Origin of the sequence: Bhargavaea ginsengi (assembly GCF_900109165.1) — a bacterium.
Classification (GTDB): Bacteria; Bacillota; Bacilli; order Bacillales_A; family Planococcaceae; genus Bhargavaea; species Bhargavaea ginsengi.
Genome location: NZ_FNZF01000001.1, coordinates 173,047 through 403,732, shown reverse-complemented (window position 1 = coordinate 403,732; position 230,686 = coordinate 173,047). Strand labels below are relative to the sequence as shown.

At 54.3% G+C, this 230,686-nt stretch carries 221 protein-coding genes, 1 tRNA gene, 1 pseudogene and 1 other annotated feature (2 of these 224 running past the window's edge); of the genes and pseudogenes, 187 read left to right on the top strand and 36 right to left on the bottom strand.

Translation table 11 applies throughout. The features are described from left to right. The 5 genes from BMX91_RS01935 to BMX91_RS01915 all read left to right on the top strand — a co-directional run. On the top strand, positions 1–501 hold the 3' portion of the coding sequence (locus tag BMX91_RS01935) for a hypothetical protein (protein WP_092049312.1). It extends 567 nt beyond the left edge of the window; the window shows 501 of its 1,068 coding nt (coding positions 568–1,068); its start codon lies off the left edge, out of view; the stop codon is at positions 499–501. 99 nt (positions 502–600) lie between these two features. After that, a complete protein-coding gene (locus BMX91_RS01930; protein ID WP_092049310.1) occupies positions 601–936 on the top strand; it encodes a DMT family transporter in 336 nt (111 codons plus the stop codon). Beyond that, entirely contained in the window at positions 936–1,250 is a 315-nt protein-coding gene (locus BMX91_RS01925) for a DMT family transporter (RefSeq protein WP_092049308.1), read from the top strand. The genes BMX91_RS01930 and BMX91_RS01925 overlap by 1 nt, the downstream gene beginning before the upstream one ends. A 50-nt stretch (positions 1,251–1,300) precedes the next feature. After that, positions 1,301–2,491: a glycine C-acetyltransferase gene (locus BMX91_RS01920; RefSeq protein ID WP_092049306.1), complete on the top strand. Its 1,191-nt coding sequence runs from the start codon at positions 1,301–1,303 to the stop codon at positions 2,489–2,491. A gap of 11 nt (positions 2,492–2,502) precedes the next feature. Beyond that, positions 2,503–2,790: a DUF6958 family protein gene (locus tag BMX91_RS01915; protein WP_092049304.1), complete on the top strand. Its 288-nt coding sequence runs from the start codon at positions 2,503–2,505 to the stop codon at positions 2,788–2,790. A gap of 55 nt (positions 2,791–2,845) precedes the next feature. On the opposite strand, the gene BMX91_RS15675 is transcribed toward BMX91_RS01915, so the two are convergent. Both BMX91_RS15675 and BMX91_RS01910 read right to left on the bottom strand, forming a co-directional pair. Then, complete coding sequence (locus tag BMX91_RS15675; protein WP_177168225.1) at positions 2,846–3,004, bottom strand: S41 family peptidase; 159 nt, start codon at positions 3,002–3,004, stop codon at positions 2,846–2,848. Positions 3,005–3,028: 24 nt separating this feature from the next. Continuing rightward, complete coding sequence (locus BMX91_RS01910) at positions 3,029–3,676, bottom strand: hypothetical protein (protein ID WP_092049302.1); 648 nt, start codon at positions 3,674–3,676, stop codon at positions 3,029–3,031. A gap of 184 nt (positions 3,677–3,860) precedes the next feature. Between BMX91_RS01910 and BMX91_RS01905 the strand changes: the two genes are divergently transcribed. After that, positions 3,861–4,805 (top strand): L-threonine 3-dehydrogenase, encoded by a 945-nt coding sequence (locus tag BMX91_RS01905; protein ID WP_092049300.1) that lies wholly within the window; start codon positions 3,861–3,863, stop codon positions 4,803–4,805. Here the strand turns inward: BMX91_RS01905 and BMX91_RS01900 are convergent. Next, positions 4,802–6,604, bottom strand: coding sequence for an IS1182 family transposase (locus BMX91_RS01900; protein ID WP_177168224.1), 1,803 nt, complete (start codon positions 6,602–6,604; stop codon positions 4,802–4,804). The genes BMX91_RS01905 and BMX91_RS01900 overlap by 4 nt on opposite strands. A 146-nt stretch (positions 6,605–6,750) precedes the next feature. Continuing rightward, the gene (locus BMX91_RS01895; RefSeq protein WP_092049296.1) at positions 6,751–7,251 is read right to left on the bottom strand and encodes an STAS domain-containing protein; all 501 of its coding nucleotides are present in this window, start codon (positions 7,249–7,251) and stop codon (positions 6,751–6,753) included. A 223-nt stretch (positions 7,252–7,474) separates the two neighbouring features. On the opposite strand from BMX91_RS01895, the gene BMX91_RS01890 reads away from it, so the two are divergent. After that, on the top strand, positions 7,475–7,729 hold the full coding sequence (locus tag BMX91_RS01890; protein ID WP_245744200.1) for a hypothetical protein: 255 nt from the start codon (positions 7,475–7,477) through the stop codon (positions 7,727–7,729). Between the two features lie 41 nt (positions 7,730–7,770). Here the strand turns inward: BMX91_RS01890 and BMX91_RS01885 are convergent. Further along, positions 7,771–7,843 (bottom strand) — tRNA-Val (locus BMX91_RS01885). Positions 7,844–8,065: 222 nt separating this feature from the next. Further along, positions 8,066–8,209 carry a hypothetical protein gene (locus BMX91_RS15670; protein WP_177168223.1) on the bottom strand — a complete coding sequence of 48 codons (144 nt, stop codon included), beginning with the start codon at positions 8,207–8,209 and terminating at the stop codon, positions 8,066–8,068. 361 nt (positions 8,210–8,570) lie between these two features. On the opposite strand from BMX91_RS15670, the gene BMX91_RS01880 reads away from it, so the two are divergent. The 11 genes from BMX91_RS01880 to BMX91_RS01830 all read left to right on the top strand — a co-directional run bounded on the left by BMX91_RS01880 (position 8,571) and on the right by BMX91_RS01830 (position 24,366). Further along, entirely contained in the window at positions 8,571–9,959 is a 1,389-nt protein-coding gene (locus tag BMX91_RS01880; protein WP_092049294.1) for an aldehyde dehydrogenase, read from the top strand. A gap of 81 nt (positions 9,960–10,040) precedes the next feature. Then, a complete protein-coding gene (locus BMX91_RS01875; protein ID WP_177168281.1) occupies positions 10,041–11,087 on the top strand; it encodes a M42 family metallopeptidase in 1,047 nt (348 codons plus the stop codon). Positions 11,088–11,099: 12 nt separating this feature from the next. Beyond that, positions 11,100–12,587 (top strand): UDP-N-acetylmuramoyl-L-alanyl-D-glutamate--2,6-diaminopimelate ligase, encoded by a 1,488-nt coding sequence (locus tag BMX91_RS01870; protein ID WP_092049291.1) that lies wholly within the window; start codon positions 11,100–11,102, stop codon positions 12,585–12,587. Positions 12,588–12,726: 139 nt separating this feature from the next. Further along, positions 12,727–14,301: a peptide chain release factor 3 gene (locus BMX91_RS01865; RefSeq protein WP_092049290.1), complete on the top strand. Its 1,575-nt coding sequence runs from the start codon at positions 12,727–12,729 to the stop codon at positions 14,299–14,301. A 164-nt stretch (positions 14,302–14,465) separates the two neighbouring features. Beyond that, positions 14,466–17,546, top strand: a complete 3,081-nt coding sequence (locus tag BMX91_RS01860) for an efflux RND transporter permease subunit (protein WP_092049289.1) — start codon at positions 14,466–14,468, stop codon at positions 17,544–17,546. A gap of 212 nt (positions 17,547–17,758) precedes the next feature. Beyond that, positions 17,759–18,523, top strand: a complete 765-nt coding sequence (locus BMX91_RS01855; protein WP_092049287.1) for a TerC family protein — start codon at positions 17,759–17,761, stop codon at positions 18,521–18,523. 178 nt (positions 18,524–18,701) lie between these two features. Further along, complete coding sequence (sigI, locus tag BMX91_RS01850) at positions 18,702–19,448, top strand: RNA polymerase sigma-I factor (protein WP_177168222.1); 747 nt, start codon at positions 18,702–18,704, stop codon at positions 19,446–19,448. Further along, a complete protein-coding gene (locus tag BMX91_RS01845) occupies positions 19,445–20,722 on the top strand; it encodes an anti-sigma-I factor RsgI family protein (RefSeq protein WP_092049283.1) in 1,278 nt (425 codons plus the stop codon). Before sigI ends, BMX91_RS01845 begins: the two co-directional genes overlap by 4 nt. Before the next feature lie 86 nt (positions 20,723–20,808). Further along, positions 20,809–22,188: a TrkH family potassium uptake protein gene (locus BMX91_RS01840; RefSeq protein WP_092050722.1), complete on the top strand. Its 1,380-nt coding sequence runs from the start codon at positions 20,809–20,811 to the stop codon at positions 22,186–22,188. Positions 22,189–22,406: 218 nt separating this feature from the next. Beyond that, complete coding sequence (locus tag BMX91_RS01835; RefSeq protein WP_092049281.1) at positions 22,407–23,837, top strand: sensor histidine kinase; 1,431 nt, start codon at positions 22,407–22,409, stop codon at positions 23,835–23,837. A gap of 82 nt (positions 23,838–23,919) precedes the next feature. Further along, on the top strand, positions 23,920–24,366 hold the full coding sequence (locus BMX91_RS01830; protein ID WP_092050719.1) for a MarR family winged helix-turn-helix transcriptional regulator: 447 nt from the start codon (positions 23,920–23,922) through the stop codon (positions 24,364–24,366). A 57-nt stretch (positions 24,367–24,423) separates the two neighbouring features. On the opposite strand, the gene BMX91_RS01825 is transcribed toward BMX91_RS01830, so the two are convergent. Then, a complete protein-coding gene (locus tag BMX91_RS01825; RefSeq protein ID WP_092049278.1) occupies positions 24,424–25,176 on the bottom strand; it encodes a hypothetical protein in 753 nt (250 codons plus the stop codon). Positions 25,177–25,250: 74 nt separating this feature from the next. Further along, positions 25,251–25,433: pseudogene (locus BMX91_RS01820) on the bottom strand (YkvS family protein); the annotation flags it as partial. 115 nt (positions 25,434–25,548) lie between these two features. Between BMX91_RS01820 and BMX91_RS01815 the strand changes: the two are divergent. Continuing rightward, entirely contained in the window at positions 25,549–25,752 is a 204-nt protein-coding gene (locus tag BMX91_RS01815; RefSeq protein ID WP_092049273.1) for an aspartyl-phosphate phosphatase Spo0E family protein, read from the top strand. Positions 25,753–25,891: 139 nt separating this feature from the next. Next, on the top strand, positions 25,892–26,761 hold the full coding sequence (locus tag BMX91_RS01810; RefSeq protein WP_092049271.1) for an NAD(P)-dependent oxidoreductase: 870 nt from the start codon (positions 25,892–25,894) through the stop codon (positions 26,759–26,761). A gap of 8 nt (positions 26,762–26,769) precedes the next feature. Here the strand turns inward: BMX91_RS01810 and BMX91_RS01805 are convergent, their stop codons facing one another. Continuing rightward, positions 26,770–27,291, bottom strand: coding sequence for a YkyB family protein (locus BMX91_RS01805; protein WP_092049269.1), 522 nt, complete (start codon positions 27,289–27,291; stop codon positions 26,770–26,772). A gap of 127 nt (positions 27,292–27,418) precedes the next feature. On the opposite strand from BMX91_RS01805, the gene BMX91_RS01800 reads away from it, so the two are divergent. From BMX91_RS01800 to BMX91_RS01750, 11 genes are all read left to right on the top strand, one after another. Next, positions 27,419–27,649 (top strand): hypothetical protein, encoded by a 231-nt coding sequence (locus BMX91_RS01800; RefSeq protein WP_092049267.1) that lies wholly within the window; start codon positions 27,419–27,421, stop codon positions 27,647–27,649. A 137-nt stretch (positions 27,650–27,786) separates the two neighbouring features. After that, entirely contained in the window at positions 27,787–28,230 is a 444-nt protein-coding gene (gene cbpB, locus BMX91_RS01795; protein ID WP_092049264.1) for a cyclic-di-AMP-binding protein CbpB, read from the top strand. Between the two features lie 166 nt (positions 28,231–28,396). Then, positions 28,397–29,275 carry a LysR family transcriptional regulator gene (locus BMX91_RS01790; protein WP_092049262.1) on the top strand — a complete coding sequence of 293 codons (879 nt, stop codon included), beginning with the start codon at positions 28,397–28,399 and terminating at the stop codon, positions 29,273–29,275. 63 nt (positions 29,276–29,338) lie between these two features. Then, positions 29,339–31,669 carry a hypothetical protein gene (locus tag BMX91_RS01785; protein ID WP_092049259.1) on the top strand — a complete coding sequence of 777 codons (2,331 nt, stop codon included), beginning with the start codon at positions 29,339–29,341 and terminating at the stop codon, positions 31,667–31,669. Beyond that, on the top strand, positions 31,666–32,601 hold the full coding sequence (locus tag BMX91_RS01780) for an ABC transporter ATP-binding protein (RefSeq protein ID WP_092049257.1): 936 nt from the start codon (positions 31,666–31,668) through the stop codon (positions 32,599–32,601). Before BMX91_RS01785 ends, BMX91_RS01780 begins: the two co-directional genes overlap by 4 nt. Then, positions 32,598–33,428 carry an ABC transporter permease gene (locus BMX91_RS01775; RefSeq protein ID WP_092049255.1) on the top strand — a complete coding sequence of 277 codons (831 nt, stop codon included), beginning with the start codon at positions 32,598–32,600 and terminating at the stop codon, positions 33,426–33,428. Before BMX91_RS01780 ends, BMX91_RS01775 begins: the two co-directional genes overlap by 4 nt. Positions 33,429–33,440: 12 nt before the next feature. Then, positions 33,441–34,829, top strand: a complete 1,389-nt coding sequence (locus BMX91_RS01770) for a hypothetical protein (RefSeq protein WP_092049253.1) — start codon at positions 33,441–33,443, stop codon at positions 34,827–34,829. 5 nt (positions 34,830–34,834) lie between these two features. Beyond that, on the top strand, positions 34,835–35,827 hold the full coding sequence (locus BMX91_RS01765; RefSeq protein ID WP_092049251.1) for an AAA family ATPase: 993 nt from the start codon (positions 34,835–34,837) through the stop codon (positions 35,825–35,827). Next, positions 35,824–36,690 carry a DUF58 domain-containing protein gene (locus BMX91_RS01760; protein WP_092049249.1) on the top strand — a complete coding sequence of 289 codons (867 nt, stop codon included), beginning with the start codon at positions 35,824–35,826 and terminating at the stop codon, positions 36,688–36,690. The genes BMX91_RS01765 and BMX91_RS01760 overlap by 4 nt, the downstream gene beginning before the upstream one ends. Before the next feature lie 16 nt (positions 36,691–36,706). Beyond that, positions 36,707–38,470 (top strand): vWA domain-containing protein, encoded by a 1,764-nt coding sequence (locus tag BMX91_RS01755; RefSeq protein ID WP_092049247.1) that lies wholly within the window; start codon positions 36,707–36,709, stop codon positions 38,468–38,470. After that, positions 38,454–41,024, top strand: coding sequence for a VWA domain-containing protein (locus tag BMX91_RS01750; RefSeq protein ID WP_092049245.1), 2,571 nt, complete (start codon positions 38,454–38,456; stop codon positions 41,022–41,024). Before BMX91_RS01755 ends, BMX91_RS01750 begins: the two co-directional genes overlap by 17 nt. A gap of 91 nt (positions 41,025–41,115) precedes the next feature. Here the strand turns inward: BMX91_RS01750 and BMX91_RS01745 are convergent, their stop codons facing one another. From BMX91_RS01745 to BMX91_RS01710, 8 genes are all read right to left on the bottom strand, one after another. After that, positions 41,116–41,310, bottom strand: a complete 195-nt coding sequence (locus tag BMX91_RS01745) for a hypothetical protein (protein ID WP_092049243.1) — start codon at positions 41,308–41,310, stop codon at positions 41,116–41,118. A 128-nt stretch (positions 41,311–41,438) separates the two neighbouring features. Next, positions 41,439–42,659, bottom strand: coding sequence for an MFS transporter (locus tag BMX91_RS01740; protein WP_092049240.1), 1,221 nt, complete (start codon positions 42,657–42,659; stop codon positions 41,439–41,441). Positions 42,660–42,798: 139 nt separating this feature from the next. Next, complete coding sequence (locus BMX91_RS01735) at positions 42,799–43,875, bottom strand: ABC transporter substrate-binding protein (RefSeq protein WP_092049238.1); 1,077 nt, start codon at positions 43,873–43,875, stop codon at positions 42,799–42,801. After that, entirely contained in the window at positions 43,872–44,672 is an 801-nt protein-coding gene (locus BMX91_RS01730) for an ABC transporter permease (RefSeq protein WP_092049235.1), read from the bottom strand. The genes BMX91_RS01735 and BMX91_RS01730 overlap by 4 nt, the downstream gene beginning before the upstream one ends. Then, positions 44,656–45,480 (bottom strand): ABC transporter permease, encoded by an 825-nt coding sequence (locus BMX91_RS01725; protein WP_092049232.1) that lies wholly within the window; start codon positions 45,478–45,480, stop codon positions 44,656–44,658. Before BMX91_RS01725 ends, BMX91_RS01730 begins: the two co-directional genes overlap by 17 nt. Beyond that, a complete protein-coding gene (locus BMX91_RS01720; RefSeq protein ID WP_092049229.1) occupies positions 45,470–46,576 on the bottom strand; it encodes an ABC transporter ATP-binding protein in 1,107 nt (368 codons plus the stop codon). The genes BMX91_RS01725 and BMX91_RS01720 overlap by 11 nt, the downstream gene beginning before the upstream one ends. A gap of 23 nt (positions 46,577–46,599) precedes the next feature. Further along, a complete protein-coding gene (locus BMX91_RS01715) occupies positions 46,600–47,142 on the bottom strand; it encodes a helix-turn-helix domain-containing protein (RefSeq protein ID WP_092049227.1) in 543 nt (180 codons plus the stop codon). A gap of 175 nt (positions 47,143–47,317) precedes the next feature. Continuing rightward, positions 47,318–48,775, bottom strand: a complete 1,458-nt coding sequence (locus BMX91_RS01710) for a magnesium transporter CorA family protein (RefSeq protein ID WP_092049225.1) — start codon at positions 48,773–48,775, stop codon at positions 47,318–47,320. Positions 48,776–48,842: 67 nt separating this feature from the next. Here BMX91_RS01710 and BMX91_RS01705 point away from each other — a divergent pair, with 67 nt between their 5' ends. Continuing rightward, on the top strand, positions 48,843–49,127 hold the full coding sequence (locus BMX91_RS01705) for a hypothetical protein (RefSeq protein WP_092049222.1): 285 nt from the start codon (positions 48,843–48,845) through the stop codon (positions 49,125–49,127). A gap of 107 nt (positions 49,128–49,234) precedes the next feature. Beyond that, entirely contained in the window at positions 49,235–49,894 is a 660-nt protein-coding gene (locus BMX91_RS01700; protein ID WP_092049220.1) for a potassium channel family protein, read from the top strand. 115 nt (positions 49,895–50,009) lie between these two features. Here the strand turns inward: BMX91_RS01700 and rnjA are convergent, their stop codons facing one another. Beyond that, entirely contained in the window at positions 50,010–51,680 is a 1,671-nt protein-coding gene (gene rnjA, locus BMX91_RS01695) for a ribonuclease J1 (RefSeq protein WP_092049218.1), read from the bottom strand. 5 nt (positions 51,681–51,685) lie between these two features. Continuing rightward, positions 51,686–51,895 carry a DNA-dependent RNA polymerase subunit epsilon gene (locus BMX91_RS01690; protein ID WP_092049216.1) on the bottom strand — a complete coding sequence of 70 codons (210 nt, stop codon included), beginning with the start codon at positions 51,893–51,895 and terminating at the stop codon, positions 51,686–51,688. A 270-nt stretch (positions 51,896–52,165) separates the two neighbouring features. Here BMX91_RS01690 and BMX91_RS01685 point away from each other — a divergent pair, with 270 nt between their 5' ends. Next, a complete protein-coding gene (locus tag BMX91_RS01685; protein WP_092050717.1) occupies positions 52,166–52,939 on the top strand; it encodes a Cof-type HAD-IIB family hydrolase in 774 nt (257 codons plus the stop codon). Positions 52,940–53,000: 61 nt separating this feature from the next. Here BMX91_RS01685 and def (BMX91_RS01680) read toward each other — a convergent pair whose 3' ends face one another. Next, positions 53,001–53,567, bottom strand: a complete 567-nt coding sequence (def, locus tag BMX91_RS01680) for a peptide deformylase (protein ID WP_092049214.1) — start codon at positions 53,565–53,567, stop codon at positions 53,001–53,003. A 144-nt stretch (positions 53,568–53,711) separates the two neighbouring features. On the opposite strand from def (BMX91_RS01680), the gene BMX91_RS01675 reads away from it, so the two are divergent. The 6 genes from BMX91_RS01675 to BMX91_RS01650 all read left to right on the top strand — a co-directional run bounded on the left by BMX91_RS01675 (position 53,712) and on the right by BMX91_RS01650 (position 60,537). After that, entirely contained in the window at positions 53,712–54,353 is a 642-nt protein-coding gene (locus BMX91_RS01675) for a YkyA family protein (protein WP_092049211.1), read from the top strand. Positions 54,354–54,617: 264 nt separating this feature from the next. Further along, a complete protein-coding gene (gene pdhA, locus BMX91_RS01670) occupies positions 54,618–55,733 on the top strand; it encodes a pyruvate dehydrogenase (acetyl-transferring) E1 component subunit alpha (RefSeq protein WP_092049209.1) in 1,116 nt (371 codons plus the stop codon). Between the two features lie 3 nt (positions 55,734–55,736). Next, complete coding sequence (locus tag BMX91_RS01665; protein WP_092049207.1) at positions 55,737–56,714, top strand: alpha-ketoacid dehydrogenase subunit beta; 978 nt, start codon at positions 55,737–55,739, stop codon at positions 56,712–56,714. A gap of 33 nt (positions 56,715–56,747) precedes the next feature. Then, positions 56,748–58,100, top strand: a complete 1,353-nt coding sequence (locus BMX91_RS01660) for a dihydrolipoamide acetyltransferase family protein (protein WP_092050714.1) — start codon at positions 56,748–56,750, stop codon at positions 58,098–58,100. 3 nt (positions 58,101–58,103) lie between these two features. After that, a complete protein-coding gene (gene lpdA / locus BMX91_RS01655; protein WP_092049206.1) occupies positions 58,104–59,513 on the top strand; it encodes a dihydrolipoyl dehydrogenase in 1,410 nt (469 codons plus the stop codon). Positions 59,514–59,634: 121 nt separating this feature from the next. Then, a complete protein-coding gene (locus BMX91_RS01650; protein WP_092049204.1) occupies positions 59,635–60,537 on the top strand; it encodes a polysaccharide deacetylase family protein in 903 nt (300 codons plus the stop codon). Between the two features lie 51 nt (positions 60,538–60,588). Here the strand turns inward: BMX91_RS01650 and BMX91_RS01645 are convergent, their stop codons facing one another. Continuing rightward, positions 60,589–62,061, bottom strand: a complete 1,473-nt coding sequence (locus BMX91_RS01645; protein WP_092049202.1) for an aminotransferase class I/II-fold pyridoxal phosphate-dependent enzyme — start codon at positions 62,059–62,061, stop codon at positions 60,589–60,591. Positions 62,062–62,209: 148 nt separating this feature from the next. On the opposite strand from BMX91_RS01645, the gene BMX91_RS01640 reads away from it, so the two are divergent. Both BMX91_RS01640 and BMX91_RS01635 read left to right on the top strand, forming a co-directional pair. Continuing rightward, positions 62,210–63,169 carry an NAD(P)H-dependent flavin oxidoreductase gene (locus BMX91_RS01640; RefSeq protein ID WP_092049200.1) on the top strand — a complete coding sequence of 320 codons (960 nt, stop codon included), beginning with the start codon at positions 62,210–62,212 and terminating at the stop codon, positions 63,167–63,169. A gap of 22 nt (positions 63,170–63,191) precedes the next feature. Further along, on the top strand, positions 63,192–63,479 hold the full coding sequence (locus tag BMX91_RS01635; protein WP_092049198.1) for a UPF0223 family protein: 288 nt from the start codon (positions 63,192–63,194) through the stop codon (positions 63,477–63,479). A gap of 37 nt (positions 63,480–63,516) precedes the next feature. On the opposite strand, the gene BMX91_RS01630 is transcribed toward BMX91_RS01635, so the two are convergent. Further along, positions 63,517–64,134 carry a DUF1054 domain-containing protein gene (locus BMX91_RS01630; protein WP_092049195.1) on the bottom strand — a complete coding sequence of 206 codons (618 nt, stop codon included), beginning with the start codon at positions 64,132–64,134 and terminating at the stop codon, positions 63,517–63,519. A gap of 172 nt (positions 64,135–64,306) precedes the next feature. On the opposite strand from BMX91_RS01630, the gene BMX91_RS01625 reads away from it, so the two are divergent. Next, a complete protein-coding gene (locus tag BMX91_RS01625; protein WP_092049193.1) occupies positions 64,307–64,510 on the top strand; it encodes a hypothetical protein in 204 nt (67 codons plus the stop codon). 130 nt (positions 64,511–64,640) lie between these two features. Then, the gene (locus tag BMX91_RS01620) at positions 64,641–65,438 is read left to right on the top strand and encodes an inositol monophosphatase family protein (protein ID WP_092049190.1); all 798 of its coding nucleotides are present in this window, start codon (positions 64,641–64,643) and stop codon (positions 65,436–65,438) included. Positions 65,439–65,504: 66 nt separating this feature from the next. Here the strand turns inward: BMX91_RS01620 and BMX91_RS01615 are convergent, their stop codons facing one another. Continuing rightward, positions 65,505–65,690 (bottom strand): YlaF family protein, encoded by a 186-nt coding sequence (locus tag BMX91_RS01615; RefSeq protein ID WP_092049187.1) that lies wholly within the window; start codon positions 65,688–65,690, stop codon positions 65,505–65,507. 117 nt (positions 65,691–65,807) lie between these two features. Between BMX91_RS01615 and typA the strand changes: the two genes are divergently transcribed. Next, positions 65,808–67,658: a translational GTPase TypA gene (gene typA / locus BMX91_RS01610; protein WP_092049184.1), complete on the top strand. Its 1,851-nt coding sequence runs from the start codon at positions 65,808–65,810 to the stop codon at positions 67,656–67,658. Positions 67,659–67,673: 15 nt separating this feature from the next. Beyond that, positions 67,674–68,018, top strand: coding sequence for a YlaH-like family protein (locus BMX91_RS01605; RefSeq protein WP_407640868.1), 345 nt, complete (start codon positions 67,674–67,676; stop codon positions 68,016–68,018). Positions 68,019–68,053: 35 nt separating this feature from the next. Here BMX91_RS01605 and BMX91_RS01600 read toward each other — a convergent pair whose 3' ends face one another. Both BMX91_RS01600 and BMX91_RS01595 read right to left on the bottom strand, forming a co-directional pair. Continuing rightward, a complete protein-coding gene (locus BMX91_RS01600; protein WP_092049180.1) occupies positions 68,054–68,257 on the bottom strand; it encodes a YlaI family protein in 204 nt (67 codons plus the stop codon). A gap of 12 nt (positions 68,258–68,269) precedes the next feature. Next, complete coding sequence (locus BMX91_RS01595) at positions 68,270–68,773, bottom strand: hypothetical protein (RefSeq protein WP_092049177.1); 504 nt, start codon at positions 68,771–68,773, stop codon at positions 68,270–68,272. Between the two features lie 173 nt (positions 68,774–68,946). Here BMX91_RS01595 and BMX91_RS01590 point away from each other — a divergent pair, with 173 nt between their 5' ends. The 3 genes from BMX91_RS01590 (at position 68,947) to pyc (ending at position 73,917) form a co-directional block, all read left to right on the top strand. After that, a complete protein-coding gene (locus BMX91_RS01590) occupies positions 68,947–69,228 on the top strand; it encodes a YlaN family protein (protein ID WP_092049175.1) in 282 nt (93 codons plus the stop codon). 65 nt (positions 69,229–69,293) lie between these two features. After that, positions 69,294–70,457 carry an FtsW/RodA/SpoVE family cell cycle protein gene (locus BMX91_RS01585; protein ID WP_092049172.1) on the top strand — a complete coding sequence of 388 codons (1,164 nt, stop codon included), beginning with the start codon at positions 69,294–69,296 and terminating at the stop codon, positions 70,455–70,457. 19 nt (positions 70,458–70,476) lie between these two features. Continuing rightward, positions 70,477–73,917 carry a pyruvate carboxylase gene (pyc, locus tag BMX91_RS01580; RefSeq protein ID WP_092049170.1) on the top strand — a complete coding sequence of 1,147 codons (3,441 nt, stop codon included), beginning with the start codon at positions 70,477–70,479 and terminating at the stop codon, positions 73,915–73,917. Between the two features lie 105 nt (positions 73,918–74,022). Here the strand turns inward: pyc and BMX91_RS01575 are convergent, their stop codons facing one another. Next, positions 74,023–74,949: a COX15/CtaA family protein gene (locus tag BMX91_RS01575; protein WP_092049167.1), complete on the bottom strand. Its 927-nt coding sequence runs from the start codon at positions 74,947–74,949 to the stop codon at positions 74,023–74,025. Between the two features lie 319 nt (positions 74,950–75,268). Between BMX91_RS01575 and cyoE the strand changes: the two genes are divergently transcribed. The 7 genes from cyoE to BMX91_RS01540 all read left to right on the top strand — a co-directional run bounded on the left by cyoE (position 75,269) and on the right by BMX91_RS01540 (position 81,809). Next, positions 75,269–76,183, top strand: a complete 915-nt coding sequence (gene cyoE / locus BMX91_RS01570) for a heme o synthase (RefSeq protein WP_092049165.1) — start codon at positions 75,269–75,271, stop codon at positions 76,181–76,183. 95 nt (positions 76,184–76,278) lie between these two features. Continuing rightward, positions 76,279–77,346 (top strand): cytochrome c oxidase subunit II, encoded by a 1,068-nt coding sequence (gene coxB / locus BMX91_RS01565; RefSeq protein ID WP_092049163.1) that lies wholly within the window; start codon positions 76,279–76,281, stop codon positions 77,344–77,346. Positions 77,347–77,420: 74 nt separating this feature from the next. Further along, on the top strand, positions 77,421–79,247 hold the full coding sequence (gene ctaD / locus BMX91_RS01560) for a cytochrome c oxidase subunit I (RefSeq protein ID WP_092050712.1): 1,827 nt from the start codon (positions 77,421–77,423) through the stop codon (positions 79,245–79,247). Then, positions 79,247–79,873, top strand: coding sequence for a cytochrome (ubi)quinol oxidase subunit III (locus BMX91_RS01555; protein WP_092049161.1), 627 nt, complete (start codon positions 79,247–79,249; stop codon positions 79,871–79,873). The genes ctaD and BMX91_RS01555 overlap by 1 nt, the downstream gene beginning before the upstream one ends. A gap of 1 nt (position 79,874) precedes the next feature. Further along, entirely contained in the window at positions 79,875–80,207 is a 333-nt protein-coding gene (gene ctaF / locus BMX91_RS01550) for a cytochrome c oxidase subunit IVB (protein ID WP_092049159.1), read from the top strand. A gap of 185 nt (positions 80,208–80,392) precedes the next feature. Beyond that, positions 80,393–81,319 (top strand): cytochrome c oxidase assembly factor CtaG, encoded by a 927-nt coding sequence (gene ctaG / locus BMX91_RS01545; RefSeq protein ID WP_092050709.1) that lies wholly within the window; start codon positions 80,393–80,395, stop codon positions 81,317–81,319. Between the two features lie 28 nt (positions 81,320–81,347). Next, positions 81,348–81,809, top strand: a complete 462-nt coding sequence (locus BMX91_RS01540) for a DUF420 domain-containing protein (protein WP_092049157.1) — start codon at positions 81,348–81,350, stop codon at positions 81,807–81,809. Positions 81,810–81,905: 96 nt separating this feature from the next. On the opposite strand, the gene ytvI is transcribed toward BMX91_RS01540, so the two are convergent. Both ytvI and BMX91_RS01530 read right to left on the bottom strand, forming a co-directional pair. Then, on the bottom strand, positions 81,906–82,964 hold the full coding sequence (ytvI, locus tag BMX91_RS01535; RefSeq protein ID WP_092049156.1) for a sporulation integral membrane protein YtvI: 1,059 nt from the start codon (positions 82,962–82,964) through the stop codon (positions 81,906–81,908). A 130-nt stretch (positions 82,965–83,094) separates the two neighbouring features. After that, positions 83,095–83,460 carry a YugN family protein gene (locus BMX91_RS01530; RefSeq protein WP_092049154.1) on the bottom strand — a complete coding sequence of 122 codons (366 nt, stop codon included), beginning with the start codon at positions 83,458–83,460 and terminating at the stop codon, positions 83,095–83,097. A 150-nt stretch (positions 83,461–83,610) separates the two neighbouring features. Here BMX91_RS01530 and BMX91_RS01525 point away from each other — a divergent pair, with 150 nt between their 5' ends. Beyond that, complete coding sequence (locus tag BMX91_RS01525; protein WP_092049152.1) at positions 83,611–84,672, top strand: CAP domain-containing protein; 1,062 nt, start codon at positions 83,611–83,613, stop codon at positions 84,670–84,672. A 6-nt stretch (positions 84,673–84,678) separates the two neighbouring features. On the opposite strand, the gene BMX91_RS01520 is transcribed toward BMX91_RS01525, so the two are convergent. Beyond that, positions 84,679–85,407, bottom strand: coding sequence for an amino acid kinase family protein (locus BMX91_RS01520; protein WP_092050706.1), 729 nt, complete (start codon positions 85,405–85,407; stop codon positions 84,679–84,681). A 114-nt stretch (positions 85,408–85,521) separates the two neighbouring features. On the opposite strand from BMX91_RS01520, the gene BMX91_RS01515 reads away from it, so the two are divergent. Then, a complete protein-coding gene (locus BMX91_RS01515) occupies positions 85,522–87,054 on the top strand; it encodes a UDP-N-acetylmuramoyl-L-alanyl-D-glutamate--2,6-diaminopimelate ligase (protein WP_177168221.1) in 1,533 nt (510 codons plus the stop codon). 5 nt (positions 87,055–87,059) lie between these two features. After that, positions 87,060–87,506 carry a YlbF family regulator gene (locus tag BMX91_RS01510; protein ID WP_092050703.1) on the top strand — a complete coding sequence of 149 codons (447 nt, stop codon included), beginning with the start codon at positions 87,060–87,062 and terminating at the stop codon, positions 87,504–87,506. 509 nt (positions 87,507–88,015) lie between these two features. Here BMX91_RS01510 and BMX91_RS01505 read toward each other — a convergent pair. Then, a complete protein-coding gene (locus tag BMX91_RS01505; protein ID WP_092049148.1) occupies positions 88,016–88,954 on the bottom strand; it encodes a glycerophosphodiester phosphodiesterase in 939 nt (312 codons plus the stop codon). 128 nt (positions 88,955–89,082) lie between these two features. Here BMX91_RS01505 and BMX91_RS01500 point away from each other — a divergent pair, with 128 nt between their 5' ends. Further along, positions 89,083–89,355: a YlbG family protein gene (locus BMX91_RS01500; protein ID WP_092050700.1), complete on the top strand. Its 273-nt coding sequence runs from the start codon at positions 89,083–89,085 to the stop codon at positions 89,353–89,355. Position 89,356: 1 nt separating this feature from the next. On the opposite strand, the gene BMX91_RS01495 is transcribed toward BMX91_RS01500, so the two are convergent. Next, a complete protein-coding gene (locus BMX91_RS01495) occupies positions 89,357–89,740 on the bottom strand; it encodes a DUF7147 family protein (protein WP_092049146.1) in 384 nt (127 codons plus the stop codon). On the opposite strand from BMX91_RS01495, the gene rsmD reads away from it, so the two are divergent. Both rsmD and coaD read left to right on the top strand, forming a co-directional pair. Then, positions 89,637–90,389, top strand: coding sequence for a 16S rRNA (guanine(966)-N(2))-methyltransferase RsmD (rsmD, locus tag BMX91_RS01490; RefSeq protein WP_322787435.1), 753 nt, complete (start codon positions 89,637–89,639; stop codon positions 90,387–90,389). The two genes, BMX91_RS01495 and rsmD, sit on opposite strands and share 104 nt — an antisense overlap. After that, complete coding sequence (gene coaD / locus BMX91_RS01485; RefSeq protein ID WP_092049142.1) at positions 90,382–90,879, top strand: pantetheine-phosphate adenylyltransferase; 498 nt, start codon at positions 90,382–90,384, stop codon at positions 90,877–90,879. Before rsmD ends, coaD begins: the two co-directional genes overlap by 8 nt. A 73-nt stretch (positions 90,880–90,952) precedes the next feature. Here coaD and BMX91_RS01480 read toward each other — a convergent pair whose 3' ends face one another. After that, positions 90,953–91,840 (bottom strand): hypothetical protein, encoded by an 888-nt coding sequence (locus BMX91_RS01480; RefSeq protein ID WP_092049140.1) that lies wholly within the window; start codon positions 91,838–91,840, stop codon positions 90,953–90,955. A gap of 94 nt (positions 91,841–91,934) precedes the next feature. Here BMX91_RS01480 and BMX91_RS01475 point away from each other — a divergent pair, with 94 nt between their 5' ends. Continuing rightward, the gene (locus tag BMX91_RS01475) at positions 91,935–92,987 is read left to right on the top strand and encodes a SepM family pheromone-processing serine protease (protein ID WP_092049137.1); all 1,053 of its coding nucleotides are present in this window, start codon (positions 91,935–91,937) and stop codon (positions 92,985–92,987) included. A gap of 3 nt (positions 92,988–92,990) precedes the next feature. Here BMX91_RS01475 and BMX91_RS01470 read toward each other — a convergent pair whose 3' ends face one another. Continuing rightward, positions 92,991–94,199, bottom strand: coding sequence for a nucleotidyltransferase (locus BMX91_RS01470; RefSeq protein ID WP_092049134.1), 1,209 nt, complete (start codon positions 94,197–94,199; stop codon positions 92,991–92,993). Positions 94,200–94,356: 157 nt separating this feature from the next. On the opposite strand from BMX91_RS01470, the gene BMX91_RS01465 reads away from it, so the two are divergent. From BMX91_RS01465 to pyrE, 43 genes are all read left to right on the top strand, one after another. After that, positions 94,357–94,896 (top strand): YceD family protein, encoded by a 540-nt coding sequence (locus BMX91_RS01465; RefSeq protein WP_092049132.1) that lies wholly within the window; start codon positions 94,357–94,359, stop codon positions 94,894–94,896. Positions 94,897–94,917: 21 nt separating this feature from the next. Further along, positions 94,918–95,091 (top strand): 50S ribosomal protein L32, encoded by a 174-nt coding sequence (rpmF, locus tag BMX91_RS01460; RefSeq protein ID WP_092049129.1) that lies wholly within the window; start codon positions 94,918–94,920, stop codon positions 95,089–95,091. Positions 95,092–95,263: 172 nt separating this feature from the next. Further along, positions 95,264–96,025, top strand: a complete 762-nt coding sequence (locus tag BMX91_RS01455; protein WP_092049126.1) for an enoyl-CoA hydratase/isomerase family protein — start codon at positions 95,264–95,266, stop codon at positions 96,023–96,025. Between the two features lie 52 nt (positions 96,026–96,077). Then, positions 96,078–96,464: a transcriptional regulator gene (locus BMX91_RS01450; protein WP_092049124.1), complete on the top strand. Its 387-nt coding sequence runs from the start codon at positions 96,078–96,080 to the stop codon at positions 96,462–96,464. A 129-nt stretch (positions 96,465–96,593) separates the two neighbouring features. Further along, positions 96,594–97,949 carry an acetyl-CoA carboxylase biotin carboxylase subunit gene (locus BMX91_RS01445; protein ID WP_092049122.1) on the top strand — a complete coding sequence of 452 codons (1,356 nt, stop codon included), beginning with the start codon at positions 96,594–96,596 and terminating at the stop codon, positions 97,947–97,949. A gap of 1 nt (position 97,950) precedes the next feature. Continuing rightward, positions 97,951–98,163 carry a biotin/lipoyl-binding carrier protein gene (locus tag BMX91_RS01440; RefSeq protein WP_092049120.1) on the top strand — a complete coding sequence of 71 codons (213 nt, stop codon included), beginning with the start codon at positions 97,951–97,953 and terminating at the stop codon, positions 98,161–98,163. Positions 98,164–98,199: 36 nt separating this feature from the next. Next, entirely contained in the window at positions 98,200–99,741 is a 1,542-nt protein-coding gene (locus BMX91_RS01435; protein WP_092049118.1) for an acyl-CoA carboxylase subunit beta, read from the top strand. A 61-nt stretch (positions 99,742–99,802) separates the two neighbouring features. After that, positions 99,803–100,708 carry a ketopantoate reductase family protein gene (locus BMX91_RS01430; RefSeq protein ID WP_177168220.1) on the top strand — a complete coding sequence of 302 codons (906 nt, stop codon included), beginning with the start codon at positions 99,803–99,805 and terminating at the stop codon, positions 100,706–100,708. Next, complete coding sequence (locus tag BMX91_RS01425; protein ID WP_092049114.1) at positions 100,701–101,093, top strand: DUF3397 domain-containing protein; 393 nt, start codon at positions 100,701–100,703, stop codon at positions 101,091–101,093. Before BMX91_RS01430 ends, BMX91_RS01425 begins: the two co-directional genes overlap by 8 nt. 74 nt (positions 101,094–101,167) lie before the next feature. Continuing rightward, positions 101,168–102,784 (top strand): bacillithiol biosynthesis cysteine-adding enzyme BshC, encoded by a 1,617-nt coding sequence (gene bshC / locus BMX91_RS01420; protein ID WP_177168219.1) that lies wholly within the window; start codon positions 101,168–101,170, stop codon positions 102,782–102,784. 335 nt (positions 102,785–103,119) lie between these two features. Beyond that, complete coding sequence (mraZ, locus tag BMX91_RS01415; RefSeq protein ID WP_092049109.1) at positions 103,120–103,551, top strand: division/cell wall cluster transcriptional repressor MraZ; 432 nt, start codon at positions 103,120–103,122, stop codon at positions 103,549–103,551. 27 nt (positions 103,552–103,578) lie between these two features. Further along, positions 103,579–104,514 (top strand): 16S rRNA (cytosine(1402)-N(4))-methyltransferase RsmH, encoded by a 936-nt coding sequence (rsmH, locus tag BMX91_RS01410; RefSeq protein WP_092049106.1) that lies wholly within the window; start codon positions 103,579–103,581, stop codon positions 104,512–104,514. Between the two features lie 59 nt (positions 104,515–104,573). Continuing rightward, on the top strand, positions 104,574–104,957 hold the full coding sequence (gene ftsL, locus BMX91_RS01405; protein ID WP_092049103.1) for a cell division protein FtsL: 384 nt from the start codon (positions 104,574–104,576) through the stop codon (positions 104,955–104,957). 35 nt (positions 104,958–104,992) lie between these two features. Further along, the gene (locus tag BMX91_RS01400) at positions 104,993–107,170 is read left to right on the top strand and encodes a penicillin-binding protein (RefSeq protein WP_245744194.1); all 2,178 of its coding nucleotides are present in this window, start codon (positions 104,993–104,995) and stop codon (positions 107,168–107,170) included. An 86-nt stretch (positions 107,171–107,256) separates the two neighbouring features. Further along, positions 107,257–109,167, top strand: a complete 1,911-nt coding sequence (locus BMX91_RS01395) for a penicillin-binding transpeptidase domain-containing protein (RefSeq protein WP_092050697.1) — start codon at positions 107,257–107,259, stop codon at positions 109,165–109,167. Between the two features lie 53 nt (positions 109,168–109,220). Then, the gene (mraY, locus tag BMX91_RS01390; protein WP_092049097.1) at positions 109,221–110,192 is read left to right on the top strand and encodes a phospho-N-acetylmuramoyl-pentapeptide-transferase; all 972 of its coding nucleotides are present in this window, start codon (positions 109,221–109,223) and stop codon (positions 110,190–110,192) included. Position 110,193: 1 nt separating this feature from the next. Beyond that, positions 110,194–111,537 (top strand): UDP-N-acetylmuramoyl-L-alanine--D-glutamate ligase, encoded by a 1,344-nt coding sequence (murD, locus tag BMX91_RS01385; protein WP_092049094.1) that lies wholly within the window; start codon positions 110,194–110,196, stop codon positions 111,535–111,537. Positions 111,538–111,583: 46 nt separating this feature from the next. Then, positions 111,584–112,675, top strand: a complete 1,092-nt coding sequence (locus BMX91_RS01380; protein WP_092049092.1) for an FtsW/RodA/SpoVE family cell cycle protein — start codon at positions 111,584–111,586, stop codon at positions 112,673–112,675. Between the two features lie 24 nt (positions 112,676–112,699). Beyond that, entirely contained in the window at positions 112,700–113,488 is a 789-nt protein-coding gene (locus tag BMX91_RS01375) for a cell division protein FtsQ/DivIB (protein WP_245744268.1), read from the top strand. Positions 113,489–113,664: 176 nt separating this feature from the next. Further along, on the top strand, positions 113,665–114,942 hold the full coding sequence (ftsA, locus tag BMX91_RS01370; RefSeq protein WP_092049090.1) for a cell division protein FtsA: 1,278 nt from the start codon (positions 113,665–113,667) through the stop codon (positions 114,940–114,942). A gap of 36 nt (positions 114,943–114,978) precedes the next feature. Beyond that, the gene (gene ftsZ, locus BMX91_RS01365) at positions 114,979–116,166 is read left to right on the top strand and encodes a cell division protein FtsZ (RefSeq protein WP_092049088.1); all 1,188 of its coding nucleotides are present in this window, start codon (positions 114,979–114,981) and stop codon (positions 116,164–116,166) included. A gap of 201 nt (positions 116,167–116,367) precedes the next feature. Then, positions 116,368–117,228 carry a sigma-E processing peptidase SpoIIGA gene (locus tag BMX91_RS01360; RefSeq protein ID WP_177168218.1) on the top strand — a complete coding sequence of 287 codons (861 nt, stop codon included), beginning with the start codon at positions 116,368–116,370 and terminating at the stop codon, positions 117,226–117,228. Continuing rightward, positions 117,212–117,919 carry an RNA polymerase sporulation sigma factor SigE gene (gene sigE, locus BMX91_RS01355; protein ID WP_092049085.1) on the top strand — a complete coding sequence of 236 codons (708 nt, stop codon included), beginning with the start codon at positions 117,212–117,214 and terminating at the stop codon, positions 117,917–117,919. Before BMX91_RS01360 ends, sigE begins: the two co-directional genes overlap by 17 nt. 98 nt (positions 117,920–118,017) lie before the next feature. Further along, positions 118,018–118,815, top strand: a complete 798-nt coding sequence (gene sigG / locus BMX91_RS01350) for an RNA polymerase sporulation sigma factor SigG (RefSeq protein ID WP_092049083.1) — start codon at positions 118,018–118,020, stop codon at positions 118,813–118,815. 177 nt (positions 118,816–118,992) lie between these two features. Beyond that, positions 118,993–119,232, top strand: coding sequence for a PRC-barrel domain-containing protein (locus tag BMX91_RS01345; protein ID WP_092049081.1), 240 nt, complete (start codon positions 118,993–118,995; stop codon positions 119,230–119,232). A 76-nt stretch (positions 119,233–119,308) separates the two neighbouring features. Continuing rightward, the gene (locus BMX91_RS01340) at positions 119,309–120,001 is read left to right on the top strand and encodes a YggS family pyridoxal phosphate-dependent enzyme (RefSeq protein ID WP_092049079.1); all 693 of its coding nucleotides are present in this window, start codon (positions 119,309–119,311) and stop codon (positions 119,999–120,001) included. Beyond that, a complete protein-coding gene (locus BMX91_RS01335; RefSeq protein WP_092049076.1) occupies positions 119,998–120,477 on the top strand; it encodes a cell division protein SepF in 480 nt (159 codons plus the stop codon). The genes BMX91_RS01340 and BMX91_RS01335 overlap by 4 nt, the downstream gene beginning before the upstream one ends. 19 nt (positions 120,478–120,496) lie before the next feature. Next, positions 120,497–120,760, top strand: a complete 264-nt coding sequence (locus BMX91_RS01330) for a YggT family protein (protein ID WP_092049073.1) — start codon at positions 120,497–120,499, stop codon at positions 120,758–120,760. A gap of 168 nt (positions 120,761–120,928) precedes the next feature. Beyond that, entirely contained in the window at positions 120,929–121,705 is a 777-nt protein-coding gene (locus BMX91_RS01325) for a YlmH family RNA-binding protein (protein WP_092049071.1), read from the top strand. 130 nt (positions 121,706–121,835) lie between these two features. Next, positions 121,836–122,351 carry a DivIVA domain-containing protein gene (locus tag BMX91_RS01320; RefSeq protein ID WP_092049068.1) on the top strand — a complete coding sequence of 172 codons (516 nt, stop codon included), beginning with the start codon at positions 121,836–121,838 and terminating at the stop codon, positions 122,349–122,351. 64 nt (positions 122,352–122,415) lie between these two features. Continuing rightward, positions 122,416–122,631, top strand: a binding site (T-box leader). A 70-nt stretch (positions 122,632–122,701) separates the two neighbouring features. Next, positions 122,702–125,467 carry an isoleucine--tRNA ligase gene (gene ileS, locus BMX91_RS01315; RefSeq protein ID WP_092049066.1) on the top strand — a complete coding sequence of 922 codons (2,766 nt, stop codon included), beginning with the start codon at positions 122,702–122,704 and terminating at the stop codon, positions 125,465–125,467. A gap of 437 nt (positions 125,468–125,904) precedes the next feature. Beyond that, positions 125,905–126,393, top strand: a complete 489-nt coding sequence (gene lspA, locus BMX91_RS01310; protein ID WP_092049064.1) for a signal peptidase II — start codon at positions 125,905–125,907, stop codon at positions 126,391–126,393. Continuing rightward, a complete protein-coding gene (locus tag BMX91_RS01305; protein WP_092049062.1) occupies positions 126,390–127,301 on the top strand; it encodes an RluA family pseudouridine synthase in 912 nt (303 codons plus the stop codon). The genes lspA and BMX91_RS01305 overlap by 4 nt, the downstream gene beginning before the upstream one ends. Positions 127,302–127,501: 200 nt before the next feature. After that, positions 127,502–128,044, top strand: a complete 543-nt coding sequence (pyrR, locus tag BMX91_RS01300) for a bifunctional pyr operon transcriptional regulator/uracil phosphoribosyltransferase PyrR (protein ID WP_092049060.1) — start codon at positions 127,502–127,504, stop codon at positions 128,042–128,044. Positions 128,045–128,077: 33 nt separating this feature from the next. Continuing rightward, positions 128,078–129,364, top strand: coding sequence for a uracil-xanthine permease family protein (locus BMX91_RS01295; protein WP_092049058.1), 1,287 nt, complete (start codon positions 128,078–128,080; stop codon positions 129,362–129,364). A 131-nt stretch (positions 129,365–129,495) separates the two neighbouring features. Beyond that, positions 129,496–130,371 (top strand): aspartate carbamoyltransferase catalytic subunit, encoded by an 876-nt coding sequence (locus BMX91_RS01290; RefSeq protein ID WP_092049055.1) that lies wholly within the window; start codon positions 129,496–129,498, stop codon positions 130,369–130,371. A 1-nt stretch (position 130,372) separates the two neighbouring features. After that, positions 130,373–131,653 carry a dihydroorotase gene (locus tag BMX91_RS01285; RefSeq protein WP_092049052.1) on the top strand — a complete coding sequence of 427 codons (1,281 nt, stop codon included), beginning with the start codon at positions 130,373–130,375 and terminating at the stop codon, positions 131,651–131,653. Then, complete coding sequence (locus BMX91_RS01280; protein ID WP_092049050.1) at positions 131,650–132,756, top strand: carbamoyl phosphate synthase small subunit; 1,107 nt, start codon at positions 131,650–131,652, stop codon at positions 132,754–132,756. The genes BMX91_RS01285 and BMX91_RS01280 overlap by 4 nt, the downstream gene beginning before the upstream one ends. Next, a complete protein-coding gene (gene carB, locus BMX91_RS01275; protein ID WP_092049048.1) occupies positions 132,749–135,964 on the top strand; it encodes a carbamoyl-phosphate synthase large subunit in 3,216 nt (1,071 codons plus the stop codon). The genes BMX91_RS01280 and carB overlap by 8 nt, the downstream gene beginning before the upstream one ends. Further along, a complete protein-coding gene (locus BMX91_RS01270; protein WP_092049046.1) occupies positions 135,961–136,728 on the top strand; it encodes a dihydroorotate dehydrogenase electron transfer subunit in 768 nt (255 codons plus the stop codon). The genes carB and BMX91_RS01270 overlap by 4 nt, the downstream gene beginning before the upstream one ends. Then, on the top strand, positions 136,725–137,639 hold the full coding sequence (locus BMX91_RS01265; RefSeq protein WP_092049044.1) for a dihydroorotate dehydrogenase: 915 nt from the start codon (positions 136,725–136,727) through the stop codon (positions 137,637–137,639). Before BMX91_RS01270 ends, BMX91_RS01265 begins: the two co-directional genes overlap by 4 nt. Then, a complete protein-coding gene (gene pyrF / locus BMX91_RS01260; protein ID WP_092049041.1) occupies positions 137,636–138,343 on the top strand; it encodes an orotidine-5'-phosphate decarboxylase in 708 nt (235 codons plus the stop codon). The genes BMX91_RS01265 and pyrF overlap by 4 nt, the downstream gene beginning before the upstream one ends. Position 138,344: 1 nt before the next feature. Next, a complete protein-coding gene (gene pyrE / locus BMX91_RS01255; protein WP_177168217.1) occupies positions 138,345–138,974 on the top strand; it encodes an orotate phosphoribosyltransferase in 630 nt (209 codons plus the stop codon). A 69-nt stretch (positions 138,975–139,043) separates the two neighbouring features. Here pyrE and BMX91_RS01250 read toward each other — a convergent pair whose 3' ends face one another. Then, entirely contained in the window at positions 139,044–140,972 is a 1,929-nt protein-coding gene (locus BMX91_RS01250; protein WP_092049038.1) for a multicopper oxidase, read from the bottom strand. 180 nt (positions 140,973–141,152) lie between these two features. Next, a complete protein-coding gene (locus BMX91_RS01245; protein WP_092049036.1) occupies positions 141,153–142,847 on the bottom strand; it encodes an Rqc2 family fibronectin-binding protein in 1,695 nt (564 codons plus the stop codon). 145 nt (positions 142,848–142,992) lie between these two features. Here BMX91_RS01245 and gmk point away from each other — a divergent pair, with 145 nt between their 5' ends. The 13 genes from gmk to spoVM all read left to right on the top strand — a co-directional run bounded on the left by gmk (position 142,993) and on the right by spoVM (position 155,490). After that, a complete protein-coding gene (gmk, locus tag BMX91_RS01240; protein ID WP_092049033.1) occupies positions 142,993–143,619 on the top strand; it encodes a guanylate kinase in 627 nt (208 codons plus the stop codon). Continuing rightward, complete coding sequence (gene rpoZ, locus BMX91_RS01235) at positions 143,619–143,843, top strand: DNA-directed RNA polymerase subunit omega (protein WP_092050692.1); 225 nt, start codon at positions 143,619–143,621, stop codon at positions 143,841–143,843. The genes gmk and rpoZ overlap by 1 nt, the downstream gene beginning before the upstream one ends. 69 nt (positions 143,844–143,912) lie before the next feature. Further along, the gene (gene coaBC / locus BMX91_RS01230; RefSeq protein WP_092049031.1) at positions 143,913–145,130 is read left to right on the top strand and encodes a bifunctional phosphopantothenoylcysteine decarboxylase/phosphopantothenate--cysteine ligase CoaBC; all 1,218 of its coding nucleotides are present in this window, start codon (positions 143,913–143,915) and stop codon (positions 145,128–145,130) included. After that, positions 145,120–147,531 (top strand): primosomal protein N', encoded by a 2,412-nt coding sequence (gene priA, locus BMX91_RS01225; RefSeq protein WP_092049029.1) that lies wholly within the window; start codon positions 145,120–145,122, stop codon positions 147,529–147,531. The genes coaBC and priA overlap by 11 nt, the downstream gene beginning before the upstream one ends. A gap of 28 nt (positions 147,532–147,559) precedes the next feature. Next, complete coding sequence (def, locus tag BMX91_RS01220; RefSeq protein WP_092049027.1) at positions 147,560–148,057, top strand: peptide deformylase; 498 nt, start codon at positions 147,560–147,562, stop codon at positions 148,055–148,057. Continuing rightward, positions 148,054–148,995, top strand: coding sequence for a methionyl-tRNA formyltransferase (gene fmt, locus BMX91_RS01215; RefSeq protein ID WP_092049025.1), 942 nt, complete (start codon positions 148,054–148,056; stop codon positions 148,993–148,995). Before def (BMX91_RS01220) ends, fmt begins: the two co-directional genes overlap by 4 nt. Then, positions 148,992–150,341: a 16S rRNA (cytosine(967)-C(5))-methyltransferase RsmB gene (rsmB, locus tag BMX91_RS01210; RefSeq protein WP_092049023.1), complete on the top strand. Its 1,350-nt coding sequence runs from the start codon at positions 148,992–148,994 to the stop codon at positions 150,339–150,341. Before fmt ends, rsmB begins: the two co-directional genes overlap by 4 nt. A 62-nt stretch (positions 150,342–150,403) precedes the next feature. After that, a complete protein-coding gene (locus BMX91_RS01205; RefSeq protein ID WP_092049021.1) occupies positions 150,404–151,165 on the top strand; it encodes a Stp1/IreP family PP2C-type Ser/Thr phosphatase in 762 nt (253 codons plus the stop codon). Next, the gene (gene pknB, locus BMX91_RS01200; protein WP_092049019.1) at positions 151,162–153,102 is read left to right on the top strand and encodes a Stk1 family PASTA domain-containing Ser/Thr kinase; all 1,941 of its coding nucleotides are present in this window, start codon (positions 151,162–151,164) and stop codon (positions 153,100–153,102) included. The genes BMX91_RS01205 and pknB overlap by 4 nt, the downstream gene beginning before the upstream one ends. 42 nt (positions 153,103–153,144) lie before the next feature. Next, a complete protein-coding gene (rsgA, locus tag BMX91_RS01195; protein ID WP_092049017.1) occupies positions 153,145–154,032 on the top strand; it encodes a ribosome small subunit-dependent GTPase A in 888 nt (295 codons plus the stop codon). Next, entirely contained in the window at positions 154,029–154,694 is a 666-nt protein-coding gene (gene rpe, locus BMX91_RS01190; protein ID WP_092049014.1) for a ribulose-phosphate 3-epimerase, read from the top strand. Before rsgA ends, rpe begins: the two co-directional genes overlap by 4 nt. After that, a complete protein-coding gene (locus BMX91_RS01185) occupies positions 154,691–155,341 on the top strand; it encodes a thiamine diphosphokinase (protein ID WP_245744192.1) in 651 nt (216 codons plus the stop codon). Before rpe ends, BMX91_RS01185 begins: the two co-directional genes overlap by 4 nt. Before the next feature lie 14 nt (positions 155,342–155,355). Beyond that, a complete protein-coding gene (spoVM, locus tag BMX91_RS01180) occupies positions 155,356–155,490 on the top strand; it encodes a stage V sporulation protein SpoVM (RefSeq protein ID WP_092049012.1) in 135 nt (44 codons plus the stop codon). A 41-nt stretch (positions 155,491–155,531) separates the two neighbouring features. Here the strand turns inward: spoVM and rpmB are convergent, their stop codons facing one another. Further along, a complete protein-coding gene (rpmB, locus tag BMX91_RS01175) occupies positions 155,532–155,720 on the bottom strand; it encodes a 50S ribosomal protein L28 (protein WP_008297256.1) in 189 nt (62 codons plus the stop codon). A gap of 236 nt (positions 155,721–155,956) precedes the next feature. Between rpmB and BMX91_RS01170 the strand changes: the two genes are divergently transcribed. From BMX91_RS01170 to yfmH, 68 genes are all read left to right on the top strand, one after another. Further along, positions 155,957–156,319: an Asp23/Gls24 family envelope stress response protein gene (locus BMX91_RS01170; protein ID WP_092049011.1), complete on the top strand. Its 363-nt coding sequence runs from the start codon at positions 155,957–155,959 to the stop codon at positions 156,317–156,319. 19 nt (positions 156,320–156,338) lie between these two features. Further along, a complete protein-coding gene (locus tag BMX91_RS01165) occupies positions 156,339–158,000 on the top strand; it encodes a DAK2 domain-containing protein (protein ID WP_092049010.1) in 1,662 nt (553 codons plus the stop codon). A gap of 136 nt (positions 158,001–158,136) precedes the next feature. Beyond that, positions 158,137–158,799, top strand: coding sequence for an L-serine ammonia-lyase, iron-sulfur-dependent subunit beta (sdaAB, locus tag BMX91_RS01160; RefSeq protein ID WP_092049008.1), 663 nt, complete (start codon positions 158,137–158,139; stop codon positions 158,797–158,799). Between the two features lie 16 nt (positions 158,800–158,815). Beyond that, positions 158,816–159,718 (top strand): L-serine ammonia-lyase, iron-sulfur-dependent, subunit alpha, encoded by a 903-nt coding sequence (sdaAA, locus tag BMX91_RS01155; RefSeq protein WP_092049006.1) that lies wholly within the window; start codon positions 158,816–158,818, stop codon positions 159,716–159,718. Further along, positions 159,711–161,747 (top strand): ATP-dependent DNA helicase RecG, encoded by a 2,037-nt coding sequence (recG, locus tag BMX91_RS01150; protein ID WP_285858878.1) that lies wholly within the window; start codon positions 159,711–159,713, stop codon positions 161,745–161,747. The genes sdaAA and recG overlap by 8 nt, the downstream gene beginning before the upstream one ends. 126 nt (positions 161,748–161,873) lie before the next feature. Beyond that, complete coding sequence (gene fapR / locus BMX91_RS01145; protein ID WP_092049000.1) at positions 161,874–162,452, top strand: transcription factor FapR; 579 nt, start codon at positions 161,874–161,876, stop codon at positions 162,450–162,452. Beyond that, the gene (gene plsX / locus BMX91_RS01140) at positions 162,449–163,444 is read left to right on the top strand and encodes a phosphate acyltransferase PlsX (protein WP_092048998.1); all 996 of its coding nucleotides are present in this window, start codon (positions 162,449–162,451) and stop codon (positions 163,442–163,444) included. The genes fapR and plsX overlap by 4 nt, the downstream gene beginning before the upstream one ends. Then, on the top strand, positions 163,437–164,381 hold the full coding sequence (fabD, locus tag BMX91_RS01135; protein ID WP_092048996.1) for an ACP S-malonyltransferase: 945 nt from the start codon (positions 163,437–163,439) through the stop codon (positions 164,379–164,381). Before plsX ends, fabD begins: the two co-directional genes overlap by 8 nt. Further along, complete coding sequence (gene fabG, locus BMX91_RS01130) at positions 164,382–165,128, top strand: 3-oxoacyl-[acyl-carrier-protein] reductase (protein WP_092048994.1); 747 nt, start codon at positions 164,382–164,384, stop codon at positions 165,126–165,128. Between the two features lie 101 nt (positions 165,129–165,229). Next, on the top strand, positions 165,230–165,466 hold the full coding sequence (gene acpP, locus BMX91_RS01125) for an acyl carrier protein (RefSeq protein ID WP_008297236.1): 237 nt from the start codon (positions 165,230–165,232) through the stop codon (positions 165,464–165,466). Positions 165,467–165,594: 128 nt separating this feature from the next. Then, positions 165,595–166,356, top strand: a complete 762-nt coding sequence (gene rnc, locus BMX91_RS01120) for a ribonuclease III (RefSeq protein ID WP_092050687.1) — start codon at positions 165,595–165,597, stop codon at positions 166,354–166,356. Position 166,357: 1 nt separating this feature from the next. Further along, positions 166,358–169,963: a chromosome segregation protein SMC gene (gene smc, locus BMX91_RS01115; protein WP_092048992.1), complete on the top strand. Its 3,606-nt coding sequence runs from the start codon at positions 166,358–166,360 to the stop codon at positions 169,961–169,963. Next, complete coding sequence (gene ftsY, locus BMX91_RS01110) at positions 169,960–170,976, top strand: signal recognition particle-docking protein FtsY (RefSeq protein WP_092048990.1); 1,017 nt, start codon at positions 169,960–169,962, stop codon at positions 170,974–170,976. The genes smc and ftsY overlap by 4 nt, the downstream gene beginning before the upstream one ends. A gap of 78 nt (positions 170,977–171,054) precedes the next feature. Then, positions 171,055–171,390: a putative DNA-binding protein gene (locus BMX91_RS01105; protein ID WP_177168216.1), complete on the top strand. Its 336-nt coding sequence runs from the start codon at positions 171,055–171,057 to the stop codon at positions 171,388–171,390. Between the two features lie 17 nt (positions 171,391–171,407). Next, positions 171,408–172,766: a signal recognition particle protein gene (ffh, locus tag BMX91_RS01100; RefSeq protein ID WP_092048988.1), complete on the top strand. Its 1,359-nt coding sequence runs from the start codon at positions 171,408–171,410 to the stop codon at positions 172,764–172,766. 266 nt (positions 172,767–173,032) lie between these two features. Next, positions 173,033–173,305 (top strand): 30S ribosomal protein S16, encoded by a 273-nt coding sequence (gene rpsP, locus BMX91_RS01095; RefSeq protein ID WP_092048986.1) that lies wholly within the window; start codon positions 173,033–173,035, stop codon positions 173,303–173,305. 18 nt (positions 173,306–173,323) lie between these two features. Beyond that, positions 173,324–173,554, top strand: coding sequence for a KH domain-containing protein (locus tag BMX91_RS01090; RefSeq protein WP_092048984.1), 231 nt, complete (start codon positions 173,324–173,326; stop codon positions 173,552–173,554). Positions 173,555–173,616: 62 nt separating this feature from the next. Then, the gene (rimM, locus tag BMX91_RS01085; protein ID WP_092048982.1) at positions 173,617–174,132 is read left to right on the top strand and encodes a ribosome maturation factor RimM; all 516 of its coding nucleotides are present in this window, start codon (positions 173,617–173,619) and stop codon (positions 174,130–174,132) included. After that, entirely contained in the window at positions 174,132–174,866 is a 735-nt protein-coding gene (gene trmD / locus BMX91_RS01080; RefSeq protein WP_092048980.1) for a tRNA (guanosine(37)-N1)-methyltransferase TrmD, read from the top strand. The genes rimM and trmD overlap by 1 nt, the downstream gene beginning before the upstream one ends. 130 nt (positions 174,867–174,996) lie before the next feature. Next, complete coding sequence (gene rplS / locus BMX91_RS01075) at positions 174,997–175,341, top strand: 50S ribosomal protein L19 (RefSeq protein ID WP_092048978.1); 345 nt, start codon at positions 174,997–174,999, stop codon at positions 175,339–175,341. A 99-nt stretch (positions 175,342–175,440) separates the two neighbouring features. Beyond that, positions 175,441–175,998 carry a signal peptidase I gene (lepB, locus tag BMX91_RS01070; protein WP_092048976.1) on the top strand — a complete coding sequence of 186 codons (558 nt, stop codon included), beginning with the start codon at positions 175,441–175,443 and terminating at the stop codon, positions 175,996–175,998. Positions 175,999–176,011: 13 nt separating this feature from the next. After that, positions 176,012–176,863: a ribosome biogenesis GTPase YlqF gene (gene ylqF / locus BMX91_RS01065; protein ID WP_092048974.1), complete on the top strand. Its 852-nt coding sequence runs from the start codon at positions 176,012–176,014 to the stop codon at positions 176,861–176,863. 438 nt (positions 176,864–177,301) lie between these two features. Next, entirely contained in the window at positions 177,302–178,120 is an 819-nt protein-coding gene (locus BMX91_RS01060; protein ID WP_092048972.1) for a ribonuclease HII, read from the top strand. Positions 178,121–178,181: 61 nt separating this feature from the next. Then, positions 178,182–179,342: an ADP-forming succinate--CoA ligase subunit beta gene (gene sucC / locus BMX91_RS01055; RefSeq protein WP_092048970.1), complete on the top strand. Its 1,161-nt coding sequence runs from the start codon at positions 178,182–178,184 to the stop codon at positions 179,340–179,342. Between the two features lie 16 nt (positions 179,343–179,358). Continuing rightward, positions 179,359–180,261, top strand: coding sequence for a succinate--CoA ligase subunit alpha (gene sucD / locus BMX91_RS01050; protein ID WP_092048968.1), 903 nt, complete (start codon positions 179,359–179,361; stop codon positions 180,259–180,261). Positions 180,262–180,327: 66 nt separating this feature from the next. Further along, a complete protein-coding gene (gene dprA / locus BMX91_RS01045) occupies positions 180,328–181,218 on the top strand; it encodes a DNA-processing protein DprA (RefSeq protein WP_322787434.1) in 891 nt (296 codons plus the stop codon). Between the two features lie 130 nt (positions 181,219–181,348). Continuing rightward, positions 181,349–183,424 carry a type I DNA topoisomerase gene (gene topA / locus BMX91_RS01040; protein ID WP_092048966.1) on the top strand — a complete coding sequence of 692 codons (2,076 nt, stop codon included), beginning with the start codon at positions 181,349–181,351 and terminating at the stop codon, positions 183,422–183,424. A gap of 18 nt (positions 183,425–183,442) precedes the next feature. After that, on the top strand, positions 183,443–184,753 hold the full coding sequence (gene trmFO / locus BMX91_RS01035) for an FADH(2)-oxidizing methylenetetrahydrofolate--tRNA-(uracil(54)-C(5))-methyltransferase TrmFO (RefSeq protein WP_092048964.1): 1,311 nt from the start codon (positions 183,443–183,445) through the stop codon (positions 184,751–184,753). Between the two features lie 63 nt (positions 184,754–184,816). Further along, entirely contained in the window at positions 184,817–185,716 is a 900-nt protein-coding gene (xerC, locus tag BMX91_RS01030; protein ID WP_092048962.1) for a tyrosine recombinase XerC, read from the top strand. 12 nt (positions 185,717–185,728) lie between these two features. Continuing rightward, positions 185,729–186,274 carry an ATP-dependent protease subunit HslV gene (hslV, locus tag BMX91_RS01025; protein ID WP_092048960.1) on the top strand — a complete coding sequence of 182 codons (546 nt, stop codon included), beginning with the start codon at positions 185,729–185,731 and terminating at the stop codon, positions 186,272–186,274. Further along, positions 186,271–187,665, top strand: a complete 1,395-nt coding sequence (gene hslU, locus BMX91_RS01020) for an ATP-dependent protease ATPase subunit HslU (RefSeq protein WP_092048957.1) — start codon at positions 186,271–186,273, stop codon at positions 187,663–187,665. Before hslV ends, hslU begins: the two co-directional genes overlap by 4 nt. An 82-nt stretch (positions 187,666–187,747) precedes the next feature. Then, a complete protein-coding gene (codY, locus tag BMX91_RS01015) occupies positions 187,748–188,527 on the top strand; it encodes a GTP-sensing pleiotropic transcriptional regulator CodY (protein ID WP_092048955.1) in 780 nt (259 codons plus the stop codon). 629 nt (positions 188,528–189,156) lie between these two features. Further along, positions 189,157–189,888: a 30S ribosomal protein S2 gene (gene rpsB, locus BMX91_RS01005; RefSeq protein WP_008297193.1), complete on the top strand. Its 732-nt coding sequence runs from the start codon at positions 189,157–189,159 to the stop codon at positions 189,886–189,888. A gap of 81 nt (positions 189,889–189,969) precedes the next feature. Beyond that, complete coding sequence (gene tsf / locus BMX91_RS01000) at positions 189,970–190,857, top strand: translation elongation factor Ts (RefSeq protein WP_092048949.1); 888 nt, start codon at positions 189,970–189,972, stop codon at positions 190,855–190,857. 82 nt (positions 190,858–190,939) lie between these two features. Next, positions 190,940–191,665, top strand: a complete 726-nt coding sequence (pyrH, locus tag BMX91_RS00995; protein ID WP_092048947.1) for a UMP kinase — start codon at positions 190,940–190,942, stop codon at positions 191,663–191,665. Beyond that, positions 191,665–192,222, top strand: coding sequence for a ribosome recycling factor (gene frr, locus BMX91_RS00990; protein WP_092048945.1), 558 nt, complete (start codon positions 191,665–191,667; stop codon positions 192,220–192,222). Before pyrH ends, frr begins: the two co-directional genes overlap by 1 nt. 124 nt (positions 192,223–192,346) lie before the next feature. Further along, complete coding sequence (locus BMX91_RS00985) at positions 192,347–193,138, top strand: isoprenyl transferase (protein ID WP_092048943.1); 792 nt, start codon at positions 192,347–192,349, stop codon at positions 193,136–193,138. Beyond that, positions 193,135–193,929: a phosphatidate cytidylyltransferase gene (locus tag BMX91_RS00980; RefSeq protein ID WP_092048941.1), complete on the top strand. Its 795-nt coding sequence runs from the start codon at positions 193,135–193,137 to the stop codon at positions 193,927–193,929. The genes BMX91_RS00985 and BMX91_RS00980 overlap by 4 nt, the downstream gene beginning before the upstream one ends. Positions 193,930–193,950: 21 nt before the next feature. Beyond that, positions 193,951–195,099, top strand: a complete 1,149-nt coding sequence (locus BMX91_RS00975; protein ID WP_092048938.1) for a 1-deoxy-D-xylulose-5-phosphate reductoisomerase — start codon at positions 193,951–193,953, stop codon at positions 195,097–195,099. Between the two features lie 44 nt (positions 195,100–195,143). Further along, positions 195,144–196,403: an RIP metalloprotease RseP gene (gene rseP / locus BMX91_RS00970; RefSeq protein WP_092048935.1), complete on the top strand. Its 1,260-nt coding sequence runs from the start codon at positions 195,144–195,146 to the stop codon at positions 196,401–196,403. 33 nt (positions 196,404–196,436) lie between these two features. Further along, positions 196,437–198,137: a proline--tRNA ligase gene (locus tag BMX91_RS00965; protein WP_092048932.1), complete on the top strand. Its 1,701-nt coding sequence runs from the start codon at positions 196,437–196,439 to the stop codon at positions 198,135–198,137. A 106-nt stretch (positions 198,138–198,243) separates the two neighbouring features. After that, positions 198,244–202,545, top strand: a complete 4,302-nt coding sequence (locus BMX91_RS00960; protein ID WP_092050680.1) for a PolC-type DNA polymerase III — start codon at positions 198,244–198,246, stop codon at positions 202,543–202,545. A 130-nt stretch (positions 202,546–202,675) separates the two neighbouring features. Beyond that, positions 202,676–203,152, top strand: a complete 477-nt coding sequence (rimP, locus tag BMX91_RS00955) for a ribosome maturation factor RimP (RefSeq protein ID WP_092048931.1) — start codon at positions 202,676–202,678, stop codon at positions 203,150–203,152. A gap of 24 nt (positions 203,153–203,176) precedes the next feature. Further along, positions 203,177–204,385, top strand: a complete 1,209-nt coding sequence (nusA, locus tag BMX91_RS00950; RefSeq protein ID WP_092048930.1) for a transcription termination factor NusA — start codon at positions 203,177–203,179, stop codon at positions 204,383–204,385. Positions 204,386–204,405: 20 nt separating this feature from the next. Next, a complete protein-coding gene (gene rnpM, locus BMX91_RS00945) occupies positions 204,406–204,684 on the top strand; it encodes an RNase P modulator RnpM (RefSeq protein ID WP_092048928.1) in 279 nt (92 codons plus the stop codon). Then, positions 204,681–204,998 (top strand): YlxQ family RNA-binding protein, encoded by a 318-nt coding sequence (locus BMX91_RS00940; protein WP_092048925.1) that lies wholly within the window; start codon positions 204,681–204,683, stop codon positions 204,996–204,998. Before rnpM ends, BMX91_RS00940 begins: the two co-directional genes overlap by 4 nt. 4 nt (positions 204,999–205,002) lie before the next feature. After that, the gene (gene infB / locus BMX91_RS00935) at positions 205,003–207,390 is read left to right on the top strand and encodes a translation initiation factor IF-2 (RefSeq protein WP_092048922.1); all 2,388 of its coding nucleotides are present in this window, start codon (positions 205,003–205,005) and stop codon (positions 207,388–207,390) included. Next, on the top strand, positions 207,387–207,665 hold the full coding sequence (locus BMX91_RS00930) for a DUF503 domain-containing protein (protein ID WP_092048920.1): 279 nt from the start codon (positions 207,387–207,389) through the stop codon (positions 207,663–207,665). The genes infB and BMX91_RS00930 overlap by 4 nt, the downstream gene beginning before the upstream one ends. A 20-nt stretch (positions 207,666–207,685) precedes the next feature. After that, on the top strand, positions 207,686–208,039 hold the full coding sequence (rbfA, locus tag BMX91_RS00925) for a 30S ribosome-binding factor RbfA (protein WP_092050678.1): 354 nt from the start codon (positions 207,686–207,688) through the stop codon (positions 208,037–208,039). A gap of 66 nt (positions 208,040–208,105) precedes the next feature. Then, complete coding sequence (truB, locus tag BMX91_RS00920; RefSeq protein ID WP_092048918.1) at positions 208,106–209,029, top strand: tRNA pseudouridine(55) synthase TruB; 924 nt, start codon at positions 208,106–208,108, stop codon at positions 209,027–209,029. Positions 209,030–209,034: 5 nt separating this feature from the next. After that, positions 209,035–209,982 carry a bifunctional riboflavin kinase/FAD synthetase gene (locus BMX91_RS00915; RefSeq protein WP_092048916.1) on the top strand — a complete coding sequence of 316 codons (948 nt, stop codon included), beginning with the start codon at positions 209,035–209,037 and terminating at the stop codon, positions 209,980–209,982. Positions 209,983–210,106: 124 nt separating this feature from the next. Further along, entirely contained in the window at positions 210,107–210,376 is a 270-nt protein-coding gene (gene rpsO, locus BMX91_RS00910) for a 30S ribosomal protein S15 (protein ID WP_092048914.1), read from the top strand. A 235-nt stretch (positions 210,377–210,611) separates the two neighbouring features. Then, positions 210,612–212,735 carry a polyribonucleotide nucleotidyltransferase gene (gene pnp, locus BMX91_RS00905; RefSeq protein WP_092048911.1) on the top strand — a complete coding sequence of 708 codons (2,124 nt, stop codon included), beginning with the start codon at positions 210,612–210,614 and terminating at the stop codon, positions 212,733–212,735. Positions 212,736–212,832: 97 nt separating this feature from the next. Beyond that, positions 212,833–214,050 carry a M16 family metallopeptidase gene (locus BMX91_RS00900; protein WP_092048908.1) on the top strand — a complete coding sequence of 406 codons (1,218 nt, stop codon included), beginning with the start codon at positions 212,833–212,835 and terminating at the stop codon, positions 214,048–214,050. Between the two features lie 115 nt (positions 214,051–214,165). Continuing rightward, a complete protein-coding gene (locus BMX91_RS00895; RefSeq protein WP_092048905.1) occupies positions 214,166–214,435 on the top strand; it encodes a PRC-barrel domain-containing protein in 270 nt (89 codons plus the stop codon). Then, on the top strand, positions 214,432–215,208 hold the full coding sequence (locus BMX91_RS00890; RefSeq protein ID WP_092048902.1) for an NAD(P)-dependent oxidoreductase: 777 nt from the start codon (positions 214,432–214,434) through the stop codon (positions 215,206–215,208). Before BMX91_RS00895 ends, BMX91_RS00890 begins: the two co-directional genes overlap by 4 nt. Before the next feature lie 16 nt (positions 215,209–215,224). After that, positions 215,225–215,815: a dipicolinate synthase subunit B gene (locus BMX91_RS00885; RefSeq protein ID WP_092048899.1), complete on the top strand. Its 591-nt coding sequence runs from the start codon at positions 215,225–215,227 to the stop codon at positions 215,813–215,815. Positions 215,816–215,894: 79 nt separating this feature from the next. Beyond that, on the top strand, positions 215,895–216,989 hold the full coding sequence (asd, locus tag BMX91_RS00880; RefSeq protein ID WP_092048896.1) for an aspartate-semialdehyde dehydrogenase: 1,095 nt from the start codon (positions 215,895–215,897) through the stop codon (positions 216,987–216,989). Then, positions 216,943–217,830, top strand: a complete 888-nt coding sequence (gene dapA / locus BMX91_RS00875; RefSeq protein ID WP_092048894.1) for a 4-hydroxy-tetrahydrodipicolinate synthase — start codon at positions 216,943–216,945, stop codon at positions 217,828–217,830. The genes asd and dapA overlap by 47 nt, the downstream gene beginning before the upstream one ends. Before the next feature lie 346 nt (positions 217,831–218,176). Beyond that, positions 218,177–219,844 carry a ribonuclease J gene (locus BMX91_RS00870; RefSeq protein ID WP_092048891.1) on the top strand — a complete coding sequence of 556 codons (1,668 nt, stop codon included), beginning with the start codon at positions 218,177–218,179 and terminating at the stop codon, positions 219,842–219,844. 86 nt (positions 219,845–219,930) lie between these two features. Then, positions 219,931–222,303: a DNA translocase FtsK gene (locus BMX91_RS00865; protein WP_092048889.1), complete on the top strand. Its 2,373-nt coding sequence runs from the start codon at positions 219,931–219,933 to the stop codon at positions 222,301–222,303. Positions 222,304–222,582: 279 nt separating this feature from the next. Beyond that, complete coding sequence (locus BMX91_RS00860) at positions 222,583–223,311, top strand: GntR family transcriptional regulator (protein WP_092048887.1); 729 nt, start codon at positions 222,583–222,585, stop codon at positions 223,309–223,311. 63 nt (positions 223,312–223,374) lie between these two features. Next, positions 223,375–224,466, top strand: a complete 1,092-nt coding sequence (locus BMX91_RS00855; RefSeq protein ID WP_092048885.1) for a BMP family lipoprotein — start codon at positions 223,375–223,377, stop codon at positions 224,464–224,466. Positions 224,467–224,624: 158 nt separating this feature from the next. Beyond that, the gene (locus BMX91_RS00850; RefSeq protein WP_092048883.1) at positions 224,625–226,181 is read left to right on the top strand and encodes an ABC transporter ATP-binding protein; all 1,557 of its coding nucleotides are present in this window, start codon (positions 224,625–224,627) and stop codon (positions 226,179–226,181) included. Next, positions 226,171–227,217 (top strand): ABC transporter permease, encoded by a 1,047-nt coding sequence (locus BMX91_RS00845; RefSeq protein WP_092048881.1) that lies wholly within the window; start codon positions 226,171–226,173, stop codon positions 227,215–227,217. The genes BMX91_RS00850 and BMX91_RS00845 overlap by 11 nt, the downstream gene beginning before the upstream one ends. A 1-nt stretch (position 227,218) precedes the next feature. Next, a complete protein-coding gene (locus BMX91_RS00840; RefSeq protein WP_092048879.1) occupies positions 227,219–228,178 on the top strand; it encodes an ABC transporter permease in 960 nt (319 codons plus the stop codon). A 722-nt stretch (positions 228,179–228,900) separates the two neighbouring features. After that, positions 228,901–230,181 carry an EF-P 5-aminopentanol modification-associated protein YfmF gene (gene yfmF / locus BMX91_RS00835; RefSeq protein ID WP_092048877.1) on the top strand — a complete coding sequence of 427 codons (1,281 nt, stop codon included), beginning with the start codon at positions 228,901–228,903 and terminating at the stop codon, positions 230,179–230,181. Continuing rightward, positions 230,168–230,686: the 5' portion of an EF-P 5-aminopentanol modification-associated protein YfmH gene (yfmH, locus tag BMX91_RS00830; RefSeq protein ID WP_092048873.1), read on the top strand. The gene runs 780 nt beyond the window's last position; only the first 519 of its 1,299 coding nucleotides appear in the window; its start codon is at positions 230,168–230,170; its stop codon lies off the right edge, out of view. The genes yfmF and yfmH overlap by 14 nt, the downstream gene beginning before the upstream one ends.

The window sequence follows — 230,686 nt, the reverse complement described above, 5'->3', positions numbered from 1 at the left end:
AACCGGTACATCGGCACACTCACCGCGGAGGGAGCGCAAGACTTTTTCGATTCGGTCACAAAAGGCCTGAAGCGCCGGCTCCTTATCAAGGCACATCCCGGCACCGGCAAGTCTACAATGATGAAAAAGCTGGGGAAAGAGGCGGAGGCCCGGGGACTGGATGTCATCTACGGATGGTGTGCGCTCGACCCGGGAAGCGTTGACCTGATCGTCCTCCCTGAGCTATCGGTTTGTGTATTCGATGCGACCAAGCCGCATGAATACGGGCCGGAGCGTGAAGGGGACGAAATCGTCGACATGCTCGGTATGTGCCGGGATGACGAGACATTCGAAAAGCAGGCCGATGAGATTGAAGCGGTCTACCGGGAAGCGATGCTGGACGCGAGTGCTTATATGAATGCCCATGTCAGGGAAATCCACTCGATCCGTGCCAGGATGGACAGCGCCATCAACCAGGAGCGGTGGGAGGAAAAGTTCAGGACGATCAGGGAGCAGCTGTGACAGGCCGCCCGGGGACATCCCCGGGCGGTTTTGCTATGTGCGAAAGGTTCCATTCTGTTAGAGTGGAAACGATATCAGAATGGAAAGAGGTGACGGCCGGTGGCATGGCTGTATGTATTCTTCGCCGCCGTCGTCGAGGTGTTCTGGGTGGTCGGGCTGACCCACTCGGACAGTATCCTTGAATGGTCCGGGACGGCGGTCGCCATCATCTTCAGCTTCTACTTTATCATCCGGGCTTGTGAACAGATTCCTTCCGGCACCGTTTACGCGGTATTCACCGGTTCGGGGGCTGCGGCAATCGTGGTCGTGGACATGCTTGTGTTCGGAGAACCTTTCTCGCCGGTCAAGCTGTTCTTCATCGCCCTTATCCTGGTCGGCGTCGTCGGCATCAAACTGACGGACAGTGCCCCCGCACCGGAAAGAGGTGAGCACTGATGGCATGGGTGTTTCTTGCGCTCGCCAGTCTGGGCGAGATCTTCGGCGTCATGTTCATCAACATGTATCTGGCCGACAAAAAATGGTGGCGGCTTATTCCGCTCGTCCTGTCATTCGGCCTCGGTTTCGTGCTCCTGTCACTTGCGATGAGGGAGATTCCGATGGGCACGGCGTACGCGATCTGGACAGGGCTAGGCGCAGCGGGCGCCGTCCTGATCGGCATCCTGTTCTTCCGTGAACCGGCCGGCTGGAAGCGGCTGCTCTTCATCTCATTCATCATCGCCGGCGCGGCGTGCCTGAAGCTGTTCAGCTGAACGGGCTGTGATAGAATGGACATACATCAAAGTCGGAAAGGAAGATTCCTTTGGCGAAAATTTTAGATCAATTTCTCGAAGAAAACCTCCAGGAACTGAGAGGCGCAGGACTCTATAATGAAATCGACCCGGTCGAGGGCCCGAACGGCCCGACGATCAAGGTCGGCGGCCGCGACCTCATCAACCTGAGCTCGAACAACTACCTGGGACTTGCGACTGACGAAGGGCTGAAACAGCTGGCCAAGGGCGCAATCGACAAGTACGGTGTCGGAGCAGGGGCCGTGCGCACAATCAACGGTACGCTCGACCTTCATGTAAAGCTTGAAGAGAAACTGGCCGAGTTCAAAGGGACCGAAGCGGCAATCGGTTACCAGTCCGGATTCAACTGCAACATGGCGGCGATTTCCGCTGTCATGGACAAAAATGACGCAATCCTCTCCGATGAGCTGAACCACGCATCCATCATCGACGGCTGCCGGCTGTCCCGCGCGAAAATCATCCGCGTCAACCACCAGGACATGGATGACCTCCGCAAAAAGGCGAAGGAAGCAACGGAATCGGGCCAGTATAACAAAGTCATGTACATCACGGACGGTGTTTTCTCGATGGACGGCGACGTCGCAAATCTGCCCGATGCAGTCCAGATTGCGAAGGAATTCGACCTGATCACGTACGTGGACGACGCTCACGGATCCGGCGTCATGGGCGGCGGCAAAGGCACTGTCAAGCACTTCGGACTCGAGCGCGACATCGACTTCCAGATCGGTACACTTTCCAAGGCGATCGGTGTCGTCGGCGGGTATGTGGCCGGTAAACAGCAACTGATCGACTGGCTGAAAGTCCGTTCCCGTCCGTTCCTGTTCTCGACTGCGATGACGCCGGGCGATGTCGCAGCGGTCATCGGAGCGGTTGACAAGCTTCTCGCATCGAGTGAACTTGTGGACAAGCTATGGGAGAACGGAGACTATCTGAAAGCTGGCCTGAAAAAGCTCGGCTTTGATATCGGCAAATCAGAAACCCCGATCACACCGTGCATCATCGGTGAAGAAAAGCTGGCACAGCAATTCTCCAAGCGCCTGATGGAAGAGGGCGTCTACGCGAAATCGATCGTCTTCCCGACTGTACCGAAGGGCACCGGCCGTGTCCGCAATATGCCTACCGCCGCACACACGAAAGAAATGCTCGATGAAGCACTTGCCGTTTACGAGAAAGTCGGCAAGGAACTGGGTGTCATCAGCTGAGGAGGGATTCCTTGAAAAAGCGAGATGAAGAACAGATCCAGCTGCTCCATCCGGAAGGAAAGCAGGGCGCAAAAATCCTGAGACGCCGCTATGAGGCCATCCGCAAGGCCATTCTGGAAGAAGTGGATGCCTCCGGTGAAATCTCATTCATGGATCTGACTGAGCGCGCTCCGAAACGGCTCTCCCACTTTGACGGCAAGACGACATGGTATATCACCGCCGTCAAGCTTGATCTCGAAGCAAGAGGAGAACTAAAGCGTATCGGGCAAGGCGGAAAACAATATATCAGGCGAACATGAAAACCGCCAGGAAACCGGTGTTAACCGGTGACCTGGCGGTTTTTTTGTGCCCGGCTCAGACCGGGCGGTTCACTTCTTCGGCAAAGACAGTGACGATCTCCCCGTCTCCCATCTCCACATCATACTGGATGGATTCCCCATTGTCCCGAACATCAACAATCAGCCCGCGGCGGCCGTCCTTCAGTTCAACGGCAGTGTTCTCGACAAGAATCATGGCAATCATCCTCCTGTATGTTTTTTAATGAGCAGCCGATTCCTCCATCTTTCTGAAGTTATGATGCAGAAGGTAATACTGGATACCCCCGGCATCGTTTTTTGCGGCATCAGCTTGTTTACGGAACGCATCACGATCTCCTTTGCGGTTCGCAATGACCGCCCGTATGGCATGCTTCATCCAAGCATAGCCTTCAGGGATGCGGGATAGAGCTTCTTCCGCCTGGCCATAATCCCCGTTCAGGGCGTGCCCATATGCGTCGTAATAGGACTGCATCGGCTCGCTGCCGATTTTTTCTGCATGGGACAAAACCCCATCGCCGTCCTTTTCCGAAACGGCGTGCAATGCGCCGTATACATGGTGGATGTCCGGCTGCTTGTACCGGCTCATGATTTCCCTGAGTGAAGCCCGGATCTCCTCATCGGTCCCGTGGGCCACCGAATAGGCGTATTTGTAGATTGGCTTGCGGGAATTCCGCAGCAGGAAGCGGTCAATCGCACGCAGATTCTTCGACTTATACGACAGCACAAGTGTCGGAACCGTGGTCAGTGTCATGTACAGGGCGGCGAGCACGAGCACTGTCAGCCAGAACGGCGCTCCGAGCCAGATCAGCAACAGTGCTGCCAGAACCAGGATAGCGAGCAGCATAAGAAATTGTACAACAGCAATCAAAACGGCACTTCCTCTATTTTTTCACTATTATACCAACTCGGAGCTTTCGGGAAAAGTAATCCGCGGTTGTACTTGCTGTGAATACAAATTATAATAGGGTACATCAAATTACAGTGAAATCAATGTTTCACCGCTATATAATGTCCACGCTGTAAATACAAATGGATGAATGGGAGTGACGGGAATGAAGAAGATCATGGTAACCGGGGCACTGGGGCAGATCGGCTCTGAACTGACGGGTAAGTTGAGGGGACTGTACGGGGCGGATCATGTCCTCGCAACGGATATCCGGGTACCCGACTCCGCGGACGGACCGTTTGAACAGCTGGATGTAACGGACGGGGAGCGCATGCATGATCTTGCCAAATCATTTGGGGCAGACACGATCATCCACATGGCCGCCCTTTTGTCCGCCACGGCAGAGAAAAATCCCCTTTTCGCATGGAACCTGAATATGGGCGGTTTGGTCAATGCTCTGGAGACGGCGCGCGAACTGGACCTACAGTTTTTCACACCGAGTTCAATCGGGGCGTTCGGGCCGTCCACGCCGAAAAAACATACGCCTCAGGATACGATCCAGCGTCCGACGACGATGTACGGCGTCAATAAAGTGTCAGGGGAACTGCTCTGCGACTACTATTTTGAGAAATTCGGCGTCGACACACGCGGCGTACGGTTCCCGGGTCTCATTTCATATGTAACGCCTCCCGGCGGCGGAACGACCGACTACGCCGTCGACATCTTTTACAAGGCGATCGAAGACGGTAAGTATTCTTCATTTATCGCCGAAAGCACCTATATGGACATGATGTACATGCCGGATGCCCTGCAGGCGATTGTTGACCTGATGGAGGCAGATCCGTCGAAACTCATCCACCGAAATGCATTCAACGTAACCGCGATGAGCGTGGAACCGTCAGATTTTGAAAAGGCGATCCAAAAGCATTTACCGGACTTTAAACTAACCTACGATGTCGATCCGGTGCGCCAGTCCATCGCGGAAAGCTGGCCGGATTCAATCGATCCGTCCGCCGCAATTGCGGAATGGGGATTCGAGGCCGACTACGACCTTGAATCGATGACTGCCGACATGCTTGAAAAGCTCAAAGGCAAACTGCAGGCCGACTAAATCATACAGAACAAAGGGGCTGTCCAATAAGTCCCCAAAATAAAGCAGGCGGAGAAAAACGAGTTGTTTTTTCTCCGCCTGTTTTTGTTTTTTATGTTTTTTGCAGAAAGCATCCGCAAGATGCGCGCCACCTTTAGGAAGTTATGGGCCATTGCAAGGATGCCGAATTCCACGTGAACCTTATCGAGCCCTCGAAGTAGGAATCGACGAAACGCCAAATTGCCCTTGAGATTCCCAAAAACTGTCTCGACCTCGATTTTCCGGAGGGCATAGACTTTTTTCAGGGTTTCATCTTCAAGGGCTTTCCTGGCCTTGGCCTTCATTTCCTCATAGATCGGATTCCAGTGAACCTGACGGTTCCCTTTGGCTTTGGTGCAAAGCTTCTTCAGCGGGCAGTCGCTACAGTCTTCGCACTCGTAGATCTTGAGATCTTGGAAATAGCCTGATTTATTCTTTTTCTGCAGGTATTTCTTGAACCGGACCTTCCGGCCGTTTGGACAGATAAATAGATCGTCCTCTTCGATATATTCCCAGTTCTTCGCATTGAAACGATTGTTTTTAAAACTACGTAGCTGTTCCCTTATGTAGGTTCCATAAGGAACAACAAATTCAGCAACCGGTTTGTCGTCCTCACCTTCCACAAGATAACGATAGTTCTCTTCACTTCCGTAACCCGCATCAGCGACAATGCGTTTTGGCATCGGAAGATTGGTCTCTCGATAGGCTTTCAAATGTGGAATCAGGCACCGGGTATCCGTCGGACGCTGGTGGATGGAATAGAAGAGGATAAACTGGTTTTCGGTGGCCATCTGAACGTTGTAGCCCGGTTTGAGCTGACCGTTTTTCATATGGTCGTCCTTCATTCGCATGAACGTGGCATCAGGATCAGTCTTCGAGTAACTGTTCCGGTCATCCCCGCAGACACCAAGCTGAACAGCATATTTTTCTTTGCGCGGAATAAAATCCTCTCGGACCAGTTTTAGTTTCTTCCGGATCAGCGATCGTCTTTTACGAATGACTTTGCGGACCGATCCATCCTTCTCTGCCTCAATTTCGCCCGTCAGGGCTTCATCCCGTTCTTCCAGTTTCGAAGCAACTTCCGCGAGTTCCGACACTGTCGGATTCCCTTCAGGCCTCTCGCCCAGCTCTACGCCTTCCATCTCCGCAATCCCATGGATCTCAGCAAGGGTCTCCCGGATCTTGGACTCCAGTTTCTCCTGGCGGGTTTCGAGCGACTTTTTAAAGACGAACGTATATTTATTGGCGTTGGCTTCAAACTTGGTCCCATCGAGGAAGTAGTTCTCGAACTCGATAAACTCACGCCGGTGGAGCTCCATGACCATCGACTCGAAAAGGGTATCAATCATCTCGGGCATCCGGACACGCCGAAATTCATTGATGGTCCGGTAGTCCGGCGTCTGGCCTGCGGCCAGCCACATTGCCGGCAGATTTTCCCGGATCAGCTTCTCGATTCGCCGGCAGGAATACTCCTTTTGTGAGTAAGCGTAGAGAATGACCTTCAGCATCATTTTCGGGTGGAATGAGCTTCGCCCTCCGCCAGGGTAGTGTGCAAAGAGTTGGGTGTCTGGAAGAAGCTCAATCATTTCATCGATAACCCTTGCCACATGGTGTTCCGGGATCTGTGCCTCGACATCGAAGATGGCGAACGACTGGCGGTTATTATAGGGTTTGAAAACTGGGGCGAGTTGCCGTTTAGGCCGGGCGGCCTTTTCTTGTATCTCTTTTTCCATACCAGAAAAAGTGGTATAATCAGCAGTAGCAGTCTTCGGATTGCACATAAAAAGATCGCTCCTTTTTGGTTTGTTGTGTGGTAACTCCATTCTACAAAAGGCAGCGATCTTTTTCTATTTTATTTAAACATAAGGAAAGGGGCGTCCTAGAAAGTCAGTTTTCACTGACTTTCTGGACAGCCCCTTCTGTCTTTTCAATTCCCGTTATTTCCGGTTAATTCCATACCCCGTAGCTTCATCAGATGCTGGAGAGCAGCGCGGAAAGTGGAAAATGACTTGAGATTGTTTACAAAGGGAAGTCCGGACAATGCGACTTCGCGGGCGAATTGGGGAGTGAATCCGACTGTGATCACTTCAATGCCCATCAGGCTGAGTGATGCCGAAAGCTCCTCGACAGAATTACCGAACACCGAGAGGCTCTCCGTTTGTTTGATGGACAGTGCGGTGAAGTCTAGTATCGCAGTTTGGGTGCCTGTCATGGCAACATGATCGAGTACCTTCGTGACGACTTTTTTTGAAAGCTCCGGTGTCAGTTCTCCGGCGAACGGCACCAGAATCGTATTCGGCATTATCGATGGGATGATGGGTACCATGATCTGGCCGATGAGTTTCTCCAAATCATCAACTTGTGTTCTCAGCTGATCGATTGTGTGCTGCATTTCTTCCGGGGTTGGCCGGGTCTGTTGGTCATTCATCTTGGATTCCTCGCTGATTGTATTTTGATCGTATGGTTATATCACTATTATACGGTTATTTCTGAAATGGGCTATCTTGAACCTCAGACGGAAGGACCGATCCAAGCAAGTATTGAACAGGTTTAGATAGAATAAAGTCGGAATTTATCATTATTCGAGAAGGAACTGTTTGCCTGTATGTCGAATGTAGCCGCAGAACAATAATGGTTAGGGGATATTAAGCGTGATTAATAATGTAGGGGAAACTGAAGCAACGACATACTTGGGAGACAGCCGTGAAAGCATCAGGAAAAAGGTGGAGCTGCTAATTGAAGAATTGCCGGCAGGAATTGAAAAGGCCAGATCCGGAGATGCAGAAGCAGCCGCAGTTTATTTATCCGCGACCTATAAGGTATTATCTGCCGTCCTGGAAGAAGAAGCGATCGCCTTTGAGAAATATCTTGATGTCCAAGTTAAAGAGCCCATGAAGCGTCCGTAAAAGACAAAAAATGCGCATCCCTAGGGATGCGCATTTTGTGATGATTCCGACTGGGCTCGAACCAGCGACCTCTACCCTGTCAAGGTAGCGCTCTCCCAGCTGAGCTACGGAATCAAATCTGGGATGTTGGCTTGGTTGTTCTCTCAAGCACATTTACAATAATACAAGGGGAAGCAGGGAAAGTCAACGCCATCCATAAAATAAAACTTTTCAGACATCGGGGTCGGATATCCTTAAAATTGCTAAGGACCGTCCTCCGAATATAATCGGCTGGACGGCCCTTATGTATGCACTGCATCTTTACCGGCTGACGGCAAATATCGCATCGTCACTTAGTTATTGCTCCTGGGGAACGGTTTCCTCGGCTTCCGAAAAGTAAAGGAAGTTTTCCTCTTCCAGCTCGGTTAGCCGCTCGCGGTTAAGTCCCAATTCAAGATTTCCCGTAAACATATGATCCCACCATTGTTCTTGTTTCATCATGTCATTTCCTCCTTGATCTTTTCGTTGTTTGACCTTCTATACCCCGCATGATCGGAATCCAAAACAGAGTGAGGAACAAAACAAGCCGGAAGACCTATATTTCTATCTGACCGGGAAAGAGGAGCGTATGAAACTGAAAGGTGCGATATCCGCCGCCTGGAGGCCGGGATGCATGGCGGGCAGGCAACAACTTTTCCTGCCCATATCCAAAGGTTGCCCGAGTCGCGAGTCGTTTATGAGCTTCAAAAAAATTTAACAATCGGTCAGGTCATCCGGGTGGGAATAGAATATCCCGGTTTATGTTTTGATATCCGGGGCCACCGGCGATAAGATGAAGAAAGAATGAAAGGAGTGGTTGAACATGGCTTTTACGGAGACGCAGGCAGGCGGCATCGTCGCCCGGCAGCGGGAATTTTACTGGACCGGCAAAACGAAATCAGCCCAATTCAGGAAAGACAGGCTGATGGACCTTCATGGAGCGATCCGGAAAAGGGAAAAAGACATTTCGGATGCCCTTGCGAAGGATCTCGGCAAAAGTGAATTCGAATCATACATGACGGAGATCGGTTTTGTCCTTTCCAGTATTCGTGAGATGGCTTCCAACATCGGAGAATGGATGAAACCGGAACCGAAAAAGACGCCGATTCATTTCCAGCCGGGAAAAAGCTTCGTCATCCGTGAGCCATGGGGAACGGTGCTCATCATCGGTCCGTTCAACTATCCGTTTCAGCTTGTGATCGAGCCGCTTGCGGCGGCGATTGCCGGTGGGAACACGGCCGTCCTGAAGCCTTCCGAGACGACGCCGCATGTTTCTGCCATCATCCGCGAACTGGTTGCGGAAACATTTCCGTCCGAATATGTGACAGTCGTGGAAGGGGGCAGGGAGGAAACGTCCGCACTGATCCATGCACCGTTTGATTTCATGTTCTTCACGGGCAGTGCAAAAGTCGGATCGATCGTTATGAAAGCTGCTGCCGAGCGGCTAGTGCCCGTCGTCCTCGAGCTCGGCGGAAAAAGTCCCGCCATTGTTGACCAGACCGCCGACCTCCGCATGGCAGCGGAGAGGATTGCATGGGCGAAATTCACGAATGCCGGTCAGACATGCGTGGCGCCGGACTATTGCCTGGTCCATCATTCTGTGAAGGATGAATTTCTGGAGGAGTTGAAACAGGCGGTCAAGGTCTTTTACGGCACTGATCCTGCTGAATCTCCCGATTATGCCCGGATTGTGGATGAGCGCCAGTTCGACAGGCTGCGGGAGATGATCGACGAAGAGCGTGGCCGGATTCTTTCGGGAGGACAGATGAATCGGGACACCCGCTATATCGAGCCGACGGTGGTTGACAGTCCGCCTGCCGGAAGCCGGGTGATGGAAGAAGAGATTTTCGGTCCGATCCTGCCGGTTTATGGTTATTCAAGCCTGACGGCAGTCATCCGCTCGATCCGCGAACGGCCGAAGCCGCTGGCCGCTTACCTGTTTTCCGAGAATCAGGGCGCGATGGATACTTTTCTGTCCGAGCTCCCGTTTGGCGGCGGCTGCATCAACGATGCCCTGTCCCATGTCGGAAATACGGCTCTGCCGTTTGGCGGCGCCGGCCCGTCCGGGATCGGAAGCTATCATGGCAAATATGGCTTCGATGCTTTTACGCACGAAAAGGGCATCCTGAAGCGCGGGACGGCCTTTCAGGTCAGGATGGCATTTCCTCCTTACGGCAACCGCCTCAAGCTGATCAGGCGTTTTCTGAAATGATGCGGTGCATCGTGACGGACACCCACTCTAGGCGTATAATGAAAACTGGACTTTTTCAGTCGGGGGGAACGCATCGTGAAGATACCATTTGAACTCGAACAATCGCTTACAATCCTTGAAAAACTCGTGAATACACCGAGTCCGTCCGGCTACACAGCGGACGTCATGAAATTGGCTGCGGCTTATCTGGCTGAGAGCGGGGCTGAGCTGACTAAAACGAACAAAGGTGCCGTCATCGCCACATTCCGTGGAGAAGACGACAGCAAAAGCCGTCTGATCACGGCACATGTCGATACACTCGGCGCCATCGTCAAGGAGGTCAAACCTTCGGGCCGCCTTAAGCTGGATAAAATCGGCGGATTCAACTGGAATGCGGCCGAGGGTGAATATTGTACCGTCCATACGGCGGACGGCCGGAAAATCCGTGGGACGATCCTAATGCACCAGACGACCGTCCATGTTTACCGTGACTCCGGAAAGGCAGAGCGGAGCAGCGAGAACATTGAAGTCCGGCTTGATGAGCGGACGGAAAGTGGAGACGCCACCCGGGAACTGGGCATCGAAGTGGGAGACTTTGTCTCATTTGACCCGCGTTTCGAGCGGAGCGGCGGCTATATCAAGTCCCGTCACCTCGACGACAAAGCGAGCACGGCTCTCCTGCTCGAGCTGGCGGCAAGGCTGAAGGAAAGCAGTGTGAAGCTCCCATATACCCTGCATCTCTATATCTCCAATAATGAAGAGATCGGATTTGGCGGCAACGCATCGGTTCCCGATGGGACCGTCGAATATATTGCATTCGACATGGGAGCGATCGGCGACGGACAGTCTTCCGATGAATATACCGTGTCAATCTGTGTGAAGGATTCAAGCGGGCCCTATCATTACGGCCTGACACGGCACTTGGCGGACCTATGCAAAAATGAGGGCATTCCACACAAATTGGATATCTATCCTTATTACGGATCAGACGCGTCTGCGGCGATCCGCGCAGGATTTGATGTCCGGCACGCGCTTTTCGGTCCGGGAATCGAATCGTCCCATGCACTTGAAAGGACTCATACGGATTCCCTGGAAGCAGCGGCACGCCTGCTGAGGGCTTACATTCTCTCGCCGCTCGCGGAAGACTGAGGAGGAAATAAGATGGAAACAAAAGAATTATTGGCACATCTCCCGTTCAGGGAAGTAATCGGGATGCTTCCGGAAGAAGTAACGGACATCGCTGTGGATTCCCGGGCGGTCCAGCCTGGCGGCGCATTTATCTGCATCAGCGGATACACCGTTGATGGCCACGACTATGTGCCCCAGGCGCTTGCAGCCGGTGCGAGACTCATCATTGCGGAACGGCCGGTTGAGGCGGATCCGGAAAAAGCTGCCGTCGTCATCACAGATGACACGGCACGCGCGGAAGGACTTCTTGCGGCTGCTTTTTTCAATCATCCGTCAAAGTCCGTCCGGATGATCGGCGTCACCGGAACAAATGGCAAGACCAGTGTAGCGAATATTATCGATGGCATTTTCCGCAGCAGCGGGCGGAAATCAGCTTCTTCCGGCACGATCGGTTTCAATCTGAACGGTGTCCTCTACGAGTCGGCAAATACCACTACTGATGCACTTACCACCCAGCGCATGATCCGCCAGGCATTTTTGGAAGGATGCGAGGCGATGACGATGGAAGTGTCCTCCCACGGCCTTGTCGAAGGGCGTCTTTCCGGTACGGAATTCGATGTGGCGGTGTTCACGAACCTAAGCCATGATCATCTGGACTATCACGGAACGATGGAACACTATGGCTATGCGAAGGGGCTGCTTTTCTCGCAGCTTGGCCAAGACACTTCCAAGCCGAAATTTGCCGTGCTGAATGCGGATGATCCTTGGTCGGACCGTTACCGTCAGATGACGCCGCATCCGGTGATCACTTACGCAGTGGAATCAGAGGCAATGTTCCGGGCACGTGATATCCGGCTTGCGGCCGGCCGCACTGTATTTCTGATGGATACGCCTGAAGGGGAGCGCCAGGTCACGATGAACCTGATCGGCGGATTCAATGTTTATAACGCGCTGGCTTCGGTGGCTGCCCTGTATGCATACGGACTGGGGCTGGATGAGATCTTGGAAGGGCTCAGCGGGCTTCCCGCCGTTAAAGGACGGATGGAACGTGTCGAGACGGACCTTCCGCTCACAATCTACATCGACTACGCGCATACACCGGACGCCATTGAGAAAGCAATCGCATCTGTACTGCCTTATAAAAAGAACAAACTCATTTTCCTGGTCGGTACAGGAGGAAATCGGGACCGTTCAAAGCGGCCGATCATGGCGGAAAAAGCTTCTGTCGCCGATTATGTTATTCTCACGACCGACGATCCTCGCCATGAGGATTATGACTCGATCACATCAGAACTTGAGGCAGGCATGGCACATCAGAATTATGCCTGCATCGGTGACCGCGAGCAGGCTGTACGGCACGCGGTGAAGGTTGCTGATGAAGGGGATATTATCCTGTTCGCAGGAAAAGGCCATGAAGATTTTCAGATTATCGGAAACACGAAATATCCGCATAGCGATGCCGAGATAGCGCTTCATGAAGCGGAAAAGAAATTCGGACGTAAAGCCGGCACCAGGGACTGACTCGGAAAAGCTGGTTATTTGCAGGGAAGACAGGTGCCGGAAAGGTTCGCCTTTCCGGCCCTTTCCGTGAATATCGCTTGAAATCGGACTCTCCGGTCCCTATGATGGGGAAAGCTGAAACAGATGAGGAGAAATGAAAATGGAAGACCAATTAAAACACGAAATCGCATCGAGAAGAACATTCGCGATCATCTCCCACCCGGATGCCGGGAAAACGACGATGACCGAGAAGCTGCTGTTTTTTGGCGGCGCGATCCGGGACACTGGGACCGTCAAGGGGAAGAAGTCCGGGAAGTTCGCCACATCCGACTGGATGGACATCGAGAAACAACGCGGCATTTCGGTCACTTCCTCGGTGCTCCAGTTCGACTATGACGAGAAGCGGGTCAACATCCTGGACACCCCGGGACACGAAGACTTCAGTGAAGACACCTACCGGACGCTTATGGCTGTCGATTCGGCTGTGATGATGGTCGACTCCGCAAAAGGGATTGAGCCGCAGACCATCAAGCTGTTCAAGGTCTGCCGCATGCGGGGGATTCCGATTTTCACGTTCATCAATAAGCTCGACCGCCAGGGCAGGGAGCCCCTTGAGCTCATGGAAGAACTCGAGGAAGTGCTCGGCATCCAATCTTATGCGATGAACTGGCCGATCGGCATGGGCAAAGAATTCATGGGCATCTACGACCGCCACAACCGCCGGGTGGAGCTCGCAAGGACAGAAGGGGAAGAAAAATACTTGCAGCTCGGCGCTGACGGAGATCTTGCGGCACCCAATCCGATCCAGGACTCTTCCTATTACAGCCAGGCGCTGGAAGACATTATGCTGCTTGACGAAGCCGGAAACGACTTTGACGAGGAGCGTGTGCAAAAAGGTGAACTGACGCCGGTCTTTTTCGGATCCGCGCTGACCAACTTCGGCGTGCAGACGTTTCTGGAAACCTTCCTGCAGTTTGCGCCCCAGCCACAGCCGCGCAATATGGAGGATGGCGGCAGCGTCAACCCTTACGATGACGAGTTCACAGGCTTCATCTTCAAAATCCAGGCGAACATGAACCCGGCACACCGTGACCGTATCGCGTTTGTCCGCATCGTCTCGGGAGAGTTTGACCGCGGGATGCAGGTAACCGTCCCAAGAATCCCGAAAACCTTCAAGGTCAGCCAGTCCACGCAGTTTCTTGCGGATGACCGGGAGACCGTCAACATGGCGGTCGCAGGGGATATCATCGGGCTTTATGACACAGGGAACTATCAGATCGGCGATACGATCACCGGCGGCAAAAAGAACTTCGCCTTCGAGCCGCTGCCTCAATTCACTCCGGAGCTGTTCGTCAAGGTGTCTCCGAAAAACGTCATGAAGTCAAAGCATTTCCATAAAGGCATTCTGCAGCTTGTACAGGAAGGTGCCATCCAGTACTATAAAACGCTTCACACAGAAGAAGTCATTCTTGGAGCGGTCGGACAATTGCAGTTCGAGGTGTTCGAACACCGCATGAAGAGTGAGTACAATTCCGAGGTGATCATCCAGCACATCGGCCAGAAAGTGGCCCGCTGGATCGAGAACGAGGGAGATGTGAAGGAATCCATGACAGGTCCTCGTGCCATGCTCGTCAAGGACCGTTACGATAATCTCGTCTTCCTCTTTGAGAACGACTTTGCCCTTCGCTGGTTCCAGGACAAACATCCGGACATCAGGCTTTATAGCTTGCTCTGACCAGCAGGTTTTGTGCATACCCAGACAGGCGGCAGCAGGCCGGACCTTCCAGAAAGGGACCGGCTTGCTGCCGCCTGTTTTGGAGATTGAAGGTGCGCTGAACATTGAGGGTGGCAAGCGCTTCCGGTATGATGGACATAGCTTTTTGAAAAGGGGAAAAAAGGATGAAGATAAGCGGTTTTTCGATCAGGCGCCCGGTTTTTACGATTGTGACGATGCTCCTCGTACTTATCTTGGGAGCTGTTTCGTTCATCAAAATCCCGCTGACGCTCATACCCGAATTGAACCCGCCGATCGCGGTCGTGGTGACGAGCTATCCGGGGGCGGGTCCGGAAGAAGTAAGTGAAAAAGTCACCAGGCCGCTTGAAAACAGTTTGTCTACGCTTCCCGGACTGGATTCTATCCAGTCGACTTCACAAGAAGGCGCAAACCTGATCTTCCTTGAATTTGACTGGTCGACGGAGATCGATGACGTGCAGATGGATGTTCTGCAGCGGATCGACCAGACCCCTATTCCGGATGATTCAGCCAAACCCCAGTTCATGAAATTTGATCCGTCGCAGTTCCCGGTAATCCAGCTGTCATTGCGATCTGATAAAGAATCCGGAGATATCCGGGAAATCGCGGGATCACTTGAAACCGAACTGAGAAGGACCGAAGGCGTCGCAAGTGTCACCGTGTCCTCTTCGCTTGTCGAGGATGTGCAGATTGTCCTGGATCCCGGGAAGCTGGAAGAATACGGGCTCGCCCAGCAGGATGTTACCCAGGCCATCCAGGCCAACAATGTTTCCATGCCCGGGGAGCCGGTGGAAACGGATGACGGCAAGCGGCTGACCACACGCATCGTCAGCACATTGACCTCAGTTGAGGAAATCGGGAATCTTGTCCTGACCGTAAACCCGATGGACGGCGCGGAAATCAAGCTTTCAGACATCAGTGAAATCAGTCTTGCCCCTGAGAGCGGGGAAATGGAGACAAGAACCAATGATGAGCCGTCTGTGATCATGTCGGTTCTGCAGGAGTCCGGTGCAAATACCGCGGAAGTGTCCGAGTCTTTCAAGGAATCGCTGGACCGGCTGCTCGGACAGCCTGAATATGAGGGGATCACGTCAGATATTCTCTTTGACCAGGGGGACTATATCCAACTGGCCATCGGAAACATCGGTCAATCACTCATTCTGGGCGGAATCTTCGCCATGCTCGTCCTGTTCCTGTTTCTGAAATCCGTGCGGAGCCCGATCATCATCGGCGTGGCGATTCCGTACTCGGTCATTGTCACATTTGTCCTGATGTATTTTTCGGACTTCGCACTTAATATCCTGACGCTCGGAGCCCTGGCTCTCGGGATCGGAATGTTGGTCGACAACTCCATTGTTGTCATTGAGAACATTGAGCGGCATCTTGCTATGGGCAAAAACCGCAAACAAGCCGCACTTGACGGAACGAAAGAAGTGGGCGGGGCCATTACAGCTTCTACACTCACCACGGTTGCTGTATTTCTGCCCGTCATCTTCATCTCGGGACTGATAGGCAGGATTTTCACGGAGTTCGCCATGACGATTTCATTTAGTCTCCTGGCCTCCCTGTTCGTTGCGCTGACGGTTATTCCGATGATGGCATCCCGTATGCTCAAAAAGCCGAAGCGTGATCTGGAGACACGGCGCAGGCGCTCGAAAGCATATGGGAATTTCGAGCGCTCAATCAAATGGTCGCTTTATAACCGGAAACTGGTCCTTGGTTTGACAGTTGTTCTGCTTGTTGCAAGCGGGTTCGGCATCTATAGGGTCGGAACAGAATTCCTTCCGGCGACGGATGAAGGATTTGTAAGCATCACGGTCAACATGCCGGACAGTGCATCAGTAAAGGCAACCGGTGATGTCATCAGAAAGATCGAGGAACGCCTGAAATCTGAAGACGATGTTGATGTATATGTCAGCCTTACCGGCGGCACCCAGCAGGGACTTGCCCAGGGAACTGGCGAGGCTGACCGTGGAGAGCTTTATGTCAAGCTCAAGCCGCTTTCGGAGCGGGACCGGTCCGTGTTCGAATTCGTCGATGATATTCAGCCGGATATCCAGGGGATGGGCGGTGAAGGCACTGAAATCAACTTCAATCTCCAGACGGCTGCCGGTTCATCTCCGAATACGCTGTCCTTCACGATGACGGACACGGATAAATCACGCCTGGACAAAGCTGCGGCAATGGCAGTTGACCGTCTGTCGAAAATTGGGGGCGTAACGGATGTCACCAACGATCTGACCGATGGAGTTGAAGAGATCCTGATTGAAGTCGACCGTGCTGCGGCTTCCGCGAATGGACTTGCTCCTGCCCAAATCGCTTCCGCTGTCAATGACATGACCCGAGGTGTAACAGCGTCACAGATTGTTGATGAGGCCGGAGATGTCCATGCTGTGCGGATTAGAACCGGCGGGAACAACCTCGACAGTATTGATGCGCTCGGACAGCTCAAGCTCCGCGCACCGTCCGGCACGTTCGTAACCCTGGAAAGCCTGGCGGATATCGAAGTTGCCGAGGGGCCTGCAGCCATCCGACGGGTTGACCAGGCAAATGCAGTACGCTTCACTGTCCACTATGCATCCTCGAGAACGCTCGGTGAAGTGACGGGGGATGTGGAGCGTGAGCTGGAAAAGGCAGGACTGCCGGAAGGAACTGACATTTCCTATAGCGGTGACAGGGAACTGTTCGAAGACTCGATCGACGACATGATCATGGCGGTTATATTGGCTATGGTACTCGTTTACTTCGTCATGGCCGCGCAGTTCGAGTCATTCAAATATCCATTTGTCATCATGTTCACTGTGCCGCTAATGATCATCGGGGTATCGATCGCCCTGTTGATCACCAATACGCCGATCAGCGTTTCTTCAGTTATCGGAATCCTGATATTGGTCGGGATCGTCGTTAACAATGGGATTGTGCTCGTCGATTATATTAATCAACGGAAGGCGGAAGGCATCCGGTCTCTGGACGCTATTATTGTCTCTGTCAAGGACCGTGCAAGACCGATTCTGATGACCGCATTAACGACCATTCTCGGGCTTCTTCCATTGGCCCTGGGAATCGGGGAAGGGACGGAGATCAACCAGCCGATGGGAATCGCAGTGATCGGCGGGCTCATCAGCTCCACCGCACTGACTCTCTACATTGTGCCGATCGTATATAGCCTGTTTGATCGTGAGACTAGAAATATGAAAAAATCAGGGACATCCGATCGCCCGGTGTGATACAATAAACCAAGGAAAACTGAATGATCTTTGACTTAGTGTCAAAGGGGAGTAGCTATAGGGAAACCTATTTCATAATCGTCATTACATGGTCATGCCATCGGTTATGATAGCCTGATTCCGGGAATTACCGGATGAGTGCTTAGCAAGACCTTTGCCCTTTTTTCGGGGTAAAGGTCTTTTTGTTTTCCATAAAAGGGAGGGAATTGAATTTGGAAGCTATTTTACTCGAATATGCATGGGTGCTTGTCGTCCTGGTGGTCTTGGAGGGCCTGCTGGCTGCTGATAACGCGGTAGTCATGGCGGTCATGGTCAAGCACTTGCCGCTGAAACAGCGGAAAAAAGCCTTGTTCTACGGACTCCTTGGTGCTTTTGTTTTCCGTTTTGCGGCGCTCTTCATGATCACCATCCTCGTTGATGTTTGGCAGATCCAGGCGCTTGGTGCCGCGTACCTGCTCTTTATCGCCACCAAGAATCTCTATGATATGCGGAAGAAGCACGGCGAGGACGAGGATAATCTCAAAGAGCCGAAAAAACAGTCCGGCTTCTGGATGACCGTCCTGAAAGTTGAACTGGCGGATATTGCGTTTGCGATCGACTCGATGCTGGCTGCCGTAGCAATCGCAATCACATTGCCTGAACTCGGCGACTTTGACATCGGCGGTATCAACGGCGGCCAGTTTGCGGTCATGTTCTTCGGGGGTCTGATCGGTTTGATCATCATGCGATTTGCCGCGACGTGGTTCGTCCGTCTGCTGGATCGCTATCCGGCGCTCGAGGGAGCCGCTTTCGCAATTGTCGGCTGGGTCGGGGTCAAACTTCTCGTTCTGACACTCGGCCACCCGGAACTGCAGATTATCGATCCGGATTTCCCGCACTCGACAATTTGGAAAACCATCTTCTGGTCGGTGTTGCTGCTGATCGCAGTAGTCGGTGTTCTCATCGGGCTGAAAAACGATCGGAACAAACAGGATTGAATTTAAACGAGACTGCCATCCCGGCAGTCTCTTTTATATGCATTCATTATCGAAAATCCACCCCCAAAAAGCGCCGGGAGTTGTCGAATAATATGAAAGACAAGGAATGACCTCTTTCCAAAAACCGGGATTGCCGATACAATCAGATTATCGAAACCAGGGTCAGGAGAGGTCAATCGTGTTAATCACGGCTTTCAACGGATTCATGAATCGGAGAAGTGGTGAAACCGCGGATGTGGAAAATCGAGTGCTTCTTGCCCAGAACGGCTCGGGCGAAGAATTGGATGGACTTCTCCGTGCTTATTCCCCGTTTCTGAAAAAAGCGGCCTACTTGGCGTGCAACCGTTATATTGATGAACATGATGATGAATACAGCATCGCACTTGGCGGCTTCCATGAAGCTGTCATGAAATATGACCGCAGCCGGGATGCCTCTTTTATGACATTCGCTCATCTTGTCATCCGGCGGAAGCTGATTGACCATCTCCGGAAAGAGTCCCGGAACAGTCTTACCGGACATCTTGCCATAGGGGAAGAAACCGCGGCGGCAGCGGAAGTGTCCGCTTCCCTCTCAAGATATGCCGAGGATCGGGAGGTCGAGGAACGACGGGAAGAGATCAGAGGGTTTTCGGAGCTTCTCGATAAATTCGGCCTTTCGTTCAGCGAATTGGCAGATGTCTCCCCGAAGCATGCGGATGCAAGGAGGACTGCCATGGATCTTGCAGTGATCATCTGCAGCTCCGAAGAATTGATGCGTGAGACCCTCCGCAAGAAGCGCCTTCCAATCCGGAAACTCGAAAAGTTGGTCGGTGTCTCCAGAAAAACGATTGAACGACATCGTAAGTATATTCTTGCCATGGTGATACTCAAGGACAGTGACCTGCCGATGCTCAATGAGTATTTAAAAGGATGGATGCCCGAATGATAAATAAGACCAGGGGGATCATTGTCGAACAAAATAATGAAAATGTGACCATCCTGACTCCTGACGGACAGTTTATCCGGGGGATGGCGGATGGGCAGGAAGTCGGATCCGAAGTTCTGGTCACGCCTTTGCTTTCCCAAAAGCGTTCGTATCAGCCAGCAGGCCGAAAATCCATTCCTGCCATCGCAGTACTGGCCGCAGCCTTGCTTCTCGTGCTTGCATCACTTTTCCTGCCTCTCAGGGAACCGGCACTTGCCTTTATCCAGCTGGAAGTGAATCCGTCAGTTGAGTTCGGCATCGATCAAGAGGGGAAGGTCCGGGAAATGGCTGCTCTCAATGACGATGGGGCTGCACTGATCAGGGAGCTCGAAAGTTGGAGCGGCAAAGAAGTGACGAAACTCATTAGCCTGATTTTTGATGAATACGCAGAACCTGACAGGGAACTGGCGGTAACAGCGGTGCGGACAGGCGATGAAAAGTTAGCCGCTGCACTTGACCGGACTGTCCGTTTTATAGAAGGGGCTGCAGGAGAAGAGGGAATGCTCCTGCGTTTGTCTGAAGCCGAACCGGAAATGCATGAACGGTCCCGGGAGGAAGGCATTCCGATCAGCCGCCTGATTCAGCAGGAAAGAAAACCCGGCGAGCCTGCCTCTCTCTCGCCGCAGCAGGAGAAGAAACCAGATACAGAAACGGACAAGCCCGGAACAATGTCTGCTGATAAATCGAAGCATAAGCCGGCAACCGACAATTCCGTACGGCCGGCGGAAGGTGGAAAGAAGGAAGCTCGTCCTGTTAAGAACAGGGAACAGGAACAAACGCCGAAAACAAAAATTCCTCCAATTCAACAAAAACCGGAAGTACAGAAAAAGCCTCCCGGTAAGTCCTTGGAAAATGATACGCAGAATGGGAAGTCTCAAACACCTGCGAAACCGGAAAATACAAGGCCGCATCCTCAACAAGGGAATCCTGACAAGAACAATAACGGAAACCCGAAAGGAGAGGAGCGGGGGGATAACGGCAATCCGCCGGCTCATGCAGGGCCAAACAAAGCAAGCGATTCCCCTGGCCATGCCGGACAGGACAAGCAGTCCTCGCCGCCACCCCATTCAGGGCCGAAACCGGGGAATGTAGAAAATCAGTCCGACAAGGAAAAACCTGTGCCGGGACGATCGGAATCACCCGGAAAGGAACAACCTGATAAGGGTGGTCACCAGAATAACAACAGCGGAAACGGGAAAGGTGGAAATGGAAAGGTCCCGGCGAATAAGCCGTGATGTTTCCATCCGCCTTTCTTTTTTTTGTGTATTTCTATAAAATGAGACATCATGCAAGGTTCATTCAGAAAGGACATGGGGTCATTATGGGATACAAAGAACTGACACGGCGGCAGAAGATGCTTTCCAGGATCAGAAATCAAAAATTGACACCTGCCCGTGTCCTTGTCATTTACTACTTTTTTGCAATCACCATTTCGGCCATTTTGCTGAACCTTCCTGGTGTTCATCGTCCAGAAGTGGAAATCAGCTTTATAGACAGTTTGTTCACGGCTGTCAGTGCAGTGAGCGTGACCGGGCTTTCCGTAATCGATCTGAGTGCCACCTATACGACATTTGGTATTGTCATGTTCATGGTCGTTCTCCACTTCGGAGGTATCGGGGTCATGTCGATCGGTACGTTTTTCTGGCTGCTGATCAGGAGAAGGATCGGGCTGCGGGAAAGGCAATTGATCATGGTCGACCACAATCAGTACAGCATGGCAGGCGCGGTCAAGCTGATACGGGAGATTATGAAGATCATGATTCTCATCGAATTGGTCGGCGGAAGTATCCTGACGCTCTATTTCACTAAATACTATGAATCGTTTCGGGATGCCCTTCTGAACGGGATGTTCCATTCGGTCACGGCTACGACTAACGCCGGCTTCATGATCGGCAGCGATTCGATGCTTCCCTACTTCAATGACTACTTCGTCCAGCTTGTGACAATGGCGCTGATCATTCTCGGCGCGATCGGTTTTCCTGTCCTGATCGAAGTGAAGCGGTTCCTGACGAATAAGGAGCCGTCGTTCCGGTTCACGCTATTCGCAAAAATCACCACAGCTACATTCGGCATCCTTCTTCTGGCTGGGACGGTTGTTATCCTTTTGATCGAGTCTTTCCATTCGTTCCGGGGAATGCAGTGGCATGAAGCGCTGTTTGCCGCGATGTTCCACTCGGTCTCGGCCCGTTCCGGCGGATTGACTACAATGGATATCACCCAGTTCAGTGAGGCGACGGAAGTGTTCATCAGTTTTCTCATGTTTATCGGGGCTTCTCCCAGTTCGGTGGGAGGCGGGATCCGGACCACTACTTTCGCAATCGCGGTCCTGTTTCTCATCAACTTCGCAAGGGGCAAGGACATCATTCAGATTTTCGGCAGAGAGATCAAACTCATTGATGTATACCGGTCCTACGCGGTGATTCTGATTGCCGGCCTGCTGGTACTCCTGTCAGTGATGATCATGTCCATTACGGAAGATGGCATTCCGCTAACCGCACTGATATTTGAAATTACTTCTGCCTTCGGGACCTGTGGCATGTCTTTGGGCATCACTGAAGATCTGAGTGTTGTAGGCAAGTCGATCATCATGTTCCTCATGTTTGTCGGAAGGGTCGGCCTGATTTCATTCCTGTTTACATTGGGCGGCAAACCGCAGAAATTAAATTACAGATATCCTGAAGAGCGGGTCATTATCGGATGATTATGCAAGAAGGAACGAATAAGTGCGGGGAAGTCTCCGAATAAATGTAAACGGCACAACTTGACCCCACCGGCTGAATATGAGTAAATAGTCTTATATTGTGAGCGGTAAAAATATGGAATAATCAGAATTAACTTCTTGATTGATCAGACCCGCCAAGTCATATTTCTAATCTGGTTTCCATAAGCTAGTCCAAAACGGAAAGGCTGGTGTGGGACATGCCGCAAAATTCTATCATGGAAACAATCGATTTCCTGCTCGACGAAACCGAAGATGCCGTTGTGATGGTCAATCGGAAAAATGAATGCCTGCGGTCCAATCCCAAGGCTGTCAGTCTGCTTGGTCTTGCTCCCGGGAGCATGATGGATCAAGTGCTGCAGAACGGTCAGTTGGACGGATGGTCCACATTTATTGAGCAGGTTCATCCAGGGAAAAGAGTGACTTCCCGATTTGCTCTGGAAAATGAAGGTCATATTTTTCCTGATATTGAAGTCATCGGGACAGTTTTCCGACATTCAAATGAAGTGATTCTCCGTTTCAAGATGGAAAAACCCAAATCCTCTAATAACAAAAAGGATAATCGTGCCTATCACAGTATTTTCCATCATGAAGTGAACTGTTATTTTGTGGTAGGAACGGATGGATTGATCCAAGATGTCAATGAACGCGTTGAGTACTTTTTCGGTCTGAAACCGGACGAGCTGATCGGATGCTCTTACAAAGAATTGCTCAAGGTGGGAATCACAGAAAATGAGGTTGGAATCGTCCAGAATGGCATTGAAAATAATGGAAAAGCGGAGTTCAAATACCGGTTCGTAACAGCAGACGAAGAAGAGCGTTTTTATCATGTTTTTGTTTACTTCGATTCTAAGGAAGAGCTATATGTCGCTTTGATCAGGGACGATACCGAAAAAGTGATTTTGAAGCAGCAAATGGAGCATAGCGGATCTCTCTCCGCCGTAGGTCAGCTGGCTGCCAGCATCGCCCACGAACTTAAAAATGCCATGACATCTGTCAGAGGTTTCACCGAACTGCTGAAGCTGACAACTGATCAGGATTCAGCCCGTTATGTAGACGTCATAGACAGTGAAATGGGCAGGATGGAATCACTGATGGCAGAGTTCCTATCGCTGTCCAAACCATCCAACCAGGAGGATGAGGTGTTCGAGCTATCCGATTGCCTGGCGGATGTGGTCATGGTTATGGAACCACAGGCCTTAACGAGAAAAATCAGCATCTTCATGGATGTCCAGCTGGATGCTGAGGTCACGGTCAAGGGGAAAAAGCACCGCATGAAGCAGGCATTTATCAATCTGTTCAAAAATGCCTTGGAAGCTTCAGAACCCCATACAACACTCATCACTTCCATCGAGCCGTACGATCAGGAGCATGTCGTTGTGGCATTTAGTGACGAAGGCAGCGGGATGACGGATCAACAGATCAAACAGGTGTTTCTGCCATTCTTCACTACAAAGAAGGAGGGGACCGGCCTCGGTCTGCCGTTTGTCCTAGAAACTGCCGAGTCGATGGGCGGGCATCTGTTCGTCAAATCCGAGCCCGGCAAAGGGACGCGGTTCGAGCTGCTCCTTCCTATCCATGGAAAACTGGCCGTCGAGCAACCAGACCAGGATGCTTTGCTCATCCCCTGAGCTTTTTATCATGCGGCTTTGACACTTTCCGGAAATACGTCCTATAATGAATACAGCAGAAACAGCGGCAGGGGATGAAATGATGAAGGAAAGCGATAGCCAGCAATCATTAAAGTTATTTGTCGTCCTTTCAAGGGCACATAAGGTCATCACAGAAAGGGCATACAGGCTTTTTGGAGAGTATGGACTTAATCCGACTGAATTCGCGGTGCTCGAACTTCTCTATCACAGGGGCAGGCAGCCGATCCAGAAAATCGGTGGCAAGATCCTGCTGGCAAGCGGATCGATGACTTATGTCATCGACAAACTGCAGAAACGGGGCTATCTCGATCGGACAACCTGTGAAACGGACCGGCGCGTGACTTTTGTTGATATCACAAAGGAAGGCAGGGAACTGCTCGACAGGATTTTCCCTGTTCATGAGCAGAATCTCCATGAACTGTTGGGAGCGCTCAGTGCTGAAGAGAAGGACACGGCAATCGAACTGCTCAAGAAACTCGGCCTATCCATTAAGGATCTGTCCAAATAATCACAAACGCACAGAAAAAAAGACCGGATTTCCGGTCTTTTTTCTTACTGCCTGTTTTTATTTTTGTCCAATGGTGGCGCCCATGGAAAGAAGGGCATCTGTTTGGTCGGCTTCCGGCTTGTCGAAGACTGTAAGGCGGACTGTCATGCCGTCTTTCTTGAACACAGCCCCTGTAGTAAGGCCTTCTCCGTTTTCCAATTGTCTGAGCACCAATTCTTCTATGCCGTCAGCTTCGGCGAGACTGTACTCGGCGGATACATCTTTTGCTTCTCCACCGTCAAATTCAAGGGAGCCGATCATCTGCTCGGTGAGCATCGCATAGTCGGCATCGGTACCGAATACTTCGATCCTCATGAAGACCTGCTCGTCTTCATTCCAATAAAGAACGTCCTTGTTCGGCTCTTCTGAGGTCAGCTGATAGCCATCCAGAACGTAGAGGGAGAAGTCCATGACATCACTTTCGGTCAGCTTCGCCTGTGCGGCCTGCTGCTCGCCTCCGGCCTGGTAGGTCAGTTCCCGCTCAGGGCCGCGTTGTTCCGCCTGTTCACCTGGTGAAGATTCTTCTGCTGATTCCTCGTCTTCTGCAGGCTCTTCGGCCGAATCCGATTCTTCTGGAGATTCTTCATCTTCGGCTGGTTGTCCGTCTTCCGTTTCAGTCTCCTCGACGGCATCACCGTTTTGATTTGCTTCTTCTTCCTGCACCATCTGAGTGTCTTCCTCCGGCTGGTCCGCTTCTCCCGCAGTGCCGCAGGCTGCCAGCAGCAGGATGGCCGTTGCTGATAAAGTCGCATGTTTCCACTTACGTTGCATGATTGCAGATCCTCCTTTTACTTGGTCAGAAAACCCGGCTGTCCGGAAAATCTGTACGTAGCCTATGTATCGGATCAGTCGTTGCTGCCGTACAATATCTTATAGCGTTTATGGTTGACCACGGTTTTTTCTTCGATTTCCAGTTGTTTGAAATTCTCCATGAACGTCAGGTCGACGATGACCGAGTTTTCATTGACCTTCTCCACTATACCCTGAAGTCCATCTTTGAACTCAATGATGTTTCCCACTTCGGCAATTTGCATCCGTAACGCCCCTTCCGGTAGATTTAACAACAGTTTGCCTTAAATTCTCTTTTGAGTAAAGAATTTTTAGTTGTTTTTCTGACGATACTGACCCGATAAGGGAGGTTCTATGAAACTGTCCATAGACGAGCAGATTGAAAAGATGCGGGAACGGATGTCCGGAAGCGCGGCGGAAAAAGGGCGTGTCCACCCGGATACAGTACAGCTGAGCCGGCAGCTGGATGATCTGCTGAATCTTTATTCAGCCGGAAATACAGGCCGTAAGGAAAGAAATCTTTCGGGAAAAACAAAAAAACCATTTTTTGATGTTTAGGGCGCCCAAAATCAGGATATATTACATTTGAACACAGCAACATTCTCATTTCCCCCTTTACTTGGACGGTTCGCCTGGCGAACCGTCCCTTTTTTTGCTCCAATTTGCTACAATGGAGCAAAGAATGGGGGGGATTCGAATGAAAAACGGGAAGAAGATTGCATTCATCGGTGCAGGGGTCATGGGAGGGCCGATGGCAGGCCATCTGATGGACGCCGGTCACAGCCTCACCGTTTATACGAGAACCAGGGAAAAGGCGGAAGCGCTTAACCAAAAAGGAGCGCGTTGGGCCGCCAGTCCCGCGGAAGCGGCAGACGGGGCAGAAGTCATCATGACGATGGTCGGCTATCCGAAAGATGTGGAAGAAGTGTATTTCGGGGAACGGGGGATTTTCAGCACGGCCGGCAGCGGAGCGGTCCTGATCGATTTTACAACTTCCTCACCACAGCTTGCCGTACGTATAGCGGAACAGGCTGAGTCGGCAGGCTGCTCGGCCGTCGATGCCCCGGTTTCAGGCGGCGATGTCGGCGCGCGGAATGCGACGCTCTCCATTATGTGCGGAGGACCCGAAAAAGCGTTCAGCGAAATTCTTCCGCTGCTTGAAAAGGTTGGACAAAATATTGTGTACCACGGGCCTGCCGGTTCCGGGCAACATGTGAAAATGTCTAATCAGGTCGTCATCGCCACGAGCATGATCGGTGTGTGCGAAGCGCTGGCTTATGCCGTGAAGTCCGGACTCGACCCGGAGCTTGTGCTCAAGTCGATCTCGGCTGGCGCAGCGGGCTCCTGGACGCTCAGCAATCTGGCACCACGGATGCTCAAGGGTGATTTTGCCCCCGGATTTTACATCAAGCATTTCCTGAAAGATCTTAGGATCGCCCTTGATGAGTCAAAGGCATTGGGCCTGGAGCTTCCGGGAGTGGCGCTGGCGGAGCGGATGTACACGACACTTGCCGAGACGGGCTCGGAAGATGAAGGGACTCAAGCATTGTACAAGCTATATCTGTAGAAGACGGTTCACTGGTCAAACCAGGAACGGTGGCTTGACGGGGAGGGTTTTTGCTTTCTGCGACCGGCAGGTGATTGTTTTCCGGGATCCTGTTTTCCATACCGGGATAGGGATCCAGGCCCGAGGTCAGGTCTGACGGACGGTGTCTTGGCGGTATCGTCGGGTTTGAGGCCGGTATAGTCCTGGAGAATCTGCTTGGCAGCCTTTAGTCCGAGCCTGACTTTCGGATTCCGATACTCTGGATCCGGTTCGCCAAGATGGGGGAGTGTCTTCAACTCTTCCCGGGATGCCGGCAGATGGAAATGGAACTCACCGCAAGTGATCAGAACTGCCGACTGCCTCTGGCTGAACTTCGGGTTCCGGACGAACTGAAGCCCGACCTTTTTTGCCAGCCCGCCCTGTATCATCTTTTCGAGTGTCTCCTTTTTCAGTTTGTATAAAAAGTCATTGTCGGGCGCCGTCTTGGCATGCTTATTCGTGATATAGACGGCACTAGCCAGCTGTTCGCGGTCAAATAGCTTTTCAGCCATCCTGTTCCCCTCCGTTCAATTTCCTGGATTTGCATTCATCCTACCATGTCCGGGCAGGAATTCACAGATGCGAATGATTCGGCCTTAAAGCGCACAGGTTAACGGAAAACGGGAAGGAGGCTGCAGAATGGATATTTGGTTATGGCCGACGATTGCAGTGATTTTGCTTATTATCGCCATCGGACTCGCATCGATCAGGAGAATGGACAGGACTGTGGCACAAACCGAAAACGGCGAAGATATGATCCGGGATGAGATCAGGGATCATCCGTATTCCCTCAATCCGATTCTGATTGTGATCGGAGTCGCGACGGTGTTTATCACCATAGTCATTTTTTATTATGCATTCACTTACTGAACACATACAGGATGTCCGGGATCGGCAGATGCTTCCCCGGACATCCTGTTTTTGTAACCTCGTCAGCCGGTAACGCGTTATGATATGATGGAAATGGGGAATCCAAATTTTAAAGGTTGACAAAGGGGTCGGATTCAATGATTTCCGTTAACAACACAGAATTTCTTCACGAGCCCATCCGTGACTATGTCATCTCATCCGAAAAAGTTGCTCATGTCCAGGTCGGCAATAATGCCGAACATGCGCTGCTTGTACTGACGAAGACCGGATACTCGGCCATACCGGTTCTGGACCATGGATATCACCTGAAAGGTCTTCTCAGCATGGGTATGATTACCGAGTCGATCCTCGGCATGGAGCGGATCGAATACGAGCGGCTGTCCGAAATGAAAGTCGACGAACTGATGCAGACGGATATACCGATCGTCGGCATAGATACAGAGTTCAGGCGGGTGTTTGATCTGCTGATCAATCATCCATTCCTATGCGTGGAAGACGAGGAAGGCATGTTTGCCGGAATCATGACGCGCCGGGTACTGATGAAGAAACTTAAAAAAGCGGTTTATACGATGCCGCGCTGATCGGTCGGTTCCGGACGCATCCGGAACCGTTTTTTTATGGTCCGTATTTTCTCGCAGGCATGTATTTATTCCAGAGAATGATATGAAAACCGGAGGTGCTCCGGTTGTTAATAGGGAATAAAGAGACTAAGAAGGTTTGGCCGGTTCATAGGAGGAATGACAGAAGATGAACGTGAATGAATTTACTGTAATCAAAACTCTGGCGGAGGAAGGGAATATGAGGAAAGCATCCGACCGCCTGTTTATCTCGCAGCCTGCATTGTCTCAACGGCTGCGATCGATCGAGAAAGAATGGGGAGCTCCCCTGTTCATCCGGTCATCCAAAGGGTTGATCCCGACGCCCGCCGGAGAGCACGTCATCCAGTTTGCGCGGGAGACGCTTACCCGTTACGAGGAAGTAACAGAAACCCTCCAGACCATGGTGCACAAAGTGCATGGTACGCTCAAAATAGCCTGTGCCTCCATCGTCGGGCAGACATGGCTGCCTGCCGTACTAAAGGAGTTTGTCACGGAGTATCCGGATGCGAAAATCTCCCTGATGACGGGCTGGAGCTCGGAGATCGTGAAGGCCCTTCATGACGGCGAAGCCCATATCGGAATTGTCCGGGGACATTCTGACTGGAAAGGGGCCAAGGTACATCTTTTTCGGGATCATTTATATTTGGTGGATACCGTGATCAGCTCCGTTGATGAGATACCGGATACGGAAAGGCCGTTTGTCCAGTTTAAGAGCGATTCGGATTATTACGAGGAAATCCGTGAATGGTGGCGGCGACATTTCCAGTCCAGCCCGGGCCGTCAGATCATCGTCGATCAGATCGAGACGTGCCGACAGCTTGCTGTGAACGGTATCGGCTATGCTGTACTGCCGTCCATTACGCTCCGCGATGATGACCCGGTCAATAAGATATCACTCACTGATGGGGATGACCGGTTCGAGCTGACCAGGGACACTTGGCTGATCGGCTATGAGCAGGCCCTAGCCCTGCCACAGGTCGAAGCTTTCAAGGAAATTGCGCTCAGACACGCTGAGCGCGTCAAGTAAGCAGGAACCGGGACGAGCGCAGGAACGTCACAGTGAACAGCTGAATTAAAGGGGATGGGACATTTGAATGCAGTGAAATGGGGGATGGCATTATTCATGGTTGCGATGGCCGTGCTGATGGGGGCAGGTTCCGCTGCTGCGGCCCCTGAACTGACCGTCAAGGCCACGGGTGGCATAGACGGGAAGGCGATGGAAGGAAGAGCCATGCCGGTCATCATCGAAATCAGCAATGACGGTGACCCGTTCGAGGGCGATCTGATCGTTGATTTTAGCAATGTTTATGAAAACGGCACAGCAAGGGCTATCGGGCTGAGTGTCGGCACGGGTGAGACGGAGACAGTGAGGATGACAGTCGATTCGGCTAATTCCTATACTTTTTCGGAACAGCAATTCCGCTTTTTTGATGGAAGCTGGAGAAACGGCCGGGAGGTCAAGTATAAAGGTGACCGGCGCCCGAATGTGAATTTTTACTATATGGAAACTTCATTTGCGGTTGCTCTTACCGAAAGTGCCGACCGTCTTGCGGGACTCCGGGATCTGGACTTCGGGAATACACCGGAATCAGAAGTGATCGGGGTTGACCTGGATGCCCCCCTTCCGGCGGATGCGGCCGGATGGGAGGCGGCTGATCTGATCATCGCGGATGACGGAGTGCTGGCCGGGCTCTCAACTGCTGATCAGGAGGCCATAGCAGGCCGCATAAGGGAAGGGGCGACACTCCTCATCGGGATGACAGATGACCCTGCGGATGCCGGAGTGTTCAGCAGTGCATTGCCCCTTGAACAGCTGCGCCGGGCTGAACTTCCTCCTGAGGCATTCCAGGGATCGGGCGTCGGAACTGCCGTGCCGGCGTTCGAGGTCTCACTGTCAGGCGGCGCGCAATCCCTGGGGGACTGGGAAGGCCGTGTCCTTGCTGCATTCTCTAAATTCGGGACAGGCAGTATCGTTCAGACGGCATTTTCTTTCGGAGATGAGCCGCTGGCTTCCGCACCGGATCTCGACCGGTTCATTGGAGTGATTCTTGCGGGACTGCCGGGCAGCAATGTTGCCTATTCCGGCATGCATGGGGATCCCGGAAGTGACTTTGTTCATCTGGGCCAAAGCGCAACGGAACGTTTCGAGACCTTCAGGATTCCTGCAGCGGCCATCATTCTCATTGTCATGCTCTACATTATCCTGGTGGGTCCCGTTCTTTATTACGTCCTCAAAAAAAGAGACCGGCGGGAACAGGCTTGGTGGATTATCCCGGCTGCTGCAGTCCTGATCTCTGCGGGGATATTCGCTTACGGTGCAAAAGACCGCTTGTTCCATCCGCAGTTCAGGCAGGCCGCCCTGTTCTTTTCCGACGGAAGCGGAACATTGTCCGGGATGTACACGGGGTCCATCCTGACCAATCGGGGAGGGGATCTGGAGGTGGCCGCATCGTTACCGATGACCCTCTCAGCGGCAGGGGAAAGTGCTGCCTTTTCCGGCGGTTCGGGCAGCTTCGGACACGCGGTTGCGGAACAGACACCACAAGGGACATTGCTCACACTCAGGGACATGCCGTTCTGGACGGTCCGCACGGTCCATGGCGAAACCCGCATTCAAGATGCCGGAAGTCTGGAGGCTGATCTTTCTGTCTCCGGAGGCAGCCTTACCGGCACCCTCACTAATGGCTTTCCGTTCCGCCTGAGGGATGTTTCTGTCTGGAGCGGCGCAGGATTAATCCCGCTCGCCGATCTTGAGGCCGGAGAAACTGTGGAAATTGATGTGGAAGTTCCGGGCAGTGTGCTGTTCCCGGCAGTGTCATTACCAGGATCCGGTCATACCGGAATCAGCTTCGGGAACCGGGAAGATCACAGGGCCGGTAATATGGTCCAGGCTGCAGGTTACTATCTGGATGGAAAGCGTCCGGCGCTGGTCGGACATACCGCCACTCCGCTTGCCAATGTCAGTCTGGAAGGAAATCCGGAGTACAGTTCGGTTTCAGTCATCGTGCAGCAGTTCGATCCGGAGATCCGGCTGTCCGGGCCATTCAGTATCCCGCCTTCTGCTATCAATGGCCACGTTTCCCCGGAAGAGCAGGACGGTTTTGTGGAACAGTATCCGGATGGTGAACTTTATCTCTCGCCGGGGACGTTTCTATATGAGCCGTCCGTTCCGGAAACCTATGTGCAGCCGGAAGTCGGCTGGACTTCATTGAGTGTCCGGGTTATGGAGGGCGCCGCCATCTCCATCCTGAATCGGTCATCCGGGGAATTTGAAGAGCTTACAACCGGCAAAAATGGATTGGATCCTGCAAAAGACTATATCGGCCGGGAAGGTGATTTCCGATTCCGTATCGATAGTCCTTCTAACGGAGGGCACACCATGCTGCCGGAAATTGAATTGGAAGGAGTGGCGTCGCCATGATAAAAACCAGGAATCTGACCAAATCATATGGGGCATTTCAAGCGCTTCATGATCTCAACCTGGAAATCGGAGAGGGAAGTGTATTCGGATTTGTCGGCGCAAACGGCGCAGGCAAGTCGACGACGTTCTCGATCCTGGCGACCCTGCTACCTCCGACTTCCGGCGATGCCTTTGTCGGAGGGCACAGCGTGCGAACCTCTCCTGCGGAAGTGCGCAGGCTGATCGGTTACATGCCTGACTTTTTCGGTGTGTACGACCAGCTGAAAACTGAGGAGTACCTGGACTTTTACGCGGCCAGCTACGGCATACCGGCCGGGGAGCGCAAGGTTCTGATCGGACAGCTTCTCGACTTGGTGAACCTGTCTGAAAAGCAGGATGCCTATGTCGATTCCCTGTCACGCGGGATGAAGCAGCGGCTTTGCCTGGCCCGCAGCCTCATCCATGACCCGAAGGTGCTGATCCTCGATGAGCCGGCCTCCGGACTAGATCCGAGGGCGAGGGTAGAAATGCGGGAAATCATGAAGCGGCTGAAGCACATGGACAAAACGATTCTCATCTCTTCCCACATCCTCCCCGAGCTGGCGGAAATGTGCGACGAAATCGGGGTGATCGACCGGGGAAGACTGCTGGCCAGGCAATCCGTGCGGGAGATTCATTCCATGATGAAAGGGGACCGGGTCATCACCGTAAAGCTGAATGGTCCTGCCGCTGCTGCGGTCAAATTCTTCGAGGAAAGGCCGTTTGTATCCTCACTGCGCAGGGATGATGAGGCAGGTGAGGTGACATTCTCCTTCGGCGGTTCACAGGCGGACCAGGAGGAACTGCTTGCTGCGGCCGCTGCAGGCTCCCTCGGAATCCGCTCATTCTCCGAAGAGGAGACCGACCTCGAAGATGTGTTCCTGTCACTGACGAAAGGGGGCGGGGTATCATGAAAGCGCACCTGTCCAACCCGGTTCTGATGAAAGAAATCAAGCTCCGGTTCCGCTCGCCGAAAAGCTTTGTGGGCATCCTGTTCTACCTTGCGGCAATGAGCCTGTTCGTCATCGGCTTCATGTACATCATGACACAGGACGGATCATCCGGGGGATATCTGAATCCCGGTCAAAGCTTTATGCTGTTCACGATGCTCACATATATCCAGCTTGTGCTCGTCCTTTTCATTACGCCGGGGCTGACGGCAGGCTCCATCAGTTCGGAGCGGGAAAAGCAGACACTCAATATGCTGCTGACGACTTCGCAGTCCTCGTTCCAGATCATCATCGGCAAGCTGTTGTCATCAATCGCCTTTCTTGTTCTGATGCTGGTATCAAGCCTGCCGCTATATAGTGTGGTCTTCCTGTACGGCGGTGTGTCACCCAAACAGCTGCTTCTGCTCATGTTCTATTTCTTCCTGTCGACGGTTGCGGTCGGCAGCCTCGGAGTCATGTTTTCCACATTGATCAGGAAAACGATCATCTCGATGATCGCAACATACGGTTCGGTACTTGCTTTGCTGGCGGTAACCGGTTTTCTCAGCGTTTTCTTCGCCTCGCTCAGCCAGGGAGGTGCATCACCTTTCGCTTATCTGTTTGCGGCGATTAATCCGGCGGTTCTGACAGCCTCTCTCCTCGCACCGGATTCCGGAGAATTTCTTCATGGGATGACAGGATTGAGATGGCCGGTATGGGTGACTTATCTATTGTTTTATCTGCTTATGACCGTGACGTCTGTTTTTGTGTCGGTGAAGTCATTGCGTGTCAATATGGCTCGGGGAAAATAAAGGAGGGCTGGTATGGACAGCAGGCGTAAGCTCGATGAGGCCGTCGCACACGTAAGGCGGAGACTCTTGTTGGAATGGTTTGCAAGAACTACTGTACGGGCGATGGCGTCCGGCACGGTTACTGTCGCAGCGACGCTTGCTGTCTCCCGCCTGTTTGTCTGGCCGGGTTATGCAGATTATGCGGTGATGGCGGCATGCTTCATTGCGGTTACGGTATTCGTATACGAGTGGCGGAAGGCTCCCTCGCGGCCGGTTTCGGTAAGGCTGCTCGATTCGTTCAGCCAAGACAATGTCATCCTGGCTGCGGAGACGGACGGGAAGCGTGAAGGCCCACTATCGGAAGCGCTTGCGGATGCAGCTGCGGAAGCGGCAAACGGCGCACTGGAACGGTTCCGTAATAGGAAAGGGCGTTGGATGGATCGCAGGCCGCTCCTGATTACTGCTGCCGCAGCCTCGGCTGTGGCGGTGCTTGCCCTGTTCCCATCCTTCGCGCAACTGGAAGCGCAGAAGGCGGAAGAAGAGCGGGGGATCATCGAAGATCTCGCAGAAAATGTAAATGGTCTGGCGGATGTGGCGGAGGATCCGAAATTGGAGAAGCGGCTTGCAGATGTGGCTGAAGAAATCAGATCTGCCGATTCTCCGGAAGAAGCGGTCCGCGAAGCGTTGAAGCTTCAGCGGGAACTATCCCTTGAAGATCGCCTGTCAGATCGTCCCGGACACAATCCCGGACAAACAGCGGGGGAACGCATTCTTGCTCCAGGCGAAGCGGCAGCAGCTCTGGCCGCATTGTCCGGAGACGCCGAAGAGCAGCTGGCCGGCATGGGACGCACATCTGGGGCAGCGGAGTACGCCTTTGATGGAGAACAGGGGGACGTTGCCGGCGGTGATGCGTCTGAACAGGAACAGACGCCCTCTGGCGGAAGCGGAGAATCGGGTAGTAAAGGCAAAGGAAATTCTGCTTCCGAAAGCGATGGTGCTCCGGGCGGAAATGGCGATGAAGCGCATAACGGCGGAGGGAACGGTACGGAAAGCGGAAGTGACACCGGCAGCGGGGGCACAAGCGGAACGGAATCCGGGTCAGAAGGCAGTGGAGGAGAAAGTGCCGGTTCCGGCAGCGAGGGCTCCGGCTACGGATCTGGCAGCGGGGACCGGAACCTCGTCAGCACGCCGCAGTCCGCGGCTGAACCGGGAGATCCGGTGCTGGATTCCGGAATGCAGAAAGAAGGGACATCTGCTGCCGAAAGTCTTGTGCCAGCTGAAAAAGGGGAAGTCCGGCCTTACGGGGAGGTGCAAAGCGAATACCGGGATGCCTATGTGGAACATGCCGGCCGTCTCGGCCTGCCGGAAGACCTCCAACGGGTCCTGTCCGATTACTTTTCATCGATCGACAAGAGGGAGTGAGAAAAATGGCGTTTGTGAAAGAGGATTACACGGAGATGAGCCTGAAAATCGGGAAGGTGAAGGAAGAAGTGGGGAAGTTCATCGTCGGCCAGGAAGAGGCGGTGGACTTTATCCTTTATTCCATCCTTGCCGGTGGCCACACCCTTCTTGAGGGGTTGCCGGGACTTGGGAAAACGATGCTGATCCGGACGTTTTCCGAAGTGCTGGACCTGGGCTTTTCGCGCATCCAGTTTACACCGGACCTGATGCCTTCCGACATCACAGGGACGACGGTGATCGAAGAGATGCCGGACGGGCGCAAGACTTTTGTCTTCCGCGAAGGCCCTCTGTTCAGCGAGATGGTCCTTGCCGACGAAATAAACCGCGCCACTCCAAAAACACAAAGCGCGCTGCTCGAGGCAATGGGAGAGAGGACGGTGACCATACTCGGAAACACGCGTCCGATGAAGGATCCGTTTTTTGTGCTGGCCACTCAAAATCCGATTGAACTCGAAGGGACATATCCTCTCCCCGAAGCGCAACTGGACCGTTTTCTATGCAAAGTGATTGTGCCGCATCCGGGCACGGAAGAGCTTAAAGAAATTATCCGCCGTACGACCGGGGGCGGGACCGGAAGCCTCGAGAAGTTATTGGACCCGGGAGAAATCCGACATGCGCGTGAAATGGTGAGGGAAGTGATTTTACCTGAGGAAATGTTGGACGTGGCCGCGCAGATCGTCACCGGAACGCATCCTTCCGATTCACCGTTGGACGAGGTGAAACGCTGGGTCCGCTTCGGAAGCGGTCCCCGCGGCCTGCAGAGCCTTGTGCTGGCGGCAAAAGCACGTGCACTGACCGAGGGCCGCTTTCATGTGTCGATCGGTGACCTGAAAAAATGTGCGGTCCCGGTGCTGCGTCATCGTCTGCTGTTCAACTATGAAGGGGAAGCGGCAGGAATGCCCGCGGATGATCTGATCATCCGGCTGGCCGATTTATCGGCAGAAGGCCACACGTTATGACAGAAATCTTTTTCCCTGCGTCTGCCGCAGTTGCCGCTTCCCGGCTCCGGCATCTGAGCCGCAATGGTCCGAGAGGGATCCATCATGGCAGGAACACTTCAGGCAGGAGCGGGACATCACCGGATTTTTCGGATTTTCAGCCCTATGCTCCGGGTGACGATATCAGAAATGTCGACTGGAACATTTATGCAAGGACGGACCAGCTGTTCATCAAGCGGTTCATGGATGAGCGTGAGCTTCGAGTGTCGCTGATTCTTGATGCCAGCCGGTCGATGGGGGGTGCCAAGTGGCTATATGGCTGTAAGTTGTGCGCAGTGCTGGGCATGATGGCGCTGTCGGCGGACGATCATCTTTCCTTCATGGCTGTCGGCGGCCCAAAACCGTCCGTGCTTACGGCAAAGGGCATCCGGAACAGGAACCGTTTCCTGGGGCACCTGGAACAGCTGCCGTCCCCCGAAGGGACCGGCTTTACAGATGCTGCTGCTTCAGAGAACTTTTTGGGCGCATCAATCCGATATGTCGTGACCGACGGGCTGGAGCCGCCGGCATCCTTCCGTCCGCTGTTACGCAAGCTCAGGAAAAGCGCGGGAGAGGTCCGGATGATCCTTTTGAGAGATGACACTCCGGACATTCCCGTACGGGCTGAAGATGTACGCTTTGTCGATTCGGAAACCGGCAAGGCGGTGGATGTATCGCTTACTCCAAACCTGATACACAGGCAGCAGGAGATCAGTGAACAACATTTTTCTGAGCTTGCCTCCCTCTGCCGGGAGTACGGTGTTGCAGTCCTCGAAGCGCGGCAACAAGAAGCCACGCTGGAGTTTGTCTCAAAAAAGATGAGAAAAGCGGGCTGGGTCCGCTGAAAAAGGAGGTGATCGGATGGGGTTCGGTTCAATCGGCATGATCTGGACACTGGTCATTCCCGCCATCGTCTTCCTTTATTACTTTTTCAGGAAGAAGTATGAGGAGCGTACCGTGCCGTCTGTCCTTTTCTGGGAAGAATCCCGGAAGCATATGGAAAGCTCCCCACTTATCAGCCATCTGAATCGGAATGCCCTGTTTTATCTCCAGATGGGGGCTCTTCTGCTGTTTGTTCTTCTGCTTATGAAGCCCGGTATAACCGGTTCCGGTGAACATTCCGATCACCTGGTCATTGTCGCGGACACTTCTGCCACGATGCTTGCCGAAGAAGATGGTGAGCCGTTGTTCGATCGTCACAAGACAAGGATGGAATCATTGATCCGGGACCATGAAGGCGCCCGCTTCACCATCATCCGAGCCGGTGGCTTTCCTGAAGTTTTGCTGCAGGTTTCAGAAGAGGCGGATGAAGCGCTCCGGATAGTCAGGGAATTGGGACTGACCTATGCCCATCAGGATCTGACTGCTGCGTTGGCCCTTGCCGGGACAGTCGCCGGCGGGAAACAGGCGGATGTCCATGTTTTCACGGATGCTGCGGGACCGGAAGAACTTCCGGCAGTTGTGCCTGGGGTGGTTTATAGGATACATGCCGCACCGGCACTCCCGGAAAATGTATCGGTCAGGCAGTTTGGCATCGCCCGGCAGGAAGATGGCCAGTCGGCAATTGCAGTTGTGGCCAATGATTCCCCGGCGGACAAAAAAGCATCGCTGTATCTTGAAGACGGGCAGGGTAAACCGGTAGGGCAAGCCCGTGAATTGACCTTAGGTGCCGGAAAGTCGGAGCGGGTTTTGTTTAACGGGCTGCCGGACGTCCGGGGACTTCAGCTCAAGGTTGATGCAGATGATGGATACCCTGCGGACAATACGGTTCATGCCGTTTCCGTCAGAGGGGAACTGCCGGTGTACGTAGAGACCGGACTGCACGAGCTGGTATATAAAGCCCTGCAAGCGACCGGTGCCGATGTGACCGCATACGGGAGCGGGGAGGCTGGGCAACTGCCGGAGGAGGCGATTGTCGTGACCGGTTCGGAAGTGACATTCCAGCAACGGCGGGGACGCACAATACTGTTCGGACGGGAGGGGGAGCCCGAAGAAAATCCGGTGTTCATCACACCGTCCGAAGATCCGCTGTTCGGTTTTGCTCCGGGTGAGGAAATTTATGCATCGGGTCTATACCCGCCTTTTGAGGACATGAAGGCGGTTGCCGGTCCTGAGAGCAGTCCGCTCATCCAGAGAGCGGACGATGGCAGGATTGCCGTGCTGGCCGATCCATCCATGACGGACTGGCCGCTCCGGCCCTCATTCCCAATGTTTCTCTGGAGTGTCATTGACAGCTTTTCACGGGAGCAGGCGGTGGCCGGGACCTTCCTCCCCGGTGAAAGGCGTCCGGTCACACCTTCACAGGAAGGCGGCTGGCAGCTGTACACCGCGGCCGGTGAATACTTGTCCGAATTCGCTGCCGCCGAGGCGGTGACTGCGCCGGATAAGCCCGGTCTGTACGTTTTAAGGTCCGGTAATGAAGAACGCATCCTGTCCGTCGTACTGCCAAAAGAAGAGCGCATGGTGACTGCCGGACCTTCGTTCAACGCCGGTGAAAGGGCCGATGGCGGGACAACTGGATTATCTGCCGGGAAACAGCCCATCATCCTGCCGCTCGTCCTCCTGATCTTGCTGTTGATCCTTGCAGAATGGGAGGTGCAGCGCCGTCATGGACTTTCGTATTGAACACCCGGCCTATCTATTGCTCCTTCTCCCGGTCCTTGGCTATCTCCTCTGGTCCTGGAAACGGGAGCGTGAAAAACGGGGACACAAGTCCCTTGTGCTCCCCGCATTGAGAATTTCGGCTTCCGCACTGCTGATCTTTGCAGCAGCTTCCCCTTATCTTCTGATGACGGCGGAGAAGGAGCAGCTGATTTTCCTTGTGGACCGCTCCGCCTCTATGGAAGGGACAGAGGAAAAGACCTCGGCCTTTCTTTCAGAGGCCATCAGCAAGGGACAGGACCGAGATATCAAGGTGCTTTCGTTTGCAGGTGAAGTGACGAATGAATCGCCGGCATCCGGAGGTGCGGATATAAACGGGAATTCCGGAGAATCGGATCTCGAAGGCGCACTCCGGTATGCGGCAGCCGCCGCCGCGGAAAGTCCGGCCAGGATCGTGCTAATGTCGGACGGCAGGGAGACGAGGGGAAACGCAATCGAATATATCCGCAACCAGCTGCCGGACGGAGTCACGGTCGATGCGGCCATGTTTGCTCCCGCTGATACAGAAGACGTCTCCGTCTCTTCATTCAGCGTCCCGACCACAGGCAGAAAAGGCGAATCCCAGCAGCTGGAGGTGACCGTCAGGGCGACCGGACCGGCAGAGGCACGGCTGGTCCTGTTCCGCAATGATCAGCCCGTTGCCGAGCGGGATGTAAAGCTTTCCGAAGGGGAAAACCGATTTACATTCAGTGAGGTGCAGGTTGAAGAGGGGCTAGTGAAATACGGGGCACAGGTCATCATGGAAGGTGACGGCATCCAGGAAAACAACCGGATGATCGCCGCCACTGAAATCGAAGGGCCGCCCCGTGTGCTGATCGCAGATACTGCCGAGAACCCGAGCCCGATTGGAAACATGATCGGAAACAGCGGGATCAGCGTCCAAACAGTCCATGCTGAAGCCCTTCCACAGGATCTGTCATCCTATCTTCAGTTTGATGCCGTCATATTCGATAATGTCCCCGGTCACCGGGTCGGGGAGGAACGGATGACTGTCATCGAACAGGCCGTTAAAACATTCGGGCTCGGCTTCATGATGGTCGGAGGAGAGGAAAGCTTCGGCCTGGGCGGTTATTTCCGTACGCCGATTGAGGAGATGCTTCCTGTTGATATGGACGTGACCGGCAAACAGATCATCCCTTCACTGGGGCTCGTGATTGTACTGGACCGTTCAAGCAGCATGAGAGGCCGAAAGCTGGACCTGGCCAAGGAGGCGGCTGCGCGCTCTGTGGCTCTGCTGAGGGAAGAAGATACACTCGGATTCATCGCATTTGATGATAGTCCATGGGAAGTGATCGAAACATCACCGATCGGGGATCCGGATGAAGCCTCCGTGAAAATCATGTCGGTCACGCCGGGAGGCGGCACCGATATCTACCCTTCAGTCGCGCTGGCCTATGAACGGCTCCGTGGCCTTGACCTGGAACGGAAGCATATCATTCTTCTCACAGACGGAATGTCCGCGCCGGGAGGGGACTACGCGTCTCTTTCGGAAGCAGGCGAAGCTGACGGCGTGACCATGTCGACTGTTGCGATTGGCTCGGATGCGGACCGGCAGCTTCTGAGGCAGCTCGCTGACCAGGCTTCAGGCCGCTATTATGAAGTGACCGATGCCGATTCGGTGCCGTCCATCCTGTCGAGGGAGACGGCCATGCTGTCTAGGACCTATATTGTCGATCAGCCTTTCACTCCGGCTGTGCGCGGTGGGACAGGCTGGGATGCACTATTCGGGACCGGGCTGCCGCAGATGAACGCTTATATCGCGACCACGGCAAAGCCCGCCTCTGAAGTCATCCTAGAGAGCCCGGAAGAAGACCCAATCATCGCAGAAGGCCGATATGGCCTGGGCAAGACGCTCGCCTATACTTCCGGCTCGGGAGGATGGAGCGGAGGCTTAGCATCCTGGGACCGCTGGGGGGAGTTGTGGACAACCGCCGCTTCGAGAATCCTTCCGCAATATCGCAGCGAGCCGTTTGACATCCGCAGGAACACAGACGGTTCGTATACGGTGACCGGACCGGATACCATGCCGTTCCTGGACATCGCCGTCGCCGACGAGAAAGGCCGCGAACTCGGGGCCACAGTTGAACCGGTCCGCCCGGGTACAGCGCGCGTCCGGGTAGAATCCGGTCCGGGGCTCGTCTTCTTCAGGATATCCGGGGACGGGGAGACTGTCACGACGGCCGGCATCACGATCCCGTATGGGGATGAATACCGGCCGGGGCCTCCTGATGAGGAACGCCTTTCCGCCATCGCAGAATTGTCCGGCGGGCGCATGCTTGAAGCGGCCGAAGAAGCGGTGCGGCCACCGGAATCGTCCAAAAAGGACATCCTCCCTGCCTGGGACTGGTTCGTCCTCGCGGCGATGCTGATCTTCTTTTCGGATATCACGTTGCGGAGATTCGGAATGCCGCGAAGCCTGAAACCGGGACGGTCTGCAGGAGGGAAATGGGAATCAGCAGCGCACAGGGAAGAAACCAGCGTGGAAAAGCTGCTGAAAGCAAAAAGGCATGATCAATAATGCGGAACGCAGGAGGTGGCCATACAAAGCGTGGCCTCTGATGAACCCATCGGTTGAGAAAATGACGAAACCGAGGCGGTGGTGACCGCGATCAGCCGCGTGTGGTGATTTCGTCATTCATCAGGGCAATTTCGTCATTCGGCCGGATAATCTCGTCATTCGATCGGATAATCTCGTCATTCGGCCCCGGGAAGCTGGCGAATGACGAAATCGGGGGGCCGAATGACGAAACCGGGCATGCGAATGACGAAACCAAGCGCACGAATGACGAAACCGCCGTATGCATTGATAATTTCCCTCTTTAGGGGAAACCCATCCCTTCGAGCAGAAATCAGCGGGACACACGAAAAAGGGCGGTCACTCAAAAATCTGAGTGACGGCCCTTTTGGCTTTCAGTGGTCCTGCATTGATTTTTTACCGGGTCACCGCAACTTTTCTGGAGCGGAGCGCCTGGAGCTGTTCTTTGTGCAGCCTTGCCCAGGTAACGGTGATGCCGAAGCAGATAAGCAGCACAGCGGTTCCGAACATATACGGGATGGCCATATTAATGTCGAATAGCGTCCCGGCCAGTGCAGGACCGAACATATTGCCGAGACTCATATAGGCATTGATCAGGCCGGCGGCAAATCCCTGTTCGTTTCCGGCCATCTTCGAAATCAGTGTATTCAATGCCGGACGGAGCAGGGAAGTCGCCGTGAAGAAGAATGTCGAAATGAGCATAAGCGACCAGAAGCGGTCTACAAATAAAATGCAGGACATCGACACTGCCGCGATCAGCAGGTTCACAAGGATTACCCGCATCTCACCGAATTTGCGGAACAGCGGATCGACGACAAATGTCTGGACAACGACCCCGATAAAGCCCCCGATTGTCATGAGTATCGCAATCTCGGCCGGGGTGTAGGCATATTTTTTGTCCATATACATGGAGATCGTCGCCTGGAAGTTTGCGAGTCCGAACGAGAAGACAAGCGTGATGATCAGCAGGATAAAGTAATTCATAGCAATAGAACGCTTTAGCTGGCCCACAATGTTCTCCTGCTTTTTCGGCTCCTGCTTTTCCGGTCCGGCTTCCGGACGGGGATCCGGAAGAATAAGCGCTGAGGACAAAGCGGCAATCAGGGCGACGCTGCAGGCGATATAAAACGGGAACTGAAGACTGACGCCCGAGAGGAATCCACCTATAGACGGGCCGATCATGAAGCCGAGGGACATCGAGGCACCGAGCCATCCCATCCCTTTTCCGCGGTCATCAAAAGTCGTGATGTCCGCAACGAAGGCCATCATCGGAGGAATAAGGAAAGCCGCACCGAAGCCGGTGATGAACCTGGCGACGAACAGCATCCAAAGTTCCGTCGCGAGACCGAAGGCGAGCTGTGACAGGCCGAAGACGACAAGCCCGAAAATGATCAGCTTCTTCCGTCCATATCTGTCAGACAGATTGCCGGATATCGGAGAAAACAGGAATTGCGCCAGCGCAAAGGAGGAAATCAGAAAGCCGAGCACCTGGCCGGCTGCTCCAAATGTCTCCAGGTAAGCCGGCATGATCGGAATGATCAGCCCGATGCCGGACATCGCGATGAACATGTTGAACATGAGGATATACAATGCAGAACGATTGGTTCCCTCCGCCATGCCCGGGCCCCCTTTTTGAAATTTCGTGTGTCAAACTATCTTACCATATCCACATTACCCATTTCACTAGCAGCTATGCCTTCCAAGAAAAAAACAAAAATTAAAATCAGCCCGAAATCTGCGGATTCCGGGCTGATTATTAATTCATCCCCATCTTAAAACGGAGGAAGCGTTCATTGTATTCACCGGTCATTTCCGGTCCGAGGTTCCGGTACACTTCAAGGCGCTCGCGGATTTCCTCATCCGGATAAAAACGCTCATCCCCGGTCACTTCCGGGTCCATCAGCTCAAGTCCGGCAGCATTCGGCGTAGAATAACCGACCCAATCGGCATTTTGTGCCGCGACCTCAGCATCCAGCATGAAGTTGATGAACTGATGTGCACCGTCGACATTGGCCGCAGTCTTCGGAATGATCATGTTGTCGAACCAAAGGTTGGAACCTTCCTCAGGCACCGCGAAATCGATTGATTCGTTAATATACATCATATCGAGGGCCTGGCCCGACCAAGTAAGGGCAATGGCTGCCTCGTTCCGCCGCATCATCTCGACAATCTCATCGCCGATGATGGCTTTGACATTCGGCGTAAGTTCGTCCAGCTTGGCAGATGCGGCATCCAGTTCGGCTTCATCGGTCGAGTTGAGGGAATACCCGAGGCTGTTCAGGCCCATCCCGATCACCTCGCGGGCACTATCGACGAGGATGACCTGCTGGCGGAGCTCGGGGCTCCACAGATCCTCCCAGCTTGTGAAGTCAAAGTCCTTCCCGAGCAGATCGGGGTTAAAAGCAATCCCGACTGTGCCCCAGAAATAGGGGACGGAGTATTCATTGCCCGGATCAAACGGAAGATCCAAAAAATAAGGATCGATATTCTTCAGATTCGGGATTTTAGAATGATCAAGAGGAATGAGAAGGTCATCCTCCTTCATTTTCTCGATCATGTATTCAGATGGCATGGCGACGTCATAGGACGTCCCGCCCTGTTCGACTTTCGTCATCATCGCTTCATTCGAATCGAATGTTTCATAAATGACTCGGATGCCGGTTTCCTCCGTGAACTGATTCAGGAGTTCCGGATCCAGGTATTCACCCCAGTTGTAGACGGTGATGGTGTCGCTACCCGTGCTTCCCGATGTCTTGCCGAGCTGACTGTTGATGTAGAGGAGCAGGGCGGATACGACAATCACCGCGACTGAGGCCCGGATGATGTCTTTCATTTCTTCACCCCCGTGACAGGTGTGCGGTTGCGCCGGTTCAATGCATAGTAGACGAGGACCAGACCAATAGTGACGATGAAGATCAGGCCGGAGAGCGCGTTGATCGTCAGAGAGATGCCTGCGCGTGCCATCGAGTAGATCTCGACGGACAGGGTGCTGAATCCATTGCCCGTTACAAAGAAGGTCACGGCAAAGTCATCGAGCGAGTATGTGAGCGCCAGGAAGAATCCGGCGAAGATCCCCGGCTTGATGTACGGGATGATGACGCGTGTCAGCACGTCCCGGCCGGATGCGCCGAGGTCGCGGGCAGCATCGATCAGCGAGTCGCTCATCTCCAGCAGTTTCGGCAGCACCATGAGGACAACGATCGGCACGCTGAATGCGATATGCGAGATAAGTACCGATGCAAATCCGAGGCGCACACCAACCGCAGTAAAAAGAATCAGGAACGATGCCCCAATAATGACGTCCGGGCTGACGATCAGCACGTTGTTCAATGAAAGCAGCGTGTTGCGGAGTTTCCGGTTTTTCAGATAAACAATCGCAAGTGCGCCGAGAACGCCGATCGCGGTTGAAATCAGTGCCGACAAGAGTGCGACGATAACGGTATTGAGCACAATCATGATGAGCCGGGTATCATCAAATACTGCGGCATAGTGCTCCCACGTAAACGATTCAAAAGACGACATCGTCCCGTTTGAGTTGAACGAGTAGAAGATCAAAAAGAAGATCGGCGCATACAAGATGATGAATACGAGCGCGAGAAAGAGTTTCTGTGCGTTACTTTGTTTTCCCAACCGATGCGCCTCCTTTCTCTTTCTGGCCGGTGAACAGCATGATGATGAACATGAACAGAATCAGGAAGACCGCGATCGTCGAGCCCATTCCCCAGTTCTGGGTGACGAGGAATTGCTGCTCGATCGCTGTGCCGAGCGTGATAACTTTGTTCCCTGCAATCAGCCGTGTGATCATGAATAGCGAAAGCGCGGGAATAAAAGTCACCTGGATGCCGGATTTCACCCCGTTCATCGTGAGCGGGAGAATGACCCTCCGGAATGTTGTCCAGGGGCTTGCCCCGAGATCACGCGACGCATCGATCAGTGCCGGATTGAGCCGGTCGATCGCGTTAAAGATCGGCAAGATCATGAACGGAATGAAAATATAGACTGATACGAAAATAAAGCTGAAATCGGTGAACAGCAGCTGCGTGGATCCGATGCCGATTGCTGCAAAAAAGGCGTTGATCGGACCGTACTGCCCGAAGATCCCGATAAAAGCGTAAGTCTTCAAAAGCAAGTTGATCCACGAAGGGATGATGATCAAAAGCAGCCATAGCTGCTTATGTTTTGTCTTTGTCAGGAAATAAGCGGTCGGATACGATATCAGCAGCGAGAACAGCGTGATCAGGAAGGCGTACCAGAACGAGCTGAGCGTCAGTTCCAGATAGACCGAGGAAAAGAACGCCTTGTAGTTGGAAAACGTAAAATCGCCGTGGATATCGAACAGCGAGTAGTAGACGACAAGTGCAATTGGTGCGACGACAAACAGGAGGATCCAGGCACCATACGGGATCAGATATAGGGCTTTCGTCGATTTATTCTGCATGGTCCGGCACCTCGTATGATTCGAGCCTCCGGTCGAAATCTTCTTCAGATTCGTTGAGCCTCATGACGTGGATCGCCTCAGGATCGAAGTCGAGGCCGATTTCATCGCCCACCTGCGCTTTTCTTGTGGAATGTACAAGCCACTCGTTGCCGTCCCTGTCGTAAGTCGACAGTTCATAGTGGACACCCCGGAAAAGCTGTGTGTCAACTGTGACAATCAGCTTCCCGCGTTCCGGGGAAGTGATCTCCAGGTCTTCCGGCCGGATGACGACCTCGATTTTTTCGTTTGTATCCAGACCGGCATCCACACATTCGAATTCCTTGCCGGCGAAACGGACCAGGTGGTCCCGGATCATGACGCCATCCACAATGTTGGATTCCCCGATAAAGTCGGCGACAAATCGGTTGATCGGCTCGTCGTAAATATCGATTGGTGTTCCTGACTGGACGATTTCACCTGCATTCATGACGAAGATCTCGTCGGACATCGCAAGTGCTTCCTCCTGGTCATGGGTGACGAAGATGAAGGTCTTGCCGAGCCGTTGCTGCAATTCCCGAAGCTCATACTGCATCTCAGTCCGCAGTTTCAGGTCAAGCGCGGACAGCGGCTCGTCGAGAAGGATGATCTCCGGATCATTGACGATGGCGCGGGCGATGGCCACACGCTGGCGCTGGCCGCCGGACATCTCGGAAATCTCACGGTTCTCATACCCCTGAAGGTTGACGAAGCGCAAGGCTTCCTCGACTCGGCGCTTGACCTCCGCCTGCTTGATCTTCTTTATACGAAGTCCGAAAGCGACGTTCTCAAAGACATTCAGGTGAGGGAAGAGGGCATAGTCCTGGAAAACGGTATTAACCTGCCGCTCATTGGGCGGGACCTCATTTATTTTCTTTCCGTTAAACTGGATTTCTCCGCTGCTCGGTTCGATAAAGCCGGCAATCAGGCGGAGAATCGTAGTCTTTCCGCAGCCGGATGGTCCGAGAAGCGTATAAAACTTGCCGCGTTCCATTTCAAAGCTGATGTTGCTCAGGACAGTCGTGTCGTCGTTGTACCGCTTTGAAACATTGTCAAAACGGATGATGGGCTGTTGCGTCATGTCTTACCTCCAGTTTCCAATAATCACAAATACGAATCGGTGGCGACGAGCAGGCACCTGGCCTCCCCGGGACCGGAATTCAACAGCTGATGGTCATGCGAAGCCTCGTAATAAAGGGCATCTCCTGATCCGGCCTCATAACTCTCTGTACCCAATTGAAGGCGGATCTGCCCATCCAGTACAAAAACGAATGTCTGGGAGAGGGAAGGCTCGAACTCTTTGAACTCACCACCAGGCGCAAGGGTCAGCAGGACAGGCTCCATCTCTTTTTCGTTTGATTCGGATACGAGCCAACGGACGGAGTACCCCCGTTCCTCATCGGTATTCAAAATGTGCTCTTCCTTGCCGAAAACCACCTTGGCGGCAGGATTGCCGTCGTCAAAAAACTCCTTGGGGGATGAGCCGAGCACCTCGAGAAGCGAAAACAGGGTTTCGATGGATGGCGAGGTGTGATCGCGTTCGAGCTGTGAAATATAGCCCTTGGTCAGATCTGTACGCTCGCCCAGTTCTTCCTGGGTGAGCCCTTTTTTCAGCCGCAGCCGCTTGATCTTTTTTCCGATCTGCATGGCATAGCCTCCTGTTGGAGTTTACTTATAATAAACTTTAAGTTTAGCAATAGCGGGTTTTATTATACAAAATCCAAACAGGAATGCAAGAGGAAAATGCTTATGTGATTGCAAAAATAACCGGCTGCATGCGAAAAGGCCCGGCACGCCTGTGATTGCGTGCCGGGCCAAATTTTCAGAAGTCCATATCGTCGAACTTTCTCCGCAGCTTCCTCCAGACGATGCGGCCAAGATAAGTGAAGAAGAGGTAGATCGACATGCCAATCCCGAGCAAGGCTGTCACGAACGCAATCCATCCAAATACTCCGTACGAAGAGATCTCCTTCCAGCTGGTGTCGTTCTTCCAGTCGTCAATAACCAGGTTCATCCCATAGATACCCGAGATGACGGTGAAGACGGTCAGGAAGAAGAGGAGGAGGTTCATCCGATTGGTCGCCGAGTTTTCCTGTGTGCGATACAGCTCTTCGAGCGTTGTGCGGACTTCCTCGAACAGGTCATCCAGACTGAAAGCCCGCCTGAAAAGCTGGCCTAGCTCGCGGCCTTCCTGGCGGACACTCACCAGCTTGAAGTGGTACCAGGACGAGAAGATCGTAATCAGTTCGATCAGCCGTTTCAGGTATTCTTCGTCTTTGTCCCACTTCAGCCGGCTGTATTCGAATGAGACCCGCAGCAGCATGATCCGGTAAAAGTAATGAAGCATGAAATTGTAGTAATGCGTGCCCATGAAATGCGCAAGCGGCCGCTGCATGTCCTCCAGATTTTTCGTCGTCACATTGGAGTAGGCAAAATCAGTGGCTATCGTGTAAAGATCCGGTGCCCAGCGGTCATGCAGGTATTGGTCCAGATAATTCCGTATGTAATCCATGTTGGATGCTGAGATGAACGATTCTCTCTCGGGACTGAGCCCGTCCACCCTGCCGATCCGGAAAAGCTGTTCTTCGCTGATCTCGGTGTCTGACTCCGCAAACAGAAAAGAAGTGACAAACATCCGCTCGTCTTCAAAATATGGCAGGCTGCCGAAGTAGCCCGTGAGCCGGTCGTCGTGGATGACGAACGGCTTGACCGCGGAGGCCAGGCGGCCAAACAGAAATTCATGGATACTTGAGAACTCCACGCCATCATCACAGAATATGACAGAACCTTTTTCTTCTTTCAGCTTGTTTTCTGTTGCTCTGAAGTGCTGCATAAAGTTCAGGACGGAGGACAGGGGAAGGTCTTTATCCTGAAGGCGCACCCTTGACGTGAGAAAGGCGATGCCGAACGGTCCGAGAATTACATCGAGACTCATGAAACGGAAGGGGTACGTCTCTCCGTCAGCCTTCAGTGAAAACTCTTCCCCGACCACTTTGTAGAAGCGGTGGAAACCGTAATCTTCCACAGAAGGCGGGAAGATTTTCTGTTCCACGTAGGGAAGGAAATACTGGTCAAGCTCTTCCTGGGAAATCTCGATCGCTCCTTCATAAAGCTCATCAATCCGCCCTCCCGGATCGTCGAGGGTAAAGAAGTGGAAGCCATCATCTTTAAGGGCGTCAGCCGCTTTGCGGATCTGTTTTTTCCTGTAGGCAAACGGCAGAATAAAGGAGAGATAGCCGTCTTTAACGATGAAGTCTTTGGTTATCGGAACCTCAGCCATGATTTCACCACGATTCATTGTAGTTTTGGGATGATGTGGTACACTATTGGAAAAAGGAGGGGTGGCAATGGGCAAGAACAATTTCTTCCCGGGTCCTGACAATGGACGGGGACGGAGCCGCAATGGCGTGACGCCTATCATTGAAGGGGTCTTCCTGATGACTAAAGACCGTATCATCCCCTACGAAGAACTTGATGACTACTGCGAATTCTGTCTGGAACCGCTGTCCTATGATGCCACCTATGATTCTGCGTACTGCGCCGGATGCAACGAGTGGCGCGAAGAACCTTGCACCGATCCGAAATGCCAGTTTTGCACGGACCGGCCGAAGCATCCGTTTGACCGGAGGTGAGAAGGTCTTACATTCATCCTTCCCTTTCTTCGGGGTAGCATAAACGGGGTAAAGCTGTATTTTACGCGCGGCCCGCACAACGGGACCGGCGGCTGGAGGAAAGACTGATGAAAAAAGAGTTTGTCGTTGTCGGATTGGGCCGTTTCGGCGGCAGCATCTGCCGGGAACTGGTGGAACAGGGGGCAGACGTCCTCGCCATCGATCAGGATCCGGAACGGGTGGACGAATTCGCATCTATTGCGACACAGGCCGTCGTGGCGGATACGACCGACGAACAAGCACTGGTGTCGCTGGGCATCCGGAATTTCCAACACGTGATTGTCGCCATCGGTGAAGACATCCAGTCAAGCATACTGACAACACTGATCATGAAAGAACTTGGCGTTGAGAAAATCACCGTGAAAGCACAAAATGACTATCACGCGAAGGTGCTCGAGAAGATCGGGGCGGACCAGGTCGTCCACCCGGAGCGGGACATGGGCATCCGGATTGCGAATCATATGATATCAAACAATATACTCGATTACCTCGAACTGTCTGAAGAGCACTCCATCATGGAGATCAAGGCCAATGAGATGCTTGCCGGCCATTCCATCCTGGACCTCGATATCCGTGCAAGGTATGGCATCAATATCGTGGCGATCAAGAGGGGAGAAGACGTAGTCGTTTCCCCTCTGGCGGAAGAGCGCATCCAAGAGGGAGATATCCTGATCATTATCGGGTCGGATGCAGATATTCTCCGATTTGAAAAAAAAGCACTGCACTAAACAAATAGCCCATGCGGAAGTGATCTCCGCATGGGCTATTTTGATGAAGGCTACATCCGCTTCGATTAAAAAAGCTGCACGGAATCGGTTCCGCGCAGCTTTTTTATATTAGCACTCAGACTTCCATGACAACCGGAAGGATCATCGGCTTGCGTTTGGTCTGTTCGTACAGGTACGGGCCGAGAATATCGGTGATTTGGCTCTTGAGCGCATCTGTATCAGGTGTATCAGAGTTGGCGACGGTCTGACGGAGGCGGCGGTTCAGCATCGATTGCGCCTCGTTGATCATCTGTCCGGATTCGCGCATGTAGACGAATCCTCGGGAAATCAGATCAGGTCCGGCCACAATCTTGCCTTTCGCCTTGTTGAGCGTGACGACCACGATGACGAGTCCATCCTCTGAAAGGACGCGGCGGTCCCGAAGAACGACGTTGCCGATGTCGCCGATTCCGCTGCCGTCGATGTAGACGTCACCTGACGGGATTCTACCCGCCAGATGGGCTTCGTCTGCACTGAGCGCGAGAACATCTCCATTTTCCATAATGAAAATGTTGTCCTCCGGCACGTCACACTGCACGGCAAGCCCGGCATGCGTCTTCAGCATACGGTATTCGCCGTGTATCGGCATGAAGAATTTCGGTTTGATCAGGCGGAGCATCAGTTTTTGTTCCTGCTGGGAGCCGTGGCCGGAAGTATGGATGTTGTTGAGTGACCCATGGATCACTTCCGCTCCGGCACGGAACAGCAGGTTGATCGTCCGGTTCACGCTTGCGATATTCCCCGGAATCGGGGAAGACGAGAAGATGACCGTGTCCCCAGGCTGGATCTGGATCTGCCGGTGAGTGCCGTTTGCGATCCGTGAAAGTGCTGCCATCGGTTCCCCCTGGCTGCCTGTACAGAGGATCATGACCTCATTGGCAGGGAGGCGGTTCAGTGCCTGAGTATCCACGAACATTTCCTTCGGGGCATTGATGTAACCAAGCTCTGTCCCGATGGTGATGGCATTGTCCATGCTGCGTCCGAATACGGCGATCTTGCGGCCGTGCCGGATCGCGGCGTCCACTGCCTGCTGCAGTCGGTAGATGTTGGAAGCGAACGTAGCGAAGATGATACGCCCGTTCACTTTCCTGAAGATTTCATCGATGCTTTCTCCGACTGTTTTTTCGGACATCGTGAAATCAGGGACCTCCGCGTTGGTGCTGTCGGACAAGAGGCAAAGGACGCCTTCTTCTCCAATCTGTGCCATTTTCGCCAGGTTCGCCGGCTCTCCGACAGGTGTGAAGTCGAATTTGAAGTCGCCGGTGTGGACGATGTTGCCGGGAGGCGTTTTGACAACAATCCCAAAGGCATCCGGGATACTGTGTGTAGTCCTGAAGAAGCTGACCGAAGTCTTGCGGAACTTGATGACTTCCTCTTCTTTCACTTCGATGAGTTTCGTACGGCGCAGAAGTCCGTGCTCTTCAAGCTTGTTGCGCAGAAGGCCCAGTGCCAGTTTTCCGCCGTAGACAGGAATATTGACTTTCTTGAGCAGATACGGGATGCCGCCGATATGGTCCTCATGGCCGTGTGTAATGAAGAGGCCCTTGATTTTATCGACATTCCGTTCGATGTACGTATAGTCGGGAATGACATAGTCGATGCCGAGAAGATCATCTTCCGGGAACATGATTCCGGCATCAATCAGGATGATTTCATCCTGGAATTGCACCCCATACGTGTTTTTGCCGATTTCGCCCAGTCCGCCGAGCGCAAATACGGCTGTCTGATCATTCTTGACCGATTTCATCCGCGTCACACCTGTTCAATGCGGAAGTCCGGCGAGTTTTTCTCGTACTCCAGATGGCCGTCTTCGAGTAGTTGGATGAATTCGATGTACAGGTTGCGATCTTTCAGCGCGGCACGGACTGCGCGTTCCGATTCTGCTTCCACGTACAGTGACTTCGTGTTTTCGCGGACTGGTACTTCATTCATGTTTTCTTGATAGAACACTTTGTAGATCATGGTCTGCTCTCCTTTTTCACGTTCAAATACTTGCCATATCGTTTATAATAGCATGCAGGCACAGTGAAATAAAGAAAAGCCCCCGTAGTTGCGGGGGCATGAGTTCACTATGCAATGGACTTTTTGCCGAGGATGCCATTGAGCCGCTTCAACCATTTGCGTTTCAGGCGCTTAAGCATGGCTATCACTCCTTGTCGTCATTATAGTCCTTTTTGAATGTTCTGTCAAGGTGCAAGGTGAAAGAAGTTATATAGGAAGGCGGAGATTTTGATGACGAAGAAAATCCTCTTTTTCGATATCGACGGCACCCTGTACGACCATGAGAAAAAGTTGCCCGAGTCAGCCAGAAGAGCGATTATGGCTGCGCGTGAAAAAGGCCATCTTGTCGCCATTGCAACCGGGCGGGCGCCATTCATGGTCGGTCCGGTGCTTGAAGACCTGGACGTCGATACATACATTTGCTTTAACGGACAATATGTCGTCCACAAGGGCGAACTGATTCATGGCGGTATCATCGAACCGGATGTCCTAGCGCGCATAAAGGAAAAGGCGGACAGGGACCGGTTCCCGTTAATTTTCATGGCCGACAGGGAAATGGTCGCAACGGAGACCGGGCATCCGCATGTCGGAGACAGCCTGAGTTCGCTTAAAATGCCGTACCCGCGTGCATCGGAAACGTTTTACATGGAAAGGCCGATCCACCAGGCGCTCTTGTTCTGCACCGAGCAGCAGGAACAGGAATACGCCGAGGCTTTCCCGGAAATGAAGTTTGTCCGCTGGCACCGCACGTCCACCGATATCCTTCCGGCAGGAACGTCCAAAGCAGGAGGCATGCAGCGGATCCTCGATCGGGAAGGGCTGACGATGTCCGATGCCGTCGCATTCGGGGACGGCCTTAACGATATCGAGATGCTGGAGGCTGCCGGTGTGGGAGTGGCCATGGGAAATGGCCACGAAGAAGCCAAAAAGAAGGCCGATTACATTGCGGGTGATGTATCGGAAGATGGCATCGCAAGAATCCTTGACCAGCTGAAACTCATCTAAAAAAATACAGACAGGGTTCGCCTGTCTGCAATAGATCCGGGGCCGTAAAGCGGTCCCGGTTTTATTTTTCTTCGTCTGTTTTCAGCGGTTCTGCGTCAGGATATTTCCGGAACGGCTCGTCCGGGTCGATATGGTCGTAGAACATGACGCCATTCAGATGATCGAGCTCGTGCTGGAAGGCAATGGCCTGGAGGCCCTTGAGCCGCTTTTTGATCGGTTCGCCATCCGGCGTGAAGCCTTTGACCGTGATTTTGGAATAGCGCGGAACAAATCCGGGCACATCCCGGTCAACGGACAAACAGCCTTCACCGCCGGGCAGATAAGACTTTTGGGCAGAGTGGCTCACGATCTTCGGATTTACAATCGTCATGCTGAGCGGCTCCGTGCCTTCATCGACAATATGCAGGGCGAACATCCGTTTTGGCACATCGATCTGGTTGGCGGCTATTCCAATACCCGCACGGAGTCCGTATTTTTCCGCTGTCTCGGGATTCTGGCTGTTCTTAAGAAACACAAGCATCTCGGCAGCGGTTTTCTTTTCTTCTTCTGTCAGAGGAAACTGTAATTCCTCCGCTTTTTTCCGAAGGGTCGGGTGACCTTCGCGGATAATCTGATCCATCGTAATCATGGCAGCTGACTTCCTTTCGTGCGGTTTACCTTGTCTATCATTATATACGGCACTGGCGGGTTGATGAAACAAAATGTCCCGTCCGATTGAAAACAGCCCTTACAGAGAATATAGTAGAAACAGGAAAGGGAAGGGGAGACTGGCATGAAAATCAGATTGGCGGGCACTGCGCTTGCGGCGATGCTCCTTTCCGCCTGCTCTTTCGGTGCATCATCTGAAGACAGGCTATCGGATGCAATTGGAACGATTCAGGAAAAGGAGCAGCCGTTCCTGGAAGCCCAGGAAAAAATGGTATCGCTTGAAAAAGAGGAATTTGAATTATTCAATGAGATGATGGAGCTTACACAGGAGGACCGGGAGGAGCTGGCGGCAATGGCAGCCGAGGCGGACAGCACGGCAGATGAACGCCTCAGCCTCCTTGAAGAAGGCAGAGATGCGCTTGGCCAAGCCGAAAAAGAGCTTTCCGGATTGGACGAAATCGGTGAAGACGGGGATCCGGTCAGAGATGCCATTGATAATCTGAAGCAATCGATGGCTGACCGTTATGGCGCCCATGAGGAATTCTCCGGACTATACGAGAAAGCCTCAGAAATTCAGAAAGAATTATACAGCCTGGCGACAGATGAGGAAGCTGACTTCCAGTCTATCCAGGAAAAAGTGGAAGCTGTCAACAGCGCCAATTCTGAAGTCAAGGCCGCTGCAAGTACCTTTAACGAAGCGACGGATACGGTCAATGAAAAGAAAAAAATGGCCTATGACACCATCGCCGAAAGCGAAGGCAATTGATCCGACGCGCCCGAAAGTAAATGCTTTCGGGCGTTTTTTCATTTTCATAAAGGGAATACTGGAAATGTCCTTTCCCATGGGCTAAAACAATTCAGAGCTATGTGTTAATACAGATTGATGAATGCGGCGCTGTGTACTAATACTAAAAGCGCTTTCAAAGCCTTGTGTTGACTGAGGTTTCACGTTCTTGTATAATCCGAAATGAATCAGGTGTACCAATTCACAAAACAAAAATGATAATACAGATAAAGGAGAGTTGCCGCAATGGCTCAAAAGAAGGCGAACGCATTCGATCCGGAACAAAATCTCCGGGAAATCGAGGATAAATTCGAAATGCTCCAAGTCCTCAATGAGGAAGGGGAAATCGTCAACAAAGAGATGGATCCTGGAATGAGTGATGAGCAACTGACAGAACTGATGACCCGCATGGTGTGGACGCGGATCCTTGACCAGCGCTCAATCTCCCTTAACCGCCAGGGACGCCTGGGCTTCTATGCGCCGACTGCCGGCCAGGAAGCTTCCCAGCTTGCTTCCCAGTATGCTCTGGAAAAGGATGACTTCATCCTTCCGGGATACCGGGATGTCCCTCAGATCGTTTTCCATGGCCTCCCGCTTGAGCAGGCGTTCTTGTGGTCCAGAGGTCACTTCCATGGCAGTGATGTTCCTGATGGAGTCAATATCTTCCTTCCGCAGATCATCATCGGTGCCCAGTACATCCAGGCGGCCGGCGTAGCACTCGGCAAGCAGAAGCGGGGAGAGAAATCGGTTGTCATCACTTATACGGGTGACGGCGGAACATCTCAGGGTGACTTCTACGAAGGCATCAACTTCGCAGGTGCATTCAACTCGCCGGCAATCTTCATCATCCAAAATAACCAGTATGCGATCTCGACGCCGCGCTCTCTCCAGACAAAGGCGAAAACACTTGCCCAGAAGGGGATTGCTGCAGGCATTCCAAGTGTACTCGTCGATGGAATGGATCCGCTGGCAGTTTATGCGGTCACGCAACAGGCTCGCGAACGCGCACTGAACGGCGGCGGACCGACACTGATCGAGACTATGTGTTACCGTTATGGGCCACATACGATGGCCGGGGATGACCCGACCCGCTACCGCACATCCGAAACCGATTCGGAATGGGAAAAACGCGATCCGCTCATCCGTTTCCGCAAATACCTCGAGAGCAAGGGCCTCTGGAATGAGGAAAAGGAAAACGAAGTGATCGAGCGTGCCAAAGAAGAAATCAAGGCAGCCATCAAGAAGGCGGATGCCGCTCCTAAACAGAAAGTGAGCGACTTCCTCAATATCATGTACCGCGGTGAAATGCCTGAGAACGTGAAAGAACAGCTTGATATCTATACAGCGAAGGAGTCGAAGTGACCGATGGCACAAATGACGATGATCCAGGCGATTACGGATGCACTCCGTAATGAGCTGAAAAACGATGAAAATGTCCTCGTCTTCGGGGAGGACGTCGGCGTTAATGGAGGCGTCTTCCGTGCTACGGAAGGACTCCAGAAAGAATTCGGGGAAGACCGTGTATTCGATACGCCGCTGGCCGAATCCGGCATCGGCGGACTGGCGGTCGGCCTCTCACTGCAGGGCTTCCGCCCAGTACCGGAAATTCAATTCTTCGGGTTCGTCTATGAAGTGATGGATTCGATCAGTGGCCAGCTTGCACGGATGAGCTTCCGCAGTGCCGGCCATTTCCACGCGCCGGTGACGATCCGCTCGCCGTTTGGCGGCGGTGTGGCCACGCCTGAAATGCACGCCGACAGCCTTGAAGGACTCATGGCGCAGCAACCGGGTCTTAAAGTAGTCATTCCTTCCGGCCCGTACGATGCAAAAGGGCTTCTCATTTCTTCAATCCGGGATGAAGATCCGGTCATCTTCCTGGAGCATATGAAACTATACCGCTCGTTCCGCGAAGAAGTTCCGGAGGAAGAATACACAATCCCGCTCGGCAAGGCCGATGTGAAAAAAGAAGGCACGGACCTGTCGATCATCACATACGGCGCCATGGTCCGCGAAAGCCTGAAGGCAGCTGAAGAACTGGAGAAGGAAGGTCATTCGGTTGAAGTCATCGACCTACGGACAGTCCAGCCGCTCGATGTAGAAACCATTATCTCGTCGGTTGAAAAGACTAACCGCGCAATCGTGGTCCAAGAAGCACAGCGTCAGGCGGGTGTCGCGGCAAACGTCGTTGCCGAAATCACGGAACGCGCAATCCTGAGCCTTGAAGCACCGGTACTGCGGGTAGCAGCCCCTGATACGATTTATCCATACGCACAAGGTGAGAACACTTGGCTGCCAGGTGCAAAAGATATTGTAGAAACCGCTAAGAAGGTTCTTGAATTCTGATAAACGATTTTGAAAAAAGAAAGGGTGAGAGGCGTGGCATTTGAATTTCGTATGCCGGATATCGGTGAAGGTATCCATGAGGGAGAAATCGTAAAGTGGTTCGTCAGCAAAGGCGACACCATCAAGGAAGACGACCTTCTGTGCGAAGTGCAGAACGACAAAGCAGTCGTTGAAATCCCTTCTCCCGTAGACGGTACGGTCGAAGACATCCTGGTCGGCGAAGGGGAAGTCGCAGTTGTCGGCGATCTCCTTATCAAGATCGATTCGCCGGATCATCAAGGAGATGAAGGAGACGCACCTGAAAGCGGCACAGACAAGACCGACGACCAGGTTCAGTCTGTAATGGAGTCCGGGCAGGACCTGGATAAGGAAGAAGCTCCTAAAACCGAAAAAGAGCAAGGCACGGCACCTGCAGCCGCGAAAAAGTCGGACAAGCCGTCAGGCGGACGCGTGATCGCCATGCCGTCTGTCCGCAAATATGCCCGTGACAATGACATCGACATCCATGAAGTTGAAGGAAGCGGCAAAAATGGACGTATCCTGAAAGAGGATGTGGATGCATTCCTGAGCGGCGGACAAAAACCTGCAGCAGAACAGTCCCCTGAGGCAGCGGCCCAGGATACTGCGCCCGCAGAAGAAGAAGTGGCACGTCCGGCAGCGGCAACACAGCTGCCGGAAGGGGAATTCCCGGAAACCCGGGAGAAAATCTCCTCCATCCGGAAGGCAATCGCCAAGGCGATGGTCAACTCGAAGCATACAGCACCGCATGTTACGCACCTTGATGAAGTCGATGTGACTGCACTTGTGGAGCACCGCCGGAAGTTCAAGGAAATCGCAGCAGAGAAGGAAATCAAGCTGACATACCTCCCGTATGTCGTAAAGGCACTGGTCAGCACGCTTCGTGAATATCCGCAACTTAACGTGTCCTACGATGAATCGACAGAAGAAGTCATCCAGAAGCATTACTATAATGTCGGCATTGCGGCGGACACTGACCGCGGTCTGCTTGTACCGGTCATTAAAAATGCGGACCGGAAATCGGTCTTCGCAATTTCTGATGAAATCAACCAGCTCGCCGCAAAAGCCCGAGATGGCAAACTGTCGCCAAACGAGATGAAGGGCGGCTCGATGTCCATCTCGAACCTTGGTTCCGCAAGCGGACAATGGTTCACACCGATTATCAACCACCCGGAAGTCGCAATCCTCGGAATCGGGCGCATTGCAGAAAAGCCGGTTGTCAAAAATGGTGAAATTGTGGCGGCTCCTATGTTAGCATTGTCATTGAGCTATGATCACCGGATGATCGACGGCGTAACTGCGCAGCAGGCGCTGAACCATATTAAGCGACTATTGTCGAATCCGGAACTTTTACTAATGGAGGCGTAAATAATGGTAGTAGGTGATTTTCCAATTGAAACGGATACAATCGTCATCGGTTCCGGCCCGGGGGGATATGTTGCAGCGATTCGCGCAGCACAGACCGGCCAGAAGGTTACGATTGTAGAACGTGAAAATCTTGGCGGCGTGTGCCTGAACGTAGGCTGCATCCCATCCAAAGCGCTCATCAGTGTCGGACACCGCTTCGTCGAAGCAAAAGGTGCTGACAACATGGGCATCAGCACCTCCGATGTGAAACTCGACTTCTCCAAGGCGCAGGAATTCAAAAACAGCGTCGTCAAGAAATTGACCGGTGGAGTCGAAGGCCTCCTGAAAGGAAATAAAGCAGAAATCGTACAAGGCGAAGCTTACTTTGTTGACGCCAACACAGTCCGTGTCATGGATGATAAATCCGCACAGACTTATAAATTCAAAAATGCGATCATCGCTACCGGGTCCCGTCCGGTCGAGATTCCTTCGTTCAAGTTCTCGAAGCGCATCATCGATTCGACCGGTGCACTGAACCTTGAGGAAGTGCCTGGCAAGCTGGTTGTCATCGGCGGCGGCTATATTGGCACAGAACTCGGCTCTGCATATGCTAATCTCGGCTCCGAAGTGACGATCCTTGAAGGCGCGAAGGACATCCTCGCAGGCTTCGAAAAGCAAATGACACAAATCGTAAAAAAAGGCCTCAAGAAAAAGGGCGTTGAAATCGTCACACAAGCAATGGCGAAAGGCGCTGAGGAAACAGAAAACGGCGTCAAGGTCACTTATGAAGCCAAAGGTGAAGAACAGACAATCGAGGCGGACTACGTACTCGTTACAGTCGGACGCCGTCCGAACACGGACGAAATGGGCCTCGAAGAAGCCGGCGTGAAATTCGGCGAGCGCGGCCTGATCGAAGTCGACCGCCAGGGCCGCACAAGCGTGTCCAACATCTTTGCAATCGGCGATATCGTCCCTGGACCACAGCTCGCGCATAAGGCTTCGTACGAAGGCAAGATCGCAGCTGAAGCCATTGCAGGTGAAAAATCGGAAGTCGATTACCTGGCCATCCCGGCTGTGTGCTTCACGGATCCGGAATTGGCGACAGTCGGCCTGAACGAAGAGCAGGCTAAAGCGGAAGGCTACGAAGTGACGGCGGGCAAATTCCCGTTCGGAGCAAACGGCCGTGCGCTTGCGCTTGACGCTTCCGACGGTTTCGTCAAACTGGTATCCCGTAAGGAAGACGGACTGCTCCTCGGTGCACAGATCGTCGGTGCAGGCGCATCCGATATGATCGCGGAACTTGGCCTTGCCATCGAAGCAGGCATGACAGTCGAAGACATTGCCATGACCATCCATGCTCACCCGACACTCGGGGAGATTTCGATGGAAGCAGCGGAAGTCGTTCTCGGCAACCCGATCCATATCCTTAAATAATTCCACACAAGAGAGCGGACTTTCCGCTCTCTTTTTCATTTCCTGAAACTCCCTTTGTCGCATTGTGCCGTATCCCTTGGCGATGATAGACTGATAGAAGAAAAGGGGTGTGACTGCAGCTATGAAAATCGGACGGAATTGGATGGTGTGTGCCGCAGTTGCGGCTTTCCTGCTTGGAGGATGCGTGGGCCAGGAGGATGCTGCAGACAACGGAACAAATAATGCGGCGGATCAACAGGATGAACAGATTGAGGAACAGGAAGACAGCGGCAGTTCAGAGGGGAATTCAACTGAATCAGCTGATGTAGCAGATGAAGCTGATAAAGAAGAAAGTGGGGAGAAGCAGGAACCGGCTTCGGCAGTACCTGCAGAACCTGCAGAACCGCTTTATGAGCTGAATGAAGTCACCTGGTCGTTTGAGCCGATCGGAAACGCAGATCCAAAGGCTGCTCTGCTGACGATCGACGATGCTCCGGACAAGCATGCACTTGAGATGGCGAAGACCTTGAAGGAGCTGGATGCGCCAGCCATCTTTTTCGTCAACGGACACTTTATCGATACCGATGAAGAAAAGGCGGTGCTGAAGGAAATCCATGAAATGGGATTCCCTATCGGCAATCATACAATGTCGCATCCGAATCTGAAGCAGATTCCACAGGAGGCTCAGCGTGAGGAGATCCTTGGTGTAAACGAAATCGTTGCACAGGTGACGGGGGAAAAGCCGAAGTTCTTCCGCGCGCCGTTTGGAGTGAACACGGATTTCACCCGCCAGCTGGCAGCGGAGGAAGGAATGCTCCTCATGAACTGGACATACGGCTATGATTGGGAGCCGGAATATCAGAACGGGGAAGCCCTTGCCGATATCATGGTGAATACGGAATTCCTCAACAACGGCGCGAACCTCCTGATGCATGATCGTGAATGGACGGCCGCGGCGCTTCCGAAGATCGTTCAGGGGCTACGGGACAAAGGCTATACGCTGATCGATCCGGCGACCATCAAAATGCCGGAAACGGCCCAATAAAAAATGGAGAGCGCAGATTTCCGCGCTCTCCATTTTCCGTATTAAGTCTGTTCACGAAATGATCGGCATCCTCTCTTTGATGACGAGGAGGTTCTGCAGCGTGTCATCCTCGGGTCCCTGGACAGGAAGACCGGCTTCCATGTTCATCCGGATATAGTCGATGTTGTCCTGTGTGACGATTTCACCGGGGATGATGATCGGGATCCCCGGTGGGTAGACCATGATGAATTCGGCGGAAATCCGCCCTTCCGCTTCATCAAGAGGGATAGCTTCAGTCTGTGCATAGAAGGCGTCCCGCGGAGTAAGCGCGAGTGCCGGAATTTCCGGAAGAGCCACGAACGGCGGGCGTTCCGATCCATCCGGGGCGAACGTAGCGGCCATCCTCTTGAGTGCGTTGATCAGAAGAGTAACCTCTTTTCCGGTATCTCCGATCGTCAGGATGCACAGGATATTATACAAGTCGGACAACTCGACTTCGATATTGGCATTTTCCCGCAACCACACTTCCGCCTGGTTGCCGGTGATCGACAGATCCTTGACGCTGATCAGAAGTTTTGTCGGATCCATATGGAAGGTGGCAGAGCTGCGGATCAGTTCCCTCCCCGGACACCAAAGTCCCGGAATCTTATTGATTCTTTTTCTGGCGTCCTTGGCAAGCAGGAGCGTTTCGTCCAGCAGGTCGCTCCCATGGACGGCGAGCTGCCTGCGGGCGCAGTCGATCGATGCCAGGATCGGATAGGATGTGGACGTGGTCGTCAGCATCGACAGGATGGATTGGACCCGCTTGGTCGACACAAGCCCTTCCCGCACATTCAGGACTGAGCCTTGGGTCATCGCGCCGCCCAGCTTGTGTACGGAGGTGGCAGCCATGTCTGCGCCTGCCTGCATGGCGGAAACAGGAAGACTGTTGTTGAAATGAATATGGACGCCGTGTGCCTCATCGACCAGCACCGGGATGCCGTAAGAGTGCGTGATGTCGACAATCCGTTCCAGGTCGGCGCATACTCCGAAGTAGGTCGGGTTGATGACGAGCAGCCCTTTGGCATCAGGATGGGCGGCGAGCGCCGTCTCGGCGGCTTCCGCAGAGATGCCGTGCGAGATTCCGAGTTCCGGGTCAACTTCCGGATGGATAAAGACCGGTACGGCCCCCGCAAAGACAATGGCGGACATGATGGATTTATGGACATTCCGGGGAATGATGATTTTGTCACCGGGTTCACAGACGCTGAGGATCATCGTCATGATTGCACCGCTCGTTCCCTGTACGGAGAAAAACGTATAATCGGCTCCAAACGCCTGGGCGGCAAGTTCCTGTGCCCGGTGTATCGGTCCTCTTGGTGAATGGAGATCATCCAGTGGGGCGATGTTGATCAGATCGACCGACAGGATATTGTCTCCGGCGAATTCACGGAATGCGGGATCCATTCCGCGCCCCTTTTTGTGGCCGGGGATATGGAATTGGATCGGGTGACGGTTCCGGTGTTTCAGGAGCGCGTCGAACAATGGTGTTTCGAGCTGTGACAATCTGGATCCTCCTCGTTCTCATGATTCAGGATTTCAAGGGCATATTATAGCACCGCTGCTGACGGATGTCATTGAAATGTTCGGACCGGGCAGACTGGGTTCAACTTCTCCTCCCCATAAGATAAGATGGAGTCAGGGGGGGATTTGCATGGAATGGAACACAAGGGTCACCGAATTGCTAGGGGTAAAGTATCCGATCATCCAGGGGGGACTGGCGTATCTCGCTTATGCCGATCTGGCGGCGGCTGTGTCAAATGCGGGAGGACTCGGCCAGATCACGGCGATGAGCCTGCCGGGACCGGGCGAGCTGCGAAGTGAGATCCGCAAGGTAAAAGAAATGACGGACAAGCCATACGGGGTCAACTATGCCATCGGGCAGCATGGCCGTGCGTTTGACCACATGCTGGATGTTGCGATAGAGGAAGGGGTCCCGGTAGTGACGATGACGGGAGGCAACCCGGCTCCTCTTCTGGAACGCCTGGATGGTACCGGCATCAAAAAACTAGTGCTGGTCGCAGCCGTTCGGCAAGCCCAGAAAGCGGAAAGCCTGGGAGCTGATGCCGTCATGGTGGTTGGCCAGGAGGGCGGCGGCCACCTCGGCCGGGACGATGTAGGCACTATGGTGCTCGTCCCGCGCGTCGCGGACAGTGTCTCCATCCCTGTGATCGCATCGGGCGGTATCGGAGATGGCAGGGGCTGGATGGCGGCACATGCACTCGGCGCCGAGGGTATCGAAATGGGAACGCGGTTTATCGCGACCAAAGAGTGCGTGGATGCATCCGCAGCCTATCAGGAAGCGCTTATTTCCGCTTCAGAAACGGGCACCAGCATCATTAAACGTTCGATCGGCGCTCCTGCCCGAGTGCTGACGGGAGACTGGACGGACAAAATTCTGGAGATTGAGCGCCAGGACCCGACTTACGAAGCGTTAAAAACCTATATCAGCGGGGAAGCGAACCGGCGTTTTATCCATGACGGGATGTCCGATCAAGGGTTCGGCTGGGCCGGCCAGGTGGCCGGCCTCATCGAGGACGTGCCGACCGTGGAAGAACTGTTCGGACGCATGGTGCATGAAGCCGGCCAGATCCGTGCAAAGTGGGGCAACTGATCAAGACAGGGAGGGATGAACAATGGCAAGTGAAGGCTACTCGTATCCGCTCCGGACGGACTGGACAACAGATGAAATCATTAACGCGGTCAAGTTTTTCGAAGCCGTGGAAAAAGCATATGAAAGCGGGATCCGGCGGGGGGAACTGATGACTGCCTATCGTAAATTCAAAGAAATCGAACCGTCAAAGTCAGGTGAAAAAAAGCTCTTTACGGAGTTTGAAGATGCAAGCGGCTATGCGGCCTACCCGGTGATCAAGAAGCTGAAAGATCTGCCGGATGAAGCCATCATAAAAGGAGCGGGGCGATAAGCCGCCGCTCCTTTTTGTCTGATTCCCGCATTGCGGATCAGCTGTATGCCATCTTATAAAGTGGAACAAGCGTATCAAACGTCTCTTTCGCAGCCCGGTAAAACGCCTCACCGTCTTCCAGCAGCGGATCGCCGGCAGGGATATTGCGGCCGATAAGGAGTTCGGCTTTCTTGACCGTCCTGAAACGCTCCAGGGCACCAGCCAAATCGATGTCGGAAACCTGTTCTGCCCCTTTTTGCATATGGTCCTGGGAAATCACATAGCTGTCCGGTATCGTCGCTTCGACCGTATCGATCCTGTCCAGGAAGCGCTGGGCGATATTCGCTTTATCGGGAAGCTCATAAATGAATGCCAGCCAGATAAACACCCTGTCATCGAATAGCCCGACCTGGAAATGCGGATGTTTCTTATAGCCGCGCTTGTCACCGGCAATGGCGAGCCAGGTGTCCTTCGGAGGATTCACCGTTCGGCGGGCATGTTTGGCGATGTGGAGGTGCATCTCCTGGCCGAGTATGGCAGAGAGGTCATCCGTGAGCTCTCTGCCAAGTTCCCGGAATTTCGGCCTGATGCGGGCTTCTATGGCTTCCATGCGTTCGGCGAGCCCGTCAATTTGGAATGTATCAAAGTCTTCCTGTCTGAAACCGTTGAACTCCATTTGAATCCCTTCTTTCGATTGAATACTGTTCAATTCGTTTTTGGTCCGCAACGTTTATTGTAACAAAAAACGGGGAACAATCTTTGCAACAGGACATCTCAACGAACAGCGCGGGCAAACGACGAACTCAGAGTGGAGATGACCAAAAAAATCCGTGAAAGGGTGCATCCACATGAAACAAGTCATCCATGTGATCCGCAAAGCCGAAGTTGAAAAACAGTATATCAGCATGCTGAACCTGGAGCTGGACTATGAACTCGCAACCCTGTACGATGCCATGTCCCAATCGGATAACGACCAGAAGAAGAAAAGCAAGCAACGATTAAAGGAGATTCACGCCGAACTGGAGAAATATGAAGCATTCAAAGCGAACTGACCGTCGGAGCCGGGCGGGCAGGGACCGAGGGGATCCGGAGTCATTCAAGCTTCATTGAATGATGCGGATCCTCTTTCGGTTATAATGAAAAGACGGCCTGCTGCCTGCAGGCGGGAAGGGGGAGCCGTATATGGACTGGGGAGCCATAGACCGTTATGCAAAGTCATTGATCAAGGAAGCCGGCCACCGGATCAGGGTCAGCTTTGCCGGTAAAATACAGATTGAGACCAAGGCCGACGCCAATGACCTGGTGACCGATATCGACCGGGACATCGAGCAGTTTTTCATCTCGAGGATCCGCAGGGATTTTCCGGGTCACCGTATTCTCGGCGAGGAAGGATTCGGCGATGACGTCAGATCGGGTGAAGGTGTGGTCTGGATCTTGGATCCGATTGACGGGACGATGAACTTTATCCACCAGCAGCGCAATTTTGCCATTTCGCTGGGCATCTACGCTGACGGGATTGGAATGCTCGGCTATATCTATGATGTGATGGCGGATGATTTTTATCACGCTTATCGCGGAGAAGGCGCTTATCGGAACGACGAGCGGTTGCCAATGCTGGCACCGGTGCCGGTTGAAAAGGCGATTATCGGGGTGAATGCCAGCTGGGTGACGCCAAACCGGTACATCGAACATGAAGCGATCGGGCAGCTTGTCTCCGACTGCCGTGGAACCCGTTCATATGGGTCTGCTGCAATTGAGCTGGCACATGTTGCCGCTGGGAGGCTCGATGCATATCTTTCCATGAGGCTCGCGCCATGGGATGTAGCCGGCGGTTCCGTGATCATAAGTGAAGTCGGCGCGGTTGCGTCCAACCTCCGCGGGGAAGAACTGGACATGATATCAAAAGATACATTTATCGCCGCGCGGCCGGGGCTCCACCAAACGGTACTCGATCAATATATCCGGCTGAAACGGACATAATAAAAGCGGAGCCCGCTGACGGGTTCCGCTTTTGATTGGGTCAGGGCGAAGAAGGGTATTACCCTATTACAGCAACCCTTTATCCCGCATGGATTTTTTTGTCTTGAAGCCCATCCCCATGATGACGATCAGAAGGATAATGGCGCCGAAGATTCCAAGGATGCTTTTCAAGCCGATGGCAACGCCGATCGCAAGCATCGAGCAAAGTGCGGCGAGGGCGTAAAAGACGAATACCCATTGTACGTTCTTCATGAATGATTCCTCCGGACACGGCTATATTCTCCACTTGGCAGTTATTAGATGACAAATGGCTTTCCTGTGATATAATAGCACAGTTATGAATCCGGCAACAGAAAAGTGAGTGAAACTATGACAAACATTCGTCAAGATCTACGTAATATCGCCATCATTGCCCACGTTGACCACGGAAAAACGACACTTGTCGACCAGCTGCTGCAGCAATCAGGCATTTTCCGTTCTAATGAACACGTCGATGAGCGCGCAATGGACTCCAATGACATCGAGCGGGAGCGGGGCATCACGATCCTCGCGAAAAACACCGCTGTCCAATACCACGACATCAAAATCAATATTCTGGATACGCCCGGCCACGCCGACTTCGGGGGCGAGGTCGAGCGGATCCTGAAAATGGTCGACGGCGTACTGCTTGTCGTTGACTCTTATGAGGGCACCATGCCCCAGACCCGTTTTGTACTGAAAAAAGCACTAGAACAGAATCTGAAGCCAATCGTTGTCGTAAACAAAATTGACAAAGACGCTGCCCGCCCCGAAGAAGTGGTCGATGAAGTGCTTGAACTCTTCATCGAACTGGATGCTAACGACGAACAGCTGGAGTTCCCGGTCATCTATGCATCCGGCATCAACGGAACCGCAAGCCTTTCGCCCAATCCTGCAGATCAGGGAGAAAATATGCAGGTGCTGTTCGAATCAATTCTGGAAAATATTCCTGCCCCTGTCGACAACCGGGACGAGCCCCTTCAGTTCCAGGTGTCGCTGCTGGATTACAACGACTATGTCGGCCGGATCGGAATCGGCCGGGTGTTCCGCGGAACGATGCATGTCGGCCAACAGGTCGTCCTCATGAAGAACGACGGAACGCTGAAGAACTTCCGGATCACCAAAATGTCCGGGTTCATGGGCCTTAAACGGATAGAAATCGAAGAAGCCCATGCAGGGGACCTCGTCGCCATTTCCGGTTTTGAGGACATCGATGTCGGGGAGACTGTCTGTCCGGTCGATCATCCGGATGCGCTACCTGCTCTCTTCGTCGATGAGCCGACGCTCCAGATGACGTTCCTCGTCAACAACAGCCCGTTCGCCGGGCGGGACGGCAAGTGGGTCACTGCGCGCAAGATCGAAGAACGACTTGAGCAACAGCTTCAGACAGATGTTTCCCTGCGTGTTGATCCGACAGATACTCCTGATGCCTGGATTGTATCGGGCCGTGGTGAGCTTCACCTTTCCATCCTGATCGAGAACATGCGTCGGGAAGGTTATGAACTGCAGGTTTCCAAGCCTGAAGTCATCGTCCGTGAAATTGACGGAGTCCGCTGCGAACCTGTGGAGCGCGTGCAGATTGATACGCCTGAAGAGTACACCGGTTCGGTCATCGAATCGCTCGGCGAACGCAAAGGCGAGATGCTCGACATGGTCAATAACGGCAACGGCCAGGTCCGGCTTGTATTCAACGTGCCTGCGCGCGGCCTTATTGGCTATACGACCGAGTTCATGACCATGACACACGGCTACGGTATCCTGAACCATACATTCGACAGCTACCAGCCGCTGCAGAAAGGCCGGATCGGCGGACGTCACCAGGGTGTCCTCGTCTCTATGGATAACGGTATGGCGTCGCCATATGGTATACTTCAGGTGGAAGATCGGGGCACGATTTTTGTCGAGCCGGGCACGGAAGTGTATGCAGGCATGATCGTCGGAGAGCACAGCCGCGAAAATGACCTGACCGTGAACGTTACGAAAGTCAAGCAGGCGACAAACGTCCGCTCTGCGACTAAAGACCAGACGACAACTCTGAAAAAACCCCGAATCATGTCGCTTGAGGAAGCGCTCGAATACCTCAGTGATGATGAATATTGTGAGGTCACGCCGAAGTCCATCCGCCTCCGCAAAAAGCTCCTCGACAAAAACGAACGGGAGCGGGCAGCGAAAAAGAAAAAGCTGGCGGAGCAGGACGCGTAACCGCATCCGAAAGGAATGTCCGTTTTGCAAGAGGAGCAAGTTTTCGGAAGAATGTCGGCCATCTCCCGCTATATCTATGAAGTGATGCCATCCTTCAACTCCGCGGGCTATGTCCTGTTCTTCATCATATTCGCTTTGTCGGCCCTCGTGTATTATCTTGGATTTGCGAAAAAGCTGAAGCTATGGCAGAACGCAGTTATCTATCTGTTTCTTCTGCTCGGCTGCCTGGTGCTCACATTCCTCGCATTTTTCCTTCCGATCGTGGAAGGGCTGATTGTCGCGGCATTGATCCTGATCATTTATAAGATGCGCCGGATGAGTGATGATAAAAACGAACAAAAAGATTCCACGCCCGTATGAGCGTGGAATCTTTTTTTAGTTTCTTCTGTTATTGGTCAGAACTGCTCTTCCGATGATTCGGAGGTGCGCCGGAAGGTGAATCGGCCTGTGGCGATCCTCTCCGCAGTTTTTTCTGAAATGCGATCATGGCACTCGCGGCACATATACGTATGGATCGGCCGGTTACGGAGTCGTTTCGCCTCCGGAGAGATTTCCGGAATCTCTTCTTCCCGGTCACACATAACACAGCGTACAAGCATCACTCCACCTCCTTACACAAATGTGATGGAGCGGATACCCTTGATCGGATTCTCCATATTGGAACCGTCCGGCATGACTAGGAAAGCGGGCCCTTCCTCACCGAGCGGCTTGCCTTCCGAGCTGAATTGGAAAATCATTCCGTAGGCGTCTTTGATCGGGAAGCGATGTTCGCCTCCTTCGCGGTCTGTGAAAACCACATTTTCGGCATCGGCTTCAGGCTCGGCGTTTTTCAGGAAGGGTTCCAGGACAATGCCGAACGTGCCGTTGAGAAGCTCCTGTTTTTTGAATTTCTTTTTTGGCTTCCCCAGCTCCGCCTCGGTTTTCGCGCCTTCCATAAGCTCCCGTGACCAATGCTTCGAAGTCGCCTTGATATAATCGCCCATTGTGTCTTTCTCTACTTTTTCCTCGACAAAATATGTCTTCAGGTCAAGTTTCCGGTCATCAAAGATCCAGGTCGTCGGATCCAGAGAGATGCGGTACTTACAATTTCCCTGTATTGGAATGATGATCATCATGTATCTCCTCCAGTCAGTCGCATATTCAGTTTACAGCAAAGCAGCTTCCGGCAAAAGAGGGAACCCCTCACGTCCGGAAGCGTTCCTATGAAGGGTGCTTGCAATTTCTGCTCCCAAAAGATAAACTCTAATAGATATACTGTAGCAGAAAACCTGCTGATGGGGGCGGCTTCATGGATACAAATGTTCAATCTGCGTATCATGAAAAGGCATTGGAACTTCTTCAGGCGGATGCGGAAAAAATCGCCCAGCTGATCAAAGTCCAGATGGATCATTTGACGATGCCGCAATGCCCTCTTTATGAAGAAGTGCTTGATACACAGATGTTCGGGCTTTCCCGAGAAATCGAGTTCGCAGCAAAATTGGGCCTGATTGATCGTGAACAGGGGAGAGAGATTCTTACTTCCCTGGAGCGTGAACTTTCGATTTTGCATGATGCATATACGAAGAAATAACCCAAAAAACTCAAACACGGTTGCCGGTTTGAGTTTTTTGTTTAGGAAAGATTGAGGGAATTCTGATGAAAGCATACTTAAAACGTTATATAAGGAATTTTGATTTTCCGCTTTTTTTCGTTTATCTGGCCCTTTGCCTGTTCGGGCTTGTGATGATCTATAGCGCGAGTATGGTCTGGGCGGTGAACCGCTACGGATTTGATGCGGATCATTTCTATAAGAGACAGCTGATCAACGTCTGTGTCGCGTTGCCCGCGCTGGCAGTGGGGGCGTTTATACCGTTCAAGCACTATAAGCGAAAAGGGTTCATGGCACTGATGCTGTTCGTGACTTTTGGTTTGCTGCTTGCCGTTCACTTTATCGGCTTTGGAGATGAAGCAGGGGCAAGAAGCTGGATTAATCTGGGCCCGATCAACCTCCAGCCTTCGGAAGTGGCGAAAATTGCTTTCATCCTTTACTTCTCGGGCTTCTTTGCCAAGAAGTTGCAGCAGAATACGATTGATGACCTGAATAATTCTGTTTTCCCGCCGGTCATCCTGCTGGCGGTTGCCGTCCTTTCGATCATGATGGAAACGGACATTGGCGCAACGATGATCCTTCTCGTCACCGCAGTCTCCGTCATGGCGGCAAGCGGCATGCGGCCGAAGACGTTCTTTAAGTTTTCAGGACTTGCCATCGCGGCGGCATTCCTCTTTGTACTGGTTGCAGTCGTGAGCGGAAAGCAGCTGCTGACGGAAGGCAGGCTGGCCAGGCTGAGCACCTTCATGGATCCGTTCGAGGATCCGCTCGGTTCAGGTTTCCAGATTATTAACGGATACCTGGCGATCGGGGCAGGGGGCCTGAAAGGGCTCGGCCTCGGACAGTCCGTCCAGAAAATGGGCTATCTTCCCGAGCCGCAGACCGATTTCATCATGGCCATCATCTCCGAGGAGCTGGGTCTCCTTGGCGTCCTGATTGTCGTAGGCGGCCTGGGCTTCATCGTCATGAGGGCTATCAGCATCGCGCTAAAGACTAGCAACCCGCAAGCGCGCATGATTGCAGCTGGTATCGGGAGCCTGATCGGCTTCCAGACATTCGTAAACTTGGGGGGGATGACCGGGCTCATGCCGCTTACCGGCGTTCCGCTTCCGTTTATCAGCTATGGCGGAACCTCTTTAATCCTGTTATCATTTTGTATAGGGATACTGTTGAATGTATCCATGTTCGTTAAAAACGAATCGAAACAATGATAATGAAGGAGATGGGGTAATGGGGAAAATCCAGAAGATCCTGGTGGCGAACCGGGGGGAAATTGCGATCCGGATTTTCCGGGCATGCACGGAACTGAAAATCCGCACCGTCGGCATTTATTCGGCGGAGGATAGCGGGTCGTTCCACCGTTACAAAGCGGATGAGGCATATCTGGTCGGAAAAGGGAAAAAGCCGATCGATGCTTATCTGGATATTGAGGGGATCATCGCCATCGCGAAAGATTCAGGGGCAGACGCCATCCACCCGGGATACGGCTTCCTGTCGGAGAATGTGGAGTTTGCACGGCGTTGTGAAGAAGAAGGCATCGTCTTCATCGGGCCCCGCTCTTCCCATTTGGATATGTTCGGCGACAAGGTCAAGGCCCGCGATCAGGCGGTCAAGGCCGGACTGCCGGTCATTCCGGGAAGCGGCGGCCCTGTTTCTTTACTTGAAGATGTCCAAACATTCGGGGAACAGAACGGTTACCCGATCATCATCAAGGCGGCGCTTGGCGGGGGAGGACGCGGAATGAGGGTTGTCCGCTCTGCGGATGAAACAGCTGAAGCGTTCGAACGTGCCAAATCCGAAGCAAAAGCGGCATTCGGGTCGGCCGATGTGTATGTCGAGAAGTTCCTCGACAAGCCGAAGCATATCGAAGTCCAGATTCTTGCGGATACATACGGCAATGTCGTCCATCTGTATGAACGCGACTGCTCGGTCCAGCGACGCCACCAGAAAGTCGTTGAAATCGCGCCGTCCATTACCATTTCGGATGAACTCCGGGCAGAAATCTGCGAGTCGGCGGTCCGGCTCATGGAAAATGCGGGCTATATCAATGCCGGCACGGTGGAGTTCCTCGTTGACGGGGACAACTTCTACTTTATAGAGGTGAACCCGCGCATTCAGGTCGAGCATACCATCACCGAAATGGTGACGGGTATCGATATCGTCCACTCCCAGATCCATATCGCCGAAGGCAGGAGCCTGGATGATCCGGATACCGGGATTCCTGCACAGGACAAGGTTCCGCTGTTCGGCTATGCGATCCAGTCCAGGGTCACGACAGAAGACCCGCTAAACCAATTCATGCCTGATACAGGGAAGCTGATGGTCTACCGGTCCGGAGGCGGTTTCGGCGTACGCCTGGATGCGGGCAACGGATTCCAGGGGGCGGTCATCACACCGCATTACGACTCATTGCTAGTCAAAGTCTCCACCTGGGGCATGACGTTCAGGGAAGCAGCCGCAAAAATGGAACGGAACCTCCAGGAATTCCGGATCCGGGGAATCAAGACGAACATTCCGTTCCTGGAAAACGTCGTCAAGCATCCCGATTTCCTGACAGGCAATTACAACACCGCCTTTATCGATGAGACACCGGACCTCTTTATCTTCCCGACACGCAAAGACCGTGGAACCAAGCTTCTTACCTATATCGGGAATGTCACAGTAAACGGCTTCCCGGGCATCGGGAAGGAAGCGAAGCCGGTGTTCCATCCTGCCCGCAAGCCATCCGTGGACCTGGCGGCTACACCAAAGCCGGGTACGAAGCAGATCCTCGATGAGCGTGGTGCTGATGGGCTTGCCAAGTGGATTCTGGAGCAAAATGATGTATTGCTGACCGACACGACATTCCGCGATGCACATCAATCACTGCTTGCCACCCGTGTGCGGACGCATGACCTGCTTGATATCGCGGACGAGACCGCACGTCTCATCCCTGATGCATTCTCGCTCGAGATGTGGGGCGGCGCGACCTTCGACGTCAGCTACCGTTTTCTCGGAGAAAGCCCGTGGGACAGGCTGCTCAAACTTCGTGAGAAAATCCCGAATGTCCTGTTCCAGATGCTGTTCCGCGGCTCGAATGCGGTCGGCTACAAAAACTATCCGGACAATGTCATCCGTGAGTTCGTCAGGAAATCTGCGGACGCAGGCATCGATGTATTCCGCATTTTCGACAGTCTGAACTGGATCAAGCAGATGGAAGTTGCCATCGATGAAACCCGCCTGTCCGGCAAGGTTGCGGAAGCGGCCATCTGCTATGCCGGGGATATCTTGGACGATAACCGGGCGAAATATACAGTCGCTTACTATAAAGAGATGGCAAAGGCACTGGAAGATGCCGGCGCGCATATTCTCGCGATCAAAGACATGGCTGGCCTATTGAAGCCGGAAGCAGCATACCGCCTGGTTTCCGAACTGAAAGATACGGTGTCCCTTCCAATCCATCTTCATACGCATGATACGAGCGGCAACGGGGTCTTCATGTACTCCCGTGCGATTGACGCCGGAGTGGATATCGTCGATACGGCGCTCGGTTCCATGGCTGGGCTGACTTCCCAGCCGAGCGCTTCGTCACTGTCCTATGCACTTTCTGGAAGGGAACGCAGTGTCCGTACAGATGTGGGCTCGCTTGAAGAACTGTCCCATTACTGGGAAGACGTACGGAAACTGTACGGCCGCTTCGAAAGCGGCATGAAGAGCCCCCACTCGGAGATCTACGTCCATGAGATGCCGGGCGGCCAGTACAGTAACCTGCAGCAACAGGCGAAAGGCGTCGGTCTCGGCGAACGTTGGGAAGAAGTAAAGGAAATGTACGGCCGCGTAAACATGCTGTTTGGCGATGTCGTCAAAGTGACGCCGTCTTCCAAGGTGGTCGGCGATATGGCGCTCTTCATGGTCCAGAATAATCTGGACGAACATACGGTGATCGAGCGCGGGCGTTCGATCGACTTCCCGGATTCGGTCATTGAATTTTTCCGTGGAGATATCGGCCAGCCATACGGCGGCTTCCCGGAAGAACTTCAGGAAGTTATCCTGAAAGGGAGGGAGCCCCTCACGGTCCGTCCGGGCGAACTGCTTGAACCGTTCGACTTCGAGAGTGCACGAAACCAGCTTTTCGAGAACCTGAATCGTCCGGTTTCCTCTCATGACCTCCTGGCTCATGCGCTTTATCCGAAAGTGTTCGAAGATTACACGAGCCAGGCGGAGAAGTTCGGCGATGTGTCCGTACTGGACACGCCGACGTTCTTCTACGGGCTGAAGCTCGGCGAAGAAGTGGAAGTGGAAATCGAGAAAGGGAAGACGCTGATCATCAAGCTTGTCTCGATCGGTGAAGTCCAGCCGGACGGAACCCGGAACCTCTACTTTGAACTCAATGGCCAGCCGCGTGAGGTCTGCATCGAAGATGCTTCTGCCGAAACCGATCACGTTCAGCGGAAAAAGGCGGAAAAGGGCAATAGCAAACACATCGGTGCCACGATGCCGGGCACCGTTCTGAAAGTCGCAATCGACCGGGGCAGCCGGGTCAAGCGCGGCGAGCACTTGCTCATTACAGAGGCGATGAAGATGGAAACGACCGTCCAGGCACCATTCGACGGCACCATCAAGGAAATTCACGTCTCGGCAGGGGATGCCATTTCTACAGGTGATCTCCTGATCGAGATGGACGAAGACTGATATAAAAAGCTGCAGCAAAAGCCGTTTTCGGCAATTGCTGCAGTTTTTTCGTGAAAAAAAGCCGCAGACGGATTTGTCTGCGGCCCGGAACTTGAAGCTATTCGCTTATGATTTTGGCCGGCTCTCGTAATGACGGCTTCTTGAGACGAGCAGGATCATGTAGCAGAGGAGACCGAACAGAAGCGAAATGATCAGCGAGTGAATCAGTGCCGCGGCCAGGTTAGCCCGGGTAAGGACGACGAGCATGCCCGTAGACGCCTGTGTCAGTACGAGGATGAACGCAATCATCCAGCCGCGGCTGACAGCTTTCTGGTTCTGGTAATGTTTCCACGCGTGGAAGAAGATGTAGGCGATCCAGATGACGATGAAAAGGGCGGCCAGCCGGTGGCCCATCTGGACCCATTCATGCATGTTCGTAGGGAGGCCTATATCGTCGTTCCGACAAAACGGCCAGTCCCTGCACACCAGTCCGGAATCGGTGTGGCGCACAAGCGCTCCGGTATAGACAACAAGATATGAATAAAGTGTCACACCGATCGTATGCCATTTCAGTTTATTGCCGATCCTCACATTCTCTGCGTCGAACTTCCTGTCGACTTCGAAAATCAGGAGCGTCAGCAGGAAGACGGCAGCAAAGGAAATGAGGGAGATGCCGAAGTGGAGGGCAAGTATAAAGTCACCCTGTCCCCAGAGCACCTGCGCCGCACCGATCAGTGCCTGGAGGACGAGGAAGAAAATGGCCATGAACGACAAAAACTTTGTTTCGCGAATATGTCCGAGTGCGCGCCAGGCCCAGACGGACAAGACGACGATGAGAATCCCGACCGCTCCTGTGACAAGCCTGTGGGAGAATTCAATCAGGACTTCCGCGTTGATCTCAGTGGGGATCAGTTCTCCGTTGCAGCCAGGCCAGTGCCTGCCGCAGCCCATCCCGCTTTCCGTCTTCGTGACGAGCGCGCCGCCGAGAAGGATGGCAAGCATCCCGATCGTCGAAGCAACGGCGATCCATTTCAGTATTCGATTATGCTGCATGGATGACACCTCTTTAAGAATTCTGGACCGTATGATGACGGTGTCGCTTAACTGATGATATCGGAAACGAAAGGCAAAAACAACGACCAGCCCCGGATGGAACACCCGGGGGCACTCCATTTCACAATTTGTTCATAAAAAAGGCTCAAAGGCTTCACAAATGAATTTCGCAAATGCTTTACTATAGATATGCTGTCAACTTATATACGGGCAGTCCGCTATCATTCGACAAATTAGGGATATGTATAGAATTCAACCCGTAATTCAGCTATAGTTAAGGGGTAGCGGAACTTGCCGGCAGTTCGAAAGGAGGGGTTTCATGACAAACAGTCGCACCGCGCATGCAGCAGCGGCGGAAGCTGAATCCGCTTCCTTTATGAAGGACTTTTTGGCGCTCATCAAGATCGGCATCGTCAATTCGAATGTCATCACGGCGTTTGCCGGTTTCTTCCTGGCAATCCAGTTTGCCGGCGGGCACTTTCTGGACGAGTTGGATTTGCTGTTTTATGTCGTAATCGGCTCCAGCCTTATCGTTGCGGGTTCCGCGGCGATGAACAATCTGATCGACAGGGATATCGATCCTGTCATGTCCCGGACGAAATCGCGTCCGACCGTCACAGGACGGTTCAAGGCTCCGACAGTATTCGCCATGTCGGTCATCTTCTTGCTGATCGGGGAGATTCTCCTGTTTTCCGCGAGCACTACAGCCGGGTTATGGGGAATCGCAGGCATCTTCAGCTATGTCGTCCTTTACTCGATGTGGTCCAAGAGAAAACATGTCAGCAACACGATTGTCGGAAGTATTTCCGGCGCCATTCCTCCACTGATCGGATGGGCCGCCGTCGAGCCCGCTCTGGGACCCGGCGCATGGGCGCTCTTCCTGATCATGTTTGCCTGGCAGCCGCCTCACTTCTATGCCATCGCCATGAGAAGAACAGAGGAATACCGGGCGGCAGGCATCCCGATGCTTCCGGTCGTAAAAGGATTCGCCCGGACGAAGAAATCAATGCTCGCCTGGGTCCTCGTACTATTCCCGCTCCCATTCCTGCTGCCTCAGCTTGGCTGGCCGTTCATCGTCCTCGCCACGGCACTGAATGCAGGCTGGCTCTTTATCGCCCTGAAAGGCTTCAGGGCGGAAGACGACATCAAATGGGCAACAAGCATGTTCGTGTACTCCCTGAACTACATGACGATCCTGTTCGTCTCGATGATCATCTTCGCGGTCATCATCTGATTACGGAATTCTTTCTTTGACAAGAATTCATCATATAATTGGGCATTCCGTCCTCATATTTGAAAACATCTATGAAAGAGAGGTTTGGTTAATCGATGATGAAAGGACTCAAGAAATGGCGCCTTGTAACGCTGCTGGCAGCCCTCACCATCATCCTGTCGGGTTGCGGCGAAGAATACCTCTCGACGCTTCTTCCGGCAGGGGAAGTCGGACAGGACCAGTTTAATCTCCTGCTTCTGACGACCGGAATCATGATTCTTGTCATGATCGTTGTCTTCACCATCTACTTCATCGCTCTTGCTAAGTTCCGCCGCAAGAAGTTTGGTGACGACCACATGCCGAAAGACGTGGAAGGAAGCCACAAGCTCGAGCTCATCTGGACGGCGATCCCGATTCTTCTCGTCATCATCATGGCGGTCCCGACCGTTTACTACACCTACAAACTGGGTGACGTATCGGCGATGGAAGCCACAGACGATGAAGGCAATGCGGAAAACCTCGTTGTCAACGTCACGGCAAAGCTGTACTGGTGGGAATTCGAATATCCTGAACAGGGCATCGTCACTGCTCAGGAACTCGTCGTCCCTACAGGTGAAAGAGTTTACTTTAATCTTATTTCCTCTGACGTCAAACACTCCTTCTGGATTCCGGCCATCGGCGGAAAGCTTGATACGAACGTCGAGAACGTCAACAAGTTCTACCTGACATTCGACAAGGAATCTGAAGGACTCGAAGACGGTGTCTTCTACGGGAAGTGTGCGGAGCTCTGCGGTCCATCCCACGCACTTATGGACTTCAAGGTCAAGACTCTGAGCCCTGACGATTTCGACGGCTGGGTTGCAGCCATGCAGGAAACTGAAGGCGCAACAGCGAGTGCTGATTCCGCTGACGCGGGTGAGGCAGCATTTGCACAAAGCTGTATCGGATGCCACGCGGTTTCCGGTGTCGGCACAAGCGGTGCGGCAGCTCCAAACCTCGCGACTTACGGCGACCGCAACCGTGTTGCAGGCTTCTTGGAGCACAACGAGCAAAACACGATCGACTGGATCAAGGATCCCCAAAAATACAAGCCTGGCAACCTGATGCCTGCTTTCGACAGCTTGTCTGATGAAGACCTTGATGCCATCGCAGATTATCTGCACGGTCTGAAAGTAGAAGAATAAGGTACCGGTAAAGGAGGGTAATATCAGTGACAACTGTTTCGAATTCAGTCGAACAAAAGAAAGGGTTCGGCGCGATGCTGTGGGATTGGTTAACCACAGTCGACCATAAGAAGATCGGTATCCTTTACCTCATCGGCGGCGGGTTCTTCTTCGTCCTTGGCGGTATTGAAGCCATGCTGATCCGTTTTCAGCTTCTTATACCGAACAACGATTTCGTCAGTGCGGGGTTCTTTAACGAACTGATCACGATGCACGGAACGACGATGATCTTCCTGGCCGCGATGCCGCTTTTGTTCGGATTTATGAACGCCATTGTTCCCCTACAGATAGGGGCGCGTGACGTAGCGTTTCCATTCATCAACTCCCTTGGTTTCTGGATGTTCTTCTTCGGTGGGCTGTTCCTGAACCTCAGCTGGTTCCTGGACGCTGCACCTGACGCAGGCTGGACATCCTACGCATCCCTGTCGATCGCTTCGGCCGGTCACGGGATCGACTTCTATGCGATCGGTCTCCAGATCGCCGGTGCGGGTACGCTCATGGCTGGGATCAACTTCCTCGTCACGATCATCAACATGCGTGCTCCGGGTATGACCTACATGCGTATGCCGCTGTTCACATGGACAACATTCGTGGCATCGGCACTGATCCTGTTTGCATTCCCGCCGCTCACAGTCGGGATCTTCTTCCTGACATTCGACCGGATGTTCGGCGCGAACTTCTTTGACCATACGATGGGCGGAAACACGATCATCTGGGAGCATATCTTCTGGATCTTCGGCCACCCTGAAGTTTACATCCTGATTCTTCCGGCGTTCGGGATTTTCTCCGAAGTCTTCTCGGTCTTTGCACGGAAGCGTCTGTTCGGTTACTCGGCGATGGTCTTCGCGACTGTCCTCATCGGGTTCCTCGGCTTCATGGTTTGGGCTCACCATATGTTCACGGTCGGTCTCGGGCCGACAGCGAACGCAATTTTCGCTGTTGCCACCATGGCGATTGCCGTTCCTACAGGGGTCAAGATCTTCAACTGGCTTTTGACCATCTGGGGCGGAAGCATCAAAATCACGACACCGATGCTTTATGCACTCGGATTTATCCCGTCGTTCGTCATGGGCGGGGTCACCGGCGTACAGCAGGGTGCTGCGCCGCTTGACTACCAGCTCCATGACTCGTACTTCATCGTTGCCCACTTCCACTACGTCATCGTCGGCGGTGTTGTCCTCGCGATTCTTGCAGCGACACACTACTGGTGGCCGAAGATGTTCGGCACGATGCTCAGCGAAAAGCTCGGCAAGATCACTTTCTGGTTCTTCTTTATCGGCTTCCACATGACGTTCTTCCTGCAGCACTTCCTCGGCCTGATGGGGATGCCGCGCCGCGTATGGACGTACATGGACGGCCAGGGCTGGAACCTGTTCAACCTGATCAGCACGATCGGTGCGGTACTGATGGCCATCGGTGTCATCGTCCTGATCATCAACGTCATCATCACGACTGCGAAAAACGAACGCGTCGGCAACGACCCTTGGGAAGACGGCCGTACGCTCGAGTGGGCGATTCCTTCGCCGCCTCCATTCTATAACTTTGCCCAGACACCGCTTGTCCGCGGTCTGGACTCGTACTGGATTGAAAAGCAGGAAGGCCACAACGGCTATACTGCAGCGGAACCGGTCACGGATATTCACATGCCGAACGGTTCAATCATTCCGTTCTTCATGACGCTCGGACTGTTCATCGCCGGATTCGGTGCAATGTACCGCCTTGAGCACGATTGGGGTCTCCCGGTCCTGATCTTCGGACTTGCGTTCACATTCCTGACGATGGGTATCCGTTCGATCAAGGATGACCTCGGCTACTATGTAACAAAAGATCAAATCCGCCGCATGGAAAGGGGGCGTGACTGATGGACCTGAATACTAAATTCACACCTCAATCCTGGCCGGATCACCCAGAGACGGCCACGATGGAAGCCAAGAACAAGTTTGTCGGCTTCTGGCTCTTCCTCGGAGGAGAGACGGTTCTGTTCGCCACGCTCTTTGCGACGTATCTGGCACTCAAGAACTCTGTTCCTGACGGGAACGAGTTCCGTACAGAAACACTGTTCGAACTGCCGCTAGTCTTTGTCATGACGATGCTTCTCCTGACATCGTCCCTGACGAGTGTTTATGCGATGTACCATATGAAAAACTACAACTTCAAGGCGATGCAGCTTTGGCTGGCAATCACAGGCTTCCTCGGTCTCGGATTCCTTGCGCTTGAAGTGTATGAATTCTATCATTACATCCACCTCGGGTTCACTTACGGCAACAGTGCTTTCAGTTCGGCATTCTACACGCTTGTCGGCACGCACGGACTCCACGTTGCGATCGGCCTAGTCTGGCTGACGCTTCTGATCCTGCGGAACGCGAAACGCGGCCTGAACCTGTATAATGCGACGAAGTACTACACATTCTCACTGTACTGGCACTTTATTGACGTCGTCTGGGTATTCATCTTCACGGTAGTCTACTTGATGGGAGTGGTCGGTTAAGATGGCACACGATATCGAGATTATTGAAAAGACGCCGGCCGAGTTCGAATACAAGAAGCGCCGTTCCGACCGATTGATGCGCAGCCAGCTGATGATGTTCGCGCTCATGATTTTCATGACGCTGATTTCCTTTGCGGCTGTCCAGGCAGGCTTCTCTGCTTACTTCGTCATCCCGGTCGTACTGCTCCTTGCAGCGGTGCAGGTCGGACTGCAGCTGTATTATTTCATGCATATGAGCGAAAAAGGCCACGGGTTGGTAGCATTCTTCATGTACGGCGGAGTCCTCCTTGCATTCCTGACCGTCTTGGCGTTTGTAACAATCATCTGGTGGTAATGCTGAAACATCCCGGAAGCAAATGGGCTTCCGGGATGTTTTTTTTGTTGGATATAGGTCTATGCTTGCTGTAAGACAGTCGGCTGTATCAGCTGCCGGACCGCAGGTGTCATAGTTCGTTCATTGATATGCCCTCCCTGCGGGCTTATAATGATAAGAGACCTTTAAAAGGAGCGATGGCAATGGTGCCAATTAGCATATTCGGTTTCCGGGCACTCTGGAGCCCATACTTCTTCCTGACGCTTGTCGTCCTGTTTCTCGTGTACCTGGCCATCACTGTCAAATGGCGTGATCGCTTCGAAGGAAGCGAGCCTCTTTCGCGCAGTGAACTGATTTACTTCTCTGCCGGTATGCTGCTTGTCTATGTAACTAAAGGATCGCCGATTGATCTTCTCGGCCATATTCTGTTCAGTATGCACATGGTGCAGATGGCTGTGCTCCTCCTGATTGCGGCTCCCTTCCTCATCAAGGGGATCCCGGTATGGATCTGGAGAAAGGTCTTTGCATTGCCGGTTCTTGGCCACATTCTCCGTGTGATCACGAAACCGCTGATCAGTGTCATCGTATTTAGTGCGATGTTCTCGGTGTATCACCTTCCGATGATCCTGGATACCATTAAGCTCAGCATCCCGCTTCATGCGCTCTTCTCGATCACGCTGTTTATTTCGGCGCTCTGCCTATGGTGGCCGCTCCTCAATGACAGTGACTTTGCACCAAGGCTGAAACAAGGCCTTCACAAGATCGCCTACATCATCTCCAGCGCCATTCTGATCACTCCTGCGTGTGCACTGATCATCTTCGTCGATACGCCTGTCTACGAGACTTACCAGAGCGGGGAAGCCTGGCTGATGTCGATGGCCCTATGTGTTCCGGCCTCCACCCTCAGCGCATTGTCCGGGACCGGCCTGTCGGGTCCGGAAGTGTTCACGAACATGCCGATTCTGTACGATCAGCAGATGGGCGGAGTCATCATGAAGGTTCTGCAGGAGATCATCTATGGGGTGGTTCTCGGCAAGATTTTCCTGAGCTGGTTCCGTCATGAGCGTGACAACGCGGACGAACTCACACAAAAACAACTGCTTGAACGCAAGCGGCTTTCGATGTATAGCTAAGCCGCTGACAATAGGGGGATAACATCATATGTCACTGCCGTTCCTACCGACCATCAGCACATTTTTCATCGTCCTGAGCGCGATTCTTGTCGCCATCGGATGGGCGCTTATCAGCAAGCGGAAAGTGGAAGCCCATAAAAAGACGATGCTCGCTGCAGGAGTCTCTGCTCTCCTGTTTTTCATCATCTATGTCTCCAGGACGCTGTTCGTCGGGAATACGGCGTTCGGCGGTCCGGATGACCTGAAGATCTACTATACGGTCTTCCTCGTCTTCCACATCATCCTGGCGACAACAGGTGCAGTGTTCGGGATTGTGTCGATCTACACAGGACTGAAGGAAGTCCTTCCCCGGCACCGCAAGATCGGTCCCATTACGAGCATCATCTGGTTTTTCACCGCCATCACCGGCGTTGCCGTATATCTTCTTCTGTACGTGTTCTATGAAGGCGGCGAGACGACATCCATGTTCAAAGCAATTCTCGGATCCTGAAGCGAAATCTGCTGCCGGTCCAGAGAAAAAGCCATCACCTTTTTGAAGGGTGATGGCTTTTTTCTATTCTCATTCCACATGGCCTTTTTTCATGAGTCAAATTTTGAATTCCATTTTGATGATGCCGGCATCGCGGGCTGTAGTCATGAGAATGACGAACAGCGGCCCGATGAACAGCCCAAGAAAACCGAAAAGTTTCAAGCCAATGAACATGGAAATCAGAGTGGCGAGAGGGGAGAGCCCGATCTGTTCGCCCATTACTTTCGGCTCGATTGTACGCCGGATGACTAGAAGGATGAGAGCAAGGATGGCGAGTTTTGTTCCCTCGGCAGCGTCACCGATGGCAAACTGGTAAATGGACCATGGCGCAAGGATGATGATCGAACCGAGAATCGGGATCAGATCAACAATCCAGATAATGATCGACATCAGGATGGCATACTCCGGCTTGATGATCAGCAGCCCTACAAACGTAGCCGCCAGGATAATCAGGCTCACGAGAAATTGCGCCTTGATAAATCCGAAAACGGTCCGGTTGAGGCGGTCTGTCATCAGCTTCACTTTCCGCGAAGTTTCTTCCGTCAGCACGTTGAAAACATTTTTCTTTAGACCCGGCAAATCGAGCATGAACAGGAACAGGGCGATCGCATAGAACAGGAGGCTGACCAGGAAGTTCGGGATGCCGGTGAGGAGGCCGGTGATCACATCATAGTTAACGAAGGCAAGAAGAAAATCCCGTGCCGATTCGATCAGCTGGTTCATGCCATTCTGGATGGACTCCACCACTTCAAGCGGCATGCCTTCCGTATAGTTGAACATTTTGTCCTGCATATCGATCCAGGCTCCGGCGATGGCATTGAATGTATCAGGCGCGGATTTTGTGAAGTTAATCAGCCTGCCGACAAGTTGGGTCACGGTAAAGTAGAACAATAGGGCCAGCAGCAGGAGAAAGAAGATAAATACTGATATGACGGTTGTTTTCCTCTTCCACTTAAAACGGTTCATCGTCATTCTGACGAGCGGCTCGAGAAGAATAGCCGTGATCAGCGCGAAAATGAGCGGCAGAGAAATCGGCAGGATGAAGAAGGCAATCAGTAAAGTGATGATTGCGAGAAAGAAGATTGTGACGGTACGGCGGTTCAGCCATTTTCCCATGAATGAGGTCTCTCCCAGAATGTTAGTACTTTTATTATAGACAACAAAAAGATGTTTGAATAGCAATGAAATGGGGGCCTTTTCAGAGATCCATCAAAAAAAGCCCCGCTTTCTTGGCGGGGCCGGCCGGTCAGGCCTGCAGTTCGTGCGGTTTCAGATCTTCTTTAAGTGCGAGCAGTGTTTGCGTGCAGCTTTCGAGAAGATAATCGGGGAAGTGTTCATCTTCTCCGTATTCGACACCGTGAGGGTAGTAGTGCTTGCCGATCACCGGCTTTTTCAGGTTAATGATGGCATCGCGTGCGCCGACATCACCGTCGTTTGTGAACCCGAAGATGCGGAGATAGTAAGTGCCTTCCTTAATGACGATCTTTTTATCATAGCTCACCCGCTCATAGTCCCACTGTTCGGCACGGATGAGGCCGTGCTTGTTCATAATGTCATCAAGTAGTTGAAGATCGGCGGCAACGCCTTCGATGCCTGTGTTTTCAAAATACATGTTCTGTACGCCTCCTTTGGTGCAGTCTGTCTCCATCGTATACCCATCTATGATAGAACAACGGGAAAACAGTTGCAATGACAACATTGTGTCCAAAGTCGCCGCACTGTTATAATGGTCCCAATATACAGAGACCAAGGGGTTTTTTGATTGAAATTCGCATTAAGGCTTTTGCTGGTCCTCGCCGCAATAACGGTCGTCATCCTGTTTACGACGCAGGGCACAAAGGAAAATGATCCGCTGATCTCGCCTGTGCCGAATACAGCCATGCCGGGAGAAGGGGCGCCTTCTCCCGGGAAAGAATCGGTAAGCCGGCCGGACACCGGAATTTCTGTTCTGGTGGGGGAGCCGACAGGGAATCTGACAGAACGTTTCGGTCCCCCCGACAGGATCGAGCCGTCCATGTATGGCTATGAATGGTGGGTATACAGCAATAAGCCGGAAACGTATATGATGGCAGGCGTCCATGACGGTAATGTCAATCAGATCTATGCAGCAGGCCGGGAACTCGATGTGAGTCCGTACAGCATCGGGGAACCTGTAGAGGACATTTTCCGATATACGATTATCGAGCCTGAGGTCAGCATTGAAATTGGAACTGACCGCTATCTGTTCTCCATGAACGGCGATGATCTGGAGGAACGGCTGCTTGTCGCATATGACGGAATCTTCGCCCAGGTCTATGCCGATCGGGAAAAAGGGGAAGTCATGGCGGTGCGTTTTCTGTCCCCCCGGGTGCTTGTCCTGCATCAGCCCTACGAGATGACATACGAAGGGCGTCTGATCGCGCCGGAGCCGCTGTCATCCGCGGTGCAGATTGCAGCGGACCGGGCGGCCGAGCAGCAGGTTATGGAACTGACCAATGTGTTTAGGCAACGTGACGGACTTCCTCCGCTGCAGGAGGATGGCAGCGCCTCGGGAATCGCCCGTGAACGCGCCGTGGATGCGTCGAGGGGCAGCCGCTCCGAAGAAGGTAACGGCCCGTTGTCCGATCAGCTTAAGCTTGCTGGCATCGATTACAGCGAGGCGGGTGAAAATATGGCAGCCGATTACTTGGATGCTGCAGAGACCGTTCACGGGTGGATTAATTCACCGGAACACCGCGACCTCATCTACAATCGCAAATACAACCGGCAGGGAGCTGGTGTATCCAATAAGGTCTATTCGCATCTTTTCCTGAACCGGAAGGAACCGGCCGGCTCATCTGAGTGATGCCGATTATCCGGAAACAAATGTACCCGGAAGTTCATCGGCGAAGTTGCGGATATGAAGCGGCACGGATGCCTTCGCGGCATACAGTGCCGCTTTTTTCTGGATGACGGGACGTTCAGTCCCGAGAAGGGGGAGCAGTTCCGCATAAGTGAGCGATTCAAACTTTTTCGCATCCGGGTTTACTGCAGGGTCTGTTTCAAGGACACCTGGTACATCTTTGAAAAACTCGACAAGTTCCGCTCCGAGCATATCCCCGAGCACGACTGCAGTCAGGTCACTGCCGCCCCTTCCGGTTGTCCGGATACGACCGTCGAGACCGGTTCCCTGAAAGCCGGGAACGACGGCGACATTGCGTTCTCCCCAAATGCGGTAGAACGGATCCAATTCCATTTTCAAGTCAGCACTGCCGAAAGGGCCTTCTGTGAGGATTCCTGATCGGCTTCCATAGATCAGCTCGTTTTCAATGCCTTCCTTCTCAAGCTCCGCGGACATAATCGCCGAAGCAAGAAGCTCTCCGCAACCTGCTGCGACGTCCTGCGCATGCGGCGAAATCCCGAGAGCGCCGCTGATGGAAAGCAGGCTGTCCGTGGAGTAGGGATCCCCGGCCCTCCCCATGGCGGAGACGACAATGACGACCTTGCCATTTTCCCTGATCGCCCTTCTGATATGACGGATGCATGCTTTTCTTGTGCAGCTGTCCCTCATGGCGATTCCGCCGAATTTCTGGATGATCATCGAACTACGCCACCATCTTTCCTCGTGTCATTCAACCACCGTCCTACATACGATGGAGGGTACTCCAACATAATGTATTCGCTCGGAACAAAAATGTTCGGGAAGGGGTCAGGCATGATCGAATTATGCGAGCTGCTGAAAAACTGGCCGTGCACGGCAAAGGGCGGGGACCTCCGGGCAATAATCAGTGGCGTGACGGATCATTCTTCCGAGGTCATCCCCGGATCGGTGTTTGTGGCAAGAGTTGGCCGCAAGGAAAACGGGCTGGATCATATTCCTGAAGCTTTACGGAACGGGGCTGCTGCAATTGTCACTGACAGGGTCCGCACGCCTGCACTTCCTCAGGGCGTGACAGCCATTTCGGTGCCGGATGCCGCTGATTTTCTGGCCTATGCCTGCTCGGCATTCTATCGTCATCCGTCGAGAGAACTGACGATTTTTGCAGTTACCGGAACCAACGGGAAAACAACGACCACGCGTTTTATCGGTCAGATGCTGAAAGCGTGCGGGGTCCGTGCCGCGGTGATTGGCACACTCGGCGTTTGGATCGACGGAAAAAAAGCCCCGCTAAAGATTCCGCCGATGACGACCCTGCCGCCGGCAACCCTTCACAAAGTGCTCAGGCATTGTGTGGATGAAGGGGTTACTCATGTAGCCATGGAAGCCTCCTCTCTGGGACTATCAGGCAAGCGTCTCGACCATTGCAGCATCGATTATGGCATCTTCCTTAATATCGGAAGGGATCATCACGCGGAACATGGCGGAGAAGAATCTTATATCCGGGCAAAAGGCAGACTGTGCGGGCTGGCCGGCCAGGTCATCATCAATTCGGATGATCCGCTGGTCCGCGGTGCCTCGGAAGGCATGCAGCCTTTGATGACGTTCGGAGAGAAGTCCGGCGGTGAAGGGCATATATGCATTCTCGAGGAAAAATCAGGATTTTGGACAGTCAGGAAAGGCGGGAGTAGGGTTGAGATCCCGGCACCGGTGGAAGGCAGGCACAACCGTCAAAACGCCGGTGCCGCATTTGCTGCGCTATGTTCCGCTGGATTCGTTTTGGATGACTTGTGCAGGCATGCCTCCTGCCTAACACTGCCCGAGGGACGGATGCAGGAAGCTGCGGGAGACGGCATCCGCGTATTTGTCGACTATGCCCACACGCCGGATGCGCTTGAAGCGGTTCTCGGGGCATTATCCTCCGTATGCGCGGGCAGAATGATCACAGTATTTGGATGCGGGGGAGACCGGGACAGGGAAAAGCGCCCCGAGATGGGCAGGGTGGCCGGGGAGTACTCCGGTTCTGTATGGGTGACATCGGATAACCCGAGAAGCGAGGACCCGCATAAGATCATTGCGGATATCTTGGAAGGCACAAAGAACTCTTCTGCCGCAATAAGGGAGGAGGCCGACCGGGAAAAGGCGATCTGCGGCGCTATCAACGAAGCCGAACCGGGTGATATTGTTCTGATTGCAGGGAAGGGACATGAGGCAATCCAGATATCCGGCTCTTCCACCCGGCCATTTTCCGACTTCAGGACGGCGCTCCGTTTTCTCGGGGAAAGGGAAGCGTTTCGGGACAGGACGGATCAGGATGACAGAGTACAAATGAGCGACAGATTCTGGTATGATGGGGGTGGAATGGAGTGATGACCATGATGATGACCGACGAATGGCTCCGTGTCATCGAAGAGTCCGAACTGCTCAGCCGGATGATCGTCTCTTCCGAAGAGGCGGAGACTTACCGGCTTGCCCATCATAGAGTTTATTCCGATCCCGGCCTTGTGCAGGAGATCGCTGATTTTGCAAGACTGAAGGAGCAGTATGAAGAGGTCCAGCGGTTCGGCCGCTATCACCCCGACTACAGCACCGTCATGAAGGAAGTCCGTGTGAAAAAGCGCGATCTCGACCTGAATGACAAGGTGGCCGCGCTCAAAGTGGCCGAGAATGACCTGCAGGACCTTCTGGACGAAGTGAGCCTGCTGATCGGGAAAACCGTTTCCGAATCGGTCAAGGTTCCTGTGAGCAATCCGTTCTTTGAGACCGCCTCAGCTTGCGGCGGCAGCTGCGGAACGGGCGGCGGCTGCTCCTGCAGTGCTTGAATACAGAAAAAGGAGATACCTGCGGGCATCTCCTTGGACTGCAGACAAAGTGAGTGTATGGCTCCTTTGTCTGCGGTTTTTCTTTTCCCTAAAATCCTCCGGATTTCCGCTGCGGGCCCTCTCTTACCGCGGGCGTTGCCTTAGCCTCCTCGAGCTGTGCTCTGCGGGGTCTTCGGCTAACGCTTTTCCCGCAGGACAGGGAAGCTTCCCCGAATTCGCCTCGCACGAAGGAAAAGCATTTTCGAGGAGTCTCGAGCCCTACGCTTCAATCCATTCAATGTTTATTGAATTGTTGATTGGAGTGAAGGGCGGAGACTCCTGCGGAAAAAGGAAGTGCGGAGAGACTTCGCAGAAGGCTCGATGCCTTCCCCGCGGAAAGCCTCCGCCCGTAACGGAAATCAACAGCACTTTATCTTAAAACTGACTTTCTACTTAATTATTATTTACTGTCCAATAAAAAAGGAGAGCTTTCGGCATCTCCTTTTTTCAGGAATATGATGATCCAGGATTTACCCCAAGCCGTCAGTCGAGCCCCCGGGTTCTTCTTCCGGTCCGCCTGCAAGTCCCGCTGCAAGATCCGGACGGTCCGTGATGATTCCTTTGGCGCCGGCTGCAATCAGCCGTTCCATTGTGGAACGGTCGTTGATCGTCCAGTAATGGACCGGGATATTGAGCCGCCCGAGAAAACGGATAAAAGGCGGCAGGTCGAGCGGGAACATTCCCGACCGGACCGGAATCTGGAAAACATCCGCCTTCGGCTGATAGAGGTGGCCGAAACCGCTCGCAAATGCCAGATAGGCACGGCGCACTTCCTGCTCTCCGGCACCCAATGCAATCTGGTTTCTGGCATACAGATTGAACCGGTCGATCTGGCTGTCATGGAAACTGGTGACGACCACCCTGTGCCGCGCATCCGCTTCTTCGATGACACGCCAGAGTTTCGACGGAAGAAGCCCGCCTTCATATGTATCCGGCGCATCTTTCATGTCGATGTTGACCAACATATGCGGAAAGGCCTCCAGGAGTTTCCGGAGCGGGACGGCACCGCCTGCCTTTCCCCTGAAAGGATACGTACCGTCTTCGCCTGCATGATGGTAGCCGAGGTCGGCTTCTTCAAGTTCCGACAGCACATAGTCGCCCGGATGGCCGTCCAGGTCGGATGTCCTTCCGAGGGTCTCATCGTGGAAAACGATCACTTCCTCATCTTTTGTAAGGCGGACATCTATTTCAAATCCGTGGACCCCGAGTTCAGCGGCATGTTCAAAAGCGGCCATCGTGTTTTCGGGTGCCAGGCCGGCGCCTCCGCGGTGGGCGAGGATGATCGGTACGTCATAGTCCAGCGCAGGAACGGGTGACCGGCCTTCAGGCTTTGATAAGAATTTCGAACCGGCCCATGCAGCGGCACCTGCCGCCGCAACCGTCATGGCCACTTTTCTTTTCTTTGTCATGCTGACCCTCCCTGTTTCCAAAAAACTATCTCCAGTATAAAAGAAACCGATTTCAATGTCAGCATCCGGCCGGTTGCCCCGTTTTTCAGGCGTGTGGTATTCTGTATGTTAGGAAAGTAGGGATGATCATGATTGAGCGGCGCGGGATCGTCGTCCACCTTCATCATCTGAAACAGGTGAAGGCGCTCAGGAAATACGGGCATGTCCAGTATATTTCCAAGCGGATGAAGTATGCCGTATTGTACTGTGATCTTGACGATGCAGATGCAACGGCCCAAAAACTTGAAAAACTCCAGTACGTCAGGTCGGTACAGCTCTCGATGAAGCCGTTCATCAAAACGGAATTCGAGAATGCCAAACCCGATAAGGCAAAGGAGTATGATTACAAGGGCGGCCTCTGAATCAGCCGAGTGGCGGAATCAGGTGGTTGAGCCGAAGAATACCGGTGATATGCCGGTAGTATTGGTCGCGGTCGGAGAAGTCAGTCGAACGGCGCACTTCAACGGTGACAGGAGTTGCGCCGGCAGCGGCAGCGGCTTCACGGAAACGGGTGATGCGGGCGCTTTCCCCGCCGCCTCCCCGGATGCCTTCGCGGCAGATGTAGATGGGCATGTAGTTGCCTTCACCAGCCGGGTCAAAGGCGGCGGCCGGAGAAAGGACGCCGCCGTCGCCGGTCGTGAAGATGAAGGCGCGGTGCAGGCGTCCGGTATTAGTGCGGATCAGCTCACAAAGTTCAAAGATGTCACCGAGCCCTTCGCCCAGTTCGATAAATCGTTGTGTATTCATACGGGTCCTCCTTTCTCTGCTTATCCTATCATACGGCAGAGCGGGGAAAAGCGTAAAACAGGAAGGTGAAAAGATGAGGGTCATATCCGGTGAACGGAGGGGGCTGCAGCTTAAATCTGCATCCGGTACAGATACCCGGCCGACATCCGACAAGGTCAAGGAATCCGTATTCAATATGATCGGACCGTATTTTGACGGGGGCCGCGTACTGGATTTGTTCGGGGGCAGCGGAGGGCTTGCACTCGAGGCGCTCAGCCGGGGGATGGACCGGGCGGTGCTGATCGAGAAAGACCGCCGCGCACAGGCGGCCATCCTTGAGAACGTGGCGAAATGCCGATATGATGACCGGGTGGAGCTAATCCGCTCGGATGCCCGGCAGGCTGTCCGCCGGATTATAGCCAAAGGGGAGCCGTTCGACCTGCTCTTCCTGGATCCGCCATATGCGCGGGATACATATTATAAGCTGGCCGGGGAGCTCGCGGAAGCAGGACTCATTGCCCGCGATGGCATCATCGTCTGCGAGCATGACCGCTCGGTATCTCTGCCGGACAGCTTCGGGGAATCCATCAAAGAGAAAGAATCTGTATATGGCGGCACCGTAATCACGATCTACCGGAATGCTGCCGGCGAGGGGGAGACAAATGGGTAAAATGGGGGTAGTGCCGGGAAGTTTCGATCCGGTGACAAACGGCCATTTGGATATCATAAGGCGTGCATCTCGCGTCTTTGGCGAAATCCGGGTTTGCGTACTGAACAACTCATCCAAAAATCCGCTGTTCACAGTGGATGAGCGGATCGGACTTATCAGGGAGGCGACGGCTGATATCGCCAATGTGAAAGTAGAGTCGTATTCCGGACTGCTCGTCGACTATGCCAAAGGAGTCGGCGCAACTGCAATCGTCCGGGGTCTGCGGGCGGTCTCGGACTTTGAGTATGAGATGCAGATCACCTCGATGAACAAGGTGCTCGAGGAAGAAATCGAGACCTTTTTCATGATGACAAACAACCAGTATTCGTTTCTCAGTTCAAGCATCGTCAAGGAAGTGGCAAAGTACGGAGCCGACACTGCAGACCTTGTCCCGCCGGTTGTCGAACAGGCACTGAGGGAGAAATACAACATCAAGGAAATCCGGCAATGACCGTTTCCGACAAATGAAAGTGCCCGGCAGAGCCACAGAGGCTGTCCCGGGCATTTTTTTGTCCGGGGCCTGTTCAAAGCAACAACAGCAGCATGAATACGGGCGGGACGATCAGCATATGCGCAAGGCGGGCAGCAGCATACCATCTCATGGAAATTCCTGCACCCCGTGCAATGACCGCGACCTGGAGATGGATGCTCAGCCCGTTCATCGATAGAATCAGAGCGGTCAGTGCGGCATGAAGATTCATGCCGGCAAACAGATCATGGGCAGTCTGGAGACCGGCAGTCATTTCAAACAACGGGAACACAGCCATCCCGGCGGTGTTCATGTCGAGCGGGCTCAGCCTGGCCAGCAGATCGGCGGCCACAGTCCCGACGGCCGAAAAGAAGACAACGGTAGTAGCTACAAGCACGATTGTCTGGGAACTCTCCTTCAGGCTCTCGGTAAGGGGCGAGCCCGCCCTCCTTTTTGGGCTGTCCGAAGAAACAGGATGCCGCTCCCTGACAAGTGCTGCGCGTAAGGTCAGGATCAGCAGGAAGACGAGATTAAGCCCATGGATGACCGCCATGAGCAGCCAGCCGACAGATGCGCTGCCGAACAGTTCGTTCCCGACGTAGCCGATCAGCAGCATCGAACTGGGGGCGTGGCAGATTGCGATCAGCAGCGCTCCTTCACGCTTCGTTAGCCGGCCGTCTTTAACCTGATGGGATACGGAGACCGCACCGACCGGAAACCCGCCGAAAGCTCCCAGCAGGTAAGTTTTCCAGTAGGTCCCCGTCCTTCCCTTCGGTTCCTTCCCGGGCAGCCGCAGCAGCCACTGTGTCAGGATCAGATAAGGAAGCAGATAGGGGAGTAGCGCTTCGGTAAACAGTTCGATGCCGAACATTGCCCCTTCCCGCGCAAGGCCGGGCTGAAGGAGAAACAGTGCGATGAGGCACCAGATAATGACAGTATACATAGAAATATCGACTCCCTCGTTTTGAATGCGCCCATCGCCGGTGCTAAACTATGTATATGCCGGCAGGTACGGGGCTATTTTGGAGGGATCGGTTTTGAACAATGTAAAGAGGATTGCGCTAACGGCAGTACTGCTGGTTTTCGCGGCAGCGGCGCTGTTGCCGCTGGACATGTACATCCAAAAGCCGGGAGGCGCATATGAGCTTGCCCCGCTTGTTGACGTTCAGGGCGGTGACAAAGACGATGATGGAAACTTAAGCCTGATGACCATCGCCCTCTCCAAGGCGACCCCGCTGACCTATGCCGTTGCCGGGTTCATGGACAGCCGTAAAATCATGAAGGCCGGACAGGTACGGAGGGATGGAGAAAGCGAGAAGGAGTATAACCTGCGCCAGAAGCAGCTGATGGAGGATTCGCAGATCAATGCGGTCTTTGTGGCCTATAGCCGGGCAGGCAAGACAGTCAGCCTGGAGACCGAGGGTGTCCTTGTTCTGGATGTGGTGGAAGGCAGCGCTGCCGACGGTATATTGGAAGCGGGAGACCTGATCACCTCTGTCGGGGAAGCATCCGTCGACTCTGAGGATGCGTTCGCGGCTGCTGTAGCATCAGTGCCTGAAGACGAAGCGGTGCAACTGGCCGTTATCAGGGAAGAAGCAGAAACCGAAAAAGAAATAACCCCCGGCACAATTCCGGGTACCGGGGGAAGGAAAGGGCTGGGTGTAAGTTTCACGGCCAAGCGCATCATCGAAACCGAACCTGCGGTTGAAATCGATACGGAGGAAATCGGGGGGCCATCAGCCGGACTTATGTTCACACTCGAGATCATGAACCAGCTGATGGAAAAAGACCTGACAAAAGGGTATCGGGTGGCCGGGACAGGCGAGATGAGTGAAGACGGAACGGTCGGCAGGATCGGCGGAGTCGACTTCAAGGTGATGGCAGCCGACCGGGAAGGGATTGAAATCTTTTTCGCGCCCGATGACGAGATTAGTGAAGAGATGCGGGAACGGGTGCCTGATATCCGGTCCAATTACGACACAGCCGCCGAGACGGCAGAAAAAATCGGCACGGATATGAAAATCGTGCCGGTAAAGACCATTGATGATGCCTTAGACTATCTGGAGACGCTGGACGTAAAAGCGGAATGACGATCAGCCGGTCATAATGGGCGGTGTCCGGAAATCTTTCCCTGGCTTTTCACCCGTACCAAGCGCGTACAGATCCGATGCCCGGATATCCGTCGCCAGCATCGGGTCGTCGGATGATGCGGCCCTTGAAACCAGCGGGAGCCCGAAGTCATCCTTATAAAGGTTCAGATACGAGCGCCCGGCTTGCGTTATTCCGAGAAGCCGGAGGTACCTTGGTTCGCGGAAAAGGCTGAATTCGTTGCTGTCCATCCCGCAAAGAACATGTGTGAGTATTCTCTGGATCCGGGTCCATGTGTAGCGTTTTGTCTTGACCGCTTCCATGAATCCTGTGAAAGTCGGGGCAGCCAGTGCGGCCCTGACAATCCTGTGCTCCAGTCCTTCGGTCATTTCTGCGATGTTCCCCAGCCGCAGTGCCCCGTCACGGATGATGATTGTGCGGAGAATCGGCCAGAACCGGTCCCATCCGCCGAACTGGCCATATTCTTCCCGGAAACCGTTCAGGACGCGGACAGTATGATCAGGGACAGCACGCAAGACTTCATCGGTGATTCCCGCCTCCCGTACGGCTCCCCGGATCGCGGTGGCGCTCATGATGCCGCTGTCGGGATCAGCCCCAAGCTCATGATAGCCGGTTCCCGTCCGGCCGACCGTGAACGCGGTCATGCCGGTGCCAGAAGATCTGGCAGCTTTCATATAGTGAAAGCCGAGGATATTGTTCGGTTTCGTTAGGTCGGCAAGCGGGTCTTGATGTTTTTCTGCATCCGCTACGGAAAGATAGGCCCGGCTCAGCGCGGAAGGGTAGCTGATGCCTGTTTTGACAAGCCGGCGCACTTCAGCCTCGTAGACCGCTTTCTGGTCTTCCAGGAGACGGAGGGTGTTCATGAAAGGCCCGATCCGCCCGTCTTCCGACCCGAAGCAGAATGCACTGCAGCGGGCTGCGGCCAATATGCCGATGGCACCTTCGGCAAATTCGGATGCCTGTGCCACCGCAAAACGGTAAGGGAGTTCGAACACGATGTCGGCACCGGAGCGGAGGGCCAGTTCCGTGCGGGACCATTTGTCGATAAAGGCGGGTTCCCCCCTTTGGAGGAAGTTTCCGCTCATGACCGCGATGACAACGTCTGCTCCGGTAAGGCGGCGGGTTTCTTTCAGGTGGTGGACATGCCCGTTATGCAGCGGGTTATATTCGACGACGACGCCTGCGGCTTTCATCCTGCTCACTCCTCTGATACAATCGGAATAACGACATTATAGCGTGGCCGGGATGAAAAATATAGGACGCATGGGCATCCCCGGGTGACAAGAAATAATCTTGACATCACGTTTTGGACATACTATAATCAATTCTGTTGTCTTGAGGTGATTCCTGATGAAATGGACCATCCGGCAATTAAATCAATTCCGGCAGGATTCCATGCCGGTTGACGGCACCGCCGACCTTTCCGGCGTCATGAAGCGCGACCCGGAAATCCGGGCGATCGGACCGGTCCGTGTTACGGGCACTTGTTCCGTCGGGACCGGCCAGATGACCTGTCGCTTCAAGCTTGAGGGAACGATGACGCTCCCTGAGGCAAGGACCTGGGAAGATATCGAATATCCGTTCACAATCGAGACGGATGAGCAATTTGTCTGGGAAGGCTATGCCGACCCGGGCGATGATGCCGTCCACGAGGTGACCGGGGAAGTGGTGGACCCGACGCCGGTCTTCGAAGAGCTGGTCCTGCTCGAAGTCCCAATCCAGGTGATCGGGGAAGAAGCGGCACCTTCACGGGAAGGGAAAGGATGGGAGTTCTCATCCGAAGAGGAATTCGCCGCCAAGCGTGAAGAAGAAAAGCCGAAAGTGGATCCAAGACTCGCCGGGCTGGCCAATTTTTTTGATCAGCAGGGCGAGGATTCGAAGGACGAATAGAACCGTAAGGAGGTGCCCCGCATGGCAGTACCTAAGAGAAGAACTTCCAAAACTGCAAAGCGTCAACGCCGCACGCACTACAAGCTCCAAGTGCCAGGCATGGTTGCTTGCGATAACTGCGGCGAGATGAAACTCGCTCACCGTGTTTGCAAAAGTTGCGGTGAATACAAAGGTAAAAAAGTCGTCTCCGAGTAATCAGGGACGGACACCAGGGCCGGAAGCCGATTCCGGTCTTTTTTTGTGCCCAAAAGGCCGCCTCCGACGGTTATCCGCACCGGAAATCTGCTTGGCCGTCAATATCCGGTACCGGTGCTGCCTGCGGAATGATAAGGTATAAGCAGATAAGCTGTTTGAGGAGGATGCGGGAATGGTTTACCGGTTTGAGAAGTGGGGGAGCGGTGCGGTGTTCACAATTGACCGCCCGGAAAAGCGCAATGCCATCAATGATGAGGTGATGGACGCTTTGTCGGATGCCATAAAGGCCGCCGGGGATGATGAATCGCTGCGTTATTTTGTAATCACCGGAGAGGGCCGGTCGGCCTTTTGTTCGGGAGGGGATCTGTCAGAGTTTCACAAATTGCGTACAGAGGAGGATGCTGCGCCCATGCTCGGCAAAATGGCGGACATCCTTCTGCGGCTGGCTTTGCTTCCTGTCCCCGTCATCGCCCTTGTCGACGGCCATGCCGTAGGCGGAGGCTGCGAGATTGCGACCGCATGCGATTTCAGGATTGTCCGTGAAGATGTCAGATGCGGTTTTATCCAGGGAACACTTGCCATCACGACCGGCTGGGGCGGCGCAACGCATCTGCTGCATAAAACAGGCCGGCAGGACACGGCGCTCAGGATGCTGATGGAGGCCACGCCGAAGCGGGCACCGGAACTGCTTGAAGCAGGGTGGGCCACTGAATTGTACACGGGAGACAAATTTGCCGCACTCAGCCGTTTCACAGAACCGATGGAACGCGTGCATCCGTCCGTCCACCGCGCTTACAAACAGGCGGCCGTGCGAAGATACATCGCGGGAGGCCTCCCGGAACGGGTGCGCGAAGAGGTTTCGGCATGTGCGAAACTATGGGCCGCCGATGTTCACCATGAAGCGGTCGACCGGTTCCTCAACAAGAAAAAATAAAGTCTATTTCATCCTTCCCCCGCATATAGTTTCCAAAATGGGGGTGGTAGAGATGAAGGAAAACACAAGAAAAGACCGCTGGACTCCGGAGGATGACCGCATTCTGGTCGAGACGGTGATCGGAGCGGTGAAAAACGGCGGCACCCAGCTCGGCGCGTTCGAAGAAGCGGCGGAAAAGCTCGGAAGGACGAAACAGGCCTGCGGATTCCGCTGGAACAAGACGCTCCGGAAGATTCATTCCGCCGAGCTGGAGGCCGCGCAGAAAAAGCCCGAGCATCATCTGAAGTCCCACCTGAAACAGGCGATGAGCGGATTCGATGAATTATCCGATTCCTATATGCGCCTGAAAAAGGAGCATGAAGCGCTTGCTCGTGAGCATCACAGGCTGCTTGCCTGGCTTTCCAAAGGAGTGGCTTTCATAGAAAAAGGCGACAGCTGACAGCAGGACCGCATGCCGGTTCTGCTCTTTTCCTTTATTTCTCCGATATGACTTGAAAACGGTTTCACATATCATATAGACTGATAATGAAGGGGTTTCAAATAGTTTGTCAATTCAGGGGGGATCCGCATGGAAAAGATTCTGATCGCGAACCGGGGGGAAATCGCGTCACGCATTATCAGGACTTGCCGGAAGCTCGGTATCCGCACCATTGCCGTTTATTCCGAAGCTGACGCCGGACTGCCTTTCACAAAAGAGGCGGACGAAGCGTTCGAAATCGGCCCGGGTCCGGTTCCGCAATCGTATCTGAAGGGTGCTGATATCATTGAGCTTGCCAAAAAGGAGGGCGCTGACGCTATCCACCCGGGATACGGACTGCTATCTGAGAACGCGGCATTTGCCCGTGATGTAAAAGAAGCCGGCATGGTCTTTATCGGACCGGATGCTGACGTGATCGAGAAAATGGGGGATAAGATCGAGGCACGCCGGGTCATGATGGAGGCGGGTGTACCGGTTGTGCCGGGAACCGAAGAAGGCGTGGCCACAATGGAAGAAGCGGTTAGCGCGGCGGAAGGGATCGGTTATCCGGTCATGATGAAAGCGAGTGCCGGAGGCGGCGGAATCGGCATGGTGCGCTGTGAAAATGAGCAAGCGCTCAGTCGAAATTTTGACGGCGTCAAAAAACGCGCCATGTCCTACTTCGGGGACGACCGGGTGTTCATCGAAAAGTTCATCGATGATGCCCGCCATATCGAAGTGCAGATTTTCGGCGACACCCAAGGCAATGTCGTGCATCTGTTTGAACGGAACTGTTCGGTACAGCGCCGAAACCAGAAAGTGATTGAGGAATCCCCGTCACCGGGTTTCCCGGAAGAAGCGAAAGTCCGCATGCTTCAGGCGGCGGTTGATGCCGGAAAGGCGGTTGGCTACACGAATGCGGGAACCGTTGAATTCATCGTCGGGCCGGACCATGAGTTTTACTTCCTCGAGATGAACACGCGGCTCCAGGTGGAGCATCCGGTGACCGAAGCCGTAACGGGATTTGATCTGGTGGAGTGGCAAATTGCAGTGGCTTCCGGGAAAGAGCTTCCGGTGAAGATGCAGGATGAAATCACTTCCGCCGGACACTCGATCGAATACAGAATTTATGCTGAAGATCCTGAGAAATTCCTCCCGTCCCCGGGCAGGATTACGGAACTCAGCTTTCCGGAAAGTGAGTGGGTCCGCATCGACAGCGGATACGCGGAAGGTGATACAGTCACGCCGTTCTATGATCCGATGATCGCAAAGGTGGTCATCAGCGGCAGCTCGCGAAAAGAAGCAATCAGCCGATCCGTGCAATTTTTCAGTGAAGCCCGTGCGGCGGGAGTCCGGACAAATCTCCCGCTGTTCGAGACGTTTGCCGGATCCGAAGAATTCTCTTCGGGCAACTATACAACTGATGTCCTGGCCGGATGGCAGGCAAAGAAAAAGGAGGAAGTTTGAGATGAATGAATTGAAATCGACAATGGCAGGTACGGTATTTACGGTTGATGTGAACGCAGGCGATGAAGTATCTGCAGGACAAACGGTCGTCGTCCTCGAATCGATGAAGATGGAAATTCCGGTCGAAGCCGAAAAGGGCGGCAAGGTCAAGGAAGTACGCGTCAATATCGGAGACTTCATCAATGAGGGCGACACGATCCTGACATTCGAATAAGACGGAATTTGCAACACTCAGGGAGGGGGAAATGGCATGTCAGTAAAGACCAACGAAAATGAACGTCTCGAAAAAGCATTGGAGCAGATATTTGCAGGGGGACAGCCGAAGTATCATGAAAAACTGAAGGAACAGGGGAAACTGTTTGTAAGGGAACGTCTGGATCTTCTGTTCGATAACGGGAAATATACGGAGGATGCCCGATTCGCAAATGTCGAAGCCGGCGATCTGCCGGCAGACGGGGTAGTGACAGCCACCGGCAAGGTCGGCGGGAAGACCGTCTGTGTCATGGCCAACGACTCGACGGTAAAGGCCGGTTCCTGGGGAGCGCGCACGGTCGAGAAAATCATCCGTATCCAGGAAACCGCCGAACAGCTGAAGGTGCCGCTCCTGTACCTCGTCGACTCGGCAGGCGCAAGGATCACGGACCAGCTGGATATGTTTCCGAACCGCAGGGGGGCGGGGCGGATCTTCCACAACCAGGTTCGCCTGTCAGGTGTCATTCCGCAAATCTGCCTTTTGTTCGGTCCATCGGCTGCGGGCGGGGCTTATATCCCGGCTTTCTGTGATATCGTCATCATGGTCGACGGCAATGCATCAATGTATCTCGGATCTCCCCGGATGGCTGCGGAGGTCATCGGGGAAAAAGTATCGCTTGAAGAGATGGGCGGGGCACGCATGCACTGCACAGTGAGCGGATGCGGGGACTGGCTTGCCGCAGATGAGCAGGAAGCGATCGAAGCTGCAAAAGCCTACCTGGAATTTTTCCCGTCCAACTTTGCGGAAAAACCGGAAATCAAAACACCTGTTCCGGTATCCGAAGGCAGGCCTCTCGGGGAGATCATCCCCAAAAATCAGAACGCACCTTTTGATATGTATGAGGCCATAGACAGACTGATTGACGAAAACAGCTTTTTCGAGATCAAGAAATTGTTCGCATCCGAGCTGATCACAGGTCTCGCCCGCATCGAGGGCCGTCCGGTCGGCATCATCGCCAACCAGCCTAAAGTAAAGGGAGGCGTGCTCTTTGTAGACTCTGCCGACAAAGGCGCAAAGTTCATCTCGCTTTGTGATGCATTCTCGATCCCGCTTCTGTTCCTTGCCGATGTCCCGGGCTTCATGATCGGGACGAAGGTCGAGCGCGCGGGGATCATCCGCCATGGCGCCAAGCTGATCTCGGCTATGAGTTCAGCGACGGTTCCGAAGATCTCGGTCATTGTCCGCAAGGCATACGGTGCCGGGCTGTACGCAATGGCTGGCCCTGCATTCGAGCCGGATGCCTGCATTGCGCTGCCGTCGGCACAGATCGCCGTGATGGGACCGGAAGCCGCGGTCAATGCCGTGTATTCCAACAAGATCCAAGCGATCGAGGATCCGAAAGAGAGGATCCAATTTATCCAGGAAAAGCGCGAGGAATACCGTGAGCAGATCGACATCTATAAACTGGCTTCCGAGATGATCATCGATGATATCGTCTCGCCGGACAATCTCCGCTCGGAGCTGGCTGCCCGTTTCGCGATCTATTCCACGAAAGAAGTCGCACTGCCTCTTCGCAAGCACCCGGTCAATCCGGTATAATAGTACTGCATCAAGGCCTGCCCTTCCGGCGGGCCTTTTCATTGGGGGAAGGAGATTGGCAATGTGGATCAATGTAGCTGGAGCCGGGGCGATCGGGCTGTTGGTCGGTGCCCGGCTTGCCGAAGCGGGTCAAGAGGTCAGGATGATCACGAGGACGGCAGAACAGGCTGCGGTGATCAGGAGCGGCGGTATTCTCCTCTCGGTGGAAGATGAGAAAAAGCGGATCTCTGTCGGGGCGACGGAACGGCGGGAAGCGGCTGCGGATGGCAGCCTCACCATTTTGGCGATGAAGTCGTACGACCTCGGGGAATTTGTCGGGGCCATCGGGGACGTTCCGGGGGGCGCGCCGCTTTTGTTTATCCAGAATGGTGTTGGCCACCTGCCTCTCGCATCGAGTTTCCGGCATCGGCCGGTGGCATTCGGGACGGTTGAGCACGGCGCCAAAAGGACCGGCCAGGGCTCTGTTGAACATACCGGGATCGGGCCGATCCGGATTTCGGCGGTGTCCGGTGACTTTAGCCCGTTCCTCCCTATGTTTAAAGCACATTCCTCTGCATTTCCGGTGCTTCGGGCAGAAGAAGGGCCTGAGTCTCTCCTTCTTAAGAAAGCTATAAAAAATTGCATGATCAATCCGGTTACCGCAGTTGCCGGTGTCAGGAATGGTGAACTTGCAAAAGATCCCCACCTCCGGGCAATCCTCGGACGGCTGCATACGGAACTGGCCGGTGCTTTTCCCGAAATGGCTAATGAGGTGACGCTGGACGGAGTGCTGGATCTCTGCAGGAAGACGGCCGGCAACACGTCCTCGATGCTGGCGGATCTGCTTGCCGGCAGGAAAACAGAGGCCGGGGCGATCATGGGTGGCGTGATTGGCCTTGCCCGCGCACGCGGAGTCTCTCTTCCGGCGCTGGAATCACTTACGGACCTGGTTTGTTCTATGGAAAGGAGGAAGGGCCGGCATGGCTGAATTCCTATATTCGGCGGCAGGATTCCTGGTCGCATTCCCTGCAGTGGCTTACCTGGTCCTGTTTATCATCTTTACACGGCTGTATAAAGACCCCGCCAAGGGAGCGGGCAGGGCAGCCGATCTGACGACATTTCTGCTGCTTCCGGCGGTGCCGGCTGTCCTGGCGGTATACACCGGTGTAAGCACCGGCTTTTATCTGGCCGTCGCAGTTATTTTATTCGCGCTTTATATGACCTACAGGGAACGGCGGAAAGAGCGCGACTTTGAAATTAGGCCGCTCATGAGGAAAATATGGCGGATGCTCTTCCTGATCTTATCTGCGGCGTATTTCGTCGCGTTCATCATCGGAACCGGGGTGATGATTGCAGATTATACGAGAGGCTGAGCGGAATTTTTCATTCGGCCGGACGGGAATGCTATAATCGGATTCGATTATTGAAAATAAATGGGGTTTTCGACTTGGAATTTAAACGACTGGACATCCGGCCGGCGGGCAGTATCATGGACGCCTATCTGAACAATCCGGATTTTATCCGTACATATTTTGATTACTCACCCGATACAGAAGGCTATAAAGAACGGCTGAAGGAATTGGACAGCCGGCGCTTCGACCGTGAAGGGCTTGCCCGGACCGTCCGGAACTTCATGGCGAAAACCGGTATCTCGGAAAGGGCCGAAGCCCATCTGCATGAACTGGAGTCCGGAGCCCCAGCCGTTGTAGGCGGTCAGCAGGCCGGCCTGCTGACGGGGCCGCTTTACTCGGTGAACAAAGCGCTGTCCGTCGTTGCCGAGGCGCGCAGGCTGCGCGGGATGCTTGGAACGCCCGTCGTGCCGATTTTCTGGATTGCTGGCGAGGACCATGATCTTCTGGAGATCAACCATGTTTATGCAATCGGTGATGACCGTCCGGTGAAGCGGCAATTTCCGGTCCCGTACGGCGCCAAGACAATGGCGACTGAGAGCGGGTTCGACCCCGCAGAGATGGAATTGTTCATCCGCGGAATTTTCCGGGACTACGGTGAAACCTCCCATACCGAAAGCCTTCTTGAGATTGCCCTTGGATGTCTGGAGGGAAATGACACATACACGTCGTTTTTCGCCGCACTCATGAACCGGCTGTTTACCGAAGAGGGTCTCTTGCTACTTGATGCCGCTGACCCTGCCCTCAGACGAATCGAAGCCAAGCATTTTGAGCTGATGGTCAAGCGTTCCTCAGAAATCGCCGCAGGCGTGGCAGATACAGAGGAGCAATTCGGCAATGAGGGTTACGGGAGTCCGATCGGGGCTGAAAGGGAAGACGCTCACCTCTTTTACGTAGATTCCGGCGAGCGGTTTTTGCTCAGGCGGGAAGACGGGCGTTTTGAACATCCGCAGGCCGGCCTCTCATTCTCAGAGGAAGACCTCACCGAGATTGCCCGCAATCATCCCGAACGCCTCAGCAACAATGTCGTCACGAGACCGGTCATGCAGGACCTGGTTCTCCCGGTGCTGAGCTTTGTCGGAGGGCCGGGAGAAATCGCCTACTGGTCACTGCTGAAGCCTGCATTCCGGGAAATGGGCATCCGGATGCCCATCGTGGTTCCGAGGCAGTCCCTGACGTTCATAACGCGCCAGACGGAATGCCTCCTGGAGGAAACAGGCCTCGGGGTAGAGGATGTGCTTGCCGGCAGGGCGGAAGATGAGAAACAGCAATTTATTGAACAGGTCAGCGACCGCGCAGCAGCGGAACAGATATCCCGCATGGAAGAACAGCTTGAGGCCGGTTACAGGGAACTTGCTGTTTCGCTTGAATCCCGCTGCCGTAACATCCAGGAACTGATCAGCCGCAACATCGGGTTTCACAGCCGCCAATTCGACTATCTGAGGGATAAGATCCGTGAGTCGGTCTTGCTTGAACACGAAACGGCGATCCGCCGTTTTACCCGGCTTGAATCGGAACTGTTGCCGGAAGGCGGTTACCAGGAGCGGAAGTATACGCCGTTCCAATACATGAATGAGTACGGTCCGGGCTTCATCTCCGACCTTGCCGCCCGCATGAGTGGGGAGCCGGGTGACCATTTCCTGGTCCGCCTCTGATCGGCCATATGATTTGACCAACACCGCCTTTACTAAGGGCGGTGTTCCTTGTTTATGCGTATAGAACGGGAGCCCATGTGTACAGACTGTTTTTGCAGCAAACGGGAACCAAGAAGGATTATATCGTGCAATTTTCCTGAGTGGATATGCCGGGCAGGCTGAAGGTCCGCTTGCGCCCAGTACCATAGGCTCCGGTGAAGGAACGGCAGCCGGAATTCGGTGCCGCCGGATTCACATTTTTCGTTACCAAATTGTAATATAAGAGATTTCATAAAACAGGTGGAGGAAAGTGGGGGGATGTGGTACATTTAGTTTACGATGTGGGGTGAAGACACATGTTCATGGGCGAATATCAGCATACGGTTGATACAAAGGGCCGGCTGATCATTCCGGCGAAGTTCCGCGATGATCTGGACGGTGGATTTGTCGTCACCCGCGGATTGGATAAATGCCTGTTCGCTTATACCATGGACGAGTGGCACCGGCTTGAAGAAAAACTGAAAGCCCTGCCAGTCACGAAGAAGGATGCACGTGCATTCACCCGCTTTTTCTTCTCTGGCGCTACCGAGGTGGAACTTGATAAGCAGGGACGCGTCAATTTACCTGCAAACCTTTTGAGTTACGCCGGTGTTGAAAAGGATTGCGTCGTTCTCGGGGTTTCCAGCCGGATTGAAATCTGGGCAAAGGAAGCCTGGGAAGGCTATTTCGAGGAATCGGAAGACTCCTTCAACGAAATTGCGGAAAACCTTATTGACTTTGACATTTAAACCTACTGATGAAAGAAGGGGACGGACATGTTCGATCATGTGACCGTGCTGCTGAAAGAGACGGTCGACGGACTGAATGTCCGGCCGGACGGCCTCTATGTCGACTGCACACTAGGCGGCGGCGGCCATAGCGAATATCTTGTGCAGCAACTTGGTGAGGAGGGCAGGCTCATCTGCTTCGACCAGGACGAAACAGCCATCCGGCACGCCCGGGAACGCCTCGCCGACCACCTGGACAAGATCATTTTCGTCAGATCGAACTTCCGTTACCTGAAGGAAGAGCTCGGCAAACTTGGCATTACAGGCGTGGACGGAGTGCTCTATGATCTGGGCGTTTCTTCGCCGCAATTCGACACTCCGGAGCGAGGATTCAGCTACCGCTATGATGCGCCGCTCGATATGAGGATGGACCAAAGCGCTCCGCTCAGCGCCTATGAAGTGGTTAATGACTGGGCATACGGGGATCTGGTCCGCATCTTCTACCGTTATGGCGAAGAGAAATTCTCCAAACAGATCGCGCGGAAGATCGAGGAAGCAAGGAAGGAAAGTCCGGTACGGACGACTTTCGAACTTGTGGAGCTGATCAAAGCCGGTATCCCCGCGGCTGCCAGGAGAAAGGGCGGACATCCCGCAAAGCGGATTTTCCAGGCTATCCGGATCGCCGTCAATGACGAGCTGGGGGCGGCGGAAGAATCGCTGCAGGACGCAATCGGCCTTCTGAACCCGGGCGGACGGATCAGTGTCATCACATTCCATTCGTTGGAGGATCGGCTTGTCAAGACGATGTTCAAGGAAGCCTCATCGCTGCCTGATCTGCCGCCGAACCTTCCGGTCATCCCTGAAGGTATGGAGCCCGAGCTCAAGCTAATCACGCGCAAGCCGATCCTGCCTTCAGAAGAAGAGCTGGAGAACAACAACCGTTCCCACTCCGCAAAACTCAGAATCGCAGAAAAACAGAGATGATTCCTCATGAACACACATAAAGAACAAGAAAAAACAAATCCAAAGGGGGACTAGTTTCGATGGCGCTTGAAGCACGCAAGTTTGACCATGCATACATACAGGAACCCGAGATCACCCGTGTACCGGCGCCTGCGCCGGAGCCGGAGATACAGCCGATACGCAGGAAGAAACTGTTCACAAAAGGCGAAAAAACGCTGTTCGTGGCGTTTGTTGCCGCTGTGGCCATGTTCGCGGTTATCCTTCTCCAGGCACAGTCATCCCTTAACGCGGTGAACAAGGAGATCCAGCTGATCCAATCCGATATTACGGAAACGGCCAAGCAAAATCATGATTTGTCCATACAAGTGAGCGAAAAATCGACCTACGAGCGCATCTGGGGCAAAGCCAGCGAGCTCGGCCTGTCGCTCAATGAGAAAAATGTGAAGGTCGTGCCTGGGCAATGAAAAAGAAGTTTCGTTTCCAATGGGGAGCCTTCCTGATGTTTTGCGTCTATGGAGGGCTCTTTTTCCTTTTATTCTCAAGATTCCTGTATATCCAGGTGACGGGTGAAGCCGAGGGGCAGCCACTCCGCGCGATGGCTCAGGCGAAATACGAAAGGGAACAGGTGCTTAGCGCGGACCGCGGGAAAATAGTCGACCGGACCGGGAATCCGATCGCGGAAGACACCGTGAGTTACAAACTGATCGCTGTACTTTCAGAAAAGGCGAGTAAAGATGTCAAGGATGGCGAGATGCTGCATGTGACGGATCGGGAAAAAACCGCCAATGCGCTTGCGGAGCATATCGAGATGTCGGAGGAAGACATTCTCGAGCGGCTCAACCGCCAGGATGATCCGGACATCTACCAGGTGGAGTTCGGTCCGGCAGGACGCGATCTGAGCCATGATAAAATGAAGAAAATTGAAGAGCTGGACCTGCCGGGCATCCAGTTCGTGAAAGACAAGAAACGCTTTTATCCGAACGGACCGTTTGCTTCCCACCTGATCGGCTTTGCGCAGAAGGTGGAGCAGGAAGATGGATCTGTGAAAACAATCGGGCAGATGGGCCTTGAACAAACCTATAACGACCTGCTTTCCGGCGAGGACGGGAAGATGGCCTATGAAAGCGATACATGGGGCTTCCTGCTGCCAAGTGCCGAGAAACAGGTGACCCCGCCGGAAGATGGCGCAAACATCAAGCTGACCCTGGACAAAACAATTCAGAACTTCGTCGAAGATTCCATGAAGCAGGTGGAGAAAGAGTATTCTCCCGAACGGATGTCGGTCATCGTCGCCAATCCCAAAACCGGTGAAATCCTGGCAATGAGCCAGCGGCCGACATTCGATCCGGAGACGAGGGAGGGTCTGTCATCGAACTGGCTGAACGAGGCGGTCCAATACACGATTGAACCCGGGTCTACGATGAAAATCTTCACACTTGCCGCTGCCATCGAGGAAGGCGTCTGGAAGCCGGATGACTATTTTAAGTCAGGAAGCTATTCGATCTACGATACAACCATCTATGATCACAACAAAAACGGCTGGGGCTGGATTTCTTTCCGTGAAGGCTTCCAGCGCTCTTCAAACGTTTCGATGGCCAATCTGCTTGAACGGATGGGCGGAGAAGCGATGATGAACCATTTCCGGAACTTCGGTTTCGGCCAGAAAACGGGAATCGACCTTCCCGGTGAAGCCGCAGGCAGACTGAACGATGTCGGGCCTGTGGAACGGCTGACAACATCATACGGGCAGGGTACGACAGTTACTCCTATTCAGATGGTCCAGGCCGCTACGGCGATCGCCAACGCCGGAAAGATGATGCAGCCGTATATGATCCGGGAAATCAAGGATCCAAACACCGGAAAATTACTGCGCGAAGGCCAGATGGAGGAAAAAGGCAACCCCATTTCTGAGGAAACCGCGGAGACCGTTCTGGAGCTGATGGAATCCACTGTCACCTCCGAACAAGGGACCGGTAAAATCTTCAAGCTGAATGACTATTCGGTTGCCGGAAAAACAGCCACCGCCCAGATACCGAACGGCAAGGGCGGCTATCTCAGGGGGCCGAACAATCTCCTTTACGGCTTCCTCGGCATGGCGCCGGCTGATGACCCTCAGCTGATTGTCTATGTGAACGTTCACCGGCCAAAAATCCCTGCCGGAGAGTGGGGGTCCGTGCCGGTAGCGAAGATTTTCAAGCCGGTCATGGAAAACAGCCTGAAACACCTGAACATCCGTCCGGATGTGGAAGAGGCGGCAGGGGAGACTTACCGGCTTCCTGACTTCTCCGGACAGGATGCCGAAACCTCAGCCGAAACCCTTGCGGAACATGGAGTCCGCGGGGTCCCTACAGGAGTCGGCGGGAAGGTCATCGGCCAATTCCCGGAAAAGGAGACGCAGGTCCTTCCGGAAACCACGGTTCTCCTGCAAACCGAGGGGGAACCGGTCATTCCTGACTTTACCGGGTGGCCGAAGCGCACGATTCTGGCCTACGCTTCCATGACCGGACTGACGGTCGAGCTGAGCGGGGAAGGATACGCCGTATCGCAAAGTGTTTCCCCGGGCTCTGCGGGTGACCCGGCGTCACCGGTGGTCATCCAGTTGGAGACCCCGGAACAGGAAGTGATCACCTCCGGACAGGAAGAGATACCGGAGGAAGAACAATTGCCGCTGGACTAAGCGGCAGAATAGCGTCGGCAGGCCTGTCATACGTTGAAAGAAAAACGTAAGGTGGGAAAAATGTGCGACGCTTTATCGAAGCCCGGATGAGAAAACGGCTGCGCCTGGCCTTTCTCGTCCTCGCCGTCCTATTTGCCGCACTGCTCGCAAAACTGTTCCATGTCCAGGTTATCCGCAATGCGGAACTGACCGAGAAGGCGATGGAGAACTGGGACCGGGAGCTTCCGTTCGCCGGGAAGCGGGGAGAAATCCTCGACCGGAACGGCAACCGCATCATCGGCAACCGGATCGCACCCACCCTATATTTCATGCCTTCCCAGAATCGGGACATTGCCGCTGCGGCTAAGACGCTTGCACCCCTGATCGACGCGGATCCGAAAAAATTGGAAGAGCAAATGTCCAAAAGAGCGTCTATCATTAAACTCGCGCCTGAAGGCAAGAACATTCCGTATGAGACGGCCGTCCGAATCGGGAAAATGGGAATCCCCGGGCTTTACACCGGTGTTGACTATGTAAGGGACTACCCTTATGGCCAGATGCTGTCCCGGCTCGTCGGCTTCACTGGCTATGACAACCAGGGGTTGGCAGGCATCGAGTTTGCGTATGACGGAAAGCTTACCGGGAAAGGGGAAAAAGTCCGGCTGTTTACAGATGCAAAAGGCAATCCGCTGCCCCATGTCGGAGATGGCTGGGTGGAAGGAGGCGGCGGCGCCGATGTGGAACTGACGATTGATGTGCGCATCCAGGAAATTGTGGAACGCGAACTCGAGCAGGCCATGCTCAAGTATGACGCGGCACAGGCGTTATCGATCGTCATGGACCCGGACACAGGTGAGATCCTTGCCCTCGCTTCCTCGCCAAATTTTGACCCGGCTGAATACGCATCGGTAGACCCCTCTATTTTCAACCGGAATCTGCCGGTATGGATGACCTTCGAGCCGGGGTCGACTTTCAAGATCATCACTCTGGCTGCGGCTCTTGAGGAAGGGAAGGTCAACCTGGAAGAAGACCACTTCCATGACCCGGGCTATGCGCTGGTTGAAGGTGCCAGGCTCCGTTGCTGGAAGCGTGAAGGGCACGGTTCCCAGTCATTCCTGGAGGTCGTCGAGAATTCCTGCAACCCCGGATTCATCGAACTCGGCCAGCGAGTCGGTAAAGAAAAGCTCATGCAGTACATCCACGACTTCGGATTTGGTCAGACAACCGGTTCCGGCATTGCCGGCGAGGCGTCCGGAATCCTGTTTTCGGAAGAAGCGTTCGGACCCGTGGAACATGCGACGACTTCGTTCGGGCAGGGAATTTCCGTCACGCCAATCCAGCAGGTGCAGGCGGTCGCGGCTGCCGTCAATGGGGGCAGGATCATGAAGCCTTACGTCGTCCGCCGCGTACTGGATCCGGAAACAGGCCGGCCGATCGAGGAAAACACCCCGGAGGAAAAGCGCAGGGTCATCAGCGAGGAAACGTCCAAGAAAGTGCGGGAATCGCTGGAATCGGTTGTTGCCAACGGGTCCGGACGCAATGCTTTTGTCGACGGACTACGTGTCGCCGGCAAAACCGGAACCGCACAGAAGGTCGAGGACGGACGGTACAAGGAAGGCGACTACATCGTATCCTTTATCGGTTTTGCGCCTGCGGACGATCCCGATGTGCTCGTCTATGTTGCGGTGGACAGTCCGAAAAACGAAGTTCAGTTCGGCGGTACCATCTCCGCGCCGATTGTCGGCAGAATTCTTGGCGATATTGCATCCGTCAGGGAGATCGGACCGAGAAAAGGTCAGCTGGAGCGGGAATACCGATGGGGAGATCCCATCCAGATCCGGGTTCCGGACCTGACCGGGAAAACATATGACGAAATCAGGCAGATGCTGTACACTGTGAAACTGGAATGGCACGGCAAACAAGGCGGAACCGTCGTCCGGCAACTGCCGGAGCCGGGAGTGCTCATGGAAGAATCGGGCACACTCCATCTTTACGCGGAGCCTGAACAAAAAGATTAACGATACAAGGTGCCGGAAAGGGTACCGCTGTCTTCAAAGGAGAACGAGAATACATGACACTCGCCACGACCATCACGATCATTGCGATCGCTTTTATCATATCCGCGCTTCTTGCGCTTCCGCTCATCCCGATGCTGAGAAGGCTGAAATTCGGCCAGAGCATCCGGGAGGAGGGACCACAGGCACACCAGAAAAAGGCGGGGACACCTACGATGGGGGGCATCATTTTCATCATCTCCATTGTCGTTTCCGCGATTGCTTTTGGATGGATGAACGGCCTGCTGACAACTCAGACGGTCGTACTGCTGCTCGTGCTTGCAGGTTTCGGGCTGATCGGATTCCTGGATGACTTTATCAAGGTCGTCCTGAAGCGTAATCTGGGACTGACATCCCTGCAGAAGCTGATCGGCCAGATTGTCATCGCGGTCATCTCTTACCTTCTGCTCCGGCTGGGGCCGTTTGAGACAACCGTCGGGCTGCCGTTTACATCATTCGAGATCGATCTGGGGCCGTTCTACGTCCTGTTCCTCATCTTCTGGCTGGTCGGATTCTCGAATGCCGTCAACCTGACGGACGGCCTGGATGGGCTTGTCGCCGGCACATCGTCGATTGCATTCGCCGCATTCGGTGTGCTGGGGCTTGTCTACGGACAGGAAGACCTTTCCCTTGTCGCATTTTCCGTGACGGGGGCGCTGCTCGGCTTCCTTCTGTTCAATGCGAACCCGGCAAAGATCTTCATGGGAGATACCGGCTCACTTGCGCTTGGAGGAGTTTTGGCGATGCTGTCTGTCCTGATGAAGCAAGAGCTGCTCCTGCTGCTTGTGGGAATTGTCTTTGTCATTGAGACGCTGTCTGTCATCCTGCAGGTGATCTCATTCAAGACTACGGGTAAGCGTATTTTCAAGATGAGCCCGATCCATCACCATTTCGAACTGTCGGGATGGTCGGAATGGAAAGTGGTCATCGTTTTTTGGACGGCAGCGCTTGCAGCTGCACTCATCGCGGTTTTACCGGAGGTGATCTGATATGAAACCGATCGATCAATTTGAAGGAAGACAGGTTCTCGTGCTGGGACTCGCCAAAAGCGGCTCTGCAGCAGCCCGGCTCCTGAGCCGTATGGGTGCTAAAGTAACTGTGAATGATGCGCGCGGAGAAGATCCGGAAGCCGGACCCCTCCGGGAGATGGGGGTCGAGGTAATTCTCGGGGGTCATCCGGAGGGACTTCTTGACCGCGGCTTCGACTGGATCGTCAAAAATCCGGGAATCCGCTATGATCACCCGATCGTCTCGCAAGCGGTCAATGCCGGCATCCCCGTCTGGACTGAAGTGGAGCTGGCATATCTGATCAGCGAGGCCCCGATGCTCGGCGTCACGGGCTCCAACGGAAAGACAACGACCACCACGCTGCTCTACCATATGCTGAATATCGGAGGCAAGCATCCGCTGATCGCCGGCAACATCGGTACCCCGTCGTGCCTGGTGGCAGCGGACGCGGAGCCGGATCAGGCCATCGTCATTGAGCTGTCTTCGTTCCAGCTGATGGGCACGGAACAGTTCCGTCCGAAAATCGCCATCTGGACGAACCTTTATGAAGCACATATCGATTACCACGGGACTTTCGGCGAATACGGCGAAGCAAAATTCAACATCACCCGGAATCAGTTGCCGGAAGACGTTTTAATCTATAACGCTGATCAGAAGTCCGTCGCGGATTACGCCGCAAGATCCCGCGCAAGGAAAATCCCGTTCACGCTGTCCGGACGCGCGGAGGACGGTATCAGCGCGGACGAAGAATCGGTCTATTGGTACGGTGAGAAGTTGCTTGACCGGTCCACCATTCTGCTGCCGGGACGCCACAATCTGGAGAACATCCTGTCGGCGACGGCTGCAGCCCTTACATACGGCTGCCCGCTGGACGCAGTGAAGGACGTCCTCTCCTCGTTTTCGGGTGTCCGGCATCGGACACAATTCGTCCGGGAATGGAAAAAACGGAGGTTTTACAACGACTCCAAGGCAACCAATACCCTCGCAACCAAAAGTGCGCTCGAGGCATTCGGGGGCCCGGTCGTCCTGCTGGCGGGCGGGCTGGACCGGGGACATTCATTCGAGGAGCTGCGGCCGTTCATGGACCGTGTCCGGGAGATTGTCGTCTTCGGGCAGACTGCCGGCCGGCTACGTGAGTTTGCGGAATCGTGCGGTATTACGGGTATCCGGGATGCGGATGATATTGAGCAGGCAACGGAAATCGCAGCAGGTGTCTCCAGGGAAGGGGATACAGTCCTGCTGTCTCCGGCCTGCGCCAGCTGGGATCAATACGAAAGCTTCGAGGTACGGGGAGACCGCTTTATCGAGGCGGTCAGGAAACTTTAAGGTCCCCCGGCAGTCCGGGCAGGCCACCGATCCATAACAAGGAAGGATGCATGCACTGGAAAAAAAGCTCCTCATCCTATTTGCCTCCGCCGCAGCAGCACTCAGCCTCCTGGGAGTCGCATTTGTCCATTCTGCCGGATCCTACTGGGGAGAAGTCCATTACGAAGATTCCCTCCCCTTTGCATTAAAGCAGGGTGTTTATCTTGCCGTTTCATTGGCAGCTGCGGCATTTGTACTCCGCTTCCGGGGCATCGGGAACAAAACGTTCTGGAACACCGTCTACATCCTGTCCATCATCCTGCTTGTGGGGGTTCTGATACCGGGGATCGGTGCAGTCAGGAACGGATCACAGAGCTGGATTGCACTCGGGCCATTTAGTCTGCAGCCGGCGGAATTCACGAAAATCGCAGTGATCGGAAAGCTGGCATCCATGTTGGGAGAGCAAAGGGGCCGCAAGGTGTTCAAACTCTCTCATCTGGCTGTGATCCTGCTTCCGGCGGGTCTGATCATGCTTCAGCCGGACTTCGGCTCGATGATGATCATGACCGTTTCGGCGTTTTGTGTGCTTTTGATCGCGGGTTATCCGCTGAAGTTCTTTTTCGGCCTTGGAGCGGCGGGTGCAGCCGGCATTACGGCGCTGATTGCAGCCGCCCCTTACCGGCTCGACCGGATCAAGGCATTTCTAGATCCGTGGAGTGACCCGCTGGGAAGCGGATTCCAGGGAATCCAGTCTCTTCTTGCAGTCGGCCCGGCCGGCCTTCTCGGCTACGGTTATGGACAGAGCAGGCAGAAATATCTTTATCTGCCCGAACCCCAAAATGATTTCATCTTCTCTATCATTGCGGAGGAAATCGGGTTCATCGGTTCCGCGGCGGTGATTCTTCTCTTTTTCGTGCTGACAGCCGCAGCTTTCGGTCTGGCTGCACGACAGCGGGATCCGTTCTCGCTGCAGATGGTGTCAGGGATGGCTGCCATGCTCGGTTTCCAGACCTTCCTGAATATCGGGGTCGTGACGGGGCTGCTTCCCGTTACAGGCGTCACTTTGCCGTTCATCAGCTACGGCGGATCATCATTGCTTGCCGCCTGGATTGCGGCAGCCCTCATCCTGAGATTTGGAGCCGGTGGGGGAAAGGGCTGAAAGGAGGCCTTGCGTTTGGATAAAGTGATCGATATCGAAGACCGCATCCCTTCTCTTAAAGAGAAGAGGAAACGAAGAACCAACCGGAATTTCCTGTTTCTCCTGGTCCTTTTTCTGCTCATGCTGGCCGCCCTGCTTTATTTGCAGTCACCGCTCAGCAAAGTAAGGGATATCAGGGTGGAAGGCGCGGGCCTCCGCGGCGGGGAAGAATATATTCAGTCTTCCGGTGTGCGGGCGGGTGATGCGATCTGGGGTTTTCGCACCAGTGAAATAGAGCAGAAGATCACTTCCCTGGAGGGTGTCGGAGGGGCAGAAGTCATCAGAGAAGACTTCCGTGATGTCGTCATCCGGGTGGACGAGTTCGAGACCGTGGCGTTGATCCAAACGGAATCCGGATTCCATCCTGTGCTGGCGGACGGGACGACTTTCAGCCGTTCTTCTGACACGCCGCCCCCCGCACCGGTTCTTGCGGAATTCGACGAAGGGGACCAGATGGAGAAAATGGTGCGCGAGCTGGAAAAGCTGCCGCCTTCCGTCACTTCCCTCATTTCGGAGTTGAAGCATACCGGTGAAGGCTCCATAACGGCGTTCATGGCAGATGGGTATGAAGTCAGGGGCATTATCAGCGGGTTCGCTGAAAAGATGGCCTATTATCCTTCGATCGTCGCACAACTGACCGAAGAGGGAAGAGGGGTCATCGACCTTGAAGCAGGCGTTTATTTCAGCAGCTACGAGAAAGTATACGGAGATGGTGAAAGCGGAAATACCGAGGAAGAGGGAGAAGGCGACCAGCAGGAGATCGAGATTCCATGAACCGGAAACCCGGGCCCGGGACAGCATACAATCATTTGCCCTGTCCTTGTAAAAACGTTTAAAGTAGAGTTGTACCGGGAATTGAAGGATTTTCAACATAATTCACGAATATACTTAACATTGTCTTGAGAATGAAATAGAATGATTGTTAAGAGGATCAGAAGGAGGTGCCATCCGTGAGTCAAGCCGATATGTATGTTTCACTCGACATCGGTTCCTCCTCCGTAAAAGTGCTGATCGGGGAAATGACGGATCGTTCGCTGCACGTAATCGGAGTCGGAAATGTTAAATCGGAAGGCATCCGGAAGGGTGCCATTGTAGATATAGATGCGACTGTCCAGTCCATCCGGAAGGCAGTTGAACAGGCCGAGCGGATGATCGGAATGTCGATCAGGGAGGTCGTGCTGGGCATCCCTGCCAATCAGGTCATGCTCCAGCAGGTAAAGGGCGTCGTGGCGGTGAACAGCGAAAACCGCGAGATTACGGACGATGACCTTGACCGGGTCATGAGATCCGCGGAAGTGATGATTCCGGCGGAGCGGGAGCTCATCAACATCATCCCGCAGCAGTTCATCGTCGATGACCTCGATGAAATCAAGGACCCGCGCGGCATGATCGGCGTCCGCCTTGAGATGGATGCGACGCTTGTGACAACATCGCGGACGCTTCTGCACAATATTCTCCGCTGTGTGGAGCGGGCCGGCCTGCAGATCAGGGAAATCTACCTGCAGCCGCTCGCGGCAGGGTATTTCGCCCTTTCCGAGGACGAGAAAAGCCACGGAACCGCATATGTGGATATCGGTGGAGGTTCCACGACTGTCGCCGTATTCGGAGACGGCCGCCTCATTTCGGCGGGCGTCATCCCGGTGGGCGGCGACCATGTGACGAAAGACCTGTCGATTGTTCTGAAAACGACGACCGAACAGGCGGAACAGATCAAGCACCAGTACGGGCACGCCTACTACGATGATGCTTCCGAGGATGAACTGTTTGAAGTGCCGGTAACTGGCATGGAGACGAAAGACCAGTACAGCCAGAAGTATATTTCCGAAATCATCGGGGTCCGTCTTGAGGAACTCTTCGAGATGGTGCTGGACGAGCTATACCGGATGGATATCCGAGACCTGCCCGGGGGGATTGTCCTGACCGGGGGTACGGCGAAGCTCGAGGGGCTTCCGCAGCTTGCAAGGGAGGTCCTGCAGACCCGCGTACGGACATATGTCCCGGAATTCATCGGTGTCCGAGAACCGAAGTTCTCGTCCTCGGTCGGGCTTATCCGCTATGCCCGCCTTGAAGACGAGTTCTTTGGTCACCGCGGGGACTCCCCATTTGGCGAAGAGATGGAGACGGCAGCGCCGGCTCCCGCCAAAAAGAAAAAAGAACCACGGGAAAAGGATGGCCAGGACAAGGTCGTCAACCGGATGAAGAAAATCTTTGATAAATTCTTTGATTGATCGGAAGTCACCCGTACATCCATAGGAGGAGAAACCATGCTGGAATTTGATACTAATATCGACGCGCTAGCTGTCATCAAAGTCATCGGCGTTGGCGGCGGCGGCAATAACGCAGTAAATCGGATGATCGAACACGGGGTACAGGGCGTGGAGTTCATCGCTGTCAATACGGATGCCCAGGCTCTCAAGCTGTCCCAGGCTGAGGTAACACTCCAGATCGGAGAAAAGCTGACACGCGGCCTCGGCGCCGGTGCAAACCCTGAGGTGGGAAAAAAAGCGGCCGAAGAAAGCAAGGAACAGATCGAGGAAGCGCTGCGCGGCGCTGACATGGTCTTTGTTACCGCCGGAATGGGCGGTGGAACCGGAACAGGTGCGGCACCTGTTATCGCTCAGATCGCCAAGGATCTCGGTGCTCTGACAGTCGGAGTTGTTACACGTCCGTTCACCTTCGAGGGACGCAAGCGTGCGACACAGGCAATCGGCGGCATCGCGGCCATGAAGGAGTCGGTCGATACACTGATTGTCATCCCGAACGACCGCCTCCTCGAGATTGTCGACAAAAACACACCAATGCTTGAAGCGTTCCGTGAAGCGGATAATGTCCTTCGACAGGGCGTGTCGGGCATTTCTGACCTTATCGCAGTTCCGGGACTCATCAACCTCGACTTCGCCGATGTGAAGACAATCATGCAGAACAAGGGTTCCGCACTTATGGGTATCGGGGTCTCTTCAGGCGAGAACCGGGCTTCAGAGGCGGCCAAGAAGGCCATCTCCAGTCCGCTTCTTGAAACATCAATCGACGGCGCCAAGGGTGTTCTGATGAATATTACAGGCGGCTCGAATCTCAGCCTGTTTGAAGTTCAGGAAGCTGCCGACATCGTTGCCAGCGCTTCCGATGAAGAAGTGAACATGATCTTCGGCTCGGTCATCAACGACAACCTCAAGGATGAAATCGTTGTGACGGTCATTGCGACCGGGTTCACCGAAGAACAGCTTTCCCAGCGGACCACCCGTGGCGGAGGATTCAGCGCAGGACGCGTCCAGCAACAGTCTGCCCGCCCGGAACGTCCTCAGCAGCCTGCTCCATCCCGCAATGACTACCGGGACCGTGACGATCAGCAGGGCGGCCACTACCAGCAGGAAGCGCCGCAGCGGCAAAGCCAGCAACATCAGGAAGATGCACTCGATGTTCCGACATTCCTCCGCAATCGCCGGAGAAGATAAGCGGAATCCGACAATACCGGAAAGCCCCTTCTGCATAGATGCAGAAGGGGCTTTTTTTGCTTGTCAGGAGGAACTGTATAAGCCGCTTGAAACGCCCCTGATTCTGTCGTCTGCTGTCCGAATTTTCAGGCCTGCCCGTACCGGGTTCCGACAGTGCCTGCAAACCGGGCGTGATACTGTATGGACAAGGGAGGGGGAGCCATGTACGGAGAAGTGGCGATCGCTGTGAATTCGGCGTTCAATTACCTGATTCTTTCATTTGCGGACAAGGTGTGCCGCCGTCCTGCGGGCAAGCGCAGACTCCTTGCAGCTGCAGTTGCCGGGGCGTTTCCGGTGGTGCTGTTCGGCGGTGCGATTGTTCCTGCGGCAGCGGCATTCATGGCGATGACTGTGATTGCGTTCGGGCTGCACCGGAATGCGGCACTGAAAGGGGCCGGAGCAACATTGACGGCAGCGCTTTTTGCCGGCGGCCTTTTGACGGTGGTCAATCCTTCCGGCTTCGGTATCGGGGGCACTGCGGCTGTATTTACATCCTGCCTGTTCGCCTCCGGCGGTCTTCACCTGCTCGCGGTCAGGTGGAGAGGCGCAGAGGATGATGCAGCTGCCGCGGACTTCCGGGTGGAAACCGAGATTGAATTATTCGGGAAGAACATTCCAATTTCCGCATTCGCTGATTCAGGGAATGCCTGCACGGAGCCTCTATCCGGTGCTCCTGTCCATTTTATTTCCTACCGGGCAGTAAAAGAACAATTGCCGCGGGAAATCCGGGCAGCACTTGAGAATTTGCCGAAGGACGGCGTTCCGGACCTGAGCGTATTCCCGGCTGAGTTTCGGAGCGCACTGCGGCCGATCCGCCTCCAGACTGTTGGCGGCAGCGCTTGGGCTGTCGGGTTCCGGGTCAGCAGCTGGGCCTTCCGCGGACCGGAAAATGTCCGGCTGGGCGGGTATATCGTGTTCACTGAAAACGCTGCCGAATATCCGCTGGGCGCTGACGCCATCCTCCACCGCTCCTCCCTCATCCATCTCAAAGAAAGGGGATCGACAGATGCTGACAGGTCTTAAAAAATGGATTGCGGTACTGCTTCAGACCATCAAGAAGGACGGGACATACTATATCGGGGGACACGAATCCCTTCCGGTCCCGCTTACGAAGGAAGAAGAGGAAGAGACGATCCGGCGATTCATGGATGGCGATCGGGAAGCGCGTGACCGGCTGATCGAGAAAAACCTGCGGCTTGTCGTATATATCGCCCGCCGTTTCGAGAATACAAAGACCAATATCGAAGATCTCATCAGCATCGGAGCCATCGGACTGATCAAGGCGATCGAGACTTTTGATACGGAGAAAAAAATCAAACTCGCCACCTATGCGTCCCGCTGCATTGAAAACGAAATCCTCATGCATCTGAGAAAGACAAGCCGCATGAAGTCAGAAGTGTCGTTTGATGAGCCGCTGAACTCGGATGCCGATGGTAATGAACTGCTCCTCTCGGACATACTCGGAACGGATGAGGACATCATCACGGAAGATGTCGAGAAGAAAATCGAGCGTCAGCATGTCGTAGAGGCGATCTCCAGGCTGAACGACCGGGAGCGATACATTATGGAATGCCGCTTTGCACTATCCGGCAAAGAAGAAATGACGCAAAAGGAAGTCGCAGACCATCTGGGCATTTCACAGTCCTATATATCCAGGCTTGAAAAGAAAATTATCAGTGACCTGAGAGGATTGCTGAACCATCCGGTCAGCTGATGGATGAAATTGGCGGGGCTCCATCGGGAATAGGACAACAACCTCCGGACAGACTGTAGGGAAACAGAGAAAAGTCATAATGTCCGGAGGATGATGAGATGTCCAACATGAAAGTGGAGATTTGCGGAATCGATACTTCGAAACTTCCGCTCCTGTCCCATGAAGACATGCGAGAAACATTCAAGCGGATGCAGTCGGGTGATCAGTCGGCCAAAGATGAGCTGGTCATCTGCAATCTTCGGCTCGTCCTGAGTATTGTTCAGCGGTTCGCCTATAGGGGGGAGCAGGCGGATGACCTGTTCCAGGTGGGCTGCATCGGTCTCTTGAAATCCATCGATAATTTCGACCTTAAGCATAATGTCCGTTTTTCCACTTACGCTGTGCCGATGATCATCGGGGAGATCCGCAGACATCTGCGGGACCATCATGCGGTCCGGGTGTCACGTTCGCTGCGTGATATCGCTTACAAAGCGATGAAGGCGAAGGAGCAGTTTGTCCATGAGCAGCTAAGAGAGCCAACCCTGGACGATCTGTCGAAGCTGACCGGCATCACTTCAGAGGATATCCTGTTCGCTCTGGATGCCATTCAGGATCCTCTGTCCCTGCATGAGCCGATCCACCATGACGGAGGGGATCCTGTAACAATGATGGACCAGCTGCAGGACACGCTTGTCAGTGAGGATCGCTGGCTGACGTATGTCTCGGTCAAGGATACAGTCGGTAAAATGGATGCCCGCCAGCAGAAAATCCTGTCCAAGCGTTTTTATTACGGCGAGACACAGACGGAGATCGCGAGGGAACTCGGCATTTCACAGGCGCAGATTTCCAGGCTCGAAAAACATGCCATCGGAATTATCCGGGAAACGCTCGACCAGGAAAAAGACAGGAAAAAGTGAAATGCAATTGCCTGCTTCCGTTCAGTATGGACGGAAGCGGGCTATTTTTTCGTATTAAATGCATGGATAAGCATTCTTTCCCGGGAAATTTGCATCCGTAACCTGTAATCTACTTAGCGGGGAACGCAGGCTCTTTTCAGTGACTGTTGAGCATAAGCTATACGGGAGGGGTCCGTCTTGAAATTTTCCGATTTGCAGAAAAAGGAGTTCATTGAAGCCGGAAGGGGCCGTCAGCTCGGCTTTGCAGTTGATGCCACGATTTCGACGGAAGACGGGACAATCGAATATTTCCACGTGGGCGGGATGGAAAAGATCCGCCTGTTCGGAAATGGGGAGGCGCCGGTGAAAGTTCCGCTCCGCCGTGTGATGGTCATCGGAAAGGATGTCGTCCTCGTCGATGATGCCGCCAAGGAATAGGAATGGGAAGTCATTGAAAAAGCGTTCCCGCCTTGTTACAATGAATTCAGCAACGTAGAGAAAAGTGGGAATTGAATTGTCGACTGTAGCAGAACGTTTGAACGATATTCAGCAGCAGATAAACGAGGCGTGCAGGCGTGCCGGACGCAGCCCGGAAGAAGTTACCATTGTAGCCGTGACTAAATCGGTAGGTCCTGAGCGTGCCCGGGAAGTGATCAATGCGGGAATCAGGGAGCTGGGTGAGAACCGGAACGAAGGTCTCGATCAGAAGCATTCCGCAATCGGTTCCGATGCCCGATGGCATTTTATCGGCTCCCTTCAGAGCCGCAAAGTCAGGGACATCATTGGGCGGATCGACTTTCTGCATTCACTGGACCGCGGCAGCCTGGCAAAGGAGATCCAGAAACGGGCAGAACAGCCTGTGGACTGCTTTGTCCAGGTTAATGTTTCGGGCGAAGCATCCAAATCGGGTGTAGCTCCGGAAGCAACGGCTGATTTTATCAGAATGCTCGGCGCATATGACAAAATCCGGATCGTCGGACTGATGACGATGGCGCCGAATACGGATGATGAGGAAGTTATCCGGCGCACATTTCGCGGACTCCGCGAACTGCGCGATGAGATTTCTTCTCTCGGCCTGCCGAATGCGCCCTGCACCGAACTATCAATGGGCATGTCAAACGATTTCGGCATAGCGGTCGAAGAAGGGGCGACATTCGTCCGGATCGGCACCGCCATTGTCGGCTATGAAAGCGGGGAACGCTCATGAGCTTCAAGGACAAGTTCAAGAACTTCTTCTATCTTGAAGAGGAGGAAGAGGAAATGCAGGAAAAAAGACAGCCGGCTCCCGCACAACAGCCGCGACCGGAGCCGCCGCGCCAGGCGGACCAGGATTGGCGCCAGAAAGAACGACGAAAGCCGGCTCCGGCACGTCCGCAGGAAGGCGCGAACGTGGTGAGCCTGCAAAGCATCAAGAAGTCATCCAAGATGATCCTTTCAGAACCCCGCGTCTACGCGGAAGCACAGGACATTGCGGAGCACCTGAAGAATAAGCGTACGGTTGTCGTGAATCTCCAGCGGATCGACCATGGGTCGGGTACGCGCATCATCGACTTTCTGAGCGGCACTGTTTATGCTCTTGGAGGGGACATTACACGGATCGGGCATGACATTTTCCTGTGTGTACCGGAGAATGTGGAATTGTCCGGAGAGATCTCCGAGTTTCTGTACGATGAATTTGAATGATGGGATGAGATAAAGTCATATGTGGGCATTGTTTAATCTACTGGCCAACGCAGCACAGATCTATTCGATCCTGCTGGTCATTTACGTTCTGATGTCATGGGTGCCGAGCACGAGGGAGACATCCATCGGCCGGCTCCTCGCCAAAATCTGCGAACCTTACCTGGACATTTTCAGGAAGATCATCCCGCCGATCGGCATGATCGATATTTCTCCGATCGTTGCCCTGATTGCACTGAATCTGATTGTCCGAGGTCTCTACACCGTGTTCGGTATGATCGCGTGACCGCTGCGAAAGTCCTCGTTTCGGACGATTCCGGCAAGTCTGCAGCCTCCCTGCATCCCCTCCCGCACAGCGGCTGGGATATGGGGAGGCTTTTTAAAACGGCCTGATTCTGCACGCCATGAAAAAGTCAACAAGATGCCAATTCAACAGGAAGGACGGAGTCGGAGAATGGAAGGGATGTTACAGCATTTCAGAAAAGATGAGCAGCCATTCATCGAACGGGTGAACGGATGGGTGACTGAAGTGGAGGATCGCTACACGCCAAAGCTGACCGGTTTCCTTGATCCGAGACAGCGGTATATCGTTCGGGCAATTGCAGGTTCAGGAGACTTCGTTCTCTCAGAGTTTGGGGGGCTCCCGGGGGCGGAGCGGCAGCGCATGATTATCGCCCCTTCCTATTACGAGGCTCAGCCCGGGGACGAGGAGATCTCTGTGATGGAAATCCGATACCCCTCCAAGTTCATCGAAATCGGCCATCGCGATGTGCTCGGGTCCCTTACCGGCCTCGGCATAGACCGGGCCAGGTTCGGAGATATCCGGACAGGGGACGGCGTGGTCCAATTTGCTGCCGATGCCTCCCTGACCGACTACCTCATCGCGAATCTGCAGGCTGTCGGGAAAGCAAAGGTGCGCATTGCCGAAGTCCGGTCCCAGGAAGAGTTTCTACCCCTTGCAGAGCAGTATCAGGAGGAATCGCTTACGGTTTCATCCCTCCGGCTGGACACGGTCATCGCGGGAGCCCTGAACCTGTCCAGGCAGAAATCGGCAATGCTCATCCAATCCGGCAAGGTGAAAGTCAATCATGCCGTCCGTGAGTCTGTTTCATACGAATTGTCCGATTCGGACCTGCTTTCCGTACGGGGGCACGGCCGGATCCGGATTGAGGAAATCGGCGGCCGCACAAAAAAAGAGCGCATCCGCCTGGTCATCGGCAAGTTGATATAAGTCCGCTCCCTGCCGCATATCGGCAGGATGCCCGTGTGACCGCCAAAAATTTCGGATTTGCCGTGTCAGGGAAGCCGGCTACATGTATAATAGGTCACAACGGAGTTTGAAAAAGGGGAGATGCAACACAATGGCATTGACACCGCTTGATATACATAACAAGGAATTCGGACGCTCGTTCCGGGGATTTGATGAAGACGAGGTCAATGAGTTCCTTGAACAGATCATGAAAGATTACGAATCTGTTCTCCAGAAAAACAAACACCTGGAAGAACAGCTCAACATGACGACCGAAAGGGTCACGCACTTCACCACGATCGAAAACACGCTCCAGTCTTCCATCCTGATCGCACAGGAAGCGGCGGAAGAAGTTCGCCGCAACTCCCAGAAGGAAGCGAAGCTGATCGTCAAGGAAGCGGAAAAGAATGCCGACCGGATTGTCAATGACGCACTGTCAAAGGCCCGCCGGATCGCTGTGGAAATCGAAGAGCTGAAAAAGCAGTCCAAGGTTTTCCGCAACCGGTTCCGCATGCTTGCCGAGGCGCAGCTTGAGATGATCAACACCGACGACTGGGAGCTGCTGATGGATTATGAAGTCGACACTTCCGAACTGGAAAAGATGGAAGCGGAGGCAGGGCAGGAGTAAGCTGCCTTGACCGCCGTCCCGCGATTCTTTATAATGACGTCAAGTGAAATGCAACTATCCGAATTAAAAGGCGAAGACGGAGACAGTAGGGGCAGCGGATGCCAAAGCGAGCCGGGGGCGGTGGGAGCCCGGTGCGGAAGCCGCCTCCGAAAATCGCTCCGGAGCCGGACTGCGGAATCAGAGTACGCAGTCCCGTTACACCGCGTTATGGTGTCCGAGAGGCGGTGCGCACGCGTGCCGCAATGAGGGTGGTATCGCGGGCCGAGGCTCCGTCCCTTTTTAGGGACGGGGCTTTTTTTATTTTGGATGGCCGCCTGCTTCTGCAGGCTTCAATAAGAGGAGGAATTAGGATGGATTACAAGAGCACACTGCTCATGCCGAAGACGGAATTCCCGATGCGCGGCAACCTGCCGAAAAATGAACCGAAGATGCAGGAAAAATGGGAAGAGATGGACATCTATCAAAAAGTCCAGGATCGCACAAAGGGCCGTCCGTTTTTTGTGCTTCATGACGGGCCACCGTATGCTAACGGCGACCTCCACATGGGCCATGCACTCAATAAGGTGCTGAAGGACATCATCGTCCGGCACCGTTCCATGACCGGCTACCACGCCCCTTATGTGCCCGGCTGGGATACTCACGGCTTGCCTATCGAGCAGGCGCTGGTCAACAAGGGTGTTAACCGGAAAGAAATGTCGGTTGCCGAGTTCCGTGAACTCTGCGAAGCTTATGCGCTCGAGCAGATCGACCGGCAGCGTTCACAGTTCAAGCGGATCGGTGTCCGCGGCGACTGGGAAAACCCATACATCACCCTGAAGCCTGAGTTCGAGGCACGCCAGATTGGCGTCTTTGGCGATATGGCGAAAAAAGGCTACATCTACAAGGGGAAAAAGCCTGTTTACTGGTCGCCTTCGAGTGAATCTGCACTTGCCGAAGCGGAAATCGAATACAAGGACAAAAAGTCTCCTTCCATCTATGTCTCCTTCCCTGTCAAAGACGGCAAGGGGGTTCTGGAAGCGGATGTGAACTTCCTGATCTGGACGACAACTCCGTGGACCATCCCTGCCAACCTGGGGATCTCCGTACATCCGGACTTTGACTACTCTGTCGTCTCAGCGGACGGCAAAAAATATATCCTGGCAAAGGATCTGCTGGAAGACGTATCTTCCAAGGTCGGATGGGAACAAGTCGAGACGCTGCGTGAGCTGAAGGGCCGCGAGCTTGAGCATCTCACTGCCGAACATCCTCTTTACGGCAGGGATTCCCTGATCATGCTGGGCGATCACGTGACGATCGACGCCGGTACCGGTTGTGTCCATACGGCACCGGGCCACGGGGAAGACGATTTCCGCGTCGGACGCACAAACGGTCTCGACGTTCTGTGCCCTGTGGATGACCGCGGCTTCATGACCGATGAGGCGCCGGGCTTTGAAGGCATCTTCTATGACAATGCCAACAAGCCGATCACTGAAGCGCTTAGCGAAAAAGGAGCCCTTGTGCATCTCGAGTTCATCACACACTCGTACCCGCACGATTGGCGTTCCAAAAAGCCGGTCATCTTCCGTGCCACTTCGCAGTGGTTTGCATCGATTGATAAGTTCCGGGAAGAATTGCTTCAGGCAATCCGTGACACATCGTTCACGCCTGCATGGGGAGAAACCCGCCTCTTCAACATGGTCCGTGACCGCGGTGACTGGTGCATCTCCAGGCAACGCGCTTGGGGAGTTCCGATCCCGGTATTCTACGCGGAAAACGGAGAGTCCATCATCACCGATGAAACGATCACCCATGTCCAGAAGCTGTTCCGCGAGCACGGATCGAATGTCTGGTTTGAGCGTGAAGCCGCAGACCTGCTTCCGGAAGGCTTCACGCATCCGGGCAGCCCGAACGGCCAGTTCACGAAAGAGACGGACATCATGGATGTCTGGTTCGACTCCGGGTCGACTCATCAGGGCGTCCTCGTCGAACGCGACGATCTTGTTTATCCGGCCGACCTGTACCTTGAAGGGTCTGACCAGTACCGCGGCTGGTTTAACTCGTCCCTGACGACTTCCGTTGCCGTGAACGGCCATGCGCCATACAAAGGCATCCTCAGCCACGGATTCACGCTTGATGGCGAGGGACGCAAAATGAGCAAGTCGCTCGGCAACGTCATCGTCCCTGCCAAGGTCATGGACCAGATGGGCGCAGACATCCTCCGGCTGTGGGTATCGTCTGCAGACTATACGGCGGATGTCCACGTTTCCGATGCAATCTTCAAGCAGGTTTCCGAAGTGTACCGGAAGATCCGGAATACACTGCGCTTCCTGCACGGAAACCTGTCGGACTTTGACCCTGCGAAGGACCGTGTCGCTTCGGAAGACCTCCGTCCGGTCGACAAATACATGGATCTAAAGCTCCAACGCCTGATCCGTACAGTCCGTGAGGCATACGACCGGTACGAGTTCATGACGGTTTACACTTCCGTCAACAACTTTGTCACGGTCGATCTGAGCTCGTTCTACCTGGACATCGCAAAAGACGTTGTCTACATCGAGTCGGCGGAACATCCGCACCGCCGCGCGATGCAGACAGTCATGTATGACACACTGACTGCACTTCTCAAGCTGATGTCTCCGATCATCCCGCACACAGCAGATGAGATGTGGGCCTACCTCGGGCACGAGGAAGCGGAAAGCGTCCAGCTCACCGACATGCCGGATGCACGCGAGGAATCCGATGAGGACTTCGCGCTTATGGCACGCTTCTCTGAACTGATGGAGGTCCGCGATGATGTCCTGAAGGCGCTCGAGGAAGCACGGAATGGAAAAGTCATCGGCAAATCGCTCGAAGCGGCTGTGACCGTCTTTGTACCGGAAGACCTGAAGGTACTCCTGACTTCTGATGACATCGACTTCGCGCAGTTCTTTATCGTCTCCGGTTTCCGCATCGGCGGTAATCTGGAACATTCCCCGGCGGATGCAACGGGCTCCCGTGTACGCGTCGTCGTGGAAAAAGCAGAAGGCGAGAAATGTGCACGCTGCTGGTCGGTGCCCGGCACTGTAGGGGAAAATCCCGAACACCCTGAACTCTGCGCACGCTGTGCCGATGTTGTCGTCAACCATTACGAAGCGTAAGTAAGCCATAACAGAAGAAATATCGGACCCGGAAGCAATGTGCCCGGGTCCGATTTCTTTTTTTGATCCTTGGGGTGGATGGTTACCCGCTTAAGCCGAGTGGTTACCTACGGCTTTCCCTCCAATCATTACCGGTGGTTTGAGACATCTCGAGTGAGTTTTTCTGTATTGCAGACCGTCCTTACTCCATATGAGGAGCCGTTACTCCAATTGGGTCGTCCATACTCCAAACGGGGAGCCGTTACTCCAATTGAGCCGGCCTTACTCCAAATGGAACAGACAAGGGCGATAGACGAACCCCCGACGATGTGGCGCTGCACGACACCTGCAGGGAAAAAACATATCTCAAGCATTTCCCCTGAACCCTTCATCTCGGACGCATCGCTGGGGCAACGTATGGTAAAATAAACAGGATTCAATCGGATGGAGGAAAAGACGTGCTATTCTATTACGCCATCGCGGCGGCCCTCGTCATCATTGACCAATGGACGAAATGGCTGGTCGTGAAACATATGGAAGTCGGGGAACGGATCGCCGTACTGGAGCCGTATCTTGCCATTTTGTCGCACCGTAACCGCGGAGCGGCTTGGGGCATGCTCCAGGGTCAGATGTGGCTGTTTTATATCGTGACGGTGGTCGTTGTAGCCGGAATCCTGTATTATTTCCACAAATACGGAAAAGAAGGCGGTGCCGGCTTCAGGGTGAGCCTCATGATGCTGCTCGGCGGCGCTCTGGGCAACTTTATCGATCGTGTGAGGATGGGTGAGGTCGTCGACTTTGCCGATGTACTGATCCCTGTCATCAATTACGATTTCCCGATTTTCAACGTGGCAGATGCCGCACTGACCATCGGGGTCATCCTGCTGATTGTGCATATGCTTCTTGAGGAAATCAGAGAAAAGCGAAAGAAAAAGGTGTCCGAATGAAAAAAAAGATTATTGAAATCACGCCGGAACACGGCGGAAGCCGCATCGACAAAGCCTTGTCCGAATTTGATCCGGAATGGACGCGCTCCAAGGTCCAATCCTGGGTCAAAGAGGGGATGATCCTCGTCGGCGGCAAAACCGTAAAGCCGAACTACCAGCTGAAAGAGGGCGACCGGGTCGAAGTATCCGAGCCTGAACCGGAGCTGCTCGAAGTCGTGCCGGAGGACCTCGGCCTCGATATCGTCCATGAAGACGGGGACGTGCTGGTCGTCAACAAGCCCCGCGGCATGGTCGTCCATCCTGCAGCAGGCCATGCAACAGGAACACTTGTCAACGGGCTGATGCATCATTGCACCGACTTGTCGGGCATCAATGGCGTGCTCAGGCCGGGCATCGTGCATCGGATTGATAAGGACACTACGGGCCTCCTTGCAGTAGCCAAGAATGACCGGGCCCATGCATCCCTTGCCGAACAGCTTTCCCAAAAGACCGTGACGCGGAAATATACCGCACTGGTGCACGGAAATATTGAGCACGATGAAGGCACCATCGATGCCCCGATCGGACGTGACCCAAAAGACCGCCAGCGGATGACTGTCATCGACGGCGGGCGGGAGGCAGTCACCCATTTTACCGTTACCGAGCGGTTCGGGGACTTCACACTTGTTGAGTGCCGCCTCGAAACCGGACGGACGCATCAGATCCGTGTTCATATGCGCTATATCGGCCACCCGCTTGCGGGGGATCCGAAATACGGCCCGAAAAAGACGCTTTCCTTCGGCGGACAGGTGCTTCATGCGGGCATCCTCGGGTTCACCCATCCCGGGACAGGGGAATACATGGAATTCGAAGCGCCGCTTCCGGATGACTTCACGGAGCTTCTCGTGAATTTGCGCAAACGGGATTGACACTTGCCGGGGGCAGGTGTATAGTTACTCAGACGAATCAAATATTGAACCTTTAAGTCGGTCCAGAGAGGCCGGGAAGGTTGTACGGGAATCCGGGGACCCATGCCGAGTGCATGGCTCTGCGGATAAATTCTGCACATCTACCCTCCTGCCTTTCCGGCTGGAGGGTATTTCTTTTGGAGAAATAAGGAGGGAATCCGTTGGGAGAAACAGTGAATCTGCTGGATGACAAGGCGATTGGCCGGGCTGTCACCCGGATCGCCCATGAAATCATCGAGCGCAACAAAGGCATCGACAATTGTATTCTGGTCGGCATCAAAACAAGGGGTGTTGATCTGGCAGGGAGGCTGGCGGACAAGATCGAGGCGATCGAAGGGGCGGCAATCGACATGGGGGAGCTTGATATCACCCTCTACCGGGATGATATCGGCAAGACAAAACAAATGGACGCGCCACTCGTGCAGCAGATCGATATCGATCAGGACCTGACGGGAAGAAAAGTCATCCTGATCGATGACGTCCTGTACACGGGAAGAACTGTTCGCGCGGCGATGGATGCTCTAATGGACACGGGCCGCCCGGCAAGCATCCAGCTTGCAGTGCTGGTCGACAGGGGGCACCGGGAGCTTCCGATCCGGCCCGACTACGTAGGAAAAAATATACCGACCTCAAAAGGTGAGCGGGTTACTGTCCTTCTAAAGGAGACGGACGGAACTGACAGCGTAACGCTCGAAAAACGGTAATAGCAAAACCCCCACAGAATGGAGAGCAAGGACATGGCAAACGCAGTACTCGACATCCAAGACAGACCTTCCAATGGGAAACTGGTGACTTTAAGCCTTCAGCATATGTTTGCAATGTTCGGGGCAACGATCCTCGTCCCGCAGCTGGTTGGTCTGAGCCCTGCAATCGCGCTTTTGACAAGCGGGATCGCGACAATTGTGTTTATCCTCGTGACCGGATTCAAGGTCCCGGCATACCTCGGCTCTTCATTCGCCTTCATCATCCCGATCCAGGTTGCGACACAGGCCGGAGGCATCGGAAGCGCAATGATCGGAAGCCTATTCGTCTCACTGGTCTATGCGCTTGTCTCACTGCTGATCTGGAAGACGGGTCACCGCTGGGTCATGCGCCTCCTTCCTCCGATTGTCGTCGGACCGGTCATCATGGTGATCGGGCTGGCACTCGCGCCGACGGCAGTCGGCATGGCGAGCACGATCAGTGTGGACGGGGAAAGCACCTACAGCTTCCTGCACTTCTCTGCTGCAATCGTGACACTTGCGGCAGCGGTGATCTGCATCATCTTCTTTAAAGGCCTCGTAAGCCTCATGCCGGTCCTGATCGGAATCGTTACCGGATACCTCTATTCGGCAGCAATCGGAATCATCGACTTTTCCCCTGTGTCGAAGGCTGAGTGGTTCGCTCTTCCGGATTTTATCGTCCTGGGCGTCCACTATGACTTCCAGGTTACGGGCACGCTGCTTGCCGTCATGGTGCCGATCGCGATCGTGACGATCTCTGAGCATATCGGGCATCAGCTCGTGCTCGGACGAATCACAGACCGGAACTTCATCAAGGACCCGGGCCTGCACCGCTCACTTCTCGGAGACGGGCTCGGCACGTTCCTGAGCGGCCTGGTCGGCGGCCCGCCGAAGACAACATACGGCGAGAACATCGGAGTCCTGGCGCTGACAAGGGTATTCAGCATCCATGTCATATTCGGCGCGGCGGTTCTGGCGATCCTGTTCTCATTCCTCGGCAAGCTCATGGCGCTGATCGCGACGATCCCGCAGGCTGTGCTTGGTGGAATCTCGATCCTGCTGTTCGGGATCATCGCCTCCTCGGGGCTGCGAATGCTCGTCGAGCACGGCATCAATTTCGACAAACAGCGGAACCTTGTGATCGCCTCTGTCATTCTCGTAACGGGGATCGGCGGCGCGGCAATTGAAATCAGTGAAACATTTAAAATCGAAGGAATGGCGCTTGCCGCCATCCTCGGCGTCCTGCTTAACCTGCTGCTGCCCGGGAAGCCGGAAGGCAACGAAGCGGGAGAAATCGAATAACCGCCTTTTAAACATATCCGGGAGGTATGGAAAGGCCCTTTAGCCTAGGACGGGACCCGTGTATCCGCCGAAGCTCAAAGAGCCTTTCCGAAAAACCGGAAAGGCTTTTTTACATAAGGAGGACTGTCAACATGGACCATCTGTTATCGGTGAAACAGCTCGGGCCCGATGGAATCAGCCGCATCCTCGACAGGGCGGCCGACTTAAAAGGCGGGGCAGTGCCGGAGACCGGCCGGATCCGTTACGTCAGCAACCTGTTCTTCGAACCGAGCACGCGCACCAAGACCAGCTTCGAGATGGCGGAGCGGCGGCTCGGACTGGAAGTGATCCCGTTTGAATCCGGGTTCTCCAGCACGCTGAAAGGGGAGAGCCTCTACGATACGGTGAAGACCCTGGAGGCTGTCGGACTGGACGCGCTGGTCGTCAGGCACCCGGAAAACCGGTTCTACGAACAGCTGGAAGGGACGTCGGTGTCCATCATCAATGCCGGTGACGGTTCGGGCCAGCACCCTACACAGACGCTGCTCGACCTGTTCACGATGAGGGAAGAGTTCGGCACACTGGAAGGGCTGAAAGTCACTATCGCCGGCGACGTCTCGCATAGCCGGGTCGCAAAATCCTGCCGGGACGCGCTCGGAATGTTCGGCGCTGAGGTACGGATCCTCTGCCCGCCGGAATGGCAGGGTGATTTTGACGCAGTGGGGGACTGGGATGACGTCCTTCCTGACAGTGACGTCGTGATGCTGCTGCGTGTCCAGCATGAACGGCATGGAGGGGCAGGCAGCTTTTCTGCCGAAGGCTATCACCGTCGCTACGGGCTGACTTCCGCCCGCGCGGTGCGCATGAAGAAGGGCGCCATCATCATGCATCCGGCGCCGGTCAACCGCGGCGTGGAGATTGCGGACGAACTGGTGGAACACAGCCGGTCAAGGATATTCCGGCAAGTGGAGAACGGGGTCTATGTAAGGATGGCAGTACTCGAATCGATATTGAAGGGGAGAGATTGAGATGGGCACTTTGATCACAAACATCCGGATGCTGGATGAAAACGGGACACTCGGGAACGCGGAAATCCTCGTGGAGGATGGACGGTTCAGTGAGATCGGACAGGAACTGCCGCACGAAGGCCATGAGGTCGTGGACGGCGGAGGCCGGTTTGCCGCTCCGGGACTGATTGATGTGCATGTCCATCTCCGCGAGCCGGGTGGCGAACATAAGGAAACGATCCGGACGGGAACAGAAGCGGCGGCACGCGGCGGATTCACCACGATCTGCGCGATGCCCAATACACGGCCGGTTCCGGATTCGGCGGAAAACATCGGCAAGGTCAATGCGCTTATTGAAGAAAATGCGCTCGTACGCGTCCTTCCATATGCTTCGATTACGATCCGCGAAGCGGGCAAGGAGCGGACGGATATGGCTGAACTCAAACAAAACGGTGCTTTCGCCTTTACCGATGACGGCGTCGGTGTACAGTCTGCGGGCATGATGTACGAAGCAATGAAAGACGCGGCAGAAATCGGCATGCCGGTTGTGGCCCATTGCGAAGACAATACGCTCATCTATGGCGGTGCCATGCACGATGGCAAGCGGAGCAGGGAGCTTGCCATCCCGGGCATCCCGTCGATTGCCGAGTCCGTCCATATCTCAAGGGACGTCCTTCTCGCTGAGGCTGCCGGTGCGCACTATCATGTCTGCCATGTAAGCACGAAGGAATCGGTGAGGACGATCCGGGATGCAAAGGCGGCAGGCATCCGGGTGACGGCGGAAGTCACGCCCCACCATCTGCTCTTGACTGAAGACGACATTCCGGGCAACGACGCAAACTGGAAGATGAATCCGCCGCTGCGCGCGCAGGAAGACTTGGAAGCCCTTCATGAGGGACTTCTTGACGGCACGATCGATGTGATCGCAACCGACCACGCCCCTCATACCGCGGATGAAAAATCGGGCGGGATGGAAAAGGCGCCATTCGGCATTACAGGTCTGGAGACTGCTTTCCCGCTGCTTTATACAAACTTCGTCGAGACGGGCAGATGGACACTAAAGCAGCTGACCGACTGGCTTACCCAAAAGCCGGCAGATGTGTTCGGTCTCGGATACGGCCGGATCGCGGAAGGGCATCCGGCAGATCTGGTCCTCATCGACCTGGAGACAGAGAAAACAATCGAACCTGAAACATTCGCATCAAAAGGCAAGAACACCCCGTTCGGAGGCCGCGTATGCAAAGGCTGGCCGGTCATGACCATCTACGGCGGCGAAATCGTTTGGCAGGAGGGACAACAATGACAAAAAAGAGATATCTGATTCTGGAAGACGGCACCGTATTCGAAGGAGAGGCGTTCGGTGCTGAACGCGGCATGGTTGGCGAGGTCGTTTTCACGACCAGCATGAGCGGCTATCAGGAGTCGCTGACCAATCCTTCAAATACAGGCGTCATCCTGGTCATGACCTACCCGCTCATCGGCAACTACGGAGTAAACAGGGACGACTCGGAATCGGTGGACCTCCATCTCGGGGCGCTCGCCGTCCGGGAAATCGAAGAACAGCCGTCGAACTTCCGCTGCGACGAAACGCTTTCGTCTTTCATGGAAAAGCGCAGCATTCCCGGCATCTCTGAAATTGATACACGAAAGCTGACCCGCATCATCCGCAGCAAAGGGACGATGAAAGGGATGCTCACCGAAGCGGGAGCGGATGTCGACGTGGACACTGCATTGCAGGTGCTTGCGGCATCAGAAATGGCGCAGAGCCTCGTGGAAGCCGTCTCGACCAAACGCCCATACCCGAGCCCCGGCCGCGGCAAGCGGGTGGCAGTCGTGGACTATGGCATGAAGCACGGCATCCTCCGTGAACTGAACAACCGCGGGTGCGATGTTCTCGTCGTCCCTCATGACACGTCAGCCGAAGACGTACTCGCCTGGCATCCCGACGGCATCCTGCTGTCAAACGGGCCGGGAAACCCGGAAGATATCGAAGAAGCTCCCGGCTTTATCCGGGAAGTGCTCGGGAAAGTGCCGGTCTTCGGCATCAACCTCGGTCATGAGCTTCTGGCCATCAGCTGCGGGGCAAAGACTTTCAAAATGCGCTTCGGCCATCACGGCGGGAACCATCCTGTAAAGGACCTGAGCACGGGCCGCACAGAAATCACTTCCCAGAACCACCAATACGCAGTGGACAGGGAGTCGCTTGAAGGCACTGGGCTTACCGTCACGCATGTCGCCCTCAATGACGGAACGGTCGAAGGGCTCGCACATGAAACCCATGCAGCATTTTCCGTCCAGTTTGATCCTGAAGCTTCACCGGGACCGGAAGATGCGAATCACCTGTTCGACCGGTTTATCACACTCATGGAGCGCCACAACGGAAAGGAGATCATCGCCAATGCCTAAACGCACAGATATCGAAACGATCCTCGTCATCGGGTCCGGACCGATTGTCATCGGCCAGGCCGCGGAATTCGACTATGCAGGAACACAGGCCTGCCTGTCCCTGAAGGAGGAAGGCTACCGCGTCATTCTCGTCAACTCCAATCCGGCAACGATCATGACCGACACGGAGATCGCGGATAAGGTATATATCGAACCGATCTCCCTCGAGTTCGTTTCCCGGATCATCCGTAAAGAGCGCCCTGATGCCATCCTGCCGACACTCGGCGGCCAGACAGGCCTCAATATGGCCATCGAGCTCGATAACTCGGGAATCCTTGATGAACTCGGCATCGAAGTGCTCGGCACAAAGCTCGACGCGATCAATAAAGCAGAAGACCGGGAACTGTTCCGTACTCTTATGAACGAACTTGATGTGCCTGTTCCGGAAAGTGACATCATCCATAACCTCGAGGAAGCAAAGGCATTTGTCGCACAGGTCGGATATCCGGTCATTGTGCGACCGGCATTCACGCTCGGCGGAACTGGCGGAGGCATCTGCCATGACGACAAGGAGCTTGAGGAGATTGTCGCAAGCGGCCTGAAATACAGCCCGGTCAGACAGTGCCTGCTCGAGAAGTCGATCGCGGGCTTTAAAGAGATCGAGTTCGAAGTCATGCGTGACTCGGCGGACAATGCCATCGTTGTCTGCAGCATGGAAAACTTCGACCCGGTCGGCATCCACACCGGTGACTCGATCGTCGTGGCGCCGGTCCAGACACTGTCCGACCGCGAAGTCCAGATGCTGCGGAACGTTTCCCTGAATATCATCCGGGCGCTCGGAATCGAGGGCGGCTGCAACGTCCAGCTGGCACTTGATCCGGACAGCTTCAACTTCTACGCCATCGAGGTCAACCCTCGAGTCAGCCGCTCTTCCGCGCTCGCATCAAAGGCGACGGGCTACCCGATCGCGAAGCTTGCATCGAAAATCGCGGTCGGCCTGACACTCGACGAGATGATGAACCCGGTGACAGGACAGACCTATGCCTGCTTCGAGCCGACAATTGACTACATCGTCGCGAAAATCCCGCGTTGGCCGTTTGACAAATTCGAGAGCGCGAAGCGCAACCTCGGCACTCAGATGAAGGCGACAGGGGAAGTCATGTCGATGGGCAGGACATTCGAGGAAGCGATCCTGAAAGCCGTCCGTTCCCTAGAGACGGGCCTTTATCACCTGAACCTGAAAAATGGGGAAGACCTCTCCATGGAATGGATCGAGAAGCGTATCCGCCGGGCAGGCGATGAACGGCTATTCTTTATCGGCGAGGCGCTGCGCCGCGGAGTCACAGTCGAAGAGATCCATGACTGGAGCAAGATCGACTTCTTCTTCCTGAACAAGCTGGAAAAGATCGTCGCCTATGAAAGCACTCTTAAGGAAAATCAGTTCGACCGCTCTATTGCCCGCAAGGCGAAACGCATGGGCTTCGCAGACCGTACCATCGCCGCACTCTGGGGGACGAACGAACGCGAAGTTTACGAATGGCGTACCGAGCAGGGGCTTGTGCCTGTCTATAAGATGGTCGATACGTGCGCAGGAGAATTCGAGTCCGAGACGCCATACTTCTATGGCACCTACGAAGAAGAAAACGAGTCGCTCAAATCCGGCAAGGAAAGCGTCATCGTCCTTGGCTCCGGTCCAATCCGCATCGGGCAGGGCGTCGAATTCGACTATGCCACGGTACACTCGGTGTGGGCCATCCAGGAAGCCGGCTACGAGGCGATCATCATCAACAACAACCCGGAAACGGTCTCGACCGACTTCTCCATTTCCGACAAGCTCTACTTTGAACCGCTTACGATTGAGGACGTCATGGCAATCATCGATCTCGAGCAGCCTAAAGGTGTCATCGTACAATTCGGCGGACAGACGGCCATCAACCTGGCGGATGCCCTTGAAGCACGCGGCGTAAAGATTCTCGGCACGACGCTTGAAGACCTCGACCGTGCAGAAAACCGGGACAAGTTCGAGCAGACCCTTCGGGAGCTCGGGATTCCTCAGCCGCTCGGCAAAACTGCAGTTTCCGCTCCGGAAGCGGCGGAGATTGCACACAACATCGGATATCCGGTCCTCGTCCGTCCGTCCTATGTGCTCGGGGGTCGCGCGATGGAGATCGTCTACAACGAAGCAGAGCTTCTGCATTACATGGAAAATGCAGTCCAGGCTAGTCCGGAACATCCGGTCCTGATCGACCGTTACCTGACGGGCAAGGAGATCGAGGTAGATGCCATCTGTGACGGGGAGAACGTGCTTATTCCGGGCATCATGGAGCATGTCGAGCGTGCGGGCGTCCACTCGGGCGACTCGATTGCAGTCTATCCGCCGCAGAGCCTCACAGACAAACAAATCGCGACGCTGGCTGATTATACGGAGCGTCTGGCACGCGGCCTCAATATCGTCGGCCTCATGAACATCCAGTATGTCATCGCCGACGGTGAGGTGTATGTCATTGAGGTCAATCCGCGCTCCAGCCGGACGGTTCCATTCCTCAGCAAGATCACCGGCATCCCGATGGCGAACATCGCCACAAAGGCGATCCTCGGAGAGACGATCACGGACCAGGGCTATCCGACCGGGCTGCTTGACCAGGTCAGCGGGGTGTACGTCAAAGTACCGGTGTTCAGCTTCGCGAAGCTGGCTAGAGTTGATATCACACTCGGGCCTGAAATGAAGTCGACGGGCGAGGTCATGGGCAAGGACGACACATTCGAGAAGGCGCTCTACAAAGGATTCATCGCCTCCGGGATGGAAATCCGAAATCATGGCACCGTGCTCTTCACCGTCTCCGACAAGGACAAAGCGGAAGCCGCAGCCATTGCGGCCAGGTTTGCAGGCATCGGCTACCAGCTGTTGGCAACCGAGGGAACCGCGGAGACATTCAGGGAAGCGGGACTGCCGGTCAGAACGGTCGGCAAAATCGGCGGAGAGGGCAAGACGCTGATCGACGTGATCCAGACCGGCGAAGCCCAGTTCATCATCAATACGCTCACCAAAGGCAAACAGCCGGAGCGGGACGGGTTCCGCATCCGTCGCGAATCAGTTGAAAACGGCATACCATGCATGACTTCGATGGATACGGCAAAAGCCGTGCTCCGGGTGATTGAATCGATGACCTTCTCTGCGGAGGCGATGCTTCCGCGTGAAGCGATGCCGGCCCGGGAGGTCCATGCATGATCCGCAATGAACGCATGAAAGTAGCCGGGCAGAGAGAAATTGCCCGGAACATCTATGAACTGGTCCTTGAAGGGGAGTTGGCCGCCCAGATCAGTGAGCCCGGCAGGTTCGTCCATGTCCGCGCCGGAAGAACGATGGATCCGCTGCTCCGGCGGCCGATCAGCATCGCCGACTACAGTGACGGCAAGATCACGCTCATCTACCGTGCTGAAGGCTACGGCACGCGAGTCATTTCGGAAAAGGGCCATCAAGAAGAAGCTGACGTCCTCGGCCCGCTCGGCAATGGATTCCCTGTTGGGGCGGCAGCGCCCGGTACAAAGGCGTTGCTCGTCGGCGGGGGGATCGGTGTGCCGCCTTTATACGGGCTGTCCAAAAGATTGAAGAATGCGGGGGTCGAGCCGGTCCATGTGCTCGGCTTCCAGTCGGAAGATGTGGTCTTCTATGAAGAGGAATTCAGCCGGCTCGGCGAGACTCATATTGCAACGGTCGACGGCACGCGGGGGACAAAGGGGTTTGTGACTGACGTCTTGGCTTCCCTCGACCACGAATTCAGCGTCTACTACAGCTGCGGACCGCTCCCGATGCTGAAAGCGGTCGCGAAAACGATGACCGGAACAGAAGGATATCTGAGTTTCGAGGAGCGGATGGGTTGCGGCATCGGCGCGTGCTTCGCATGTGTCTGCCATACGGATTCAAATGACCGGGGCTATGTAAAGGTCTGCTCAGACGGACCTGTATTCAAGGCGGGGGTGGTGACGATATGAACCGTCTTCAAGTGGACCTGCCGGGTCTCACGCTAAAAAACCCGATCATGCCGGCAAGCGGCTGCTTCGGATTCGGCAGGGAATATGCACAACTGTATGACCTGTCCGGGCTCGGCGCCATCATGGTGAAGGCGACCACTCTTGAACCAAGATTCGGCAACCCGACACCGCGTGTGGCGGAAACGCCTTCAGGTATGCTGAATGCAATCGGACTGCAGAATCCCGGTCTTGAAAAGGTCGTCACAGAAGAATTGCCATGGCTGGAGCAGTTTGATGTCCCGATCATCGCGAACGTTGCGGGTTCCGAGACGGAAGACTATGTGGCGGTCAGCGAACGGATCTCAAAAGCCCCGAATGTCAAAGCGCTTGAGCTGAACATCTCATGCCCGAATGTGAAGTGCGGCGGAATTGCGTTCGGCACCGATCCGAAGGTAGCCATGGAACTCACCCGTGCAGTAAAGGCGGTTTCGTCCGTGCCGGTCTATGTAAAGCTATCACCGAATGTCACCGACATCACGGAGATTGCGCGCGCTGCCGAAGAAGGCGGCGCGGACGGGCTGACGCTCATCAACACGCTCGTCGGGATGAGATTCGATCCGCGTACGGGGCGTCCGGTCATTGCCAACGGAACGGGGGGCCTGTCAGGACCTGCCGTGAAGCCGGTCGCACTCCGCATGATCTATGAAGTGTCCAGGAGCGTTTCAATTCCTGTGATCGGGATGGGCGGCGTCACAGATGTGGATGACGTCATCAACTTCATGTCGGCCGGTGCAAGCGCGGTTGCTGTCGGAACGGCAAACTTCGTTGACCACTTCGTCTGTCCGAACCTGATCGATGCCCTTCCGGGACGACTGGATGAACTGGGCATCGGGAACATCACGGAACTTATCGGAAGGAGCCACACACTATGAACCGTTCCCCGATCATCGCGCTGGATTTTCCGGCGCCGGATGACGCTTATGCTTTTCTTCGTAACATGCCGTCCGGACTGTGTGTCAAAGTCGGCATGGAACTGTACCTTCAGAACGGTCCCGATGTTGTAGGCAGGCTAAAGGAAATGGGCCATGAAGTTTTTCTTGACCTGAAGCTGCATGATATCCCGAATACGGTCGGCCGGGCGATGGAAGGCCTGGCCCGTGTCGGAGCGGACATGGTGAATGTTCATGCTGCCGGCGGAAGCGACATGATGAAGCGGGCGCTTGACGGCCTGGAAGCCGGGACTCCCGCAGGAAAAAAACGTCCTGCGCTGATCGCGGTCACCCAGCTTACCTCGACCGGAGAAGGGCAAATGAACAGTGAGCAGGGGATTCCCGGCACACTGCTGGACTCGGTTATCCGCTATGCACGGCTGGCAGATGATTCAGGACTGGACGGTGTCGTCTGTTCAGTGCTAGAAGCCTCGGCCATCCGGGATGCCTGCGGGGAAAACTTCCTGAAAGTGACACCGGGCATCCGAATGGCTGACGGCGATCTGCACGACCAGAAGCGGGTCTCCACCCCGACAGACGCTGCTAGGGCGGGATCGACACATATTGTTGTGGGACGGGCCATCACCCAGGCTGCAGACCCGGCTGCCGCATATGAAACAGTTAAACGGCTATGGGAGGAAAGATGACATGACACTGAAACGAGAAATAGCAGAAGCACTTCTGTCGATCGGGGCCGTGCGCTTCAGTCCTGAAGATCCATTTACATGGGCATCAGGCATCAAGTCGCCGATCTATTGTGACAACCGCCTGACGATGTCTTATCCGGAAGTGAGAAAGCGAATTGCGCAGGGGCTGGCCGAACTCATCAGGACGGAGTATCCGGAAGCGGAAGTGATCGCAGGTACAGCCACAGCGGGTATTCCACATGCGGCCTGGGTCAGCGAGCTGCTGGACAAGCCGATGATCTATATCCGGTCAAAGCCGAAAGGCCACGGCCGCGGCAACCAGATCGAAGGGGAACTGAGAGAAGGAAGCCGGACAGTGATTATCGAGGACCTGATCTCCACAGGGGGAAGCAGCCTGACCGCAGCCGCTGCGGCAAAAGAAGCGGGTGCAGAAGTTCTTGGGGTAGCCTCAATCTTTACATACGGCCTGGACAAGTCGGAAAAGAATTTCGGTGAAGCCGGCCTGTCGCACCACAGCCTGACTGATTTTGATACTCTTGCAAAGGCGGCAGCCGACTCGGGTGCCATTTCGGCCACTTCACTGCCGGGGCTTCTCGACTGGCATGGCAAACTGAAAAAGGGCGAACTCTGATTGCCGTTTCGAAAAAACAAACAAGCCGATGATTGGATGTTTCCTTCATCGGCTTTTCTGTTTCTATATTTAGTTCCGCTTTTTTCTCTTTCGTCTGTTGCGGCAATTGCGGCAGTTGCAACGCTTGGAGGCGGGCTTCCGTCGGACTTCTGGTTTACTTGCGGGTTTGTCTTCAGGTTTGCCTTCGGTATCCGATGTCCCGGTACTGCCGTTATCCGGCACCGTCGGAACCGCACAGTCGATTTTCATTTTTTCGCAGATTTCTTCATACGAGCATTCCTTGCGGCCCGGTACGTCCGCTGTTTCGGAAGGCTCCTCCGTTGTAACTGGTGATTCCTCATCGGTTACAGGGGATTCCACCGGATTGCCTTCCGGCATCGGTTCTTCCGTCTGTAGATGCGGTTCCGGATTGTCCGGCTCATCTGCATGCGGAAGCTGGACCGGGTGGGCGTCTTCAATGATCCGGATCGGCCTCATCATGTCGTGGTCTTCGTGTTCAAGGAAATGACAATGCCAGATATAGTTGCCGGCGTGGTCTTTGAAGTGCATTGCAATTTTGGTCACTTTGCCGACATCCGCCTTCACAACATCTTTCCAGCCACGCTCGTAATCCCGGGGTTCTTCGGCCGGTCCCGTCCATACGATTTTGCCTGTCTCACGGAAAATATCCGCATCGAATGGTCTGCGTTCAAGAATTTTGAATTGGATCAGGTGGACATGAATCGGGTGCTGGATCGGTGTGGCGTTGATGAAGTTCCATATCTCGACACTGTCGAGTGACGGTTTCTCACTGACCGGGTCATGATACATCCGCTCATTGAGCATGAGCATCGGCCGGCCATATTGATCGGTTGTGGCTGTCAGCGGAAGATTTCGCTCGATATGTGCATGACCGGTATGGAGACCCATATCCGGATACATGGTTTCCGGAATCCGGCTTTCATCCTTGCCGTTGAGCGGCAGATCCACCCGGAACTGCATGACGGTTCCCGTGTGTTCATCGGGAGTGAATTCCGTGTCGCTGTTTGTCAGGACCAGCGTTTTTCCGGCCAGATCGGAAAAATCGATGATGACGTCAGTCCGCTCCGCCGGGAGGAGTTCAATGGAAGTGAGTTCTGCAGGGTGTTCCAGGAGGCCGCCGTCTGTCCCGATCTGGTTGAAGCGGGTTCCATCAGACAGGCTGAGAACATAGGCCCTGCGGTTCGAGCCGTTGAGGATGCGGAACCGATACTTCCGCGGTTCTACACTCAGGTATGGCCAGACCTTGCCGTTGACAGTAATCGTATTGCCGAGCACACCTGGTGTGATGGAAGGCCGGACGGCCACGGGAGGATTCGGGGAATCAGGATAAAAGAGGGATCCATCCTCATTGAATGAGCGGTCCTGAATCATAAGCGGAATCTCATAATCACCCGACGGCAGGTTCAGCCTGTCTTCCAGCGCGTCCCGCAGAAGATAGAAACCCGCAAGGCCCGAATAGACATTCAGCCTGGTCAGAGACATCGCGTGGTCATGGTACCAGAGGGTCGCACCCGGCTGATGGTTGGTATATGCATGTACCTGCCTGTTGAACGTCGGACCAGTAACTCCATAATCCTTTGTATACCAAGCCTCTGGGTGTCCATCGCTTTCCCAATCGACTTTGGCACCATGAAGGTGCACGACTGTCCGGACATCCGGCGTATCGATGCAGGAATGGAGCGTCCGGTCTATCGGAAGAAAATGCTCATCAGGCAGGCAGTTCAAGAATTTCACAAAGGTCGTCCGGTCCTTTCTCGCTTCGATCGTAGGTCCCGGGGTGATGCCGTTGTATCCCCAGATGCGGGTCCGGGGAAAATACTTGTGATACCGGTGCTTTTCTTCCTTCATCCGGATTTCGTAGTAGGAACCCTCCGGATAATCCGGATGTGAAACCGGTTTGGCACAAGGTGGCTTTGGCAGCGGGTCGGTGAACTTAGGAATTGTGGAAGGGGCGGACGGATTGACGCGTTTGCCCATATTGGTCACTTCCTTTTCATAGTGATGTCAGCAGGCAGGAAATTCTGCACCTGCATCTCTCCATCCTATGAAAGACACTGCATGCCGCTCTGGTCGGATTGCCGTAACCGGGCAGAAGAACGTTCAATTGTCCCCAACCGGATAAACCGCCGGGCATATGCGCCGGCGGTATGGATGCTATTATTTTCTCAATGTTTTCACCAGGTCCTCGTCCGGATCGGCGAAAACTGTTTTTTGTTCAAAGTAGATGACAAAGCCGGGCTTTGAGCCGTTCGGCTTTTTCACATGCCGCACTTCCGTGTAGTCGACCGGGACAGATGCCGATTCGCGGGCCTTGCTGAAGTAGGCCGCGAGGGCGGCGGCTTCACGGATTGTTTCGTCGTCAGGCGAATCCGAGTGGATAACAACATGGGAGCCCGGGATATCCTTGGTGTGGAGCCATGTTTCGTTTCGCTTTGCCAGCTTAAAGGTCAGGTAGTCGTTTTGTTTGTTGTTTTTGCCGACAGAGATCGGAACGCCTGCACTCGAGACGAATGAATCGGGAACAGGACGGGTTTCCTTTTTCTTCTTTTTGAGGCGACGCGCCTTCATGAAGCCCTGTTCTGCGAGTTCATCACGGATCTCCTCGATGTCCGCCGCCGAGCCCTGGATTACCTGCTGGAGGAGGGCCTCGAAATACAAGATGTCCTCTTCCGTTTTTTCCAGCTGCTCGGCTATTTTCACAAGCGCGTGCTTTGCTTTGTTGTATTTTGAGTAATAACGCTGGGCGTTTTCTGCAGGGGCCAATCTTGGGTCCAATGGTATCGTGACTGTCCCGCCGTCCTCATCATAGTAGTTGACCGCTTCTATGGAACTGTCGCCTTTTTGAATCTGGTAAAGGTTCGCTGTGACAAGTTCACCGAACAGCTGATGGCGGTCAAGTTTCCCAGCCTGCTTCTGCTCATCGCGTAGCTTGATCAGCTTATTTCTTAGCTTCTGGATCTCATTCGTCAGCCACCGCTCAAGATCGCCTGCCTGCTGCTTGACCCGGTCCCGCTCGGCCTTGGTGTGGAACACTTTGTCGAGAAGGGCGGAGAGGGAAGTGAACTCCCGGGTTTCACCGCCGAGATGGTGGAGGGGATTGGCGGAAAAGTAAACTTTCCCTCCTGCCTCGCACAGCGTCGGCAGGGCGCCGCCCGATCGAAAATCTTCTATATAATTCCGATAGGCGTCAAGTCGCGGCTTTTCTTCCAAGCCTTCTGTACGGAACAGCAGCTCTTCCGCGTGGATCGGAGAGAATCCGCCGATCCGGCGAAAGATGGGTCCCGCTGTGTCCGCTTCTGCGAGTATCTCCATGATCTCACCGTCCCCTGCTTGAACCGGATCCAGCTTGTCCTGGGGCGGCGCGGGAACGTACGGCTGTCCCGGGAGCACCGTCCGGTAGCTGTTCACCGAGGGAGGCAGGTGCTTCAGGCTATCCAGGATCAGGTTCCGTTCAGGATCGGTAAGGATGAGATTGGAGTGCCTGCCCATCACTTCAACATGAATTTCACGCTGGGTTTCATCGCCGATTTCATCCCGGCCGCGCACAGTGATCGTCATGATCCGGTCTGCGCCCGACTGGCGGATGCCGGTGATGATGCCGCCTTCCAGATGCTTGCGGAGGAACATGCAGAACGAAGGCGGCTGCGACGGTGTGTCGACGGGTTCGTCCGTCAGGTGGACACGAGAGTAGGAAGGGTGGATAGAGATGAGAAGCCGGTGGTTCGCCCTTCCGGCGCGTATTGTGAAAAGGAGCTCCTGTGCGTTAGGCTGCTGGATCTTTGAGATCCGGCCGCCTGTGAGCTGCCCGAGTTCCTTGGTCATTGCCATCATGAATAATCCATCAAAAGCCATATGATTGCCTCTTTCATTGCGTTTGTTTCCATTTTAGCATTCATGAGGAGGGATATGGTATAATTGCGTCATCATCCAAAAACGGTTCCGCCCCCGGCCGGTATGCCGGGCGGCGGAATAACTGACTGCAGAGGGATCAACGTTTATGAAAAAAGGACGCGGCCTGCTCATCGTCCTTTCGGGGCCATCCGGCGTCGGAAAAGGCACGGTGCGCAAGGAGCTGTTTTCACAGCCTGACACGAACTATGAATACTCCATCTCCATGACGACCCGCAATCCGCGGGAAGGGGAAGTGGACGGGAAAGATTACTTCTTCAAGAAACGCGAAGAATTCGAGCAGCTGATCCGTGAAGGCCGGCTGCTGGAACATGCGGAATATGTCGGGAACTATTATGGCACTCCGCTCGATTATGTAAATGAAACGCTGGATGCCGGGCGCGACGTCTTCCTCGAAATCGAGGTGGTCGGCGCGGCGAAAGTCCGGGAGAAGATGCCTGACGGTGTCTTTATTTTCCTGGCGCCTCCTAACCTGTCGGAGCTTGAACAGCGGCTCATCGGCCGCGGTACGGAATCCGATGAGGTGATCCGCAATCGCATTAACAAGGCCAAGGACGAGCTTGAGATGATGCATCTCTATGACTATGTCGTCGAGAACGATGAAGTCGGCCGTGCATGTGACCGGATCAATGCCATTATTACAGCAGAGCACTGCCGGCGCACCCGAGTGGAAGAACGATACAAATTGATGCTTGAAGGGAATGATCCGCAATGATGCTTTATCCATCCATCGACTCGCTGAAAAAGCAGATCGACTCCAAATACACCCTCGTGAGCCTCGCTGCAAAGCGGGCCCGCGAACTCCAGGCAAGGGACAACTTGCTTCTGGATAAATACGATGCCGAGAAATTTGTAGGCATGGCCCTTGAGGAAGTTGCGGAAGGCGTGCTAGAAAAGCAGGCGTCCGATGCAAACATCCAATACGAAGACGAAATGTAACATATGTACAATGAAAACTCCCGGAGAATCCTTTTCCCTGGGAGTTTTCATTCGAAAGGGAGTAAAAGGATGCTGAAAAATAAACATATCCTTCTTTGTGTCACTGGGGGAATCGCTGTCTACAAAGCCGTGGCTCTTGTCAGCAAACTTTCCCAGGCAGGGGCAAACGTCAAGGTGATCATGACTGAATCGGCCATGGAATTTGTGACGCCGCTCACCTTCCAGGCCATGTCACGCAATGATGTCTACACTGACACATTTGACGAAAAGGACTCTTCGGTCATCGCCCATATCGATCTGGCGGACTGGGCAGACCTCATCATCGTCGCCCCGGCGACCGCGAACACAATCGGCAAGCTCGCCAATGGCATTGCTGATGACATGGTGACGACAACATTGCTTGCCGCGACCACTGACGTGTGGATCGCCCCCGCAATGAATGTCCATATGTACGCGCATCCTGCTGTTATCCGGAACATTGACCGTCTTCACCGTGACGGGTACCGGTTCATCGAGCCGTCGGAGGGGTTCCTCGCATGCGGATACGTGGGCAAAGGCCGGCTGGAGGAGCCGGAACGGATCACTGAACTGGTGACAAAGCATTTTTCAGCTGGAACAGGGCAGGCTCCGTCGCTTCTTGCCGGCAAAAAAGTGGTCGTTACGGCAGGGCCGACAAGGGAACGGATCGACCCGGTGCGTTATGTCTCGAACTTCTCGAGTGGGAAAATGGGCTATGCGATGGCTGAAGCCGCTTCCTCACTCGGGGCGGAGACCGTCCTGGTCACCGGTCCGGTCGGTCTGCGGGTACCGGACGGGGTCCGCGCGGTTGCCGTGGAAAGTGCGGCTGATATGCTTGAAGCCGTCCTTGAGGAATACGGGTCAGCGGATGTTGTGATCAAGGCTGCAGCGGTTGCCGACTACCGTCCGAAGACCGTCCATCCCGGCAAGATGAAAAAGCAGGAAGGTGACTCCGTCATCGAAATGGAACGGACGACGGACATTCTGAAAACCCTCGGTGAACGAAAAGAGGGACAATGCCTCATCGGATTTGCGGCGGAGACCGACCGTGTCGCCGAATATGCCAAGGGCAAGCTGGAACGCAAGAACCTTGATTACATCATAGCCAATGACGTGACGGCGCCGACAGGAGTCTTCGGCAGCGACACCAATGTCGTGACACTGTTTGGCAGGGACGGGACGGAAGTGTCATTCCCCGCAACTGAAAAGAAAGAACTCGCGATGAAGCTCCTCCGCCGGATCTTCGGGGGTGAGCAGGATGATCGCTGAAGTCATCACGGACGTTTCGGCTCATCCGGTCGATCGGCCATTTGACTACGCCGTGCCGGACGGGATAGCAGAAGTCATTGAACCTGGGTCACGTGTCAGGGTACCGTTCGGGAACCGGAAAGTGCTCGGCTTCGTCACAGGCCTAAAGGAAGAAAGTGATGTGCCCGCTTCCAGGCTGAAGCCTGTCGATGAGCTGCTCGATCCTGAACCGGTACTGACGGAAGAGATGCTGCGCCTGGCGGACTGGATGAGGGAAACGACACTTTGTTTTGAGATCGATGCGTTGCAGGTAATGCTGCCGTCGGCGCTCCGTGCGAAATACGAGAAGACCGTGCATGTCATCAACCCGGAAAAGCTGCCGCATGAACTCGCTGAGATCACACGGGACCGCAGGGTGGTGGCCGTCAAGGAATTCGGAGAAGGGCTGCTTCCCGTACTCAAGCGGCTCGCATCGGAAGGAACCGTATCAATCGAGACCGCGGTACGGCAGCGCACCAACATCAAAAAGGAACGGGTGCTTCACATCATCGGGGAAGCCGGCAGATTGGACGAGATCCGGGGATCACTCCCGAAAATCGCGAGCCGGCAGGCGGAGCTCATCAACTGGATGGAAGAGCATATCGGGATGTCCGTCCCTTCGAAAGATGTCATGGAAGCGACGGGTACGACACGTGCCACTTTAAATGCGCTGATCAGCAAGGGAGCCGCCAGGGAGACGGAGGAGGAAGTGTACCGGAAGCCGGAAGCCGGCCTCATGCCGGAGAACGGCGGCATCCCCGGCCCCCTTACTGATGAGCAGGCGACTGCAGTCGGAACAATCAGCGGTGCAGTGGATAACAGACGGGACGAGACGTTCCTTTTGCACGGGGTGACGGGCAGCGGAAAGACCGAGGTGTACATGCAGGTGATCCGCCAGGTGCTTGATCAGGGCAGGGAGGCAATCGTGCTCGTGCCTGAGATCTCATTGACGCCGCAGATCACGTCACGCTTCAAAAGACGTTTCGGCCCGCTGGTCGCCGTCATGCACAGCGGCCTGTCCGCCGGCGAAAAATATGATGAATGGCGGAAGGTGCAGCGAGGTGAAGTGAAAGTCGTCGTCGGTGCCCGTTCCGCTGTTTTTGCTCCTTTCAGAAATCTCGGAGTCATCATCCTCGATGAGGAGCATGAATCCAGCTATAAGCAGGAAGACAGTCCCCGATACCATGCGAGGGATGTGGCGATCCGACGGGCGGAAGAACATGGCTGTCCGGTCATCCTAGGAAGTGCGACTCCCTCGCTGGAGTCGTACGCGCGGGCGAAAAAGGGGGTCTATAAGCTCCTCACGCTGGCTGAAAGGGCGAAAAAACAACCGCTTCCGGAAGTGCAGGTCGTCGATATGAGAGAAGAACTGAAAAACGGCAACCGTTCGATGTTTTCGGTCGCGCTTGCCGAGGCGATCCGGCATCGGCTGGACAGCGGCGAACAGACCGTGCTCTTTCTTAACCGGCGGGGTTATTCGTCGTTTGTGCTATGCCGGGACTGCGGGACGTCGGTACAGTGTCCGAACTGCGACATCTCTCTCACCTATCACAGGGCAACTGAACGTCTCCAGTGCCATTACTGCGGACATGAGGAGCGGGTTCCGCTAACCTGCCCTGAGTGCGAAAGCGAGCATATCCGCTTTTTCGGGACAGGCACACAGAAGGTGCAGGAGGAACTGCACCGCCTGTTTCCGGAAGCGCGTGTGCTCCGGATGGACGTTGATACGACACGCCAAAAGGGCGCACATGAACGGCTTCTACGCCAATTCGGCGATGGGGAGGCGGACATCCTGCTCGGCACTCAGATGATCGCCAAGGGGCTCGATTTCCCGAACATCACGCTTGTCGGGGTGCTGTCGGCGGATACCATGCTCCGGCTGGCGGATTTCAGGGCGGCAGAAAAGACCTTCCAGCTTCTCACGCAAGTCAGCGGCCGCGCAGGACGCCATGAGAAGGAAGGGGAGGTTGTCGTCCAGACATATGCTCCCGAACATTATGCTGTCGAGCTGGCGAAAGATCAGGCCTACGAACCGTTTTATGCCATTGAGATGGGCAACCGGAAGCGGTATGCCTATCCGCCGTTTTATTTTGTGACGCTGATCCAGTTTTCCCACGAAGACCTGATGAAGGTTTCCGAGGTCGCAGGCAACGCTGCCCGCTATCTGTCCGGAAAGCTTGGCCCGGACACGGTAATCATCGGTCCGACCGCCGCCGAAGTGGCCCGTGTGAACAATAGATATCGCTATCAATGTCTGATAAAATACAAAAAAGAACCGAAGCTGGCCGGGGTTCTGACCGATCTTGTGAAGATCTACAGGAGCAGCTGGATGAAGGAAGGCATTACGATGTCGATCGATATGAATCCTTCCACCATCAGCTGACCCCGGCGACGGAAATGGGGAATTATAGATGGCAATCCTAGAAATCGTGCAACATCCGTCCCCGATACTGACGGAATCCTGCAAGCCGGTCACCGATTTCGGTGACGCGCTTCAAAACCTATTGGATGATATGTATGAAACGATGGTCGATGCGGACGGCATCGGAATTGCTGCCCCGCAGGTGGGGGAGGCGATCCGCGCGGCGATTGTCGACCTCGGCGAAGGCCAGGATCCGATCTGGCTGATCAACCCGGAAGTGGTTGCCACAGGAGGCAAGGAAACTGAGGTGGAAGGCTGCTTGAGCTTCCCGGGTCTGTACGGTGAAGTGGAGCGTCCCTATCATATTAAAGTGCATGCCCAGGATCGTGACGGATCGTGGTATGAGCTGGAGGCTGAAGATTACGAGGCCAGGGCCGTGCTGCATGAAATCGACCATTTGAACGGTATTTTGTTCGACTCGAAAATCATCCGTGTCGTAACTGAGGAGGAACTGCAGGCGGCGGAAGAGGAGGATGAGGAAGAATGACGCGCATCGTGTTCATGGGGACGCCGGACTTTTCCGTGCCGATCCTCCGCATGCTCCACGAGGAAGGATATGAACTTCTTGCTGCTGTGACCCAGCCGGACCGGCCGGTGGGCCGCAAGAGGGTCCTCACTCCTCCACCGGTCAAGGAAGAAGCGCTCCGGCTCGGTCTTCCGGTCATCCAGCCGGGCAGACTGAAGGGCTCAGCGGAGCTGGATGAGATTCTATCACTGAACCCGGACCTGATCGTCACCGCGGCCTTTGGACAGATCCTGCCGAAAGAACTTCTCGACGCACCTCCACTCGGCTGCCTGAACGTCCATGCGTCTCTGCTTCCCGAATATCGGGGCGGGGCGCCGATTCACCAGGCGATCATCGACGGCAGGGACGAGACGGGTGTGACCATCATGTATATGGCGGAAAAGCTGGATGCAGGCGATATCATTTCACAGGTGCGCGTGCCGATCGGTGAAAACGACAACACCGGTGAGCTGTTTGACCGTCTTTCGGAAGCAGGTACCCGACTGCTGAAGGAAACCCTGCCTTCCGTGATCAAAGGCACGAACGAACGCATTCCACAGGAGCATGAAAAAGCCACGTTCGCCGGAAATATCAAAAGGGAACAGGAGCGCATCGACTGGTCACTGCCTGGAGGCGCAGTGCATAACCAGATCCGGGGACTCAGCCCGTGGCCGGTCGCCTATACCGAGCTTGACGGGAAGACCGTGAAGATCTGGCGGTCCGAGAAAGCACTCGGTAAAACCGGAGCTTCCCACGGCGAGATCATTTCGACCGAAGGCGGCACGATCACCGTGCAGGCAGGGGACGAAACGGCAGTCAGGATCCTTGAACTCCAGCCGTCAGGAAAAAAACGGATGGAGACACAAGGATATCTGAACGGGTCCGGCTCCCACATCAAACCGGGAGACCGTTTCGAATGAGCCGCCACAAGGGAAAACGATGGGACGGCAATGTCAGGGATGCCGCGCTCAGCATCCTGCTTTCTGTCGAACGCGACCAGGCATACAGCAATCTTCTGTTGAACCGTACCATTGAAACATATGGGCTTGAAGATAAAGACAGGGCGCTTTTGACCGAGTTGACCTACGGCACACTCCAGCACAGGATGACACTGGATTACCATCTTGAACCGTTTATCCGGGGCAAGTTGGAAGATTGGGTACGGGAGCTTCTCAGACTGTCGGCTTATCAGATCGTTTATCTGACAAAAATTCCTGCCCACGCGGCAGTGAATGAAGCGGTGGAGATCGCCAAGCGGCGCGGCCATAAGGGAATTGCGTCGATGGTCAACGGCATCCTCCGCTCTTTCCTCAGGAAGGGCCCCAGGGAAATCGGCGGCGGACTGACATGGGAAAAGCAGACCTCCATCGAAACGAGCCATCCCGAGTGGATGATCCGGCGCTGGGCAGAGCAGTACGGCCGTGAGACGGCTCTTGAAATGGCCCATGCCAACAACGAGCCGCCGATCCAGACACTCAGGGTAAACCGGACAAAGACGGAACGGGAAGAAGTGCTCGGAATGCTGGGGGAAGAAGGCTTCCTGGCCGAGCCCAGCCCGATCCTGTCCGACGCCATCCGCGTCCGTGGAGGCAACGCTGCCAGAAGCCGCGCATTTAAGGAAGGCTTCGTCACCATCCAGGATGAAAGTTCAATGTTGCCCGTCATGGCCCTGGACCCGGCTCCGGGCATGAAGGTGCTCGACATGTGTGCGGCACCGGGCGGCAAAACGACCCATATCGCGGAACGGTTGAACAATACCGGAGAAGTGCGGGCATATGATCTCCATCCGCACAAAGTGAAATTGATCGACCAGAATGCGGCTCGGCTCGGTCTGGAAAACATCCGGACAGATTCAGCGGACAGCCGCAGACTGACGGAAATCCTGGAACCTGCTTCGTTTGACCGTATTCTTGTCGATGCTCCTTGCAGCGGGCTCGGTGTTATCCGGAGAAAGCCTGATATCAAATACTCGAAGACAGAAGAAGAGATCGGCAGACTGCCGGATATCCAGAAAAGCCTTCTTGAAGAGGCCTACCATCTTTTGAAGCCCGGCGGGCTGCTTGTCTATAGCACCTGCACGGTGGACAGGGAAGAAAATCTTCTGACTGCGGAGGCCTTTCTTGAAGCCCACCCGGATCTTTTACGCGAAGACCTCAGCGAAATGATGCCGGAGGGCCTGCGCTACGAGGAGGGCATGCTGCAGGTGTTGCCGCAGGATTTCGGCGGCGACGGATTTTTCGTTGCCGCATTCAGAAAGCCGGAATAATCCGGCGGGAGGGACTCCGGATAGGATCCGGGCCTCCCTCATACGGAAACGGGGGAGTCAATGTGGAAGTTGCAGTCCGGACACATGTCGGGATGAAAAGGCGCATCAATGAAGACCGGACCGGCCTCTTCACGAGGGAAGGCGGCAGGTTCCTGCTGGCGGTCGTCGCCGATGGAATGGGCGGCCACAACGGCGGGGACACGGCAAGCCGGATGGCAGTCGAGGGACTGGAGAAAGAGTTCGGAAAAGCTGACATGACGGTTCTCGGTACAGCCGACGGGCGAGCCGAATGGCTCACAGGAGTCACAGAAAGACTGAACCGTGCCCTGCTGGACCATGCACAGTCGAATGAGGAGTGCCGGGGCATGGGAACGACGCTTGAAGCGGCGGTTATAACGGGGATTGACGTGACTTTGTGCCATATCGGGGACAGCAGGACATATCGGCTGTCGCCGGATGGCTTTGAACAAGTGACGAAGGACCACTCACTGGTCAATCTGCTAGTCGAATCCGGTGAGATCACCGAAGAGGAAGCCCGTGTTCATCCGAAGCGTAATTTCATCATGAAAGCGCTCGGCACGGACGACCGTGTGGAGCCGGACATCATCCCCATCCGGCTGCCGGAAGGGAGCGCGCTCCTGCTCTGTTCCGACGGCCTGAGCAATAAGCTGGGGGCAGAGGAAATTGCAGAAACCGTAAACGGGGCCGGAACAGCGGACGATCGTGCGGACGCACTCGTCGACCTGGCCAATCAGCGGGGCGGGGAAGACAACATTTCCGTCATCCTGATCGACAACAATGTCCGGGAAGGTGATGCCGGATGATCGGAAAACGGATCAGCGGACGCTATGAAGTGCTCGGCCTGCTCGGAGGAGGCGGCATGTCCACCGTTTACCTTGCGCAGGACATCATCCTGGATCGCCCGGTAGCGATCAAAGTCCTCCGCCAGGATTTCTCCGATGAGGATGAGTTGAGGAAACGTTTCCAGCGGGAAGCATTATCCGCCACTTCACTCGTCCATCCGAATATTGTCAACATCTATGACGTGGGAGAGGATGGAAATTTACAGTATCTGGTCATGGAGTACGTGGAGGGCCAGACACTAAAGGAATACATCAAGGAACAGGCCCCGCTTGCTCCGGCGGAAGCTGTGGAAATCATGAAGCAGCTTTGTTCAGGTATCTCGGCTGCCCATTTGCACGGCATCATCCACCGGGATGTCAAGCCGCAGAACATCCTGATGGACCACTCCGGCCAGGTGAAGCTTACAGATTTCGGGATTGCGATGGCGCTTTCGGCGACCGCGCTGACCCAGACCAACTCGGTGATGGGAACGGTCCACTATCTCTCGCCCGAACAGGCGCGGGGCGGAATGGCCACAAAGCGGACCGACATTTATTCACTCGGCATCGTCCTGTTCGAGATGCTGGCTGGAAAACTGCCGTTCTCCGGTGAGTCAGCCGTTTCCATTGCGCTGAAGCACCTGCAGGAAGAGACACCTTCGGTACGTGCGCTCAGGCCGGAGATCCCCCAGAGCCTGGAAAATGTCATTCTGAAGGCGACGTCCAAAGACCCGGCGGTCCGCTATCCGTCGGCGGAATCCATGCTCCGGGATTTGCATACAGTCCTTGACCCGGAACGTGCGGACGAAGGGGCGTTTGAGCCTCCGCCAATCGACGAGGATGCCACGAAGGCGATTCCGATCATCACCGATATGCCATCATCCGAGCGGACAATCGAGCCGAAACCGGTCTCTCCGCCTCCGGAACCGCCCGAAGAGGCGCCGGCCAAGCCAAAGAAAAAGCGGAAAAAATGGCCTTATGTATTGAGCGGAATCATCCTGCTCGTCCTGATCACCGGAATCGTACTTTATATGACAGGTGTGATCGGCACGAGGCAGGCCGAAGTTCCAGATGTCAGCGGCATGACTGTCGAAGAGGCATCCGCGGAGCTTGAACAGGCCGGATTCCTCGCGGGAGAGACGAGCGAAGAAAATTCGGAGGATATCGGGGAAGGGACCGTCATCCGGACGAGCCCGCAGGCCGGACGTGTCCGCGATGAGGGTGAAACCATCAGCTTGGTGGTCAGCCTCGGTCCCGAGACCGTCGATCTGACCGACTTCACCGGCAGGGATTATGATTCTATCTCCGGTGTCATCGAAGATTACGGCTTCCGCGATGTGGAGGTCCGTGAAGAGTTCTCGGAAGAGGCGTCGGGGACGATCATCAGCCAGGATCCGGAAGCGGGCGAGGAGATCGCCCCTTCCCAAACGGATCTTGTGCTGACAGTCAGCAAGGGTGTAGAGATGATCAAGACTGAAGATTTGTCGGAGTATGATGAGCAGCAGCTGAATGATTATGCAAAGCGGTCCGGATTCAACATCCGTATTGTTGCCGAAGAAGCATCCGGCAACATCGAGGCCGGCCGGGTGATCTCTCAGGAGCCGGCAGCAGGAACCGAGCTCGAAAAGGGCGGCACGATTGAAGTCGTCCTGTCAAAAGGCCCTCAGGCAAAACCGATGAAGACGTATATCCAGGCCATCACCATTCCGTACGAGCCGGTGGAAGAGGGCGCTGAACAGGCTGTAGAAATCTACATCCGCGATAATTCGCGCACAATGGAAAAGCCGGCCGAATCTTTTGCAATCACTACCGACGAGACGAGACGCATCCGGCTGGAAATCAGTGAAGGGCAGACCGGGGCCTACCGCATCGTCCGTGACGGAGAAACAATAGATGAAGCAACAATTCCATATGAGTAATCGCAGTTGCATGGCAGTGATTCGGAAAGGGAAGGTGAAAGTTTGAAACATGGCCAGATCCGCAAGGCATTAAGCGGGTTCTACTATTTATACGACCAGGGGGAGACAGTACGGAGCAAAGGCCGCGGGGTCTTCAGGGTAAGAGGTGTCACGCCGCTTGTCGGAGACCTTGTGGATTATGAAAAAGACGGCGAGAATGATGCGGTCATCGTGAATGTCCATGACCGCAAAAACGAGCTTGTCCGGCCCCCGATCGCCAACGTCGACCAGGCACTCCTTGTTTTCTCAGTGAAGGAGCCGAACTTCTCGCCAAAACTCCTTGACCGTTTTCTGGCAGTCATCGAGTCTTACGATGTAGAGCCGGTTATCATCATGACCAAGACCGATCTCCTGGATGATGGCGGGCGGGAGAAGATCCGGCGGTACAAAGAATACTACCGGAGCATCGGATATACGGTCCTTGAAACCAGTATCGGCGACGGATCGGTCGCTTCCGAACTCGGCCCGATCATTGAGGGGAAAACGTCTGTGCTGACCGGACAGTCGGGTGTAGGCAAATCAACGCTTTTGAACACACTTATGCCGGAGCTGGAACTGAAAACGGATGAAATATCCGACTCTCTCGGCAGAGGACGGCACACGACCCGCCATGTTGAACTGATCGAGTTCGCGGGTGGGCTGGTAGCCGATACCCCGGGCTTCAGCTCGCTCGACTTCGACCATATCGAGAAAGAGGATCTGGCGCGCTGTTTCGCCGAGTTTGCAGAGCTGTCCGAGAACTGTAAGTTCAGGGGATGCCTGCATCTGAAGGAGCCGAAATGCGCAGTGAAGTCGGCAGTGGAATCAGGCGAAGCCGAACAGTTCCGATATGACCACTACATTCAGTTCCTGCAGGAAATCATAGACCGAAAGCCGAGGTATCCATCATGATTAAAATTGCACCCTCCATCCTATCTGCGGACTTTGCACGGCTCGCCGAAGAAGTCAGGGAAGTGGAAAAAGCAGGGGCCGACTATATCCATATTGATGTTATGGACGGTCAGTTTGTCCCGAACATCACGATGGGCCCGAATATCGTCAAGGCCCTGCGTCCAGTCACCACACTTCCGCTGGATGTCCATCTGATGATCGCGGATCCAGACCGCTTTATCGGCGACTTTGCGGAGGCCGGCGCAGACATCATCACCGTACACGCGGAAGCGTGCACGCACCTTCACAGGACTGTTCAGCTGATCCGCTCCTACGGCGTGAAAGCCGGTGTTGTCCTGAATCCGCACACGCCTCATGAGGTGCTCGAGTATGTCATCGATGATCTCGATATGGTGTTGCTCATGACTGTCAATCCGGGGTTTGGCGGACAGTCGTTCATCAGAGAAGTCGTGCCGAAGATTTCTAAGGTGTGCGCCATGATCCGCGCTCGCGGCCTCTCCACCGAAATCGAAGTGGACGGCGGAATTACGGCGGATACAATCGCGGAGTGCGCCAAGGCGGGCGCAAATGTCTTCGTTGCCGGATCTGCAATCTATAACAAGGAAGACCGGGCAGCGGCGCTCGCAGCGATTCGCGAAGCCGGAGTTTCCGCACTCCAGTGATCCGTGAAGCGGTCGTCGTGGCAGGCGGCCCGGCACCTGTCATTGAAGTGGCCAGTACGGAGGCGAAAACCGTATATATCGGGGCCGACCGGGGAGCGCTCCGCCTCGTTCGTCTCGGCATCCGGCCTGCCATTTCCGTCGGAGACTTTGATTCCGTCACAAAAGAGGAGTTTGCAGAGATTGCGGCATCTTCCTGCCGGGTGATCCGTGTTGAGGAAGAAAAGGACGAGACTGATACGGAATTGGCCCTTGCCGGCGCTGTCCGGATGAATCCGGAAGTGATCACGCTCACCGGCGTGACAGGCGGACGGCTGGACCACTCCCAATCAGCGCTGCATGCAGTTTACCGCATGCAGAAAAAGTATCCGGAAATTGGCTTCAGGATACTTGACCCTGAAAATGAACTGCGCTTTCTCCTGCCTGGTACCCATGTGCTGGAGAAAAGCGGTGCTTATCGGTACATTTCATTTTTTTCTTTTGGAGGCCCGGTAACGGGGATGACTCTGAAGGGGTTCAAATATGAAGTGGAACAGGCGAAGATCCTCCCGGGCGCGACGATGTTCACCAGTAATGAACCCGGCAGCGGGGAAGGTACTATCTCGTTCGAGACAGGCATATGTTTGGTTGTAAGAAGCACCGATGCCTGAAAGGAGCGGACAAAATGAGAGTGTACACATTCCAGCTGCCCAAAATGGTGAGCAGCTTTGCGCGCAAGTGCCTGACGCTTTTCCAGCGTGAGGAACGGAAGCCGGTTGCGAAGAAGAAAAAACGGAGAAAAAGCAAAATGCCGAGCTGACTCAGGTCAGCTCGGCATTTCTTTTTGCGATATTTAACAGGTCAGACGCGCTGGACTTTACCGGATTTCAGAGCACGTGCGGAAACCCATACGCGCTTCGGCTTGCCGTCAACCATGATGCGCACTTTTTGAAGGTTGGCACCCCAAGTGCGGCGGTTCGCGTTCATCGCGTGGGAGCGGTTGTTGCCGGCGCTTGCTTTGCGGCCTGTAATAACACATTTTTTAGGCATGTTTTTCCCTCCTCTTCGGTGAAGATGAAGACGGAATCCCGTCTGTTCGTCATCTCACATACTAAAATAATTTAGCACAGATCAGCCGCTGATGCAACAGGTTTAAAGTATCCATCAAGAAAAAACACTTTACAGCCTTTTTCATGAGTATTCGGGGGAGCCGGTGCATCTTTTCTAATCACGGGCAGTAGTGTACAATGACGGTAGCCAAAATGGACTTCACGGGAGGCGTTACCATGTCGATCGGACTGAAAAATGAATTCGGCACTATTGATATTTCGAATGATGTGATCGCTCAGGTGGCCGGGGGCGCAGCAGTTGAGTGCTACGGAATTGTCGGGATGGCATCCCGACACCAGATCCGGGACGGCCTGACCGACATCCTCCGCAAAGAAAACTTCACAAGAGGTGTGATCGTCCGGTCTATCGGAGAAGATCTCCATATCGACATGTATGTCATCGTCGGCTATGGTGTGAAGATTTCGGAGGTCGCATACCAGGTCCAATCCAAGGTGAAATATACATTAAGCAAACAATTGGGAATGACGGTCAGCTCCGTCAATATTTTTGTCCAGGGAGTCCGCGTGACGAACCTGTAAAAGGAGGAAGCGAACGTTTATGAAAGAATTAGATGGACATCGATTTGCGGAAATGGTGATGATGGGCTCCCATCACCTTTCCAATAATGCGGATTTCGTCGATTCGCTCAACGTCTTCCCCGTGCCGGACGGCGATACGGGGACGAATATGAATCTGTCCATGACATCGGGTTCAAAAGAGGCGGAACAGGCGGCCAACGCCCATATCGGCAAAACTGCCCAGGCCCTTTCCAAAGGCCTGCTCATGGGAGCACGGGGGAATTCGGGCGTGATCCTGTCCCAGCTGTTCCGCGGTTTCGGCAAGGCGATCGAAGAAAAGGAGACGCTGGATGCGAAAGAATTCGCAGGCGCTTTCCAGGCGGGTGTGGACACCGCCTATAAGGCCGTCATGAAGCCGGTGGAAGGCACTATCCTTACCGTCGCGAAAGACGCAGCTAAAGCAGCGGTCGAGTCCGCTGAAACAGAATCAGACATCGTTAAAGTGATGGAGGCGCTGACCGACGAGGCAAAAGCCTCCCTGAAGAGAACACCGGATCTGCTTCCGGTCCTCAAGGAAGTCGGTGTCGTTGACAGCGGCGGCCAGGGGCTTGTATTTGTCTACGAAGGATTTCTCGCCGTGCTCAAGGGAGAAGAACTTCCGGCGGTCACCGACCGGACATCCATGGATGACCTTGTCAGCGCAGAGCATCACAAAAGCATCCAGGGCTTCATGGATACATCCGAGATTGAATTCGGATATTGCACGGAGTTCATGGTGCGTTTTGAGGAAGAAAAAACTGCCGGCAATCCGTTTGACGAGTCGAGGTTCCGTGAAGACCTCAGCGCTTACGGGGATTCGCTTCTTGTGATTTCTGACGAAGAGATCGCCAAGGTACATATCCATTCCGAAGACCCCGGTGAAGTCCTTTCCTACGGCAAAAAGTACGGCAGCCTGATCAAGATAAAGATCGAAAACATGCGGGAGCAGCACACGGCGATTCTTGAAAAGGACGAGCCTATGCAAAAATCTGCCGCACCAGCCAAACATCCGTATGCCATCATCACTGTATCGATGGGGCCGGGGATTGCCGAACTATTCCGCAGCATCGGTGCTTCCTATGTCATCGAAGGCGGCCAGACGATGAATCCGTCGACAGAAGACATCGTCAAGGCAATCAGGGAAGTGGGCGCGGAGCGCGCGCTGATTCTCCCGAACAACAAAAACATCATCATGGCTGCAGAGCAGGCCGCGGAAGTGGCCGGCATCGAAGCGGCAGTGGTCCCGACGAAAAATGTTCCGCAGGGACTTGCGGCCATTCTCGCCTTCAACCCGGAGGCGCCGGTCGCGGACAATGCGGAATCCATGACGGAAGCATTCGCGCATGTGCGGACCGGTCAAGTGACAACGGCGGTCCGGGACACTACAATTGACGGTGTGGAAATCCGAAAAGGATCGTTCATGGGCATGGCTGACGGCAAGATCATCAATTCCGATGCCTCCCTCAGCACTGTAACCGAGTCTCTTATTTCGGATATCGTAGACGAGGACACGGAGATTGTGACCCTCCTCTACGGTGAAGGGACCACACGCCAGAGTGCAGATGACCTCGCCGGATATATCGAAGAACAGTATCCGGATGTGGAAGTGGAAATCCACGAAGGAAAGCAGCCGCTATACCCGTACATCATCTCAGCAGAGTGAACCATGCGCACCGGGATCACCGGTGCGCTTTTTTCAGAGAAAAGGAAAGCGTTTGCAGGAAAGCGAACGTGTGTTTTGAGAAAAGTCACGAAATCATGTAAAATAGGGGAAACGTCCCGAAGGAGGACTTGAGCTTATGAAATTCAGATCGGTTTTTGATATTATCGGCCCGGTCATGGTCGGGCCTTCATCATCGCATACCGCAGGAGCGGCAAGGATCGGACGGGTGGCAAGGTCCCTGTTCGGACGCCAGCCGGCCTGGGCGGAAATCCGGCTTTACGGATCGTTTGCGGAAACATATATGGGACATGGCACAGATGTTGCCATCATCGGCGGCCTGCTCGACTACGATACAGACGACGAGCGGATCCGCACGGCTTTCCAGGAAGCCGGGCGCGTCGGGCTGAAATACGAGTTCATCACGGTAGACGAGGAGCCGGAGCATCCGAACACGGCTCGTGTCCGCATCGGGGATGCCGACGGCGAAATGGAGCTTACCGGTATCTCGATCGGCGGCGGAAAAATGGAAGTGACGGAGCTGAACGGATTCACACTCAGGCTCACAGGCCATTATCCGGCACTGCTGATCGTCCACCACGACCGCCCGGGTGTCATCGCGAACGTGGCTAATTCCCTGGCGGCAGACGGTATCAACATTGCCCATATGGAATGCGGACGCAAAGAAAAGGGAGAAATGGCGCTGATGGTCATCGAGGTCGACCAGGTTATCACCGACTCCATGATCCGGCTTATCTCCGATCTTGACAATGTGACGCAAGTTTCGATACTAGCAGACTGATAAGGAGGCATCCCCAGTGGATATTTTATTTTCTACGGTTAAAGAACTGGTCGGGCTTGCGGAAAAATCCGGCAGGCCGATTTCCGAGATAATGATCGATCAGGAAATGCGTATCACTAAGCGCTCGCGTGAAGAAGTGGTCGCCCAGATGGAGCGCAACCTGGAGGTCATGGAAGAGGCGATTGAAAAAGGGCTGGAAGGCGTCCGCTCGACATCGGGACTGACCGGCGGCGACGCGGTGCTTATTCAGAACTACATCAAGAGCGGAAAGTCGCTTTCGGGCAACCTGCTTTTGGACGCGGTGAGCAAAGCGGTCGCCACCAACGAGGTCAACGCCGCAATGGGCATGATCTGTGCAACGCCTACGGCCGGTGCTGCCGGAATCGTTCCGGGCACGCTGTTTGCCGTTAAGGACAAGCTGAACCCTACCCGCGAGCAGATGATCAACTTCCTGTTCACATCAGGGGCATTTGGATTCGTCGTGGCGAACAACGCATCAATCTCCGGGGCCGCCGGCGGCTGCCAGGCCGAGACAGGTTCTGCCGCTTCCATGGCCGCCGCTGCGATCGTGGAGATGGCGGGCGGCACGCCTCAGCAAAGTGCCGAAGCGTTCTCCATCGTGATGAAGAATATGCTCGGACTTGTGTGCGATCCTGTAGCCGGCCTCGTGGAGGTCCCTTGCGTGAAGCGGAACGCCATGGGCGCCGCAAAAGCGCTTGTCGGCGCCGATATGGCTCTCGCCGGCGTCACCAGCGTCATTCCTACCGATGAAGTGATCGCGGCCATGCACCGGATCGGCCAGTCGATGCCGTCCGCGCTGCGCGAAACGGCAAAAGGAGGCCTTGCCGCGACACCGACGGGCAAGCGCCTGGAAGCGGAGATCTTCGGAAAGAAGGCTGAAGAAAGTGTGGTTGACTGAGCCTGTCAATTCTTTGAAAGGCATTGGAAAAGAAGCCGCGAAATCCCTTGAGAATCTCGGTGTCCGGACGGTTGGTGACCTCGTCATGATGTTCCCTTACCGCCATGAGGATAACCGTCTCAAGGATTTAGCGGAAACGCCCCATGAAGAACGGGTGACGATTGAAGGAAGGGTCGAAAGCGAGCCTTCCGTTTTCTTTTCCGGAAAAAACAGATCGAGGCTCCAGATCCGCCTTCTTGCGGGACATCATCTCGTAAAAGCGGTTTTCTTCAATCAGCATTACCTTAAGCATCGCCTTACACCCGGCATGACGGTAACCGTGACCGGCAAATGGGATCGCGGACGGCAGACCATTAACGTGAGTTCGTTCAAGGAGGGGCCCAAGCAGACCGGCGAGGATTTCGAGCCGGTCTACAGCCTGAAGGGCGGGATGCATCAGAAAACGATCCGCCGCTACATCCGGGCCGCCCTCGATGCGGTGAGCGGCGAGCTGCCGGATCCGATGCCGGCTGAACTTCTCGAACAGTACAAACTGCCCGGTATTGCAGAAGCGCTGGAAGGCATGCATTTCCCGCGCGATGCAGAACATGTGAAGCACGCACGCCGGCGGTTTGTGTACGAAGAATTCCTCGGCTACCAGCTGAAGATGCAGGCGATCAAGAAAGTCAGGAAGGAAGCGGGCAAGGGGACTGAACTCCATTATGACCTCGACCGGTTAAAGGTGTTTATCGATTCCCTGCCGTTCGAGCTCACTGGCGCACAAAAGCGGGTCGTCAATGAATTGTGCGCAGAGCTGAAAGAGCCGGTGCGGATGAACCGGCTTCTTCAGGGAGATGTAGGATCGGGCAAGACGGCTGTGGCAGCGATCGCGCTATACGCGGCCATCACAGCCGGTGCCCAGGGGGCGCTCATGGCGCCGACCGAGATTCTTGCTGAACAGCATGCGCAGACTCTGGCCGATTGGCTGGAACCCTTTGGTGTCCGGATCGCACTGCTTTCGGGTTCCACCAAGGCGAAAGCGCGCCGCATCATCCTAGAGAAGCTCGCGGAAGGCGAAATTGACCTCGTCATCGGCACACATGCACTGATCCAGCCTGACGTCAATTTCAAGAAGCTCGGGCTTGTCATCACTGATGAGCAGCACCGCTTTGGCGTGCAGCAGCGCCGCATCCTTAAGGAAAAGGGCGGAGACCCGGATGTCCTGTTTATGACGGCGACACCGATTCCAAGGACGCTTGCGATCACGGCGTTCGGCGAAATGGATGTCTCCATCCTCGATGAGATGCCTGCCGGCCGCCAGCCCATCGAAACCTACTGGACAAAACGCGAGGCGCTCCCCGCTGTTCTGAAACGGATGGGCAGGGAACTGCAGGAGGGCCGCCAGGCATACGTCATCTGCCCGCTGATTGAAGAGTCTGACAAGCTGGACGTCCAGAATGCGGTCGACATGTACGAACAGATCCGCCAGTACTTTGGCGGCAGGTTCAATGTCGGCCTCATGCATGGGCGCCTGCACCCGGATGACAAGGAAGCGGTCATGCGCGAATTCTCCGAAGGCGGCCTTCATGCGCTCGTCTCCACGACGGTCGTCGAAGTCGGCGTGAACGTCCCGAACGCTACCTTCATGGTCATCTCCGATGCCGAACGTTTCGGCCTTGCGCAGCTTCACCAGTTAAGAGGGCGTGTCGGCCGGGGTGCCCACAAATCTTATTGTGTGCTCCTCGCCGATCCGAAGACGGAAATCGGCAAAGAGCGGATGCAGTCGATGACAGAAACGACCGACGGTTTCCGTCTTGCGGAAAAGGACCTGGAGCTTCGGGGCCCCGGAGATTTCTTCGGGAAGCGACAGAGCGGCATGCCGGACTTTAAGGTGGCGGACCCCGTTCATGACTATCGTGCGCTGGAAACTGCACGCCGTGATGCCGAACGGCTGATTGCTTCGGAGGCGTTCTGGAACGGCCCTGAATACGAAACTCTCCGGACGGTGATTGAGCAGTCCGGTGTACTGTCCGACGAACGGATCGACTGAATCGAATCCGTCCGCCGGATTTTTTTCGTCAGCCGGCGGGGCAAACTTCACAAGCATGGTTGCAATCTGCCCTAGCTGTTTTATATACTCATATTAGTACCAAGTGCTAAATCCGGTGGTGAAAACATGAAATTACAGAAACGAGAGCGCCAGGCCCGCCTGTCATCATTGCTGGAGGAGAACCCGCTGCTCACGGACGGAGATCTTGCCGAACATTTCGGCGTCAGTGTCCAGACCATCCGGCTCGACCGGATGGAAAAGGGAATTCCCGAACTTAGGGAGCGCCTGAAGGATGTGGCGGTCCGGTCGCTCGATGATGTGAAGTCGCTGCCGATTGATGAGGTGATCGGGGACATCATCGATATCGAATTGGACAAGCGTGCGGTGTCAGTGTTTGACGTCACCAAAGATCATGTGTTCCAGCGCAACGGTATCGCGAGGGGCCATCACCTGTTCGCTCAGGCCAATTCCCTGGCTGTGGCAGTTATCGATGACGAACTGGCGCTCACTGCCCAATCATCTCTGAACTTCATCAAACCGGTGAGGGCGGGAGAGCGGGTTATTGCCAAAGCGGCGGTCCGGCCTGGTGACCGGCCCCGCAGAACGGTCGTCGAAGTCATTTCCACGGTAGGTGACGAGCCTGTTTTCACCGGAACGTTTGAAATGTACCGGACCCACGAGAGCGGAAAAGAGGGACATTCATGATCATAGCAGTAGACGGTATGGGGGGCGACCATGCCCCTCAGGCGGTTGTCGAAGGCGTGCGGCTTGCACTGGAGGCATTTCCGGACATCCGGATAAAACTGTACGGAGACTCCAGCCGCATGGAGCCGATAATCGGGACGCATGAACGGCTTGAGATGATTCATTGCACAGAAAAAATTGAAGGTGAAGACGAACCTGTCCGCGCCGTCCGGCGGAAAAAGGATTCTTCCATGGTCCGTATGGCGCAGGCCGTCCGCGACGGTGAGGCCGATGCCGGCGTCAGCGCAGGCAATACGGGTGCACTCATGGCTGCGGGCCTATTCGTTGTCGGCCGCCTGGATGGAGTCGATCGGCCGGCGTTGGCACCAACTCTTCCTACACTTGACGGCAACGGGTTTGTCATGCTCGACATGGGGGCGAATGCGGATGCAAAGCCCCAGCATCTGGCACAGTATGCGATCATGGGAAGCATTTATGCGGAACAGGTCAGGGGCATCCAAAATCCCCGGGTCGGACTGCTCAATATCGGGACCGAGGAAAACAAAGGAAACGAATTGACGAAAGAGGCTTACGGGCTGATAGCGGCTTCCCCGGTCAACTTTGTGGGGAATGTTGAAGCGAGGGACCTGCTGAATGGTGTTGCTGATGTTGTCGTAACCGATGGCTTCACCGGCAATATGGTGCTGAAGACCATCGAAGGGACCGCCCAGGGGCTTATGTCCATGATTAAAGACGCCTTTATGTCCAGCGGGAAAGGGAAGATCGCGGGCCTGCTCGTCAAGGACGGACTCAGAGACCTGAAAAAGAAGATGGATTATACAGAGTACGGCGGCGCAGGCCTTTTCGGCCTGAAAGCGCCGCTGATCAAGGCACACGGCTCCTCGAATGCAAATGCCGTCATGAACGCCATCCGCCAGGCCAGGACCATGGCCGGCCACGGCGTGACGGAGCGGATCGGGGAGACGATCGGAAGGATGGGGGAACATGAGTAAGATTGCATTTGTCTTTCCCGGCCAAGGTTCGCAGAAAGTCGGCATGGCCTCGGAATTCATCAGCGAAGACGCCGGATACAAGAACTTCGGTAAAGAAGCGGACAGCCGCCTCGGAATCGGCCTGAGCAGCCTCATGCAGGAAGGCCCTCAGGAAGAGCTGACACTCACCTATCATGCGCAGCCTGCGCTTCTGACTGCGGGTGCAGTGATTGATGCTGCTCTCAAAGAAGCGGGCATCCGCCCGGACTTTTCCGCCGGGCACAGCCTTGGTGAATATACGGCCCTTGTCTCTGCCGGGGTCCTTTCATTCGGAGATGCGGTGGAGACGGTCCACCGGAGAGGCTTGTACATGAACGAAGCCGTTCCGGCCGGTGAAGGGTCTATGGCCGCCATCCTGGGACTTGGCGCTGAAGAGCTCAAGCGCGTGACGGATGATGTGACAGAAGAAGGGCATCCGGTGCAGCCGGCAAACTTGAACTGCCCCGGCCAGATTGTCATCTCCGGCAGCAAGCGCGGCGTCGAACTGGCTTGCGAGTCGGCGAAAGCTGCAGGCGCCAAGCGGGCGATACCGCTGGATGTCAGCGGTCCATTCCACTCTTCACTCATGAAGCCTGCCGCACAAAAATTGCAGGCACAGCTGGATTCAGTCGGTTTCGCGGATGCGGACTTCCCGGTCATTGCGAATGTCACCGCAGAACCAGTCCGGGATCCGGAGAACATCAAAAAGATGCTCGTTGAGCAATTGTATTCACCCGTACGCTGGGAGGAATCCGTCCGTAACATGCTGAGCCTTGGCGTTACCCTCTTTATCGAGTGCGGCCCTGGCGGTGTGCTTTCCGGCCTGATCCGGAAAATCGACCGTTCGGCGAAGGTCCTCAGAGTTGAAGACATGGATTCACTGAACAAGGCCGTCGAGACGGCGAAAGGATGGTCTTAAATGGGTAAACTCACCGGCAAATCGGCAATTGTGACGGGCGCTTCCCGCGGTATCGGCCGTGCAATCGCCATCGCTCTTGCTAAAGAGGGTGCGAAGGTCACCGTGAACTACGCGGGCAGCGAAGACAAGGCCGCTGAGACGGTCCGGATGATCGAGCAGGCAGGCGGGGAGGCAATTGCCATCCGCGCTTCGGTAAGCAGTGCGGAAGACGTCAAGCAGCTGGTCGACGGCACGGTGGAACGATTCGGTTCTGTCGACATCCTCGTCAACAATGCCGGCATTACGAGGGACAATCTCCTGATGCGCATGAAGGAAGAGGAATGGGACGATGTGCTGTCGACCAACTTGAAAGGTGTCTTCCTTTGCACAAAGGCTGTCGCGAGGCCGATGATGAAAAAAAGGTCCGGCACGATCGTCAATCTGGCATCCGTCGTCGGAGTCGCCGGAAATGCGGGACAGGCCAACTACGTTGCCGCAAAAGCGGGCGTCATCGGCCTGACCAAGACGGCGGCCAAGGAACTTTCCGCGAGAGGCATCCGGGTCAACGCGGTTGCGCCCGGGTTTATCACAACGGACATGACGGACAAATTGCCTGCCGAAGTAAAAGAAGGCATGCTCGGCCAGATTCCACTCGGCAAACTTGGAGACCCTGATCATGTGGCGCGTGCCGTTGTCTTCCTTGCTTCGGAGGATTCCGCCTACATCACGGGGCAGACTCTGCATGTGGATGGCGGTATGGTCATGTAACCCCTTGTCCCCGGGCCGGTCGCCTGTCATACTGATTGAGTGGCCGGAAAAGCACGACGCGGACCGGTAAACGGACTCCCCCGCGAGAGGAGGTGAACATATTGGCAACTGTACTGGAACGTGTGACAAAGGTGATCGTCGACCGCCTCGGCGTCGATGAAAGCGAAGTGAAACCTGAAGCATCCTTCCGTGAGGACCTCGGTGCGGATTCCCTTGACGTCGTTGAACTCGTTATGGAGCTTGAGGATGAATTCGATCTTGAGATCTCCGATGAAGATGCTGAAAAAATCGGGACTGTCGGTGACGCAGTCTCTTATATCGAAGAAAAGACCGCATGATCGGTTTTGAAGAGGCAGGCGGGCAGTCCGGGGACGGGCGGCCGCCAGCCTCTTTTGCCATTTTGCGTTACCCTGCAGAAAGGGGTAAACTTAGCATATATCTTATCCATAACGGAAAGGCAGATCTGATGACTATGAACAAAAAAGAGCGACACCATAAGAAAGGTTCCTACCCGGAATCTGTCCATAAGCGATTTGCCGATTTCGAGGAAACGATCGGCTTCACATTCAGTGACCCGACTCTTCTGTACCGCGCGTTTACACATTCCTCCTATGTGAACGAGCATCGCAGAAGGATCCATGATGACAATGAACGGCTTGAATTCCTGGGGGATGCCGTCCTGGAACTGTCCGTATCCCGTTTTTTATTTGAAACCTATCCATCCATGAGCGAAGGCGAACTGACCAAGCTCCGCGCAGCGATTGTCTGCGAACCTTCTCTCGTCCAATTTGCGGACGAGCTGGGCTTCGGCCGCTATGTTCTGCTCGGAAAAGGCGAAGAGCAGACAGGCGGCAGGACACGTCCGTCGCTTCTGGCCGATGTGTTCGAAGCCTTTGTCGGCGCGCTTTATCTCGATAATGGATTCGACAAAGTCGTCGAATTTCTCGAACGGATCGTCTTCCCGAAAGTGGAGGTCGGTGCTTTTTCCCATGTGATGGATTATAAAAGCCAGCTCCAGGAAATGGTGCAGCAATCATCCAGCGGACAGCTCCAATACCAGATTGTCGACGAGAAAGGGCCTGCGCATGACCGCATCTTCGTTTCGGCCGTCACAATCAGCGGCGAGGAACTGGGGCGCGGTGAAGGCAAGTCGAAAAAAGAGGCGGAACAGCTGGCTGCCCGCCACGCCATCAGCGAGCTGAGGAAAACCGAAGGGCAGGCGGAATGATTTGTATCTGAAGCGGCTCGAAATCATGGGGTTCAAGTCGTTCGGCGAGCGAATCGGATTGGACTTTGTGCCGGGAGTGACCGCAGTTGTCGGACCGAACGGAAGCGGAAAAAGCAATATCACAGACGCCATCCGATGGGTGCTTGGCGAACAGTCGGCCAAAACACTCCGCGGCGGCAAAATGGAGGACGTCATCTTTTCCGGGAGTGACTCCAGAAAGGCACTGAACTTTGCAGAGGTGACCCTGGTCCTCGACAACTCGGATGGGCGTGTTGCTCTCGATTTCAGCGAAATCAGCATTACCCGGCGCGTATTCCGCTCAGGCGACAGTGAATACCAGATTAACCGGCAGGATTGCCGTCTCCGGGACATCGTCGATCTGTTCATGGATTCCGGCCTCGGCAAGGAAGCGTTCTCTGTTATTTCACAGGGGAGGGTCGATGAGATCCTGAACAGCAAGCCGGAAGACCGCCGGGCGATCTTCGAAGAAGCGGCGGGCGTTCTCAAGTACAAGCAGCGCCGCCGGAAAGCAGAGCATAAGCTGTTCGAGACAGCGGACAACCTGAACCGGGTACTGGATATCCTCCATGAGCTTGATGGGCGCCTTGGCCCGCTCAGGATCCAGGCATCGGCAGCAAAAGATTATCTGGCGATGTCAGGGGAGCTAAATGAGATCGGCACGGCCCTGCTTGCGCATGACATAAGGAACAATGAAGATCAGCTTGAGGAAGTCCGCCAAGGCCTGGAGAAGGCTGCCGGACTGGAACAGGCAGCCACAGAAGAAGCCGGGCGGCATGAAGCCGAACTCGGCCGGCTTCGCGGGGAAGCGGAAAAGCTTGCGGAGAAGCTGGACGGCCTGCACACAGACCTTGCGGATGCAGGGGTGAATGTCGAGAAGTGGGAAGGCCGCAGACAAGTGCTTTCGGAGAGGAAAACCAACGCTGAGCGCCAGCTGGAAAGGCTGCGGGAAGACCTGACCGAAACGGAACAGGCGACGGACAGGCTCAGATTGAGGAAAAAGCAGGCTGTGCACGACGCCTCAGGAAGGAAAACAGCCCTGAAGGAAGCCCGGTCAGAAATCCGTCGTCTCCAGGACATTATGGACCGTCCGCTTGATGAGACCGCCAGCCGGATTGAAGAGCTGAAATCGGCTTATATCGAGCTTCTGAACAGCGAGGCGGCAGTAAAGAATGAACTTAAGCATCTGGAGCAGCAGCTGGCCTTTCAGGCCGAATCTGCCGAACGCAACCGGACACGGGCAGGAGAGGCCCGTGCCGAATGGGAAACGGCCTCTGCCAACCTGAAAAAGGCGGAAGCCGAACTGGAAGACTTGAAAAAACGGCTGTCTGCCGTCAGAAATGAGGAATCGGAGCAGGCATCCGCCAGGGAGCGTATCTCTTCCGAACTCAATGATAAACAGGAACAGCTGTACAAGGCCTACAACCTCCTCGAGAAACTAAAGGGGCGGCGGGAGGCCCTGGTTGCGATGGAGGCGGAATTCGCCGGTTTCCATACAGGTGTCCGTGAAGTGCTGCGCGCTGCCGAAAAAAAACGCCTATCCGGTATCGAAGGGGCGGTTGCCTCTCTTGTCCATGTCAAAAAGGAATTTTCCAAGGCCGCGGAGACCGCACTTGGAGCCGCGGCTCAGAATATCGTGACTGTCACGGAGGCTGATGCCCGCCATGCAATCGGCTACCTGAAGGAAAGCCGCAAGGGCCGCGCTACATTCCTGCCGCTTGCGGTGATGAAGCCCCGCAGGGTGGATGCTTCCACTCTGACGCAGGCATCTTCACACAAGGACTTTGCAGGTACGGGGGATTCAGTTGTCACGGCAGATGAAAAATATATGCCGATCGTGCAGAATCTGCTTGGCAATGTCCTCATCTCACGCACCCTGAAAGGGGCAAATGAAATCGCACGGATGACCGGCCACCGATACCGGATCGTGACGCTTGATGGAGACGTGGTAAACCCCGGCGGATCGATGACCGGAGGCGGATCGGACCGCGGCAATCCGATTTTCATGCGAAAGGCCGAGCTTGAGCAAGTGACGGAAGATGCTGCCAGGCTCGATAAATCAATCGGCAATGCCGAACAGGCCATAACTTCCCTGAAGCAGCGCCTGGCCGATGAATCGGCGGCTCTTGAACAGGTTCGTGAACAGCGTGAGATGCTGTCGGAGACGGAAGTCGCACTGGTGGGCAGAACCGCCGAGCTGAAAGCGGCAGAACGCCGATTGGCTGACCGCCTCGCCATTTTTGGAGATGAGGAATCAGGGACTTCGGTTCTGGCTTCAGGCATCCGCGAGCGGATCAGGGAAGCTGAAGAGCAACAGGCTGAGCTTAAAAATGAACTCAGCCGGACATCGATGGAAATTAAAGAGCTGACCGGCCTTTACGAGCAGGGACGCACCGAGCGGGACCGCATGAACAACCGGCTTGGTGAACTCCGGCAGAACGCCGCCGTACTGGCGGAACAGCTGGCCCAGGCCGAAGCGGCCGCTGAATCCGTGGAAGAAGAGCTTGCCGGCCGCCTACAGAGGGCCGAGCGGCTCCGCGAAGAGATGGAATGGACGGCGGGCGGTGATGCTGGTGCAGGTCCTGAAGAAGCCGAGAAGGAGCTGCAGGAGTGGAAAGCGAGAAAAGAAGCTCTGGAAAATGAGCTCGCGTCTGCGCTGGAACGCCGCGAATCGCTTCAGCAATCCATCGCATCTGCCGAAGCCAGGTTCCGGCGCGCGGCCGAAACAAGGTCGGGCCATTCGGCTGCAGTGCGGGAGGCCGAACTTCGGGCAGGCAGGATAACCTATGAGCTTGAATCACTCCGGAATGCACTTGAAGATGATTACGGGATCGCCGAGCTTCCTGAAGGCGGAATTCCGTTCCCTGACCAGACCGGTCCGGAGGAAGCCCGGAAGAAAGTGCGGCTTCTGAAACAGTCGATCGAAGAGCTTGGACCGGTCAACACTGCATCAATCGGGGAATTCGAAGCGGTCTCGGAGCGGCATGCATTCCTTACGGAGCAGCGCAATGACCTGCTTGAGGCAAAGGATACGCTTGAGAGCGCGATCGATGAGATGGACACCGAAGTGACGGAGCGTTTCAGCAGCACATTCCATGCTGTAAGCCGACAGTTCGGCGTCGTTTTTAAAGAACTATTCGGCGGGGGCAAAACGGAGCTTGTTCTTACCGATCCGGAAGACATGCTCCGGACCGGTGTTGATATAGTCGCTTGTCCGCCTGGCAAGAAGCTGCAGAACCTGAGCCTGCTTTCGGGAGGGGAGCGCGCATTGACCGCGATCGCTCTGCTTTTCGCCATCCTGAAAGTCCGTCCTGTTCCATTCTGCGTATTGGATGAGGTCGAGGCTGCGCTGGACGAGGCCAATGTACTCCGCTACAGTGATTACCTCAAGAAATTCAGCAACGAGACACAGTTCATTGTCATCACCCACCGAAAAGGAACGATGGAAGGTGCAGATGTTCTTTACGGCATCACCATGCAGGAATCCGGCATATCGAAGCCGGTCTCTGTCAGGCTGACAGAGAGCGAAGTGGAATATGAGGAGCCCGTACCGACAGTAGGATCGGGCCCGAAAGGAGCGGGAACATGAGTTTCTTCAAAAAGCTGAAGGAAAAGATTTCCGGTAAGCCGGATGAAACGACGGAAAAGTACAAAGACGGGCTGGAAAAGACGAGAACATCGTTTACTTCGAAAGTGAATGACCTGGTGGCCCGTTACCGGAAAGTGGATGAGGACTTTTTCGAGGAGCTGGAAGAACTCCTTCTTCAGGCGGATGTCGGATTTGAAACGGTTATGGAACTGATGGATGATCTTCGCTTCGAAGTGCAGCGCAGAAACGTCAAGGATACGGAAGGTATCCAGACCGCCATCTCCGAGAAGCTGGTTGACATTTACCGCAAGGGTGAGGACGGCGAAGGCAGCCTCAACATGCAGGAGGAAGGTCCGACGGTCATTTTGTTCGTCGGCGTGAACGGCGTCGGAAAGACGACGACCATCGGCAAGCTCGCCCACCGGTTCATCAGTGAAGGCAAGTCGGTCATGCTGGCTGCGGGGGATACATTCCGTGCCGGTGCGATCGATCAGCTCCAGGTATGGGGGGACCGGGTCGGAGCGGAAGTGATCCGCCATGCGGAGAACTCAGACCCGGCCGCGGTCATGTATGATGCCGTCCGGGCGGCGAAAAACCGCAAAGTGGATGTCCTGATCTGTGACACGGCAGGACGTCTCCAGAACAAAGTGAACCTGATGAATGAGCTGGAAAAGGTGCACCGGGTGATCGGCCGTGAGCTGCCGGATGCACCGCACGAAACACTCCTGGCTCTTGATGCGACCACAGGCCAGAACGCCCTCATCCAGGCAGAAACGTTCAAGGAAGCGACAAACGTGACGGGCATTGTCCTGACCAAGCTGGACGGAACGGCAAAAGGCGGCATCGTACTGGCGATCCGCAACAAACTCGGGATTCCTGTGAAATTCGTCGGCCTGGGGGAAGGCATGGAAGACCTGCAGCCGTTTGATGCGGAACGGTATGTATACGGTCTCTTCGCCGAAGGGCTTGAGCAAGAGGCGGAGATCCTCGGACAGGAAAAAGGCGAAGATTGAAAGACAAGGGGATTTACTTGACAGTGTGTTCTTCCCTGTATAAAATGCTTTTGATGGAGACGGGAAGGAGGGGTTTGTGTGCTGCTTGAAAAAACGACCCGGATGAACTTCCTGTTTGACTTCTATCAGGCACTCCTGACTGAGAAGCAACGGAGCTACATGGACCTGTATTACCTGAATGACCTGTCCCTGGGGGAAATAGCCGAACAGTACGATATCTCCCGCCAGGCGGTCTATGACAATATCCGCCGCACAGAGGCTATGCTTGAAGAGTACGAGGAAAAGCTCCAGCTTTTCGGCAAGTTCCGGAAACGGCGGGAAGCCGTCGACGCACTTGCCGCGGATATCGGGCGCGGCGGGGCGGATGCCGGTGATCTGATCCGGCGACTGCATGAACTAAAAGAATTCGACTGATAGGAGGCGGGCAATCGATGGCATTTGAAGGATTGGGCGAGCGCCTTCAGCAAACGCTTCAGAAAATCAAAGGCAAGGGGAAAGTGACCGAAGCCGACGTCAAAGAAATGATGCGTGAAGTCCGCTTCGCGCTGATCGAGGCAGACGTCAACCTCAAGGTCGTCAAGGAATTCGTCAAGAAGGTGAGCGAGCGCGCCGTAGGTTCGGATGTGATGCAAAGCCTCACGCCTGGCCAGCAAGTCGTCAAAATTGTAAGGGACGAACTGGCTGAGCTGATGGGCGGCGAGACGGAAGCAATCACTTTCGCGAAAAAACCGCCGACCGTCATCATGATGGTCGGCCTGCAGGGTGCCGGGAAAACGACAACAACCGGCAAGCTGGCGAACCTCATCCGCAAGAAATACAACCGGAAACCGCTTCTTGCTGCAGCTGACGTTTACCGTCCTGCAGCAATCCAGCAGCTGGAGACAATCGGCAAGCAGCTCGGCATGCCGGTATTCCAACTCGGCACAGAGGCTGACCCGGTCGATATCGCAAAGCAGGCGGTTGCCAAAGCGAAGGAAGATCATAACGATGTCGTCTTCATCGACACAGCGGGCCGTCTGCAGATCGACGAAGACCTCATGCAGGAACTCCGCAATATCCATGATGCGGTGAAGCCTGATGAAGTCTACCTTGTCGTTGACGCGATGACCGGCCAGGTCGCCGCGAATGTGGCGGAAACGTTTGACCAGCAGGTCGGCGTAACGGGAGTCGTCCTGACGAAGCTCGACGGCGACACCCGCGGCGGGGCGGCGCTCTCGATCCGTTCCGTTACCGGCAAGCCGATCAAGTTTGCCGGGATGGGCGAAAAGCTTGATGCGCTCGAACCGTTCCATCCTGAGCGCATGGCCTCCCGGATTCTCGGGATGGGTGACGTCATGTCGCTCATCGAGAAAGCACAGACCAATGTCGACGAAGAAAAGGCGAAGGAACTGGAGCAGAAGTTCCGTGACCAGTCGTTCACATTTGATGACTTCCTCGAACAGCTGGAACAGGTGAAGAAGATGGGGCCTCTTGACGAGATCCTCAAGATGCTTCCCGGCGCAGGCAAGATCAAGGGCATCGACAATGTGAAGGTCGACGAAAAGCAGATGGACCGTGTTGAAGCGGTTATCAAATCGATGACAATTGCGGAAAAGTCGAAGCCCGAAATCATCAACTCCAGCCGGAAAAAGCGCATCGCCCGCGGCTCCGGCACATCCATCCAGGAAGTGAACCGCCTGCTCAAACAGTTCGATGAGATGAGGAAGATGATGAAACAGATGTCGAACATGCAACAGGGCAAAGGCAAGCGGAAAATGAAAATGCCCGGACTTGATTCACTGTTCAAGTAAGTAGCGACAGGCGGCAATCCAGCCTGAGTATTCATTGGAAAACTTGCTATAACTGATTGAAGCGTATGGCACGAGACACCTGCGGGAAAAGCGTTAGCCGAAGACCCCGCAGAGCGCAGCTCGAGGAGGCTAAGGCAACGCCCGCGGTAAGCGAGGGCCAGGAGCGAAAATCAGCCTTAATTAAGGTGTTAAGAAAAAACACTTTACAAAGCAATAATGACTTGGTAATATACTATCTTGTGTGAAACTATTCGGAGGTGCTAACCATGGCAGTTAAAATTCGACTTAAGCGTATGGGCGCAAAAAAGACGCCTTTCTATCGTATCGTAGTAGCAGATTCCCGTTCCCCTCGTGACGGCCGTCAGATCGAAACGATCGGCACATACAACCCGCTCACGACGCCGGCTGAGCTCAAGATCAATGAAGAGCTTGCACTCAAATGGCTCCAGAACGGTGCGAAACCGTCTGACACAGTGCGCAACCTGCTCGCTACGCAGGGCATCATGGAGAAATTCCATAACGCCAAAGCCGCAAAATAAGTTGACGGAGGCGACATGATGAAAAAGCTGATTGAAACGATCGTCAAACCGCTCGTTGACCATCCGGATGAACTCCGGATCGGCGTGGAAGAACGGCAGGGCAGACTAGTCTGCTCGCTGTCCGTCCACCCGGAAGACATGGGGAAAGTGATCGGCAAACAGGGCCGGGTCGCAACCGCGATCCGCACTGTAGTAAACTCAGCTGAAAGCGCAGGCCGCAAACGGGTCCGCGTCGACATCATGGATTAAGGAAGGGACGAAACAGGTTCCTTCCTTTTTCATACCCCGAAACGGATGAAGGAGGACGATGGATGAACTGGTACAATGTCGGAAAAATCGTCAATACGCATGGCATCCGGGGCGAGGTGCGCGTCATGTCCCGTACGGATTTCCCGGAAGAGCGCTATGCCACGGGGGCGCGTCTCGGCCTCTTCATGCCTGGAGCGAAAGATCCGGTCATGCTGACCGTGGCCTCCCACCGGGTCCATAAGAACTTCGATCTCCTCACGTTCGAAGGCCACCCAAACATCAATGACGTGGAAAAATATCGCGACGGCATCCTGAAGGTGTCCGGTGATAACCTCGGAGAACTGGAAGAAGGCGAGTTCTATCACCATGAAATCATCGGATGTACGGTGGTTGACCAGGAAGGCCGGGAAATCGGAAAAGTGACAGAAGTGCTGGAGACAGGCGCAAATGACGTCTGGGCGGTCAAACCGGCTGAAGGGAAAATGCACTACATTCCATATATCGGGGATGTCGTCCTGGAAGTCGATCCCGAAAACGGGCGGATCGTCATCGATCCGATCGAAGGACTGCTGTCCTGATGAAGATTTCGGTCCTTTCCATCTTCCCGGAAATGTTCAGCGGCGTATTCAATGCCTCCATCCTAAAGCGGGCACAGGAAAACGGCGCTGTCAGCCTCACAGTCCGGGACTTCCGCGATTTCGCCACGGACAAGCATCATAAAGTTGATGACTATCCATACGGTGGAGGGGCCGGCATGGTACTGAAGCCGGAGCCCCTGTTCCGCGCCGTCGAAAACCTTTCTGAAGGCCGCTCTCCGAGGATTATCCTCATGTGCCCGCAGGGAGAACGGTTCACCCAGAAAAAGGCCGAGGAACTTGCGCAGGAAGAGGATCTTATCTTCCTGTGCGGTCATTACGAAGGCTATGACGAGCGCATTCGCGAACACCTTATCACGGATGAAATCTCGATCGGGGACTTTGTCCTGACCGGCGGTGAGCTTGCGGCCATGACCGTCATCGACAGTGTGGTCCGACTTCTGCCTGGAGTTCTCGGCAACGCAGAATCCCCCGCGCTTGATTCGTTCTCTACGGGTTTTCTCGAGCACCCTCATTACACGCGCCCTGCAGACTTCCGCGGGATGAAAGTGCCGGATGTCCTTTTGTCCGGCAACCATGCGGAAATCGATCGCTGGCGCGAGGAACAGTCGCTCATGCGTACGCTTGAGCGGAGGCCGGATCTGCTCGGAGCAGCCGAGCTCACCGCATCACAGAAGGAAATACTCAGGAAGCTCGGATGGAGTAAAGAAGAGTGAGTCCGGGACTTGCCTGAACCCCGTGCCTATGGTATGATTTAACCCGTGCTTCCATGTGAAGCGCTCGATTACGATGTTCCGCTGCAACAGCTTTAACTGCAAGAGCATCTGTAGTAAGGAGAGGAAAAACATGCAACAATTGATTGCAGAAATCACGAAGGAACAACTTCGTACAGACCTTCCGGCTTTCCGCCCGGGCGACACGGTACGTGTACACGTAAAAGTCGTCGAGGGTACGCGTGAGCGGATCCAGGTATACGAAGGGGTTGTCATCAAGCGTCGCGGCGGCGGCATCAGCGAGACATTCACAGTCCGCAAGATTTCCTACGGTGTAGGAGTTGAGCGTACGTTCCCTGTGCACACGCCTAAAATCGCGAACCTTGAAGTGACTCGCCGCGGTAAAGTCCGTCGTGCGAAGCTGTACTACCTCCGCAACCTTCGCGGAAAAGCTGCCCGCATCAAAGAAATCCGATAAACGACATCGAAAGGAGCCGTTCCGACGGCTCCTTTTCTTTTTGCCTCCGTTTGTCATACACTCTATAATGGAAAGAGATTGAACAGGGAGGCCAACGGGATGACAGAAGAAAAAAAGAAAAATGAACTGTGGGAATGGACGAAAGTCCTCCTCATCGCGTTCGGGCTGGCTGCCATCATCCGGTATTTCCTTTTTACGCCTATTGTGGTGGACGGGGAGTCGATGATGCCGACACTCGAGGACGGCGATAAGATGATCGTCAACAAAATCGGCTACACAATCGGTGAGCCGGAGCGGTTTGACATCGTTGTCTTCCATGCACCGGAACAGAAAGATTACATCAAGCGGGTGATCGGGCTACCGGGCGACCAGATCGAGTACCGGGACGACCAGCTCTATATTAACGGGGAGGCTTTTGAAGAGCCCTATCTCGGTGAATACAAGGAAGCTGTCACCGACGGGACGCTGACCGAAGACTTTACGCTTGAGGATAAAATTCAGCGAGAAACTGTCCCAGAAGGCCATGTATTCGTTATGGGGGATAATCGGCGGTTCAGCAAAGACTCCCGCCATATCGGCGTCATCCCGTTCGATGAAATCATCGGCAGCACAAATCTGATTTTCTGGCCGATGGAAGATATCGGGTTCGTCAAGTGACGGAGGTAAAATTATGACAATACAGTGGTTCCCGGGACATATGGCAAAGGCGCGGAGGGAAGTCACCGAGCAGCTGAAGATGGTTGATATCGTCTTTGAACTGATCGATGCACGACTGCCGCAATCTTCCAGAAACCCGATGATCGATGACATCATCAGCCGGAAACCCCGGCTCGTCATCCTTAACAAGAAAGACATGGCCGATGAAGCGGAAACCGCCCGCTGGCTGGAAAAGTTCCGTGAAGACGGGATCGAAGCGGTGGCGATCAACTCGCTCGACGGCAAAGGACTTCAGCAGGTGACAAAGGCTGCTCAGCAGATCCTGAAGGAGAAGTGGGACCGCATGAAGGCGAAGGGCATCCGCCCTAGAGCAATCCGGGCCATGATAGTCGGTATCCCGAATGTCGGAAAGTCGACGCTCATCAACCGCCTGGCCAAAAAGAACATCGCCAGAACCGGCAATACACCCGGCGTCACTAAGGCGCAGCAGTGGATCAAGGTTGGCAAGGAGCTGGAACTGCTCGATACGCCGGGAATCCTATGGCCGAAGTTCGAAGATCCCGAGGCCGGCTATAAATTGGCGCTGACCGGGGCGATCAAGGATGCCATTACGGCCCAGCAGGAGCTCGCGATCTATGCGCTCAAGTTTCTCGAGGCACATTATCCGGACCGCCTTGAGGACCGCTTTGGCTTCCGTTCGCTCGACGGCGACATACCTGGAGCCTTCGATCGGATCGGCGAACGTCGGAAGGTCTACGGAAAAGGCGGTACCATCGACTATGATAGTGTGTCCGAACTGATTGTCCGCGACGTCCGGGACCTGCAGTTCGGCAGGCTCACATTCGATTTTTCAGAGGATCGGTGAACAGGGGCTGTCCAATAAGTAATTAGATTCTGGTATCTATGGCAAACAGCAGTGGCGTCGGGAGACTCCTCGAAAATGCTTCGCATTTCCTTCGTGCGAGGCTTGTTCGAGGAGGCTTTTCTGTCCTGCGGGAATAGCGTTAGCCGAAGACCCCGCAGGACGGAGTCCGAGGAGGCTGGCTAATGCCGCTCAACGCTATCGCTTTTGAGCGCAGACGCCAAACTTCGCATTGGCGCCGGCAACGCCCGCGGAAAGCGACCAGAGCCGCTGCTGTTTGCTTTTTATGCTGGAAATACATTATTCGGACAGCCCCTGCTTTTTTATTGAAATTCCCGGAGCCGGGACATCGTGAACACCCGGCATGGCAGTGGACAGCTTTTTGGCTTATCCGGCCAGAGCTTGCCGGAATCTACATATAAGGAAAGGGCCTGATTCCAAATGACCACTATGACAATCAATGAAGTGAAAGCATGGCTGCAGACGGCAAAAGAGGATGACCCACTGTTCGGCGAACTCCAGTCGGATGGCCGGGCCGGCATCCAGAAACTGCTTGCATCGTATGAGAGGAAACTGGAGAAAAAACGGCTCGAACTCGAGCGGCACCTGGAAAAAGAGCAGTTTGACAACGGCTTCAGGAAAAGTCCGGAGTCACTGGTCGCGGGCGTCGATGAAGCGGGGAGGGGCCCTTTGGCGGGACCGGTGGTGACCGCTGCGGTGATTCTTCCGTCATCCTGTCCGGAACTCGCCGGCCTGGATGATTCAAAGGCGATGAGCCGGCAGGCGAGGGAATGCCTGGCCGCCGCAATCAGGAAACATGCTGTCGCCTGGTCAGTCCACATCCAGCCTGCAGAGGAAATCGACAGGCTGAACATCTACCGGGCCACGCGTGATTCGATGGAGAGGTCGGTTGAGGGCTTGTCCTTGGGACCGGACGCGATCATCGCCGATGCAATGGCTCTTAATACGGATGCACCATGCCATTCTGTCGTGAAAGCTGATGCACTCAGCCTCTGCGTGGCAGCGGCATCGGTCCTGGCCAAAACTGAACGGGATGCATATATGGACAGGCTGCACGAAAAGTTTCCTTTGTACGGCTTCAACCGCCATTCGGGCTATGGCACCGCGGCACACCTGGAGGCGCTCAGGTTACACGGTCCTTGCCCGGAGCACAGGCAGACCTTCGCCCCGGTGGCTGAAATCCATGTCGGAACCAGCGGAATTCCCGTCCGAGAAAAGACAATTATGGACAACCTGTGACCGGTTGATTACAATGGGGGATGGCAAGAAACTATTCAGCAGTTCGATTGGAGGATGTAAGATGAATATCCATGAGTACCAAGGGAAGCAGATTCTTCGCGACTACGGCGTCGCGGTACCAAACGGAATCGTAGCGTTTTCTCCTGAAGAGGCTGTCAAGGCGGCCAAGGAACTCGACACCAAAGTATATGTCGTAAAAGCTCAGATCCACGCAGGTGGCCGAGGCAAGGCAGGCGGTGTAAAGATCGCGAAGACGGTTGACGAAGTGCGTGAATACGCAAAAGAACTTCTCGGCAAAGTACTGGTGACACATCAGACAGGCCCTGAAGGAAAAGAAGTCAAGCGCCTTTACATTGAAGAAGGCTCCGACATCCTCAAAGAATACTACATCAGCCTCGTCGTTGACCGTGCGACGGACCGTGTCGTCCTCATGGGCTCCGAAGAAGGCGGCATGGACATCGAAGAAGTGGCAGAAGAAACACCTGAAAAGATCTTCAAGGAAGTCATCGACCCTATTGTCGGCCTTACAGGCTTCCAGGCACGCCGCATGGCATTCAACATGAACATTCCTTCGAAGCTCGTCAACAAAGCTGCGAAGCTGTTCCTGGGCATCTATGAAGCTTTCATCAGCAAAGATGCATCCATCCTTGAAATCAACCCGCTCGTCGTCACAGGCGATGATCAGGTCGTAGCTCTCGATGCGAAGTTCAACTTCGACTCGAACGCGCTCTACCGTCACGCGGATATCGTTGAACTCCGTGATTTTGATGAAGAAGATCCGAAGGAAATCGAAGCGTCCAAGTACGACCTCAGCTATGTTTCCCTCGACGGCAACATCGGCTGCATGGTTAACGGTGCGGGCCTGGCTATGTCCACAATGGACACGATCAACTTCTACGGCGGCAAACCCGCGAACTTCCTTGACGTTGGGGGCGGCGCGACTGCTGAAAAAGTAACCGAAGCATTCAAGATCATCCTTTCCGACTCCAATGTCAAAGGGATTTTCGTCAACATCTTCGGCGGCATCATGAAGTGCGACATCATCGCAGAAGGCGTCATCCAGGCAACGAAGCAGCTCGGACTTGAAGTGCCGCTGGTCGTGCGTCTTGAAGGTACGAACGTGGATGCAGGCAAAAAGCTTCTGAACGAATCCGGATTGAACATTACTGCTGCCGATTCCATGGCGGACGGCGCACAAAAAATTGTCGAGCTCGTAGGCTAAGAAAGGCGGGAAAACGATGGGCATTTATGTCGATAAGGATACAAAAGTACTCGTACAGGGAATCACGGGCTCAACAGCCCTTTTCCATACAAAACAAATGCTTGAATACGGCACGAAAATCGTGGCGGGCGTAACACCGGGCAAAGGCGGCACGGAAGTGGAAGGCGTACCGGTCTTCAACACAGTCGAGGACGCAGTAAAGGAAACAGGCGCAACTGTTTCCGTCATCTATGTGCCGGCTCCGTTCGCAGCAGACGCGATCCTCGAGGCGGTCGATGCAGAGCTGGATCTGGCTATCTGCATCACGGAACACATTCCGGTACTCGATATGGTCAAAGTTGTCCGTTACATGGAAGGCAAGAAAACCCGTCTCGTCGGGCCTAACTGCCCCGGTGTCATTACAGCGGACGAATGCAAGATCGGCATCATGCCGGGCTATATCCACAAAAAGGGCCATGTCGGCGTTGTTTCCCGTTCCGGGACACTGACATATGAAGCGGTCCACCAGCTTTCCGAGGCAGGCGTCGGCCAGACGACCGCTGTCGGTATCGGCGGAGACCCGGTCAACGGAACAAACTTCATCGATGTCCTCAAAGAATTCAATGAAGATCCTGAAACCCTTGCGGTTGTCATGATCGGTGAAATCGGCGGGACTGCAGAGGAAGAAGCGGCCGAGTGGGTCAAGGCAAACATGAAAAAACCTGTCACCGGCTTTATCGGCGGCCAGACCGCACCTCCAGGAAAGCGCATGGGCCACGCAGGCGCCATCATTTCCGGCGGCAAGGGAACAGCTGCAGAGAAGATTAAAGCAATGGAAGCGGCAGGCATCAAGGTTGCCGAGACACCATCGGTCATCGGTGAGACGATGATCAGTGTCCTGAAGGAAAAAGGTCTGTACGAACAGTGCAAAACCCACTAAAATGAAAGTGCGGCACATTAGTGCCGCACTTTTACTATTTCCGGAAAGCTTCCGGGACAGGAGGTAGTGATCATCGATCGGTTCGAAGACCGTCTGCTTGCGCTGCATTACACATTTCCGGCACCGCTGAACAGGTTCAGACGTCTGCTTGCTGCAGACCCGGACCTTCAGGCACTTCCGGATATGCGGCCGGCCGAGCTTGCATTTCTGCTGGATCTTGACACGGACAAGGCGGCGCTTCTCCACAAAAAGCTGAGCCGCAGAGCGGACCCCCCGTACACGGAAGTGTATGCCGCAAGCTCGATCACCCCCATCCTGTATACCCACGAACTTTACCCCCATTCACTCACCCAGCTTATTGACCCGCCTGCCGTACTATATGCCGCAGGAGATCCATCACTGCTCCGCGCAGACAACAAGGCGGCCATCATCGGATCCAGGAAGGCGACCGCCTATTCACGCCAGGCCATGGAAAAGATTATTCCGCCTCTTGTCGCCAATGATTATGTCATCGTCAGCGGCCTTGCAAAAGGAGCTGATGCAATGGCTCATGAGACAGCCATCCGGCATGGCGGAAAAACGATCGGTGTCCTCGGCACCGGCCTATCCCATCGATATCCGAAGCAGAACAGCGGACTGTATGAAGTGATGGGACGCGACCATCTGCTTATAACTGAATACCCGCCGTATGCAGGTCCGCAGAAGTGGCAGTTTCCCATGCGCAACCGCATTATCAGCGGCCTTTCCGGCATCGTCATCGTCACTGAGGCTGCCCGGCCGAGCGGCACATTGAGCACAATCGATCATGCGCTCGAGCACGGAAAGGACGTTCACGCCGTGCCCGGGCCGATCAATTCACCGCTTTCCACGGGTCCAAACCGTCTAATCCTGGAGGGCGCAGCCCCAGCCCTGGACGGCTACACAATTCTGGGCGGGCTGCCGCAGGATATGGAGTAAAAGCATGGCTGCCTTTCCCTGAAGCACGAAACGGCAGAAGCTGAAAATGGTTGCAATTATATAGAAGATAGTTTACATTTTCCATCAGGACTTTCTTTAGGAGTCGCTCACCTCGAATGGAGGCACATCAATGGCACCAGATTATTTGGTCATCGTCGAGTCACCAGCGAAAGCAAAGACGATTGAGAAATATTTAGGCAAGAAATACAAAGTAAAGGCATCTGTCGGACACATCAGGGATCTCCCGCGAAGCCAGACCGGCATCGATGTCGAAAACAACTATGAACCGAAATACATTACAATCCGCGGCAAAGGGCCGGTTTTGCAGGAACTGAAGAGTGCAGCAAAAAAAGCCAAGAAAATCTTCCTCGCATCTGACCCCGACCGGGAAGGGGAAGCGATCGCCTGGCACCTCGCTCACTCCCTCGGCATCGATGAAAACTCCGAATGCCGTGTAGTGTTCAATGAAATCACCAAGGATGCCGTCAAAGAGGCGTTCAAACACCCGCGCCCGATCGACCGAGACCGAGTCGATGCCCAGCAGGCAAGGCGCATCCTCGACCGGCTGGTCGGCTACAACATCAGTCCTATTCTTTGGAAGAAAGTAAAGAAGGGACTATCTGCCGGACGCGTCCAATCCGTTGCACTCCGCATGATCATTGACCGGGAAAACGAAATCCGGAATTTCAAGCCGGAAGAGTACTGGTCGATCACCGGATTGTTCGGAAAAGGGAAAAAGGAATTCACGGCCGCATTTCACGGTGACGGCAAGAAAAAGATCAAGCTTCCAGATCGAGGGTCGGTCGATGCGATTCTTGCCAAGCTGGACGGCAGTGACTTCGAAGTCGCCGAACTGGAGAAAAAAGAGCGCAAGCGCAATCCTGCGCCTCCGTTCACGACTTCCTCCCTCCAGCAGGAAGCTGCCCGCAAGCTGAACTTCCGGGCGCGCAAAACGATGATGATCGCCCAGAATCTCTACGAAGGGATCAATGTCGGCAAGGAAGGCAGCGTCGGCCTCATCACGTACATGCGTACCGACTCAACTCGGGTATCGGACACCGCAAAAAAGGAAGCGGAAGATTTTATCCTTGCAGATTATGGTCAGGAATACTTGGCTCCGGGAGAGCGTGCTTCCAAACAGAAAAATGCCCAGGATGCACATGAAGCGATCCGCCCGACATCTGTGCTCCGGACACCTGCCTCGCTAAAAGCGATCCTTACAAATGATCAGATGAAGCTCTACAAGCTTATCTGGGAGCGATTCATAGCGAGCAGGATGGCTCCGGCCGTCCTGGATACCGTGACGGCTGATCTCCGCCAAGGGGATGTCGTGTTCCGTGCCACCGGATCCCAAGTGAAATTCCAGGGGTTCATGAAAGTATACGTTGAGGGCGAGGATGACAAGGAAGATGTAAAGCAGAAGATGCTTCCTCCGCTTGAGAAAGGCGATATCGTCAAGAGCCTTAAAATCGACCCGAAGCAGCACTTTACACAACCGCCTCCGCGCTATTCGGAAGCGCGTCTTGTGAAGACGATGGAAGAGCTGGGAATCGGCAGGCCGTCGACGTACGCGCCGACGCTGGATACGATCCAGAAACGGGGCTATGTGTCACTGGACGCCAAGCGATTCGTTCCAACGGAGCTAGGGGAGATTGTTCATTCCCTCGTCAGTGAATTCTTCCCGGAAATCATTGACGTCGAGTTCACCGCAGAGATGGAGAAGGACCTCGACAGCGTCGAAGACGGGAAAAACGAGTGGGTCCAGGTCATCGACTCGTTCTACAAAGATTTCGAGAAGCGGCTGAGAGTAGCTGAGCAGGAGATGGAGAAAGTCGTCATCAAGGATGAGCCGGCCGGCGAGGACTGCGAAAAATGCGGATCCCCGATGGTCATCAAAATGGGCCGCTACGGAAAATTCATGGCCTGCTCCAACTTCCCTGACTGCCGCAATACGAAGCCGATCCTGAAGAAGATCGATGTGACCTGCCCGAAATGTAAAAAGGGCGAAGTCGTCGAGCGCAAAAGCAAGACGAAGCGGATCTTCTACAGCTGCGACCAGTATCCGGAATGCGATTTCATCTCATGGGACAAGCCGGTTTCCCGGCCATGTCCGAAATGCAGCAGCCTCCTGGTCGAGAAAAAGCTCAAGAAGGGCAAGCAGATCCAATGTGTGGAATGCGATTATAAAGAACAACCGCAACAGTAAAAGGAGACACGATTCAACATGACACCAGTCGTCAACGTAATCGGAGCGGGGCTTGCAGGCAGCGAGGCTGCCTGGCAGATCGCCAGCCGCGGCGTCAGGGTGCGTCTGCACGAAATGCGCCCCGTAAGGCAGACTCCGGCGCACCATACCGGCCAGTTTGCTGAACTTGTCTGCACCAACTCGCTCCGCGCCAACAATCTCACCAATGCTGTGGGAGTCCTCAAGGAAGAGATGCGGATCTTCGACTCCGTCATCATGCAGGCCGCGGATTCAAGCGCTGTTCCTGCAGGAGGAGCCCTTGCGGTCGACCGCCACGATTTTGCGGGGCGCGTTACGGAAACCGTCAAAAATCACCCTCTCGTGGAAGTTGTAAACGGCGAAGTGACAGAGATTCCGGAGGGCATCACGGTCATCGCGACCGGTCCGCTCACTTCTTCCTCCCTTGCCGAACAGATCAGCAGCCTGACTGGCGAATATGATCTGTACTTCTACGACGCGGCAGCGCCGATCATCGAGAAGGATTCCATAGACATGGACAAGGTTTACCTGAAGTCACGTTATGACAAGGGAGAAGCCGCCTATCTGAACTGTCCGATGACTGAAGAGGAATACTACCGCTTCTACGAGGCGCTCATCTCGGCCGAGACAGTCGCCCTCAGGGACTTCGAAGAAGAAAAGTATTTTGAAGGCTGCATGCCGGTCGAAGAAATGGCGCGGCGTGGCCGGGATACACTCCGGTTCGGCCCGATGAAACCGGTTGGCCTGGAGGATCCGAAAACAGGGAAGACCCCTTACGCAGTCGTCCAGCTCCGTCAGGACAACGCTGCCGCTACGCTCTATAACATTGTGGGCTTCCAGAATCACATGAAGTGGGGACCCCAGAAAGAAGTTCTCCGGCTCATTCCTGGACTTGAGAATGCGGAGATTGTCCGTTATGGTGTCATTCACAGGAACATGTTCATCAACTCCCCGCGTGTGCTGGAGCGCACATACCAGCTGAAGGCCAAAAAGGACCTGTTCTTCGCCGGCCAGATGACCGGGGTCGAAGGCTATGTGGAATCTGCAGGCAGCGGACTTATTGCAGGTGTCAATGCCGCTCGTCTCGCGCTCGGTGAAGACCCGGTCGTCTTCCCGGCGGAAACGGCACTCGGAAGCATGGCACGCTATATCAGCGAAGCAGATCCGGCCAACTTCCAGCCGATGAACGTCAACTTCGGTCTTTTCCCTTCTCTCGGAGAGAAGGTCAGGAAAAAAGCGGAGCGCGCGGAGAAGCAGTCCGGGCGTGCGCTGGATACAATTCGAAATTTCAAGAATACAATTGCACATTGATTGAACAAAAGCCTCTAAAGCCTTATACTTTAGAGGCTTTTGTATATTTCCGGAGGTGACGGGATGAATGCCAGGCTAAAACAGGCTGCAGAGGAGTTCCGGTCCTATATCCGCCTCGAGCGGAACTTTTCTCCGCTGACCGTGGAGGGATACCGGAAAGATCTTGAAGAATTCTTCGCGTTTCTGGAATCCGAGGGAATCGGGTCCGAAGAGGATATCCGCTATCCGGAAGCCCGCCTCTACGTGACCCAGCTTTATGAGCGCGAACTGGAGCGGGCGACCATCTCAAGGAAGATCTCTTCTCTGCGATCGTTTTTCAAGTTTGCCAACACCCGGTTCGATATCGATGACCAGGCATTCCGATCACTGTATCATCCGAAGAAGGAAGAAAAGCTGCCCCAATTCTTCTATGAAGAAGAGATGGAGCAGCTTTTCGAGGCGAATGCAGGAATCTCTCCGAAAGAAATCCGTGACACCGCGCTTCTGGAGCTGCTCTATGCCACGGGAATGCGTGTTTCGGAACTGACGGGGCTTTCCGTCGGCGACGCTGACCGTGAACTGGATATTGTAAGGGTCATGGGGAAGGGGCGCCGTGAGCGGTATATCCCGTTTGGCCACTTTGCCGCCGATGCGCTCGGCAGGTATCTGGATGAGGCGCGTCCGGCGATCATGAAAGGGAACAAACATGACCGGCTGTTCGTCAATATGAGGGGTACTCCGCTCACCGACCGCGGAGTCCGGCATATCCTTGGGGAAATGGTCAAAAAGGCAGCACTCCACATATCGATCCATCCGCATATGCTCCGGCATACGTTTGCCACACACTTGCTCAATAACGGAGCGGACATGCGGTCCGTCCAGGAACTTCTCGGCCATGCCAGCCTGTCATCGACGCAGGTCTACACGCATGTGACGAAAGAACATCTGAGAAAGACGTATATGAACGCACATCCTAGAGCTTGAGGGGGAGAGGCAATGGAAATCCATGCAACCACGATTTTCGCAGTCCGGCATAACGGCAAGGCCGCAATGGCGGGTGACGGGCAGGTGACGCTCGGCAACCAGGTTGTCATGAAGCATACTGCGAAGAAGGTCCGTCGACTGTACGGCGGGAAAGTCGTCGCCGGTTTCGCGGGCACCGTCGCGGATGCCTTCACATTGTTTGAACTGTTTGAAGGCAAACTAGCCGAATATGACGGGAACCTGACCCGCGCAGCAGTCGAACTCGTGAAGGAATGGCGCAGCGATAAGATGCTCCAGAAGCTGGAGGCGATGCTGATCGTCATGGACAAAGATACGATGCTGCTCGTCTCCGGAACAGGAGAAGTGATTGAGCCCGATGACGGCATCCTTGCAATCGGATCCGGCGGCAACTATGCTTTGGCAGCCGGCCGTGCCCTTAAAAAACATGCTGCCGACGCTATGGATGCCGAACAGATCGCGCGTGCGGCACTTGAGACCGCAGCTGACATCTGCGTGTTCACGAACCACCAAATCATCCTGGAGGTGATCGGGGAATGAAGCTGGAGCAGATGACACCGAGACTCCTGACCGAACAGCTTGACCGGTACATCGTCGGCCAGAAAGAAGCCAAGCGGGCTGTTGCGGTGGCCATGCGAAACCGATACCGCCGCAGCCTTCTGCCGGAAGAAGAGCGCAATGAGATCATTCCGAAAAATATTCTCATGATCGGTCCGACCGGTGTCGGCAAGACAGAGATTGCACGCCGGATTGCCAAGCTTGCCGGTGCGCCCTTCCTCAAAGTGGAGGCGACCAAGTTTACAGAAGTCGGCTATGTCGGACGCGATGTCGAGTCGATGGTACGTGACCTTGTGGAAGCGTCATTCCGCCTTGTCCGCATTGAGCGGATGGAAGAGGTGGCGGATCGCGCCGAAAAGCTGGCCGAAGAACGTCTTGTGAAGCTGCTCGTCCCGTCCCTGAAAAAAGAGAAATCCGGGCAGAATCCGCTGGAGATGCTGCTCGGACAGATGCAGGACCGCTCTGAAGAAGAGGAAGAGGACGCGTCGATCCGTATGAAGCGTTCCGAAATCCGCGCCGAGCTGAAGGCGGGCCGCCTTGAGGACAAAAAAGTGATGGTAGAAGTGACCGAGAATATGCCGTCGCTGTTTGACGGCATGCAAGGTTCGGGTATGGAGCAAATGGGAATGAATATGCAAGATGCACTTTCGAACCTGATGCCGAAAAAGAAGAAGAAGCGGGAGATGCGTGTGAAGGATGCCCGCAGAGTACTTGCCATGGAAGAAGCCGATAAGCTTGTTGACCGTGATGAAATCGCTCAGGTGGCAATCGAACGTGCGGAGCAGCAGGGAATCATCTTCATCGATGAAATTGACAAGATCGCCTCGAAACAGGGGAACTCCTCTTCAGCCGATGTATCGCGGGAAGGCGTTCAGCGGGATATCCTTCCTATTGTGGAGGGTACGACTGTCACGACGAAGTACGGTCCTGTCCGCACGGACTTCATGCTGTTCATCGCCGCGGGGGCTTTCCACGTTTCCAAGCCGTCGGACATCATACCTGAGCTGCAGGGACGTTTCCCGATCCGGGTCGAACTGGATAAACTCACTAGAGAGGATTTTGTCCGCATTCTCAAAGAACCGGACAATTCCCTTCTCCATCAGTACCGGCTGCTCCTTTCCACTGAAGGCGTGGAGATCGACTTTACCGATGAAGCAATCGGGCGTATCGCGGAGATTGCGGCGGAAGTCAATGCGGAAACCGATAACATCGGAGCACGCAGGCTCCACACGGTTTTGGAGAAGCTTCTTGAAGACCTGAGTTTCGAAGCATCCGACATTTCACCTGCGTCCATCCGCATCACGCCGGAATATGTCGATGAAAAGCTCAAAAAGATTGCTACGAACAAAGATTTGTCACAATTTATACTGTAAGTAAACCTTATCGTTTCCCAAAACGATTACAAACCTTTAGAATATTCTTGAATCCATATATCCAAGTAGGAGGAATTGTGTTATGTCACTATTACAAAACACGCGGGAGATCAACTCTATGCTCCAGGCGTCTGCCGGCAAGCCGGTTAACTTCAAGGAAATGTCCGAAACCCTGTCCAAGGTGATCGGTGCTAACGTCTTCATCGTCAGCCGTAAAGGCAAACTGCTCGGCACGGCTGTTCACCAGGAGATCCAGAACGAGCGGATCCAGAACATGCTTGAGGAGCGCCGTTTTCCGGAAGACTACACGAAAAATCTTTTCAATGTGACGGAAACATCGCCCAACCTCGATATCAACGATGAGCACACGGTCTTCCCGGTCGAAAACAAAGACCTGTTCGAAGAAGGCCTGACAACAATCGTTCCGATCATCGGCGGCGGTGAGCGCCTTGGCACACTTATTCTCGGACGGGTCAAAGACAAGTTCACCGATGAAGACCTCGTGCTTGCCGAGTATGGCGCAACGGTTGTCGGGATGGAGATCCTCCGTGAAAAAGCGGAAGAGATCGAAACTGAAGCCCGCAGCAAAGCGGTTGTCCAAATGGCAATCAATTCCCTTTCCTACAGCGAGCTTGAAGCGATCGAGCACATTTTCGAAGAACTCGACGGCACCGAAGGCCTTCTCGTCGCTTCGAAGATCGCGGACCGGGTCGGCATCACCCGTTCTGTCATCGTCAACGCACTCCGCAAGCTGGAGAGCGCGGGCGTCATCGAGTCCCGTTCCCTCGGCATGAAGGGTACGTACATCAAAGTGCTGAACGACAAATTCCTTGTCCAGCTCAACGAACTCAAATCCAAATAATCCGCCTGGCATATTAAATGGCCGGACTGAAAAGAACCGGGAGCCTGACTTCCGGTTCTTTATTTATAATGTTGTTGCTTTCCGTCACGGGCGGACGCTTTCCCCGGGGAAGGCTACGAGCCGATGCCAATACGAAGATTGGCGTCTGCGTCCAAAAGCGAAGCGATGGCTGCCAAGTGCTCGTAGGGGAAATCCCCTTCTCAATGTTATAAATGCTATATAAAATGAACTGTTGAATCGACCGGAGAAATTTTATAAGGCGATTGCTTGGAGCGGAAGCACGAGACTCCTGCGGGAGTAGCATGAGCCGAAGACCCCGCAGGAGTGCAGCGACGAGGAGGCTAAGGCCATGCCCGCGGAAAGCGAGTGTTGGAACGGAAAGCAACCGTCCTTTATTCATAGGGAGCTTTCTTTAGTTGATTTTATATATCATAACTAATTTGAAGCAATTCCAACGTCTACCCGCAGACTAAACCTGAAGAGAGTTTTGTGTTGCATATCGGATAAACACGTGGTATAGTGACCAATGGTGCGATTACACACGTATCCTGACGGAAGGGCTGGTGCCTACTGGCTGCCCGCCGGTTGATGGATGCGGAGGACCAAAAAACCAAATGGAGGTAACAAAAATGGCAGTTATCACAATGAAACAGCTTCTTGAAGCGGGTGTCCACTTCGGTCACCAAACACGCCGCTGGAACCCTAAGATGAAGAAATACATCTTCGTGGAGCGTAACGGCATCTACATCATCGACCTTCAAAAGACGGTCAAGAAACTCGAGGAAGCATACGACTTCATGCGCCAGACTGGTGCAGAAGGCGGCAAAGTGCTCTTCGTCGGAACTAAAAAACAGGCACAGGATGCAATCCGTGAAGAAGCGGAACGCGCTGGCCAATACTACATCAACCAACGCTGGCTCGGCGGCCTTCTGACGAACTTCGGTACGATCCAGAAGCGCGTTGACCGCATGAAAGCAATCGAGCGCATGGAAGAAGAAGGCACTTTCGAAGTCCTTCCTAAGAAAGAAGTCATCCAGCTCAAGAAAGAACACGAACGCCTCGTCAAGTTCCTCGGCGGAATCCGTGACATGAACGGTCTTCCTGACGTTATGTACGTCGTTGACCCACGCAAAGAACGCATTGCGGTTGCAGAAGCTCAAAAGCTGAACATCCCGATTGTCGGCATCGTCGACACGAACTGCGATCCGGACGAAATCGATTACGTCATCCCTGCAAACGATGACGCAATCCGCGCGGTACGCCTGCTGACAAGCAAAATGGCGGATGCACTCGTCGAATCGAAACAAGGCGAAGAAGAAACGGAAGTCGAAGCTCAAGGCGAAGAAGTCGCAGCAGAGTAAGACTGTATGTTCAGGCGATAAGCGGCTTTCAGTCCTTATCGCCTTTTCTAAACAAATTGAATCGACCGGGAGGAATGACAAATGGCAGCAGTAACAGCACAAATGGTAAAAGAACTTCGTGAGAAAACAGGCGCAGGTATGATGGACTGCAAAAAAGCTCTCACTCAAACTGACGGCGACATGGATGCAGCAGTCGACTTCCTTCGTGAAAAAGGTCTTGCAAGCGCAGCGAAGAAAGCGGACCGCATCGCAGCTGAAGGTACAGTATCCGTTGAAACAGACGGAAACAAAGCAGTCATCTTCGAAGTTAACGCTGAAACAGACTTCGTTGCAAAGAATGAAGCGTTCCAGAATCTCGTTTCCGAGCTTGGCGCCCACCTTCTGAAAAACGAGCCTGCTTCCATCGAAGAAGCGCTTGCATCTGAAATGGGCAATGGTCTTAAAGTTGAAGACCACATCTCCAACGCAGTTGCGAAGATCGGTGAGAAAATCACGCTCCGACGCTTCGAAATCATTGAAAAGACGGACAACGACACATTCGGCGCGTACCTCCACATGGGCGGCCGCATCGGTGTTCTTCTTCTGATCGAAGGCACAACAGACGCAGACGCTGCAAAAGATGTAGCGATGCACGTTGCTGCCATCAATCCGAAATACGTTTCCCGTGACGAAGTTCCTGCAGAGGAAGTCGAGCGCGAGCGCAAAGTTCTTACTGAACAGGCACTCAACGAAGGCAAGCCTGAAAACATCGTGGCTAAGATGGTTGAAGGCCGCCTCGGCAAGTACTTCGAAGACGTTGTTATTCTTGACCAGCCATTCGTCAAGGACTCGGACCAGAAAGTCCGTGACTTTGTGAAGTCGACAGGCGGCACGCTGAAGTCGTTCGTCCGCTTTGCGGTAGGCGAAGGCATTGAAAAGCGTGAAGATAATTTTGCCGACGAAGTCATGAACCAGGTTAAAGGCAACTGATCCAATACCATATTTGGGAGGGGAACACGAACCAGGTGTTCCCTCTTTTTCGATAAAAAACAGAGATGATGGAGGAGACCTCATGAGCGTACCGAAATATAAAAGAGTCGTCCTGAAGTTAAGCGGGGAGGCACTGGCCGGTGAGCAGGGCTTCGGGCTCTCGCCGGCAATCATCAAATCTGTCGCCGAACAGGTGAAGGATGTTGTCGACCTCGGCGTAGAAGTGGCTGTAGTCGTCGGCGGGGGAAACATCTGGCGCGGCAAAGTCGGAAGCGAAATGGGTATGGACCGGGCTACTGCCGACTATATGGGGATGCTCGCCACAGTCATGAACTCGCTGGCGATGCAGGATGCCCTGGAAAAACTGGGCATCGAGACGAGGGTGGCCACGTCCATCGAAATGCGGCAGGTTGCTGAACCGTACATAAGAAGACGGGCGATCCGCCATCTGGAGAAAAAGCGTGTCGTCATCTTTGCAGCAGGCACGGGCAACCCGTATTTTTCGACCGACACGACGGCTGCTCTGCGCGCAGCGGAAATCGAGGCGGATGTCATCCTCATGGCCAAGAACAACGTCGATGGCGTCTACAACGATGATCCGAAAACCAATGCCAACGCGGTGAAGTATGAGAAGCTCACTTATCTGGATGTCATCAAGGACGGCCTTCAGGTGATGGATTCGACGGCTTCCTCGCTCTGCATGGATAACGACATCCCGCTCATTGTATTCTCGATCATGGAACAGGGGAACATCAAAAAAGCCGTCCTCGGTGAAGATATCGGAACGATTGTCAGGAGGAATGCATAATGGTGAACAATCTGATTGAAGAAACAAAAGACCGCATGGTAAAGTCGCTCCAGTCACTTCGGCGCGAACTGGCCTCGATTCGTGCAGGCCGTGCAAACGCGTCGCTTCTGGACCGGATATCCGTCGATTATTATGGTGCGCCGACTCCGGTAAACCAATTGGCCGGAATTTCCGTTCCTGAAGCACGACTTCTCGTCATCCAGCCGTATGACAAATCGGTTATCGGCGATATTGAAAAGGCGATTCTTAAGTCAGACCTTGGAATTACGCCGGCAAACGACGGCAACGTGATCCGGATTGCCGTCCCGGCACTGACCGAGGAGCGACGCAAAGAGCTGGTCAAGGTCGTCAAAAAAGAAGCGGAAGAAGGCAAGGTCTCCATCCGAAATATCCGCCGAGATGCCAACGACTCCCTCAAAAAGTTGGAGAAGAGCGGTGACATCACTGAAGACGACCATCGCGGATACAGCGACGACATCCAAAAGATGACGGACGATCATATTCGCCAGATCGATGAGATCGCAAAAGAAAAAGAAGATGAAATCATGGAGGTATAACGAAAGAACCAAAACCTCCGAAGGGCGTCCTAAACTCAAAGGACGCCTTTTTTACTTACAGAAAAACTGCTATGATAGTAAAAGCATGGATTCCGAATTGCTGTTGAGTGGAGGAAATCTGATTATGTTGGATAAATTGATCCGCAAGAAGGGCGGCGAACCCAAGACGGATAACGCGGACCGGCAGCTGCTGGACGAAACCGCCATTCCGGGGCATGTCGCCATCATCATGGACGGAAACGGCCGGTGGGCAAAAAAGAGGTCGCTTCCGAGAATTGCGGGACATCACGAAGGGATGAAGACCGTCCGCAAGATCACCAGGGAAGCGGATCGTCTGGGCATTAAAGTGCTCACCCTATATGCCTTCTCCACGGAGAACTGGAAACGTCCGAAGCCCGAAGTGGAATTTTTGATGAGGCTTCCGGAAGAGTTTCTTGGAACATATCTGCCGGAGCTTGTTGAACGGAATGTCCGTGTGCGGATGATCGGGGATCACGAACATCTTCCTCCGCATACCCGGCGTGCAATCACAAGGGCAATGGATGAGACTGCTGGAAACGATGGGCTGATCCTGAACTTTGCGATGAACTATGGCAGCCGTGCCGAAATTACTGAAGCCGTCCGCACTATTGCCAAAGCAGTGGCAGAAAATCGGGTGAAAGCGGAAGACATCGATGAGTCGATGATCACCGATGCGCTGATGACTGCCGAACTGCCGGAGCCGGACCTTCTGATCCGCACGAGCGGTGAAGTCCGGCTCAGCAATTTTATGCTCTGGCAGCTTGCTTATACTGAGTTCTGGTTTACCGATACGCTCTGGCCGGACTTCAATGAAGACAGGCTGCAGGAGGCGATCGGCGTTTACCAGGCAAGGAGCCGCCGTTATGGCGGCGTTGACAAGGAGGACACGGATTGAAGACCCGAATCATTACGGGCGTGGTGGCCGCCCTTCTCTTTATCCCGCTCGTCATCATCGGAGGGCTGCCATTCACGCTGGCGGTCTTCCTGCTTGCAGCGGTCGGGATGTATGAACTGCTCCGGATGAAGAAGATTTCCATTTTCTCGATCCCCGGACTGCTCGCTTTGCTCGCCCTGTTCACCTTTTTGCTGAAGCCGGAATGGGCAGCGACAATCACAGATTATACAGGCTATACAAAAATTGAAGTCGTCTACATGACGGTTCTTTTGCTGCTGATCTACACCGTCGTCGTGAAAAACCGGTTCACGTTTGAGCATGCCGCCTTTACTGTGCTGGCGATGCTCTACCTTGGAATCGGCTTCTATTATCTGATCGTCACGCGTGACGCTGGAATCGAATACATCATTTATGCACTCATCGTCGTTTGGCTGACGGATACAGGTGCTTATTTCACTGGTCGCAGCTTCGGAAAACGTAAGCTCTGGCCCGAAATTTCACCGAACAAGACAGTTGAAGGGTTTGTCGGCGGAATCGTGGTTGCGGTGATCGCGGCCTGCCTGTTCCAGTTGTTCATGCCGGTAACAGGCTCTTACCTCATTCTCATCGCAGTGACGGTTGTCGCTTCGGTGACCGGGCAAATTGGAGACCTCGTGGAATCGGCCCTAAAGCGGCATTACGGCGTGAAAGATTCCGGTAATATCCTGCCGGGCCACGGAGGAATTCTCGACCGGTTTGACAGTTTGCTTTTTGTGCTGCCGGTGCTGAATCTCCTTCACTTTGTCGGATGAACGGAAAGGAAGTAGCATATCATGGTTAAGAAAATCAGTTTATTGGGCGCCACCGGTTCCATCGGGACACAGACTGTCGACATCGTCCTGGCGGATCCGGGGCGCTTTGAAATCACTGCGCTTTCGGCAGGCAGAAACCTTAGCAAACTCCGGGAAATCCTCGGTCTGGTGAAACCGGAGTTCGTTTCCGTCGCAGATAGTGGGGATGCCGAAACGCTCAGGGCGGAATTTCCCGGCATCCTGTTCGGCTCCGGCAGGGAAGGCCTGCTCGAAGCGGCTGCAGGCACGGAGGCGGACATCGTTGTCGGCGCCGTGATCGGCAGTATCGGGCTTGAGCCGACGCTTGAAGCCATCCGCAGCGGGCGGGATATCGCCATTGCGAACAAGGAGACACTGGTTGCTGCCGGTTCGATCGTGACAGCGGAAGCGGACAAGCATGGTGTCCGCCTGCTTCCTGTCGACAGTGAACATTCAGCTTTGTTCCAGGCGCTGAACGGTGAGGATCCGAAGCGGGTGGATCGTCTGATCCTGACAGCTTCAGGGGGCAGCTTCCGGGACAAAACACGGGCTGAACTTGAAGGCGTTACCGTAGAGGAAGCACTTGCCCATCCCAACTGGTCCATGGGGAGCAAGCTGACGATCGATTCCGCCACGATGATGAACAAAGGGCTTGAAGTGATCGAAGCGCATCATCTGTTCGGAATGCCGTATGACCGGATCGATGTGCTGCTCCACAGGGAAAGCATCATCCACTCCATGGTCGAGTTCGAGGATACAAGCGTAATCGCACAGCTTGGCTCGCCGGATATGAGGGTGCCGATCCAATACGCGCTTACTTATCCGGACAGGCTTCCGAGGAAGGGAACGGAAAGGCTGGATCTGGCGAAAATCGGTTTGCTTCATTTTGAGGAAGTTGACCTGAACCGCTTCCCGGCACTCCGGATCGCCTTCGACTCGGGCAGGGCAGGAGGGACGGCTACCACTGTCATGAATGCGGCAAACGAAGTCGCGGTCGCCCTATTCATGGAAGGCCGAATTACTTTCACCGAAATTGAGCCCCTCGTTGAACGGGCGCTTGAACGGCATGACCTCATCTCGGAACCAGATCTGGAGACCGTGCTCGCAGTAGACACGGAGACAAGAAAAGCCGTCCTCGATATGGTAAAATAGGACGATATGAATTCCGGCGGATAGCCGGTTGAAGGTGGGTGCACATGCAGACAATCCTTGCATTTATCGTCGTTTTCGGTTCTCTCGTATTTTTCCATGAGCTGGGCCACTTCCTGCTCGCCAAACGGGCAGGCATCATGGTCAGGGAGTTTGCCATCGGCTTCGGGCCGAAACTGATCGGCATCAATAAAGGTGAAACACTATACACAGTCCGGCTGCTTCCGCTTGGAGGATATGTCCGGATGGCAGGGGAGGACTTCGACAAAGTCGAACTCCAGCCGGGTCACCGGATCGGGCTGCTGCTTGACAGGGAAGGCCGCGCAGAACGCATTGTCCTGAACCAGAATGACAGGACACCGGACATGCTATATATGGAAGTCGAAAAGGCTGATCTGGAAAAAGAGCTGTACATTGATGGATACGATGAGGAAGAGCAGAGGGTCCGATACCCGGTATCTCGAAAAGCGATCATCTCGGAGAAGGGGGCGGAAACACTAATTGCTCCCTACGACCGGCAGTTTGAGTCCAAGTCGCTCGGTGCACGATCCGCTACCATCCTCGCTGGTCCGCTTTTCAACTTCATCCTGGCATTTTTCATTTTTGTCATTCTCGGACTGATCCAGGGAATTCCACAGGACGATCCCATAATTGCAGATGTGACGGATGACGGTCCGGCCATCGCTGCGGGCATCGAAAAAGGGGACCGGATCGTTTCCGTGGACGGGCGCGAGGTCGGATCCTGGAATGCCTTCTCGGCTATTATTCAGGACAGTCCCGGTGATGAGCTGACGATTGGTGTGGAACGTGCGGGGACCGTGGAGGAAGTCTCGGTCACTCCGGCATCCATCGATGTCGAAGGCCAGACAATAGGCCAGATCGGGGTTCTCTATGAACCGCAGTATGAAAAGAACACATTGGGTACCATCTCCTACGGGGCCGAACAAACATGGTTCTGGTTTAAGCGTATTTTCCAGCTGCTCGGCATGCTGGTGACCGGCCAGTTCACGATTGAGGCGCTTTCAGGACCGGTCGGCATCTACCAGGCAACCGGTGCAGTTGCACAGGCCGGGATCTTCAATCTCATGAACTGGGCGGCTGTGCTGTCGATCAACCTTGGCATCATGAATTTGCTGCCGCTTCCGGCTCTTGATGGGGGCAGGCTTCTGTTCTTCGGTTTTGAAGCGCTGAGGGGACGACCGATCGACAAACAGAAAGAAGGCATGGTCCATTTTGTCGGCATCATGCTGCTGATGGTCCTGATGATCGTCGTCACCTGGAACGATATCCAGCGATTTTTCTTCTGATCCACAATATTGACTATCCGGGGTGCTATACCAATGAGACAAAGCAGAACATTCATTCCAACATTGCGCGAGACGCCATCCGATGCGGACCTCAGGTCCCATCAGCTTCTGTTGCGCGCGGGTTATATCCGGCAAAACACAAGCGGCGTTTATTCATACTTGCCACTTGCCAAGAAAATGCTGACTAAGATCGAAACGGTTGTCAGGGAGGAAATGGACGCAATCGGCGGTTCGGAAGTGCTGATGCCTTCCCTCCAGCAGGCTGAGCTGTGGCAGGAAACAGGCCGCTGGTTCACCTATGGTCCTGAGCTCATGAGGCTCCATGACCGCCATGGCCGAGAGTTCGCACTTGGTCCGACGCACGAAGAGGTTATCACCTCGCTTTTGCGCGACGAAGTGAAATCTTATAAAAAACTGCCGCTCACCCTTTATCAGATCCAGACTAAATTCCGTGATGAAAAGCGTCCCCGTTTCGGACTTCTCCGGGGCAGGGAGTTTATCATGAAAGATGCTTATTCTTTCCATGATTCCAAGGAAAGCCTGGATGAGACCTACGAAGACATGAAACAGGCATATACAAATATCTTTACACGGCTCGGCCTGAACTTCCGTGCCGTCATAGCCGATTCAGGGGCAATCGGCGGAAAAGACACGCACGAGTTCATGGTGCTGTCCGAAGTCGGTGAAGATACGATCGCCTACAGCGACTCCTCCGATTTTGCGGCTAATATCGAAATGGCGGAAGTGAACGTTGCCTATCCGGAACCGGAAGGCGAAGAACTGGCTGCCGAGAAAGTTGAAACACCTGATGTCCGCACGATCGAAGAGGTTTCCGGATTCCTTGGTGTCCGTCCTGAAGACTGCATCAAGACTCTGGTCTTCATTGTTGATGACGAGCCGGTAGTCGTTCTATCCCGTGGGGATCACGAAATCAATGACATCAAGGTCAAGCATGCCTTGGATGCCACAATCGTCGAGATGGCGACACCTGAACAGGTGAAGGAGGCGACCGGCACTGAAATCGGCTCACTGGGTCCGGTCAAGCTGCCGACCGGCCTGAAAGTCATCGCCGACCATGCGGTGCGATTCATGCGCAACACGGTTACCGGAGCGAATGAAGACGGGCATCATTTCCGGAACGTCAACCCTGAACGTGACTTCTCTGTGGATTCATATGAAGATCTCCGTTTCATCATGGAGGGTGACCCGTCACCGGACGGCAACGGTACAATCCGGTTTGCCAAAGGCATCGAAGTCGGGCACATCTTCAAGCTGGGGACGACTTATTCCGAACCGATGGAAGGCACCTTCCTCGACAACAACGGCCGCCAGCAGCCGTACATTATGGGCTGCTATGGCATCGGCGTCTCACGCCTGCTGTCAGCAATGGCTGAACAGTTCAACGATGAAGACGGGCTGAAGTGGCCGAAGGACCTTGCACCGGCGGATATCCATCTGATCCCGGTGAATATGAAAGACGATGACCAGCGGGAGCTTGCCGAAGAAATGTACGGCCTGCTGTCTTCGTACCGCTACAATGTATTGTTTGATGACCGCGCAGAACGCCCGGGCGTCAAATTCGCAGATGCAGATCTGATCGGGCTCCCGATCCGGCTGACTGTCGGCAAAAAAGCCTCCGAAGGCATTGTGGAAGTGAAGTTCCGCGCTACTGGTGAAACAGCGGAATGGAAAAAAGAAGAGCTCACGGACAAGCTCCGTTCGTTCTTCGGCTGATGAACAAGACGGAACCGGAAGAACGGGAAGGCCCAGATTGGGCCCTTCCCTTCTTTTTTCGGTTCCGGCGGGAAAGGAGGACCACCCAGTGGAACAAAACCCGAAAATGAGATTTAATATTCTGCTTCAGCATATCGGCATGACCGAAGATGCAGTGGTGCGCCATTTTGAAGGCGCCTCACTGGAGCGTCTTGATGTCCATACGAAATCACGTGTTTGGAAATTTCGCGTGACCGTGCCGGCAATCCTTCCTGCAGCGGTCTTCAAGGAGTTCAGAAAGCGGATCGATGCCACTTTCTCCCCGATCGCAAGGATCCTGCTTGATATCCGGGTGGAGAACCCGCTATTCGATGAGCAAAGCGTGTGTGATTACTACGAACTTGCAGTCGGTGAGATTGCCGACATGTCCCCGCCCGTGCGAGAGCGTCTGGCATCACAGCTCCCGGTATGGAATGGCCAGACCCTCATGCTGAAATGCGGCAATGAACTCGAGCTGCAGACGATGAAGGGCAAATACAGCAGCCTGCTGTCTGAGTCTTACGGTTCGTTCGGATTCACCGGGCTGTCAGTCGACTTTGTTCTGGGTGAAGAAGACGGCGGTGCGGAAGAAGCGCGGCGCGCATTTTTCGAGCAGCGCAAACTTGAAGAAGAAGCGCTCGCCAGCCGGGCACTGGAAGACATGAAAAAGCGTGAGAAAAACAAAAAGGAATCTGCAGGGCCGGAGGGACCGTTTTCAATTGGCCTGCCGATCAAGCCGGATGAGCCGATCACGGGCATCCGCCTGATTCAGGATGAAGAACGAAAGATCACGATCGAAGGCTTCGTCTTCGACGTGGAAGTGCGTGAACTCCGGAGCGGCCGCTCCCTTCTGACAGTGAAAGTGACCGACTACACAGATTCGATCCTTGTCAAAATGTTCTCCCGCGATAAGGAAGATGCGGAAATGATGACCGCACTCAAGAAGGGGGCATGGGTCCGTGCAAGGGGATCCATCCAGAACGACACCTTCATCCGCGATCTAGTCATGATGGCAAACGACATTATGGAAATTGCCCCAAGGGTGAAGAAGGATGAAGCTCCGGAAGAGCGGAAGCGCATCGAACTGCATGCACATTCCAACATGAGCCAGATGGATGCCGTGGTACCTGCCGGAGAACTTGTGGCCCAGGCTGCCAAATGGGGCCACCCCGCAATTGCAATCACTGACCATTCCAATGTCCAGGCTTTCCCGGATGCCTACTCGGCCGGGAAAAAGCACGGCATAAAAGTGATTTTCGGTCTTGAGGCGAACTTGGTCGATGACGGGATTCCAATCGCCTACGACGAGGTAGACCGGAACCTGGACGATGCGGAATTCATCGTTTTCGACGTGGAGACGACCGGCCTGTCTGCGGTCTACGATAAGATCATCGAACTCGCAGCGGTGAAGGTGAAGGGCGGGGAGGTCATCGATACATTCGAAAGCTTCTCCGACCCGGGTCATCCATTGTCCGCCACGACAATCGAGCTCACAGGCATCACCGATGACATGGTGAGAGGCGCTCCTGCCATCGAAGATGTGGCCCGCCGGTTCCGGGAATTTGCAGGTGACGGCATCCTTGTCGCCCACAATGCAACATTTGACATGGGCTTTCTCTACGAAGCCTACAAGCTCGCGGGTGTGGAGGAGCGCGAGCACCCTGTCATTGATACACTGGAGCTTGCCAGGCTGCTTCATCCGGAGCTTAAAAACCACAGGCTTAACACGCTCTGTAAAAAGTTCGGCATCGACCTCACCCAGCACCACCGGGCAATCTATGACTGTGAAGCCACCGGGCATCTGCTTGTCCATCTCCTTAAGGAAGCGGTACAGGAGTACGGCATCAAGCGCCATAACGAATTCAACCTCCATATTGGAGGCGGCGAATCATACAAGCGGGCCAGGCCGTCACACTGCACGATCCTGGTCAAAGACGCAGTCGGACTGAAAAACCTGTTCAAACTTGTTTCGTATTCGCATACCGAGACATTCTACCGGGTGCCGCGGATTCCGCGATCGGTTCTCCAGAGGCATCGGGAAGGACTGCTGATCGGCTCCGGCTGCGACAAAGGTGAAGTGTTTGAGGGGCTTATGCAGAAGCCGCTCGATGAAGTTGAGCAGATTGCCAAATTCTATGATTATCTGGAGGTCCACCCAAAACCGGTATACAAGCACCTGATTGAACTGGAGCTTGTGAGGGACGAGTGGAATCTGGAGGACATCATCCGAAAAATGATGAAGCTCGGCAAAAAAACCGGGATTCCGGTTGTTGCAACGGGCAATGTCCACTATATTGACGAACACCAGGCAGCCTATCGGAAGATCCTCGTCGGTTCCCAGGGCGGAGCGAATCCGCTCAACCGGCATAGCCTTCCGGACGTCCACTTCCGGACAACGGATGAAATGCTGAAGGAGTTCGAGTTCCTCGGCGAAGAAAAAGCCGAGCAGATCGTCATTGACAATCCCCAGAAAATCGCGGATCTGATCGGTGATGTCCAGGTCATCAGGGACGAGCTGTATACACCTGTGATCGACGGGGCGGATGATGAAGTCCGTAATCTGACCTACACGATGGCACATTCCATCTATGGTGAAGAATTGCCCGAAATCGTCACCGAACGGCTGGAGAAGGAACTTAAATCGATCATCGGACACGGGTTCGGCGTCATCTACCTGATTTCCCACAAGCTGGTCAAAAAATCACTGGATGACGGCTACCTTGTCGGCTCCCGGGGGTCTGTCGGCTCTTCGCTTGTGGCAACCATGATGGAGATCACCGAAGTGAATCCGCTGCCGCCGCATTATGTATGCCCGTCCTGTAAAAGGTCTGAGTTCATTACGGACGGCTCCATTGGCTCCGGCTTCGACCTTCCCGAAAAGAGTTGCTCGGATTGCGGTACAGCAATGACAAAGGACGGCCATGATATTCCGTTTGAAACATTCCTCGGCTTTAAGGGGGACAAAGTACCGGATATTGACTTGAACTTTAGCGGTGAATATCAGCCGCGGGCACACAATTATACAAAAGAGCTGTTTGGTGAAGACTATGTATACCGTGCCGGGACGATCGGGACGGTTGCGGAAAAGACAGCCTACGGCTATGTGCGCGGATACATGAATGACAACGACCTGACGATAAGGAATGCGGAAATCGATCGTCTGGTACAGGGGTGCAGCGGCGTCAAACGGAATACGGGCCAGCACCCCGGCGGCATTATCGTCGTCCCGGACACAATGGATATCTTTGACTTCAGTCCGGTCCAATTCCCGGCGGATGATCAGGATGCATCCTGGAAAACCACCCACTTCGACTTCCATTCGATCCACGACAATTTGCTGAAGCTGGACATCCTCGGTCACGATGATCCGACGGTCATCCGGATGCTGCAGGACTTGTCCGGGCTGGATCCGAAAAAAATCCCGGTCGATGATCCGGAAGTCATGAAGATCTTCAGCACCCCGGAATCACTCGGGGTCACAGAAGAGCAGATCGGGTGCAAAACCGGCACACTTGGCATTCCCGAGTTCGGCACCCGTTTCGTCCGCCAGATGCTTGAGGACACGAAGCCATCCACATTTTCTGAGCTCGTTCAGATTTCCGGACTTTCCCACGGGACAGACGTGTGGCTCGGCAATGCGCAGGAACTCATCCACAATAAGACCTGCGTCCTGTCAGAAGTGATCGGCTGCCGGGATGACATCATGGTCTACCTGATGCACAAGGGGCTTGAGCCTTCGCTCGCGTTCAAGATCATGGAGTTTGTCCGGAAAGGCCGTGGACTTACGCCGGAGTTTGAGGCAGAGATGAAAAAGCAGGGAGTGCCGGACTGGTACATCGACTCCTGCAAAAAGATCAAGTACATGTTCCCGAAGGCACACGCCGCCGCATATGTCCTGATGGCTGTCCGCATCGCCTGGTTCAAGGTGCATAAGCCGCTTCTGTACTACGCTGCATATTTCACGGTCCGCGCTTCCGACTTTGACCTGATCGCGATGAACAAGGGTTCTGCAACCATACGGGCCCGAATCGACGAGATAGAAGCAAAGGGCCTGGAAGCATCTCCAAAAGAGAAGAGCTTGCTGACCGTACTTGAACTGGCGCTTGAAATGTGCGAGCGCGGGTATAAGTTTGAAAAGGTGGATCTTTACCGGTCCAAGGCAACCGAGTTTGTCATAGACGGAGATTCCCTGATCCCGCCGTTTAACGCGGTGCCGGGATTAGGGAACAACGTCGCGCGTGCCATAGCCGAGGCACGGGAAGCGGGAGAATTCCTTTCAAAGGAAGACCTCCAGCAAAGAGGCCGCGTTTCACGTGCCATCATTGACTATCTGGATGAGCTCGGCTGCCTCGAAGGCATGCCCGAAGCCAACCAGCTCTCGCTATTCTGATTTGTTGCAACAGCCGTGCGGCTATGATAGACTGGATTCAACAAGTTCGGATAGTCGCGCACAGAAGAGTGGGATCCCCCGCTCTTTTCTGTTTGTCGGGGGAAATTCCCTGTAAACAAGGAGGTCCTTTATGAGCAAAATCACACAGGAAGTCGAAACGTTGGTAACGCCGATCCTTGAAGAGCAGGATCTGGAACTTGTCGACATCGAATTTGTTAAAGAGGGACGTGACTGGTTCCTGCGGGTATTCATCGATACACCCGAAGGAGGCATTGACATTGAGCAGTGTGCGGCTGTAAGTGAACAGCTGAGTGTCAGACTTGATGAGACGGACCCTATTCCGCAAAACTATTTCCTGGAGGTATCCTCCCCAGGGGCGGAGCGCCCGCTTAAAAAAGAGCAGGATATGGAACGTGCTGTGGGACAGTATGTCCACATCCGGACATACGAACCTCTTGATGGCAGGAAAGAGTTTGAAGGCTACCTCCTTTCCTACGGGGAAGAGGGAGCGGAAATTGAAATGAAAGTGAAAACACGTAAAGTAAAAGTGCTGATTCCGAAGGACAAAATTGCGTTTGCGCGTTTGGCCATCGACTTTTCGGCATAACGTCGGGATAGGAGTGAAATACAGATGAGCAGCGATCTTCTAGAGGCGCTCACCGCCCTTGAAAAACAAAAGGGCATATCGAGGGATGTGCTGGTAGAGGCGATTGAAACCGCCCTGGTCACCGCATATCGCCGCAATTTTAACCAAGCGCAGAATGTCCGTGTGGACCTGAATATGGATGCCGGCACGATGAAGGTCTTCTCGCGTAAAGACGTCGTAGAAGAAATCGAGGATGACCGCCTGCAGGTTTCTCTTGAAGAGGCGCGCAAAGTCAACCCGCTCTACGAGATCGGAGACGTGCTGGAAGAGGAAGTGACTCCTCGGAACTTCGGGCGGATTGCAGCGCAGACAGCGAAACAGGTTGTCACACAACGCGTGCGCGAAGCAGAACGCGGTATGATCTTCGACGAATATGTCGACCGGCAGGATGACATCGTAAACGGCGTCGTTGAGAGGCTTGACCCGCGTAATATCTATGTCAGCCTCGGCAAGGTCGAAGCGGTTCTGCCTCAGAATGAGCAGATTCCGTCTGAAACCTACCGGCCGCATGACCGCATCAAGGTATACATCACGAAAGTGGAACGCGCTTCCCGGGGACCGCAGGTTTTCGTATCCCGTACGCACCCTGGTCTTCTCCGCCGTCTGTTCGAGATGGAGGTTCCCGAAATCTATGATGGCATCGTAGAAATCAAGTCAATTGCAAGAGAAGCAGGAGATCGCTCCAAAATCTCCGTTTCTGCGCACGATGAAGATGTCGATCCGGTCGGCGCTTGCGTCGGCGCGCGGGGCAACCGCGTCCAGACAATCGTGGACGAATTGTCCGGTGAGAAAATCGATATCGTGGAATGGTCCGATAATCCGGAAATCTTTGTTGCAAATGCCCTCAGCCCTGCAAAAGTGCTGGACGTGCTTGTAAATGAAGAAGAAAAGTCAACGACTGTCGTGGTTCCTGATTATCAGCTTTCCCTCGCGATCGGCAAACGAGGCCAGAATGCCCGGCTTGCAGCAAAGCTGACCGGCTGGAAAATCGACATCAAGAGCGAAGCGGATGCGCGCGAACTCGGCATCTATCCGCGTACGGTGGTTGATGAACCGGAGGAGTACCAAGAGGAAGAATGGTCCGGTGACGACTTCTCTAATGAGGAATCGGCCACTGAATCCGGCCAGGACGTGGCAGACATCGACCTGTATGAAGACGTGCAGGCTGATGATGGCGAAACTGAAGAAGACTGATCTTTGAAAGGATGGGAGCAATGGGGAACGGCAAGAAAATCCCACTCCGGAGATGCTCTGCGACCGGCGAAATGTTCCCGAAAAAGGAGATGATCCGCGTCGTCCGCACGAAGGAAGGCGAAGTTTCCGTTGATCCGACAGGCAAGAAGTCGGGACGGGGAACTTATATCTCCAAATCGGAAAAAGCCGTAGAAATGGCTAAAAAGAGGCATTCGCTGGACAGCCAGCTGGGCGTCAAAGTTCCTGAAGGAATTTATGATGAGGTACTCCGCCTTATCCTGAGAGAAAAATTGCTATGAATGAAAAAAAGATTTACAGCCTATTGGGGCTGGCGGCGCGCGCGCGCAAAATAGTGACAGGTGAAGATCTTGCCGTCGATGCGATCCGTTCGGGAAAGGCCAAGCTGGTCATCCTGTCAGCGGATGCCTCGGACAACACCCGAAGCAAGATCAATGATAAAAGCGCCTATTACGGGATTCCAGTGCATGAGTTCGGAACGAGATACGAACTGGGCCATGCAATCGGGAAGGAGGCGCGCGTCACACTGGCGATAATGGACAGCGGCTTTGCCACAAAGCTGTCCAGCCTGCTTGAGGAACCAGAGGAGGACTGACTGAATGACGAAAATTAGAGTTCATGAATATGCGAAAAAGGTAAACAAGTCGAGCCGTGAGGTTATTGACGAACTGGATAAACTGAAGGTGGATGTCAAGAACCACATGTCCGTACTTGACAGCGACACAACGGCCAAACTGGACAGGAAATTCGGCCAGGGCGGCAATCGCCCTGCAGGCCAAGGCGGCCAGAACAAAGGCAACCGTCAGAGCGGACAAGGCAATAACCGCCCGGCAGGCCAGGGCAGCAATAACCGTCCGGCAGGCCAAGGCAACAGCAACCGCCCGGCAGGCCAAGGCGGCGGCAACCGCCCGTCAGGCCAGGGCGGCGGCAACCGTCCGGCAGGCCAAGGCGGCGGCAACCGTCCGTCAGGCCAGGGCAACAGCAACCGCCCGGCAGGCCAGGGTGGCGGCAACCGCCCGGCAGGCCAGGGCGGCGGCAACCGCCCGGCAGGCCAGGGCGGCGGCAACCGTCCGACAGGCCAGGGCAACAGCAACCGTCCGGGAGGCAATAACCGACCGGGAGGCCAAGGCGGCAATCGCCGGGGCGGCGGCCGCAAGATCCGCGGAACGCACCAAGGGAAAAAGAGAAACTACAGCCAACAGCAGGCTCCTCGCACACCGAAACCGCTACCGGAGAAAATCACTTTCTACGAGTCGCTGAGTGTAGCGGAACTCGCGAAAAAGCTTGGCCGGGAACCGTCCGAAATCATTAAAAAGCTCTTTATGCTCGGCGTTATGGCGACGATCAACCAAGAGCTGGATAAAGATGCAATCGAACTGATCTGTGCGGACTACGGCGTGGAAGTGGAAGAAGAAATCCGCATCGACCGTACCGACCTCGAGACCTACTTCGACGAAGAAGAAGGCGCTGAAGAGCTCAAAGAAGAACGTCCTCCGGTTGTCACGATCATGGGCCACGTCGACCACGGGAAAACGACGCTTTTGGACTCCATCCGGAACACGAAAGTGACCGAGGGTGAAGCAGGCGGCATTACCCAGCACATCGGCGCGTACCAGGTCGAAGCGAATGGCAAGAAGATTACATTCCTTGATACGCCGGGCCACGCCGCATTCACGACTATGCGTGCCCGCGGTGCGAAAGTGACTGACCTTACCATTCTCGTTGTAGCGGCGGATGACGGTGTCATGCCGCAAACAGTCGAAGCGATCAACCACGCCAAGGCTGCAGAAGTGCCAATCATCGTGGCAGTCAACAAAATCGATAAACCGACAGCCAATCCCGACCGTGTCATCCAGGAACTGACCGAACACGGCCTCGTTCCGGAAGACTGGGGCGGCGACACGATCTTTGTTCCTGTGTCCGCGCTCAAAGGTGAAGGCATTGACACGCTGCTTGAAATGGTTCTTCTTGTATCCGAAGTGGAAGAAGTGAAGGCTAATCCGAACCAGATGGCGCGCGGAACAGTCATCGAGGCGCAGCTGGATAAAGGCCGCGGCGCTGTAGCCACCCTTCTTGTACAGGAAGGAACGCTGAAAGTCGGCGATCCGATCGTAGTCGGTTCTACGTTTGGCCGAGTGCGTGCCATGGTCAACGATATTGGCCGCCGTGTGAAAGAAGCACTTCCATCGGCACCGGTTGAAATTACGGGCCTTAACGATGTTCCGTTCGCAGGAGACCGTTTTGTCGTCTTCGCAGACGAGAAAAGCGCACGCCAGGTCGGTGAATCCCGTGCGATGGACGACCTTCAGGAACAGCGCGGCGAAAAGAACCGCGTCACGCTCGACAACCTCTTTGAGCATATGAAGCAGGGCGAGATGAAAGATATCAACCTGATCGTCAAGGCGGACGTCCAGGGTACGGTAGAAGCGCTTGCGGCATCCCTCATGAAGATTGAGGTTGAAGGCGTCAACGTCAAGATCATCCATACCGGTGTCGGAGCAATCACAGAATCCGATATCACGCTGGCAGCGGCATCCAACGCAATTGTCATCGGATTCAACGTCCGACCTGACGTCAACGCAAAGCGTGCCGCCGAAGCAGAAGGTGTCGATGTCCGCCTCCACCGCATCATCTACAAGGTGATCGAAGAAATTGAATCCGCGATGAAAGGGATGCTGGATCCCGAGTTCGAGGAGAAGATCATCGGCCAGGTGGAAGTGCGTGAAACGTTCAAGGTTTCCAAAGTCGGCACAATCGCAGGCGGCTATGTAACTGACGGCAAAATCACACGTGACTCCGGAGTCCGCGTGATCCGCGATGGGGTCGTCGTCTTCGAAGGCGAACTGGATACACTCAAGCGCTTCAAGGATGACGTCAAGGAAGTCTCCCGCGGGTATGAATGTGGCCTGACTATCAAAAACTATAACGACATCCAAGAAGCCGATGTCATTGAAGCGTTTGTCATGCAAGAAGTCGAGCGGAAATGATTGTTGCCGCGGAATGTGAATTCTTCTTGTATGAGACACATTCGCTTAAAGAAAAGCGGGCCATTTTGCAGCGCATGCTGACAAGAACCCGGCAACAATACAATATCTCCATCGCCGAGACGGATCATCAGGACCTTTGGCAGCGTGCCGGAATCACAATGGCGGCCGTTTCTTCTTCGGGAGTGACGGCCGAACGCGAGATCGATCGGGTGCTGAACTTCCTGATGTCCCATTCGGGCTGGGAGATGACCAGCAGCAAGAAGTATCATTTATAGCGGAAGCCGAGGTGTTCCAGATGACAATGAGGGCAAACCGCGTGGCGGAACAGATGAAAAAAGAAATGGGCGACATCATCAGCCGAAGACTTAAGGATCCAAGAATCGGGTTCGTCACGGTGACGGATGTCGAAGTAACTGGTGATCTTCAGCAGGCGACGGTATTCATTTCCGTACTTGGCGACGACCGCCAGAAGGAAGATACGCTCAAAGGTCTGACAAAGGCCAAGGGCTTCATCCGTTCTGAGATCGGTAATCGTATCCGTCTGAGAAAGACGCCGGAGCTCCTGTTCGAATTCGATGAGTCCGTCGACTACGGCAACCGGATCGAATCACTTCTCCGGGAGGTCAACGAATCGAAGCCGGAAGAATGAGAATAAGCCTGCAGCCATCATGGCTTGCAGGCTTGTTTTCCTTACATAGGAAAGGAGGCGGAAGCCGTGTATGAAGGGATCCTCCCGCTCTGGAAGGAAAAAGGCATGACGTCACACGATTGTGTCTTCCGACTAAGGAAAATCCTTGGGATGAAGCGCATCGGCCATACGGGTACTCTTGATCCGGATGTCGAGGGCGTCCTCCCGATCTGCCTCGGCCGGGCAACCAAGGCTGCCGAGTATGTGACAGATTCGGGCAAGACTTATGAGGCCGTCATCAGCATCGGCCGCTCGACGGAGACCGAGGATGCCTCCGGCGCAACCGTCGAGGAGGACCTGAGCCTGAAGCGCTTCGAAGCTTCGGAGATTGTGGATGTCCTCCGCTCCCTCACCGGTGAAATCATTCAAATCCCGCCAATGTATTCTGCGGTGAAGGTGAATGGCAAACGCCTGTATGAATACGCCCGCCAGGGGATTTCTGTTGAACGTCCGTCACGTACAGTGCGCATCAAGGAAATTGAACTTCTTTCCGGTGAACAAGTGTTTGAAGGTGAAGAAGTGGAGTTTCGCATTAGGATCCGTTGCGGCAAAGGCACCTATATCCGAACACTTTCCGTGCAGATTGGGGAAAAGCTGGGCTATCCTGCTCATATGGCTTCGCTTGTCCGGACAGCTTCCGGACCATTTAATGCTGAAGACTGCCTGACGCTGGAAGAAGTGAAACAGAAGAAGGAATGCGGTGATCTGGAAGATGCCTTGCTCCCGATTGAGTCGGCCCTGTCGGATTTTCCTTCAGTTCCGGCAGACAGCACTCTTCTTCCGAAGATCCTTAACGGGCAGGTACTGCCCGCTCATCCGCTGCTCACTGCACAAGTCCGTGTCGTCTTTATGGACGGAACCCGGGCAGTGGCCGTATACCGCCGCCATCCTGAAAAAGAAGGGCTGATGAAACCCGAGAAGATGTTCGGGTCGGCGGCAGACAAGAGGTGAACAAAGTGAACATCCATCGCATTGAATATCCCGAGATTCCGGACACGGAAGGCCGGGAATACTCGGTGGCTGCAGGTTTTTTTGACGGCATCCACCGCGGGCACCAGGAAGTGATCGGCCATGCCCTTGAGGTCGCCCGTGATAAGGGCCTCCGGCCGGCTGTTATGACGTTCGACCCGCATCCGTCAGCCGTGCTCGGTAACCGGGAAGAAGTCACTTATATCACGCCTTATGACCAGAAGATGCAACTGCTCGATGAGATGGGCGTGGATACGGTCTTTATCATCAGTTTTACAAAAGAATTCGCATCCATGGCTCCTGAACAGTTCATCGAGTGCTACATCCGGGGTCTTGGCGTCCGCCATATTACAAGCGGATACGATTTCACATTTGGCCGGTTCGGGAAGGGCACGCCCGATGACCTGGAAAAGCTGTCCCGGGGGGATTACGGCGTTTCTGTTATCGGGAAAGTGACCGAAGAAGAAGAAAAGATCAGTTCAACCCGCATCCGTTCACTGCTCAGTGAGGGAGATGTTGCCGGGGCTGCGGAACTTCTGGGACGCCCGCTGATGACGGATGGGACGGTCATTGAAGGCGACAAGCGCGGCAGGCTGATCGGTTTTCCGACGGCCAACGTAGATCCCGTACCGGGTGCATGTCTTCCTGCTCCTGGCGTCTATGCTGTCACATTTGAGGCAGACGGAACCATTTATGAAGGTGTCCTGAATGCAGGCTATCGTCCGACCTTTAAAGATCCTGAGGAGACGTTCCTTTCCGTCGAAGTCCATCTGTTCGATTTTGATGGAGACCTGTACGGAAAGTTTGTCCACGTTCGCTGGATCAGGCGGATCCGTGAAGAAAGGAAGTTCGGCGGGATAGATGAACTGAAAAAACAGATTGGGCTGGACAAGCAGGAAGCAAAAAGAATCCTGGACGAATATCTTCCCGGTTGAATCGACACTGCCCCTGTGGTATGATATTTACGTGCAGTTGCACAAACCATTGCTTGGCAATCGACTCACCAACGTTTGCTCGGGAATTGGGGATTTTCAATTAAATGATTTGGAGGTGAACAGGATGGCAATTACACAAGAGCGTAAAAATGAACTCATTCAGGAGTTCCGCACACACGAATCGGATACAGGATCTGCTGATATCCAGATCGCTATCCTCACGGAAGAGATCAACAACCTGAACGAACACTTGCGCACACACAAGAAAGACCACCACTCCCGCCGCGGCCTTTACAAAATGGTCGGCCGTCGCCGGAATCTGCTCAAGTATCTTCGTGAAAACGACGTTCAGCGTTATCGTGACCTCATCGCGAAGCTTGGCCTTCGCCGATAAGACCGCACATATGAAAAACGGGCCTCGGCCCGTTTTTTTTTAATGCACAAAACCGGTGCATAATAAATCCGCTCCCCACAAATCCTTTCGCATCACTATGGGAATTTTGGTACACTATGGGGAGTGAGTACATACGTTTGACGGCTGTCCGGGTCTGCCGACGCTCCAAGCGTCTGCGCATGCAGACGGACAGGCACCCGGGATAGCGTTATGCACAGAAGAGAGGAGCCCCATAATGAACGAGAATCACAAAACTTACGAACTCGACTGGGCTGGAAGAAAGCTCATTGTCGAAACGGGCAAATTCGCGAAACAGGCGAACGGAGGCGTGCTCATCCGTTACGGGGACACTGCGGTCCTATCGACAGCAACAGCATCCAAGGAGCCTAAGCCGCTGGATTTCTTCCCCCTCACAGTCAACTATGAGGAGCGGCTTTATGCAGTGGGTAAAATCCCTGGCGGCTTCATCAAGCGGGAAGGCCGTCCTTCCGAAAAAGCTGTCCTGACCAGCCGCCTGATCGACCGCCCGATCCGTCCGCTTTTCCCCGACGGTTTCCGGAATGAAGTGCAGGTCATCTCGATGGTGATGTCCGTCGACCAGGACTGCTCATCCGAGATGGCTGCGATGTTCGGCTCTTCTCTTGCCCTGATGGTGTCGGACATTCCGTTCGGCGGCCCGATTGCGGGTGTGCAGGTAGGCCGCATTGATGGCAAGTTCATCATCAACCCGACTGTAGAGCAGCAAGCGAAAAGTGACATCGACCTGATTGTCGCCGGAACCAAGGACGCCATCAACATGGTGGAGGCCGGTGCTGACGAAGTCGAAGAATCTGTCATGCTGGAAGCAATCATGTTCGGTCATGAAGAAATCAAGCGCCTCGTCGCCTTCCAGGAAGAAATCGCTCGCGAAACCGGCAAGGAGAACAGGGAAATCGCCTTGTTCGAACTGGATCCGTCCCTGACGGAAGAAGTTCGGGAAAAGGCGGAAGCCCGTCTGCATGACGCCATCCAGACAAAAGAAAAGCATGCACGCGAAGAAGCCATCAGGGAAGTAAAGACATCCGTGGTTGAGGCATATGCGGAATCGGACGAAGAGGCAGATCTCGGACAGGTCCGTGCCATTCTGGACAAACTCGTCAAGGATGAAGTCCGCCGCCAGATCACCGATGAAAAGATCCGCCCGGATGGACGGAAACCGGATGAAATCCGTCCGCTTTCCTCCGAGGCCGGAATCCTGAGCCGGACACACGGTTCGGCACTTTTCACCCGCGGCCAGACTCAGGTACTCAGCATCTGTACACTCGGCGCGCTAGGGGATGTCCAGATTATCGATGGCCTGGGCCTTGAAGAATCCAAGCGTTTCATGCATCATTACAACTTCCCGCAGTTCAGTGTCGGGGAAACGGGCCCGATCCGATCGCCGGGCCGCAGGGAAATCGGCCATGGTGCTCTCGGTGAGCGTGCCCTCGCCCCGGTTGTGCCGTCCGAGGATGATTTCCCGTATACGGTCCGCCTCGTCTCCGAAGTGCTGGAATCCAATGGCTCTTCTTCGCAGGCCTCCATCTGTGCTTCAACGATGGCGATGATGGATGCCGGCGTGCCGATCAAGGCACCTGTTGCAGGAATTGCCATGGGACTCGTCAAAAAGGGCGACAATTATACCGTCCTTTCCGACATTCAGGGTATGGAAGACGCTCTCGGGGACATGGACTTCAAGGTGGCCGGCACCGAAAAGGGAATCACCGCCCTGCAGATGGACATCAAAGTCGAGGGACTGTCCCGCGAAATCCTCGAAGAAGCGCTGGAGCAGGCAAAGGCGGGCCGGATGCATATCATGAAAAACATGATTTCTGCGATTTCCGAGCCGCGCAAGCAGCTTTCCGACCATGCGCCTAAAATCATCGTCATCCAGATCAAACCTGAAAAGATCCGTGATGTAATCGGACCGGGCGGCAAGCAGATCAATAAGATCATCGATGAGACCGGCGTCAAGATCGATACTGAGCAGGATGGCACCATCTATGTTTCCTCGATCGACCAGGAGATGAATGAGAAGGCCAAGTCGATGATTGAAAACATCGTCCGTGAGGCAAAAGTAGGCGAATACTACGACGGCAAGGTCAAGCGGATCGAAAAGTTCGGCGCGTTCCTAGAGCTTTTCCCGGGTAAAGACGGTCTGCTCCACATTTCCGAGATCCAGGAACAGCGGACAAACAAAGTCGAAGATGTATTGTCAATCGGCGACGTGGTCCGGGTGAAGGTCGTCGAAATCGACAACCACAACCGGGTCAACCTGTCTCGCAAAGCGGTTCTCAAAGAGGAACAGGAAGCTTCCGAAGAATCCGGAAAAACAGAATAAAAATCACCAGAGGGCGGCCGGTCGGCCGGCCCTCTTTTTACCGGCCTGCGCTTAAGCCCGGATCCGGGAACATAAAGTTTAATAAAGGGGGGAGAAGATGATCCAGACCAGAAAATGTCCGAACGGCGTGCGGATCGTTACGGAACAGATGCCGCATGTCCGTTCGGTAGCGCTCGGGATATGGGTAAAGACCGGCGCAAGAAATGAATCGGCCGGTGAAGCCGGCATGGCCCACTTTATCGAGCATATGCTGTTCAAGGGTACCGCCCGCCGAACGGCTAAAGATATTGCGGAAACAATCGACCGTACAGGCGGCGAGATCAATGCCTACACAGCCATGGAAGAGACCTGCTTTTATGTGAGTGTGCTCGCCGAAGATGCATTGGAGGCAATTGATGTACTGGCGGACATGTTCTTCAACTCGGCCTTCGACGAAACCGAGATGCGGAAAGAAAAGTCCGTCATTCTAGAAGAAATTGCCATGGTCGCAGATACGCCGGATGATGATGTCCATGAGCAGCTGCAGGCCGCTATGTACCCCGGACATCCGATGGGACGCCCAATCTTGGGGTACCCGGAAACGGTGAGCGCATTTACGAGAGAGGAAACTGTCGCATTCCTGAAACGAGAATACCGTCCGGAACGGATCGTCATCTCTGCAGCGGGCTGTGTGGATGAAGAGCTGATCAGCCGGATCGGGGAACTGTTCGGTTCGTTTGCCGCAGGAGCATCGGCACCCCTGTCCGTGGGGCGTCCTGAGTTCGCTTCCGGTTCAATCCGCAAAAGAAAAGACACCGAGCAGGCACATATCTGTCTCGGCTATCCGGGAATGGATGTAAACGATCCCGACATATACGGACTGATCATCCTGAATGCGCTGTTTGGCGGCAGTATGAGCTCGAGGCTCTTCCAGAGGATCCGTGAAGAGCATGGGCTTGCTTACTCGGTCTACTCGTACCATTCAACACACACCGATTCTGGCTCTGTGACAATTTATGCAGGGACGTCGCCTTCCCGTCTTGAGGAAACCCGGGCGGTCATCCAGAATGAGATACGCACCCTTCTCGCAGAGGGGGTGACGGAGACCGAGATTGAAGGGGCATTGGGCCAGATGAAAGGCAGCCTTCTGCTCGGGCTCGAGTCACCTTCAGCACGCATGAGCCGGAACGCGAAAAATGAGCTGTTCACAGGCGAACATAAAGACATCGATGAAGTCATGAAAGAGTTCCGGCAAGTGGACGCCAAGCAAATCCGTCGCATTGCAGATCGCATTTTCTCATGTCCTCCAGCGGAGTCGATCATCATACCGAATTGAAATCTCACCGGAAGGCCGCATCAGCCTTCCGGTTTTATTTGTTTGCAGCAGCTGTTTCCGGGCGGGAACTTCCGCCCGGGTGACGCATATAGTTTAGAAGAAAGGGGAGTGGACGATGCTGCTGTCAACAATGGCCGAAAAAGAGCTGATCCAGATGGAAGATGGCGTCCGGTATGGACTTCTTGCCGATACGGAGATGTTATTTGAACCGAAAAGCGGCCGGATCTACGGCTTTGAACTAAAGCGACGCGCCGGCTGGCTGCAGGGGGGGCGGAAATCGGCCGGAGAAGCGGAATACATCCCTTGGGAGGAAATCGTCCTGATCGGGGATGACCGGATTTTATTTAGGCGCACCCGTCCGATCCATGAGGGGCTATTTGAATGAGCCGCCGGGATTGGCTGATCATCGGATCAGATGCACGGTTTGCCAAATCGGCGGACTTCCTGAAACAAAAAGGCTTCTCGGTGCTCCATGATCCGAGGGACTGCTGGGACGACAGGACCGACACGCTTTTGTTGAGTGAAAAACCGATGCGTGTCGTGCTGCCAATCCATCCGCCTGACGGAAGTCCGGCCCGGGGCACGCTGGAGAAAGCTGACCGGCTGTTTGCCGGCAGGCTCGATGCCGGCTGGCAGGAGGCGGTAAAGCTGGCGGGAAAGGTTCCCAGGATGTACTTGGAAGAAGAGCGGTTTATCTGGGAAAATGCAAGCCTGACGGCAGAAGGTTTCCTCGCTGGCTTCTATCATTCGGGAGCGGGGCCGGTTGCCGGAAGAAAGTGGGCTGTCGCCGGCTATGGCCGGGTCGGCAAAACCACTGCAAGGCTGCTTCGCGCAATGGGGGCGGATGTTTCCGTGCTTGCCCGCTCGCCGGCACAGACAGCAGAAGCACTGACCGAAGGGTTTCGGACAACGGCCTTTGGCGGATTGGATCTTGCTGATCAAGGCGAAATACTGGTCAATACCATACCTGCCCAGTGGCTGGACGTTCCGGAGGCATTTAGTTACTCGCGAATCTATGATCTGGCTTCTGCCCCCGGGTGCCTAAAGCCCGGAGCCGTCCATGAATACTATAGGTTACTGCCTGCGCTGCCGGGACGGTTTTTTCCGGACGAGGCCGCCCGGGTCCTCTCGGAAGCGCTGTGCAGAATGGACAGCTAGCGGAAGGAGAATCAGGATGCTCGACGGCAAAAGAATCGGTTTCGGAATCACTGCATCCCACTGCACCTATGCAGATGTGATTCCAAAGATCAAGGCGTTCACCGACAGGGGGGCGACAGTCGTTCCGGTCATCACCAACTCCGTGCTGACCGCCGCAACCCGTTTCGGGACAGGCGAGGAATGGATGGAAAAAATCCGCGAAGCAGCCGGGGCGGATATCATCACCACCATCGCTGAGGCGGAGCCGTTTGGACCGAAAACACCGGTCGACTGCATGGTGATCGCACCGATGACAGGGAACTCGATTTCAAGGTTTGCAAACGCCATCACTGACTCACCGGTACTGATGGCAGCCAAGGCGACACTCAGAAACGGCACACCGGTCGTCATCGGCATTTCCACCAACGACGCACTTGGCTTGAACGGGTCCAATATCATGAAACTGGTGAATACGAAAAACATTTACTTTATCCCGTTCGGCCAGGATGATCCCGTGAAAAAACCGAATTCCCTCATCAGTGACTTCACCAAAATGGTCGATACGGTCGAGGCAGCTTTAAAGGGAGAGCAGCTTCAGCCTCTCCTCATTAAGCATGAAAATACTTAAACATGAGTATTTCTCCAAAACCCATTCAGAACATGCTATAATACTGAACATTCGATCATAAACTGAGGAGTGTTTGACCATGGGATATCGTGTTGCAATTGTCGGAGCTACAGGTGCGGTGGGCCAGGGAATCGCCAAAAAACTACAAGAAAGGAATTTCCCTGCCGATGAAATCCTCTTCCTGGCCTCTGCGCGTTCTGCGGGAAGCAAAGTGGAGTTCGGAGGAAAGGAATTTACTGTGGAAGAAGCGGTGCCGGAACGCTTTGACGGAGTGGATATCGCCTTCTTCAGTGCAGGCGGGAGCGTATCCAAGCAGCTTGCGCCGGAAGCGGTCCGCCGGGGAGCAGTCGTCATCGACAATACGAGCGCATTCCGCATGGATCCGGACACTCCGCTTGTCGTTCCGGAAGTGAACCGTGAGGCGCTCAAGGAACACCGGGGCCTCATCGCCAACCCGAACTGCTCGACCATCCAGATGGTTGCGGCACTGGAGCCGGTCCGCAGAAAGTACGGCCTGAAGAAAGTGATCGTATCGACTTATCAGGCGGTATCCGGTGCCGGAGCCGCCGCGATCGGCGAGCTGGGCAAACAAAGTGAGGATATGGACAACAGGGCCGGAGCAGAGGCGGAGCTTCTGCCGGTCAAGGGTGATAAGAAACATTACCCGATCGCGTTCAACGCGGTGCCGCAAATTGATGTCTTCAGCGAGGACGGCTATACATTTGAAGAGTGGAAAATGATCAATGAGACAAAGAAGATCATGGGAATGCCTGAACTTTCCGTAGCGGCAACATGTGTCCGTCTCCCGGTCGTGACCGGCCACTCCGAATCTGTGTACTTCGAGACGGGCAATCCGTCGGCTGATGCGGCAGGCATACGGGAATCCCTGCATGCCGCGGAAGGAATCACCGTAATGGATGATCCGGAAAACCAGGCGTACCCGATGCCACTGTTCGCAGAAGGAAAAGACGATGTATTTGTCGGACGCCTCCGCAGGGATCTCGACACCCCGGGCGCCTTCCACTTCTGGGTTGTCGCGGATAACCTTTTGAAAGGGGCTGCCCTCAACTCGATCCAGATCGCTGAAGCACTCATCGCGGACGGGTTGCTGAAAGGGGAAGACGCCGATGGAACTCGGCAGCATAGCGACGGCGATGGTCACGCCGTTCGATAAGGATGGAAATGTTGACGAGGGCCGCCTGATTGCCCTCGTTGATTTTTTGATACAGAATGGATCGGACTCCATTGTGGTCTGTGGGACGACAGGGGAAGCGCCCACGCTGAGCGACGACGAGAAGGAGCGGGTCATCAGGCTGTCCGTCGAGGCGGCCGGGGGCAGGATTCCTGTCATCGCAGGTACCGGGAGCAACAGCACCGCCGCGACCGTAGCCATGACGAAAAGGGCGGAGTCCGCAGGAGCGGATGGCATCATGTTGGTGGCACCGTACTATAACCGGCCGGACCAGCGGGGCATGCATGCGCATTTCACTGAAGCGGCGGGAAGCACGAAGCTTCCGGTCATGCTTTATAATGTGCCCGGCAGGACCGCATCCCGACTGGAACCCGAGACGGTCATCGCCCTGTCGGGTGTCCCGAACATCCGGGCTGTGAAGGAAGCGGGAGGAGATCTCGGCGCCATGACCCGCATCATTTCGGGGACGGACGAGGGATTCCGCCTTTACAGCGGGGATGACGGCCTGACGCTTCCGGTGCTTGCAATCGGCGGGTACGGCGTTGTCTCAGTCGCCTCGCATGTGGCCGGACCCGAGATGCAGCGGATGGTCCGCGCTTACAGGAACGGTGATCATAAAGAAGCCGTCCGCCTCCATGCGGAAATCAGCCGTTTATCAGAAGCCCTGTTTTCCCGCCCTAGCCCGTCTCCGGTTAAGCATGCATTGGAACTGGCCGGATTTGACCCGGGTACGGTGCGGCTCCCGATCATGCCCCTGGACGGAGAAGGGTACACGATTGTCGGGCAGGCAATGTCCGATTTCCGGGCGGCGACGGGGACGTGACATGCCGTATGTCCTACAGGCATCTGCCAAAAGCGAACTGACAGGGAAATGTGCCCTGTCAGTTCGTTTTTTTTCTGAAAGATTAACAAGAGTGCGCGAAAGATCAATGAGATTGTTGAGAAGATCAACAAGTCCTGATGAAAGATCAACATACGTACAGAGATGATGCACCCATCATCCCCGTCGGTGCCAAAGCAGGAAAGCCGGAGTACCTCCGCGGTGCGCCAATCAGTTACGGCCGGAACGAATCCCAATTTCAGCACTTTTTTAATTTGTCTAGATTGTACGGCTCCCGTATAATGGAGGTTAGCGGATATGGAACGGGTATGATTTAGGAGGAGAACCATTGACCAAGACAAAAAACGAAAACATCAGGGTCATCCCCCTCGGAGGAGTCGGGGAGATCGGTAAGGCGATGTATGTCGTGGAGATCGATGATGAACTGTTCATCGTCGACAGCGGCCTCATGTTCCCGGAAGGGGATATGCTGGGCATCGACATCGTCATCCCGGATATGACCTACATCGAAGAAAACAAAGATCGGCTGAAAGGGATTTTCCTGACACACGGCCATGAAGATGCAATCGGCTCGATCGCCTACTTGCTCAGCAAGGTCCAGGCTCCCGTATACGGCTCGAAACTGACGATCGCGCTGGCAAAAGAGCACCTGAAAGACAAGCCTGCACCCAAGAACGTCAAGTTCTTTGAAGTATCAAACCGGAGCCGGATGAATTTCGGGCGGACATATGTGACGTTTTTCCATACGACGCACAGCATTCCGGATGCCCTCGGCATTGTCTTCCATACGAGCGAGGGCGCCATTGTCCATACCGGGGAATTCAAATTCGACCAGTCGGCAAAAGGCAAGTACCGGCCTGACATCTCCAAGATGGCCGCAATCGGGGACGAAGGCGTATTCATCCTGATGTCCGATTCATCGGAAGCAGAGCGCCCGGGCCATACGACGCCGGAATCCGTCGTCGCAGAGCAGTTGTCCAAAACATTCCATAAGGCACAGGGCCGCATCCTGATTGCCCTTTATGCTTCGAACTTCATCCGGATGCAGCAGGTGTTCGACCGTGCCGCCGAATCAGGGCGCAAGGTTGCAGTCATCGGAAAGTCCCTCGAGACCTACTTTGAAGTCGGCATGAAACTCGGCTATCTGAATGTCCCGGATGGCCTCGTCATCACGGTGAAGGAAATCGCGAAGTATGACGACTCCCAAGTGGCCATCATTGTGACGGGCAACCAGGGCGAACCTTTGGATGCGCTTGAGCGCATCGTCCGAAAACAGCATAAGGATATCCGCATCAAGGAAACCGATACGGTCCTCATCACGTTCACACCGTCCCCCGGCATGGAAGTCGGCATGTACAACACGATGAACGACCTTGCCAAGGCGGGAGCCGATGTCCTGACATCCAGCCGAAAGGTGCATGTATCCGGTCACGGAAGCCAGGAAGACCTGAAGCTGATGCTTAACCTGATGAAGCCGAAGTTCTTTATCCCGATTCAGGGAGAGTACCGGATGCTCATGGCCCACTCAAAACTCGCGCAGCAGACCGGTATGCCAAAGTCCCGCATCTTTATAGCGGACAAGGGCGACATTGTGGAGTACAAAAACGGCAAGATGAGAATGACCGGCCGGGTCACCGCAGGGAATGTGCTCATCGACGGAAGCGGGGTCGGGGACATCGGCAACATCGTCCTGCGCGACCGCAAGCTTCTGTCCGAAGACGGAATCTTCATCGTCGTCATTACGCTCAACCGCAAAAAGAAGACGATTGCGGCAGGTCCGGAAATCCTTTCCCGCGGCTTCGTCTATGTGCGTGACTCCCGTGAGCTGATCGGCGAAGCCGGTGAACTCGTGAAGAAGATTGTCGGCAAGTATTCCAACAAAGAATCGTTCGAATGGACGAGCATCAAGCAGGAAATCCGCGATACACTCAATTCATACCTCTACCAGAAGACCAAGCGCCGCCCGATGATCATTCCGATCATCATGGAGTATTAATACGCGGCAACAGAGATAGAACAAAACGGGATTTCTTCGCCGTCGCTGGCGGGAAATCCCGTTTTCATCCATGGGGGTGAAGAAAGATGGCGACCAAACGCAATAAAAAGAAAAAAAGAAGGACTTCCGCCAAAAAGAAGAAATCCGGCCTCTATCCGCTCGGATATGAGCTCTCGGGACTTGTCATGACCGGCCTTGCCATCATTACATTTTTCAGTCTCGGATTTGTAGGGAGAGGGCTGGGAAGCGCATCCCGTTTTCTTTTCGGGAACTGGCATGCTGCACTGCCGTTCCTTTTCCTGATATTTGCGCTCCTGCTCATGGTGAAGCGGGAAATTCCCGACTTGCGCAACCGCATCGTCGGCGGGCTTCTGCTGATTCTTGGAAGCCTGACGCTCTTCAGCCATGTCCTGCTTTTCACGGAACGGTATGAGAGCGGCCGCATGCAGACCACATCCGCGCTAAAGGAGACCTGGATCATCCTCGTCACAGACGGAGGCATCACGGATCCCGCAGTTTCACTGGGTGGCGGAATTGTGGGAGGCTTCCTGTTCGCTATGTTCCATGTTCTCTTTGATTCCGCCGGCGCCACCATCGCAGGGATCATCATGCTCTCGATGGGCCTGATCCTGCTGACAGGAAAGGCACTTGTGCCTTATCTTGCTGAGAAACTGCCGGAAGCAGCGGAATCAATCCGTGAGTGGTTCACGCGTGAACGCAAGCCCGCCAGGCCAAAGCCGCAAAAGCGGGAAAAGCCGGAAAAACAAAGAAGATCCAGGCGCTCAGCCGAAAATGAGGAAGCCGCAACCCGTGGCATAGACGGGATGGAGGCCGGACACCAGCAAGAAGTCTATGGCGCTTCTGATCCGGAACCCGAACCCGTACGCGTGCAGCCGATCATCTCTTCATTCACGGAACGGGCAAAGCCCTCTCCAAAGGAAGAAGATCTTTCAACCGGGGGACATGGCGAGGAGGAGACGCAGGCTGAAGGGGACACCGTTATACACGATATCGGAGATGTCCAGCCGGTGAATGAAGACTTCGTCCTGCCTCCGGTTTCCCTGCTGAATCCGCCTCCGGAAAACGACCAGAGCGGCGAGTACAATATGATTCAGCACAATGCGGAAAAACTGGAGAAGACATTCCACAGCTTCGGTGTAAAGGCGAGTGTCACCGAGGTCCATCTCGGCCCGGCCGTCACCAAGTACGAAGTGATGCCTGCAACCGGTGTGAAGGTCAGCAGGATTGTCAGCCTCGCAGATGATATTGCACTGGCGCTTGCGGCCCGGGATATCCGGATCGAAGCGCCGATTCCGGGCAAGTCCGCTGTCGGCATTGAAGTTCCGAACACCGAAGTGGCCATGGTCTCGCTTCGTGAAGTGCTCGAGGCACGGAACAATAACCGGCCGGATTCCAAGCTCATGGTCGCACTGGGCCGGGATATTTCCGGCGAAGCTGTCATGGCCGAGCTGAACAAGATGCCCCATATGCTCGTAGCCGGAGCAACAGGCAGCGGGAAGAGTGTGTGCATCAACGGCATCATTATCAGTATCCTCATGAGGGCGAAACCGCATGAAGTGAAGATGATGATGATTGACCCGAAAATGGTCGAGCTCAACGTTTACAATGGTGTGCCGCATTTGCTTGCACCTGTCGTCACCGACCCGCGTAAGGCATCGCAGGCACTAAAAAAGGTCGTGGCGGAAATGGAGCGGCGATATGACCTCTTCTCCCATACCGGCACGAGAAACATCGAGGGGTATAACCTCCATATCGATGAGTGGAATGAGGAAAACGAAGAAAAGCATCCGCGGCTCCCTTACATTGTCGTCATTGTCGATGAGCTTGCGGACCTAATGATGGTCGCATCAAGTGATGTCGAGGATTCCATCACGCGGATTGCCCAGATGGCCCGTGCCGCAGGCATCCACCTGATCATTGCAACTCAGCGTCCGAGCGTCGATGTCATTACGGGCATCATCAAGGCAAACATCCCGTCACGGATTGCATTCGCAGTTTCATCGGCCGTGGACTCCAGAACCATCCTCGATTCAGGCGGTGCGGAAAAACTGCTTGGCCGCGGCGATATGCTGTATCTTCCGGCAGGAGCCTCCAAGCCGACCCGGATTCAGGGCGCCTTCCTATCCGATCAGGAAGTCGAGGAAGTCGTCGACTTCGTCATTAGCCAGCAAAAAGCGCAGTATGAAGAATCGATGATTCCGACGGAAGTGGAAGAAGTTGCGCCGCATGAAGAAACTGATGAATTGTACGATGAGGCGGTCGACCTTGTGAGGAGCATGCAGCAGGCATCGGTCTCAATGCTCCAGAGGAGATTCCGAATCGGCTACTCACGAGCCGCGCGGATTGTCGACCAGATGGAAATGCGTGGAGTGGTCGGCCCGCATGAAGGCAGCAAACCGCGGCAGGTCCTTGTCCAGGATCATCCGGATGAATCATGATATTCCCAAATTTGCAGAGAAAACAAGGTCCATCACGCCATTGTGATGGACCTTGTTTTTAATTAGGAGGACCCCTTCTGAAACATTGAAAACGCTTGATTGTAAAAGGAAGCGCTTAATCATGACGGAATGATTACAAGTATGGGGCGTAAGTATGAATTCGTCTAGATATTTAGAAAGATAGGTATTTCAATAGGGTAGCAAAAATGATATAGTATGACTGATTAGGAGGAAGGTTTTACATCAGATGTCTGATCTCTTTAATTTGGTGGTGATGTCATGACGGTAAAGACGGACCACCGGCATTTGTATCTTCAGGTCATCGAGCAGCTCAAACGGGACATTGCGTCGGGGGTTTTCAAAGAGAAAGAAAAACTTCCATCCGAGTTTGAACTCGCCAAGATCATGGGCGTGTCCAGGGCGACACTGCGCGAAGCGCTTCGCCTGCTGGAGGAAGAGCACTACATTGTCCGAAGGCATGGAGTCGGGACTTTCGTCAATCCGAGACCGCTGTTTACTGCGGGTATCGAAGAGCTGGCCAGCGTATCTGACATGATCCGCCAGGTTGGCATGACACCGGGAACGAACTTCATCAGCTCTTCCGAGGAACTTGCCACGGAGGAAGATATGGAGCGTTTCGGGTGCGGCCCGGATGAGCGGATCATGACGATCAAGCGGGTCCGGACGGCGGACGGTGAGCCGGTTGTCTACTGCATCGATATCTTCCCGTCCCGCTATGTCGGTGAGGAATTCCTGAAACAGGAAGACGAATCGATTTTCGAGGCGATCGAGCGGACGGGGAACCTGAGGATTACACAGGCTGTGGCCCAGATTGAACCGGTCGGGTACGACGAGGAGGCATCTCCGATCCTCGAATGCGAACCGGAGACTGCGCTGCTTATGCTGCGGCAGTCCCATTATGCGGAAGGGGAAGACGTCATTCTCCACTCCCGCAATTATTTCAAGGGCGATAAATTCAACTTCCACGTTTTGCGGAAACGGATGTAAAACAGATAACCTTCCTGCTATCAAAAAAAGTACATTCACAACATTATTTAGGGGGTACCACAAATGGCAAAACGCAAGTTTGGTCTTGCGCTGTCGGTTCTTTTGGCTGCAGGCACGCTCCTCGGCGCATGCGGATCTGACAACGGTGAAGAAGCAACGAACGAAGGCAACAATTCCGGCGGCGGTGAATCCGCATCCGAATATTCCGTAGCGATGGTCACTGATGTCGGCGGCGTTGACGACAAATCGTTCAACCAGGCCGCATGGAAAGGGATCCAGGAATTCGGCGAAGATAACGGGCTTGAAAAAGGTGACGGCGGCTTTGACTACCTCCAGTCTGCCGGTGAAGAGGATTACATCCCGAACCTGAACGCACTTGCCCGCCGCGATTTCAACCTTGTTTTCGGTGTCGGCTTCATGATGCAGGACGCGCTTGATGAGATCGCTTCCCAGCAGAAGGACACAGAGTTCGCAATCATCGATGCAGTGGTCGAGCAGCCTAACACGGTCAGCCTCCTTTTCAAAGAGCATGAAGGTTCTTATCTTGCGGGCGTCGCAGCGGCGCTTATGACAGAAAGCAAGAAAGTCGGCTTTGTCGGCGGTATGGAGAACGAAGTCATCCACCGCTTCGAGTCTGGTTTTGTACAGGGTGTCGAGGCGGTTGACCCGTCCATTGAAGTCGATATCCAATACACAGGCGCATTCGATAAAGCAGAACTCGGTAAGACAACTGCCAACCGCATGTACTCCAGCGGCGTCGATATCATCTTCCACGCAGCCGGCGGTACGGGCAATGGCGTATTCTCCGAAGCGAAAGAGCGCAAGTCGAACGATCCGGATGCAAACGTATGGGTCATCGGCGTTGACTCCGACCAGTACGACGAAGGTGCGGTCGGTGACGTGAACGTCACACTCACTTCGATGCTGAAGCGCGTTGACGTAGCGGTCAAGGACATCTCCGAAAAGGGCATGAACGGCGAGTTCCCTGGCGGTGAAGTGATCACTTACGGCATTTCTGAAGACGGTGTCGCACTTGCGGATTCCCGCGGCAACATCCCTGAAGACATCATGGCTCAGATCGATGAGTACCAGGAAAAGATCGCTTCCGGAGAAATCGAAGTCAAGGAATATCCGGAAGGCAAAGAACCTAAGTAATATTGATGAAATGGACATGGGGGCCGGAAAGCCGGCCTTCATGTTTCCTTATGTAACAGCCATTTTGTAAATGGTAGATGAAAGATTTCCTGCTCAGGAAGTCTTTCCTGTATCAGTTTACAGGTGATAGTCAGGTTTAAGACAAAGGAGTGAAACCATTGGAATACGTGATCGAAATGCTCAACATCCGCAAGGAGTTCGGCAATTTCGTAGCTAATGATAATATCACCCTGCAACTCAAAAAAGGGGAGATCCATGCCCTTCTCGGTGAGAATGGCGCCGGGAAATCCACGCTTATGAACGTTCTCTTCGGCCTCTACCAGCCGGAGGGAGGAGAAATCCGGGTGCGCGGCAAAAAGGTCGACATCACCGATCCGAACGTCGCGAACAATCTCGGAATCGGCATGGTCCACCAGCACTTTATGCTGGTCGAAAATTTTACGGTCACCGAAAACATCATCCTCGGCAATGAACCGACAAAAAACGGCAGTGTGAACATTTCCAGCGCTTCCAAGAAAGTCGCGGAACTTTCCAGGCAATACGGGCTTAATGTCGATCCGAATGCCAAGATCGAGGACATTTCCGTCGGTATGCAGCAACGCGTGGAAATCCTGAAGACCCTATACCGGGGAGCGGATATCCTGATCTTCGATGAGCCGACAGCTTCACTGACCCCGCAAGAGATCAGCGAACTTATCGGGATCATGAAAAAGCTGATCGCCGAAGGGAAATCGATCATTCTCATCACTCACAAGCTCCAGGAAATCATGGACGTCTCCGACCGGGTTACAGTCATCCGGAAGGGTAAGGGAATCGGCACGGTTGAAACTGCACAGACAGATCCCGAGCAACTGGCATCGATGATGGTCGGCCGACAGGTCACATTCAAAACCGAGAAAGGGCCGGCCAGCCCGACTGATGAAGTGCTGCAGATCAACGGGCTTACCGTAGAGGACGCACGCGGAGTTGCCAAGGTCAAAAACCTGAACTTGAGCATCCGCAAGGGTGAAATCGTCGGCATCGCAGGAATTGACGGTAACGGCCAGTCCGAACTGATCGAGGCGATTACCGGTCTGCGCAAATCCAAATCCGGCAAAATCATAATCAACGGTAAAGACATCACGAACCGGAAACCGCGTGAAATTACGAAGAGCGGCATCGGCCATATACCTCAGGACCGCCATAAGCACGGACTTGTGCTTGATTTCCCGATCGGCCACAACATCGCGATCCAGACTTATTACCGGCCTCCGTATTCCAAGGGAGGGATCATGGATTACGCAGCGATTGAAAAAAAAGCTGAAGAAATCATTGCACAATATGACGTCAGAACTCAGGGACCCCACGAACCGGCGCGCGCACTTTCAGGCGGAAATCAGCAAAAAGCGATTATCGGCCGTGAAGTCGAGCGGAATCCCGATCTCCTGATTGCGGCATTGCCGACCCGTGGACTTGATGTGGGCGCTATAGAATTCATCCACCGCAGGCTGATCGAGCAAAGGGACAGCGGCAAGGCCGTTCTCCTCATTTCGTTCGAGCTGGATGAGGTGATGAACGTTTCCGACCGGATTGCGGTCATTTATGACGGGTCGATTATTGACACTGTGCTTCCATCGGAAACGGATGAACAGCAACTTGGCCTGCTGATGGCCGGTCACTCGAAAGAAGCGGCTGTCGTGCAGTCAGAAGAAGGTGTCAACAATCATGTCCAATAGAATGATCAATCTCCTCGTGCCGGCCATCGCCGTCATACTCGGCCTGCTGGTCGGAGCGATCGTCATGCTGGTCAGCGGCTATGATCCGGTTGCGGGGTATATCGCGCTTTGGCAAGGGATTTTCGGTGACTCGTATGCCATCGGGGAGACCATCCGCCAGATCACACCATATATTCTTGCCGGGCTTGCGGTAGCCTTTGCTTTCCGCACAGGCCTTTTCAATATCGGGGTTGAGGGACAGCTGATTGTCGGCTGGTTTGCAGCAGTATATGTGGGTGCTGCCTTCGACCTCCCAAAATTCATCCATCTGCCGCTCTCCATCCTGGCGGGTGCTGCAGCAGGAGCGCTATGGGCATTCCTGCCGGGGCTTCTTAAAGCGAAGATGAAAATCCACGAAGTTATCGTGACGATCATGATGAACTACATCGCGCTGCACGTCGTCAACGCACTTATAAAAACATGGTCAGGCGGAGGAGACAAGACCGACAGGATCATGGAATCGGCTTCCCTGCGTTCCGAGTTCCTTTCCTCTCTGACAGATTACTCGCGGCTGCATTACGGAATCATCGTCGCGCTGCTGATGGTGGCCGTCATGTGGTTCATCCTTGAAAAAACAACGACCGGTTTCGAACTGAAGGCGGTCGGCTTCAACGAGAATGCTTCCGAATATGCAGGTATGAAAATCGGCAAGAACATCATTTTGTCGATGGTCATTTCGGGCGCGTTCGCCGGTCTCGCCGGCGCAATGGAAGGTCTCGGAACCTTCGGCAATATGTATACGCGCGGCGGATTCACCGGCATCGGCTTTGACGGAATCGCGGTTGCGCTCCTTGGAGCGAATACGCCTCTGGGCGTCATCTTCGGAGCGGTCCTGTTCGGTTCGCTGAAATACGGCGCGCTCAATATGCCGAACGCCGCCCAGATTCCGGAAGAGGTTGTCCAGATCGTCATCGCACTCGTCATTTTCTTCGTGGCTTGCGGTTACGCAATCCGTCTCTTCCTGACCAAGATCTCCAAGAAAAAGGAGGAGAAGTGACATGGGCTTCCTCGATATCCTTTATTTCATGGTGCCGGTGTCCATCGCCTATGCAGCGCCACTGATTTTCACGGCTCTGGGCGGAGTCTTTTCTGAACGTTCGGGTGTCGTCAACATCGCACTTGAAGGCCTCATGGTCATGGGCGCTTTTATCGGCATCCTGTTTAATCTGTTCTTCTTTGATACGTTCGGGTCATGGACCCCGTGGATCGCGCTGATCGCGGCAATGATCGTATCAGGTATCTTTGCAATCCTGCATGCGGTCGCATCGATTTCATTCCGGGCCGACCAGGTCGTCTCGGGTGTCGCCATCAACATGCTCGGACTCGCCATCGCCCTTTTCCTGACAAAGATGATTTTTGAAAAGGGGCAGACCGACTTCATCAAGAAAGCGATCCCGAACTTTGACATGCCGTTTCTGTCAGACATCCCGGTGATCGGACCGCTGTTTTTCAAGGGCATCTACGGCTCGAGCATCCTGGCGGTTGTGGCTGCGATCATTACCTGGTATGTGATTTACAAGACTCCGTTCGGGCTTCGTCTCCGCGCGGTCGGGGAACACCCGATGGCGGCTGACACGATGGGTGTGAACGTCAACAAGATCCGCTACATCGCAGTCATTATTTCGGGAGCGCTGGCCGGAATCGGCGGGGCAATTTATTCCCAGACAATGACGCGGGATTTCGGACATGCGACAATCAACGGTCAGGGCTTCATGGCCCTTGCCGCAATGATCTTCGGCAAGTGGCATCCGATCGGCGCGATGGGCGCTGCCATCTTCTTCGGCTTCGCGCAGGCACTCGCGGTCGTCGGACCGAGCATTCCGCTTATCAAGGAAATTCCGACGGGTTATCTCCATGCCCTTCCGTATGTAGTCACGATCCTCGCCCTTGCCGGCTTTATCGGTAAAGCGACCGGTCCGAAAGCGAACGGAAAACCATATATCAAAGGCAGCCGGTAATCCGGTTGAGCGGGTCCTTCAAGGGCCCGCTTTTTATTTTGGCTTAGGAAATTATAAAACTTCACGCTGTGGACAATGATTATTCCCATGTCGTCCACGTCCGGCTCCAGCGCACAGAACTATATAAAGGAACAATTGAATCGAACATGATTTGCACGATTGCTTGTCGTGGAGGCGCGGACTCCTGTGGAAAAGAAGAGCGGAGAGACCCTGCAAATAGGTGCAGTCCACCACTACGTTAAGGGCGCAGGAAGAACTTTGCCGCCCAACGCTTCGCTTATGGGCGCAGGCGCCAACCTTCGTTTTGGCGCCGGCTCTTAGCCTTCCCCGCGGAAAGCTGCGCCGGAACGGAAAGCAACTGCTCGCAATGGATGTCATCCATTGCGAGCAGTCAACATAGGCTTGGCCCTCACCGTGTTTCCTTGATCACATTGCGAATGGTTCCAGTTTGTACGTTGCTGAACGGGCGCTTGCGCTTTTGATCCGTCCAGCTCCAGCGCCCAACAACTAGCAAACTTCACCCTTCTCCATTGCGATAAGTCAACATCGGTTCGTTCCTCACCGTGTTTCCTTTATCACATTGCGAAGGGTTCCAGTTTGTACGTTGCTGAACGGGCGCTTGCGCTTTTGTACTTCTCCAAAGTTTGCCATGCCTACGCCGGGTTGGGTATAGTGGAATTGGTGAATACTTGATACAAATTTGAATGAAAACGAGGTGTCCCATGTTTACGGAAACTCGATTGACACAAGGCGTCCGCCTGTATGTACGCAGGACCGAACAGTTTAAAACGGTAACGTTCTCGATTCGCTTCAAGCAGCCGCTGACTTCAGAAGGGGCTTCAGAGAGGGCCGTCCTGGCCAACATACTGGAAGATAGTACTGAAACCTATCCGAGCCGCGCTGTTCTCCGACAGGTACTCGAGACCATGTACGGAACTCTTTACTATACAGATGTCGGCAAACGAGGGGGCTACCACTATCTGTCGGTTAACGCCGAGTGTGTGGATGACCGGCTCATCCGTGATGAAAACATCACGGACTGGACGATCCGTCTTCTGGCGGATGCCGTGCTCCGGCCGAATCTTCAGGATGGTGTATTCAAACAACAGGTGTTCGAGCGGGAAAAGCAGACTGTGCTTGAACGTGTCCGCTCCCTGTATGACGATAAGACACGCTTTGCGCAGCAGCGTCTGCTGACGCTCCTGCGCCCGGAAGGCCCGGAATCCATACGCGCCACAGGAGAGGAGGCTCATCTTGAGGCGCTGACGCCTGAAAAGACAATGGCGGCCTATCGCAGGATGATCGACGAAGATGAGATCGAAATCTACGTCGTCGGAGCTGTCGATGAAGAGGCTGTCACATCCGCGCTAAAGGAAGCGTTCCATTTCGAGGGGAGGGTTCCGGCCGTGCTGCCTGAGAAAGCGGAACGCGGAAACGGCAAGGAAGGACGGGTGTCCGAAAAGCAGAACATGAAACAGGGCAAGCTGCATATCGGCTTCAGCACTCCTGTTCTGTTCGGCACCGAAGATTTTCCGAAGATGCAGCTGGCGAACGGCATCTTCGGCGGCTTCCCGCATTCAAAACTGTTCATGAACGTCCGGGAAAAGGAAAGCATGGCCTACTATGCAGCGAGTTCTTATCTTTCCCGCTACGGATTGATCACGGTGTCAGCCGGAATTGACGCGGATCTTGCCGACAAGGCCACCAAACTGATTGACGAACAGCTTGAGGCGATGAGGGCAGGCGAGATTTCTGATGAAGAGCTGAGCCAGACAAAGGCAATGCTCGCCAATCAGCTCCGGGAAGCTCTGGATTCTTCCAGGGGCCAGATCGAGATTTTCGACCAGTACAAGGATCTGCCGGGAGGATTCACACCGGAGGGCTGGATTGCAAAATGGGAACCCGTCACGCCTGAGGATATCCGGAAAATGGCCGAAAAAATTGAACGCCAACTTGTCTATCTGCTCTCCGGAAAGGAGGAATCTGCTGATGCAAATGCTTGATTACAGCCGCGTCAATGAAAAGCTCTACCACGAGACCCTTCCAAATGGGCTGCAGGTTTTCATACTGCCGAAATCCGGTTTTTCAAAGACTTACGTTTCGTTTACGACCAAGTACGGCTCCATCGACAATACCTTCACCCCGCTCGGCAAAGATGAAGTTGTCCGCGTCCCTGACGGAATCGCGCATTTCCTCGAGCATAAAATGTTCGAAAAGGAAGACGGCGATGTATTCCAGAAATTCGGGATGAACGGGGCGTCCGCAAATGCCTTTACATCATTTACACGGACCGCTTATCTGTTTTCCGCTACGGACAACCTTTATCCGAATACGGAATTGCTCCTGGATTTTGTGCAGGCACCTTATTTCACAGAGGAGACCGTTGAAAAGGAAAAAGGGATCATCGGCCAGGAAATTACGATGTATGATGACCTTCCGGACTGGCGGGCCTATTTCGGTACAATTGAAAACCTGTACAAGGAGCACCCTGTGAAAATCGACATTGCA

Coding starts and splice junctions, on each gene's coding strand:
- lepB (WP_092048976.1), top strand. CDS start 175,441: ATGACAGAAGAAAAAAAGAAAAATGAACTGTGGGAATGGACGAAAGTC.
- BMX91_RS01635 (WP_092049198.1), top strand. CDS start 63,192: ATGGCAAGTGAAGGCTACTCGTATCCGCTCCGGACGGACTGGACAACA.
- BMX91_RS01765 (WP_092049251.1), top strand. CDS start 34,835: ATGGCGTTTGTGAAAGAGGATTACACGGAGATGAGCCTGAAAATCGGG.
- coaD (WP_092049142.1), top strand. CDS start 90,382: ATGGGTAAAATGGGGGTAGTGCCGGGAAGTTTCGATCCGGTGACAAAC.
- carB (WP_092049048.1), top strand. CDS start 132,749: ATGCCTAAACGCACAGATATCGAAACGATCCTCGTCATCGGGTCCGGA.
- BMX91_RS01665 (WP_092049207.1), top strand. CDS start 55,737: ATGGCACAAATGACGATGATCCAGGCGATTACGGATGCACTCCGTAAT.
- topA (WP_092048966.1), top strand. CDS start 181,349: ATGGCACCAGATTATTTGGTCATCGTCGAGTCACCAGCGAAAGCAAAG.
- BMX91_RS01480 (WP_092049140.1), bottom strand. CDS start 91,840: ATGTATACTGTCATTATCTGGTGCCTCATCGCACTGTTTCTCCTTCAG.
- BMX91_RS01440 (WP_092049120.1), top strand. CDS start 97,951: ATGAATGAATTGAAATCGACAATGGCAGGTACGGTATTTACGGTTGAT.
- BMX91_RS01590 (WP_092049175.1), top strand. CDS start 68,947: ATGGATACAAATGTTCAATCTGCGTATCATGAAAAGGCATTGGAACTT.
- BMX91_RS01270 (WP_092049046.1), top strand. CDS start 135,961: ATGATCCGCAATGAACGCATGAAAGTAGCCGGGCAGAGAGAAATTGCC.
- ftsL (WP_092049103.1), top strand. CDS start 104,574: ATGGCGCTTGAAGCACGCAAGTTTGACCATGCATACATACAGGAACCC.
- BMX91_RS01725 (WP_092049232.1), bottom strand. CDS start 45,480: ATGCAGAATAAATCGACGAAAGCCCTATATCTGATCCCGTATGGTGCC.
- BMX91_RS01900 (WP_177168224.1), bottom strand. CDS start 6,604: ATGTGCAATCCGAAGACTGCTACTGCTGATTATACCACTTTTTCTGGT.
- BMX91_RS01325 (WP_092049071.1), top strand. CDS start 120,929: ATGGAAGGGATGTTACAGCATTTCAGAAAAGATGAGCAGCCATTCATC.
- pnp (WP_092048911.1), top strand. CDS start 210,612: ATGAACGAGAATCACAAAACTTACGAACTCGACTGGGCTGGAAGAAAG.
- frr (WP_092048945.1), top strand. CDS start 191,665: ATGGTGAACAATCTGATTGAAGAAACAAAAGACCGCATGGTAAAGTCG.
- BMX91_RS01865 (WP_092049290.1), top strand. CDS start 12,727: ATGGAAGACCAATTAAAACACGAAATCGCATCGAGAAGAACATTCGCG.
- gmk (WP_092049033.1), top strand. CDS start 142,993: ATGAAAAAAGGACGCGGCCTGCTCATCGTCCTTTCGGGGCCATCCGGC.
- rimM (WP_092048982.1), top strand. CDS start 173,617: ATGAACTGGTACAATGTCGGAAAAATCGTCAATACGCATGGCATCCGG.
- BMX91_RS01675 (WP_092049211.1), top strand. CDS start 53,712: ATGAAAATCAGATTGGCGGGCACTGCGCTTGCGGCGATGCTCCTTTCC.
- BMX91_RS01630 (WP_092049195.1), bottom strand. CDS start 64,134: ATGGAGTTCAACGGTTTCAGACAGGAAGACTTTGATACATTCCAAATT.
- ffh (WP_092048988.1), top strand. CDS start 171,408: ATGGCATTTGAAGGATTGGGCGAGCGCCTTCAGCAAACGCTTCAGAAA.
- BMX91_RS01780 (WP_092049257.1), top strand. CDS start 31,666: ATGATAAAAACCAGGAATCTGACCAAATCATATGGGGCATTTCAAGCG.
- BMX91_RS01625 (WP_092049193.1), top strand. CDS start 64,307: ATGAAACAAGTCATCCATGTGATCCGCAAAGCCGAAGTTGAAAAACAG.
- rpmB (WP_008297256.1), bottom strand. CDS start 155,720: ATGCCTAAAAAATGTGTTATTACAGGCCGCAAAGCAAGCGCCGGCAAC.
- BMX91_RS01760 (WP_092049249.1), top strand. CDS start 35,824: ATGACAGAAATCTTTTTCCCTGCGTCTGCCGCAGTTGCCGCTTCCCGG.
- sdaAB (WP_092049008.1), top strand. CDS start 158,137: ATGAAATTCAGATCGGTTTTTGATATTATCGGCCCGGTCATGGTCGGG.
- cyoE (WP_092049165.1), top strand. CDS start 75,269: ATGACAAACAGTCGCACCGCGCATGCAGCAGCGGCGGAAGCTGAATCC.
- BMX91_RS01810 (WP_092049271.1), top strand. CDS start 25,892: ATGAAAAACGGGAAGAAGATTGCATTCATCGGTGCAGGGGTCATGGGA.
- BMX91_RS01170 (WP_092049011.1), top strand. CDS start 155,957: ATGTCGATCGGACTGAAAAATGAATTCGGCACTATTGATATTTCGAAT.
- BMX91_RS01555 (WP_092049161.1), top strand. CDS start 79,247: ATGGACCTGAATACTAAATTCACACCTCAATCCTGGCCGGATCACCCA.
- BMX91_RS01700 (WP_092049220.1), top strand. CDS start 49,235: ATGAAAAAAGAGTTTGTCGTTGTCGGATTGGGCCGTTTCGGCGGCAGC.
- BMX91_RS01720 (WP_092049229.1), bottom strand. CDS start 46,576: ATGACGCAACAGCCCATCATCCGTTTTGACAATGTTTCAAAGCGGTAC.
- sigG (WP_092049083.1), top strand. CDS start 118,018: ATGTCCAACATGAAAGTGGAGATTTGCGGAATCGATACTTCGAAACTT.
- BMX91_RS01775 (WP_092049255.1), top strand. CDS start 32,598: ATGAAAGCGCACCTGTCCAACCCGGTTCTGATGAAAGAAATCAAGCTC.
- BMX91_RS01870 (WP_092049291.1), top strand. CDS start 11,100: ATGGAAACAAAAGAATTATTGGCACATCTCCCGTTCAGGGAAGTAATC.
- BMX91_RS00845 (WP_092048881.1), top strand. CDS start 226,171: ATGTCCAATAGAATGATCAATCTCCTCGTGCCGGCCATCGCCGTCATA.
- cbpB (WP_092049264.1), top strand. CDS start 27,787: ATGATTTCCGTTAACAACACAGAATTTCTTCACGAGCCCATCCGTGAC.
- BMX91_RS00940 (WP_092048925.1), top strand. CDS start 204,681: ATGAATGAAAAAAAGATTTACAGCCTATTGGGGCTGGCGGCGCGCGCG.
- ftsZ (WP_092049088.1), top strand. CDS start 114,979: ATGCTGGAATTTGATACTAATATCGACGCGCTAGCTGTCATCAAAGTC.
- rsmH (WP_092049106.1), top strand. CDS start 103,579: ATGTTCGATCATGTGACCGTGCTGCTGAAAGAGACGGTCGACGGACTG.
- BMX91_RS01520 (WP_092050706.1), bottom strand. CDS start 85,407: ATGATCATCCAGAAATTCGGCGGAATCGCCATGAGGGACAGCTGCACA.
- pyc (WP_092049170.1), top strand. CDS start 70,477: ATGGGGAAAATCCAGAAGATCCTGGTGGCGAACCGGGGGGAAATTGCG.
- trmD (WP_092048980.1), top strand. CDS start 174,132: ATGAAGATTTCGGTCCTTTCCATCTTCCCGGAAATGTTCAGCGGCGTA.
- rsmB (WP_092049023.1), top strand. CDS start 148,992: ATGAGCCGCCACAAGGGAAAACGATGGGACGGCAATGTCAGGGATGCC.
- yfmF (WP_092048877.1), top strand. CDS start 228,901: ATGTTTACGGAAACTCGATTGACACAAGGCGTCCGCCTGTATGTACGC.
- ileS (WP_092049066.1), top strand. CDS start 122,702: ATGGATTACAAGAGCACACTGCTCATGCCGAAGACGGAATTCCCGATG.
- BMX91_RS01825 (WP_092049278.1), bottom strand. CDS start 25,176: ATGCAACGTAAGTGGAAACATGCGACTTTATCAGCAACGGCCATCCTG.
- BMX91_RS01800 (WP_092049267.1), top strand. CDS start 27,419: ATGGATATTTGGTTATGGCCGACGATTGCAGTGATTTTGCTTATTATC.
- rpmF (WP_092049129.1), top strand. CDS start 94,918: ATGGCAGTACCTAAGAGAAGAACTTCCAAAACTGCAAAGCGTCAACGC.
- dapA (WP_092048894.1), top strand. CDS start 216,943: ATGGAACTCGGCAGCATAGCGACGGCGATGGTCACGCCGTTCGATAAG.
- BMX91_RS01250 (WP_092049038.1), bottom strand. CDS start 140,972: ATGGGCAAACGCGTCAATCCGTCCGCCCCTTCCACAATTCCTAAGTTC.
- fmt (WP_092049025.1), top strand. CDS start 148,054: ATGACGCGCATCGTGTTCATGGGGACGCCGGACTTTTCCGTGCCGATC.
- BMX91_RS01435 (WP_092049118.1), top strand. CDS start 98,200: ATGTCAGTAAAGACCAACGAAAATGAACGTCTCGAAAAAGCATTGGAG.
- pyrF (WP_092049041.1), top strand. CDS start 137,636: ATGAACCGTTCCCCGATCATCGCGCTGGATTTTCCGGCGCCGGATGAC.
- nusA (WP_092048930.1), top strand. CDS start 203,177: ATGAGCAGCGATCTTCTAGAGGCGCTCACCGCCCTTGAAAAACAAAAG.
- BMX91_RS01620 (WP_092049190.1), top strand. CDS start 64,641: ATGGACTGGGGAGCCATAGACCGTTATGCAAAGTCATTGATCAAGGAA.
- rnc (WP_092050687.1), top strand. CDS start 165,595: ATGACTATGAACAAAAAAGAGCGACACCATAAGAAAGGTTCCTACCCG.
- rimP (WP_092048931.1), top strand. CDS start 202,676: ATGAGCAAAATCACACAGGAAGTCGAAACGTTGGTAACGCCGATCCTT.
- BMX91_RS00900 (WP_092048908.1), top strand. CDS start 212,833: ATGATCCAGACCAGAAAATGTCCGAACGGCGTGCGGATCGTTACGGAA.
- sucC (WP_092048970.1), top strand. CDS start 178,182: ATGAATATCCATGAGTACCAAGGGAAGCAGATTCTTCGCGACTACGGC.
- BMX91_RS01455 (WP_092049126.1), top strand. CDS start 95,264: ATGGTTTACCGGTTTGAGAAGTGGGGGAGCGGTGCGGTGTTCACAATT.
- ytvI (WP_092049156.1), bottom strand. CDS start 82,964: ATGGGAAAATGGCTGAACCGCCGTACCGTCACAATCTTCTTTCTCGCA.
- typA (WP_092049184.1), top strand. CDS start 65,808: ATGACAAACATTCGTCAAGATCTACGTAATATCGCCATCATTGCCCAC.
- BMX91_RS01710 (WP_092049225.1), bottom strand. CDS start 48,775: ATGGCTGAGGTTCCGATAACCAAAGACTTCATCGTTAAAGACGGCTAT.
- BMX91_RS01530 (WP_092049154.1), bottom strand. CDS start 83,460: ATGTATTTTGAAAACACAGGCATCGAAGGCGTTGCCGCCGATCTTCAA.
- rsmD (WP_322787435.1), top strand. CDS start 89,637: ATGAAGGCGCGGTGCAGGCGTCCGGTATTAGTGCGGATCAGCTCACAA.
- BMX91_RS01905 (WP_092049300.1), top strand. CDS start 3,861: ATGAAGAAGATCATGGTAACCGGGGCACTGGGGCAGATCGGCTCTGAA.
- pknB (WP_092049019.1), top strand. CDS start 151,162: ATGATCGGAAAACGGATCAGCGGACGCTATGAAGTGCTCGGCCTGCTC.
- rpsP (WP_092048986.1), top strand. CDS start 173,033: ATGGCAGTTAAAATTCGACTTAAGCGTATGGGCGCAAAAAAGACGCCT.
- trmFO (WP_092048964.1), top strand. CDS start 183,443: ATGACACCAGTCGTCAACGTAATCGGAGCGGGGCTTGCAGGCAGCGAG.
- asd (WP_092048896.1), top strand. CDS start 215,895: ATGGGATATCGTGTTGCAATTGTCGGAGCTACAGGTGCGGTGGGCCAG.
- priA (WP_092049029.1), top strand. CDS start 145,120: ATGATCGCTGAAGTCATCACGGACGTTTCGGCTCATCCGGTCGATCGG.
- BMX91_RS01280 (WP_092049050.1), top strand. CDS start 131,650: ATGACAAAAAAGAGATATCTGATTCTGGAAGACGGCACCGTATTCGAA.
- BMX91_RS01090 (WP_092048984.1), top strand. CDS start 173,324: ATGAAAAAGCTGATTGAAACGATCGTCAAACCGCTCGTTGACCATCCG.
- BMX91_RS01925 (WP_092049308.1), top strand. CDS start 936: ATGGCATGGGTGTTTCTTGCGCTCGCCAGTCTGGGCGAGATCTTCGGC.
- BMX91_RS01060 (WP_092048972.1), top strand. CDS start 177,302: ATGACCACTATGACAATCAATGAAGTGAAAGCATGGCTGCAGACGGCA.
- hslV (WP_092048960.1), top strand. CDS start 185,729: ATGGAAATCCATGCAACCACGATTTTCGCAGTCCGGCATAACGGCAAG.
- BMX91_RS01685 (WP_092050717.1), top strand. CDS start 52,166: ATGACGAAGAAAATCCTCTTTTTCGATATCGACGGCACCCTGTACGAC.
- BMX91_RS00975 (WP_092048938.1), top strand. CDS start 193,951: ATGGTTAAGAAAATCAGTTTATTGGGCGCCACCGGTTCCATCGGGACA.
- BMX91_RS01770 (WP_092049253.1), top strand. CDS start 33,441: ATGGACAGCAGGCGTAAGCTCGATGAGGCCGTCGCACACGTAAGGCGG.
- BMX91_RS01295 (WP_092049058.1), top strand. CDS start 128,078: ATGGCAAACGCAGTACTCGACATCCAAGACAGACCTTCCAATGGGAAA.
- rpe (WP_092049014.1), top strand. CDS start 154,029: ATGATTAAAATTGCACCCTCCATCCTATCTGCGGACTTTGCACGGCTC.
- def (WP_092049027.1), top strand. CDS start 147,560: ATGGCAATCCTAGAAATCGTGCAACATCCGTCCCCGATACTGACGGAA.
- BMX91_RS01705 (WP_092049222.1), top strand. CDS start 48,843: ATGGGCAAGAACAATTTCTTCCCGGGTCCTGACAATGGACGGGGACGG.
- BMX91_RS00965 (WP_092048932.1), top strand. CDS start 196,437: ATGAGACAAAGCAGAACATTCATTCCAACATTGCGCGAGACGCCATCC.
- BMX91_RS01735 (WP_092049238.1), bottom strand. CDS start 43,875: ATGAAAGACATCATCCGGGCCTCAGTCGCGGTGATTGTCGTATCCGCC.
- infB (WP_092048922.1), top strand. CDS start 205,003: ATGACGAAAATTAGAGTTCATGAATATGCGAAAAAGGTAAACAAGTCG.
- spoVM (WP_092049012.1), top strand. CDS start 155,356: ATGAGAGTGTACACATTCCAGCTGCCCAAAATGGTGAGCAGCTTTGCG.
- BMX91_RS01595 (WP_092049177.1), bottom strand. CDS start 68,773: ATGATGATCATCATTCCAATACAGGGAAATTGTAAGTACCGCATCTCT.
- plsX (WP_092048998.1), top strand. CDS start 162,449: ATGATCATAGCAGTAGACGGTATGGGGGGCGACCATGCCCCTCAGGCG.
- BMX91_RS01740 (WP_092049240.1), bottom strand. CDS start 42,659: ATGGCGGAGGGAACCAATCGTTCTGCATTGTATATCCTCATGTTCAAC.
- BMX91_RS01265 (WP_092049044.1), top strand. CDS start 136,725: ATGAACCGTCTTCAAGTGGACCTGCCGGGTCTCACGCTAAAAAACCCG.
- BMX91_RS00855 (WP_092048885.1), top strand. CDS start 223,375: ATGGCAAAACGCAAGTTTGGTCTTGCGCTGTCGGTTCTTTTGGCTGCA.
- BMX91_RS01335 (WP_092049076.1), top strand. CDS start 119,998: ATGAGCTTCAAGGACAAGTTCAAGAACTTCTTCTATCTTGAAGAGGAG.
- BMX91_RS01750 (WP_092049245.1), top strand. CDS start 38,454: ATGGACTTTCGTATTGAACACCCGGCCTATCTATTGCTCCTTCTCCCG.
- BMX91_RS01575 (WP_092049167.1), bottom strand. CDS start 74,949: ATGCAGCATAATCGAATACTGAAATGGATCGCCGTTGCTTCGACGATC.
- ctaF (WP_092049159.1), top strand. CDS start 79,875: ATGGCACACGATATCGAGATTATTGAAAAGACGCCGGCCGAGTTCGAA.
- mraZ (WP_092049109.1), top strand. CDS start 103,120: ATGTTCATGGGCGAATATCAGCATACGGTTGATACAAAGGGCCGGCTG.
- BMX91_RS01495 (WP_092049146.1), bottom strand. CDS start 89,740: ATGAATACACAACGATTTATCGAACTGGGCGAAGGGCTCGGTGACATC.
- BMX91_RS01285 (WP_092049052.1), top strand. CDS start 130,373: ATGGGCACTTTGATCACAAACATCCGGATGCTGGATGAAAACGGGACA.
- rpoZ (WP_092050692.1), top strand. CDS start 143,619: ATGCTTTATCCATCCATCGACTCGCTGAAAAAGCAGATCGACTCCAAA.
- BMX91_RS01835 (WP_092049281.1), top strand. CDS start 22,407: ATGCCGCAAAATTCTATCATGGAAACAATCGATTTCCTGCTCGACGAA.
- BMX91_RS01840 (WP_092050722.1), top strand. CDS start 20,809: ATGGGATACAAAGAACTGACACGGCGGCAGAAGATGCTTTCCAGGATC.
- BMX91_RS01585 (WP_092049172.1), top strand. CDS start 69,294: ATGAAAGCATACTTAAAACGTTATATAAGGAATTTTGATTTTCCGCTT.
- rbfA (WP_092050678.1), top strand. CDS start 207,686: ATGACAATGAGGGCAAACCGCGTGGCGGAACAGATGAAAAAAGAAATG.
- murD (WP_092049094.1), top strand. CDS start 110,194: ATGAAACCGATCGATCAATTTGAAGGAAGACAGGTTCTCGTGCTGGGA.
- BMX91_RS01330 (WP_092049073.1), top strand. CDS start 120,497: ATGTGGGCATTGTTTAATCTACTGGCCAACGCAGCACAGATCTATTCG.
- pyrE (WP_177168217.1), top strand. CDS start 138,345: ATGACACTGAAACGAGAAATAGCAGAAGCACTTCTGTCGATCGGGGCC.
- ctaD (WP_092050712.1), top strand. CDS start 77,421: ATGCTGTGGGATTGGTTAACCACAGTCGACCATAAGAAGATCGGTATC.
- BMX91_RS01790 (WP_092049262.1), top strand. CDS start 28,397: ATGAACGTGAATGAATTTACTGTAATCAAAACTCTGGCGGAGGAAGGG.
- BMX91_RS01640 (WP_092049200.1), top strand. CDS start 62,210: ATGGAATGGAACACAAGGGTCACCGAATTGCTAGGGGTAAAGTATCCG.
- BMX91_RS00960 (WP_092050680.1), top strand. CDS start 198,244: ATGAGATTTAATATTCTGCTTCAGCATATCGGCATGACCGAAGATGCA.
- BMX91_RS01360 (WP_177168218.1), top strand. CDS start 116,368: ATGTACGGAGAAGTGGCGATCGCTGTGAATTCGGCGTTCAATTACCTG.
- codY (WP_092048955.1), top strand. CDS start 187,748: ATGTCACTATTACAAAACACGCGGGAGATCAACTCTATGCTCCAGGCG.
- hslU (WP_092048957.1), top strand. CDS start 186,271: ATGAAGCTGGAGCAGATGACACCGAGACTCCTGACCGAACAGCTTGAC.
- coxB (WP_092049163.1), top strand. CDS start 76,279: ATGATGAAAGGACTCAAGAAATGGCGCCTTGTAACGCTGCTGGCAGCC.
- BMX91_RS00885 (WP_092048899.1), top strand. CDS start 215,225: ATGCTCGACGGCAAAAGAATCGGTTTCGGAATCACTGCATCCCACTGC.
- coaBC (WP_092049031.1), top strand. CDS start 143,913: ATGCTGAAAAATAAACATATCCTTCTTTGTGTCACTGGGGGAATCGCT.
- def (WP_092049214.1), bottom strand. CDS start 53,567: ATGATTACGATGGATCAGATTATCCGCGAAGGTCACCCGACCCTTCGG.
- BMX91_RS01690 (WP_092049216.1), bottom strand. CDS start 51,895: ATGATCTACAAAGTGTTCTATCAAGAAAACATGAATGAAGTACCAGTC.
- rnjA (WP_092049218.1), bottom strand. CDS start 51,680: ATGAAATCGGTCAAGAATGATCAGACAGCCGTATTTGCGCTCGGCGGA.
- BMX91_RS00895 (WP_092048905.1), top strand. CDS start 214,166: ATGCTGCTGTCAACAATGGCCGAAAAAGAGCTGATCCAGATGGAAGAT.
- BMX91_RS01830 (WP_092050719.1), top strand. CDS start 23,920: ATGAAGGAAAGCGATAGCCAGCAATCATTAAAGTTATTTGTCGTCCTT.
- fabG (WP_092048994.1), top strand. CDS start 164,382: ATGGGTAAACTCACCGGCAAATCGGCAATTGTGACGGGCGCTTCCCGC.
- lpdA (WP_092049206.1), top strand. CDS start 58,104: ATGGTAGTAGGTGATTTTCCAATTGAAACGGATACAATCGTCATCGGT.
- BMX91_RS01650 (WP_092049204.1), top strand. CDS start 59,635: ATGAAAATCGGACGGAATTGGATGGTGTGTGCCGCAGTTGCGGCTTTC.
- BMX91_RS01465 (WP_092049132.1), top strand. CDS start 94,357: ATGAAATGGACCATCCGGCAATTAAATCAATTCCGGCAGGATTCCATG.
- BMX91_RS00865 (WP_092048889.1), top strand. CDS start 219,931: ATGGCGACCAAACGCAATAAAAAGAAAAAAAGAAGGACTTCCGCCAAA.
- BMX91_RS01400 (WP_245744194.1), top strand. CDS start 104,993: ATGTTTTGCGTCTATGGAGGGCTCTTTTTCCTTTTATTCTCAAGATTC.
- BMX91_RS01515 (WP_177168221.1), top strand. CDS start 85,522: ATGATCGAATTATGCGAGCTGCTGAAAAACTGGCCGTGCACGGCAAAG.
- pyrH (WP_092048947.1), top strand. CDS start 190,940: ATGAGCGTACCGAAATATAAAAGAGTCGTCCTGAAGTTAAGCGGGGAG.
- BMX91_RS00840 (WP_092048879.1), top strand. CDS start 227,219: ATGGGCTTCCTCGATATCCTTTATTTCATGGTGCCGGTGTCCATCGCC.
- BMX91_RS01450 (WP_092049124.1), top strand. CDS start 96,078: ATGAAGGAAAACACAAGAAAAGACCGCTGGACTCCGGAGGATGACCGC.
- BMX91_RS01510 (WP_092050703.1), top strand. CDS start 87,060: ATGATGATGACCGACGAATGGCTCCGTGTCATCGAAGAGTCCGAACTG.
- BMX91_RS01470 (WP_092049134.1), bottom strand. CDS start 94,199: ATGAAAGCCGCAGGCGTCGTCGTCGAATATAACCCGCTGCATAACGGG.
- mraY (WP_092049097.1), top strand. CDS start 109,221: ATGACACTCGCCACGACCATCACGATCATTGCGATCGCTTTTATCATA.
- BMX91_RS01540 (WP_092049157.1), top strand. CDS start 81,348: ATGTCACTGCCGTTCCTACCGACCATCAGCACATTTTTCATCGTCCTG.
- BMX91_RS01745 (WP_092049243.1), bottom strand. CDS start 41,310: ATGCATACGGCGGTTTCGTCATTCGTGCGCTTGGTTTCGTCATTCGCA.
- BMX91_RS01445 (WP_092049122.1), top strand. CDS start 96,594: ATGGAAAAGATTCTGATCGCGAACCGGGGGGAAATCGCGTCACGCATT.
- BMX91_RS01845 (WP_092049283.1), top strand. CDS start 19,445: ATGATAAATAAGACCAGGGGGATCATTGTCGAACAAAATAATGAAAAT.
- tsf (WP_092048949.1), top strand. CDS start 189,970: ATGGCAGCAGTAACAGCACAAATGGTAAAAGAACTTCGTGAGAAAACA.
- fapR (WP_092049000.1), top strand. CDS start 161,874: ATGAAATTACAGAAACGAGAGCGCCAGGCCCGCCTGTCATCATTGCTG.
- BMX91_RS00930 (WP_092048920.1), top strand. CDS start 207,387: ATGATTGTTGCCGCGGAATGTGAATTCTTCTTGTATGAGACACATTCG.
- pdhA (WP_092049209.1), top strand. CDS start 54,618: ATGGCTCAAAAGAAGGCGAACGCATTCGATCCGGAACAAAATCTCCGG.
- xerC (WP_092048962.1), top strand. CDS start 184,817: ATGAATGCCAGGCTAAAACAGGCTGCAGAGGAGTTCCGGTCCTATATC.
- BMX91_RS01500 (WP_092050700.1), top strand. CDS start 89,083: ATGATTGAGCGGCGCGGGATCGTCGTCCACCTTCATCATCTGAAACAG.
- BMX91_RS01290 (WP_092049055.1), top strand. CDS start 129,496: ATGGACCATCTGTTATCGGTGAAACAGCTCGGGCCCGATGGAATCAGC.
- rplS (WP_092048978.1), top strand. CDS start 174,997: ATGCAACAATTGATTGCAGAAATCACGAAGGAACAACTTCGTACAGAC.
- BMX91_RS01605 (WP_407640868.1), top strand. CDS start 67,674: ATGTCCGTTTTGCAAGAGGAGCAAGTTTTCGGAAGAATGTCGGCCATC.
- BMX91_RS01755 (WP_092049247.1), top strand. CDS start 36,707: ATGGGGTTCGGTTCAATCGGCATGATCTGGACACTGGTCATTCCCGCC.
- BMX91_RS01165 (WP_092049010.1), top strand. CDS start 156,339: ATGAAAGAATTAGATGGACATCGATTTGCGGAAATGGTGATGATGGGC.
- BMX91_RS01815 (WP_092049273.1), top strand. CDS start 25,549: ATGAAACTGTCCATAGACGAGCAGATTGAAAAGATGCGGGAACGGATG.
- BMX91_RS01880 (WP_092049294.1), top strand. CDS start 8,571: ATGGCTTTTACGGAGACGCAGGCAGGCGGCATCGTCGCCCGGCAGCGG.
- BMX91_RS00985 (WP_092048943.1), top strand. CDS start 192,347: ATGTTGGATAAATTGATCCGCAAGAAGGGCGGCGAACCCAAGACGGAT.
- BMX91_RS01395 (WP_092050697.1), top strand. CDS start 107,257: ATGAGAAAACGGCTGCGCCTGGCCTTTCTCGTCCTCGCCGTCCTATTT.
- sucD (WP_092048968.1), top strand. CDS start 179,359: ATGGGCATTTATGTCGATAAGGATACAAAAGTACTCGTACAGGGAATC.
- BMX91_RS00860 (WP_092048887.1), top strand. CDS start 222,583: ATGACGGTAAAGACGGACCACCGGCATTTGTATCTTCAGGTCATCGAG.
- rpsO (WP_092048914.1), top strand. CDS start 210,107: ATGGCAATTACACAAGAGCGTAAAAATGAACTCATTCAGGAGTTCCGC.
- BMX91_RS01380 (WP_092049092.1), top strand. CDS start 111,584: ATGCATGCACTGGAAAAAAAGCTCCTCATCCTATTTGCCTCCGCCGCA.
- BMX91_RS01305 (WP_092049062.1), top strand. CDS start 126,390: ATGAAAAAAAAGATTATTGAAATCACGCCGGAACACGGCGGAAGCCGC.
- BMX91_RS01245 (WP_092049036.1), bottom strand. CDS start 142,847: ATGGCTTTTGATGGATTATTCATGATGGCAATGACCAAGGAACTCGGG.
- BMX91_RS01615 (WP_092049187.1), bottom strand. CDS start 65,690: ATGAAGAACGTACAATGGGTATTCGTCTTTTACGCCCTCGCCGCACTT.
- BMX91_RS01895 (WP_092049296.1), bottom strand. CDS start 7,251: ATGAATGACCAACAGACCCGGCCAACCCCGGAAGAAATGCAGCACACA.
- ylqF (WP_092048974.1), top strand. CDS start 176,012: ATGACAATACAGTGGTTCCCGGGACATATGGCAAAGGCGCGGAGGGAA.
- ftsY (WP_092048990.1), top strand. CDS start 169,960: ATGAGTTTCTTCAAAAAGCTGAAGGAAAAGATTTCCGGTAAGCCGGAT.
- rseP (WP_092048935.1), top strand. CDS start 195,144: ATGCAGACAATCCTTGCATTTATCGTCGTTTTCGGTTCTCTCGTATTT.
- BMX91_RS01805 (WP_092049269.1), bottom strand. CDS start 27,291: ATGGCTGAAAAGCTATTTGACCGCGAACAGCTGGCTAGTGCCGTCTAT.
- sigE (WP_092049085.1), top strand. CDS start 117,212: ATGCTGACAGGTCTTAAAAAATGGATTGCGGTACTGCTTCAGACCATC.
- BMX91_RS01505 (WP_092049148.1), bottom strand. CDS start 88,954: ATGACAAAGAAAAGAAAAGTGGCCATGACGGTTGCGGCGGCAGGTGCC.
- BMX91_RS01320 (WP_092049068.1), top strand. CDS start 121,836: ATGGCATTGACACCGCTTGATATACATAACAAGGAATTCGGACGCTCG.
- BMX91_RS01600 (WP_092049180.1), bottom strand. CDS start 68,257: ATGCTTGTACGCTGTGTTATGTGTGACCGGGAAGAAGAGATTCCGGAA.
- BMX91_RS15675 (WP_177168225.1), bottom strand. CDS start 3,004: ATGATTCTTGTCGAGAACACTGCCGTTGAACTGAAGGACGGCCGCCGC.
- BMX91_RS00890 (WP_092048902.1), top strand. CDS start 214,432: ATGAGCCGCCGGGATTGGCTGATCATCGGATCAGATGCACGGTTTGCC.
- fabD (WP_092048996.1), top strand. CDS start 163,437: ATGAGTAAGATTGCATTTGTCTTTCCCGGCCAAGGTTCGCAGAAAGTC.
- BMX91_RS01430 (WP_177168220.1), top strand. CDS start 99,803: ATGTGGATCAATGTAGCTGGAGCCGGGGCGATCGGGCTGTTGGTCGGT.
- BMX91_RS01425 (WP_092049114.1), top strand. CDS start 100,701: ATGGCTGAATTCCTATATTCGGCGGCAGGATTCCTGGTCGCATTCCCT.
- rnpM (WP_092048928.1), top strand. CDS start 204,406: ATGGGGAACGGCAAGAAAATCCCACTCCGGAGATGCTCTGCGACCGGC.
- BMX91_RS01715 (WP_092049227.1), bottom strand. CDS start 47,142: ATGCAGATCGGAAAAAAGATCAAGCGGCTGCGGCTGAAAAAAGGGCTC.
- BMX91_RS01860 (WP_092049289.1), top strand. CDS start 14,466: ATGAAGATAAGCGGTTTTTCGATCAGGCGCCCGGTTTTTACGATTGTG.
- rpsB (WP_008297193.1), top strand. CDS start 189,157: ATGGCAGTTATCACAATGAAACAGCTTCTTGAAGCGGGTGTCCACTTC.
- BMX91_RS15670 (WP_177168223.1), bottom strand. CDS start 8,209: ATGATGAAACAAGAACAATGGTGGGATCATATGTTTACGGGAAATCTT.